This window comes from Christiangramia oceanisediminis (genome assembly GCF_022570735.2).
GTDB lineage: Bacteria > Bacteroidota > Bacteroidia > Flavobacteriales > Flavobacteriaceae > Christiangramia > Christiangramia oceanisediminis.
Genome location: NZ_JANCNS010000002.1, coordinates 519045 through 749730, shown reverse-complemented (window position 1 = coordinate 749730; position 230686 = coordinate 519045). Strand labels below are relative to the sequence as shown.

Annotated in this window: 232 protein-coding genes, 1 tRNA gene and 1 pseudogene (2 of these 234 only partly in view); 97 read left to right on the top strand and 137 right to left on the bottom strand. The window is 39.7% G+C overall.

Going from position 1 to position 230686, the window contains the following annotated elements; translation table 11 throughout:
• From MKO06_RS10840 to MKO06_RS10810, 7 genes are all read right to left on the bottom strand, one after another.
• Positions 1-772, bottom strand: the 5' portion of a protein-coding gene (locus tag MKO06_RS10840; RefSeq protein WP_241551192.1) for an AI-2E family transporter. It extends 290 nt beyond the left edge of the window; 772 of the gene's 1062 nt are visible here — the first part of the coding sequence; its start codon is at positions 770-772; its stop codon lies beyond the left edge, outside the window.
• Positions 773-1039: 267 nt separating this feature from the next.
• The gene (locus MKO06_RS10835) at positions 1040-1234 is read right to left on the bottom strand and encodes a cold-shock protein (RefSeq protein WP_241551191.1); all 195 of its coding nucleotides are present in this window, start codon (positions 1232-1234) and stop codon (positions 1040-1042) included.
• Between the two features lie 67 nt (positions 1235-1301).
• Entirely contained in the window at positions 1302-2285 is a 984-nt protein-coding gene (locus MKO06_RS10830) for a fatty acid desaturase family protein (RefSeq protein ID WP_241551190.1), read from the bottom strand.
• A 195-nt stretch (positions 2286-2480) separates the two neighbouring features.
• Positions 2481-2939, bottom strand: a complete 459-nt coding sequence (locus tag MKO06_RS10825) for a cold-shock protein (RefSeq protein WP_241551189.1) — start codon at positions 2937-2939, stop codon at positions 2481-2483.
• Positions 2940-3236: 297 nt separating this feature from the next.
• Entirely contained in the window at positions 3237-3440 is a 204-nt protein-coding gene (locus tag MKO06_RS10820; protein ID WP_241551188.1) for a dodecin family protein, read from the bottom strand.
• Positions 3441-3552: 112 nt separating this feature from the next.
• Entirely contained in the window at positions 3553-4014 is a 462-nt protein-coding gene (locus MKO06_RS10815; protein ID WP_241551187.1) for a universal stress protein, read from the bottom strand.
• Positions 4015-4100: 86 nt separating this feature from the next.
• A complete protein-coding gene (locus tag MKO06_RS10810; protein WP_241551186.1) occupies positions 4101-4562 on the bottom strand; it encodes a cupin domain-containing protein in 462 nt (153 codons plus the stop codon).
• Positions 4563-4749: 187 nt separating this feature from the next.
• On the opposite strand from MKO06_RS10810, the gene MKO06_RS10805 reads away from it, so the two are divergent.
• Positions 4750-5232 carry a ferritin-like domain-containing protein gene (locus tag MKO06_RS10805; RefSeq protein ID WP_241551185.1) on the top strand — a complete coding sequence of 161 codons (483 nt, stop codon included), beginning with the start codon at positions 4750-4752 and terminating at the stop codon, positions 5230-5232.
• Between the two features lie 55 nt (positions 5233-5287).
• Here MKO06_RS10805 and MKO06_RS10800 read toward each other — a convergent pair whose 3' ends face one another.
• From MKO06_RS10800 to MKO06_RS10790, 3 genes are all read right to left on the bottom strand, one after another.
• Positions 5288-5908, bottom strand: a complete 621-nt coding sequence (locus tag MKO06_RS10800; RefSeq protein ID WP_241551184.1) for a hypothetical protein — start codon at positions 5906-5908, stop codon at positions 5288-5290.
• An 88-nt stretch (positions 5909-5996) separates the two neighbouring features.
• Positions 5997-6608, bottom strand: a complete 612-nt coding sequence (locus MKO06_RS10795; RefSeq protein ID WP_241551183.1) for a DinB family protein — start codon at positions 6606-6608, stop codon at positions 5997-5999.
• A gap of 49 nt (positions 6609-6657) precedes the next feature.
• Entirely contained in the window at positions 6658-7032 is a 375-nt protein-coding gene (locus tag MKO06_RS10790; protein WP_241551182.1) for a nuclear transport factor 2 family protein, read from the bottom strand.
• 244 nt (positions 7033-7276) lie between these two features.
• Here MKO06_RS10790 and upp point away from each other — a divergent pair, with 244 nt between their 5' ends.
• On the top strand, positions 7277-7936 hold the full coding sequence (gene upp, locus MKO06_RS10785; RefSeq protein ID WP_241551181.1) for a uracil phosphoribosyltransferase: 660 nt from the start codon (positions 7277-7279) through the stop codon (positions 7934-7936).
• Here the strand turns inward: upp and tamL are convergent.
• Positions 7933-10224 (bottom strand): translocation and assembly module lipoprotein TamL, encoded by a 2292-nt coding sequence (gene tamL, locus MKO06_RS10780; RefSeq protein ID WP_241551180.1) that lies wholly within the window; start codon positions 10222-10224, stop codon positions 7933-7935. The genes upp and tamL overlap by 4 nt on opposite strands.
• Positions 10214-15217, bottom strand: coding sequence for a translocation/assembly module TamB domain-containing protein (locus tag MKO06_RS10775; RefSeq protein ID WP_241551179.1), 5004 nt, complete (start codon positions 15215-15217; stop codon positions 10214-10216). The genes tamL and MKO06_RS10775 overlap by 11 nt, the downstream gene beginning before the upstream one ends.
• Positions 15218-15619: 402 nt before the next feature.
• Between MKO06_RS10775 and MKO06_RS10770 the strand changes: the two genes are divergently transcribed.
• Positions 15620-16465, top strand: a complete 846-nt coding sequence (locus MKO06_RS10770; protein WP_241551178.1) for an OmpA/MotB family protein — start codon at positions 15620-15622, stop codon at positions 16463-16465.
• A 139-nt stretch (positions 16466-16604) separates the two neighbouring features.
• On the top strand, positions 16605-16931 hold the full coding sequence (locus MKO06_RS10765) for a hypothetical protein (RefSeq protein ID WP_241551177.1): 327 nt from the start codon (positions 16605-16607) through the stop codon (positions 16929-16931).
• Positions 16932-16959: 28 nt separating this feature from the next.
• Here MKO06_RS10765 and MKO06_RS10760 read toward each other — a convergent pair whose 3' ends face one another.
• From MKO06_RS10760 to MKO06_RS10750, 3 genes are read right to left on the bottom strand one after another with little or no spacing between them, the layout of a single operon-like run.
• Complete coding sequence (locus MKO06_RS10760; RefSeq protein ID WP_241551176.1) at positions 16960-18306, bottom strand: GntP family permease; 1347 nt, start codon at positions 18304-18306, stop codon at positions 16960-16962.
• Positions 18306-20225, bottom strand: coding sequence for an NADP-dependent phosphogluconate dehydrogenase (gndA, locus tag MKO06_RS10755; RefSeq protein ID WP_241551175.1), 1920 nt, complete (start codon positions 20223-20225; stop codon positions 18306-18308). Before gndA ends, MKO06_RS10760 begins: the two co-directional genes overlap by 1 nt.
• Positions 20225-20641 (bottom strand): DoxX family protein, encoded by a 417-nt coding sequence (locus MKO06_RS10750; RefSeq protein ID WP_241551174.1) that lies wholly within the window; start codon positions 20639-20641, stop codon positions 20225-20227. Before MKO06_RS10750 ends, gndA begins: the two co-directional genes overlap by 1 nt.
• Positions 20642-20738: 97 nt before the next feature.
• Here MKO06_RS10750 and MKO06_RS10745 point away from each other — a divergent pair, with 97 nt between their 5' ends.
• Positions 20739-21977, top strand: coding sequence for a glycosyltransferase family 4 protein (locus tag MKO06_RS10745; RefSeq protein ID WP_241551173.1), 1239 nt, complete (start codon positions 20739-20741; stop codon positions 21975-21977).
• 68 nt (positions 21978-22045) lie between these two features.
• On the opposite strand, the gene MKO06_RS10740 is transcribed toward MKO06_RS10745, so the two are convergent.
• The gene (locus tag MKO06_RS10740; protein ID WP_241551172.1) at positions 22046-23383 is read right to left on the bottom strand and encodes an aspartate kinase; all 1338 of its coding nucleotides are present in this window, start codon (positions 23381-23383) and stop codon (positions 22046-22048) included.
• Positions 23384-23484: 101 nt separating this feature from the next.
• Between MKO06_RS10740 and MKO06_RS10735 the strand changes: the two genes are divergently transcribed.
• The gene (locus tag MKO06_RS10735; protein ID WP_241551171.1) at positions 23485-24129 is read left to right on the top strand and encodes a hypothetical protein; all 645 of its coding nucleotides are present in this window, start codon (positions 23485-23487) and stop codon (positions 24127-24129) included.
• A gap of 1 nt (position 24130) precedes the next feature.
• On the opposite strand, the gene MKO06_RS10730 is transcribed toward MKO06_RS10735, so the two are convergent.
• On the bottom strand, positions 24131-24286 hold the full coding sequence (locus MKO06_RS10730; RefSeq protein WP_241551170.1) for a hypothetical protein: 156 nt from the start codon (positions 24284-24286) through the stop codon (positions 24131-24133).
• Positions 24287-24421: 135 nt separating this feature from the next.
• Between MKO06_RS10730 and MKO06_RS10725 the strand changes: the two genes are divergently transcribed.
• A complete protein-coding gene (locus tag MKO06_RS10725; RefSeq protein WP_256946175.1) occupies positions 24422-24553 on the top strand; it encodes a hypothetical protein in 132 nt (43 codons plus the stop codon).
• Between the two features lie 4 nt (positions 24554-24557).
• Here the strand turns inward: MKO06_RS10725 and MKO06_RS10720 are convergent, their stop codons facing one another.
• The 3 genes from MKO06_RS10720 to MKO06_RS10710 form a co-directional block, all read right to left on the bottom strand.
• A complete protein-coding gene (locus tag MKO06_RS10720; protein ID WP_241551169.1) occupies positions 24558-25628 on the bottom strand; it encodes a transporter substrate-binding domain-containing protein in 1071 nt (356 codons plus the stop codon).
• A 46-nt stretch (positions 25629-25674) separates the two neighbouring features.
• Positions 25675-26034, bottom strand: coding sequence for a 3D domain-containing protein (locus MKO06_RS10715; RefSeq protein WP_241551168.1), 360 nt, complete (start codon positions 26032-26034; stop codon positions 25675-25677).
• Positions 26035-26118: 84 nt separating this feature from the next.
• Entirely contained in the window at positions 26119-27561 is a 1443-nt protein-coding gene (locus MKO06_RS10710; RefSeq protein WP_241551167.1) for a Gfo/Idh/MocA family protein, read from the bottom strand.
• A 210-nt stretch (positions 27562-27771) separates the two neighbouring features.
• Here MKO06_RS10710 and MKO06_RS10705 point away from each other — a divergent pair, with 210 nt between their 5' ends.
• Positions 27772-28203 carry an FKBP-type peptidyl-prolyl cis-trans isomerase gene (locus MKO06_RS10705; protein ID WP_241551166.1) on the top strand — a complete coding sequence of 144 codons (432 nt, stop codon included), beginning with the start codon at positions 27772-27774 and terminating at the stop codon, positions 28201-28203.
• Positions 28204-28334: 131 nt separating this feature from the next.
• A complete protein-coding gene (locus MKO06_RS10700) occupies positions 28335-28745 on the top strand; it encodes an OsmC family protein (RefSeq protein ID WP_241551165.1) in 411 nt (136 codons plus the stop codon).
• Positions 28746-28791: 46 nt separating this feature from the next.
• Here MKO06_RS10700 and MKO06_RS10695 read toward each other — a convergent pair whose 3' ends face one another.
• The 3 genes from MKO06_RS10695 to MKO06_RS10685 are packed head-to-tail and all read right to left on the bottom strand — an operon-like array spanning position 28792 to position 32143.
• Complete coding sequence (locus MKO06_RS10695) at positions 28792-29472, bottom strand: N-formylglutamate amidohydrolase (RefSeq protein WP_241551164.1); 681 nt, start codon at positions 29470-29472, stop codon at positions 28792-28794.
• A complete protein-coding gene (locus MKO06_RS10690; RefSeq protein WP_241551163.1) occupies positions 29469-30689 on the bottom strand; it encodes a glutamate-cysteine ligase family protein in 1221 nt (406 codons plus the stop codon). Before MKO06_RS10690 ends, MKO06_RS10695 begins: the two co-directional genes overlap by 4 nt.
• A 2-nt stretch (positions 30690-30691) precedes the next feature.
• On the bottom strand, positions 30692-32143 hold the full coding sequence (locus tag MKO06_RS10685) for a RimK family protein (protein WP_241551162.1): 1452 nt from the start codon (positions 32141-32143) through the stop codon (positions 30692-30694).
• 115 nt (positions 32144-32258) lie between these two features.
• Here MKO06_RS10685 and MKO06_RS10680 point away from each other — a divergent pair, with 115 nt between their 5' ends.
• Positions 32259-33542, top strand: coding sequence for a dipeptidase (locus MKO06_RS10680; RefSeq protein WP_241551161.1), 1284 nt, complete (start codon positions 32259-32261; stop codon positions 33540-33542).
• Here MKO06_RS10680 and MKO06_RS10675 read toward each other — a convergent pair whose 3' ends face one another.
• Positions 33543-34397 (bottom strand): SdiA-regulated domain-containing protein, encoded by an 855-nt coding sequence (locus MKO06_RS10675; RefSeq protein WP_241551160.1) that lies wholly within the window; start codon positions 34395-34397, stop codon positions 33543-33545.
• A gap of 856 nt (positions 34398-35253) precedes the next feature.
• On the opposite strand from MKO06_RS10675, the gene MKO06_RS10670 reads away from it, so the two are divergent.
• The 3 genes from MKO06_RS10670 (at position 35254) to MKO06_RS10660 (ending at position 38465) form a co-directional block, all read left to right on the top strand.
• The gene (locus MKO06_RS10670; protein WP_256946174.1) at positions 35254-35388 is read left to right on the top strand and encodes a hypothetical protein; all 135 of its coding nucleotides are present in this window, start codon (positions 35254-35256) and stop codon (positions 35386-35388) included.
• A 202-nt stretch (positions 35389-35590) separates the two neighbouring features.
• On the top strand, positions 35591-37885 hold the full coding sequence (locus MKO06_RS10665) for a penicillin-binding protein 1A (protein WP_241551159.1): 2295 nt from the start codon (positions 35591-35593) through the stop codon (positions 37883-37885).
• An 85-nt stretch (positions 37886-37970) separates the two neighbouring features.
• Positions 37971-38465, top strand: a complete 495-nt coding sequence (locus MKO06_RS10660) for a DoxX family protein (RefSeq protein WP_241551158.1) — start codon at positions 37971-37973, stop codon at positions 38463-38465.
• Here the strand turns inward: MKO06_RS10660 and MKO06_RS10655 are convergent.
• Entirely contained in the window at positions 38462-39976 is a 1515-nt protein-coding gene (locus MKO06_RS10655) for a DEAD/DEAH box helicase (protein WP_241551157.1), read from the bottom strand. The genes MKO06_RS10660 and MKO06_RS10655 overlap by 4 nt on opposite strands.
• A gap of 210 nt (positions 39977-40186) precedes the next feature.
• Here MKO06_RS10655 and MKO06_RS10650 point away from each other — a divergent pair, with 210 nt between their 5' ends.
• Entirely contained in the window at positions 40187-40900 is a 714-nt protein-coding gene (locus MKO06_RS10650; RefSeq protein WP_241551156.1) for a Crp/Fnr family transcriptional regulator, read from the top strand.
• A 100-nt stretch (positions 40901-41000) separates the two neighbouring features.
• Positions 41001-41561: a hypothetical protein gene (locus MKO06_RS10645; RefSeq protein ID WP_241551155.1), complete on the top strand. Its 561-nt coding sequence runs from the start codon at positions 41001-41003 to the stop codon at positions 41559-41561.
• Positions 41562-41714: 153 nt separating this feature from the next.
• Here the strand turns inward: MKO06_RS10645 and cysM are convergent, their stop codons facing one another.
• The 5 genes from cysM to MKO06_RS10620 form a co-directional block, all read right to left on the bottom strand.
• Entirely contained in the window at positions 41715-42599 is an 885-nt protein-coding gene (gene cysM, locus MKO06_RS10640; RefSeq protein WP_241551154.1) for a cysteine synthase CysM, read from the bottom strand.
• Positions 42599-43387 (bottom strand): serine O-acetyltransferase EpsC, encoded by a 789-nt coding sequence (gene epsC, locus MKO06_RS10635; RefSeq protein ID WP_241551153.1) that lies wholly within the window; start codon positions 43385-43387, stop codon positions 42599-42601. The genes cysM and epsC overlap by 1 nt, the downstream gene beginning before the upstream one ends.
• Positions 43388-43686: 299 nt before the next feature.
• Positions 43687-45567 (bottom strand): T9SS type B sorting domain-containing protein, encoded by a 1881-nt coding sequence (locus MKO06_RS10630; protein WP_241551152.1) that lies wholly within the window; start codon positions 45565-45567, stop codon positions 43687-43689.
• 1 nt (position 45568) lies between these two features.
• A complete protein-coding gene (locus MKO06_RS10625) occupies positions 45569-46081 on the bottom strand; it encodes a DUF6155 family protein (protein ID WP_241551151.1) in 513 nt (170 codons plus the stop codon).
• The gene (locus MKO06_RS10620; RefSeq protein ID WP_241551150.1) at positions 46074-48326 is read right to left on the bottom strand and encodes an FUSC family protein; all 2253 of its coding nucleotides are present in this window, start codon (positions 48324-48326) and stop codon (positions 46074-46076) included. Before MKO06_RS10620 ends, MKO06_RS10625 begins: the two co-directional genes overlap by 8 nt.
• A 119-nt stretch (positions 48327-48445) precedes the next feature.
• Between MKO06_RS10620 and MKO06_RS10615 the strand changes: the two genes are divergently transcribed.
• Positions 48446-49441 carry an NADP-dependent oxidoreductase gene (locus MKO06_RS10615; protein WP_241551149.1) on the top strand — a complete coding sequence of 332 codons (996 nt, stop codon included), beginning with the start codon at positions 48446-48448 and terminating at the stop codon, positions 49439-49441.
• A gap of 66 nt (positions 49442-49507) precedes the next feature.
• On the opposite strand, the gene MKO06_RS10610 is transcribed toward MKO06_RS10615, so the two are convergent.
• On the bottom strand, positions 49508-50257 hold the full coding sequence (locus MKO06_RS10610) for an SDR family oxidoreductase (RefSeq protein ID WP_241551148.1): 750 nt from the start codon (positions 50255-50257) through the stop codon (positions 49508-49510).
• 179 nt (positions 50258-50436) lie between these two features.
• A complete protein-coding gene (locus MKO06_RS10605) occupies positions 50437-51147 on the bottom strand; it encodes an SDR family oxidoreductase (protein WP_241551147.1) in 711 nt (236 codons plus the stop codon).
• A gap of 214 nt (positions 51148-51361) precedes the next feature.
• Between MKO06_RS10605 and MKO06_RS10600 the strand changes: the two genes are divergently transcribed.
• From MKO06_RS10600 to MKO06_RS10590, 3 genes are all read left to right on the top strand, one after another.
• A complete protein-coding gene (locus MKO06_RS10600; protein ID WP_241551146.1) occupies positions 51362-51763 on the top strand; it encodes a hypothetical protein in 402 nt (133 codons plus the stop codon).
• Positions 51764-51824: 61 nt separating this feature from the next.
• Positions 51825-52442, top strand: a complete 618-nt coding sequence (locus MKO06_RS10595; RefSeq protein WP_241551145.1) for a YqaA family protein — start codon at positions 51825-51827, stop codon at positions 52440-52442.
• A 121-nt stretch (positions 52443-52563) separates the two neighbouring features.
• Positions 52564-52722, top strand: a complete 159-nt coding sequence (locus MKO06_RS10590) for a YqaE/Pmp3 family membrane protein (RefSeq protein WP_241551144.1) — start codon at positions 52564-52566, stop codon at positions 52720-52722.
• Positions 52723-52776: 54 nt separating this feature from the next.
• Here MKO06_RS10590 and galE read toward each other — a convergent pair whose 3' ends face one another.
• Complete coding sequence (galE, locus tag MKO06_RS10585) at positions 52777-53820, bottom strand: UDP-glucose 4-epimerase GalE (protein ID WP_241551143.1); 1044 nt, start codon at positions 53818-53820, stop codon at positions 52777-52779.
• Positions 53821-53961: 141 nt separating this feature from the next.
• On the opposite strand from galE, the gene MKO06_RS10580 reads away from it, so the two are divergent.
• From MKO06_RS10580 to MKO06_RS10565, 4 genes are all read left to right on the top strand, one after another.
• Positions 53962-54246, top strand: a complete 285-nt coding sequence (locus tag MKO06_RS10580) for a DUF3817 domain-containing protein (protein WP_241551142.1) — start codon at positions 53962-53964, stop codon at positions 54244-54246.
• 3 nt (positions 54247-54249) lie between these two features.
• Entirely contained in the window at positions 54250-55536 is a 1287-nt protein-coding gene (locus MKO06_RS10575) for a mechanosensitive ion channel family protein (protein ID WP_241551141.1), read from the top strand.
• Between the two features lie 26 nt (positions 55537-55562).
• On the top strand, positions 55563-56666 hold the full coding sequence (locus MKO06_RS10570; RefSeq protein WP_241551140.1) for an endonuclease/exonuclease/phosphatase family protein: 1104 nt from the start codon (positions 55563-55565) through the stop codon (positions 56664-56666).
• Positions 56667-56728: 62 nt separating this feature from the next.
• Positions 56729-57649 (top strand): mechanosensitive ion channel family protein, encoded by a 921-nt coding sequence (locus tag MKO06_RS10565; protein WP_241551139.1) that lies wholly within the window; start codon positions 56729-56731, stop codon positions 57647-57649.
• Here the strand turns inward: MKO06_RS10565 and MKO06_RS10560 are convergent, their stop codons facing one another.
• From MKO06_RS10560 to MKO06_RS10550, 3 genes are all read right to left on the bottom strand, one after another.
• Positions 57650-58036: an acyl-CoA thioesterase gene (locus tag MKO06_RS10560; RefSeq protein WP_241551138.1), complete on the bottom strand. Its 387-nt coding sequence runs from the start codon at positions 58034-58036 to the stop codon at positions 57650-57652.
• A gap of 131 nt (positions 58037-58167) precedes the next feature.
• The gene (locus MKO06_RS10555; protein WP_241551137.1) at positions 58168-58587 is read right to left on the bottom strand and encodes an NUDIX domain-containing protein; all 420 of its coding nucleotides are present in this window, start codon (positions 58585-58587) and stop codon (positions 58168-58170) included.
• Between the two features lie 66 nt (positions 58588-58653).
• Positions 58654-60006, bottom strand: coding sequence for an NAD-dependent succinate-semialdehyde dehydrogenase (locus MKO06_RS10550; protein WP_241551136.1), 1353 nt, complete (start codon positions 60004-60006; stop codon positions 58654-58656).
• 164 nt (positions 60007-60170) lie between these two features.
• Between MKO06_RS10550 and MKO06_RS10545 the strand changes: the two genes are divergently transcribed.
• Positions 60171-60578: a glyoxalase gene (locus MKO06_RS10545; protein ID WP_241551135.1), complete on the top strand. Its 408-nt coding sequence runs from the start codon at positions 60171-60173 to the stop codon at positions 60576-60578.
• On the opposite strand, the gene MKO06_RS10540 is transcribed toward MKO06_RS10545, so the two are convergent.
• Positions 60552-61286, bottom strand: coding sequence for a DUF3307 domain-containing protein (locus tag MKO06_RS10540; protein WP_241551134.1), 735 nt, complete (start codon positions 61284-61286; stop codon positions 60552-60554). The two genes, MKO06_RS10545 and MKO06_RS10540, sit on opposite strands and share 27 nt — an antisense overlap.
• A complete protein-coding gene (locus tag MKO06_RS10535; protein WP_241551133.1) occupies positions 61276-61947 on the bottom strand; it encodes a SatD family protein in 672 nt (223 codons plus the stop codon). Before MKO06_RS10535 ends, MKO06_RS10540 begins: the two co-directional genes overlap by 11 nt.
• A gap of 183 nt (positions 61948-62130) precedes the next feature.
• Between MKO06_RS10535 and MKO06_RS10530 the strand changes: the two genes are divergently transcribed.
• A complete protein-coding gene (locus MKO06_RS10530) occupies positions 62131-62583 on the top strand; it encodes a transcription elongation factor (protein WP_241551132.1) in 453 nt (150 codons plus the stop codon).
• A 2-nt stretch (positions 62584-62585) separates the two neighbouring features.
• On the opposite strand, the gene MKO06_RS10525 is transcribed toward MKO06_RS10530, so the two are convergent.
• Entirely contained in the window at positions 62586-64631 is a 2046-nt protein-coding gene (locus tag MKO06_RS10525) for an HD family phosphohydrolase (protein ID WP_241551131.1), read from the bottom strand.
• Between the two features lie 113 nt (positions 64632-64744).
• Here MKO06_RS10525 and MKO06_RS10520 point away from each other — a divergent pair, with 113 nt between their 5' ends.
• Together MKO06_RS10520 and MKO06_RS10515 are read left to right on the top strand one after the other, a co-directional pair.
• Entirely contained in the window at positions 64745-65926 is a 1182-nt protein-coding gene (locus MKO06_RS10520) for an acetyl-CoA C-acyltransferase (RefSeq protein ID WP_241551130.1), read from the top strand.
• Between the two features lie 20 nt (positions 65927-65946).
• Positions 65947-66699 (top strand): C40 family peptidase, encoded by a 753-nt coding sequence (locus MKO06_RS10515; protein ID WP_241551129.1) that lies wholly within the window; start codon positions 65947-65949, stop codon positions 66697-66699.
• An 88-nt stretch (positions 66700-66787) separates the two neighbouring features.
• On the opposite strand, the gene MKO06_RS10510 is transcribed toward MKO06_RS10515, so the two are convergent.
• Complete coding sequence (locus MKO06_RS10510) at positions 66788-68032, bottom strand: tetratricopeptide repeat protein (protein WP_241551128.1); 1245 nt, start codon at positions 68030-68032, stop codon at positions 66788-66790.
• Between the two features lie 22 nt (positions 68033-68054).
• The gene (gene gyrA, locus MKO06_RS10505) at positions 68055-70586 is read right to left on the bottom strand and encodes a DNA gyrase subunit A (protein WP_241551127.1); all 2532 of its coding nucleotides are present in this window, start codon (positions 70584-70586) and stop codon (positions 68055-68057) included.
• 249 nt (positions 70587-70835) lie between these two features.
• Here gyrA and MKO06_RS10500 point away from each other — a divergent pair, with 249 nt between their 5' ends.
• Both MKO06_RS10500 and MKO06_RS10495 read left to right on the top strand, forming a co-directional pair.
• Entirely contained in the window at positions 70836-73391 is a 2556-nt protein-coding gene (locus tag MKO06_RS10500) for an ATP-dependent Clp protease ATP-binding subunit (RefSeq protein WP_241552045.1), read from the top strand.
• A 113-nt stretch (positions 73392-73504) separates the two neighbouring features.
• Positions 73505-73879: a DUF7793 family protein gene (locus MKO06_RS10495; protein ID WP_241551126.1), complete on the top strand. Its 375-nt coding sequence runs from the start codon at positions 73505-73507 to the stop codon at positions 73877-73879.
• A 21-nt stretch (positions 73880-73900) separates the two neighbouring features.
• On the opposite strand, the gene MKO06_RS10490 is transcribed toward MKO06_RS10495, so the two are convergent.
• Positions 73901-75415: an NAD(P)H-hydrate dehydratase gene (locus MKO06_RS10490; protein ID WP_241551125.1), complete on the bottom strand. Its 1515-nt coding sequence runs from the start codon at positions 75413-75415 to the stop codon at positions 73901-73903.
• Positions 75416-75547: 132 nt separating this feature from the next.
• Between MKO06_RS10490 and gcvT the strand changes: the two genes are divergently transcribed.
• The 4 genes from gcvT (at position 75548) to MKO06_RS10470 (ending at position 78657) form a co-directional block, all read left to right on the top strand.
• Positions 75548-76630: a glycine cleavage system aminomethyltransferase GcvT gene (gene gcvT, locus MKO06_RS10485; RefSeq protein ID WP_241551124.1), complete on the top strand. Its 1083-nt coding sequence runs from the start codon at positions 75548-75550 to the stop codon at positions 76628-76630.
• Positions 76631-76635: 5 nt separating this feature from the next.
• Positions 76636-77451, top strand: coding sequence for a sugar nucleotide-binding protein (locus tag MKO06_RS10480; protein WP_241551123.1), 816 nt, complete (start codon positions 76636-76638; stop codon positions 77449-77451).
• 92 nt (positions 77452-77543) lie between these two features.
• Positions 77544-77834, top strand: coding sequence for a 4a-hydroxytetrahydrobiopterin dehydratase (locus tag MKO06_RS10475; RefSeq protein ID WP_241551122.1), 291 nt, complete (start codon positions 77544-77546; stop codon positions 77832-77834).
• Between the two features lie 94 nt (positions 77835-77928).
• Positions 77929-78657: a YebC/PmpR family DNA-binding transcriptional regulator gene (locus tag MKO06_RS10470; protein WP_241551121.1), complete on the top strand. Its 729-nt coding sequence runs from the start codon at positions 77929-77931 to the stop codon at positions 78655-78657.
• Here MKO06_RS10470 and MKO06_RS10465 read toward each other — a convergent pair whose 3' ends face one another.
• Both MKO06_RS10465 and MKO06_RS10460 read right to left on the bottom strand, forming a co-directional pair.
• A complete protein-coding gene (locus MKO06_RS10465) occupies positions 78658-79161 on the bottom strand; it encodes a 1-acyl-sn-glycerol-3-phosphate acyltransferase (protein ID WP_256946173.1) in 504 nt (167 codons plus the stop codon).
• A gap of 39 nt (positions 79162-79200) precedes the next feature.
• Complete coding sequence (locus tag MKO06_RS10460; protein ID WP_241551119.1) at positions 79201-80400, bottom strand: proline dehydrogenase family protein; 1200 nt, start codon at positions 80398-80400, stop codon at positions 79201-79203.
• 90 nt (positions 80401-80490) lie between these two features.
• Between MKO06_RS10460 and aroB the strand changes: the two genes are divergently transcribed.
• Together aroB and MKO06_RS10450 are read left to right on the top strand one after the other, a co-directional pair.
• Complete coding sequence (gene aroB / locus MKO06_RS10455) at positions 80491-81561, top strand: 3-dehydroquinate synthase (protein ID WP_241551118.1); 1071 nt, start codon at positions 80491-80493, stop codon at positions 81559-81561.
• A gap of 91 nt (positions 81562-81652) precedes the next feature.
• A complete protein-coding gene (locus tag MKO06_RS10450) occupies positions 81653-81961 on the top strand; it encodes a hypothetical protein (RefSeq protein ID WP_241551117.1) in 309 nt (102 codons plus the stop codon).
• Between the two features lie 53 nt (positions 81962-82014).
• On the opposite strand, the gene MKO06_RS10445 is transcribed toward MKO06_RS10450, so the two are convergent.
• From MKO06_RS10445 to MKO06_RS10420, 6 genes are all read right to left on the bottom strand, one after another.
• Positions 82015-82563, bottom strand: a complete 549-nt coding sequence (locus tag MKO06_RS10445) for a type 1 glutamine amidotransferase domain-containing protein (protein WP_241551116.1) — start codon at positions 82561-82563, stop codon at positions 82015-82017.
• A gap of 118 nt (positions 82564-82681) precedes the next feature.
• A complete protein-coding gene (locus MKO06_RS10440) occupies positions 82682-83662 on the bottom strand; it encodes a YihY/virulence factor BrkB family protein (RefSeq protein WP_241551115.1) in 981 nt (326 codons plus the stop codon).
• Positions 83662-84180, bottom strand: a complete 519-nt coding sequence (locus MKO06_RS10435; RefSeq protein WP_241551114.1) for a DinB family protein — start codon at positions 84178-84180, stop codon at positions 83662-83664. The genes MKO06_RS10440 and MKO06_RS10435 overlap by 1 nt, the downstream gene beginning before the upstream one ends.
• Positions 84181-86766, bottom strand: coding sequence for a phosphoenolpyruvate carboxylase (locus MKO06_RS10430; protein WP_241551113.1), 2586 nt, complete (start codon positions 86764-86766; stop codon positions 84181-84183).
• A gap of 95 nt (positions 86767-86861) precedes the next feature.
• On the bottom strand, positions 86862-87341 hold the full coding sequence (locus tag MKO06_RS10425) for an Lrp/AsnC family transcriptional regulator (protein WP_156281962.1): 480 nt from the start codon (positions 87339-87341) through the stop codon (positions 86862-86864).
• A gap of 84 nt (positions 87342-87425) precedes the next feature.
• Positions 87426-88583, bottom strand: a complete 1158-nt coding sequence (locus MKO06_RS10420; protein WP_241551112.1) for a M14 family zinc carboxypeptidase — start codon at positions 88581-88583, stop codon at positions 87426-87428.
• Between the two features lie 280 nt (positions 88584-88863).
• Here MKO06_RS10420 and MKO06_RS10415 point away from each other — a divergent pair, with 280 nt between their 5' ends.
• Both MKO06_RS10415 and MKO06_RS10410 read left to right on the top strand, forming a co-directional pair.
• Positions 88864-89280 (top strand): helix-turn-helix domain-containing protein, encoded by a 417-nt coding sequence (locus MKO06_RS10415; RefSeq protein WP_241551111.1) that lies wholly within the window; start codon positions 88864-88866, stop codon positions 89278-89280.
• Positions 89281-89311: 31 nt separating this feature from the next.
• Positions 89312-89689: a DNA topoisomerase IV gene (locus MKO06_RS10410; RefSeq protein ID WP_241551110.1), complete on the top strand. Its 378-nt coding sequence runs from the start codon at positions 89312-89314 to the stop codon at positions 89687-89689.
• On the opposite strand, the gene mscL is transcribed toward MKO06_RS10410, so the two are convergent.
• From mscL to ychF, 5 genes are all read right to left on the bottom strand, one after another.
• Positions 89686-90132 carry a large-conductance mechanosensitive channel protein MscL gene (gene mscL / locus MKO06_RS10405; RefSeq protein ID WP_241551109.1) on the bottom strand — a complete coding sequence of 149 codons (447 nt, stop codon included), beginning with the start codon at positions 90130-90132 and terminating at the stop codon, positions 89686-89688. The two genes, MKO06_RS10410 and mscL, sit on opposite strands and share 4 nt — an antisense overlap.
• Complete coding sequence (locus tag MKO06_RS10400) at positions 90132-92768, bottom strand: DNA gyrase/topoisomerase IV subunit A (protein WP_241551108.1); 2637 nt, start codon at positions 92766-92768, stop codon at positions 90132-90134. Before MKO06_RS10400 ends, mscL begins: the two co-directional genes overlap by 1 nt.
• Entirely contained in the window at positions 92768-93259 is a 492-nt protein-coding gene (locus MKO06_RS10395) for a hypothetical protein (protein ID WP_241551107.1), read from the bottom strand. Before MKO06_RS10395 ends, MKO06_RS10400 begins: the two co-directional genes overlap by 1 nt.
• Positions 93256-95118, bottom strand: a complete 1863-nt coding sequence (locus tag MKO06_RS10390) for a DNA topoisomerase IV subunit B (protein ID WP_241551106.1) — start codon at positions 95116-95118, stop codon at positions 93256-93258. Before MKO06_RS10390 ends, MKO06_RS10395 begins: the two co-directional genes overlap by 4 nt.
• A gap of 212 nt (positions 95119-95330) precedes the next feature.
• On the bottom strand, positions 95331-96425 hold the full coding sequence (gene ychF, locus MKO06_RS10385) for a redox-regulated ATPase YchF (protein WP_241551105.1): 1095 nt from the start codon (positions 96423-96425) through the stop codon (positions 95331-95333).
• A gap of 216 nt (positions 96426-96641) precedes the next feature.
• On the opposite strand from ychF, the gene treS reads away from it, so the two are divergent.
• Positions 96642-99944 (top strand): maltose alpha-D-glucosyltransferase, encoded by a 3303-nt coding sequence (gene treS / locus MKO06_RS10380; RefSeq protein WP_241551104.1) that lies wholly within the window; start codon positions 96642-96644, stop codon positions 99942-99944.
• Between the two features lie 4 nt (positions 99945-99948).
• Here treS and MKO06_RS10375 read toward each other — a convergent pair whose 3' ends face one another.
• The 3 genes from MKO06_RS10375 to MKO06_RS10365 form a co-directional block, all read right to left on the bottom strand.
• Positions 99949-101142 carry a hypothetical protein gene (locus MKO06_RS10375; protein ID WP_241551103.1) on the bottom strand — a complete coding sequence of 398 codons (1194 nt, stop codon included), beginning with the start codon at positions 101140-101142 and terminating at the stop codon, positions 99949-99951.
• Positions 101143-101270: 128 nt separating this feature from the next.
• The gene (locus tag MKO06_RS10370) at positions 101271-102014 is read right to left on the bottom strand and encodes a class I SAM-dependent methyltransferase (RefSeq protein ID WP_241551102.1); all 744 of its coding nucleotides are present in this window, start codon (positions 102012-102014) and stop codon (positions 101271-101273) included.
• A gap of 2 nt (positions 102015-102016) precedes the next feature.
• Complete coding sequence (locus tag MKO06_RS10365; protein ID WP_241551101.1) at positions 102017-103288, bottom strand: serine hydrolase domain-containing protein; 1272 nt, start codon at positions 103286-103288, stop codon at positions 102017-102019.
• A 197-nt stretch (positions 103289-103485) separates the two neighbouring features.
• Between MKO06_RS10365 and MKO06_RS10360 the strand changes: the two genes are divergently transcribed.
• Positions 103486-104742, top strand: coding sequence for a carboxypeptidase-like regulatory domain-containing protein (locus MKO06_RS10360; RefSeq protein ID WP_241551100.1), 1257 nt, complete (start codon positions 103486-103488; stop codon positions 104740-104742).
• Positions 104743-104794: 52 nt separating this feature from the next.
• Here the strand turns inward: MKO06_RS10360 and MKO06_RS10355 are convergent, their stop codons facing one another.
• On the bottom strand, positions 104795-105370 hold the full coding sequence (locus MKO06_RS10355; protein WP_241551099.1) for a T9SS type A sorting domain-containing protein: 576 nt from the start codon (positions 105368-105370) through the stop codon (positions 104795-104797).
• A gap of 220 nt (positions 105371-105590) precedes the next feature.
• On the opposite strand from MKO06_RS10355, the gene MKO06_RS10350 reads away from it, so the two are divergent.
• Positions 105591-106469 (top strand): AraC family transcriptional regulator, encoded by an 879-nt coding sequence (locus MKO06_RS10350; RefSeq protein WP_241551098.1) that lies wholly within the window; start codon positions 105591-105593, stop codon positions 106467-106469.
• A gap of 57 nt (positions 106470-106526) precedes the next feature.
• Here MKO06_RS10350 and MKO06_RS10345 read toward each other — a convergent pair whose 3' ends face one another.
• Positions 106527-106880 carry a 4Fe-4S dicluster domain-containing protein gene (locus MKO06_RS10345; protein WP_241551097.1) on the bottom strand — a complete coding sequence of 118 codons (354 nt, stop codon included), beginning with the start codon at positions 106878-106880 and terminating at the stop codon, positions 106527-106529.
• Between the two features lie 140 nt (positions 106881-107020).
• On the opposite strand from MKO06_RS10345, the gene MKO06_RS10340 reads away from it, so the two are divergent.
• The 8 genes from MKO06_RS10340 (at position 107021) to MKO06_RS10305 (ending at position 114347) form a co-directional block, all read left to right on the top strand.
• Complete coding sequence (locus MKO06_RS10340) at positions 107021-108079, top strand: acyl-CoA reductase (RefSeq protein WP_241551096.1); 1059 nt, start codon at positions 107021-107023, stop codon at positions 108077-108079.
• 74 nt (positions 108080-108153) lie between these two features.
• Positions 108154-109218: a 3-phosphoserine/phosphohydroxythreonine transaminase gene (gene serC / locus MKO06_RS10335; protein WP_241551095.1), complete on the top strand. Its 1065-nt coding sequence runs from the start codon at positions 108154-108156 to the stop codon at positions 109216-109218.
• Between the two features lie 22 nt (positions 109219-109240).
• Complete coding sequence (locus MKO06_RS10330; protein WP_241551094.1) at positions 109241-110194, top strand: D-2-hydroxyacid dehydrogenase; 954 nt, start codon at positions 109241-109243, stop codon at positions 110192-110194.
• A 75-nt stretch (positions 110195-110269) separates the two neighbouring features.
• Positions 110270-110893, top strand: coding sequence for a DUF937 domain-containing protein (locus tag MKO06_RS10325; protein ID WP_241551093.1), 624 nt, complete (start codon positions 110270-110272; stop codon positions 110891-110893).
• A 30-nt stretch (positions 110894-110923) separates the two neighbouring features.
• Positions 110924-111349, top strand: a complete 426-nt coding sequence (locus tag MKO06_RS10320) for a DUF6146 family protein (RefSeq protein ID WP_241551092.1) — start codon at positions 110924-110926, stop codon at positions 111347-111349.
• 29 nt (positions 111350-111378) lie between these two features.
• Positions 111379-111684 (top strand): DUF6787 family protein, encoded by a 306-nt coding sequence (locus MKO06_RS10315; RefSeq protein ID WP_241551091.1) that lies wholly within the window; start codon positions 111379-111381, stop codon positions 111682-111684.
• Between the two features lies 1 nt (position 111685).
• Positions 111686-112003: a hypothetical protein gene (locus tag MKO06_RS10310; protein WP_241551090.1), complete on the top strand. Its 318-nt coding sequence runs from the start codon at positions 111686-111688 to the stop codon at positions 112001-112003.
• Positions 112004-112046: 43 nt separating this feature from the next.
• Entirely contained in the window at positions 112047-114347 is a 2301-nt protein-coding gene (locus MKO06_RS10305) for a TonB-dependent receptor (RefSeq protein WP_241551089.1), read from the top strand.
• Positions 114348-114425: 78 nt separating this feature from the next.
• Here the strand turns inward: MKO06_RS10305 and MKO06_RS10300 are convergent, their stop codons facing one another.
• The 3 genes from MKO06_RS10300 to msrA are packed head-to-tail and all read right to left on the bottom strand — an operon-like array spanning position 114426 to position 115925.
• Positions 114426-114728 carry a hypothetical protein gene (locus MKO06_RS10300; protein ID WP_241551088.1) on the bottom strand — a complete coding sequence of 101 codons (303 nt, stop codon included), beginning with the start codon at positions 114726-114728 and terminating at the stop codon, positions 114426-114428.
• 47 nt (positions 114729-114775) lie between these two features.
• Positions 114776-115372 (bottom strand): GTP cyclohydrolase I FolE, encoded by a 597-nt coding sequence (gene folE / locus MKO06_RS10295; protein ID WP_241551087.1) that lies wholly within the window; start codon positions 115370-115372, stop codon positions 114776-114778.
• A 1-nt stretch (position 115373) separates the two neighbouring features.
• A complete protein-coding gene (msrA, locus tag MKO06_RS10290) occupies positions 115374-115925 on the bottom strand; it encodes a peptide-methionine (S)-S-oxide reductase MsrA (RefSeq protein ID WP_241551086.1) in 552 nt (183 codons plus the stop codon).
• 135 nt (positions 115926-116060) lie between these two features.
• Between msrA and MKO06_RS10285 the strand changes: the two genes are divergently transcribed.
• The 9 genes from MKO06_RS10285 to MKO06_RS10245 all read left to right on the top strand — a co-directional run bounded on the left by MKO06_RS10285 (position 116061) and on the right by MKO06_RS10245 (position 126815).
• Complete coding sequence (locus MKO06_RS10285; RefSeq protein ID WP_241551085.1) at positions 116061-118499, top strand: DUF5916 domain-containing protein; 2439 nt, start codon at positions 116061-116063, stop codon at positions 118497-118499.
• A 53-nt stretch (positions 118500-118552) separates the two neighbouring features.
• A complete protein-coding gene (locus tag MKO06_RS10280) occupies positions 118553-119218 on the top strand; it encodes an ABC transporter ATP-binding protein (protein ID WP_241552044.1) in 666 nt (221 codons plus the stop codon).
• Positions 119219-119285: 67 nt separating this feature from the next.
• Complete coding sequence (locus MKO06_RS10275) at positions 119286-120062, top strand: TIGR02757 family protein (protein WP_241551084.1); 777 nt, start codon at positions 119286-119288, stop codon at positions 120060-120062.
• A gap of 58 nt (positions 120063-120120) precedes the next feature.
• Positions 120121-121338 (top strand): sensor histidine kinase, encoded by a 1218-nt coding sequence (locus MKO06_RS10270; RefSeq protein WP_241551083.1) that lies wholly within the window; start codon positions 120121-120123, stop codon positions 121336-121338.
• Between the two features lie 64 nt (positions 121339-121402).
• Positions 121403-122605, top strand: a complete 1203-nt coding sequence (locus MKO06_RS10265) for a sensor histidine kinase (protein WP_241551082.1) — start codon at positions 121403-121405, stop codon at positions 122603-122605.
• A gap of 49 nt (positions 122606-122654) precedes the next feature.
• Complete coding sequence (locus tag MKO06_RS10260; RefSeq protein ID WP_241551081.1) at positions 122655-124574, top strand: BatA domain-containing protein; 1920 nt, start codon at positions 122655-122657, stop codon at positions 124572-124574.
• Entirely contained in the window at positions 124571-125821 is a 1251-nt protein-coding gene (locus tag MKO06_RS10255) for a dihydroorotase (protein WP_241551080.1), read from the top strand. The genes MKO06_RS10260 and MKO06_RS10255 overlap by 4 nt, the downstream gene beginning before the upstream one ends.
• Before the next feature lie 11 nt (positions 125822-125832).
• Positions 125833-126159 carry a magnetosome magnetite crystal formation protein family gene (locus tag MKO06_RS10250; protein WP_241551079.1) on the top strand — a complete coding sequence of 109 codons (327 nt, stop codon included), beginning with the start codon at positions 125833-125835 and terminating at the stop codon, positions 126157-126159.
• Positions 126159-126815, top strand: a complete 657-nt coding sequence (locus tag MKO06_RS10245) for an alpha/beta hydrolase (protein ID WP_241551078.1) — start codon at positions 126159-126161, stop codon at positions 126813-126815. The genes MKO06_RS10250 and MKO06_RS10245 overlap by 1 nt, the downstream gene beginning before the upstream one ends.
• Here MKO06_RS10245 and MKO06_RS10240 read toward each other — a convergent pair.
• Positions 126812-127303, bottom strand: coding sequence for a hypothetical protein (locus MKO06_RS10240; RefSeq protein ID WP_241551077.1), 492 nt, complete (start codon positions 127301-127303; stop codon positions 126812-126814). The genes MKO06_RS10245 and MKO06_RS10240 overlap by 4 nt on opposite strands.
• 1 nt (position 127304) lies before the next feature.
• Positions 127305-128066 (bottom strand): MBL fold metallo-hydrolase, encoded by a 762-nt coding sequence (locus MKO06_RS10235; protein WP_241551076.1) that lies wholly within the window; start codon positions 128064-128066, stop codon positions 127305-127307.
• A gap of 104 nt (positions 128067-128170) precedes the next feature.
• Here MKO06_RS10235 and MKO06_RS10230 point away from each other — a divergent pair, with 104 nt between their 5' ends.
• Together MKO06_RS10230 and MKO06_RS10225 are read left to right on the top strand one after the other, a co-directional pair.
• The gene (locus tag MKO06_RS10230) at positions 128171-129634 is read left to right on the top strand and encodes a TonB-dependent receptor (RefSeq protein WP_241551075.1); all 1464 of its coding nucleotides are present in this window, start codon (positions 128171-128173) and stop codon (positions 129632-129634) included.
• Positions 129635-129651: 17 nt separating this feature from the next.
• Positions 129652-129876, top strand: a complete 225-nt coding sequence (locus MKO06_RS10225; protein ID WP_241551074.1) for a hypothetical protein — start codon at positions 129652-129654, stop codon at positions 129874-129876.
• A gap of 76 nt (positions 129877-129952) precedes the next feature.
• Here the strand turns inward: MKO06_RS10225 and murA are convergent, their stop codons facing one another.
• From murA to MKO06_RS10210, 3 genes are all read right to left on the bottom strand, one after another.
• Entirely contained in the window at positions 129953-131266 is a 1314-nt protein-coding gene (gene murA / locus MKO06_RS10220) for a UDP-N-acetylglucosamine 1-carboxyvinyltransferase (RefSeq protein ID WP_241551073.1), read from the bottom strand.
• A 15-nt stretch (positions 131267-131281) separates the two neighbouring features.
• Positions 131282-131920: a DUF4290 domain-containing protein gene (locus MKO06_RS10215; protein WP_241551072.1), complete on the bottom strand. Its 639-nt coding sequence runs from the start codon at positions 131918-131920 to the stop codon at positions 131282-131284.
• Between the two features lie 99 nt (positions 131921-132019).
• Entirely contained in the window at positions 132020-132316 is a 297-nt protein-coding gene (locus MKO06_RS10210) for a DUF493 family protein (RefSeq protein ID WP_241551071.1), read from the bottom strand.
• Between the two features lie 82 nt (positions 132317-132398).
• Here MKO06_RS10210 and MKO06_RS10205 point away from each other — a divergent pair, with 82 nt between their 5' ends.
• The 5 genes from MKO06_RS10205 (at position 132399) to MKO06_RS10185 (ending at position 136923) form a co-directional block, all read left to right on the top strand.
• A complete protein-coding gene (locus MKO06_RS10205; protein WP_241551070.1) occupies positions 132399-132932 on the top strand; it encodes an AAA family ATPase in 534 nt (177 codons plus the stop codon).
• 6 nt (positions 132933-132938) lie between these two features.
• Positions 132939-134834: a RecQ family ATP-dependent DNA helicase gene (locus tag MKO06_RS10200; protein WP_241551069.1), complete on the top strand. Its 1896-nt coding sequence runs from the start codon at positions 132939-132941 to the stop codon at positions 134832-134834.
• Positions 134835-134837: 3 nt separating this feature from the next.
• Positions 134838-135785, top strand: coding sequence for a methionyl-tRNA formyltransferase (gene fmt / locus MKO06_RS10195; protein WP_241551068.1), 948 nt, complete (start codon positions 134838-134840; stop codon positions 135783-135785).
• Positions 135786-135970: 185 nt separating this feature from the next.
• The gene (locus MKO06_RS10190) at positions 135971-136243 is read left to right on the top strand and encodes an HU family DNA-binding protein (RefSeq protein ID WP_006990442.1); all 273 of its coding nucleotides are present in this window, start codon (positions 135971-135973) and stop codon (positions 136241-136243) included.
• Positions 136244-136362: 119 nt separating this feature from the next.
• Positions 136363-136923, top strand: a complete 561-nt coding sequence (locus MKO06_RS10185) for a YqgE/AlgH family protein (protein WP_241551067.1) — start codon at positions 136363-136365, stop codon at positions 136921-136923.
• On the opposite strand, the gene MKO06_RS10180 is transcribed toward MKO06_RS10185, so the two are convergent.
• Together MKO06_RS10180 and MKO06_RS10175 are read right to left on the bottom strand one after the other, a co-directional pair.
• Positions 136920-137765 (bottom strand): aminotransferase class IV, encoded by an 846-nt coding sequence (locus tag MKO06_RS10180; RefSeq protein WP_241551065.1) that lies wholly within the window; start codon positions 137763-137765, stop codon positions 136920-136922. The genes MKO06_RS10185 and MKO06_RS10180 overlap by 4 nt on opposite strands.
• Positions 137766-137815: 50 nt before the next feature.
• The gene (locus MKO06_RS10175) at positions 137816-138202 is read right to left on the bottom strand and encodes an START-like domain-containing protein (RefSeq protein ID WP_156282060.1); all 387 of its coding nucleotides are present in this window, start codon (positions 138200-138202) and stop codon (positions 137816-137818) included.
• A gap of 190 nt (positions 138203-138392) precedes the next feature.
• Here MKO06_RS10175 and MKO06_RS10170 point away from each other — a divergent pair.
• Positions 138393-138466: transfer RNA gene (locus MKO06_RS10170), tRNA-Met, on the top strand.
• 631 nt (positions 138467-139097) lie between these two features.
• Here MKO06_RS10170 and MKO06_RS10165 read toward each other — a convergent pair.
• From MKO06_RS10165 to MKO06_RS09840, 67 genes and pseudogenes are all read right to left on the bottom strand, one after another.
• Positions 139098-142238: a type I restriction endonuclease subunit R gene (locus tag MKO06_RS10165; protein WP_241551064.1), complete on the bottom strand. Its 3141-nt coding sequence runs from the start codon at positions 142236-142238 to the stop codon at positions 139098-139100.
• Positions 142235-143590: a Fic family protein gene (locus MKO06_RS10160; RefSeq protein WP_241551063.1), complete on the bottom strand. Its 1356-nt coding sequence runs from the start codon at positions 143588-143590 to the stop codon at positions 142235-142237. The genes MKO06_RS10165 and MKO06_RS10160 overlap by 4 nt, the downstream gene beginning before the upstream one ends.
• A gap of 3 nt (positions 143591-143593) precedes the next feature.
• Positions 143594-144025, bottom strand: coding sequence for a hypothetical protein (locus MKO06_RS10155; RefSeq protein ID WP_241551062.1), 432 nt, complete (start codon positions 144023-144025; stop codon positions 143594-143596).
• A 34-nt stretch (positions 144026-144059) separates the two neighbouring features.
• On the bottom strand, positions 144060-145037 hold the full coding sequence (locus MKO06_RS10150) for a sodium:calcium antiporter (protein WP_241551061.1): 978 nt from the start codon (positions 145035-145037) through the stop codon (positions 144060-144062).
• 2 nt (positions 145038-145039) lie between these two features.
• Complete coding sequence (locus tag MKO06_RS10145; RefSeq protein WP_241551060.1) at positions 145040-145720, bottom strand: lipoprotein signal peptidase; 681 nt, start codon at positions 145718-145720, stop codon at positions 145040-145042.
• A 48-nt stretch (positions 145721-145768) separates the two neighbouring features.
• The gene (locus MKO06_RS10140; protein WP_241551059.1) at positions 145769-146569 is read right to left on the bottom strand and encodes a cation efflux transmembrane domain-containing protein; all 801 of its coding nucleotides are present in this window, start codon (positions 146567-146569) and stop codon (positions 145769-145771) included.
• A gap of 1 nt (position 146570) precedes the next feature.
• Positions 146571-147920, bottom strand: coding sequence for a Na+/H+ antiporter NhaA (nhaA, locus tag MKO06_RS10135; RefSeq protein WP_241551058.1), 1350 nt, complete (start codon positions 147918-147920; stop codon positions 146571-146573).
• A gap of 97 nt (positions 147921-148017) precedes the next feature.
• Positions 148018-149421: a dihydrolipoyl dehydrogenase gene (gene lpdA, locus MKO06_RS10130; protein ID WP_241551057.1), complete on the bottom strand. Its 1404-nt coding sequence runs from the start codon at positions 149419-149421 to the stop codon at positions 148018-148020.
• Positions 149422-149510: 89 nt separating this feature from the next.
• Positions 149511-149930: a Fur family transcriptional regulator gene (locus tag MKO06_RS10125; protein WP_241551056.1), complete on the bottom strand. Its 420-nt coding sequence runs from the start codon at positions 149928-149930 to the stop codon at positions 149511-149513.
• A gap of 45 nt (positions 149931-149975) precedes the next feature.
• Positions 149976-152528, bottom strand: coding sequence for a heavy metal translocating P-type ATPase (locus tag MKO06_RS10120; RefSeq protein WP_241551055.1), 2553 nt, complete (start codon positions 152526-152528; stop codon positions 149976-149978).
• A gap of 1 nt (position 152529) precedes the next feature.
• Positions 152530-152970: an MgtC/SapB family protein gene (locus MKO06_RS10115; protein WP_241551054.1), complete on the bottom strand. Its 441-nt coding sequence runs from the start codon at positions 152968-152970 to the stop codon at positions 152530-152532.
• Between the two features lie 6 nt (positions 152971-152976).
• Positions 152977-153867 carry a bestrophin family protein gene (locus tag MKO06_RS10110; RefSeq protein ID WP_241551053.1) on the bottom strand — a complete coding sequence of 297 codons (891 nt, stop codon included), beginning with the start codon at positions 153865-153867 and terminating at the stop codon, positions 152977-152979.
• Between the two features lie 57 nt (positions 153868-153924).
• Positions 153925-154014 (bottom strand): annotated as a pseudogene (locus MKO06_RS17170) (zinc-ribbon domain-containing protein); the annotation flags it as partial.
• 170 nt (positions 154015-154184) lie between these two features.
• Entirely contained in the window at positions 154185-154946 is a 762-nt protein-coding gene (locus MKO06_RS10105; protein WP_011709087.1) for an AlbA family DNA-binding domain-containing protein, read from the bottom strand.
• Positions 154947-155004: 58 nt separating this feature from the next.
• Positions 155005-155097, bottom strand: coding sequence for an SHOCT domain-containing protein (locus MKO06_RS10100; RefSeq protein ID WP_011709086.1), 93 nt, complete (start codon positions 155095-155097; stop codon positions 155005-155007).
• Positions 155098-155101: 4 nt separating this feature from the next.
• On the bottom strand, positions 155102-155278 hold the full coding sequence (locus MKO06_RS10095) for a hypothetical protein (RefSeq protein WP_011709085.1): 177 nt from the start codon (positions 155276-155278) through the stop codon (positions 155102-155104).
• A complete protein-coding gene (locus tag MKO06_RS10090) occupies positions 155254-155424 on the bottom strand; it encodes a SpoIIAA family protein (RefSeq protein WP_341475727.1) in 171 nt (56 codons plus the stop codon). Before MKO06_RS10090 ends, MKO06_RS10095 begins: the two co-directional genes overlap by 25 nt.
• A 261-nt stretch (positions 155425-155685) precedes the next feature.
• Positions 155686-156228, bottom strand: a complete 543-nt coding sequence (locus MKO06_RS10085; protein ID WP_011709083.1) for a hypothetical protein — start codon at positions 156226-156228, stop codon at positions 155686-155688.
• Positions 156228-156524 (bottom strand): SHOCT domain-containing protein, encoded by a 297-nt coding sequence (locus MKO06_RS10080; protein WP_011709082.1) that lies wholly within the window; start codon positions 156522-156524, stop codon positions 156228-156230. Before MKO06_RS10080 ends, MKO06_RS10085 begins: the two co-directional genes overlap by 1 nt.
• On the bottom strand, positions 156500-156859 hold the full coding sequence (locus MKO06_RS10075; RefSeq protein ID WP_011709081.1) for a SpoIIAA family protein: 360 nt from the start codon (positions 156857-156859) through the stop codon (positions 156500-156502). The genes MKO06_RS10080 and MKO06_RS10075 overlap by 25 nt, the downstream gene beginning before the upstream one ends.
• Positions 156860-156885: 26 nt before the next feature.
• Positions 156886-157308 (bottom strand): Fur family transcriptional regulator, encoded by a 423-nt coding sequence (locus MKO06_RS10070; RefSeq protein WP_008613756.1) that lies wholly within the window; start codon positions 157306-157308, stop codon positions 156886-156888.
• Between the two features lie 15 nt (positions 157309-157323).
• Positions 157324-157662 (bottom strand): P-II family nitrogen regulator, encoded by a 339-nt coding sequence (locus tag MKO06_RS10065; RefSeq protein WP_008613762.1) that lies wholly within the window; start codon positions 157660-157662, stop codon positions 157324-157326.
• A 96-nt stretch (positions 157663-157758) separates the two neighbouring features.
• Complete coding sequence (locus MKO06_RS10060; RefSeq protein ID WP_011709080.1) at positions 157759-158997, bottom strand: efflux RND transporter periplasmic adaptor subunit; 1239 nt, start codon at positions 158995-158997, stop codon at positions 157759-157761.
• Positions 158998-159019: 22 nt separating this feature from the next.
• The gene (locus tag MKO06_RS10055; protein WP_241551052.1) at positions 159020-163453 is read right to left on the bottom strand and encodes a CusA/CzcA family heavy metal efflux RND transporter; all 4434 of its coding nucleotides are present in this window, start codon (positions 163451-163453) and stop codon (positions 159020-159022) included.
• A 138-nt stretch (positions 163454-163591) separates the two neighbouring features.
• Positions 163592-163918: a DUF6660 family protein gene (locus tag MKO06_RS10050; RefSeq protein WP_041250263.1), complete on the bottom strand. Its 327-nt coding sequence runs from the start codon at positions 163916-163918 to the stop codon at positions 163592-163594.
• A 170-nt stretch (positions 163919-164088) separates the two neighbouring features.
• Complete coding sequence (locus tag MKO06_RS10045) at positions 164089-166836, bottom strand: heavy metal translocating P-type ATPase (RefSeq protein ID WP_241551051.1); 2748 nt, start codon at positions 166834-166836, stop codon at positions 164089-164091.
• Between the two features lie 85 nt (positions 166837-166921).
• Positions 166922-167950, bottom strand: a complete 1029-nt coding sequence (locus MKO06_RS10040; RefSeq protein WP_241551049.1) for an SDR family oxidoreductase — start codon at positions 167948-167950, stop codon at positions 166922-166924.
• Positions 167947-168576 (bottom strand): hypothetical protein, encoded by a 630-nt coding sequence (locus MKO06_RS10035; protein ID WP_241551048.1) that lies wholly within the window; start codon positions 168574-168576, stop codon positions 167947-167949. The genes MKO06_RS10040 and MKO06_RS10035 overlap by 4 nt, the downstream gene beginning before the upstream one ends.
• A 6-nt stretch (positions 168577-168582) precedes the next feature.
• A complete protein-coding gene (locus MKO06_RS10030) occupies positions 168583-169866 on the bottom strand; it encodes an amylo-alpha-1,6-glucosidase (protein ID WP_241552033.1) in 1284 nt (427 codons plus the stop codon).
• A gap of 18 nt (positions 169867-169884) precedes the next feature.
• Positions 169885-171402 carry a vitamin K epoxide reductase family protein gene (locus tag MKO06_RS10025; RefSeq protein WP_241552032.1) on the bottom strand — a complete coding sequence of 506 codons (1518 nt, stop codon included), beginning with the start codon at positions 171400-171402 and terminating at the stop codon, positions 169885-169887.
• A gap of 159 nt (positions 171403-171561) precedes the next feature.
• A complete protein-coding gene (locus MKO06_RS10020) occupies positions 171562-171882 on the bottom strand; it encodes a four-helix bundle copper-binding protein (RefSeq protein WP_241552031.1) in 321 nt (106 codons plus the stop codon).
• Between the two features lie 115 nt (positions 171883-171997).
• Complete coding sequence (locus tag MKO06_RS10015; protein ID WP_241552030.1) at positions 171998-173005, bottom strand: potassium channel family protein; 1008 nt, start codon at positions 173003-173005, stop codon at positions 171998-172000.
• Between the two features lie 149 nt (positions 173006-173154).
• Complete coding sequence (locus MKO06_RS10010; protein WP_241552029.1) at positions 173155-173805, bottom strand: DUF2231 domain-containing protein; 651 nt, start codon at positions 173803-173805, stop codon at positions 173155-173157.
• A gap of 154 nt (positions 173806-173959) precedes the next feature.
• A complete protein-coding gene (locus tag MKO06_RS10005) occupies positions 173960-174145 on the bottom strand; it encodes a hypothetical protein (RefSeq protein WP_241552028.1) in 186 nt (61 codons plus the stop codon).
• A gap of 199 nt (positions 174146-174344) precedes the next feature.
• Positions 174345-174731: a DUF302 domain-containing protein gene (locus tag MKO06_RS10000; RefSeq protein ID WP_241552027.1), complete on the bottom strand. Its 387-nt coding sequence runs from the start codon at positions 174729-174731 to the stop codon at positions 174345-174347.
• The gene (locus MKO06_RS09995) at positions 174728-174925 is read right to left on the bottom strand and encodes an SHOCT domain-containing protein (protein WP_241552026.1); all 198 of its coding nucleotides are present in this window, start codon (positions 174923-174925) and stop codon (positions 174728-174730) included. The genes MKO06_RS10000 and MKO06_RS09995 overlap by 4 nt, the downstream gene beginning before the upstream one ends.
• An 11-nt stretch (positions 174926-174936) precedes the next feature.
• Positions 174937-175542 carry a hypothetical protein gene (locus MKO06_RS09990; protein ID WP_241552025.1) on the bottom strand — a complete coding sequence of 202 codons (606 nt, stop codon included), beginning with the start codon at positions 175540-175542 and terminating at the stop codon, positions 174937-174939.
• 83 nt (positions 175543-175625) lie between these two features.
• Positions 175626-176762 carry a multicopper oxidase family protein gene (locus MKO06_RS09985; protein WP_241552024.1) on the bottom strand — a complete coding sequence of 379 codons (1137 nt, stop codon included), beginning with the start codon at positions 176760-176762 and terminating at the stop codon, positions 175626-175628.
• Between the two features lie 15 nt (positions 176763-176777).
• Positions 176778-177308 carry a multicopper oxidase domain-containing protein gene (locus tag MKO06_RS09980; RefSeq protein ID WP_241552023.1) on the bottom strand — a complete coding sequence of 177 codons (531 nt, stop codon included), beginning with the start codon at positions 177306-177308 and terminating at the stop codon, positions 176778-176780.
• 110 nt (positions 177309-177418) lie between these two features.
• Complete coding sequence (locus MKO06_RS09975) at positions 177419-178735, bottom strand: APC family permease (RefSeq protein ID WP_241552022.1); 1317 nt, start codon at positions 178733-178735, stop codon at positions 177419-177421.
• Between the two features lie 335 nt (positions 178736-179070).
• Positions 179071-179565, bottom strand: a complete 495-nt coding sequence (locus MKO06_RS09970; RefSeq protein WP_241552021.1) for a DUF305 domain-containing protein — start codon at positions 179563-179565, stop codon at positions 179071-179073.
• A gap of 32 nt (positions 179566-179597) precedes the next feature.
• Entirely contained in the window at positions 179598-180143 is a 546-nt protein-coding gene (locus tag MKO06_RS09965; protein ID WP_241552020.1) for a DUF3347 domain-containing protein, read from the bottom strand.
• A gap of 901 nt (positions 180144-181044) precedes the next feature.
• Positions 181045-181230 carry a hypothetical protein gene (locus MKO06_RS09960; RefSeq protein WP_236995810.1) on the bottom strand — a complete coding sequence of 62 codons (186 nt, stop codon included), beginning with the start codon at positions 181228-181230 and terminating at the stop codon, positions 181045-181047.
• A gap of 370 nt (positions 181231-181600) precedes the next feature.
• Positions 181601-182839, bottom strand: a complete 1239-nt coding sequence (locus tag MKO06_RS09955; RefSeq protein WP_241552019.1) for an MFS transporter — start codon at positions 182837-182839, stop codon at positions 181601-181603.
• Positions 182840-184942 (bottom strand): copper-translocating P-type ATPase, encoded by a 2103-nt coding sequence (locus MKO06_RS09950; protein ID WP_241552018.1) that lies wholly within the window; start codon positions 184940-184942, stop codon positions 182840-182842. It abuts the gene before it with no gap.
• An 18-nt stretch (positions 184943-184960) separates the two neighbouring features.
• Positions 184961-185254, bottom strand: coding sequence for a hypothetical protein (locus tag MKO06_RS09945; protein WP_015266947.1), 294 nt, complete (start codon positions 185252-185254; stop codon positions 184961-184963).
• Positions 185255-185261: 7 nt separating this feature from the next.
• Positions 185262-185906 carry a hypothetical protein gene (locus MKO06_RS09940; protein ID WP_241552017.1) on the bottom strand — a complete coding sequence of 215 codons (645 nt, stop codon included), beginning with the start codon at positions 185904-185906 and terminating at the stop codon, positions 185262-185264.
• Entirely contained in the window at positions 185903-186796 is an 894-nt protein-coding gene (locus MKO06_RS09935; protein WP_241552016.1) for a ribose-phosphate pyrophosphokinase, read from the bottom strand. The genes MKO06_RS09940 and MKO06_RS09935 overlap by 4 nt, the downstream gene beginning before the upstream one ends.
• A 6-nt stretch (positions 186797-186802) precedes the next feature.
• Positions 186803-188305, bottom strand: coding sequence for a thymidine phosphorylase family protein (locus MKO06_RS09930; RefSeq protein ID WP_241552015.1), 1503 nt, complete (start codon positions 188303-188305; stop codon positions 186803-186805).
• Positions 188306-188325: 20 nt separating this feature from the next.
• The gene (locus MKO06_RS09925) at positions 188326-189702 is read right to left on the bottom strand and encodes an MBL fold metallo-hydrolase RNA specificity domain-containing protein (RefSeq protein WP_241552043.1); all 1377 of its coding nucleotides are present in this window, start codon (positions 189700-189702) and stop codon (positions 188326-188328) included.
• Between the two features lie 15 nt (positions 189703-189717).
• A complete protein-coding gene (locus tag MKO06_RS09920; RefSeq protein WP_156284540.1) occupies positions 189718-189972 on the bottom strand; it encodes a hypothetical protein in 255 nt (84 codons plus the stop codon).
• Positions 189973-190031: 59 nt separating this feature from the next.
• Positions 190032-190874: a restriction endonuclease gene (locus MKO06_RS09915; RefSeq protein ID WP_156284542.1), complete on the bottom strand. Its 843-nt coding sequence runs from the start codon at positions 190872-190874 to the stop codon at positions 190032-190034.
• Between the two features lie 2 nt (positions 190875-190876).
• The gene (locus MKO06_RS09910) at positions 190877-191707 is read right to left on the bottom strand and encodes a universal stress protein (protein WP_156284544.1); all 831 of its coding nucleotides are present in this window, start codon (positions 191705-191707) and stop codon (positions 190877-190879) included.
• A 67-nt stretch (positions 191708-191774) separates the two neighbouring features.
• Complete coding sequence (locus MKO06_RS09905; protein ID WP_156284546.1) at positions 191775-192833, bottom strand: class I fructose-bisphosphate aldolase; 1059 nt, start codon at positions 192831-192833, stop codon at positions 191775-191777.
• Between the two features lie 11 nt (positions 192834-192844).
• A complete protein-coding gene (locus MKO06_RS09900) occupies positions 192845-193858 on the bottom strand; it encodes a type II glyceraldehyde-3-phosphate dehydrogenase (protein ID WP_241552014.1) in 1014 nt (337 codons plus the stop codon).
• Between the two features lie 19 nt (positions 193859-193877).
• Complete coding sequence (locus MKO06_RS09895) at positions 193878-195233, bottom strand: APC family permease (protein ID WP_241552013.1); 1356 nt, start codon at positions 195231-195233, stop codon at positions 193878-193880.
• 7 nt (positions 195234-195240) lie between these two features.
• Positions 195241-196596 (bottom strand): NAD(P)/FAD-dependent oxidoreductase, encoded by a 1356-nt coding sequence (locus MKO06_RS09890; protein ID WP_241552012.1) that lies wholly within the window; start codon positions 196594-196596, stop codon positions 195241-195243.
• Entirely contained in the window at positions 196593-197054 is a 462-nt protein-coding gene (locus tag MKO06_RS09885) for a universal stress protein (protein ID WP_241552011.1), read from the bottom strand. Before MKO06_RS09885 ends, MKO06_RS09890 begins: the two co-directional genes overlap by 4 nt.
• 12 nt (positions 197055-197066) lie before the next feature.
• Complete coding sequence (locus tag MKO06_RS09880; RefSeq protein WP_241552010.1) at positions 197067-197777, bottom strand: lycopene cyclase domain-containing protein; 711 nt, start codon at positions 197775-197777, stop codon at positions 197067-197069.
• A gap of 4 nt (positions 197778-197781) precedes the next feature.
• Positions 197782-198582: an AlbA family DNA-binding domain-containing protein gene (locus tag MKO06_RS09875; RefSeq protein ID WP_241552009.1), complete on the bottom strand. Its 801-nt coding sequence runs from the start codon at positions 198580-198582 to the stop codon at positions 197782-197784.
• An 89-nt stretch (positions 198583-198671) separates the two neighbouring features.
• Positions 198672-198947: a DUF5676 family membrane protein gene (locus MKO06_RS09870; RefSeq protein WP_156284558.1), complete on the bottom strand. Its 276-nt coding sequence runs from the start codon at positions 198945-198947 to the stop codon at positions 198672-198674.
• Between the two features lie 18 nt (positions 198948-198965).
• Complete coding sequence (locus MKO06_RS09865; RefSeq protein ID WP_156284560.1) at positions 198966-199184, bottom strand: SHOCT domain-containing protein; 219 nt, start codon at positions 199182-199184, stop codon at positions 198966-198968.
• A gap of 24 nt (positions 199185-199208) precedes the next feature.
• Positions 199209-199415, bottom strand: a complete 207-nt coding sequence (locus MKO06_RS09860; protein WP_241552008.1) for a heavy-metal-associated domain-containing protein — start codon at positions 199413-199415, stop codon at positions 199209-199211.
• Positions 199412-199660 (bottom strand): hypothetical protein, encoded by a 249-nt coding sequence (locus MKO06_RS09855; RefSeq protein WP_241552007.1) that lies wholly within the window; start codon positions 199658-199660, stop codon positions 199412-199414. The genes MKO06_RS09860 and MKO06_RS09855 overlap by 4 nt, the downstream gene beginning before the upstream one ends.
• Positions 199661-199694: 34 nt before the next feature.
• Positions 199695-200294 (bottom strand): WG repeat-containing protein, encoded by a 600-nt coding sequence (locus tag MKO06_RS09850; RefSeq protein ID WP_241552006.1) that lies wholly within the window; start codon positions 200292-200294, stop codon positions 199695-199697.
• Between the two features lie 171 nt (positions 200295-200465).
• On the bottom strand, positions 200466-201047 hold the full coding sequence (locus MKO06_RS09845; protein ID WP_241552005.1) for a helix-turn-helix domain-containing protein: 582 nt from the start codon (positions 201045-201047) through the stop codon (positions 200466-200468).
• 179 nt (positions 201048-201226) lie between these two features.
• Complete coding sequence (locus MKO06_RS09840) at positions 201227-201649, bottom strand: HYC_CC_PP family protein (protein ID WP_241552004.1); 423 nt, start codon at positions 201647-201649, stop codon at positions 201227-201229.
• Between the two features lie 279 nt (positions 201650-201928).
• Here MKO06_RS09840 and MKO06_RS09835 point away from each other — a divergent pair, with 279 nt between their 5' ends.
• From MKO06_RS09835 to MKO06_RS09685, 32 genes are all read left to right on the top strand, one after another.
• A complete protein-coding gene (locus tag MKO06_RS09835; protein WP_416173196.1) occupies positions 201929-202345 on the top strand; it encodes an HYC_CC_PP family protein in 417 nt (138 codons plus the stop codon).
• A 105-nt stretch (positions 202346-202450) separates the two neighbouring features.
• Complete coding sequence (locus MKO06_RS09830) at positions 202451-206191, top strand: efflux RND transporter permease subunit (protein ID WP_241552002.1); 3741 nt, start codon at positions 202451-202453, stop codon at positions 206189-206191.
• Entirely contained in the window at positions 206188-207405 is a 1218-nt protein-coding gene (locus MKO06_RS09825) for a TolC family protein (protein ID WP_241552001.1), read from the top strand. Before MKO06_RS09830 ends, MKO06_RS09825 begins: the two co-directional genes overlap by 4 nt.
• Before the next feature lie 71 nt (positions 207406-207476).
• Complete coding sequence (locus MKO06_RS09820; protein WP_241552000.1) at positions 207477-209849, top strand: multicopper oxidase domain-containing protein; 2373 nt, start codon at positions 207477-207479, stop codon at positions 209847-209849.
• Between the two features lie 3 nt (positions 209850-209852).
• Positions 209853-211160: an APC family permease gene (locus MKO06_RS09815; RefSeq protein ID WP_241551999.1), complete on the top strand. Its 1308-nt coding sequence runs from the start codon at positions 209853-209855 to the stop codon at positions 211158-211160.
• 33 nt (positions 211161-211193) lie between these two features.
• The gene (locus MKO06_RS09810) at positions 211194-211754 is read left to right on the top strand and encodes a hypothetical protein (RefSeq protein WP_241551998.1); all 561 of its coding nucleotides are present in this window, start codon (positions 211194-211196) and stop codon (positions 211752-211754) included.
• Between the two features lie 58 nt (positions 211755-211812).
• Positions 211813-212004: an SHOCT domain-containing protein gene (locus MKO06_RS17165; RefSeq protein ID WP_425248411.1), complete on the top strand. Its 192-nt coding sequence runs from the start codon at positions 211813-211815 to the stop codon at positions 212002-212004.
• 4 nt (positions 212005-212008) lie between these two features.
• A complete protein-coding gene (locus MKO06_RS09805; RefSeq protein WP_241551997.1) occupies positions 212009-212398 on the top strand; it encodes a DUF302 domain-containing protein in 390 nt (129 codons plus the stop codon).
• A 7-nt stretch (positions 212399-212405) separates the two neighbouring features.
• Positions 212406-212879 (top strand): DUF302 domain-containing protein, encoded by a 474-nt coding sequence (locus MKO06_RS09800; protein WP_241551996.1) that lies wholly within the window; start codon positions 212406-212408, stop codon positions 212877-212879.
• Between the two features lie 23 nt (positions 212880-212902).
• Entirely contained in the window at positions 212903-213439 is a 537-nt protein-coding gene (locus MKO06_RS09795; RefSeq protein ID WP_241551995.1) for a DUF3347 domain-containing protein, read from the top strand.
• 17 nt (positions 213440-213456) lie between these two features.
• The gene (locus tag MKO06_RS09790; protein WP_241551994.1) at positions 213457-214071 is read left to right on the top strand and encodes a DUF3347 domain-containing protein; all 615 of its coding nucleotides are present in this window, start codon (positions 213457-213459) and stop codon (positions 214069-214071) included.
• Positions 214072-214524, top strand: a complete 453-nt coding sequence (locus MKO06_RS09785) for a heme-binding domain-containing protein (protein ID WP_241551993.1) — start codon at positions 214072-214074, stop codon at positions 214522-214524. It begins immediately after the preceding gene.
• Between the two features lie 23 nt (positions 214525-214547).
• The gene (locus MKO06_RS09780) at positions 214548-215108 is read left to right on the top strand and encodes a DUF3347 domain-containing protein (RefSeq protein ID WP_241551992.1); all 561 of its coding nucleotides are present in this window, start codon (positions 214548-214550) and stop codon (positions 215106-215108) included.
• 637 nt (positions 215109-215745) lie between these two features.
• A complete protein-coding gene (locus MKO06_RS09775; RefSeq protein WP_241551991.1) occupies positions 215746-216393 on the top strand; it encodes a DUF2231 domain-containing protein in 648 nt (215 codons plus the stop codon).
• Positions 216394-216415: 22 nt separating this feature from the next.
• A complete protein-coding gene (locus MKO06_RS09770) occupies positions 216416-217921 on the top strand; it encodes an FMN-binding glutamate synthase family protein (protein ID WP_241551990.1) in 1506 nt (501 codons plus the stop codon).
• A complete protein-coding gene (locus MKO06_RS09765) occupies positions 217918-218466 on the top strand; it encodes an ion channel (protein WP_241551989.1) in 549 nt (182 codons plus the stop codon). Before MKO06_RS09770 ends, MKO06_RS09765 begins: the two co-directional genes overlap by 4 nt.
• An 18-nt stretch (positions 218467-218484) precedes the next feature.
• A complete protein-coding gene (locus MKO06_RS09760; RefSeq protein WP_241551988.1) occupies positions 218485-218967 on the top strand; it encodes a nuclear transport factor 2 family protein in 483 nt (160 codons plus the stop codon).
• 6 nt (positions 218968-218973) lie between these two features.
• Positions 218974-219528: a DUF2911 domain-containing protein gene (locus MKO06_RS09755; protein ID WP_241551987.1), complete on the top strand. Its 555-nt coding sequence runs from the start codon at positions 218974-218976 to the stop codon at positions 219526-219528.
• Between the two features lie 40 nt (positions 219529-219568).
• Positions 219569-220276 (top strand): PepSY domain-containing protein, encoded by a 708-nt coding sequence (locus MKO06_RS09750; protein WP_241551986.1) that lies wholly within the window; start codon positions 219569-219571, stop codon positions 220274-220276.
• A 24-nt stretch (positions 220277-220300) separates the two neighbouring features.
• A complete protein-coding gene (locus MKO06_RS09745) occupies positions 220301-220798 on the top strand; it encodes a DUF305 domain-containing protein (protein WP_241551985.1) in 498 nt (165 codons plus the stop codon).
• Positions 220799-220829: 31 nt separating this feature from the next.
• A complete protein-coding gene (locus MKO06_RS09740) occupies positions 220830-222641 on the top strand; it encodes an efflux RND transporter periplasmic adaptor subunit (RefSeq protein WP_241551984.1) in 1812 nt (603 codons plus the stop codon).
• Positions 222642-222884: 243 nt separating this feature from the next.
• Entirely contained in the window at positions 222885-223451 is a 567-nt protein-coding gene (locus MKO06_RS09735; protein WP_241551983.1) for a helix-turn-helix domain-containing protein, read from the top strand.
• A gap of 122 nt (positions 223452-223573) precedes the next feature.
• Positions 223574-223945 (top strand): ArsR/SmtB family transcription factor, encoded by a 372-nt coding sequence (locus tag MKO06_RS09730; RefSeq protein ID WP_008610939.1) that lies wholly within the window; start codon positions 223574-223576, stop codon positions 223943-223945.
• A gap of 12 nt (positions 223946-223957) precedes the next feature.
• Positions 223958-224581 (top strand): mercuric transport protein MerTP, encoded by a 624-nt coding sequence (gene merTP, locus MKO06_RS09725; protein ID WP_241551982.1) that lies wholly within the window; start codon positions 223958-223960, stop codon positions 224579-224581.
• Entirely contained in the window at positions 224582-225928 is a 1347-nt protein-coding gene (locus tag MKO06_RS09720) for a dihydrolipoyl dehydrogenase family protein (RefSeq protein WP_241551981.1), read from the top strand.
• 9 nt (positions 225929-225937) lie between these two features.
• Positions 225938-226162 carry a GDCCVxC domain-containing (seleno)protein gene (locus tag MKO06_RS09715; protein WP_147864582.1) on the top strand — a complete coding sequence of 75 codons (225 nt, stop codon included), beginning with the start codon at positions 225938-225940 and terminating at the stop codon, positions 226160-226162.
• A gap of 25 nt (positions 226163-226187) precedes the next feature.
• Entirely contained in the window at positions 226188-226568 is a 381-nt protein-coding gene (locus MKO06_RS09710) for a metal-sensing transcriptional repressor (RefSeq protein ID WP_256946172.1), read from the top strand.
• Between the two features lie 114 nt (positions 226569-226682).
• Positions 226683-226955, top strand: a complete 273-nt coding sequence (locus MKO06_RS09705; protein WP_241551979.1) for a thioredoxin family protein — start codon at positions 226683-226685, stop codon at positions 226953-226955.
• 2 nt (positions 226956-226957) lie between these two features.
• Positions 226958-227572 carry a mercuric transporter MerT family protein gene (locus tag MKO06_RS09700; protein ID WP_241551978.1) on the top strand — a complete coding sequence of 205 codons (615 nt, stop codon included), beginning with the start codon at positions 226958-226960 and terminating at the stop codon, positions 227570-227572.
• A 229-nt stretch (positions 227573-227801) separates the two neighbouring features.
• The gene (locus MKO06_RS09695) at positions 227802-228368 is read left to right on the top strand and encodes a helix-turn-helix domain-containing protein (protein ID WP_241551977.1); all 567 of its coding nucleotides are present in this window, start codon (positions 227802-227804) and stop codon (positions 228366-228368) included.
• A 79-nt stretch (positions 228369-228447) separates the two neighbouring features.
• A complete protein-coding gene (locus MKO06_RS09690) occupies positions 228448-228768 on the top strand; it encodes a four-helix bundle copper-binding protein (RefSeq protein WP_241551976.1) in 321 nt (106 codons plus the stop codon).
• 172 nt (positions 228769-228940) lie between these two features.
• On the top strand, positions 228941-230686 hold the 5' portion of the coding sequence (locus tag MKO06_RS09685) for a heavy metal translocating P-type ATPase (RefSeq protein WP_241551975.1). It continues 513 nt past the right edge of the window; 1746 of the gene's 2259 nt are visible here — the first part of the coding sequence; its start codon is at positions 228941-228943; its stop codon lies beyond the right edge, outside the window.

Below are 230686 nucleotides of genomic sequence, written 5' to 3'. Positions count from 1 at the left end.
AAGTTAAAAAACCAAACGCAACGGCCATTGTGAATCCTATGATATTTCCTATATATGGAATTAAAGTAAGCAGGGCCGCGATCAAACTCACAATAATAAAATTACTAACACCAGAAAGCCCTAAACCAATTGAGTAAAGAATTGCCAGTAACCCCATGAGAATAAGCTTTCCTACCAGGTATTCCGAAACAACCTTGGAAGATTTCACCATGATATCTTTAGCCTTATCCCTTCTTTCATCAGGGAATATTCTGATGAGAAAATTTCGAAATACGTGTCGATAATTCAAAAGAAAAAAGATGTAAACGAATGTGAGAAGGTAATTCGCCACAAAACTGCTTAGTTTGCTCATAAAACTGGCCATCCTTTGTGCAATGCTCGATCCTGAAGGATTGGAAGACTTTTCTGCTTTATCGATATCTTCCTGGCTCAATGGGGAGTGTTTCAGGGCGAACTGCTTGACCTGCTCTATCTTAGGCTTCATTGTTTCCTTGATCTTAGGCCAGTCATCTGCAAAATTCCTTATCTGGAAGGAAACCAGGGCCAATACTCCAATCGAAATTAAGAACAATAACAAACTGCTGAGCAAACAGGCAACAGACCTGTTCATGCGTTTTTCCAATTTCTGAGTTATGGGAAGTATTAGCAGGCTTAGTGTAATTGCAGTTACCAGGGGAGCCAAAAATGACCTTGCCTCAAACAAGCCCAGGAATAAAAAATAAGTCCCTACAATGATAACGGTTGTAAACAGAAGCTTTCTTCTGGAAGCCATATGTTTGGTTGTTGGTTCACTTATCAATATCGGAAATGTTCTTTCATTTTATATTAAAGAAATCTAAAACCAGCGAATAATAAGCTTAAAGACATAAAGAGGAGCCAGTTTGCTGAACTTTTTCTGAAAGGAGCTTCCCTATTCAATTAATGGCTATCAAAGAACCAGGAAAATCATTTTAAGGATTGATCTGAATAGAATATTGAGATTAAAAAATAAAAAAGGCCATCTCTCGATGGCCCTGAAATTTGTAAGAAACTGAAGTGATTAGTCGATCACTTCAACGTTTATAGCGTTTAATCCTTTTTTTCCCTGTTCTGTTTCAAACCTTACCTTGTCGTCTTCACGAATGTCATCGATAAGACCGGTTGAGTGTACAAAAATGTCCTGTCCAGATTCGTCTGAACTAATAAATCCATAACCTTTGGAATTATTAAAAAACTTTACTTTACCTTTTTGCATTATAATGCTTATTAATTGTTATAAAATTTGCCATTTATATTACAGATCCAATGGCATAAGATCCTTTCTATCCGGCCTTCAAGCCGTCAATTCTTCCCAGTTGCCTCAACATTTTGAAATGCTGACCCACAGCCGAGAAAAAACTGTGTTTGTTGTGATATGGTAAACCGTACTCTTTTGCAGTTTCGGCTACGATATGCGATATTTTTCTATAATGAACATGACATATATTTGGCAATAAATGATGTTCTATTTGATAATTGAGTCCACCTATGAACCAGGAAAACAACCTGCTCTTAGGTGAGAAATTACTGGTTGTAAATAACTGGTGACTTGCCCAGTCCCCTTTTATAAATCCGTTTTCGTCTGGCAATGGATATTCGGTAGTAGGAACGATGTGAGCCAGTTGAAATACGGTGGTAATTAAAAGTCCCGTTACAAAGTGCATACTTATAAATGCGAGTAGCACCACCCACCAGGACTGTTGTGCCATGAACATGGGAAGTATCAGTACAAAACCGAATGACAGGGCCTTCCAGCCAATAACTTTATACAGTTCTTTACTAAAAGAAGGTTTTTCCTTAAAAAATCCCATCTTTTTGAATTTTACCATTCTTACAAAATCCTTGGCCGTAACCCAGGATACAGTAGATAGCCCATAAAAGAACCAGGAATATATATGCTGAAATTTATGAATACCATATCTCTTGGTATGCGGTGTGAACCTTAAGAAAAAAGGCGGATTGATATCATCATCAGCCTCTTCAATATTGGTAAAAGTATGGTGAAGAACATTGTGCTGTATCTTCCAGATACTGGCATTTGCACCAATTAAATTGAGTGTATACCCAAGATATTTGTTTACTTTCTGGTTCTTTGAATAGGAGTTGTGTATCGCATCATGCATAATACCCATCCCAATTCCAGCCATCCCAAAGCCACTAATGATATAAAGCAGGAAAAGCAACCAGGTGCTGCCAACAATCCCTGTATTGATAATAATAAGTGGAGCTATGAAAACCAGCAGCATCAAAACCGTCTTAACAATCATACTTGAGTTCGCATGCTTGCTTATATTATTAGACTTGAAATAGGAATTTACCCTCTTTCTTAAAGTCTTCGAGAATTCTGACGCTCTTTTCTGAGCAAATTGTGGACTATTAATGTTTACTTATTTTAAGGTTAAAACAGATTATAAAAAACTAAATCTATCTAAATCTACGATAAAAACGAATATTGCAGAATATTAAATTTTCTTTACTCTAACTGCGTTTAAGCCTTTCATTCCCTGTTCCAGTTCAAAGCTTACCTTATCATTTTCCATGATCTCATCAATAAGCCCGCTTACGTGAACAAAATACTTTTCTCCGGTTTGACTTCCAATTATAAATCCAAAACCTTTTGAGTGATCAAAAAAGGATACTTTACCTTCTGTATCGGTAATTACCTCTTCTTCTTCCCTGTCTTCTTTCTTAGGTACTGCAATTTCGATATCCTCTGCATCTACTTCCACCTTTTGAGATGGATCTGGCGGAGTGTCGGTAAGATTTCCATCTGCATCAACATAAGCGATCATGTCTTCAAAAGAGCCTCCTTTATTAGAATTCTCTTTTCGCTCCTGTTTTCTCAGTTCTTTTTCTTTCCTTTTTTTGAGCTTTTTCTTTTCTTTTTCTCTTTTGTTTTGGGTTTGTCCGGATCTTGCCATTCAATAAATTTTAATTAATACTCTTTGGAATTTCAATGCCTTGAACCACCAAACGAATACCAGAAAATTTAATGTGTAAGATTATCTTTTGAAGGATTTATTCAGAGAAAGCAGCGGATCAAGAACTGCATTAAAATTTTGTGTAAAGATAATCATCCTGAAGGGATAATAAAAGCTAATTGGTTTTTTTAATTGGAATTATTCCCCTGATACGGAAATAAGCCTAAACTCGATCTTTTTAATATGAAAATGGCCGGATTTTCATCCGGCCCTGATATAATTTAGAAGTAATAAATTCTATTCACCTACGTGAAAAGAGATTTTGGTAGTAACTCCGTATGAGGAAATCTTGTTGCCTTCCACTTTTCCGTTCATATCCTTCACGTAAACCGATTTGATATTTTTTACCGTTTTAGAAGCTTCTGTCACCGCGTTGTTGATTGCGTCTTCAAAGCTCTTGTTAGAAGTGGCCATCACCTCAATTACCTTAACTACTGCCATAATTTTAAATTTTTGATATGGTTATACAATATTGCTTATGGAAGGTAACCAAGAATAGGCTGTATATCAAATGATTAACACAAGATTATAAGATAATACTATCTGCTGTTCTTCAGTCTTTTTTGATTGGAACCATATATACGGGGATTTCGGTTTTTTCAAGTACCCGGCTTGCTGTGGTGCCCATTAAAACCTTTTCCAGCACTGAATGGCTATGAGTTCCCATAACGATCATATCGGCATTCCATTTTTTAGCATAGTCGAGAATAGCCGTTGATGTTGGTCCTTCGGCCATATGGGTGATCACCGAATCGTCATTGAGGTGCCTTGCCGCAGTTTTGATAAAATCCTTTGCCACTTCCCTTAATTCTGAAATCACATTAAGATCAACCTGCATTTCATTGTAACCTTCATAACCCATAAAGGTTGGGTAATTCACTCCATAGTAGCTAACATCTGCCAGCACATGGATCAAACATACTTCTGCCCCAAGCTTTTTTGCAAGTTCATAACCCTTTCGGGCAACCTGTTCAGAACTCGGATTATAATCCATACCTATAAGAACCTTTTTCATATCTGGTCAATTTTTGATTGGTCCTTCTAATTTATGGAAAAATTCAGGCATTCACTCACTGGTTTCAGGCATATTTCTACTGTTTTTTAATCACTTTTACCAGGAAAGGCATCAACCGGTTTTACAAATGCAACGAACAGGTAACAGGGGCCAGAATCGTTACAGGTTGCGGTATGAGGTTTTTTGGAAGGCCCGTAGGCATAATAACCTTTCTTTAAGGTCTTGGTCTTTTCTCCCTCATAGGTTACCTCCAACTCCCCTTCTATCAGGATCATTCGCTCAGCCGAATTATGCCAATGCTCAGGAATTTCGGTGTTTGGCTGAATTTTGAAGATCGCATCTGTATTACCTTGTGCAGGGTCGCCATGTAAAATGGAAACATTACAGCCTGCCGGCATAAAGTCTGGGCAATTACCCCATTCCAGGTTACCGTCCAGGATGTTGATCGCAACCGATTGTTCCTGGGAATTCATGTTAACACTAAACAACAGGATTAAAAATAACAGGCCAAGGGGCTTTGCTATTGTACTACTGAATAAGGTTTTCATATGATTTGATTTATTGGTTTCGGTTTTGAAAATTATTCTTGGTTAAGGTTCTTAAATTCAACACTTTACAAGTTAGTTAAAATTCATAAAAAGCTGATATTCATCATGTTAATTTCTTACCCATCGCTTCCTGACCAGAGGTTTTTAGAGTAAATTTATGAGAGTGAACCAATAAAATTTTAGGCTTATGAAAACCACAAGAGAAGCGGCTAGAGAAGCCAGTCACAAGAACCTGGTTGAAGCCCTGAACATCCTGTTGGAAAAGAATTATAATGCTGAAAAGGGATTTAAAAAAGCAATGGAACATGCCGATAGTCTTCAGCTCAAAAGATTCCTGAAAAAACAGGCCGTTCAGCGAAACCATTTTGCAACCGAACTGGATAAGCAAATCCATGAGCTGAACGAACATCCAAAGGAATCTTCAAAAGGTAGTACCATTGCGAATATCCATCGATTCTGGATAGATATTAAAACCGCCATTTCCAAAAATGATGACGAAAGTATACTTGAGGAATGTTTGCGCGGAGAGAAGTCCAGTTTGAAAGAATATGATGAAAAACTGGAAAAGCTTATGCTTCCTCCTAAAGTTAAAGCCATGCTTGAAGACCATAGGAAGAAAATAAGTGAGACCCTCAAGGATATCAGCGTACTGGAAGATCTTTATGATTAAAACTAAAAAAGCTGGTAGAGATACCAGCTTTTTCTATTTGCACTGTTTGAACTATTTAATTTTTTACGACGATTAGCTGTGCCCTAGCACCGGTTAAAAGATTCCATTCCTTTTTAGCGATCTGTTCTCCCTTGGTGTTGAGCACTCTTAATTCAGCGGTATTTGGGCCCGATGATCCCTGGTTCAATGCCACGAATTCGATACTGTTAAAACCATCCTGAAGGCTTACAAGTACCGGCTGAAACCCTGCATCAAGGCTCATACTTTTTGCGACCACCTCTCCATTCACGATGATCATGACCTTATCTCCATCTACATATTCGTGGTCCCGGCAATAGACTTCAACGAATTTTCCCTGAGTCACAACATTACCTAAATTCTGGTCTCCTTTGAATTCATCTATCACCTCACGATCCTTGGTCATTTTATTTTTATAGGCATCAGCTGCAGTCAAAAGCCCTTTGGGATTTTCTCTCATGTCTATCTCCTTGGGTTTATCTTTTAAAAACCGGCTTTCACTTTTGGTCTCCTCTCTTTTAAGAATGGGGAATTTTCCAGCTTCCATTTCTTCTGCAGGGATCATCGTCCCGGTATTGGTGCTTCGGGGAATCTCTATCTGGGCCGTAGCCGTGAAGCTAAAACCAATGAAAGCTAACAAGATAAATATGGATCGCATGATATGTTAATTATAAATATAATGCATCAAAAATACAGCCAAAATTACGAAATGTATGCAACAATCTAATATTCACCGAATTTCTTCATCAATCTCGGGGGAATCCTGAACTCTGTTTGATCTCTTCAATTTGCTGAATATGCCTGTGGGTATGCCCAGACATAAAAAGAACAGTTTGATGTGCATCTACTTTGCCAAACGGAAATTCATTGATATAGTTTCTCATATTTACATTGGAATCTTTAAGAAAATCAACGATCTCATCCCTTTGTTCATTAAAGGCTTCCAGAGCTTCTTCAGAGGTGGCAAATTCGGCAGTAGGTTCAAATTGTGCCTGTGTCTTCATCTTTTCACTTCGGTCTGAAATAAATCCCAGGATCTGTTCATCGCTCATCTTTAATTCAGACCTCATACTGGGAGTCTCATCTTCCTTGAATTTATTCTGAAGCATCCCGTATAAGGCTCCTTCTACCGTATTAATGTGCTCTACGACCTGTGCGATAGACCAACTGTCTGGGCCAGGATGAAAAATCATTTGCTCTTCGGTTAAACCATCGATTGCCTCGTTCAATTCTTCTGAAGTTCTGTCCAGGTGTTCATAGATATCCCTGTCCTGGGTCATTAAAATTTCAGGTTTCCCATCATTGCCTTCCACTCCACCCAGAAGCAGCAGGCACATAAAAATTGAAATAATTTTCATGATATTAAAAAATTACTTGTTAGCACGAAGTGACATAAAAACTAATAACCTAAATGCTTAATTTGTCCCTGATTGGTGAAACATAGGTTCGCAGTTCCCGGAACTTATTCGATACCTCATCAGGAAAAATATAGATATCGCAAAAGGCATATTTTTTGGCCTTAGCCGGTTCTAATTTCATCTCAACGATACCTTCTACCACGCATTTCTCTTTTTCATTGATCACATTTTTAACGATGATCTCAAGGGGGCCACCCAGTTTCATACGATCCAGGGAGGCTTCAAATTCAGTTTTTCCAGAAATTGTCTTTTCTCCAACGATCACCCATTTGATATCATCGGTAACGCTATTTGAAATAAATTCAGCATCTCCTTCAGCAAAGGCCTTATTGATCTTTGTCATCAATTTCTCTCTGTTTTTCATATGCCTGTTTTTTTATCTTTAAACTGAATAATCAGGATCTGCCGTTATTTTGTTTCTGGATCGATTCGGAATCAAAAGTTTAAAGTTCAACCAATTTAGATAAAGGGTCGATTTTTCTTCTTAAAACTGTTATTCAGCTAGTTACTATATAAATTTACAGTTTTATTTCTTATGCTGAATGATTAATTTGGGATACATTCAACAGGAAATTTCTAAATTTGAAATTCAATCCAACATACAAAATATGCAGGTTCAGGAATTGCTCCAGAAAAATTCAATCGCCAATAAATTTATCGCCCAGTTGAGGGATGTAGAGATTCAGAAGGATCGCCTTCGGTTTCGAAAGAATATTGAAAGGCTTGGAGAGATCCTCGCCTATGAGCTTAGCAAGGAACTAAAGTATAACAAAGAACATTTTCAAACACCACTGGGAGAAGTTGATGTTCCGCAACCCGAAAGCGACCTGGTGATCTGTTCTATTCTTCGTGCCGGTCTACCCCTTCACCAGGGCCTGCTGAATTATTTTGATGACGCCGAAAATTCCTTTATTTCAGCATACAGGCATCATCCAGATAATGATGAGAAATTCGAGGTCCTGGTAGAATATATGGCATCGCCTTCCCTGGAAGGAAAAACCCTTTTACTGGCCGATCCCATGCTGGCTACCGGAACTTCTTTTGCAAATGTCCTGGAAGCATTAAAACCCATGGGAACTCCTGCGAAGATCCACCTTGTTTCGGTGATAGGATCTGAAGTTGGGATCGAAAACCTAAAGGAAATTTTTCCGCCAAATTCCAAATTATGGATCGCCACCATTGATAAGGAACTCGACCAGAACGGCTATATAGTACCTGGATTAGGTGACGCGGGAGACCTGTGTTATGGCACCAAGAAACAGCATTAAAACGGGTAACCTATCGCGAAGTTGAATACCGGTTTGTCGAATTCGAAAACCCATTCAGGCCCGCCAGGTGCTGTAGGATCATGCAAAGGTGCAGCCAGGTCGAACCTGATCACGAAACTCTGAATATCCACCCTTAAACCTACTCCTGTACCAATTCCCAGTTCGTTGATAAAATTGCTGTTGAACTGTCCTACTCCAGGCTCGTTCCCGGGATCGTCCTGAAGATCTGGATTCACATCACTCGTCCAAACGTTTCCGGCATCCACGAATACCGCACCATTTAAATACGTAATTAAAGGAAAACGATATTCAGCATTAGCTTCGAGACGAATATTACCATTCAGGTCACGATAACCTGGATCTCCATCTGGTGGTGTATAGGTTCCAGGACCAAGGGACCTTGTACGGAATGCCCTCACACTATATGGTCCACCAGCAAAGAATTGTTTACTGTAGGGCATCACTTCTGAATTTCCATAGGGAAGGCCATAGCCCGCATAAAGACGGGTAGCGAGTACCTGCGAGTTTCCCATCCTGATATGATACCTGAAATCGGCATCCAGCTTGGCAAACTGGGCATACTTCAATCCTAAGACTTCTTTTTCACCATTTTCAGTTTCACTCGCAAACAGGCTTAATGTATTCCCGGCTATTTCGAAATTTGAATTCAAAAAGAAAACATGTTTTTCGTTAGGATCAATGATCCCGTTATAGGTGAACGAATAATTAAGTCCCGCAATAAATTCATCCCTGAAACTGGCCTCCAAAAACGGATTCTCTCTCAATATATCCTCAAATTCGGGAGTGGTATCCCCCAGGCTCAGGTAATTCAAACTTATGGGATTAATTTCATGAGACACATATTCATTGGCGTTCCAGTAATAACCAAAATCAAAGTGTAAAGTAGTTAGGCTGAAAAGTTCACTTCGGGTCAGATAATCGGCTCCCAGGCTTATTTTGGTCTTCGGAATGGAATATTTAAAGAAATCGGTGTTCAGGTTAATGGGAAACAGCATCCGCGGAATGATCAGGTCATTGGTAAGGCCTAACTGAATACTATTCCTGCCCGCCTCTCCTGCCGACCCCGACTGGAATTCGAAACCAAGATTGGCTGATGCATGATAGCTCTCTCCTCCCTTGAACAGGTTTCGGTTCGAAAAGGTCAATGCCAGATGTGGACCGGTAAAATTATTAGATTTGGTTACGGCCTGCAATTCGGCCCTTATCGCCCTTTTCTTAAGCGGAGACAGGTAAATATTGGCTTCCAGCAAACCTATGCTATCGGTAGCCAGCGTATCTACCTCGTCGTAGCGAATGTTCACGAATTTATAAGAGCCAATAGATCCTAATCTACGACTGGTATTCCTTGACTTTTCAGGATCCCAAAGATCGCCGTTTTCGATTAGAATATAGGGATCCAGGTATTTGGGTTTGAAGATCACTTCCTGCTGGAAATAATTCTTTTCCTCGTATCTCTTGAAGTTCTTTGTTAACGAATCTTCATCTACATTATAATTGGCATATACATTTACGTTGGTTATTCGATAGGGAATTACCGATTTTGGAGGAACATCCTTTTTCAGTCTTAAATAAAGATCGAATCTTTTTTTGTTGACATACTGGTTGGTATCGGCTTCAAAAATGAGGAAGCCGGGATTAAAGTTATAGTATCCTTTCTTTTTCAGCTGGGTATCCAGCCTTTCCCTTTCGGCCTTTAACCGTGGAAGGTCAAAACGCATTCCCTTTTCCAGTAGCGTTTCTTCCATATGATTTTGGATCTGACGGTAAACCAGAAGCGTATCGGTATCTAACTGGTAAGTTTCCATCAAATAAGGCTCGGGAACGATTAACCTATAGTCGGTACTTGCCACCTGTTCTTCTTTGTTTTCGGTTACTTCAGACTCCACCCGGCTATAAAAGAATCCACGATTCTCAAGTCTATTCAGCAGCAGGTCCTCTGTATTGGTGATCTCGATATCTGAAAGATAAACCGGTTCCTCTCCCAGGTTCTTATTCAGGAATTTATTGATAAAACCTGGCTTTTCCCTTTGCGCTTTATAATGAAAGTAAAGACCCGGACGCATTCCCAGGAATTTTGAATTAGGTGAAGGTCTGATTACCGATTCCAGTTGGGTTATCAACTGTTCTTTTTGCTCGATCGTTGTATCACTCTCGATCTCGATATTGGCACCGGTATAGAGTAATTCATTATCTGGAATGAACTTTTTTACATTACAGGAATAGCAAAGGCAAATCAAGATCAATATGTAGCTTATCCTATTTTTCATCTTCACTCTGATTTTCCTTGGTTTCGTTTTCCTGCTTTTTAACTTCATCGGCAACTGCCTTTTCGAAGATGTTTTTAAATTCATTGAATTCCTTGGTAAATATCAGTGCGATACCACTAACGATGATCTGTCCGTCGATCACATTCTCAAACTGGCTTCTGTTGAATCCTTTCAGTCTCCAGGTGCCATTTGGATCCAGAAGGTAAGCGATGCTCACGTTTCCAATTAGCGGCGTGCCCTGCTGCCCGGGCTGATTTCCACCCTGAATATCTACTTCGCTTCCTACTTCCACGATTAAGCGGTCTTCCATAAATGCTTTCTGGGCATTTATATCCAGCTGGGTTCTGTCTTCCGGGGTATTTCCCTGGTAATCGGTAAAACTATCCAGCTCAAAATTAAGCTGCACTCCACTTTCGCCCAGGATCCTGCTGGAAAGCATGTTCAATTGGTCAGAAAGTGCATCATTCAGGTTGTCTCTCGCCACAGCCAGGGTTCCTCCACTTGCGCCAGTGCTACCCGATTCGGGGAAAAACCGATTTAAAACCAGCAACGAAAAGACCTGCTTGTTCAATTCCTGTTCCTGGTTGTTCAATTGCTGAATTCGGCCATAAACCTGTCCGTTTACTGCTCCCTGCTCATCCTCTGGCATGTCTAGGTTAAAGGTCAATTTTGGTTCGGTTAATTCTCCGTCCACATTAAGGTAAACAAAGAATGGCAATTCCTGCCTGTATTGTCTTTCCAGGTCCTGGTTAACCCCAGAGATCTGACTGGCCATTAAGGCCGAAGCAGAGGCTTCCACCTCGTAGATCGCCCGCACGTCGAGCTGGGCGTTAAAGGGATCACCAGACCAGGAAACCCGGCTGCCATCGGCGATATCGAAACGTCTTTCTACCAGGTTATAAAGGCTCATTCGGTAAAATCCGTCATTGATCTCATATACACCGGTAAGTGATATACGGCCATTAGGGTACATGTCGAATAACAGGTCCCCCTCCCCTTTTACCTGGAACTGGTCGCCGGTATCTTCGTTCAGTATCACATTAAATTCAGCTCCCTCCTTTACATTGATGCGCGCAGAAATATCATAACCAGAAACTGTATACGATTCTTCCTGAGGCTGGGAAAGGATATCATCCGGATTTTCCTTATTCACAAAGATCACCACCCCGTCCCGTTCTTCCATTTGTATCTCGTTCTCTGGGATCACATAGAAGAATTTTGTTTCCTTCTTTATGGTCACCGATCCATCTACTACCGGTAAATTAAGGTCTCCTGTGATCTGGGCATCTACGTCTATTACGGCTTCTCCATAGAAAAGTTCGTTATCTTCCTTGGTTGAACTCAGCAGTTTGAAATCCTGTGCTTCCAGATCGAGATCAAAGCCCGGGTTAAGCAGGTTCTCTGTATCTACTTCACCATTAACCACGAATGCATTATTGCGGGCATCCTGTATCCTGAAACTGTTGAAATATACTGCATCATTTTCAAGCCTGAGTTGCTCGTCTGGCAACGTAAATGTTGCGTTTACATAAGCAATATTGAATTTGGCCTGGTCAAAGTTCAGTTCGCCCTGGTATTGGGGTTCGGTCACATTTCCTGTTATGCTGAAGTTTCCTGAAAAAGAACCACTGGTATTGGTCAATTCTCCCTGTGAAAAACCTTCCACCGCACTCATCTTAACTTCGTTCAGGTCCAGATTTAGGTCCAAATCTGCCGAAGGTTCCGCAGCGGTGTAAGAGCCAGTAAGATCAAGGTCTACTTCACCGCCTTTTACCGCCATTTCAAAATCATATTCATTGAAGCCGGTGGAATTACCTTTTATGTCCATTCTATTGAGATCTACCCCAAGTACCTGAAGTTGATTTACGTTCAGGTTGGCCAGGATTCCGCTTTTTCCGAAAGGATCCTCATACACCAGCCTTCCGTTTAACTGTCCCGTTGCCAGTTCATTTTCAGGGTTTAGATAGGTCAACAGGGCAGCCAGGTTGAAATTTTCAAAATCCATACCCAGGTGTTCTTTTTCAACTCCTGTAAGATCATTCGTTATTCTCATTTGTTGCTGATTTCTGCTTAAAATGAAATCTTCAAAATTCAAATAACCTTCCGAATAACTTACCTGATTAGAGCTGGCGATCTGCCAAGGATTTCGGTTCAGGATAAGTTTCTCTGGTTTTATATGGAATTTAAGAGTATCGCCCTTAAAATTTAACTGCGACTGAACAAAGACCAGGGAATCCTCCTCAAAACTTGAGGCGAAATCAAGGTCCAGTTTCTGGTCAATCACCCTTCCCGAAAAACGGGTCTTTTTGATGGCCAATGGACCGGCATCCAGGGACTTGAAACCAAACTCAAAATTCAGGTCTTTCTCATTTGATTCCATCTCTACCTCAAGACTATCGATCTCACTATTGAAATAGTTGATGTATGGTATGGATACCATAGCGTCGAGTCTTCTTTCCTCTTCGCTGAAATTCATATCTATGTCTATACTATCCATTTCCTGGAGGTTAACAAGAAAAACCTCGTTTAAGATAGGGGTTTCCACGATATGCGCCTCCAATTTCAGGTTAACGGGATTGGTAACCGTATCTTCCACAACGCCTTCGGTGATATATCTTCTAAAATGCCTGTTTATCGCAGCAGTGAATGCAGCGGGATCGGCATTTGACTGCAGATCCAGTTTCAGCGCCCGGTTGGATACCTGGATGGAAGTGGTATCGGGTCTTACATAAGCCGAAGCATCAAGGTTGCCCAAAAGGTAGGATTCATTATTATAGACGGCCACACCATCCCTTATTTCGGCTTCGGCCTCGTAGCCATCTGGCAGGCTGCGGAACCAGCCATCCAATTGAAAACCGGTTCTTATATTTCGTTGAGTCACATTAAGGGCTCCAAGATCGGCTCCTTCGAGATCCAGGTCGAAGTCTATCCTGGTAGAAACCGTATCCAGTTCCAGCACAGAGCTGGCCTGCATATTAAGATTCTGGTCTTTGTAAGTAAGGTTTACCGGGCCTTTGCCATCTTCCAGTTCCCCGGTGATCGAAATATCCTTGAATTCATAGTCATTATAAGTGAAAGAAGTGATATTAGATTGAAGGTTGGCATCCAGGTCATTTACTCCACTCCCACTTCCCTTCAGGCTTAAACTAAGGCCAATTTCTCCCAGGGCCTCATTTTGGAGAAGTTCTCCCAGGGCGATACTATCCCCCTTTATTTCGGCGTCGAAGGCGATGGCATCGGCAAAATCGAATTCACCGGTAATATTCAGGGCACCATCTGAGGTGATCAGTTCAGAATTGGTCTTTAAGCGAGAGCTGCTGCCGGAAAAGCTTCCGGTTAGTTTAATTTCCTGCGGAAGCTTGATCCCGAGATCTGCCTCTTTAACAAAATTGAGAACATCGCTCTTTTGAGTTTTTACTGTAGCCGAAGACAGGTCATAAACCAGGGATTCAGGATCCTGAAGGTCATATAGTTTTCCTGTTCCCGAAATTCGGGTGTCGTTCCAGGCCAGATCGAGATCGTCGATACTCAGGTCATTGAGAGTACCGCTAAGCCTTAGATTTGCTTTTACCGGATATCCTGCCAGCGAATCTAAATACTGGTTTTCTTCCAGGGACGGCTGGAAGCGATAAAGATCGCTAACGAGGATATTCAAAATACTGATATTGGCATTCATTCTAACCTCGCCAGGCTGATTGATAAGCTCGTTAATACTTTTATAATCCAGACCTATAGAACCAGAAAGCCGATTCTGGTTTAGTGCGATTCCAATTTGATCGACCTGTAATTTTTTATCGGTAAGCAGGGCCTGCAGGTCGAACCTGTCTAATTCAATTCCCGAACCCTCTTTAAATTTTATGGCTTCGATATTAAGCCTGGCTTCTTCCTTTTGGTAAGCAAACTGGTTAGCTTTAAAGATCAGGCTGTCCAAAGAGATGGCATTGGGATCGAAAACACCTTTTTTAACTTCGGCATTATTCACGAAATAATCGAAAGAATTGTCTTCAAGGTTGATCCTGTCTATCTTAATGTTCCATCCCGGCCATTCAAATTCGGTAGTTTCAGAAGGTTCTTTGCTTTGCTGGGCGACTTCAGGTTGCTGCATTCGTATGCCTATATCCGAATTTTTAAGCGTGATACCTTCGGAAGTGATCGCCAGTTTTTTCATATCCATTTCAGAATTTTCCAGCTGAAAATCTGCGATCTGGAATTCGGTATCAAGAGAATCTGGTTTTGACCGATAGCTTCCTGAAATCTGCTTCAGCTTAAGATCATTAACAGAAATTATAGGTTCCGGCGGGGGAAGACTATCACTGGGAGGAACGGCCTTTGTTTGGGTGTAATCTATCTGTGCATCGCTGAGCACTGCCTGGTCTGCCCGGAAGATCATCTCCTGAAGATCGGTTTCAGTAAGTCCTATTTCAAGTGAATTAAACTTTATACTGGCATCGATCCCGGTCACCGCGTCCTGGTAAAGAATATCAAAATCATTCAGGTTTATATCACCAATATTGATCTCCATTGGAGCTGAGGTAGTATCGGTAGTCGGGGCGGTTTGAGTGGTATCTGCGCTTCCGAAGGCATTCAGCAAAAATTCATAATTAAAGCCGTTTATGGAATCCTGGCGAATGATCCTTGCCTTCAGGGTATTGGCCTGCAGCTCATTTAAACTGAAACTGTTTCCCTTTATAATTGGCCAAAAGGGAATAGCTGCAGAGATGTTTTTAGCGTAAACGAGGGTATCCCCATCGGGTTCTTCGATATATAATCCTTCAATGCTGATGTCACCATCGAACTCGATAAAGATCCTGTCAAGATCTATTTTCGCATCGGTCTTTTTTTCGATATTCGAGATGAGGCGGTTCTTAATGAAATCCTGACCCCATGGACTGCGTACAAAAAGCACTAAAATCAGTAATAATATAAGTATTCCCAGGATGATCTTTCCCAGGATTTTTAGGATTTTAAGGAGAATTCTGCGGGTTTTAGCCAAAAACTTGATTTTAGTTTATCTTCAAAGGTATTGTATAGGTAAGATAAAGAGAAGAGCTGTAAACCCAATTTGTTCTAAACTTCTGTTAAAATCTGCTGAAAACACTAAGTTCACTGGCTTTTTATAATCTCAAAAAATACATGGAACTGGAGATTTTTTCCACAGGATATCGGTTTTTCCACAATTTTAAGGCCTGTATGAAATTACTGGCCACTATATCCTAAAGCCACTCGATAAAATGCATAATAATCTCTCAGGCACCGTTATTGCTGACTTTAGTTGAAATATTAATAGTAAGAATTTATTGAGTAAAAGGAGAATGATGGCGAGATGGCATTATTCTAGCATCTACACTATTCGAAAGACTGAATACTAAAATCAATTCAACATTAAAAAAACATTATGAAAAGAGTAATAACAGTAACTGTTTTAGCTGCGGGGGTGCTTACCTCCTGTGTTTCGAAAAAGAAATATGTGGCACTGGAGAGTGAGCTGAACGATACCAGAAGTACCCTTCAGAAAACACGAGTAGAAAAAGAGGAGATCGAAGATAAATATGCACGTATAGAGGAGCGAGTAGCCGACTATAATGCCAAGATCAATTCCCTTAGAACTGAAAATGAGGGGATGATGGAAATGAACGATCTAACGGTGATGTCTAAGAACACCAAAGCAAAAATGCGCAGTACCATTGCCAAAATGGATCCAGAAAAAGTAAAAGGGGCCAAGACCTTAGAAGACTCTATCAACCTGGCTGTTTCTCATAATCTTAAAAAGAACATTAGTGAAGGAGCTGATGAAGATGATATCGACATTAGCGTTGATGAGACTGTAGTAATGATCAATGTTTCAGATAAATTATTGTTCGGTACAGGAAGTTACAGGGTTACCAAGGAAGCACAGCCACTACTTAAAAAACTGGCTGAGGTGATCAACAGCGAACCTGCCATGGAGGTAATGATCGAAGGTCATACCGACGACAGAACTATGGTAAAGGATTCTTACCTGAAAGACAACTGGGACCTTAGTGTTAGAAGAGCAACGTCTATAGTGAGGTTACTTCAGGATAAATATGAAGTAGATCCTTCTAAATTGATCGCTGCAGGTAGAAGCAGTTACCAGCCTTTAGTAGATAATTCTTCCAAGGAAAATATGGCTAAGAACAGGAGAACCAGAATCGTGATCATCCCGAACCTTGATAAATTCTTTGCAATGCTTGAAGACCAGGAGAGTGTTGCCCAGAATTAAGATAAAAGATCCTTCATCTTTTAGGGAAGCCATCGTGCTTCCCTTTTTTATTTTCTAAAAGCTTTAACTTGATTTAACCTGGGCTTATAATTTATTCCAACTTTTAAAGCTTACATTAAGGAGAACTAAAATTTGAACGATGATGGAAAAGAAAGTGAATAGACCTGAAGAAGAAAAAAAGAAAGGAAAACCTGACAATCTTCCGTATAATCCTGATGTGACCAGTGAAGACAAACAGGCCCTGAACCAAAAAGGCCGTTCTATGAACAAGGGACAGGATAAGGATTTAGACAGGGAACGCGATGTAGATTTTACTTCTGATGAAATGGATATACCTGCCAGCGGAGCCAATGACCCGGAAGAAGGTGACCTGCCAGATGCGCAGAATTACCAGTACAATAAAAAAGGAAAACGCGAAGATTGGGAGAAATCAAAAGACCACCCAAAATCAGATAAAAAGATCTAATTAACTTAAGCCCGGAAACGGGCTTTTTTTAAATGATATACCAAAGCATCAAACTGCTTATTAGACCGGTAAATGCAATTATACACGTCATTACCGTCCAGGAGCTGAAGGTTTGTTTTTCGGTTAAACCCAGATACTGACCCACCAGCCAGAATCCGCTATCATTTACATGTGAAAAGCTGGAAGCACCTGCAGCAATCGCAATTACCACTAATGAAATCTGTGCGGGATTATAAATACCATCTCCAAGTACGGGTGCTGTAATCCCTGCAGCGGTTATCATTGCCACGGTAGCCGAGCCCTGCAAAACCCTCACCAGTAAAGCAACCAGGAACCCGAATAATAGCGGGTTTAAAATACTTTGATTCAAGGCCCCTGCGATCATCTCCCCCGAACCGGTGGCGATAAGGATCTGTTTAAAAGCTCCTCCTGCCCCTGTGAGCAAAATGATTATACCAGCAGACTGGAAGGATTTGGTAGCGATTTTTAGAAGAAAGTCCTTCCCCATTCCGCGCCGAATTCCGATGAAATACCAGGCCAGCAAATTGGCGATGATCAGCGCCGTGAAGGGGTGGCCAATTAAATTGATCATATATAATACTCCTGAAGGTATCCCTGTTGTGGAAACCATTGTGCTATTTACAAGAGTGCTTAGTACGATAAGCACGATGGGAACACTAATTATCAACATGATCAATCCTGCTGATGGTGGGTTATGGATCTCCTTCTCTTCGACCTTTGCAAATTCCCCGGGGACAATATGAATCCTCCTGGAAATAAACCTGGCGAATATGGGACCTCCCAGAATGGCAGCTGGAAGACCTGCCAGGAATCCGAATAAAATTACCCAGCCAAGATCGGCTCCAAGTATATCGGCAACCGCAATTGGCCCCGGTGTAGGTGGTATAAAGGCATGGGTGATGGCAAGCCCGGCGAGTAATGGAAGGGCGTATAACAAAAGAGATTTGCCCGTACGCTTGCTAAGCGCATAGGTGATAGGAACGAGAATTATAAAGGCCACATCAAAAAATACCGGGATGGCCACTGCAAAGCCGGAGATCATCATAGCCCAGGGAGCCCGTTTTTCCCCGGTTCGTTCCAGCATATAGGATGCCAGTCGCTGTGCACCTCCCGATTGTTCAAGGATTCCGCCGAATAAGGCTCCAAGTCCTACCACGGTTGCCACGAATCCCAGGGTGCTTCCCATCCCGTCCTTCATGGTATCCAGGATTTCCAGTGCTGGCATTCCTGCCATCATTCCAACGATGATACAAGAGATCAAAAGGGCGAGAAAAGCCTGGATCTTCAGTCTTAAAATAAGAAATAACAAAATTCCAATTCCGGAAAGAACGGCAAGTAATAATTGAAATTCCATCAATTTTTAATTTTCCAGTGAGTTCGGTAAAATTCTCCACGTGGCTTATCGGTCCTTTCGTAAGCATGTGCACCAAAATAATCCCGCTGTGCCTGGATCATATTAGCAGAGCTTTGAGAAGAGGTGAAATTCAGAAAATAATTGATCGCTGAAGCGGTTACCGGCATAGGGCAGCCATAAGACATCGCCTGGGTTCCAACCTCGAGAAGTGCCTCCCGGGACCTGTTCGCTAGCTTTACAAAATTCGGATTCAGAAGTAGATGTTCCTTCGGATTATCCTTAAAACTGTCTATTAAACTGTTCATCAGGGAAGATCGTATGATACATCCATTGGTCCAGATTCTTGAAATTTCGGAAAGATCCAGCTCCCAGTTGTTTTCTTCAGAAGCCTTATTTAACAAATCAAAACCTATAGAATGATTAACGACCTGTACAAGCCTGAATGCTTCAAATAATTTTTCATGAATCCCATCGTATAAAACTCCATCTAACTTTTTAAAGTTGAATAAAGCAGCCGCACGGGTTCTTCGTTCCTTATCCCCCGAGATATTCCTTGCCATTACAGCAGCTGTAATGGTATCCAGGGCAACGCCATATTTGAGGGCTGCCTCTGTAGACCAGCCACCGGTTCCCTTCTGCCCTGCCGCATCAAGGATAAGATCGAGCAACAGTTCGTCATTTTCCTTCCGGTGTAGGATATCGATCGAAATCTCTAGAAGATAACTATCCAGTTTTTCATTCCACTTTGCAAACATAGCCGCGATCTCCTCCACCGGCATATCCAGGAAAAAACGCATATAATGATAGAATTCCGCAATTAGCTGCATTTCGCCATATTCTATCCCGTTATGCAGCATTTTCACAAAATGACCGGAACCGCCAGGACCTATGTAGCTGCAACAGGCTTTTCCCGTTTTGTCCCTGGCCGCGATACTTTCCAGGATAGGCGCTACTCGTTCATATGCATCTTTAGAACCGCCGGGCATAATTGAAGGACCGTTACGAGCACCTTCTTCCCCACCAGATACGCCGGTTCCCAGGAACAGAACTTCTTTATTTTGAAGTTCAGCGATCCGCCGCTGAGTATCTTCATAATGGGAATTCCCGGCATCAATGATAAGATCGTCTTTCTCCAGGTACGGAAGTAATTCTGAAATAACAGAATCCACAGCCGGTCCTGCCTTTACCATTAACAGGATATTCCTTGGCCTGGGAAGATATTTTAAGAATTTCTCGAGATCACTAAACCAGCTAAAATGATAAAGTTCCTTATTCTCATCGGCAAAGTTTCGGGCTATATTTTCTTCAGCTCCCCTGACTTCCCGATTGTAGACCGTAACCGAAACCTGGTTGTCTGCCATATTCAGGGCCAGTCCCTGCCCCATGACACCAAGACCTATAATTCCAATCTTGGGTTTTTTGATCTCCTGAAGGATTTTGTTCAAAGTTTTTTCAGGTGACAGGTTAGTGCGCATATGAATTCCGTAGGCGGGCGGTTCCAATGTATCGAACTGCGAAGTAAGAAGTTCGGGATTAAAGAAATGTTCCCTTCTTGAACGCATCCGGTCGCGAATGGTTTCGAAACTTTCGTAGAGATAGATCCATTCAATTCTGGATCGGGTACGGTTCATTAGGTATTCCCTGTAAATTTCTTTTAATGCTGAACAGGTAAAAACGGCTCCACCTTTATCCTCAACCCTGTTAATCTGGCCGGCAATCGCTTTTAACCATGCCTGGCGATCCTCATCGTTCAGAGGATAACCATCGGTCATTTTTTTTATATTTTCCGGTGGATGAAATTCGTCTCCCTCAAAAAAAGGAATATTCAATTCAGAAGCCAGGGCTTTGGCAGTACTGGTCTTTCCTACCCCGGCAACGCCCATAACGATATAGATAGGTTTCCCCTCTCCTACTGACATTATTTTTTCTTATACAGTTTAAAGTCAAGAGAATATTTTCCAGGTCCGGTTAAAAACAGAAGCAGAAAACCAGATGCATACAGTAAGGGTAATTCCTGTTTACCGAAACCATCGGGGATATGCACGATGAGTGCAGCGGTAAGCATGGTAATAAATAGCGGAATGCTGGAAATCCTGGTAAGAAAGCCAAAAATTATAAATATCGAACAGAAGAACTCTGCGAAAACGGCAAATGCGAAGGTAAATGTTTCTCCAAACCCTAAAGGATCGGCAAAACTGATCTCATCAGGTCCAAAAAAACGGAGAAGTTTGGACCAGCCATGGGTTAGCATTAAACCACCTATAAAAATGCGGAATAGTAGCAGGCCAAGATCAGTTCTAAAAAGGTTTAAATTGGTTGAATAGCTGTTTTTCATTTGGGCAAATTTCCTGAAAGCTATTAAAAATTCCTGAATAAGTTAACATATGCTTCGGTCATATCTCACATAAAAACCTATTTTTGGGAAAAATTTCATGCCCAAAATTCTGGTGATCGGTTATGTTTGGCCTGAACCCGCTTCTTCTGCTGCGGGTTCCAGAATGATGCAGTTACTCCAGCTGTTCAGGAAAATTAACTACCAGGTTATATTCGCAACTGCGGCAAAAGAAACCGAAAACATGGAGGATCTTGGTAGGCTGGGAATTCAAACAGAAAAGATCAGGCTTAACCATTCATCTTTTGATGACTTCCTGGCTGAAGTAATGCCCGAAATTGTTCTTTTTGACCGCTTTATGATGGAAGAACAATTTGGCTGGAGAGTGGATAAAATCTGTCCCGGTGCGATAAAGATTCTCGATACCGAAGATCTTCATTTTTTACGGAAAGCCAGGGAGCAGGCTATCAAAAAGCAGCTTGCGGAAGCGGAGCTATACCAAGAGCTGGAAATAACCAAACGTGAAATTTCGGCTATTTATCGCTGTGATCTTAGCCTTATAATTTCTGAGTTCGAAATGAATTTGCTTCAGGATGAATTCAGGGTTTTACCTGAGATACTTCTTTACCTGCCTTATTTACTTGACATTCCCGATACTCCTGATATTGCCGGGTTTCCGTCATTCGATCACCGAAAGGATTTTTTGTTCATCGGTAATTTTCTGCATGCCCCAAACTGGGATTCGGTCTTGTTTTTAAAAGAAAAGATCTGGCCGGGTATCAGGAAGAGGCTTCCGGATGCAAACCTGCACATCTATGGTGCCTATGCGACAGAAAAGAATTTTCAGCTTCGAAACAAGCAACAGGGATTTTTTGTGCATGGCTGGGCCAGCGATTCTTCGAAGCTAATGCAGCAGGCCAGGATTTGTCTTGCTCCCATTCGATTTGGGGCCGGACTGAAGGGAAAGTTCATTGATGCCATGCAGAACGGAACCCCATCGATTACCACTAAAATAGGAGCTGAAGGGATTTCGATAGATGATTCCTGGCCAGGTTTAATTGTCGAGGAACCTGATGATATCATTGAAAAATCGATTCAGCTTTATGAGGATCAACAGCTTTGGCAACAAAAACAGCTGGAAGGATTTGAACTGCTCAGGATTCGATTTGATCAAAAAAGATTTTCAGAAGCTCTGATTTCTGAAATCCAAGGTCTAAAAACCAAATTACATAAACATCGCAAGACCAATTTCACAGGGGAAATGCTGAAACATCACCTGCATCGCAGTACATATTTCATGTCACGATTCATCGAAGAAAAGAACAGGGATAAAAATTAAAAAACCGCTGGCGGCTGAAGCATCCAACGGTTTTCACTACACAAAAAAACTGTTTTAGTTATGGTGATTTACTGCAGGTTATATTCGGGCCTGTTAGTAAAAAGCTTATCATTCAATTTTTGTAGAACCTCGATCTTATGACTGGTTTCTACCAGCAATGAAATATTATTATTGCTTCCGCCATAAGAGATCATTCTCACCGGCACATCCTTTAATATTTCGAATATCCTGGAACTGCTTTTATCTTCGATGAGCCCCTCTCCTACCACGCAAATAATGCTATGTTCGAAGTCTACATTTACTTCGCCGTAATTGGATAGTTCAGCAAGGATATTGTCCAGGTTTCTAACATCATCTATGGTAAGCGAAATGGCAATCTCTGAAGTTGTGATCATATCGATAGCGGTTTCATATTTATCAAAAACCTCGAAGATCTTTTTAAGGAAACCATGAGCCATAAGCATACGGTTAGACTTTATCTTGATAGCCGTAATGCCGTCTTTTGCTGAAATCGCCTTCAGACCTTTACGGTCGGTTAAGGAGCTAATACAGGTTCCCTGTGCTTCGGGTGTAAACGTATTCTTCAGGTAAACGGGTATGTTCTTTCCAATTACCGGGGAAATGGTTTGCGGATGCAGGATCTTGGCCCCAAAATAGGCCAGCTCTGCGGCCTCCTCAAAGCTCAACTGGGAGATAGCATGGGTGTTTTCCACGTAACGCGGATCGTTATTATGGAGTCCGCTAATGTCGGTCCAGATCTGAATTTCTTCGGCGCGTATGGCAGCTCCCAGGATGGTTGCCGTATAATCGCTTCCTCCTCTTTTAAGGGTACTTACTTCCATTTTCGAATTAAGCCGAACAAATCCCTGCGCGATCAAAATATCGGTTTGTTCCGTATTTTTCAGGATCTCGTTCAAAAGTTCTGCGACATGTCCCGTATCTGGATTCTCAAGATTTTCGATATGCATGAAATCACGAGAATTCAACAGCGTATTCTTAATTCCCATAAAATCCAGGTACCTGCTAAAAATAAAGGTAAGCATGGTCTCGCCTGTAGTGAGGATCTTCGCATTGATCTCTTCATTCCAGGACTGGGTTGCATGATGCTGAAGTTCAGCCAGAAGGTCATTAATATGCTGTTTAACACGAGTATTTAATGAATCCTGGGGTATAAGCTCATTTATCAGGTTAAAATGCTTTATGCGAAGCGCCTCGATGTTTGGAGAAATAAGGCTGTTATGATCATTTTTGCAGGCCTCTGAAATTTCCACCAGGCTGTTGGTCACTCCGGACATTGCTGAAAGCACCAGCATTTTAGTTCCGTCCTGGGAACGTATAATTTCCTTTACGTTTCTTATACTTTCTGAAGATCCTACAGAAGTTCCGCCAAATTTTAAGACTTTCATAGCTAAGGTTTTGCGGCTGCATAGGTATTACTATTTTGGAGCGGTTCAAAAACTCACATTCATTTTATATACATTTGCACAAAATGTTTAATAATTAACAAATGAAGACAATAACCACCGTTGTTCATGATATTATAAGGCACCAGCCTTTCCTGGATGATGCAATAGCAAGGGATATTGTAAATTTTAGTGGACTCGCAGCAGATATTCAGCCCCAGGTAGAAAAAGAAATGCGAAAACCTGTTAAACAGGGAAGTATTATCATGGCATTAAGGAGGTATGCTCCAAAGAGAACCAAGATCGATATGAAAAGTTTGCGGGAAATGGGTGATATTATCGTTCGTTCCGGAATAACCGAATACACCTTCTTAAATTCGAAGACCATAATAGCGAATAAGGCAAAATTGCTGGAAGCCGTTAAAGACCAAACAGGCGTTTATCTCAATTATTCAAGTAATTACCAAGAGAGTAATATATTGGTGTCTACGTCTTTGACAGATCTGGTTGAAAAATGTTTCAGGAGTGAAGTACGGGTTTCCATCAAGGAGGAATTGTCATCAATAACCATAGGTTTGCCTAAGAACAGTTCTCAGACAGTGGGATTGTATTTTTACATTTTTAAGCTTCTGGCTTATGAGGGAATTCCTGTATTTGAAATGATTTCTACCTCGAATTATTTTGCACTTTTTCTGGAAAAGGAATATATCAATAAGGCATTTTTATTGTTGAACGAGATCAAAAAGTGATCTACCAGTATTCGTAATAAACGCCGGTCATTGCAACTATGGTCACCACGATAACTAATGCGATGGCTATAAAAATCGTTTTATTATGAAAGTTCTTTTTATAGCGCATAAAATTATCCTCTCCAGGACGGGAAGTTGTTGGTTGTTTGGTTGGCATAAAAATCTAAATTTTATCGAATCGGCTTCAAGATACTAAAAATCAAATACTTAATTATACCGGTCTTTCAAGTTTTATTAAAAATACCCTTTTAGGGGTACTGCTGAATTAAATTTAGAGGCTAATTTATTGCGGATGAAAAATATCATCAGGGCATTACTGGCAGGATGGGGTGCCAGGAAATTTGGGGGTGGCTGCGGCTGTTTTGGAATGATCGTGGTATTCATCATTCTGTGGATCCTCCCTGGATATTTAGGTCTTGGATAATTATTTATTTATAATCTTCAACCAACGCGCTCCACTCCATACTTTTTAGTGAGCGAATCAAGACCGGATTTATCTTTTTAAGCAAAGGAGAATCTTTTGGAAAGGAATAACTATAATAATCTTTCTTTAAACTTTGCGAGAGAATTTCCAGCTCATCTTCAAGATTTTGCTGCTGAATAAGATATTTTAGAATGGGCTCATCATACACAAAAATGTTCACCTCTTCATTCAACAGGGCCTGTATCGCTTCCATTTCATTGTTAAACAATTTACTCTCTATATTATAAAGTTCAAGTAATTCCTGGGAGCTTGAACTATTAACGGTAGTAACATCAAAACGCTGTAGATCCTGAACGGCACCAATTTCTTCGTTTATACTTTTAACAGTAAGTGAGGAAGCAATTCCCGCCGTGAAACTTGAAATAATGATCACCGCCAGAAACATCCAGATAAGGCCAATTATACGACCTCCGGTGGTTCTGGGGGATTTGTCTCCATAACCAACGGTAGTCATGGTTACCGCGCTCCACCAGAAGCCCTGCATGATGCCTCGAAAACCTTCGCCAAATTCTTCCCTATTCTTTTTTCGTTCAAACAGCCAGGCCAGGAATCCGAAGATGAATATCACAAGCAAAAGGAGAAATACGACCTTAAAGAAATCCCAACTGAAGAAATTTTTGATATGCCTTAAAAGGGTTGATTCCCTTCTTTGTACCAGGCTGGTATGAGAGATAAAATAAGGCTGGGAGAAATCCATCCTTTTCATGCGTTGTTCCGTGACAGTGATAGGATTTACGCTCATGTCTACCTCTCCTTTTTCTATTCCAGCAAGAAGGCTATTAAGATCATCATATTCACGAAATTCATATTCGGCCTGCAGTTGTTCGTTCACCAGTTTCCATGACGAGATGCTCAAGCCTGAGTAGCCATATGGTTGTTTCTCTACGAAAGGAGGTGTTTCGGCAATCCCGATGATCAATTTTCCCTTGGGAGTGGCGGTTGAATCAGGTTGTGCAAATGAAATATGACTTCCGAAGAAAACTAGAAACGCAATCAATAAAGATCTAACAAACATTCTGGAAATTTTAAGAACTGGCAAAATACTATAGGCTTTTGAAAATTCAATTCTTAATGGAATCTTTTTTGAAAATATAGGCCATGTTCAGTTTTTTACGGCCAAATTCCCTTGCTTTAGCTACATCTTCTCCCATATAGATATCCACCTTGTTCCGCCAGCGATAGTGCATTTTATCCTTAACCAGGAAAATACTGTCAAAACCCTCTATTTTAACCTTGGAGTTATGACCAAGCCCCAGTTTCATAAGGTCACGCGAAATAGCAATGGCATTCATTCCGGGTTTTAAGGTATCGCCCCAGGCCGTGATATTTGGATCGCCTTCTGTTTGATAACCTGTAGAATTGTAGGCTGTTACCGTGACACATATCGTATCCCAGTCAACTTCATCTTCCCTGTCCTTCATATTTCTGCAGGATGCACATAGCAAAGTGCATAAAAGGAGAACTGTAATTTTATTTAAGGAATCTGCCAGAATGCTATTCATGAACTATAAGGTAAATCCATCGGGGTACTCCCGCTTCACGAACTGGTTCGCTTCATCAAAGTTGGTTACCCGCATATTTTCAGCATCCCAGATCATTTTTAGATCCCTGCCTGGGTAAGAGACCTTGTTTCCTTTTTTCTTCTGAATGTCATACCCCCTTATTGCCAGGTTGGCAATTAAAAGAGATTCGGTCAAAGGACCCGCGATATCGAAAGGTGAGCTAACTTCCATATTGCCATAACCAGCAATAGCGGCTTCCACCCATTGGGCATAATGTCCATTCATACCTCCAGGGACTCGTTTGTATTTTTGAGGCACCGTTACCTGATCGGTTTTTGAAGTGGGTAATAATCGTGGATTCGTTCCGTAGGTTCCGCACATCATCTTCCCTTTGGTTCCAATTATAAGGGCCCCATTACTGCCATCACCAAATGTTTCTTCGGGACCTAATTCTTCAGGACGCATGGGTTTAATACCACCATCCATCCAGTGCAGGTTGATATCTTTTGAATTGGAATCCTCGAATTTCATGATCACATGGCTAGATGGCGGACAACTTTCCGGGAAATATCCTCTGGCAAATGCATCAACATAGACGCTTCCCACGCTGCACTCCACCTCTTTTGGATATTTTAAGTCCAGAACACTAAAAGGTGGTTCAATTAGGTGACAGCCCATATCTCCAAGGGCACCGGTTCCGTAATCCCACCAGCCACGCCAGTTAAACGGCACTAATCCGTCTATATATTCCTTGTATGGTGCAGTTCCAAGCCATAAATTCCAGTCCAGTTCAGCAGGGATCGCGGCGTTGGACTTTGGCCATGGAATTCCCTGTGGCCAAATAGGCCTGTCTGTCCAGACATAAACTTCTTCTACCTCACCAATTATACCTGCATCATACCATTCTTTCATAAGCCTTACCCCATCGCCTGAAGCTCCCTGATTTCCCATTTGGGTTACTACCTTATGTTTTCTGGCCCCTTCGGTTAACATCCTGGCTTCATAAATATCATGCGTAAGCGGCTTTTGAACATACACATGTTTTCCTCTTTCCATGGCCGCCATGGTTTGCACGGCATGATTATGATCTGGAGTAGAAACACAAACAGCATCAAAATTATTGGCTTCCTTATCCATCATCTCCCTGTAATCCTTGTAATACTTGGCCTTCGAGAACTTTCTTCTGGAAGCTTTTGCCCTGCGGTCATCTACGTCACATAAAAAGGCAATTTCAGCCTTTCCGCTTGAATGAAAACTTTTTAGATCGGTTTCACCTTTTCCACCTACCCCAATACCGGCAATTATCAACTTATCACTGGGAGCAATAAAACCCGGTCCGCCCAGAACATGGCGTGGTACGATCATAAAGCCTCCGGCAGCAACAGCCGATTTTTTCATAAAATCACGTCGGGATTCCCTGATATTCTTTTTAGTTTCTTTTTTCATAATTAAGTAATTGGTTGGTTGGTTTTTCAGGTGAACTATTCATTTTTAAAGTTATTTGATTAAAATGGAAATTCCAACTATGACAAAATGTAAGCTAATCGGTTAATCTGTCGGGTAATTTGGCTTTCGGCAAGATACTTGTACATTTGCAGCTTTAAATGGCTGAAAATGAATTTTTAGCCGGAAATTAAATAGATAAAAATACTTTTTATGAGTCAAGTAAAGCAAAATGATGCCGTAAAGGTACACTACACAGGTAAATTGGAAGATGGCCAGGTTTTCGATAGTTCAGTAGAACGCGGAGAGCCTATAGAGTTCACTCTTGGCCAGGGCCAGCTTATCCCTGGATTCGAGGATGGCCTTATCGGGATGGAAGTGAACGAAAAAAAGACCATTAATATACCTAAAGAAGAAGCATACGGTGAGCCTAAAGCTGAGTTGATCCAGGAAGTTGATAAGAATCAGCTACCTGAAGAATTGAAGCCAGAAGTAGGAATGCCATTGGTTTCTAAAAGCCCTGATGGTCGTGAGATCAACCTGGTTGTAACCGAAGTGAAAGATGACAGCATCGTGGTAGATGCCAACCACCCACTTGCCGGTAAAGACCTTATTTTCGATCTTGAAGTATTGGAAATTAAGTAAATCCCCCTGCAATATTTAAGAAAAGCCCGACCTGGTCGGGCTTTTTTAGTTATATGGTTAAGGTTTTTATAATTAGTTTCCTGTTCATCTTCTGCTTATTACCTTAGAACTAAATCACAAAAAACTAAATTATGAAAAGAAAAGGATCGGCCAAATGGATGGGCTCCTTAAAAGAAGGAAAAGGAACTGTAAGCCTGGAAAGCGGGGTATTGAAAGATGCACAATATTCATTTAAAACAAGGTTCGAAAATGGAAAGGGTACCAACCCTGAAGAGCTTGTTGGTGCGGCTCATGCCGGATGTTTCAGCATGCAGCTTTCGGCATTCCTTACTGAAGAAGGATTTGAACCAGATTCGCTGGAAACAACTTCTGAGATTACCTTTGAAGATGGCGAGATCACAAGGTCTCACCTTATCCTTACGGCCAAGGTTCCGGGGATAGACGAGGAAAAGTTCGATAAACTAGCCAATAAAGCCAAGGAAAACTGTCCATTATCCAAACTGCTGAATGCAGAGATCACGATGGAATACGACCTTAAATAGGTGATTAAATAATAAAGATCAAAAAGCCTCATTTTCGAGGCTTTTTTTATTTTAAACCTTCAATAGACTGGTAAACGGCTTTCTTTATGTCTTCGTCTGTTCTGTTTTTGCTAACCCACTTCTGGTTGAGTTCGATCTCGATGCCGGAATAATTTTCAGGGAATTTTTTCCTCAAATAGGTTGTGAAACCATCTGCTTTTCCCAGGTATGGATAATTGAACCTGACTTTTAGATCTGGTTTTTCCTGCATCAATCCAGCTTTCAGCTCACGTGCATATTCTTTTTCTGATGACCTGGAAGGATCATATAAAAGGCCAAAATCACAATTGCGAACCTCTCCTCTTAAAATTGGCGTAAAACTATGTATAGATAAATGTAATACCAGATGGCCCTGGGAAATCATTTTCTTTATTTCGGTTTCAACCTTAAACCTATACGGATGATAATATGCATCCAGAAGAGCTTTCTTTTTTTGGTTGTCGAGTATTTTACTGAACCTTGAAAATAAGGATGGATGGGTAACCGATCTGTTCACCTCTACCAGCAATCTTCCTATTACCTGGTATTCGCTAAAGCTGGCCAGGCTCCTTAGTTCTTCGAAAAGATCAAATGCCCCGGGATCATAGCCTTCGTGGGTTTTCAAAACCTTGAAATTATCCCGGAACAGTATCCTGTAAGCCATGGGAATATCTGGAAATGCATGTTCGCAGGTGAGCACCAGTTTCATGGCCTGAACATTTGATTCTTTTCCAGGCAGCTGGCAAGCTGGGAAAAAACCTTGACGATATGTTCGTGGGAAAAATCATTACGCAAAGCCTTAAGGATCCTGGTGGCAAGGCTTCCATTCTGGAGAATGAATTCAATATGCTTTCGATGATGCTCCGCCAGGTTGTCTGATACCAGTTCAAAAAGCCTTTTCCAGATCTGCCTTACATCTGATGCCTTGTTAAGGTCGAAAAGCGCCAGGTATTTGGAATTATCGATCAGTGTATTCTCGGCATCCTTTATCACCTCATTGAAAATTTCGAAAAGTTCATCTTCATGCCATTTCTTCTGGTCTTCCAGGGAAACCAGTTCCTGGCTTACGAGCAATTTCAAGACCTCAATAATAAAGGCAGCTATGGCCACATCGGCCGATGGATTTTCCTGTAGATCGATCACCCTAATTTCGATCGCATTACGGTCGAACCTGGAGATCGCTCCCCTTGAATTCAGAAAATGATGATCCAGGATCTCTTCTGTATCAAAAGGTTTAATGGCTTCGGTTATGGGTTTAAAGATCTTATCATAATATTCGGCCTTGTCAAAGATCTGTTCGGGAATCACCTTCCCGGTCATATGCGGGATTTCCTTTTGATTGCTTTTGTAATAGTGCATCCTGGAATCTTTAAAACCGGTGTAATTGCCATCCAGAACCGGAGAACTAGCAGCAAGGCCCGGAATTATTGGCAGAAGTACCCGCACTGCCGCATGTAATTTTTCAAATTCTGCATCTCCTGTAAATGGCAGGTTAATATGCATGCTTTGCACATTGCTCCAGCCATGTCCCTTACAATCAAAAATGCGATTGTACAATGCATAGATCTTGCTGTAATTATGTTTCCATAGATGAGTTTCGGTGAACGGATCCATAAAAGGATGTGAGGCAGTTGGCAGCAGCCTGCTATCAAATTCCTGTAAAAGTTGGTTCATTTCCTTTACATTATCGGCGAACAGCAAACCCAGTTCATCCAGGTTGCCGGTGGGACCATTGGTCTTCATTTCAACTACATGTGCCACTAACTCATTGCTCCATTCAATTTTCCCGTTTTCAACGTCTGAGGTTAGGGAGCCGTTCTTTTTAGTAAGCAACTTGTCTGTGATGGGGTTTACCTTTAGATCTGAATTATGAACCAGCATATATTCCAGTTCGATCCCGTAAACCTCAAAAAGGTGATATGACATAATTATTTATTTTCGAGTCGGTTTTTCAAGGCTGTTAAGATTTGTATATATACCTGGTCACCATAATACAGGTCTTCTACGCCCGCATCGATGTTCGGGTTGTCGTTGATCTCGATCACCAGGGCCTTCCCTCCTACTTCTTTAATATCGATCCCATACAATCCCTTTCCCATAAGTTTTGCCGCCTTGATGGCATTCTTTAAGATCTTGGGAGGAACCTTTTCGATAGGCATACAATCGGCATTGCCATCTCGATCGTCTTTTTTCTTTGCACCCCAGTTATAGATCTGCCAGTGACCTTTGGCCATATAGTAACGGCAGGCATAAAAGGCCTTACCGTCCAGCACTCCAATTCTCCAGTCGTATTCTGAAGGAGAAAATTCCTGGGCGATCACCAGTTCAGATTTTTTAAGCATTTCAGAAACCAATTCCTGGTACTGCTCTTCGGTTTCTGCTTTTTTCACCCCGAAGGAAAAGGTAGAATCAGGAGATTTAAGAACTACCGGCAAACCGGTTTTTTCCAAGACATGTTGTTTATTGTCCTTATGGACAATTACTGTCTTTGGTGTTGGGATGCCTGCATTTTCCAGCGCTTCGGCCATAAATACTTTATTACAGCATTTAAGGATGGCATCGGGATAGTCAACAATGGCAATATCTTCCTGCTGGGCCTTACGAGCGAAGGCATAGGCCTCGTTATTCACCTCGGTGCTTTGCCTGATTAGCAATGCATCAAATGCAGAAAGCCTGGAAAGCTCTTTTGGCGAGATGATTTCGGTATAGAAGCCCATTTTTTCAGCCTGCTCGATGAACTTTTTTAGAGCTTTTGCGTTGCTGGGCGGTGCCACATCCTTTTCCTGCACCAGAATGGCCAGGTCATGATCAAAACTGGTTTGCCTGGGCGTGTCGTAACGTTTTTTTGCAAAATATTGCTGGGCAAACTGCCACATGCTTTCCTTGTGTTCTTCAGGGATTTCAGATTCTGAAATAGCCTTTATGTTTTTGATGTTCCACCTGTTGCTGAAATTGAATTTAACCCGCAGGAACGGGATCTGGAAATGCCTGAAGAACATGGCGCTCAATTCCTTGTACTTTGCGGCTACATTTTGCCCAAAGTAAACGCTTAGGGTGAATTCCTGGGACTTGATATTCTTTAAGGATTGCTGGATAAGGTCATCGAATTCTTCTGAGACGATCTTCACCAGCTTAGGTTCAGCCATATCAACGATGTTCTTAACGGTTGGAATGGCTAAATGTCCTCTTGCCTCTGCCAGTAATGAGACATAGTATCCTTTAGACTGGTATGCGTAATTCTTGCACAAATTGAATACCCTGGCCTTCTTTAATTGAGAATATTCAGGATTAGTAAGGTATTCGCGGGAAGAAATTATTTTAACATGTTCTGAAGATAACCTCCAGGTCTCCGGTTGATTTACAACTATAAATTTATTCATTAAAACAAAAAAGTTTATCCAAATGTAGCTGAAAATACCATCCCTTTTTAAAATTTAGGGAAGGCTTAATATTAATTCTTAAATTCAGCATCTTAAAATCAAATCAATTTAATCCATGAAATTAAAGATTAGTTTACTTCTATTCCTCGCAGGCTTTTTAAACTTACCTGCGCAAACCAATAACTCATTGGTTGAAAAGGCGAAACGCATCCATGAAAAGGTGATCACTATAGATACTCATAATGATATTAATGTAGCTAATTTTACCGAAAACAAAAATTATACGATGAACCTGGGAACCCAGGTGAACCTGCCCAAAATGGATCAGGGTGGCCTTGATGTTTCCTGGCTAATCGTGTATACCGGGCAGGATGAATTAACGGCAGAGGGTTATGCTGCGGCCTATGAGAATGCCATCCAGAAATTCGAGTCTATTCACCGGTTAACCAAAGAATATGCTCCGGAACAAATTGGTCTTGCCACAAATTCGCAGGAGGTTCGAAAACTGGTTTCAGAAGGAAAAAAAGTGGCGATGATTGGTGTTGAAAATGCCTATCCGGTAGGTAAGGATCTGGATAGGATCGAGGAATTCTACGATCGTGGAGCGCGTTATATGTCGCTTTCACATAACGGCCACAGCCAGTTTTGCGATTCCAATACCGGTGAAGAAGATAATGTATGGCTGCATAACGGATTAAGCGAACTAGGGAAAAAAGCGGTGGCAGAAATGAACAGGCTGGGAATGATGATAGATGTTTCGCACCCAAGCAAAGAGTCCATAAAACAAATGTTCGAACTTTCAAAAGCTCCTCTTATCGCTTCTCATTCTTCGGCCAGGGCCTTGTGTAACCATAGCCGCAACCTGGATGATGAATTGCTGGATTTATTTAAAAAACATGGCGGGGTAGTTCAAACTGTTGCTTTTAGTGCCTATGTGAATACCGAAAAAAATGATGCGATGGGAGATGCCATGAAAGAAGTTTATGCCAGAAGAGCGAAGGAAAAAGGAATTGAAATACTTAGTAATAAAGAAGTTGAAGCGCTCAATGAGAAAGACAGAAAGGCCTATTTTGAAAAATTCAGGGAAGTTAGAGAAGAAGCAGGCTCAGAAATTGATCGCCTTAAGGATGAAGTTGAATTTGTGAATGTAAGCGATTTTGTAGATCATATCGATTATATGGTTGAGAAGATTGGGATAGACCATGTAGGGATCAGTTCCGATTTTGATGGCGGAGGCGGAATTGCTGGCTGGGACGATGCTTCAGAAAGTCTCAATGTTACCATCGAGCTTGTAAAGCGTGGCTATTCAGAAGAAGAAATCGCCAAATTATGGGGTGAAAACCTGCTTCGGGTTTTAGATGAAGTTGAAGCAGTTGCCCGGGAAATGCAGAAATCCTGATCAGTTTAATTTCACTTCAAGGATGCTGGCATCGGTTCCCTTTGCTTCATTAGATATAAAGATTCGGCCGGAAGGGCTAAAACAGATCCCTTCCGGTTGATAAAACTCCCTGGGTTTCAACAGGTATATTTTTTTGATCTTTCCTTCATTATCCAAAATAAGAAGTTTGGGAATCTGTGCTCCCAGCACATAGATATCACCACTGTTGGGATGAATTTTTAGGTCTGAAGGCCTTATCAGGTCCTCGGGTTCGGTCACCGGTAGCACTTTAAAGGCCTCGTCGTCATAATTGATCGTTAAATAAGGTTCTTTATTTAATTTGTCTTCCACCGGATCATATAAATAAATTGCATCGTGCAGCCCGTCTCCAGTTGAATTAAGGTTTCGGTCTTTAGGCAGAATAAGGATATTCCCCTCCTCTGTTGCGGCAATGCCTTCAATATTATTCTTGTATTCGAAGCCGGTTTGAAATTCCTGGGTTTTCTCAGGATCATTGAGATCTCTTACCCGGAAGAGTTTTCCGTTGCTTTCAGCAACCCATAATTCATCATTGAGCAGGGTAAGGCCTTCGTAGTCGCCAGGTCCTCCAAATTTATATTCCGCAACGATTTCAGAAGTATTCAGGTCAAATATAAAAATGATCCCGTCTTCATCCTGAATACAGGCAATGCGATCGTTACCCATCCATACCATACCTGAGATCTCATCCAGGGGATTTGGCAGGTTCCATTTTTGAACTATTTCATACTCCTTCATCGATTCATCAAAATCATAGGAGTTTTCCTTATGGAGGTAATAAACCAGTCCAACCAGTGTTAGAACGGCAATGATGATGCCTACGGCCCATTTTGTCATAATACGTATTTGATTGTTTTTAAAAGTAAATGAATAGAAATCACAGACAAAAAGATTAACAAATCTTTGAAATTAGAAGGGTTTCCAGATGAAAGATATAAATGACTGATAATCAGTTAAAAGTTAAAAAACAGTTAAATTGGTACCTTTTTATGCATAGTACTGTAACAGAACAAATCTGGTGTCGTCTATTAGGTAAACAATCAAATTACATTTTTCAATTATTAATTATCAATCATTAAAATTCATCGATTATGAAAACTTCATCAGAAACCAAAAGCAGAAAGCAATTCATGAACACCGAAGCTAACAGCAGAGGATTTTTCAGAAGAAGAATAGCTTAAACAATCATCAATTATCAATTATCAATTATCAATCATCAATTAAAGAGTATCAATCATTAAAATTCATCAATTATGAAAACTTCATCAGAAACCAAAAACAGAAAGCAGTTCATGAACACCGAAGCTAACAGCGGCGGGTATTTCAGAAGAAGAATAGCTTAAACAATTGTCAATTATCAATCATCAATTAAAAAGTATCAATCATTAAAATTCATCAATTATGAAAACTTCATCAGAAACCAAAAACAGAAAGCAGTTCATGAACACCGAAGCTAACAGCGGCGGGTATTTCAGAAGAATAGCTTAAACAATCATCAATTATCAATCATCAATCAAAGAGTATCAATCATTAAAATTCATCGATTATGAAAACTTCATCAGAAACCAAGAACAGAAAGCAATTCATGAACACCGAAGCTAACAGCGGCGGGTATTTCAGAAGAAGAATAGCTTAAACAATCATCAATTATCAATCATCAATTAAGAACATCAATCATCAAATTCATATCATCATGAGACATCTGGAAAGCATCATTCAGGACTTTGGCCATAGCCAGCATCACGGTCTTTCTCCCAGAAGACCATTTATGAACCAGAAATACTCCCCTATTCACCTGGAGTTGGATAGCAGGAGATATTACGCCTAGGTTTCTTGAAGAAACCAGTCATCAAATAAGATCATTCAGATCAAGGACCCTTAAAATCTTACTTGTATGAATATACTTTCAAACTAGCCGGTAGACATTAGTTTACCGGCTATAATATTTGGTTAAAAAAGATTAAAATTAGCTTAAAATTGAACCGACTGGGTCAAACATTTGTTTATTTGCAGCAATTTCAAATAAACGGATGTTAAGCAAAATAAAAAGACACCCCAAACTTAAATGGACACTGATCATAGTCTTAAGCGGGATCGCACTTTTCTTTTTATTCTTCGGAAGTATTTATTTTGGAATGTGGGGAAAGATACCCAGTTCCAGTGAGCTAAGTCAGCTTAACCAGAACAAGGCAACGCAGGTGCTGGCCTCTAATGGTGAACTTATTGGCAAATTCTATGTATATGACCGGCAGCCTATAGATTTTTCAGAATTTCCCCCTCACCTTATAGAAGCGCTGATCGCAACCGAAGACGCCAGGTTCTATGAACATGACGGGATCGATAACCGAAGTTTGCTACGGGTCTTTTTTAAGTCTATTTTGCTCCAGGACGAGTCGGCAGGCGGTGGAAGTACCATCACGCTTCAGCTTGCCAAAAATCTATATGGAAGACGTGATTTCGGGATGTTCGGGATCGTGATCAATAAGATGCAGGAGGCCATTATCGCCAAACGCCTGGAAGACATCTATTCAAAAAATGACATTCTCGAACTCTACCTGAATACCGTTCCTTTTAGCGATAATACCTACGGAATTGAAAGTGCTTCCCTGAAGTTCTTTAACAAGAATACTTCAGAATTAAACCTGGAAGAAAGCGCCGTGCTCATAGGTATGCTGAAGGCCAGCCATTATTATAATCCCAGGATCTTTCCGGAGCGCAGCCGGTTAAGAAGGGATGTGGTGCTTATGCAAATGGCCAAATATGATTACCTAACACAAGCAGAAGCCGAAGAAGCCAAAATGCTGCCTCTTCTCCTCGACTACAAAAGTTACAGTCATGACGAAGGGATCGCGCCCTACTTCAGGGAACAGGTTCGTAAGGATGTAACCGGGATACTTGATACCCTTAAAAATAAGGATGGAAAAAAATTCAATATTTACCGGGATGGATTGATCGTTCATACCACCCTCGATTTTAAGATGCAGCAACTGGCCGAGGAAGCCATGCGGGAACATATGGCAGAGCTCCAGGTTCAGCATGAGAAATCCTACGGAAATTATGCGCCCTGGATTCGGAATAAGGAGATACTCAATGATGCATTGAAAAAAACCGAGAGCTATCAGAAATTACAAAAACAGGGACTGAATGAAAGCGAGATCAGAACCCGGCTGGAAGAAAAACACCCTACCGAGGTTTTTGAATATGACGGCATTAAAACCAAGAATATCAGCACTATAGACAGCCTGGTTCATTACCTGAAATTTGTGAATTCAGGTCTGCTGGCGGTGGAGCCACAAACCGGATCGGTTAAGGCCTGGGTTGGCGGGGTTGACTTCAGATTTTTTAAATATGACCATGTTTCTCAAAGTAAAAGACAGGTTGGTTCAACCTTTAAACCAATAGTCTACACGGCTGCACTTGAAAGCGGTATGGATCCCTGCAGTTATTTTTCGGTCAGGGAAGTGACCTATGAAGACGGCTGGACGCCTTCTAATTCTTCTTCAGAAGGAGATGATCCGCATATGAACTATAACTTAAAGACGGCACTAAGCAAATCAATGAATACCATTGCCGTGAAGGTTCTTATGGAAACAGGCATAGGAAATGTAATAGAACAGGCCAGAAGAATGGGAATTGAATCCAAACTTCCAGCAGTTCCATCCATTGCCCTGGGAACGGCTTCACTTTCTCTAAGTGAACTTACCAGTGCCTATACCAGTTATGTAAATGAAGGTTATACTTCCAAACCTTTTTATATAACCCATATCCAGGATGCGAATGGAAATACCCTGGCGAAATTCGAACCAAAGATTTCAGCAAATAAAGCCTTTAGTGACGAAACCAGGAAGATCATGATCAATATGATGGAAGCTACAGTTAACGAAGGGACCGCTTCAAGGCTGCGCTATTCCTACGGTCTTCAGAACGATATTGCCGGGAAAACTGGTACAACGCAGGACAACAAGGATGGCTGGTTCGTTGGGATCACACCAAACCTGGTTTGCCTTACCTGGGTAGGCGCAGACGATCACCGTATAGGCTTTAAGAACACGGCTATAGGCCAGGGTGCGAATACGGCCCTGCCTATTTTTGCGAAATTGATGCAGCAATTGAATGCCGATTCAGAATTCAGTAAGATCACTAATGCCAGGTTTGAACCCCTGTCCCCTTCCCTAAGGGACATGATGGAATGTCCCCCACAGGAAAGAGATAATTTTTTAGAAAGATTATTTTCTGGAAAAGATGAAAAATCCAGCGAACCAAAAAAGGAGAAAAAGAAAAAAGGATTTTTTAAACGCCTTTTTGGAAAAAAAGATGATAATTAAGATCCTTCTAAATATCTAAATCGCTTTTAGTCAGCCAGATATTCTAAGTAATATTCACTAGTTTTAAGAAAACCTATTCAGTAAAATGAATAAAAACGGTGATGTTTCAAAGATCAAACAGCTGGATTATAAAATTTCCCGCTGGATGTATGTTTATGGAAAGACCATACTTAGATATTCTCTTGCCCTGGTTTTCATATGGTTTGGCAGCCTTAAAATTACCGGGGACAGCCCTGCAACAGAAATCGTTGAGATCACGGTGTTCTGGTTGAAACCCGAAGTTTTCATCCCTGTTCTAGGGATCTGGGAAATTCTTATCGGACTATTCCTGATCTTCAAAAAATTAATCAGGCTGGCCATACTTCTGCTGGTTTTTCAAATGCCCGGTACTTTTCTACCACTCATTATTCACCCCGAAGTTTGTTTTAAAGAATTCCCCCTAATACTTAGTATGGAGGGGCAGTACGTGATCAAGAACCTGATATTAATAAGTGCAGGTATCGTGATTGGCGGTACTGTTAGGGAACCGGAGTTTGTTGAAAGAGATATTAAATCTTCAGATGCTCAACACAAGCCCTAAAACTCCTTGTTGATCGCCATTCTTAATTTCCTGGAATAATCTTCCTCGAGCCAGTCCCTGTAATTCTTGGTGCTTTTACTAATACAATAAGAATACTGCTTGATCCTTGAGGCAATGTCGTCCTTCAATTCCTGGGCAAGGATCCTCGCATCAAAAACATCTTCGCTGTTTTCCACACACATTTTTACATGCTGCTCCATCGACCATTCGAGTACCGACTTGGATTTGAGTCCTTTTTTGATCACTTCGTCGTAGGCCTCTTCCACATTAAAGCTTACGTCGTTGGTATTTGAAAACTTTTCCCTGATCTCTGGAGGCATTTCATACTGAAATTCCCTTTCGATCTCTTCGTCACTAAGAAGGTTTTCAAAATAGAAATCTGGTGATCGAAAGATCTGTTTCCAGTCTACCGGGGTGCTCCAGTGGCCAAACCTGGCCATGTTGTTCCCAAGGTCTATCACTGTGAATTCACTTTTGTCTTTAAGAACTCGTGATCCCCTACCAATCATCTGGAAATAAAGGGTTAGTGATTTTGTAGCGCGATTAAGAATAATGGTTTCGACAGTGGGCTCATCGAATCCGGTGGTAAGAATACTTACCGAAGTCACAATAGCATCGGGAGTATGTTTAAACCATTTAAGAATATCCTTTCGGTCCTGTTTGCTCGTGGTATTATCCAGGTGCCTGATTGGAAGCCCGGCATTCTTAAAGGTATGATATACTTCAACAGAGGTATTGATACCATTGTTGAAGATCAGGGTCTTTTTTCCTTTGGATTTTTCGTAATAAGCTGTAAGCAGCTTTTCCTGCATACTGTAATTCGAATACAGTTCTTCTGAAGATTTTACCGTGTAATCCCCGTTCATCCCAACCTTAAGAGTGGTTAGACCAACATTATAACTGTAGATATTCGCTTTAGCCAGGAATCCTTTTTCTATAAGGGAAGAAATTGAATCCCCAACGATGAGCTCCCTGTAATTATCTTTCATTGGAAGTTTGATATTGGAACTCAATGGCGTAGCGGTTACACCGAGTATAAAACACTTTTCGAAGAATTTGAACAGTTTCCTGAATGAATTATAATGAGCTTCATCAATAATCACCAATCCAATATCTGAAAGTTCCAGCTTTTCGTCGTTCAAACGATTGTTCAGGGTTTCAACCATCGCCACGAAACACATATATTCATCCTGGTCTGGAAGTTCCTTTACTTTAGAGTTGATGATCTTATTTCTAACCCCAAAGCCTGAAAGCATTTTTGAAGTTTGCTTACACAATTCGATTCGGTGCGTTAGGATTAGCACCTTTTTATTGGTTCGCTGAATATATTCCCTGGTCATCTGGGAAAAGATCACTGTTTTACCACCTCCGGTAGGAAGCTGGTACAACAGGTTATATCGTTCGGGATGTTCTTCTATTACCCCGAATATCTTGTTGATATCCTTTTGCTGGTAATCGTAAAGTTGTTTGTCTACCTTCTTTTTTTCAATTCCAAATGTTTCTACCGCCATAAATTCAGTTAAGTGAGCAATTTTGCAAAAATAAGGCATTTTAAGGTTTATAAAAAATTTACTGAAGGTTTCTGCGGCCTGAAAAATAGCATTCAGCAAAAAATTGTAAATTTGTGAGGCTTCCTTCCCATAACGGAAGATTTTCACACCGCTTTAGCTTTACCAATTCCCCCCAGTTTTTTTGTTTTAATTTAAAACTAGCTTCAGGATTTGGCAAATACGAATGAGTTATATAAAAAATACGGTTCTACCTTAAATAGATGCGAGCTTTTCCAGGGCATGGATGAGAAACAGTGGAATGACCTCCTGAACCATTTTCATGAAGAAGAATGGCCCAGGGAATCCTGCTTTATCAATCACCAGAAATTCTTGTTTCATTTTTTTATCATCGTGTCTGGAAGGGTTAAAATGTATAATGTAGACGATTTTAGTGAAAAGGAACACACTTTATTTCTACTGAAGAAAGGAGATGTTTTTGATCTATTCTGCCTGCTGGACGGCGTACAGCACCAGGTTTATTATGAGTGTATAGATCCGCTTAAGGTATTGGCGGTCCCTATGGACGATTTAAGAGACTGGTTGAAAAAAAATCCAGCTTATTACCAGGGATTTCTTTCCTACGCCGGTAAGATGATGAGAATGCTGGAAGAGAATGTTTCCCAATTAATATTCACTGATATTTCCACACGTCTCTTAAAACTCTTGCTAAGCAACGTTGATTACAGTTCAAATCGTCTTCAGCATATCAATGATCTTCCTAACAAGGAAATCGCGAATTTGATAGGTTCTACCCGCGCAGTGGTGAACCGGCATCTTCAGAAATTAAAACGCAATGGTTCCATTAAAGTATCTCGAAATAAGGTGCAGATCAGGGATATTTCCATTCTTCTTAAAGAGTTGAACAATCAAAATAAAAAGTTATGAAAGCTCTGTTGTGCTACTTAGGTAGTTTATAATGAGTGATTTATATTTTATCTTGCAGCATCATTAAAAATCAATTATTCATCAATTTAAATTATTCATCATGAAAAAGTTCATCACTTTTCTAATCGTAGCAGGATGGGTTTTTACATCCTATTCACAAGAAGTTATTCAACTGGAAGAAACCAGTTTAACTTTTGAACCAACAGCTCAGGTTGTCTTTGAAGATTACACAAAAGGTGTCATTAGGGTTAAAGAATCCTATGCGAAACAATTTGAGAAAGACGCAGTGAAATTTTTAAAAGAGAATTTCAACATTAATGAGTTTCTAAAAATTCATGAGCCTGATAAAAATGAAGAAATTAGTGTTAGGGTTCAAAGTCCTAAAGGTCTTTTAATGGCTACTTATGATTCAGATGGTAGTCTTAAAAATACCTATCAGAAATTTAATGACATCGCTCTTCCATCAGAAATTCGCAACCAGTTATATAAAGCCTATGGAAATGGCTGGGTTATGACCGAAAATAAGTATGTTGCCTCTGGTAGAGAAGATGAAATCGATAAGGAAACTTACACCATAAAAATGAAAAATGGTAGTAGTAAGGAGAAACTTAAAATCACTCCAAACAGAGTAACCGGAGTGGCTGTTATCTCAAATGAGTAACAGAGTATAATTAAAATTCTACAGACTGTATAAAAGTGAAAGATTGTCTTATCTCATCATGAGACAGGAAATGTTGAAATGTAATAGTAGTTAATATTGATCTATCTGATCGATTCAAACAGAGTTAACCTTCCACTTTTATACAGTCTTTCTTTATTCAAATAAATCAGACGACAAATACCTGTCTCCCCTGTCACAAACAATACTTACCACCAAACCGCTTTCCAGTTCATTACAAAGCCTGAGAGCTGCAGCAGCTGCACCACCACTGCTCATCCCGGCAAAGATGCCTTCTTCCTCAGCTAATCGCCTGCTCATATCAACGGCTTCTTTTTCACTAACCTCAAGAATACGATCTACTTTTCCGGGATCGAATATACTTGGCAAATAAGCTTTTGGCCACTTTCTTATCCCCGGAATCCTGGAATCATCGGTAGGTTGAACTCCAACAATTTGAATGTCCTGATTCTTTTCTTTTAGATAGGTGCTGGTTCCCATGATAGTCCCGGTAGTACCCATGGACGATACAAAATGAGTGATCTTATGCTTGGTATCTCTCCAGATCTCGGGACCGGTGGTTTTAAGGTGAGCTTTCCAGTTATCATCATTCCCGAACTGGTTCAACATAAAATAATCGCCAGTTCTCATTTTTTCCTCTGCATAATCCCTGGAACCTTCAATCCCATCTTCGGCACTGGTCAAAATAACCTTCGCACCATAAGCTCTCATGGTTTGAACCCTCTCTACGGTAGAGTTTTCAGGCATAATCAGTTCAATGTTCAAACCAAAAATGCCTGCGATCATGGCAAGTGCGATACCTGTATTTCCGCTGGTTGCTTCAATTAATTTGGTCTCTTTAGAGATTTCTCCTCTATCCAGGGCACTCTTGATCATATTATAGGCCGCCCTGTCTTTAACACTGCCACCGGGATTCTGACCTTCCAGTTTAAAATACAATTCAACCCCATCTTTCTGAAGTATTCTGTTTGACTTTACAAGCGGCGTATTTCCTACCAGGTCTAAAATTGATTGATTCATTATTTAGCGTTGTTTTTAATGCTTATCTGAGGTGTATGCGAAACCATTGAATTCTTTGGAACCGATTTGGTCAACCAGACATTCCCTCCTATAATGCTGTTTTCTCCTATAACCGTCTCACCGCCTAGTATGGTTGCATTGGCGTAAATCGTCACATTCCTTTCGATGGTTGGATGCCTTTTAATATTGCGCAGGGTCTTATCTACAGTTAGAGCACCCAGGGTTACCCCCTGGTATATCTTAACATTATCTTCAATAACGGCAGTTTCACCAATAACAACTCCTGTTGCATGATCAATAAAAAATGAATTCCCAATTTGCGCTCCAGGATTGATATCTGTTCCTGTACTGCTATGGGCACATTCGGTCATAAGGCGCGGAACCAACGGCAGGCCAAACTTATACAGCTCATGACTGAACCTGTAAATGGCAATCGCATAAAATCCAGGATAGGACAGGTAAACTTCCTCTACCGAATTAGCTGCCGGATCGTTTTGTGCAATGGCCTGTGCATCCAGGTGTAACTTTTCCAGAATTCCCGGAAGCAATTCTATATAATCGCTCCAGATATCCTGGCAGGGTGAACCAGGTTCCCAGCAAACCAGTTTCGCCAGAACCTCGAAATCCATGCCCAGCTCCATAAGATTATCCCTTACCGGAGTTTGTTTGTCAAAAAGGGTATGGAAGAGTTTTTGGGTGAATTTTTCGGTTTTTTCCTTAATGCTTAAATTAAGATTGGGGAGATTCTTTTGAGATTCGATCTGGTCTATAATTTTTTGCAATTCCATAGCGCAATAGTATTATAATTCAAATTTACTTAAAAGAATAAACTAGCCAGCTAAATTCTGGTTTTCAACGCGGCAATTCATCCAGGTGCTTAGTTAAACTTTTACTAAGAAAGAAACAGGCTATTTAAAGACTGATTAAATTAGGGAATAAACATGCTGCCTTATTTAAGGAATTTCTGATTAAAAAATAATTCGAAATCTCCTGGCAGGTCAAAAAACAAAAACCAAGTAAGCCTAAAAATTAATTTTTAGTGAAAATACTTTGTTTATCAAGCCACCTCTAAAAGGTGGCTTTTCATTTATCTTACCAGCGAAAAATTCCCGGTTTCGGGCGGGTAACCATCGATCCTTATTTCATACCAGTAATCTGCAGCAGGAAGGGCTGCCCCGTTATACTGCCCGGTCCAGGAAAAATTTGTGCCAGGTCCCACTTTTAGCAGTTTCCCATACCTGTCAAAGATCCTTATAACCGAAGATTCAAAATAATTCAGGCCTTTTATCCTGAATTCATCATTATAGCCATCGTTATTAGGAGTGATGAATTTGGGGATCACAATATGGGGGAATTCAATTTGTTCTACCTGGCAGGCCGCAAGATCCCTGATGTAGGCCGTGTAGATCCCTCCTTCTACAAAGTCAAAATAATTCGATTCCTGAAAGTTTAGCCCATCCAGTGAGTACTCGAAATCCCCTTCGAATTCAGGGATGATTTCAACCGATGCATCATCAGAGATCACTTCCAAAATGCTGGCATTTGGAACATTTATCACCTCAATGGTCTTCAGTGAAGAGCATCCATTACTATTTGACACTTCTACGAAATAGGTACCCGGACTATCCACCAGTATATCCTGTGAGGTTTCACCTGTGTTCCAGCTGTATTCCATCCCTTCTATGCCGGCATCCAGTTCAAGCATCGTATCAGGGCATAGTTGAAGCAGTTCATCAGTAACTTCAGGAATTTCGAAAATGCTCAGTTTTACTTCAGTTCTCGGGCTGGCCGCACAATCCAGTCCCTGGAGCCTGGCTTCTGCAAAATAAGTTCCTTCGGTTTCTGGTTTATATGTTGTGGAATTTTCAGCTAAAAGATTTCCACCTGCAGCAGAATCGAACCAGAAAACCTCCTCATTTTCATTCGCTGAAACTCGAAGCTCTGGAATGCTTTCATTGCTGCAAATTGAAATATTCCCGCCACTGGCTGGCGCATCTGGTCTTTCAAATATTTGCACCTGGAAATACTGGGAAGCTGAACTACATACATTCGAAAGTAAATTAGCGGGATCTTCGGCAACCTTTACCCGGAAATAAGTAGTTGTCTCTATTTCATCCTCTTCAAAAACCGAAGAATTTTCTCCGGCGATATCCCGCCAGTTTTCACCGTCAAAGCTTTGCTGCCATTGGAAATAATGTTCTTCATAGACCGAAAAGTCGGGAACGGCTTCCAGCCTGATTTCAGCCGGTGAATTCTCTTCGCAAACCTCGTAATGGAGCTCAGATCCAACATCAGACGAAATGCTGGTAAGATCTCCACACGACCTGAAAATAATATCATCGATCGCGAGATCGTTTCCACAGCCGCCTTCCCCGTTGTTGAACATTTTTAAGATCACACCTTCCTGGCCGGGTTCCGAAGAAAAAGTAAGAGCATATTGCTCCCATTCTGCGGTTAAACTGGATTGTATATCACCTGTATTCCCAGATTTCAATAAAACCGAATCGGTCTCATCCCATATTTCAAATCTTACATTAATAGGAATACCACCAGCATCGCAAACATTACTTGCGCGGTCATAAACATTCATTAGAAAGGCAGAGAATTCGTAAGTTGTATTTTCACATAGTCCCGAAACACCTATTCGATAGAATTGTCCCGCATTAAAATCGGCATTCACAATCAGGGCCCTTCCATTAGACACGGTGGAATTAGGTAAGGAATTGTGCCATGAGGTAATAGAGTTCCCAATATTATCAGAGATCGTGTATTCCCCATCATATGGGTCACTGCCCTCGATAAAGGTGTAACTGGTAACGCCCGGAGGAAGCTCCTCCCCGGTTCCAGTCCCGCTTCCAAAATCCTCATGAAAGATGGGGTCGCCCTTACTCCCGCTGCAGAAGCCGAGTTGAGCCTGTGCCTGAAGGCTTAGAAGTAATATAATTAAGACAGTGAGAATTCTCATCATTTTACAAAAAACGGTCTAAAACACGTTGAAACTGATAGGAGTTCTCCCAGTTCTGGGCTTCGGCTTCTTCAGCAATAACCCGAATTCTTCCGGTGAACTCTGCCGAAATTCCTTTTTCGATCATAAAATCAACCGCCTGCTCAAATGATTTGAACATGCTCTTCTGAAAAGCTTCGGTGATCCTTTCCTGGTCTTTTGAATAGGCCTGGGCCACCTCGATATTATACAACATCACATCGGTTAGGGAATGTGGTTCCATTTCTAATTTCAGGAAATGCTTTACCAGTTTTTGAGCAACCGACCTTCTTTTTTTAGGTTTCCGGGAATTAACAGGAAAATATTCTTTGGAGATCTTGAATTTTGCCTCCTTCACCAGTTTATCCTCGTTGGGGTTAAACACAAAGTTATAATAGACCCTTACCTCGTCGAAACGCTCGTAAAGATCCAGAAGTTGCTCTTCCAGGTCTTTTTTCTTAAGGGTCTTGATATATTTTTTGAAGGCTCGTTTACTCATTTATTTCATTTAGTCTTTTTACTTTTTCAACCAGCTTTTCAGATAGGTCATAAAGCCATTCCAATTGGCCAATTACCAGATGTGCTTCCTGAAGTATATGGCGGGTTTTTCTATCGATCTGCATTTTCCCAGCCCTGATCTCCTCATCTCTTTCACTTGCAAGTTTATCAAATTTTTGCCGAAAGGATTTCCCGGCCTCTCCGAGTTCTGTTTTCTTAATAGCTTCCTGTCTTTTACCTTCCAGGATTTGAATACTGCCAATCAAATTATTGGAAATGGCATTGCTGTATTGCTCAAAGGCTTCTGAAGGTTTTGTGGTTGGATGCGACCTGATGTAAGTGCCCAGTGAGGCCAATGCCGAAAGAAAGGTCTGATTCAACTCCACGATCTCGTATACCAGGCCTAAATTAGCCTGTTTTGACCTTGGTTCCTGCGTCATTCTCTGGAACGCGCCACTTAAATTGCCAATTTCGAGGAAAGCCTTTTTGCGTACCAGTTTATACGAAACTGGCAGTTTATCCTTTCTATGATAGTACCAGTCAATTTCAGCTAAATACTGGCGGTTTGCTTCTACCGAGGCAGAAATAACCGGCCTGATGCCCTGCAGTTCCCATTTTGGCCAGAGAATAAGATTCCCCAGCGCAGCCAGGCCTGCACCTATTAAGGTATCAACGATTCTGAATTGAATGACTTCAAGAACATCAGATTTTAAAATGGCGTAAATGAAAATGATACTCAGGGTTACAAAAATCGCCGCAGTGGTGTAATTACGCTGGATCAGTGAAAAAGCGAGTGTTAGTGACAACAGGCCAAGAATGGTATATACCGCCTGGTTCTGCGTGATATAAACAATGGAGATCGCGATGGCGCCTCCAATAAGAGTTCCAACGATACGCTTCCTGGTTCGCTCTTTGGTAAGTCCGTAATTAGGACGCATGATCACCACAATGGTTAAAAGGATCCAGTAGGAATTTTGAACCGAAAAATATTCACCTACCAGGTAACCAATTATCACTATTATGGCCAGCCTCAGGGAATGCCTGAATATGGCCGATTCAAAATTAAAGTTTAAAGCAAGGATCTTAAGATCATAATCCTGGTGGGAAATAAATTTTTTAACCTCCCTGGATTTATAAACCAGCTTTTTATTTTCCTCCAGATTTCTAAGAATTCGATCGATATTATTGATCTTCTGAACCTGTTTTGCCTGGTAATCGATCAAATTTCTAAAAATGAGCAATAATTCTCTTTTTTCCTGTATATCAACCTTTGATTTAAACTGACGAAATGCTTCCCTGGCTTTTTTAAGATGTTCCGGGAGCCTGTTATCCTGTAACTCTGATTTTCTATGGATCGAAATAGCCATTTTTTCCAGCTGTTCGGCCATCAGGTTATTAAAAGACATCAAATGTTTTAATTCTTCCTGGTTGTCTTTTAAGGCTGTTTTCATTTGCTGATGATCCAGCGGGTTAGCCATCGCCAGCTCCAGGATGTCGACCAGGTCTATAAATATCAATAACCTTTTCCTGGTATAACCCGAATTTCCAGAAGTGGTACGGGAACTGATAAGGATCTCCCGCAGGCTTTCATGATGCTCGTTCAGCTCTGACTGTTTAGTGAATATTGATTTTTGGATTTCGGTTACATCTGAAGTGGAACCCAGTAATAACCTGGACCTGAGCCGGAGATATTCAGCAGTAAGCTCCATGGTCTCGCCAAGCAATTGTTCCGTAGCCCTTTGAGGCCTGAGGAAGTACCAGCCAATGCTTATCAATAGATACCAAATACCGCCCACTGCGATAAGCAGGGATTTTTCCCAGATCTCGATCCCGGTAGACAGGTTCGCAAAACTCAGAACCACGGCAAGCAAACCTGAAAATGTGACCAGTGAAGCCCTGAACCCATATACCGAAAGGAAAGAAACTCCGAACATCATCAGGAACAACATGGGTAAGATCGCGTAGGTGTTTTTCGCGGCATAACCCGCTATCAAAAAGGAAACACTTCCAAGAAGAACCGCAGATAGAATTCCAAGGACCTTATGTTTAAAACTTCCAGGGACATCGCTTGGAGAGGAAAGTAAGCAGCCCATCGCGATGCTGATCCCGATTTCTAGCTTGCCCACAGATGACAAAATCCCAATTGGAACCAGGATGGCAATAGTTAGCACGATCGCCTTGGAGAAATCAGTGCTTCTAAGGAATTTTATAAAATTGAGCTGATGTTGCTTAATTACTGCTTTCAAACTGGATCGAGATTAAAAATCTTCTGTAAGCATCAAATATCAGGATTTAAGGAGAATTTGGCATAAGTTATTTGCGGAAAGCTTGAATTCAGAGTAATTTGAAAAGAAAAAAATCAAATATGGAGAAGCAGATCATTTTAAAAAACAGGCCCAAGGGAGAGCCTTCTGAAGCAGATTTTGAATTCCAGGAAATAGAGAGCCAGGAACCAAAGGCCGGGCAGGTTCTACTCGAAAGCATCTTTATTTCTGTGGATCCCTATTTAAGGGGACGAATGCGTGATGAGGAATCTTATATTGAACCTTTTGAAGTTGGAAAACCCATCGAATCCATGATCGTGGCAAAGGTCCTGAAATCTCATAACCCCACACTTGAAGCCGGCGACCATGTTATAGGCATGCTGGACTGGAAAACCAAACAAGTACATTCGGGTGAGAATTTACGAAAAATCGATTCTGCTGTAGCTCCCCTTTCGGCGTACCTCGGGGTTTTAGGTCTTACCGGGCTTACAGCCTTTCTGGCACTTGATAAAATAGGTGACCTTAAGTCTGGCGAAACTCTTTTGGTTTCAGGAGCTGCCGGAGCGGTAGGCAGCGTTGTTGGACAAATAGGAAAAATAAAAGGCTGTAAGGTGGTGGGAATTGCAGGAAGTGATGAAAAGATCCAGCATATAAAGGAGAAATTCGGTTTTGATGATGGCATTAATTATAAAACCACTAAGGATATGAAAAAGGCCATTGAAGAAGCATGCCCGGAAGGCGTGGATGTCTATTTCGATAATGTAGGTGGTGAGATCCTGGATGCCACTCTTCAGAATATCAATAAAGCTGCGAGGATCATCAATTGCGGGGCTATTTCGATTTATAACAAAACCGAAATCCCAACAGGTCCAAGACCTGAAGGTATTCTCATTAAAAAATCTGCGCTTATGCAGGGTTTCCTGGTAAGAGATCATATGGCTGAATTCGAATCAGCCATTAAACAACTGGCTGGCTGGCTTCAGGAAGGCAAACTGAAATATGACGAAACCATCGTGAACGGTTTTGAAAATACACCTAAAGCATTTATCCAGTTATTTGAAGGAAAAAACACCGGAAAGATGCTCGTGAAGATCTAAACTTAGTATTTAACAAAAAAAGGTCCGCTGCTTTAGCGGACCTTTTTAATTTCAGGATAAATTATCCTACTGCGCCTGTTCGGTTGGCATGATATATACGTCGTTAATATTAGCGCGTTTTGGCTGCGATAATGCATAAAAGATAGATTCAGCGATATCTTCAGCCTGCAGTGGGGTCATTTCTTCAAAATTAGATAAAAGATCTTCTTTTATTTCGTCATCGGTAATGGTGCTGGTAAGTTCAGTTTCAACAAAACCAGGTTCTATTGAGGTAACATTTATATTGAATTTTGGTGCGAGCTCCTGTCTTAAGCCTTCAGAAAACATTTTAACCGCAGCCTTAGTTGCACAATAAACCGCTCCTCCCGGGTAAATCTTTCGCCCGGCACTGGAAGAGATATTGATGATATTTCCGCTTTTTTGCTCCATCATGCTCGGCAACACGGCAGCCACACCGTTTAAGACACCTTTTAAATTAACGTCTACCATCTGGTCCCATTCATCTGTATGCAGGTTCTTTACATAAGACAAAGGCATCAGCCCTGCATTATTAATTAGAGCATCGATAGTTTTAAATTCTTCTTTCGTCTTTTTGACTACTTTCTCAAAATCGGCTTTCTTGGTAACATCTCCTTCAACCACGAGTGCTTTCCCGGCGTTCTCGCTTTCTATTTTAGACTTCAGTTCTTCCAGTCTGTCTTTCCGGCGGGCCGTAAGTACCACGTTCATCCCCTCTCCGGCTAGTTTAAGTGCAGTAGCCTCTCCAATTCCGCTTGAAGCGCCGGTAATAATTACTGTTTTTCCTTTAATACTCATTGCAATTTTATTTTTTGATTCACTCAAAATTAAAGGCTGAGAGCCTGAATAAAGAGGATTCCTGCCTTTTTGTATTCAATTTAACCCCAAATACGACGTGCTGTTAAAGTTTTTACTATTGTTAAATAAAAAACCCGGATCATCATGATCCGGGTTTTTGAAATTAAATAGAATCGAACTTATTTTTTTGGTGGTTGAGATGGTCGTACCTCGATTTTACTCGGAAGCGTTCTTGGATTCATTTTCAGAAGATCACCAACCAGTTCTCCTATATCTTCGATCTGGATTTTCCAGGCATCCTTATTGGAAGGTTCATTTCCGTTAAAATGTGTAGCTACCGATCCTGGCATAATGGTGCTCACTTTCACTCCATGATCTCTAAGGTCCAGCATTACCGCCTGGGTAAAGCCTGTTAGACCGAATTTACTGGCGTTATATGCGGCACCGCCGGCGAAAAAGTTAGTACCGGCAAGGCTGGAAATAGTAATAATATATCCCTCGGATTTCTTTAGCGCATCCACAGAGGCTTTGATGCTGAAGAAAACCCCGGTAAGGTTGGTATCGATTGTTTCCTGCCATTGTTCCTCGGTTAGATCTTCGATCGAACCAAAATGACCAATCCCTGCATTGGCGACAAGAACATCCAGGCTGCCCCAGGTATCCAGGACCTTTTTAACCGCTTTTTTCTGGCTTTCCAGGTTGCGAACATCGGCTTCCACGCCCATGGCTTCTCCTTTTCCCGATAATTTTTTGGCAGCTTCTTCAGCTGAGGATAGTGACCGGCTTGTAATTGCAACTTTATAGCCCATACCTAAAAGAGTTTCGGCTACGCCAAAACCTATACCTTTACTTCCGCCTGTTACAAGGGCAGTTTTATTTTGTGTACTCATGGTTTTCTTTTTTGAATTTTAAAACTACTAAAGCAACCTATTCTGCTGAAATTTAAAGCTCTAAGATTGTGTTAATTTTAAAGGTTAAATGCATGATAAATCCACTAAAAGTCTTTTATAAAATGTCAAAAAAACTAACTTTGCATCGGAAAAATTCGGCTGTTGGAAATTAAATTCCGGAGATCATTAATTACCTAATCTAACATAGAGAGACTTGGAAAATATTAAAGCACAAAAACTACTCAATAAAATTCAGCGCGATCTTATGCGCAATGGGATCATTATAAATACGCTTGTTGAGGATCTTAAGGAACTAAGAAAACTGGTGGTTGAAGAAAACATTCCTTTGTTAGCTAAGGTTACCAGGCTCACCTATGAACATATCGAGGAAAATGATGATTTCCTTATTGCTATTCCAGACGATGAACCTCTTGAGGAGGAACTGGAAGGAGCAGAAGCTGAAGCTACAGCCGAGACCGATTCGGAAGAAGTTACCGGGCAGGAAAGTCTTGAATACATGCTATCTCTTATGGCCGATCATTCTAATAAGCTGAATGAAATGGAGCTAAGAGAATATGTAAGGTCGTTAAAAGACGCTGCCGGCGAAAGCTACTAGAATATCATCCTTCCCCACCAGGGAAGGATTCCATGAATTGCTATAAAAAGAAAACAAGTTAATGAAAGAGAAAGCGAAATCTAAAAAGAAGTCGCGAATTCGCTTGTTGCATCAATACTACAATTATACCGGCTTTTATTCCTTTGTTTGGAACAGTTTGAAAAAGGCGGTTCTTCCTATTGTATTATTTGTTGGAGCGCTTTGGGCTATAGATCATTATCTTCTGGATATTGAGGATATGCTCGTTACTATTACCGAAACCTATGCCCCTCTTGAAGTCTTATCTATTTTCTTTCTTTCAGAATCTCTTCTAGGCCTTGTTCCACCAGAACTGTTTATCGCCTGGGCAGGGAAATCGGTTAGTCCATTTTTATATTTGACTCTGCTTGCGACGGCGTCCTATTTAGGCGGAGTGGTTTCCTATTTTATAGGTGTTGGTATTACCAAGATTCCAGCCGTTCATTCTGCAATGGAACTTAAAATGGCCAAGCATATCAAGAACACCCGTAAATGGGGTGGATTTTTGATCATTGTGGGTGCTCTTCTTCCAATTCCATTTGCCATGACCAGTATCGCAGCCGGGATCATCAAGTTTCCCTTTTCAAGTTATCTTATCTTTGGTTTGTTGCGTTTTGCAAGATTCTATCTTTATTCCCTTGTAATTTTTGAAATGGTTTAAGACTTTGTTTTAAACTTTTCATAAGGTTACAGGTTATTGGAGTGCTATCCCATATCTTCGATAGACCTAATTGGTTGAATTGATCATTAGGAGGAAATTAGCAAACCAATAAATTATAGATATGTCTTTATTAACCATTATTCTAAATATTCTTTTACCACCACTGGCAGTGTTTTTAAAACATGGGCTCGGTGTCACATTTCTGATTAGTTTACTTCTAACGGCCCTTGGATGGCTGCCAGGTGTAATTCACGCCTTTCTCGTAAATGGATCAAGATAACCAACAAAAAAGGCCGGTTAAAAACCGGCCTTTTATTATTTAACTCCCCGAAGTTTAATTTTCTTCCGTTTCTTTTTTAGAAACTTCCTGTTGCCACTTCCAGGCGCTTTTTAAGGCGTCGTCCAGCGATCTTTTAGCTTTCCAGCCAAGAACATCATTCGCCTTATTGGTATCGGCATAGGCCGCGATCACATCTCCTTCTCGTCGTCCCGTGATTTTATATGGCAGATTTCTTTCTGAAACTTTTTCAAAAGACTTAATCACCTCCAGAACTGAGTTTCCTGTCCCCGTTCCTAAATTAAATACTTCATAATTAGATCTTTCCTTGCCTTGGATAAGTCTTTGCAGAGCCACCACATGGGCTTCGGCCAGGTCCATCACGTGTATGTAATCCCGAATAGCCGTACCATCTTCAGTTGGATAATCATCTCCAAAAACCGATAACTGTTCTCTTTTACCAATGGCTGTTTGAGTGATGAAAGGCACCAGGTTCTGAGGAGTTCCCAGTGGAAGTTCCCCAATTTCAGCAGTTGGATGCGCCCCAATAGGATTGAAATATCTAAGCGAAATAGCTTTTAAGCCTGAAGCGATCTTACAGGTATCTCTGATGATCTCCTCTCCTATTTGCTTGGTATTGCCATAAGGAGATTCTGCTGGTTTAACAGGTGCATCTTCATCTATAGGAAGTTTATCGGCCTGCCCGTAAACGGTACAGGATGAACTAAAGATAAAATTGGATTTTTCTTTCTTATTCAGTTCCTGTAAAAGATAGACCAGGGTGGAAATATTGTTCTCGTAATACAGCAACGGATTACTTACACTTTCCCCCACGGCCTTTGAAGCGGCAAAATGAATCACATCTTCAACATCGGGGTATTTTTCGAAAAAGTTCTTAACTGCTTCCTTTTCCCTAAGATCTAAATTTTCGAATTCAGGGGTCTTTCCGGTTATCTGGGCAATTCCTCCAAGTACATCCAGTGAGGAATTAGACAGGTTGTCTATGATCACCACCTCAAAACCTTCATTCTGAAGGGCTACAACAGTATGTGACCCTATAAAACCCAGTCCTCCTGTAACCAGGACTCTTTTTTTACTCATAAATTAATTTTCTGATCGCAAATTAATAAAAATACCTTCAGGCAAATCCTTCAGAGTATTAAAAACATCCTAAAGGAAAGATTGAAGCTCCATTCAATGTCTATATTATAAAGTATATTTGCCAGAGTAAAATCGCTTACTATGTCATTAGAAAAACAGGTGAAATTCTTTAAGTGGATCAGTATTCTGGAAGGTATTTCCTTTTTGCTTCTACTCTTTATAGCCATGCCGCTTAAATATATTTTTGAGATGCCAGAGATGGTTAAGCAGGTAGGGATGGCTCATGGAATCCTTTTTATAGCTTACATCATTGGAGCTTTGCTTTTGATAAAGCCTATGAAATGGAGCCTTAGCCAGATGGCTATAATTTTTGGCTGTTCAGTTTTACCTTTCGGGCCATTTTATGTAGAAAAGAAATATCTTTAATTCATGGATCTGAAAAAGGAGTTAATAGATATTATCTGTTTTTTTGAAGATTTTTTTCTGTCTCAGGGCATGAATGCTGTTCTGGCTCAATATTTAAATCTTCTAATCAATCTATTTCTATTAACTGCCCTGGTTCTTGGTGTGAATTACGTGATCAAGCATTTCATCATTGAAGGCTTTAAGTTATTCACCAATAAAACCAAGACCACTCTTGATGATTTTTTGATCAAGAGCAACTTCCCGCGGTACGTGGGTCGCTTTGTTCCCTTATACATTATTTATCAGCTATTCCCGTTAATTTTCATAGATTTTCCCGAAGTCCTGGAAATTTTCTACTTCCTGGTGAATATCTATATCATTATCCTGCTTATCTGGATTTTCAGGAGTATCATTAGGTCTACCAGGAATTACCTTAAGACCCGGGAGGAATTTAATGACAAGCCCCTGGAAAGTTTTAGCCAGGTGATCATGATCTTTATCTGGACGATCGGGCTCATGTTCATCTTTTCTGAAATTACCGGGATCGATATTCGAGGTTTCATCATTTCCCTGGGTGCTGCTTCGGCCGTGATCCTGCTTATCTTTAAGGATACGATACTGGGATTTGTGGCCTCCATCCAGGTTTCGGTTAATGATATTGTGCGAATTGGTGACTGGATAAGCTTTGAAAAATTTGGGGCTGATGGAACCGTGACCGAGATCAACCTGGCTACCGTACGGGTTCAGAACTGGGACAATACCTACACTACCATTCCAACCTATAGTCTGATTTCAGACTCATTCCAGAACTGGAGAGGAATGCAGGAATCACCTGGAAGAAGGATCAAACGCTCGATCTATATCAAACAGAATACGGTAAAGTTCCTTACCAAGGAAGAAATTGACAATCTCAAAAAAATTGGCCTTATCGCCTCCTACCTGGAGACGCGGGAGGCTGAGATCGATAAATATAACGAATCTAACAACGTGGATAAGAGTATCCTGATAAATGGCAGAAACCAGACCAATCTTGGTATTTTTCGGAAGTATGTAGACTCGTATTTACAGGCACACTCTGCAGTTCACAAAGAGATGTATATGATCGTTAGACACCTCGCTCCTACTCCTAATGGAATTCCATTGGAGATCCTGTGTTTTAGCCGGGATAAAAGATGGGAGAATTTTGAATACATCTCGGCAGATATTTTCGACCATATCATTGCAGCAATTCCATATTTCGATCTAAAACTGTTTGAATCTCCTTCGGGAGACGACATACGGGAACTGGCGCAAAAAGCTCATGAGAACTGATCATCTCCAAATAACTTAAAACCTCTATGAATCTAAAATCATTTCTTCAGGGCTTCGGAATATTAGCTGTGGTAATTACGATGGTTCCAATAATCGCTGCCGATTACTGGTGGATAAGAATGTTCGATTATCCACATATCGAATTAACCCTTTTAACCTTAACAGCCATAGCAGCTTATTTTATAAGATTCGAGATTCGAAACTGGAGGGATTATGCATTTATGGTCATTCTAACTGGCTGCTTTGTGTACCAGTTTGCAAAACTTTATCCCTATACTGTTCTGTCCCCTCTGGAACTCAACGAGCCAACAGCGCAGGTGAATCCAGAAACCGGCTTTAAAGTTGTTACGGCTAATGTGCTTCAGAAGAACGAGATCAGCGATTCACTTATTTCGGAAATGAAAAGGGTAAAACCCGATATCGCCGTATTTACTGAAACCAATTCGCGCTGGAAAAATGAGATCAATAATGGGATTGGTTCAGAATATCCATTTAAGGTTGAAGTGCCGCTTCCCAACACATACGGGATGATGCTGTACTCAAAGCTGGAATTGATCAATCCTGAAGTAAAATATCTCGTAGACGATAGCATCCCCTCCATTCATGCCGAAGTGAGGCTGAGATCGGGAGACAGGATAAGACTGCATGCAATACATCCAACCCCGCCAATGCCGCAACATAACCCATCCTCTTCAGACCGTGATGCCGAGATGATGAAAGTTGCCCTGGAAGCGAGAAATTCAGCAATCCCCGTCCTGGTCATTGGCGACTTTAATGATGTTCCGTGGTCACAAACCGTTGGCCTGTTTAAACGGGTTGGTGAATTACTGGATGTTAGGCAGGGAAGAAGTTTCTATAACACCTTCGATGCCGGGAGTTTCATCATGAGGTGGCCGCTGGACCATATTTTCCTGAGCGAAGAGTTCAGGGTCAAGGAGATCGCTGCGGGGCCTAATATCGAATCTGATCACTTCCACTTTTATGCTGAATTGTTCCTTCAACCCGAACTTGCCAATGAACAAAAACCGGAACCAGCAAGTTTAGAGGACCTTGAACAGGCTAGAAAACAGATCGAAAAGGAACAGGAAGAAGACGCAGAGAAAGGTCAGAACGGTTCCAGTAACAACTAAATAGTAACATTTTATTAGGAGCTTCAGCCTTCTCAATTTCATAAATTTGAGAAAACAGGCTTATGCAGGCTACTTCTACAGGTTCAAGAAATATTGCGCAATCCTTCGAGGAGTTTTATGAAAACTTCATTGCTCAACTTCCAGGCATTGGCCTGGGACTTTTAATAATAATCCTTGGCGTTCTTATTGGGATTTGGTTAGGTAAGTTCTTTACCAGGAGAATTTCAGCAAGAACTTCCGACCCATTGATGAGTCGTTTTCTGGGAAAAGCTATTAGGTTTCTCGTAATCGTAACAGCTATAATGCTGGCGTTAAAAGCTGCCGGGCTTGGTGGTATAGCTACAGGAATTCTTACCGCTGCCGGTGCAGGGGCTGTGGTGCTTGGTTTTGCATTCAAGGATATTGGTGAAAATTTCATTGCCGGTATCATCCTGGCTTTCAACAGGCCATTTGATGTGAATGATACTGTTGAGATCGGAAGTGTTTTTGGAAAGGTAAAAGCCCTTGAGTTTCGATATACCAAGCTAAAGACTTTCGACGGGAAGGATGTCTATATTCCTAATAGTGATGTTCTAACAAAACCTACAACCAATTATACTGAGGACGGTTTCTTTAGATGGGATTTCAGTATAGGAATTGCCTACGAAGATAATATCGAAGGGGCCAAACAAACCATTCTGGAAGCTTTAAAAAAAGAACCTATGGTAATCGAAGACGCCATTCATCAAAATTTTGTGATAGAAGACGAACTGGCAACTAGCACCGTGAATTTAAAGGTTTTTTTCTGGGTGGATACCAAGGATTTCCGCAGGCAGGCCATGATGACGCGCGGTAATGTTATAAGAGGTGTTAAGGAGGCATTGCTTGAAAACGGTTATAATATGCCCGCCGATATACAGGAGATTAAATTATATGGTGCTGAAAGGGACTTTCCTGTTCGGCTTGACGATAGAATTAGAAAGCATGGAAAAGATGAATCGTAATCATTTTAGACGATCCTTGACGAATTCGATCTTGGTCTTCCCGTGAGGTTTGGCATTGCCATCACTATCAAGAGCTACCATAACGATCTTGTCTATGGTAATAATGGTTTCCCTGGTCATCTTATTTCGCACTTCACATTTTAAGGTTAACGAAGCAGTCCCGAATTTTACCACATCGATCCCAATTTCAATAATATCTCCCTGGTGAGCAGAACTTTTAAAGTCAATTTCACTCATATATTTAGTCACAGTCTTAGGATTCTCTAACTGGACGATGCTATAAAGTGCGCACTCCTCGTCTATCCATTCCAATATCCTGCCGCCAAAAAGGGTTCCATTTGGGTTAAGGTCTTCAGGTTTGATCCATTTACGGGTGTGAAATCTCATTTTTTCTTTTAAAATTAAGCAGAAAACTTCGGAAAAAGACTTACTGGTTTCAGATTTAGCAGATTATCAGAAACCGGCCATATAGAATCATATTTCAATAAAACTTGGAAAAATAGTTATCAGATTTTAAATCAGAGATATTGCTGAGCCACGTTGATGATTTCATCATGATCGAAGGCCAGCTCAATTTCAGGAAGTTTTTCGATATCGACCCACCTGGCGTCCCGGGCATCATCAGAAGGATCCAGTTCTTCCTCGCAGAAGATCCGGCTTAAGAAAGCTATCGAGATAGTACGACCCCTGGGATCTCTTCCTGGTGTACCAAATGCCTGTACCTGTTCCATGGCTTCAATTTCTAAACCTGTCTCTTCCTTTAGTTCTCGTTTTGCAGCTGTTTCAAGATCCTCGTCCTCTTCAACGAATCCTCCAGGTAAGGCCCACTGATCCTTGAATGGATCGTTCTTTCTCTGGATCAATAATACTTTGAACTGGTTTTCTGCCTTGCAAAAAACCACACTATCTACTGTAACTGCTATATGTTGTTTTGACATACTGTTATTTTGTTTTTCTAATTCTTGTTATCCTTGAATTCCTGGTTTTCATGATCTGACCCCTGTTTATTTAAAATAAACTGTCTTCCTGTTAACAAACTCCTTGATCCCATCTTCGGAAAGTTCTCTTCCGTAACCGGAAATTTTCGTGCCTCCAAAAGGCAGCCTCGGGTCACTTTTAACGAGTTCATTTATAAATACCGCCCCGTCTTCGAACTCAGGCACTATTTTTTCGGCAAATTTCATGTCTTCGGTGAAAAGCGAGACTCCAAGTCCAAATTTTGAAGAATTTACCAGTTCTATGGCTTCTTCATTCTTTTTGAAAGTAGTCACTCCTATAGCGGGTCCAAAGGTTTCTTCAGTAAACATTTTCATTTTGGGAGTGACACCGGTAAGGATGGTAGGCTCCATATAGGCCTTATCTCTTTTTCCGCCAAGAATGATCTTTGCTCCATCTTTTACCGAATCTTTTACCTGTTTCTCAAGTTCTTCGGCAAGATCTTCCCTGGCAAGTGTTCCTATGAAAGTGTCCTCATCCAGCGGGTCTCCACTTTTTAATTCCCGAACCTGCTTTACGAACTCTTCCATGAACTCCTCCTCTACACTTTCGTGAATGATGAGCCTTTTCCCTGCTATACAACTCTGGCCTGTATTCTGAAACCTGGCCATCACACAGGTTTTGACACTTTCCCCGATATTGGCGTCCTTAAAGATCACCAGAGCGTTGCTGCCACCTAATTCAAGAACCGATTTCTTGATCTCTTCTCCTGCTACCGAAGCCACCGCAGCTCCAGCAGGCTTACTTCCGGTTAGGGTAACGGCTTTTACTCTTTTGTCCCTGATAATGTTCTCAATTTTTGAAGATGAAAGAACCAGGTTTTGGAAACATGCCTCAGGAAAACCAGCCCGTTCAAATACCTTCTGGATATTGTTCGCAGACCGCATCACATTGCTGGCATGCTTAAGGATGCCTATATTACCGGCCATTAGTGCCGGGGCTGCAAATCTAAAGACCTGCCAGAATGGGTAATTCCAGGGCATTACGGCCAGAACTACTCCAATGGGCTCATAACTCACATAACTTTTGGAAGCATCGGTTTTTATAGTTTTGGAAGCTAGATGTTTTTCAGCATTTTCGGCATAATATTCACAAACCCAGGCACATTTTTCAACCTCAGAAATTGCCTGTATGATAGGTTTTCCCATCTCAAGACTGATATCCTTTGCATATTCCTTCGCATTATCTTTTAATTCCTTCGCAGCTTTTCGCATATGGTCTGCGCGCTGTTTAAAGCTTGTGGTTCGCCATTCCTTAAAGCGCGAATCAGCAGCTTCCAGGGCCTCATCGATTTGTTTACTGTTTAATTCCTTGAATTTATCGATTACTTCTCCTGTATATGGATTTTTAGATTCGATCATATATCTAATAGCTTTTCTTTTAAATATAGTAAGATGAATAGGAGTAATATGGTCGATTAAGACAGATTTAACTCCGCTAATGTTTATAACCGGTTTACAAGTAAAATAACGGCATGGTAAATGCCGCTATATTAATAAGTATATTTAAAAAAACCTTACTTCCCATGAATCCGAGAGATATTAACCTGCTGGAGCTCAGACCAGAGATACCTTCCGCGAGAATCAATGAGAATATGAGTGCCGATGAGCGTTTTCAGAATGAAACCTTACGTCCCGTAGCCAAACTGCAGGATGAATTACTGGTAGCGGTATTCAGAAATTATATTTCGAAACATAAAAATGCGTTTTATGATCTGAATATTGAGAAACGCCTGAATTATATCGAGAACGCAATTCAAAAGGACATCAAGTTCAGGAACAGTTTAAAGGGAATCATTATAGGCCAGTTCACCCTGCTGGAATATGAGACCTATATTCAGAATTCTTCAGCTTTGAACAAGCGAATGATGAACATCGTAAAAGAAAGGCTTCAAAGTAACATTCAGTTACTGGAAAGCGATATGGCGTACTAAAAAGCCAACTATTATCGTGAAGGTAAAACTCATAAGTGTTCCTATGAGCACATATTCGGTTTGCTTTCTTGCGCCGATTTCAGATTTATCGCTGAACCTTAAAATGGATTTTGCCGCGATCAAAAAACCTATAGACGAAAGGTTGTAGGTTAAAATAAACGTAAGAACCAGTATTCTTTCAAAAATTCCTATAAAACGTCCAGCTGAATCCAGGCTGTTCTGCCTTAAATCGTCTTCCACTTCATTCTGCCATCTCTTGGTTGCTTTTCCTATGAGGTAACCGGCAGGAAGTATAATGATTAAATATCCAACTATAATTGCCATGGCAGATTGGGAATTCAGTATCTCGCTGATAAAAGGAATGACATTATCAAAATTGGAAGTGAGATAAAGCCAGGCCAGAAAAATGGCAAAGAGATGCAATATCTGGTCTGAAGCAAAAATTTTCAACGAGTCCTTTGAGAATTGAAGTTTCCAGAGGTCGGTAAAGAAATGTGTAAAACCTATAAAAAGAGCAATATACCACCAGCTGGGTTCCATTAGCAAAATATAGGTTAGCAAACCTGCCAGAAGAGCATGTATATAAAGGAATTTAGATTTGGATTTATTTCGTCTTTTATCCCTTACCCACTTGTCTGGCTGGATAACAAAATCGGTTATGATATGAGCTAAAAGCAACTGTAGGAGAATAAGTATGCTACTGTTCATGGGAGAAATGTTGGTTAATTACAGTATTATAACGAGTTAAGAGTACATCAATTGCTTCCCAGCCCGCGGCTTTCTTACGCTGGTTAACAGCTGATTGGCTGATGCCCAGTTCAGCGGCAATTTCGGTTTCTTTAAATTCCTTCAAAAGATAATAAATTACCTCGGCAGAAGCGGTACTCCATTTTTCAGATAAGGTGTCAAGGAGCAACAAGGAAGCATTAAATTCTTCATTGATATTCGAATTTGGTGTTTTGAGCCCGATCTTTCGGTTATCAGATTTCATTTCGTCAAGGGTCCTTCCTGAAAATTGAAAGGCCTGGCCATTGGATTCCGGGATAGAGGGCCTTTTAAAATCATAAGTCCCTATACCAATAGCTATTCTGAGATCTGCCTGCCGCTTGAAGGAACGATTCATTTTCTCGTTTTCTAAATGCAGGCTGTTAATGGCAGTCTTTATTCGTAAAGCAAAGAGTAAAGCTTTTGAAGGTTCGTAAATAATACCCTGAAAACTGTCACCACGGTAAATCTCAAATTCTGAGGCTTGCCTGGTTAGCTTTGCCAGAGAATTGAATTCACTATTAAGCCTAACTATAGAATTTTCCAGTAACTCCCTGGGATAACTGGATGAAGACAAAAGATCGGCTGAAAGTACGGCTATCATAAGTCAAATATACAAAAAAATAAGCTTTTAGACTTATAATATTAATATATAAGTTAATAGACTTATAATATATAAAAATAAGCTTATAGACTTATACTGGTAGAGGTATTAAATATTTCCTAAATCTTCGGTTAGCCGGGTAAGCTTAATTAATTTTAAGCAGAATTTGAGAATTGAAAAAAGATGATTACGAATAAGCAAGATTTATATTACAAGTGCCTGGATACAGTGAACCGGCAAATCGAAAAGTACCAGAAGGAAATGGAGCAGATCCGGGAATCTATGGAGAACAATGATGCGCATACCGATTATGACGAGGATGATAGTAAAGGACAATTACTAAACGATTTTGAAAAATATGCTGAATACCTCGATAATTCGAGGAAAATGAAAGAAAAATTAAGCCGGATTGATCCCAAGCATTACAGCGAGCAGATCGATTTTGGCAGCGTGGTGGAAACCTCTGATAATTACTATTTCATTTCAGCTGCTATTGGGAAAGTAGTTTTAGACGAAGGTAGTACCGTTTATGCTATCTCTACCGAAGCTCCTATTTACCAGGAAATGAAAGGTAAAAAACAGGGAGATAAGTTCACGTTTAACGGTAATGAGCAGGAAATTCAAACCGTTCATTAATACTATTCCGGATATTCGATCCTTAAGTGATAAATGTTCTTCAGTTTTCGCTTAAGGATCTTTTTTACCACCTGAATTTCTTTAAATGTAATATTGGAATTCAGGAACTGCCCCTCCTCCATTTGCTTATCAATTATCTTCTCTACGAAATTATCGATTAAGATCGAAGTAGGCTCTTTTAGACTTTTACTGGCGGCCTCCACGCTATCACACATCATTAGCACAGCGGTTTCCTTACTGAAGGGAATTGGTCCCGGATACCGGAATCCTTCGGTAGAAGCATTTTCATTAGCTTCTTTCTCTTTCATATAGAAATAATAGACCGTACTGGTACCATGATGGGTTCTTATAAAATCGATCACCCTGTCTGGCAGGTTATTTTTCTTTGCGATCTCGATCCCTTTGATCACATGTTGAATAATAATTTCAGCACTTTCCCTTGGCGATAATTCATCATGCGAATTTACCGAAGTGGTTTGATTTTCTGTGAAATAGGTAGGGTTGTACATTTTACCGATGTCATGGTAAAGGGCTCCAACCCTGGCAAGCATGGCGTTGGCATTGATCTCGTTTGCCGCAGCTTCGGCAAGATTAGCAACATTAAGACTATGATGAAAGGTTCCGGGGGCTTTTTCGGCCAATTCTTTTAACAGCTTTGAATTCGTATCTGAAAGTTCCAGCAGCGACATGTCGCTAACCATTCCGAAGATCTTTTCATAAACGTAAATAAGAGGTTGAACGAAGAGTGTTGCGAGCCCGCCCAGTAAAAAGGTTAAAAAAACCTCTGCATTGATATCGCTAACATTTCCTTCCTGTATCACGGTAAAGGCGAAGTAGGATATGATATAAACGAGGGTTATCTGCCCCACTGAAATAAATAAGTTGGCTCTTTTGTACAATTCGCTAACCGTAAGAATGGTAACTATCCCCGCAATGATCTGAAGGAACATATATTCATAGCTGTTAGGGACTATAAAGCCTAACAACAGAACAGTGATCACATGAGTAAACAATCCCAGCCTTGCATCGAAAAATGCCTTCAAAGTTAGCGGCAGAATACATAGTGGCACCACATATACATAATCTATATTGAAATTGATTACCAGGGTGGTAAGCATCACCATAAAAATGATATTGAAAAATATGAAAGTTACTTTCACATTATTCTCGAATACGATTGGCCGGTATTTTCTCATGAACAACAACAACATCAAAAGCGCCAGTGCGACCAGTGTGCTGTATCCTACCAGGATCCAGTTATAATTTGACTGGCTCCATACCTGGGATTCATATTCGGCTTTTAGTGAACGAAGAATATCATATTTGTTACCTTCTACTACCTCTCCCTTTGCGATGATCCTGCTACCCTGTTCAATGACACCCCGGGTGTAGGAAATATTATTAAGCTTACTCTCAAGTTCCTTTTGAGTTAACTCGTTATTAAAGCTTACGTTGGGTTCAATAGAATTGAAAAAGACTTCCAGCAACTCTGTTTTGAATGAGTTGAAGCCGGCATTGCTTATTTCATCGCTCAGGAATTTCCTAATCTCCCCCTGCTTGAGAATTCTTCTGTATGCGACTTCGCTGGCTTCATTTTCTTTAAGTAAATACACTAATTGATCGGGATCCAGGCGATTGCTCTCCTGTAACAAACCAAATTCATAGATGTTGTCTACGGTTTCACTAACAAATTCGTCAATGATGTTCTCATATACGCTTAAGGTAGAATCTGAGAAAACATTCTGAACTTCACGCAGAGCCTCTTTCTTGATCTTTGCGGGCTCATCAACATCATAATCGTAATACGGAATATGGTTTTGGGTGATCTCCTGCCTTTCAGCTGCGATCTCTTCGTCTGTTTTTAATATGGCAAAATCGAATGGTGCGTAGAGATTCTCGTATTGCCAGGGCTTACCTTTTGGTATATCGTATTTGAATTTCCCACCTTTAGGAAGCAGGTAAACGATTAGAACAGATGTAAGCACGAACAGGAAAACCTTATAAAACAGTGCCTGATTCTTGTAAAGCTTATTAACGAAATCGCTCATAGATATTGAGGTAATGCTCAAATGTAGTAAAAATAGGCCTGAATAAGCTTAGGTTATTTAATTCCTTATAAAATCACTAACTTCGCAATTCTTCAAATAAATAAACTTAAAACATGAATAAAGAAGTAGTAATAGTAAGCGCCGCGAGGACTCCAATTGGTAGTTTTTTAGGCAGTTTATCAAGCATTCCTGCCACAAAACTGGGGTCTATCGCCATCAAAGGTGCCCTGGAAAAGATCAATCTTAAACCAGAAATGGTTCAGGAAGTATTAATGGGGAATGTGGTTCAGGCTGGTGTTGGACAGGCTCCTGCCAGACAGGCTTCCCTTGGAGCTGGTATCCCAGACACTGTGCCCTGTACTACGGTTAATAAGGTTTGTGCCAGCGGAATGAAAGCCGTGATGCAGGGAGCACAATCCATTATGCTTGGTGATACCGATATCGTTGTTGCCGGAGGAATGGAAAATATGAGCTTGATACCTCATTATATTCATATGAGAAATGGAAAGAAATTTGGTCCGGTAAGCATGGAAGACGGGATGCAAAAAGACGGCCTGGTTGATGCGTACGATCACAATGCCATGGGTGTTTGTGCTGATCTATGCGCAAAAGAGCATAATTTCTCCAGGGAAGATCAGGATAAATTTGCGATTCAGTCTTATAAAAGATCTGCAAAAGCCTGGAAAGAAGGTAGATTTGATAATGAAGTAGTACCCGTAGAAGTTCCACAGAGAAAAGGAGATCCGGTCATTGTTAAGGAAGATGAAGAATTTAAGAACGTAAGAATGGACAAGATCTCTTCGCTTCGACCTGCGTTCTCTAAAGAAGGTACGGTCACTGCCGCCAATGCCTCAACGATTAATGATGGTGCCGGAGCGGTAGTTCTTATGAGCAGGGAAAAGGCAGATGAACTTGGGATAAAACCATTGGCTAGCATTAAAAGTTATGCTGATGCCGCAACCGAACCAAAATGGTTCACCACTGCTCCTTCTAAAGCTTTACCGAAAGCAATTGATAAAGCAGGAATCAAATTAGGTGATGTAGATTTCTTTGAATTCAATGAAGCATTTTCTGTAGTAGGACTTGCCAATATGAAAATTCTGGGACTTAACGATAAGAATACCAATGTGAATGGTGGAGCAGTTTCTTTAGGTCATCCACTTGGGTGCAGCGGGGTACGAATCTTAATTACCCTGTTAAACGTACTGGAACAGAATAACGCAAAAATTGGAGCAGCAGCTATTTGTAATGGTGGTGGTGGAGCCTCTGCAATGATTCTGGAACGAAATTCTTAAACCTGATCAACGAATAGTTAATGCAATACGGTATTTGCCATTTAAGTATAGTACCGCTTAGAGTTTCTGCTTCTCATGAAGTTGAGATGACATCTCAGCTACTTTATGGAGAGCATTTTAAGGTTCTTGAAGAAAGAGCTCACTGGAGCCGTATTCGAAATGCCTATGATGGCTTTGAGGCCTGGATTAACAATAAGCAGTATCTTAAAATACAGGAAGCTGAATATTTTTCTCTTGAGGAAGAAAATATTCGGCTTTCTTCCGATCTAATAGAATACATCGTTGATTCTAAAGGTTTATTGATGCCTATCGCTATGGGTTCTGTGCTGAACTTCAGTAAAAATTTGGCTCACCAATTTGATGGTGCTTCCGTAAGGCCTGAATCTTCATCAAAAACCAAACTTATCGATACCGCGTTGTTGTACCTGAATACCCCTCATCTATGGGGTGGAAAAAGTCCGTTTGGAATAGATTCCAGTGGTCTAACCCAAATGGTGTATAAACTTAATGGTTTTGGTTTGAAAAGAAATGCCGCAGATCAGGCTAAGGATGGAGAAGCTTTAAGTTTTATCGAAGAAAGTGAACCGGGAGATCTGGCCTTTTTTGATGATTCAGAGGGTGTAATTAACCATGTTGGACTCATTATGCAGGAAAACTATATTATACATGTAGATGGTTGCGTACGTGTGGACAGGATAGATCATTCAGGAATTTTTAGTACTGAACTAAAAAGGCATACTCACAAGCTCAGGGTCATAAAAAAAATGATCTGAAAATGATATGGTTTTTCTTAAACAGGAAGAATAAAAAAACCCGCTTAATGAAGCGGGTTTTTTTTTATTGTTTATGAAGTGATCAGGACTAGTTATTCAACTTGGCCTTCATTTCCTCCATTTTTTCTTTTTCTCCAAGCGAAGAATAAATATTCATCGCTGTTCTAATTAGATCTTCATTTTCAGGATTCTTTTCAATCGCAGTTAGAAGGATAGGCAAATTATCTCTATATAATTGCTTTCTTTCTTCCGTCAATTCGTCATATCGCTCATTATCGGCTTTAGACATTCCAAGATTGTTCATTTCCTCCATTAGCGCCTGTTCCTTAGGATTTACAGAAGAAACATAAAGATTAATGTAGTAGTTACCTGCATTTGGATCAAGCTCGATAGCCTTCTTATAGTTTTCGATAGCTTTTTCATGATTCTCCAGTTCCTGAGCATAGATCAAACCAATATTGTTGTAGATCTGCGGGTTATCTGGATCTATTTCAGCCATTTGTTCAAATATATCCTTAGCCTTATCTAATTGTTGCTGCTGAATATATATGTTGGCTTCGGCCTGAAGAAGGCTAATGTTTTCCGGATCCAAAGCTTTGGCTTCCTGAAGCGCCTCAACTGCTTTTTCAGATTCCCCCATAGAGGTATAACTACCAGCAATAATTGAAGCAACCTCTCCTTTTTTAGATGGTTCTTTTTCTACTTTTTCATCGCTGTATTCCCCGGTCTTCATCATCAAATCCATCTGATTCTTGTCGGCAAAGGTTACACGATTTCCATCCTTATCTACAGCGGTATAGATCTTTCCGGAACCATCAAATCCAAGTTCCACCAGTTTATTACTGTACTCAAGAGCTTTTTCATACTGCTCGCTGCTATAGGCAGTAGATGCTGCATAATAAAGGAAGATGGTATCTTTTGGATTTAGGTCGTAACGAGCTTTTAGCTTTTTAACACCTGATTCGTAGTTCTCATTTTTCAAATCGGCTTGCGCACTCTCGACCATCTTTTGGTTTAGAGCGGTTAATTGCTGCTGAGCTTCATCGCTTCCCATTTCGGCAGCTTTTTTAAATGATTCTGCTGCGATGGTCAAATCTTCGGCCGTAGCATTGGCACCGGTACCCATATAGGCTTTTCCTTTAAAGAAATAGAAATCCTCGGTCCATCTATCATTTAATTCTCCAAGATTCTGTTCGGCAACCTTTAACTGAGCCTTTGCCTCAGCATAATTGCCTTCTTCTAGGGCATCTTCTGCATTTCTTACTTGATCTTTCTGGGCAATCGCTGTCATCGATAGTAAAGACAGTCCCAGCATAAAAATATTAGTCTTCATTGTTAATTTGGTTTAGTTTTTTCTATTCTTCACTATCATCAGCAATAGTCGTGCCATTAGCCGGTTCTTCACCACCTACGGGCTTTTCGGCATCTTCCATGGCCTCTACATCATCTTCGTCATGTAATACTTTAGCCACTGCTGCTATGGCATCATTCCCTTTAAGGTTGATCAATCTAACTCCCTGGGTTGCACGACCCATTACCCTTAGATCTTCCACGGCTAATCGAATCACGATCCCTGATTTATTGATGATCATTAGGTCGTCCTGGTCTGAAACATTCTTAATAGCGACAAGTTGTCCTGTCTTTTCGGTAACAGAAATGGTCTTAACCCCTTTTCCTCCTCGATTGGTGATTCTATAATCCTCCAGACTGGAACGTTTTCCGTATCCATTTTCTGAAACAACCAGAATATCTGAATCAAAGTCGTTTACCGAAATCATACCTACAACCTCGTCGTTATCGTCGGCAAGAGTGATTCCTCTAACCCCGCTGGCATTCCTACCCATTGGTCGTGTTTTGCTTTCCTCGAACCTGATGGCTTTTCCACTTCGAACAGCTAGCATAACCTGGCTGTTTCCGGTAGTTAATTTCGCTTCTAAAAGTTCGTCTCCTTCTTTAATGGTTATAGCGTTGATACCATTAGTTCTTGGGCGGGAATATCTTTCCAATCGGGTTTTCTTCACCTGGCCTTTTTTGGTGGCCATGATCACAAAATGATTGTTGACATATTCCTCATCCTTGAGGTCCTGGGTACAGATGAATGCATTCACCTTATCCTCCGGTTCAATATTGATAAGGTTCTGAATTGCCCTTCCTTTTGAAGCCTTGCTTCCTTCAGGAATTTCGTAGACACGCATCCAGTAACATTTACCATTCTGGGTAAAGAATAGCATATACTGGTGGTTGGTTCCAACGAACAGGTATTCAAGGAAGTCTTCATTTCGGGTATTCGAACCTTTTTGTCCAACCCCTCCCCTGTTCTGAGTCTTATATTCATTAAGTGAAGTCCTTTTAATATAACCAGCGTGAGAAATTGTAATAACAACTTTCTCATCCGGGATCATATCTTCGATACTAAGATCACCACCGGCATATTCAATTTGAGAACGTCTTTCGTCACCATATTTTTCCTTAACCTCTAGAAGTTCGTCCTTAATAACTTCCATTCTTCGCTCTTTACGCGCAAGAATATCTTCAAGATCTTCTATGGTCTTCAAAATCTCATCATACTCGGCTCTTAATTTATCCTGCTCCAGACCGGTAAGCTGTCTCAATCGCATTTCTACGATCGCACGGGCCTGAACTTCGGTTAACTCAAAGCGTTCCATTAACTTCTCCCTGGCTTCTTCAGCGTTCGAAGATGCACGGATAAGGGCGATCACTTCATCAATATTATCTGAAGCAATGATCAAACCTTCAAGGATGTGAGCACGGTCTTTCGCTTTCTTAAGTTCGAATTCGGTTCTACGAACTACCACATCATGCCTGTGCTCTACGAAATGGTATATAAGGTCCTTGAGATTAAGCATCTCCGGTCTTCCATTTACCAGTGCAATATTATTGACACTAAAGGATGATTGCAGAGCGGTGTGCTTAAATAAGGTATTCAGAACGATATTTGGTATCGCATCTCTTTTTAGCTGATAAACGATTCGCATCCCGTTCCTGTCTGACTCATCCCGGATAAGGCTGATTCCCTCGATCTTCTTTTCATTTACAAGATCGGCGGTCTTTTTGATCATATCGGCTTTATTCACCTGATATGGGATCTCAGTCACCACAAGGAATTCTTTCCCATTGATCTCCTCCATATGGGATTTGGCCCGCATAACGATTCTTCCCCGTCCTGTTTTAAAGGCTTCTTTTACCCCGTCATATCCATAGATGATCCCACCAGTAGGAAAATCAGGAGCTTTTATATGTTCGATGAGTTCATCGATCGTAATATCGTGATTATCAATATAGGCAACGGTGCCGTCTATAACTTCGTTCAGGTTATGTGGAGGCATATTGGTTGCCATACCTACGGCGATACCACTTGCGCCATTTACCAGTAGGTTTGGAATACGGGTAGGAAGTACAACAGGCTCGTTAAGCGAATCATCAAAATTCAACTGGGTATCCACCGTTTCCTTATCGATATCTGCCAGCATGTCTTCGCTGATCTTACGCATCCTGGCTTCGGTATAACGCATCGCAGCTGGACTATCTCCATCTACCGATCCGTAGTTACCCTGGCCATCCACCAACATATACCTCATGCTCCACTCCTGGGCCATACGAACCATGGTGTCGTAAACCGAGGAATCCCCGTGAGGGTGATACTTACCCAATACCTCTCCTACGATCCTGGCCGATTTTTTATAGGCCCGGTTGGAAAGTACTCCAAGCTCATACATACCATATAAAACCCTTCGGTGAACAGGTTTGAGGCCGTCACGAACATCAGGTAATGCACGTGACACAATGACCGACATCGAATAATCGATATAGGCCGATTTCATTTCATCTTCAATGTTGATAGGAATTAGCTTTTCTCCTTCAGCCATATTTTATAATTTAATTTATCTCAAAAAAAATCTAGTGGGCAATTTACATATTTTATCCCTCTTTACAGGCATTTAGACCTTACCAGGCCTTCTTTTTATTAACAAATTTTTATTGTGATTTGGTTAATAAGTTCACTAATTTACACTTTGAATATTGAAAGTAATTTTGTCAATTAGCTACTAACTCCCTATTAGGTACAATTTTTGCCCAATTCGTAGTGAAAATAAATATTGAGAAAGGAAGATAAAATGGATGATAATTTTTCACCAAGAGTAAAAGATGTTATTGCATACAGCAAGGAAGAAGCATTAAGACTAGGTCACGATTTCATCGGGACAGAGCATCTTATGCTTGGTTTGCTGAGGGATGGTGATGGAAAAGCCATAGATATCCTGAATGCGCTCGAAGTAGACCTGAGCCATTTAAGACGAAAAGTTGAAATACTAAGCCCCGCCAATCCAAATACAGTTACAGTTAGTAATGAAAAGCGAAACCTGCACTTAACAAGGCAGGCAGAAAGGGCTTTGAAGACCACTTTTCTGGAGGCTAAACTTTTCCAGAGCTCATCGATCAATACAGCTCACTTACTCTTATGTATATTAAGAAACGAGAACGATCCCACCACTAAATTGTTAAATAAATTGAAAATAGATTACGACGGAGTAAAAGATCAGTTCAAATACATGATCGCAAGCGATGAGGATGACTTTTCCGATAGCCCTTCAGCTGAATCGTTTTCAGACGACGATGGCGGGGATGATACCGCCCGCGAAAACCCATTCAGCAGCAGTGGCGGAACCGGGAAAACCTCTAAAAAATCGAAGACTCCTGTTCTGGATAACTTCGGAAGGGATCTTACCGCTTTGGCAGAAGCCGATAAGCTGGATCCGGTGGTTGGTAGAGAAAAGGAAATCGAAAGAGTTTCCCAGATTTTAAGCCGAAGGAAAAAGAACAACCCGCTTCTTATTGGAGAACCGGGTGTTGGTAAATCTGCAATCGCAGAAGGACTGGCTCTTCGAATCATTAAACGTAAGGTTTCAAGGATACTATTTGATAAACGAGTAGTAACTCTGGATCTTGCCAGTTTGGTTGCTGGAACGAAATATCGCGGCCAGTTCGAGGAACGTATGAAGGCGGTGATGAACGAGCTGGAAAAGAATGATGATATTATTCTCTTTATAGATGAGATCCACACCATAGTAGGTGCAGGTGGTGCCACTGGTAGCCTGGATGCCAGCAATATGTTCAAACCTGCTCTTGCCAGAGGGGAAATCCAATGTATAGGAGCCACTACTCTGGACGAGTACCGCCAGTATATTGAAAAAGACGGTGCATTAGAGAGAAGATTCCAGAAGGTGATCGTGGAGCCTACTACGGTAGAAGAAACGATCGAGATCTTGAATAATATTAAGGATAAGTACGAGGAACACCATAATGTTTCTTATACAGACGAAGCAATTCAGGCCTGTGTGAAGCTTACAAACAGGTATATGACAGATCGGTTCCTTCCAGACAAAGCGATCGACGCCCTGGATGAAGCCGGTTCAAGAGTTCATATCACCAATATCGATGTTCCTAAACAGATTCTCGACCTCGAAAGAAAACTCGAAGAAGTCAGAGAGAATAAGAATTCTGTTGTTAAGAAACAGAAATATGAAGAGGCAGCTAAGTTAAGAGATGATGAAAAGAATCTTGAAAAGGAACTTAGCGTTGCTCAGGAAAAATGGGAAGAAGAATCCAAAAAGCATAAGGAAACAGTATCAGAAGAAAGTGTTGCCGATGTGGTTTCCATGATGACTGGTATTCCTGTGAATAGAATTGCTCAAACCGAAAGCAACAAACTGGTAGAACTACCTAAGAAGATTAAAGGAAAGGTGATTGGCCAGGATGAGGCTGTTGGAAAAGTTGTAAAAGCTATTCAACGTAACAGGGCAGGATTAAAAGATCCGAATAAGCCCATTGGATCCTTTATCTTCCTGGGACAGACCGGTGTGGGTAAAACCCAGCTGGCTAAAGTTCTTGCACGTGAGCTTTTTGATAACGAGGATGCCCTTATTCGAATAGATATGAGTGAATACATGGAAAAATTCGCTGTATCTCGTTTGATCGGTGCACCTCCTGGTTATGTAGGTTATGAAGAAGGTGGACAGTTAACCGAAAAAGTTAGAAGAAAACCATATGCAGTTGTACTTTTGGACGAGGTTGAAAAAGCTCACCCAGATGTGTTCAATATGCTTTTACAGGTTCTTGACGATGGTTATCTTACCGACAGTCTTGGCCGAAAGATAGATTTCAGAAATACGATCATTATCATGACCTCCAATATAGGGGCACGTAAACTGAAAGATTTTGGTCAGGGAGTTGGATTTGGAACATCGGCACAGAAATCACAGGTAGACGAAAATGCCAGAAGTGTGATCGAGAATGCACTTAAAAAGGCTTTCGCTCCTGAATTCCTGAACCGTATTGATGATGTAGTGATCTTTAATTCTCTTGAAAGAGAAGATATTCATAAGATCATCGATATTGAACTTGCTAAATTATTCGATAGGATTCATGGACTCGGATATGATCTGAACCTTACTGATAAAGCAAAAGATTTTATTGCTGAAAAAGGATTTGATAAGCAATACGGAGCCAGACCTCTTAACAGGGCAATTCAGAAATATATCGAAGATGCTCTTGCCGAGGAGATTATCACCTCTAAACTAAAAGAGGGAGATAAGATCCTGATGGACCTGGACGAAGATAAAAATGAGCTTACGATCGATATACAGAAATCGGTTGAAGAAACCGAATCATAAGAATACTTTTTTACTACTTATAAGCCATCCCAATTGGGATGGCTTTTTTATTTTTTCTCTTTTGCTATTTTTGAAATTCATCTAAATTAGCGGCACTTAGTACCCCAAACCAAATGCTAGATAAAACCATTCAACTCGATTTCGGATCTGTAAGGATCAAGGAAAATATTCTTATTGCAAAACTTAACGAAGGAATTCTTTTTGATGTTGAAAACAACCAGAAATTACTGGTCCTGGGACAGGAAGTTTTCAAGGACAAAAATTACGGATACATATCACACCGTGTTAATTCCTATGCGGTAGATCCCCTGGTTTATTTTGAATCAGCCCAGGTTGAAAACCTTAAGGCCATTGCAGTGGTAAGCGATAATGAAATGACCCGCCGAAATGCCGAAGAAGTTGAACGAAAATTCTATAAGGACAGTAATTGCTTTGGAGTTTTTAAAACTTTGGAAGAAGCTGAACAATGGATCAAAACCAAGATCTAATCCAGTTTCGCTTGCTTCGCTTTATGGTTCATTAAATAACTGCCGGATAGCCCTACCAATATTGTTAGCAATATCCCTGGCCAGTAAACTTTCAAAACCAAATTCCTTGGCAGCTATATCTCCTGCCGCACCATGCAGATAAACCGCCAGTACAGCTGCTGATATGGGCTCATAAGATTGGCCAAGCAGCGAGGTGATCACACCGGAAAGCACGTCCCCGCTTCCCGCTGTTGCCATTCCTGGGTTACCCGAATTATTGATCATTACCGAGTCATTTTGAACCGTGCAGGTATGCGCACCCTTAACTACCAGAATGACCTTGTACTTTTTACTAAAGGCCTTCACTTTGTCTAACATTTCGAAATCATCCTTCCATTCTCCTATTAAGCGTTTTAGTTCGCCGGGGTGAGGTGTAAGTATGGAGTTTTCAGGCAAAAGCTCCATAAGTTCATTCTTCATTGAAAGAATATTAAGACCATCTGCATCAATTACCACGGGGTTCCTGGTATGTTCCAGCATATTTCGTAATGCAGAAATTGATTTTTCATCTGTGCCAACCCCCATTCCAAAACAAATCGCGTCGGCTTCAAATTCTACTGGAAATTCGGTAATCATTTTGGAATCACTATCGGTTAAAACCATTGCCTCTGGCAATCCAGTTTGAATGATTTCGTATCCACATTCGGGAATAAACAGGCTACACAAACCAGTCCCGGTTCTTAAAGCCGCGGTGGCCGTTAACATCACGCTACCAATCTTACCATAACTTCCACCAGCAATGAGTACATTCCCGTAATCTCCTTTATGAGTGTTTTTGTTTCGGGTTTTATATATGGCCCTAGCGTACTCAGAAGTGATAAGGAAATGATTGGATTCAAGTGTACCTATAAATTCACGGTCTAAACCTATATCGAGAATTTGCAGATTACCCACATAATCCATTGTTTCAGGAAGAAAGAAGGCAATCTTTGGTGCCTGGAAACTAAGCGTGTAATCGGCTTTGACGATCGCTGCATTTTTCTCTTGTGCCTGGTCTGGAAATAACCCGCTGGGCATATCCACTGAAAGTATGAATGCACCGGATTGGTTAATGTGATTAACCAGCTTAGCCATCCAGCCTTCTATTGGCCGGTTTAAACCTATACCAAAGATGCTATCTACCACGAAATCACCCTTGTTCAACTCAGGAAGATCGTTCTCCCCTTTTAACTGCACTGGCCATCCTTTTGAAAGAGCTTTAAGTTTATCATAATTAGAAAGAAAATCTTCTGAGCGTTTATTACTGTAATTAACGATATAAACTTTAACCTTATAATCGTGTTCCATGAGCTTCCTGGCAATCACGAGTCCATCTCCTCCATTATTACCAATACCGCAGAAAATTTTTATAGGAATTGGCCTGTTTTCTAGTCTATGGTGAATTTCCTCAAAAACCAGGCTTGCTGCCCGTTCCATCAATTCTTCTGAAGTGATTCCCTGTTTCTTGATGCTTATCTTATCGGCTTCGGCAAGTTGTTTTGCACTGAGTATTTTCATGGTATGTATGTCTTGAAATTAAGGTCACAGCTTAAAATTAATAATTTGAAGAGGACTACCCAGCTATAAAAACCCTAAATAAATATTGTATTCTTCCCGAATTGAATAAATTTGCGCAAATTTTTATCAAAAATGAAAGAAATAGCCCTGTCTAAAAAACATAGAGAACTTAACGCCAAAATGATCCCTTTCGCGGGATTCAATATGCCTGTTTCCTATGAAGGTGTAAATGCTGAACATTTGAATGTACGTGAAAAACTGGGAGTTTTTGATGTCTCTCATATGGGTGAATTTCTAATTTCTGGCGAAAATGCACTGGAATTGATTCAGAAGATCAGCTCTAACGATGCTTCGAAATTGACTGATGGAAAAGCGCAGTACAGCTGTATGCCAAACGAAAAAGGGGGTATCGTTGATGATTTGATCATCTACCGTATCGACGCCGAAAAATACCTGCTGGTAGTAAATGCTTCTAATATAGAGAAAGACTGGAACTGGATCGCACATCACAATACGATGGACGCAACCATGAGAGATATGAGCGACGAAATGTCTTTACTTGCCATCCAGGGTCCTAAAGCTGCAGAGGCCATGCAATCTTTAACCAATATTGATCTGGCAAATATGAAGTTCTACACATTTGAAGTTGGAAACTTTGCGGGTGTGGAAAAAGTGATCGTTTCTGCCACCGGATACACGGGTAGCGGTGGGTTTGAGATCTATTTCAAAAATGAAGATGCAGAGCAAATCTGGGATGCTGTCATGGAAGCCGGAAAAGACTTCGGTATCAAACCAATTGGTCTTGCGGCACGTGATACTTTGCGTCTTGAAATGGGATATTGTCTTTACGGAAATGACATCGATGAAACCATATCGCCTATTGAAGCCGGCCTAGGATGGATCACCAAATTCACCAAGGAGTTCATCAATAGCGAAGAGCTAAAAATGCAAAAAGAGAATGGTCCTTCCAGAAAACTGATCGCTTTTGAAATGGACGAAAAAGCGATACCAAGAAAAGGTTATGATATCGTTGATGAAAATGGTAAGAAAATTGGGGAGGTAACCTCGGGCACCATGTCGCCATCACTGGAAAAAGGGATAGGCCTTGGTTATGTACCTACAGAAGTTGCAGGTCTTGGAAATAAGATCCATTTACAAATCCGTAAAAAAACGGTTCCTGCCACTCAGGTGAAACTGCCCTTCTATAAAGGCTGATTTATTTGAAACGTATACTCATCTTAGGAGCTAGCGGATTTATAGGCAATGCCCTGTATAAAGAGCTATGCTCCTATTTTGATACTCATGGTACGTATCGTACTCCAAACAGGTTTTTCGAAGACAACCATCAGTTTCATCAGTTTGACATGGAAACTGAAAATATCGAGCTTCTACTCGAAAATCTGAAACCTGATGTGATCATTTCTGCTCTCCGCGGAAATTTTGATCTACAGGTGGCTACTCATTTCAGGATCATAAACCATATACTTAGGTATAAAAGCAAATTGATTTTCCTTAGTTCGGCAAACGTATTTGATGCCTTCACTAATTTCCCTTCCTACGAATATGACAAGACTCTTAGCCTTAGTGTTTATGGCAGGTTTAAGATAAAAATAGAGAATGCACTTTTACGTCTTCCCAATAACAGTTATAATATTATTAGGCTACCCATGGTTTTTGGAAAATCCTCTCCAAGGATCAAAGAGGTAAGAACCATTCTTGATCTAAAAGAACCGCTGGAAGTTTTTCCAAATGTGGTCATCAATGCCACCGAAATACTTAAAGTCACTCAGCAAATTCATTATATCATAAACAGGGATAAACAGGGCGTATTTCACCTGGGTAGTTCAGATCTTGTTCATCAAAGAGATTTTATGGCAGAAATTTGCGAAGGGCTTGGCTATGAAAATCCACTTTTCAAAAATGTCTACGACTCAAACTATGACCGCTTCCTGGCCGTGTTGCCCAAAGACAACAAACTTCCAAAAAACCTGGAAATTACGATTAGCCAGGTCGTGGAAGCATCAACAAAAAAATAGGAAACCTGTTAATCCTTTTTTAAATAGGATGTTTACTGTCAGATAATTCCTTAATTTCTGGATTCTAACTAGAAATCAAAAAAGCGAATCTGATGAAAAAATTAAGCGACGAAGAAATTCAGGATAAATTGCAGGAATTGGAAGGCTGGACCTATGCTAAAAATGCCATACACACCTCTTTTCAGTTCGAGAATTTCAAGGAGGCATTTACGATGATGACAAGAATTGCCTTTGAAGCAGAAGCCATGCAACATCATCCAAACTGGGGAAATGTCTATAACCAGTTGGAGATCTCTCTCTCTACTCACGATGCAGATGGAGTTACCGAAAAAGATTTTAAACTTGCAAGAGCCATAGAAAAGATCATCGAAACCACGAATTAAAGCGACTAAAATATTCAATCTTAAGGCTCCTGATTTTCACAGCGAATTAGGAGCTTTTTTTATATTTTTGCGGCCGATCTTATTTTAAATTATTATGGGAAGAGCATTTGAATTTAGGAAAGCACGTAAAATGAAACGCTGGTCTGCCATGGCCAAAGCTTTCACCAGAATTGGGAAGGATATTGTTATGGCCGTTAAAGAAGGCGGTCCAGATCCAGACACCAATGCAAAGTTGCGAGCTGTGATCCAGAATGCCAAGAGTGTGAACATGCCCAAGGATAATATCGAGAGAGCGATCAAACGCGCTTCTGATAAATCCCAGGGAGATTATAAGATGGTACTCTTTGAAGGTTATGCCCCTCATGGGATTGCCGTACTGGTTGAAACGGCTACCGATAATAATAACCGAACTGTCGCGAACATTCGCTCTCATTTTAATAAATGTGACGGGAACCTGGGAACCTCAGGGTCTGTTGAATTTATGTTCGACCATACCTGCAATTTCAGGATCAACGCCGAAGGAATCGATCCTGAGGAACTGGAACTCGAATTGATCGATTTTGGTGCAGAAGAGGTTTTTGAAGACGAAGATGGGATACATATCTATGCCCCATTTCAAAATTTTGGAAGCATTCAGAAAGAACTGGAAAACCGAAATATCGAGATCATTTCTTCAGGCTTCGAAAGAATTCCACAGGTTACCAAAAGCCTGAATGAAGAGCAGACTGCCGATGTAGAAAAATTATTGGAAAAACTGGAAGATGATGATGACGTGCAAAATGTCTATCACACCATGGAAACTGCAGAAGATTCTGAAGATTAATTAAAAATTTTCCGGGATCCTGCCTTTGACCCCATCATAAAATCCAAAAATTTCAGAATAATCCTTATCAAAATCTCCGGTAGGCCAGAACGGCTCGGAGATTTTTACTTTTTTGGTCCCATAATCAAAAGCCACACGAATAATGGGAACTTCAGCCTTTAAGGCGATATAGTAAAAACCGGTTCTCCATTTATCGGTTTTTTGTCGGGTACCCTCCGGGGAAAGGGCCAGTCTAAAAACTTCCCGTTTCTGGAAGATCTCCGCAATGGCATCTACCCTTTTCTTATTACCAGACCTGTCTATTGGGGAACCACCTACCATTTTGAAATACCATCCAAATGGAGGCTTAAAAAGCTCCTGCTTACCCACAAAATTGATCTGGATCCCCATGATCTTCCTGATCAGGATACCTATCAAAAAGTCAAAAGAACTGGTATGGGGCGCCACAATGAAAATGCATTTTTTAATTGCCGGGTCGAATTTGTTTTCCAGCTTCCACCCCATTAATTTAAAAAACACAAAGCCTGCGAGCCCCTTCATTTATTATTCCCTCGAATGTTTTACAGATTTATCTCCCTTGCGACGTTTTCTTTCCTCTAGTAATAAGGATAATTCACGCCCGGTCTGACCTTTAACACTGGTGTTCTCCTGGGCTCTTCTTAATAGATAAGGCACCACATCTCTCACCGGTCCAAAAGGAACCAGTTTAACAGCATTGTATCCTTTCCTGGCAAGATTATAACTTATGTGATCACTCATTCCATACAACTGACTAAACCAGATGCGTTTATCATCGATGCTAAGACCTTTGTCTTCTATTATTTGAAGGGCAAGATAACTGCTTACCTCGTTATGAGTACCAATAAAAACCGAAATATCTTCCAGATGGTTCAGGCAATACGAAAGCACGCTATTGAAATTAACATCAGTAGCTTCTTTGCTTTCACAAATAGGAGTTGGATATCCTAATTTTTTAGCCCGGGCATTTTCCTTTTCCATATAGGCACCCCTTACAATCTTGGCGCCAATCTTAAAACCTTCTTCCTTACCTCTTTCATGCAAACCTTTTAGGTACTCCAGCCTGTCCCAGCGGTAGCACTGAAGGGTATTGAATATCAAAACCTCTTCTTTATTATACTTGCGCATCATTTCCTCCATGAGGTCGTCGGCAGCAGTTTGCATCCAGGTTTCCTCACCATCGGCATAGAGGCGAACCTTCAATTCGTATGCTCTTTCACAAAGAGTCTCTACCCGCTTTTTAATGCGTTCCCACTCCTCTGTTTCCTCTTCGGTAAGATTTACTTTTTCACTTACTTTTTCCCAAATCTCAAAACGCCCTATTCCGGTAGGTTTAAACATGGCAAAAGTGATCTCGTCACTCTCCTTTGCATAATCAATAAGACTTAATTTCTTTTCCATGGCTGCATCAAACTCCTCTTCGGTCTTCTTTCCTTCAACCGAGTAATCAAGGATACTATGCAGGTTTTCGTCATACATCTCTTTGGTTACAGGCTTACAGTCTTCCTCGGTAACCCCGCCACAAAATTGTTCGAAAATGGTCTTTTTAATAAGCGTCTCAACCGGAAGATGCAGTTTAAGAGAAAAATTGGTCAGAAATGTTCCGGCTTTTACAATCATGGGCCGGCTCATCATACTGAATAAAAAGATAGCTCTGTCCAACTCTACATTAGATTTTAGTTTGAATGCAGATTTGGTGTTGTTGAATATTTTTTTTCTAATCATAATATACCTGTAACTGCGGCAAATATAATTATTGAAACTTGATTAAATCATAATATTCTCTTTAAATTCGGGGCTTTAAACCTAATAGAAATGAACGATTCACAGGCCTCCCTCAACCCGGTGTTATATACTGAAAAAGCCTATTATGCACTATCTGAATATTTAGAGGAACAAAATCCATCCAAGGTTTTTATCCTGGTAGATTCCAATACCCACGAACATTGTCTTGCCAGTTTTCTTGGGAAGATAGAAAAGGAAATAGAAACCGAAGTGATCGAGATCGAAGCCGGCGAGGAATTTAAGAACCTTCAAACCTGTGAAGGAGTATGGAACGTGCTTTCAGAATTGGGAGCCGATCGTAAAAGTTTGCTAATTAACCTTGGCGGCGGAGTTGTTACCGATCTTGGAGGGTTTGTGGCTTCAGCCTTTAAAAGAGGGATCAAATTCATCAACGTCCCCACTAGCCTTCTGGCCATGGTAGATGCCTCTGTAGGCGGAAAAACAGGTGTGGATCTTGGAAATCTGAAAAACCAGATAGGGGTTATAAATCAACCTGAAATGGTCATGATTGATATTGAATTCCTGGCTACTCTTCCGCAGGAAGAAATGAGAAGCGGTTTAGCCGAGATCCTTAAACATGGACTCATTGCCAGCAAGGCTTACTGGAAAAAGGTCTCTAACCTATCCAGCCTTAACCTCACTCATCTTGAGGAAATCATAAAGGAATCGGTAGAAATAAAGAAGGACGTGGTTTTGAAGGATCCATTTGAAAATGGATTACGAAAAACACTGAATTATGGACACACGCTAGGTCATGCTATTGAATCCTATTGTCTTACCCATTCCGATAAAAAGAAATTGCTTCACGGGGAAGCCATCGCTGCCGGAATGATCCTGGAAACCTATATTTCCAGCGAACTTAAAAATTTTCCGAAGCAAGATCTTATCGAAATAACCAAAATCATTACCGAAATATACGGAACAGAACAGTACAGCAAGGAAGACATTAACCAGATTAAAGACCTGATGAAGTTCGATAAAAAGAACGAACGCGGGCAGATAAACTTTGTCTTACTTGAGGAGATTGGTAAACCCGTTATTGATATTGTGGTACCAGGTGAATTGATAGACAGGGCATTCCAGTACTACCTAAACAACTGATTTTAAATATTTTAAAAAATTTATAGAATTAATAGATTGTTATTGTGAGCAATTTAGATTTTTATTTATACTTGCATAAACCATTGAAACTATGAAAAGGATAATCGTAGATTATAAAAAACTCACTCCGGAAATACTCAGTTTACTGGTAGACAAATATCCAGATGGCTATGATGATGACCAGATCATTTCATTTAAAAATGCCAAAAATGAGACGGTGGATGCTGTTGAAGTACGTACCGAGGATACTATTTACCTGGTAAAGGTTAGTACTCGCCTGGAAAGTACCATGGCTAATTTCGATGAAGACGATTACGATGATTCAGAATTCAATGATCCTATAGTTGAGATCCCTGAAAAAAATGACGAATCGGATGATGACGATGATTCAGATAAATAATAAAAAAAGGAACGTGAAAACGTTCCTTTTTTATTTGATCTATAAATGATCCATTATGCGTGCTGAAGATCATGTTTACCTTCCTTGATCTCTTCAATAACCTTGGCATTAAATGCTGGAAGGTCATCTGGATTCCTACTGGTCACAAATGCCTCATCAACTACTACTTCTTCATCAACCCATAACGCACCTGCATTTTCCACGTCTTTTCTAATTGAGTGGAAAGAAGTCATGGTCCTGCCTTTCACTACATCGGCACTAATTAAGGTCCATGCCGCATGGCAAATAGCTGCTACCGGTTTCTTTTGCTTGAAGAAATCGCGCACAAATATAAGTGCAGATTCTTCTCGTCTAAGATTATCAGGATTTATCACTCCACCGGGAAGAACCAAAGCGTTATAATCTTTAGCAGAAACATCATCAAGGCTCTTATCTACGTTGAACTCTTTTCCCCAGTTGTCTTTATCCCAGGATTTGATCTTACCTTTTTCAAGACTTACGATCTCTACTTTAAAGCCTTCTTTCTCCATCGCTTCTTTTGGAGAAGTTAATTCACTCTCTTCGAATCCATTTGTTGCCAGGATGGCAATTCTCTTTTCCATAATTATGTGATTTTTTTAGTTTTCTCAAATATATAAACGGCTTCTCCCATTATGTATTAAGAGCCTACTAAAACTAAGTATCACTTCGTTAAACCTTTATTAACGCCGGCTTTGAGGTCTATTGATCGCGTTCATCAAGATGTGACTTCAATTCGTCCATCACCTTCTTTTCTTCTTCTAACTGGATCTTTCTCTCCTTTAGTTTCTCCATTTCCTGATAAATGGCTGGTTCTCCAAACCTGTTAGGGACTACCTTTTCCTTTTTAAATAACGCATACTGAACGGTAAATTCAGCGCCGAAGAACAGTATAAGCCCGGTGTAATAAACCCATAGCAGAATTAGAACTACCGAAGAAGCCCCGCCATATACCGACTGTGGTTCACTTTGCCCGAAATAGAAACTGATCACATATTCGCCTATAAGAAATAATAAGGTGGTCAGGGCTGCGCCCATATAGGTAACTCGCAGCCTAATCTTAATGTCTGGCAATAACTTAAAGATCAAGGCAAATAATGTGGTTATAAAGAAAAAGGAAAGCGCAAAATTTGCAATTAGCACTACGAGCTCAGTAATATTTGGCAGGTAAGATTCTATTTGTTCAGACAGTAATTTGAGAAGTGTAGAAATCACCATGGCGATTAGCAGCAAAAGGCCAATCACGAAAATCATTCCAAGCGAGATCACCCTATCCAGAACAAGCCTCCAGAAATCGGTTTTTTTGGCTGCTACATTCCAGATGTTATTCATCGCAACCTTAAGCTGAAAGAACACACCTGTTGCACCAAAGATCAAAGTAGCCAAACCTATGATTATCGCAAAAGTGCTATCCTGAGACAGGTAGGCATTTTCGATCATATTCTCTATCGAATTGGCCGTATCCTGACCAATGAATTCGCCTATATTGTCCATCAACCTTTCGGTCACGTCCTTCCTGCCGAAAAAATATCCGGCTATACTAACTACTATAATCAGAAGAGATGGAAGGGAGAACAGGGCATAATAGGCTATGGTAGCACTTCTTGCATAGGGCTCGTTCTTAGCCCAGTTTTGATAGGTTTTTTTGAGGAGTTGAAATAAATTTTTAAAGAAATCTAACATCAAATGTATCGCTTCTCAATTACATCCTTATGGTGCAGCACATGCCCTGCCATGATAAAACCAATCGCCCTGGGAGTGGCGTTCATCTCATTCATATTACCAATACGCCCGAGCATATCTTCAGAAAAGCTTCTGAACAAAAAGATCCCGGACTCCCGGATCGCCCTGAATTCCCGGATAAGATCTGAAGCTGTCCTGTCTTCCGCAGTGTAGTTCATCGCATAAAAATCATGGTCAAAACCAGGAAGGGGCTTATTTTCACCCCTTGCAAAGCTTAGTGCCCTGTATTGAAAGATGCGCTCGGTATCCAGAATATGCTGAATCATCTGCGCGATACTCCACTTATCTGGAGCGTACCTGTCATTCCACTTTTCTTTAGGAATAGTCTTCAAGAATTCAGTGAAATCATGTGTGTTGCGCTTTAGACAATCAATTAGTTCTGCATCTTCCGGAATTAAGCGAAGGTAATTCCAGTAGAACTCTCCTATCTCGTCAAATCCTAGTTCTGACCTCTTCATCTATGCTGAATTTCTACTTGCATTGATATTTCCATAAAGTGAGCGGGTAACCATTTTTTCATAGGTCTCTAATCGTTCTCCTTCTTTTTCAGGATTTTTGTTCAAATCCTGCACCATTCTTAAGGCATGCTGCTGAATGGTCAATAAAGGAAGCACGATACGCTCACGAGCCTGAATGGAAGCTCTGCCCGCAGGCTGATTTTGCATCAGGTGTTTATATCCTGTAACCTTTAAAAGCATTTTCTTGGTTCGCTCAAATTCTTCGTGGATCAATTCCCAGAACTCACCAAATTCTTCATCATTCTTCATGTAAGCAGTTAAAGGAAAGAATGACTTAGTCAGACTCATCATGCTATTTTCCAAAAGAGTACGGAAAAATTCAGAATCATTATACAATTGCTGAACCCTGCCAAATTCACCTTTCTTCTCAAGCTCTTCCATGGCAGTCCCCACACCAAAGAAGCCGGGTACATTTTGTTTTAACTGGCTCCAGCTTCCTACAAAAGGAATTGCCCTCAGGTCTGAAAGATTCAATTCTGCAGACTTATTCCTTTTCGAAGGTCTACTTCCAATATTCGTTTTAGCGTAATATTTTAAGGTACTCATCTTTTCAAGATACGGGATGAACCTTGGATGCTTCTTAAAGTTAGTATAGGTATTGTAACTAATCTCTGCCAGCTCGGTCATGGTTTTTCTATCTTCATCGCTCAATATGTTCTCACCATCACTAAAGATTTCATTGGATACTCCAGAACTTAACAATTGTTCCAGGTTATAAGTACAGGAATCCCTTGTACCGAAATTGGAACTAATAGTTTGTCCCTGAACAGTTAACTGAATCTCCTCGTTTTCAATAGTTGGCCCTAGAGAAGCATAAAACTGATGGGTTTTTCCGCCTCCACGGGCTGGTGGTCCGCCACGACCATCAAAAAAGACCACTTTTATTCCGTATTTCCTGGACATTTCGGTAATGGATTCCTTGGCCTTATAGATTCCCCAGTTAGCCATTAGGTATCCCCCATCCTTAGTTCCATCGCTGAATCCAAGCATAATAGTTTGCTTGTTTCCGCGTCTTTCTAAATGTTCTTTATAAACCGGGTTGGTGTACAGGTTTTCCATTACCTGGTGTGCTTTTTGAAGATCCGGGACCGTTTCGAACAATGGGACCACATCAACAGTTGGTTTATCCCAGCCACACATCCTTAAGAATGCAAATGGCTGAAGCACTCCCTGCTCACTACCACAATTACTTATGATATACCTGTTGGCTCCGGCTTCACCACTCTTTTCCTGGATATCCTTCATCGCATAGATCGATGAAAGGGTTGCTTTAGCCATTCCTTCATCACCAAATTCTTCCGGATCAATTTCTCCTTTTACATTACTTAAAACTTCCTGCTTTTCTTTATCGCTCATGGAACTAAAGTCAGCGGGAAAAATTCCGTTCTCACCACCATGTTTTTTAAGGATATCCTGAAGAACTTCTTCATGTATACTTGAATCCTGTCGTATATCCAGTGTAGCGAAATGATAACCAAAAAGATTCACCTTATTGATCATGTCATTGATCTCATCGACAAATAAAGACTGATGCTTATCAACAAGTATCTCTTTGATATTATTAAGCTTAGACATCAGGTCTTCAAGTGATATCTTAACCTCTCCAGTCTTGGAAATAGCCGACTCATATAATTTCTTTTCCAGTTCGCCCATAATTTCATCAACCCCTCTAAAGGTTAGCCTCCTTTTTAATTTTCGGATATCCCTGTAATAATTAAGGAAGATGGTTCTGCGTAATCTCTTAGCCACCCTTAAGGTTATATCGGTAGTCACAAAAGGGTTTCCATCCCTATCCCCTCCGGGCCAGAATCCCAGGTTGATAACCTGGTTCCCAATTTCCTCTCCGTCGAAGATATTCTGCTGAAGATAATTATGGATCTTACTCGCACTTTGATAAAATACATTTTCAAAATACCATATAAGGCTAACCGCCTCGTCATAAGGTGTTGGTTTTTCTTTTTTAAAGAACGGGGTTTTACCAAGCTGAGCAAGCAGCTGTTTTATTTTAACCAGGTCGTTCTTTTGAATAGCCTTATCCAGGTCAGTAATAATTCCAAGTACACTTCCAGGATAGAATTGGGTTGGGTGAGCCGTTAGTGTTGGTCTTACCTTAAATCGTCTAAGGTATTCCCGTAGCTCATCAACTTTTTGCTTGGCTTCGGCTTCTTCCTTAACGCTTCTTAAGGTTCCCCTCCCATCCATATTGTTGACTATGGAAAATGATGCATCTTCGATCGCATCAAATAATACTACCTGTCTTTCTATATATTGAATAAATCGAAACAACAGGTCATTCTTCTCCTTTTCTGTTGGATTTTCTCCATACTTATCGAAAAAGCGCTCCACGATCTCAGAAGGATTCAGGTTTTCCTCAAAACCCTTTTCACATATTTCCTGAAACAATGGCAACAATGCTCCGGTTCTTTTTATCTCATCATAGGGAAGAGTTAAAAAAATACTGTTATAAACCTGATATTTCGCTAGTACATTATCATTAAATCGGTCTAATCGAGGTTCTCTGTGCATAATATAATTTTAGTGTGGTATACAATGATGAATTTATAAAAAAACCCTTTAAACTAGGTTGCTCAAAGGGTTTTTAAAATAGTTTTAAGACTAGTTTACATATTCTTGAAGATCGAATGCATCAGGCGCTTCTTGTCATTGATACTTTCTTCAAGGGAAATCATGGTTTCAGTTCGATAAACCCCTTCAATATCATCCAGCTGGAAAATAATTTCCTTCGCATGTTGCGTGTTTCGAGCCCTTATCTTACAGAACACGTTGAATTTACCAGTGGTGACATGAGCTACCGTAACAAAAGGAATCTCATTGATCCTTTCCAGGACAAATTTTGTCTGGGAGGTGTTTTTCAAAAACACGCCAACATATGCGATAAACGCATATCCCAGTTTTTTATAATCCAGTGTTAGGGATGAGCCTATAATGATCCCGGCCTCCTCCATTTTTTTCACCCTCACATGCACGGTACCCGCTGAAATTAGTAGTTTTTTGGCAATATCGGTAAATGGAGTTCTTGTATTCTCGATGAGCATGTCAAGAATCTGGTGGTCTGTTTCGTCTAATTTAAACTTAGCCATTTTTTTGAACTTCTTTTTTTAATGAACCTCAAAAATAAGACAAAAACATTGAATTATTAATAATTTATTTGACAATTATCCGTATTAAAGACTGAATTCCGCAGTTTTTAAGATAATTTTATTAACTACAACGTTTTCGGTAAGTTTTTTCTCACCAGGCAGCCTTACCTCCTCGCCTCGAGCATCAATTTCACGGTGAGCGAATTTTGCCACATTTTCACCAATTTCTTCCACTACCCCTTTGAATACAATCTCGCCCTTCTGCACCTCTTCCTTATATTGAATAACAACATCCACGAGTTTATCATTCAAAAGGGCATTTCTCAGGATTACATCCTGAAATAACTTCTGATTTTCAGGTATTTTGAAATAGTCTTCATACCCCTCCTTGAAATCGATCCGGTTTGCGATTTGATAAAGACAGGAAATATATGCCCGGTACACATATTTTCTTGTTTCCTCCCGTTCATAATCCTCAGGGAAATGACCTGCTTCAAATAAAATCGTAGGTGTTGACATGGACTGGAAGGTATCTCCGGCGCAATTCAGGTTGAAAGCATCATCATAGCGGCCTATCTGCCCGGGTAACTGCTCCCTGATATCCTCGGCCATACCGGCAATAATAGCCATACTCTGCTTTCTGAATTCATCGATATTTCTTCCTTCATCTTTTGAAGGGGTTAAAAACGACAGGGTGGCCGGTTTTGGCAGCTCTCCGGCACTGAAAATGGTTCTTTGATCATGCAGGTTTAGACAGAAGGCAGGCTTTATGGCTAAATACTGTTTTTTCAGGAGTTTGCTTTCTGGCTGACTCAAATCCTGTAGATCCCTGTTTAGGTCAACTGAGTTCGCGTTTTGCCTTGTATATAGATAAGCTCCATCCGGATTCAGGATCGGGATCATATAAATGGTGCATTTGGAAAGAATACCTGATACCACGGAATGATCCTTTTCCTTTTTAAAGGTATTTAGAAGGTCAATCAAGGCCTTGGTAGTGGTAGATTCATTTCCGTGCATTTGTGACCACATAAGAACAGGTATTTTACCGGTTCCAACTTTTACTCGTTTTATAGAACGACCTTCAACGGATTTGCCGATCTCTTCGATTTCAAAATCTTCTTTTAGATCATCTAATGCAGTATCCAGATGTTCATTGACAATGTACCTACCTGATATTTTTTCAAATTTATTCCTGCTATACCAGTCATCCTGGAACAGGCTCTTCAGTTCTCGATGCTTCATGTTTACAAAACTAAACAATCAATATTTTACAAATGTAAACAAGATTCATCAGCCTGATTAAATACATTTGTAAACAACTGTTGATCGGTTGTAAATGGGCGAATTGGATTATTTCCCAGTTTCGACTCTTGAATATTTAAATAATTGTTTTTTAGTCCTTTATAACATTCAATCTATACTTATTATTTAATAAAATATAATACGGTTTACAATTGTAATTATAAGTATGTGAATTAATTTTTTACATTTGTAAATAGAATAATAGCTCTGAAATGTTACAATGGTAAACACTGAAAAATTTGCTTCCAGATTAAATAAGATCCTAGAATACTATGATCTTTCTGCCGCTTCTTTCGCCGATCAGATTGAAGTTGGTCGCTCGTCTATTTCACATATTCTTTCCGGACGAAATAAACCCAGCCTGGATTTTGTGATGAAGATCGTAAAGAATTTTCCTGAAGTAGAATTATACTGGTTGCTCAATGGAAAGGGTAGCTTCCCTTCCATTTCTGATCAACAACAGAAAGAAAAGCCAAAACCAAGGGAGACAGAATTACCTTTTTCCCATTCTCCTGTACAACAACCTGAAAATGAAAAATCGGTTCAACCGGTAATTCCTCCCGGAAACTCAAATAAAAAAATCCAGCGTATCGTTATTTTTTATTCCGACGGTAGTTTTGATGCCTTTGAAAATTGATTATACCAGCCAAATTGATTTTTTTTGCAGTATGAAACGAATACTGCTTTTATTCTTACTATTATCTTTTACCTCCTGTTTTAATGCTGAACGAAATTGTGAGGATTATCGAACGGGTGTCTTCGAATTTGAGACCTATTTGAATGGTGAATTGATCACTTCCAGGTTTGTCAGGAACGATAGCCTGGAGATCGAGACGTTCCAGGGAAATATAGATACCTCTACGGTTAGATGGATCAACGATTGTGAGTATATCCTTGAAAATATAAATCCCCAGAGTATGTCTGAGGAGAAATCGATTCATATAAAGATCTTAACCACAAATCCTAACGGCTATACCTTTGAATACGGCCAGGTTGGTGAAACTAAAAAAGCTCGTGGAGAGGTGACGAAAGTAGCGGAGAATTAATTTCTTCTTTCTTTAAGAAGCTCATTTTGCTCTTTCATCAGGTCATTGAGATTTGCCAGCAATTCGATATCCTTTGGAGTTGCCACTTGTTTGTCTTTTGGATCCTGGGCCCTGTTCCGAAAGCGATTCATGGCTTTAACGATTATAAAAACAACGAAACCAATCACTATGAAATCGATGAAGGTTTCTATAAGCAATCCATATCCTATGGAAACTTCTTCCACATAACCAGGATTTCCTTCGGTGCCAACCGAATCTCTTAACACCATTTTTTTATTGGAGAATTCGATTCCATCGGTCAGCAGGCTAAGTGGCGGCATGATGACCTGCTTGACGAGCACATCAACGACCTTATTGAAGGCGGTACCAATAATGATACCCACCGCCATGTCTACCATGTTGCCTTTTACGGCGAATTCCTTGAATTCCTTAATCAATCCCATTATTCGTCAAATAGTGAAGGTTGACCTTCTGAATTTGATTTTTTTGAAGGCTCCTGAATTTTACCATTCTTTACATCTTCGGCAGTGATCTCGTTTTCATCTTTCTCTTCCTCTTCCTCAGTTTCTACTTCCTTCTCATAAGGTTCAGGATCCAAAAGATTTACCTGGTTCACCTTTTCTGAAGTAAGCTGATTCCCGAGAGCCTTTATTCCTTTTATAGCGATGAATTCTTCCAGGTTGATCTGTTCATTCTCTTTTCGCTCCTTACCTTTTGGCTTGGTATAAACGATTTCAGCTCTTGGATAGTAATCGGTGGAAACGATCTCGAGGAAAGAATCTTCATGATCACTAATAAAACGTTCTTCTTTATCAGGATGTTCAATCAGGAACCTCTTCACGTAGTAACGTTCCTTTTCGGCTTCCCAATAAATTGCCGAAATAGGTTTGTCTTTAACCCACTTCTCGAGGACGATCATTTCATCATCAAAACGAGTGGTAAGCTCAGGCTTAATGGTTTTAACCACCCCATCCTGGGTAATGATTAGCAACCTGTCATCTCCGCGGAATTCCCCAAGCAACTCGCCTCTTTCATCCACGTTCAGTCTTTTCACCGTTTCATCGAACCAAATCCTTCTTGGCTTAAGAGTTGAAACACCTTCTTCTTTCAGTTCGATTCGCTTAACGGAATATTTGGTAACGATATTCCCCTTCACATTTCTTCCCTTGATAAGAACTTCGGCAAAGTCAAGATCGAACTTCACTTTTCGAATGCTTCCAACCTGCCTTAAGAATACGGTTACCACTTCAGCCTCTCCATTTGGGTTGGCAGAGAAATAAAGGATTTTTGAGTCCTTTTTACCCTGGGTGAGATCATAATCCCGGTCCCGCGTTACCGAAGTGACCGAAAAACGCTTTACATAGGTCTTTCCGGCTTTCCCGTCGCGGTAGATCATATTATAGATGGTGCGCTTATCTTTTTTCTTAAAGATCGCAACATGAATGATATCTTTTCCAATAAAGGTTTTGGAGTCCACCTTGGTGACCATCATCTTCCCGTCTGCCGTGAAGCAGATCACATCGTCAATATCGGAACAGTCGGTGACATATTCGTCCTTTTTAAGGGACGTACCAACAAAACCTTCAGCACGGTTAACGTACAACTTGGTATTCCTGATCACTACCTTGGTCGCTTCGATATCTTCGAAAAGCCGAAGCTCCGTCTTACGTTCACGACCATTGCCGTAATCTTTCTTAAGCTTGGTAAAATAATCAACGGCAAAATCTACCAGGTTATCAAGGTGATGCTTGATCTGGGCGATCTCTCCTTCCAGGGCCTCAATTTTTTGCTGAGCCTTGTCAATATCGAATTTAGAGATCCTTTTGATCCTTATCTCGGTAAGCCGTACAATATCTTCTTCGGTTACGGCCCTTTTCAGGTGTTTGGTGTGTGGTTTTAAACCTTTATCGATCGCCTGTATCACACCTTCCCAGGTTTCCTCTTCTTCAATATCGCGATAGATCCTGTTTTCGATAAAGATTCGTTCCAGGGACGCAAAATGCCATTGCTCTTCCAGTTCGTCCAGTTTGATCTCCAGCTCCCTCTTCAATAAATGAAGAGTATGATCGGTAGATCTGCGCAGAATTTCTGAAACTCCCAGGAAAATTGGTTTATGATCTATGATCACGCAACCCAGCGGAGCCAGTGAATTCTCGCATTGAGTAAAGGCATATAGTGCATCAATGGTCTTGTCTGGCGAAATATTGTTTGGCAGGTGAATAAGGATCTCAACCTCTGCCGCCGTATTATCCTCGATCTTTTTGATCTTGATCTTTCCTTTATCATTCGCTTTAAGAACCGAATCGATAAGGCTTGACGTCGTAGTACCATAAGGAACTTCGGTTATCGCAAGCGTATTTTTATCCAGCTGATTGATCTTGGCCCTAACCCTTATTCTACCACCTCTTTTCCCGTCGTTGTAATTACTCACATCTGCAATACCTCCGGTTGGAAAATCGGGTACCAGTTTAAACTTCTTGCCTTTCAGGTGATTGATGGAAGCATCTATCAGTTCATTGAAATTATGAGGAAGGATTCGGGTGCTCAATCCAACCGCGATCCCTTCGGCCCCCTGGGCAAGCAATAGCGGAAATTTAACCGGTAAATTTACCGGTTCATTTTTTCTTCCGTCATAAGATAGCTGCCATTCAGTTAATTTCGGACTGTAAAGAACCTCCAGCGCAAATTTCGATAACCTGGCCTCGATATAACGAGGAGCTGCAGCCCTGTCGCCGGTAAGTATATTTCCCCAGTTACCTTGGGTATCAATAAGAAGATCTTTTTGACCGATCTGCACCATTGCGTCCCCTATACTGGCATCACCGTGAGGGTGATACTGCATGGTATGTCCCACGATATTGGCCACTTTGTTATAGCGACCATCATCCAGGTCTTTCATGGAATGCATGATACGGCGTTGTACCGGTTTGAAACCGTCTTCAATGGCCGGAACCGCTCGTTCCAGAATTACATAAGATGCGTAATCAAGGAACCAGTCCTTGTACATCCCTGTAACCCTGATTAATTCTTCTTTATTTTCAAACTGCTCTTCCTGAGCTCCGTCTAGATTTTCTTCCATTAGGCAGTAGCTTTGGGTGTGGTTGCAAGCACTTTATTGAGTGAATCAACCATTCCCCTTTTCTTTTTTCGGTTTAAAAATGTGGTATTGAACGTATATTTTCGATATCCTTTTTTTCTTCTGGACCTGATATAAATGGTTAGGGCCGAATAGATCCCATAATCGACGAAATTGAATTTTCCCAGTTTACGCTTCGGAAATTCGGCCTTCTTCACCCGATATTCCATGAATTTTGAAAAGAACACCCCGTTATTCTTGAAATTGAGCGTTTCCCCATCGCTGTCAAAATCGAAGGATTGCCCTATTTTATGAACATAGAGGGCCAATAACAAGGTTACGATATTCGGCACAAAATGACTGAAACCTATCTCCTGTTCACTATCAGATGCCATGATCTCGATATTAACGAACACGTTGGTCACAAATACCGCTATCAAAACGATATAAATAGAGGGAATTATTTTAACCTCGGTCTTATTGGTGAATCTCATATGCCAAGTTCTTCAACCAGATCAAGTTCAACTTTGAGATTATCTATGATGAACTCCTGCCTGTCTGGAGTGTTTTTACCCATATAAAAACTGAGCATTTCCTCAATAGACTTATCCTTATCCAGCATCACCGGGTCCAACCGAATATCTTCTCCAATAAAATGCCTGAATTCATCTGGCGAGATCTCACCAAGACCCTTAAATCGAGTGATCTCCACTTTTCCTGAGAGCTTTTTGATCGCCTCTTTTCGTTCCATTTCACTATAACAGTAAATGGTTTCTTTCTTATTCCGAACCCTGAAAAGCGGCGTTTGAAGTATATAAAGGTGATTTTCCTTGATCAATTCGGGGAAGAACTGAAGGAAAAAAGTGATCAAAAGCAATCGAATGTGCATTCCATCCACATCGGCATCGGTAGCGATCACGATATTGTGATATCGAAGATCCTCAAGGCCTTCCTCAATATTGAGCGCGGCCTGCAGAAGGTTGAATTCCTCGTTCTCATAAACGATCTTTTTGGAAAGTCCGTAGCTGTTCAAAGGCTTACCCTTCAAACTGAAAACAGCCTGGGTCATTACATCCCGACTTTTTGTGATTGAACCACTTGCCGAATCTCCCTCGGTAATAAAAAGTGTGGTTTCCAAACAACGCTCATGCTTACTATCTCCAAGATGAACCCTGCAATCTCTTAATTTCTTATTATGGAGACTGGCCTTTTTAGCTCTATCTCTTGCCAGTTTCCTGATCCCTGAAAGGTCCTTTCGTTCTCTTTCAGCCTGTAGTATCTTTTTCTGAAGTCGCTCAGCCGTTTCGGTATTCTTATGCAGGTAGTTGTCAAGATTCCGTTTAACAAAATCATTGATATAAGTTCTTACGGTTGGCAATTCACCTCCCATGTCTGTAGAACCCAGTTTGGTTTTGGTCTGACTTTCAAAAACAGGTTCCATCACCTTTATACTGATAGCCGCTACTATAGATTTACGAATATCGCTCGCCTCATAATTCTTCCCGTAGAATTCCCGAATAGTTTTCACCACCGCTTCTCTGAAAGCTGCAAGGTGAGTTCCACCCTGGGAGGTATTCTGCCCGTTAACAAAAGAATGATACTCCTCGCTATATTGTGAACGGCTGTGGGTGATGGCAACTTCGATATCATTTCCGCGAAGATGAACAATAGGATACAGCATATCATCATCGCTGATACTATCCTGTAAAAGATCCTTTAATCCGTTTTCCGAATAGAATTTTTCACCGTTATAAACTATGGTCAATCCTGGATTCAGGTACACATAGTTCTTGAGCATTTTTTCTATATACTCATTCCTGAATTTGTAGTTCTTAAAGATGATTTCATCAGGAATAAAGGTGATCTTGGTACCTCTTCGGCGTGAAGTTTCATCAAGATGTTCTTCATCGGTAAGATTTCCCTGTTCGAATTCAGCCGAATGGCTTTTTCCATCACGGGTAGATTCCACCCTGAAATAAGAGGAAAGTGCGTTAACAGCCTTGGTACCAACCCCATTAAGTCCTACCGATTTCTTGAAGGCACGGGTATCGTATTTTCCACCCGTATTCATTTTGGAAACTACATCTACTACTTTCCCTAAGGGAATACCCCTACCAAAATCACGAACAATAACCCGCTGATTCTGAACAGAAATTTCAATAGTCTTCCCTGCTCCCATCACGAATTCATCGATACAGTTATCGATAACCTCTTTTAACAGGATATAAATTCCGTCGTCCTGGCTGGAACCGTCTCCAAGTTTTCCAATATACATTCCTGGACGCATACGAATATGCTCCTTCCAGTCTAACGACCGAATATTATCTTCGGTATAATTAGTATTCTCGCTCATAAGTAGTCATGGAGTTATGCCTCTAATATAAGGCAATACCTAAAGAACTGAAATTTTTCAGCCTGATTTTAATTAACAAAGATTTAGGAATAATTGTTAATTAGAGGATCTTATACGAGGGAAAAGTCAGAAATGAGCTAGAAATCAATTAATTCGTCAAAAGATTATCCGAAAATTCGGTGTAATCTTTATTTAATTAACGAATAAAAAAATTATACATTAAAACGGAAATGCATCACATCACCATCCTTTACAATGTAATCCTTTCCTTCCACGCGCATTTTTCCAGCTTCCTTAACTTTGGCCTCACTGCCGTAACTAACGTAATCGTCATATCCTATCACCTCGGCACGAATAAAACCTTTTTCGAAATCGGTGTGAATAACCCCGGCAGCCTGTGGAGCAGAAGCTCCTACTTTAACGGTCCATGCACGAACCTCTTTTTCTCCGGCAGTAAAATAAGTTTGAAGATCAAGCAAATTATAAGCTCCGCGGATTAGTTTAGCCGATCCTGGTTCGTCCAGCCCTATATCCTGAAGAAACATCTGGCGCTCCTCGTAATCATCAAGCTCGGTGATATCGGCTTCCGTTCCAACAGCAAGGGTTAAAACTTCCGCATTTTCATCCTTAACAGCTTCCTTTACCCGTTCTACATATTCATTTCCTTCTACAGCAGCGTCTTCGTTCACGTTGCAAACGTACATTACCGGTTTATCTGTGATGAATTGAAGAGGTTTGATAAATTCCTTACGCTCGTCTTCGGTAAGATCGATCGCTCTTACAGATTTACCTTCTTCAAGACCTTTTTTCACCTTCAGCAAAACGGCTTCTTCCTTTTGAGCTTCCTTATTACCGGTTTTTGCAGCTCGCTTTACTTTTTCCAGCTTTTTCTCAACTGTTTCAAGATCTTTAAGCTGCAATTCCATATCGATGGTTTCTTTATCTCTTATAGGATCTATAGAGCCATCTACGTGTACGATATTGTCGTTTTCAAAACATCTTAGAACATGCAGGATCGCATCGGTCTCCCTGATATTTCCCAAAAACTGGTTACCAAGGCCTTCACCTTTACTGGCACCTTTAACCAGACCGGCGATATCAACGATCTCTACGGTTGCAGGGATCACTCGCTCAGGTTTAACCATTTCACCCAGCTTGGTAAGCCTTGGATCTGGAACATTTACAACCCCCACGTTAGGTTCGATGGTACAAAATGGAAAATTGGCACTTTGCGCCTTGGCATTGCTCAGACAATTAAAAAGAGTTGATTTTCCCACATTAGGCAGTCCTACGATTCCGGCTTTCATAAACTAAAAATTAGATGCTTTGTTTTTGCGGCTGCAAAGATAGGTATTAGAATCGAGAATTTAATAGGATATGTTTTAAGCTTGATCAAAGATCTAAAACCGTCAAAAGCAGGAGTCTAATGCAGTTTGTTTAGTATTTCTTTAACTGAAACAGCGACGAGATTTTTTTAATTTGATCAAATGCTTGGCGAACTTAATTTTCATTAAAACACTCCTATGTCTGTAAAAAAATCCGATCCGAACAATTACTGGTATAAAGACGCAATCATTTACGAATTACATATCAAGGCATTTTTTGACAGTAACGGGGATGGTATTGGTGATTTTGACGGACTTCTTCAAAAACTGGATTACCTGGAAGACCTTGGAGTGACAGCCATCTGGCTCCTGCCTTTTTATCCTTCACCACTTAAAGATGATGGCTATGATATTGCCGATTATTACAGTATTAATCCGTCCTACGGTAATATTGATGATTTTAAACGCTTCATCAAAGAAGCCCACGACCGTGGTTTAAAAGTGATCACCGAGTTGGTCATTAATCATACTTCAGATCAGCATCCCTGGTTTCAAAGAGCCAGGAAAGCACCACCTGGTTCAGACGAACGAAATTATTATGTTTGGAGCGATGATCCCAAAAAATACAAAGATGCCCGTATCATATTTACCGATACCGAACCTTCCAACTGGAGTTGGGATGCCGAAGCAGAAGCTTATTATTGGCACCGCTTCTTCTCTCATCAACCCGATCTGAATTTTGAGAATCCCCAGGTGCAGCAGGAAGTATTTGATGTGCTTGATTACTGGTGTAAAATGGGAGTTGACGGCTTTCGGCTTGATGCGATTCCCTATTTGTTCGAAGAAGACGGTACCAATTGCGAAAATCTTCCGCAGACCCATGAATTTCTGAAAAAGCTTCGTGCACATGTAGACAAGAATTATGACGACAAGCTTTTGCTCGCCGAAGCCAATATGTGGCCGGAAGATTCCGCAGCCTATTTTGGAGACGGGGACGAATGCCATATGAATTACCATTTTCCCATCATGCCGCGGATGTTCATGGCGGTAAAAATGGAAGACCGCTACCCTATTATCGATATCATAGACCAGACTCCCGAAATTCCTGAAAATTGCCAGTGGGGAATCTTTTTAAGGAATCATGATGAATTAACCCTGGAGATGGTGACCGATGAGGAACGGGATTATATGTATAAAGTTTACACTAAGGATCCGCAGGCGAAGATCAATGTTGGGATCAGGCACCGGCTGGCACCCTTACTCGATAATAGTCGCAGCAAGATCGAATTGATGAATGTCCTGCTTTTTTCCCTGCCTGGAACTCCAATCGTTTATTACGGAGATGAAATTGGAATGGGAGACAACTTTTATCTTGGAGATCGTGATGGGGTAAGAACTCCAATGCAATGGACTGCTGATAGAAATGCAGGTTTTTCACTGGCTAATCCTCAAAAGTTATATCTGCCGCTAATCATTGATCCGGAATATAAGTACGAATCGATCAATGTTGAAACCCAGAAAATGATCTCCTCCTCCCTGCTCTGGTGGATGAAAAGGATCATAGGAATGCGGAAAAAATATAAGGCTTTCGGAAGAGGTAGTATTGAGTTTTTATCACCTTCCAATTCAAAAATCCTGGCATTTATAAGGTCGTATGAGTCTGAAGACATCCTTGTGCTTGCGAACCTTTCCAGGTTTACCCAACCTGCTGAAATTGACCTGGAAGATTATAAAGGTTATACACCTGTAGAGGTTTTCAGCCATAACAAATTCCCGGTTATCAGTGACCGCCCATATCTCTTCACACTTTCACCTCACGGCTATCACTGGTTTTCACTGGAAAAAGAAAGGGAACGCGTAAAAGGTGAATCTCAGATCCCGCTGTTGGAGATGGATTCGTGGAATAACCTGCTTAAGAACAGGAGTCTTCAGCATCTATCTGCAGAGATACTGCCTCCTTACCTTAAACACCGAAGCTGGTTCGAAAGCGGTGGAAGAACCATACAGGAAGTAAAAATCAAAGAAACAGTAGATGTCAAACTAAAGGATTTGCCGTCCAGGATTCTTATTCTGGAGGTAACTTACAATGAAGGACTACCAGAACTATACCAGCTCCCTGTTGCTTTTACTTCCAAAGACAATTCCAGTTTGCTTAATGAAATTCCGAAAAGAGGCTTTATCGCCGAAATCAAAATGGGGAAACAAAGCGGTTTTCTCTTTGATGCGGTTTACGCTGAAACTTACAGGGATTATCTTATTGGAGGTTTTAGGAATACGAAAAACGTCAAATCTGGTATTGAATTTTCTGGAGTAAAGGAAATCATTTCAGAGTTTGAGGAAGATCTGCGATCAGATCTTATAAACACAGAGCACAGGCAAACCATCATTACCTATAATAATCATATCATCCTGAAGCTTTTTAGAAGACTGGAACAGGTCTTTAATCCCGATGTGGAAACCATAAAATTCCTTTCAACCAGAACCGATTTTACCAGAATTTCAAAATATGCCGGTGCGATCAATTTCAAGCCTGGTTCAGGCAAGCCATACGTACTGGCCATGATCCAGAAAATGGAAGAAAACCAGGGAGAGGTCTGGACTCATGTAAAGGACTCGCTGGACAGGTATTTTGAAAAGGTCCTGACAAAAAAAGACCTGGATCTCGAAAGACCGGTTCAATATATAACTGAACCTTTGAGTTTCGAGGAATTCCCTGATTCCTTCAAAGAATTGCAGGGAGTTATTTTACCGGAGCGAATATACCAGCTTGGAGAATTCACTGCCGATCTTCATAAGGCGCTGTCTCAGCATCCTGATGATACCGATTTTGACAAGGAAGAATCTTCCCTGCACTATCAGCGCTCGCTGTTTTCAGGCTTACAAACGCTTACCAGGAATAGTCTGGATAATTTAAGATCGGTTTTAAAGCAGTTACCAACTGAAATTCAGGAGGAAGCAAAAGAGGTTCTGGACCTAAGAGCAGAGATCCTTAAGGTCTTCAAGAACATCTATAAGCATAAGATCCCGGTCATGAAGATAAGGACTCATGGCGATTATCACTTGAGACAGATACTGTGGACCGGTAAGGAATATATAATCAATAGTTTTGAGGGAGATCCTTCCAAATCCTTTAGTGAGCGGCGAATCAGGAGATCGGCCATGAGGGACCTGGCAGCCATGATACGTTCCTTACATTACGCCGCTTACAGCAATATTCTATCTCCGGAATATGATCAGCAGCGCAAGGAAGGTGATCTTGAGAAATGGGCAGAAACCTGGCATTATTATAACACCAGGTTGTTTATTAAAGGTTATTTTGATCAGGCCAGAGGCAGTGATTTTGTTCCAGCCGCAATGGAAGACTTCAAGATCCTCATGCATACTTTTCTTCTGGAAAAAGCTCTTAACGAACTCAATTACGAGATACAGAACAGGCCGCAATGGATCATAATTCCAATAAGAGGAATTAAGGAGGTTATCCAGTATTACGAGAAGTCATAAAGCCTTACTCCACGATATACATTTCGTTGGATGCCTTGATGTATTCCTGCGGATTAAAGGTGCTTTCGAAGCTATTTCGAACCAGGTCTAATTTTAAACTAAGATTCTGCATCTCATCCTTGAGATAGGGATCGTTTCTATACTTGGCGATAAGTTTCTCGTATTTATTCAGGTTTTCAAGGATTCGGAAGGTAAGCATCCCAAACCTGATCTTAAGATTCTGAACCCTTAGCATCTGGTCATGGTATTCCTGTTTCCAGTTTTCGGGGTTGCTGCTTCTTTCTTCTACGATCTTATTTTCTGCGATCTTGGAAATATCGAGAATATACTGGGTTCTTTTTTTAGCGTCGGTTTCGTTGGTGAAATTCTCGGTAAACTCAGCCTTCGAAATTCCTAGAATGTCTACCAGGTTATCTTTTATTGCCTTGTTCTGAAGATCCTTCAGCTCATTCAGGCTTTTATTGATCGCGTCCCATTCGGTTTCGATCAGATCCTTATCATGAGTAAATTGAGAGATGGAAGTTGTAAGTTTTAGCATATTCATGCTTTTTTCCTTCAATTCCTTATCGCGACGGTTCAACGAGCCTATAAACTGGCCGATCCCGTCCACAAGGCTACCGGCGAACATTCCGGTAAACGGGGTTCCTTTGGCAAGGTCGCCTGTTACCTGGAGCATATGGCTAAGCGCCGCAAGGCTGGCATTGTCTTCCTTTTGCTCGTTCACAAACTTTTGGAACTGCCCAAACCATTGCTGATATCCGTCATAATTCATTGGATTGCTTACTTCATCCAGGGTAGAATAAAATTCCCTTGAAGAGTTAAAAAGATTCAATGGTTTGATCTCCCGCTCCATGGAAGCAAGGTTAAGCACTGCTGAACTATAATTGTATTTATAAACACTGATGCTGTTCTTGTCTATCTCCTCCTGACGTTCTTCCAGGAATTTTACCCGTTCCAGCAATTTTTCAACCTTTTCAGATGCAGAATTCGTGGATTTAATGCTTTCGTCGAGGTTATTGATCTTGGAATCGATCTCTTTGATCCGGAATTCGAGATTCTGGCTAAGCAGGCTTCGTTCACGATTGAGTTCCTTAAGCACCTGTTCGGTAACCGTAGCATTGTCACTATCAGGAAAAATTTGAGCATTAGCCTGAATGCCAATGATCAAAAAAAGGATAAAGAAAATATGTTTCTTCATAGATTTAGATTTAAGTATTTCTACTAACGCTCCAGCAGGTTTCATATTTCATGCCATTCGCTAAATCCTTGCTATAACGGGTTTTTATAGAAGCTTACTGAAATAGTTCTTTAAGGAAAAGTGTGGAATTATTGATCAGATCTGGAAATACTTCCCATTCTGAGAAAAATGGGAAATGTGATCTTATGACGGTCCCCGAATTCAGCTCGCAGCTCTTTTTCAATGCGTTTAACGGGGTCTGAATGATGAATGTTTCGATAATGTTTAACCGAGGACCAGGTTCTTAAATATCCCAGGAAATGTTCAATAGACCACTCGTATTCCTTTGTAAACCCAGGTGTTTGAAGTTCGGTAAAAGGGAAGGGAATACTTTGGTAAGAATTATCCAGGTATTTTCGCTCCTCATCCCAGTATTTCCCAATTATTTCGGTGTAAAAATGATCGATGATCCTGTTTATCCTGTCATCGGAACGTACCAGGCCATATCCCATTATAACGATCAAACCACCCGGTTTAAGACAGCGATTCGCCTCGGCAAAGAATTCATCAAAACGGAACCAGTGAACAGCCTGCGCGCTGATAATCAAATCGAAACTATCATCTTTAAAATTGGTTTTTTCAGCGGGCTGAACCGAATATTGAATTCCGGGAGACCTGAAGGCATGCTTTAACTGATGACTGCTAATATCTGTAGCTTCAATGCTTTCAAAATATTTAGAAAGTGATCTGGACACCTGTCCATTTCCGGTTCCTACATCCCATGCCCTTTCGGTATGTTTTAGTTTTGAGATTATAAACTGGAAAACTTCTTCAGGATATGTTGGTCTGAATTTTAAATAGTCTTCTGAATTTTCTGAAAAGTTATCTTTCAAAATCAATCAATAATACTAGAAAATGTCATCTGTCTAAATTTCCAGGCGCTTTGATCGTCCAGAGGACCACGCGTTTGTTTAAGAAGGATACCTATGATTTTGGTTTCGGGATCTGCGAAATACTGGGTATTGAAATAGCCGCCCCATTCAAAAGTTCCCTCGCTTCCAAGACCACCCTTATCTTCACCTATTTCGGTAAGTACACCAAATGCCAGCCCGTAATAGGATTCCGGCCCGTTAAAAAGGTCGCCGCTATGATTGGCCATTATCATTTTTACCGTGTTCGGACTCAAGATCTGGTTACCATTATAAGATCCTTTGTTGAGGTACATCTGCAGAAATTTAGCATAATCCAGTGCAGTACTGGAAAGACCGGCACCTCCTGAAAAGAATGCTTTAGCTCCCTTGATGGGATATTCAGGATCGTAGCCTTCTTCACCTCCAAATTCTACCCATTTATTATCTGCTTTTTTCATAATTTGAACAAGCCTGTCTTCTTTTTCCTGCGGAAGATAAAAATAAGTATCATTCATGTTAAGAGGATCAAAGAGCTTTAGTTTTAAAAATTCATCGAAGTTCCTACCAGAGATGACTTCCACCAGGTAGCCCAGTACATCATAGCCTTCAGAATAAGTCCATTTTTCGAATGGCTCATGGTGAAGCGGAAGGGTGGCCAGTTTTTTAATGTTTTCACCTATTTCAACCGCTTCAGTGGTAAAAAGATCGGTGATACCTGATTTCGCATATATCTTCTTGAACCTGTCATCTCCATCTATCATTCCATAACCAATGCCAGAAGTATGCGTTAAAAGACTCCTTATGGTGATAGGAGATGCTGCAGGTTTGGTGGTATAGGAAGAATCTTTTTCATTAAAACTTTCAAGAATTACCGGATCTTTGAATTCAGGTATATATTTTGAAACAGGATCATCGAGGCGCAATTTCCCTTCTTCCCATAAGATCATAACTGCCGTGGCCGTTATCGCCTTGGTTTGCGAAGCGATCCTGAAAATATCATCTTTTTCCAGGTCCTCTCCTTGAATATTTGCATCTCCAAAGGCTTCATATAGAACAATTTTACCATCCCTGGCTATTAATGCCACCGCTCCAGGAATATTCTTGTTCTCAACCTGGGCTTCTAACATGGCGCTGATCTTTCCCAGTCGCTCGGAAGAAATTCCAACGCTTTCCGGGGATGCTTCTTCAAGTTTTTCCTGGGAATTTGCCGAAAAAACGAATAAACCTATGAAAAGATGCAATAATACTGACCTCATGAAAATGGTGGTTTAATAAAAAATTCCCTCTAAATTATACATTTTAAATTAAACAATTCATAAGAATAAGAATCCTTCAATCATTCACTTCAAATTGTTGGTGATTCACATCATAATAAGACTTAAATTCATTATATTGTATAAGTTTAGTTTCGAATTAAAAATACATTATTGTCATGAAAAGAACATTTAAAATTATGAAGGGATCAAAACGACTCCTTTTCACCCTCCTGGGTATACTTTTGGTGGCTGCACAAGGTTTTGCATTTCAACCTTCAGATATCAAGTATGTAGAATATAAAGGAGAAGTAGTCAACTCTTCTAACGGCCGGGGTATTTCCTCAGCCTATCTCGCCCTAAATAACAGTAACATTTCTACCATTACTAATTCTGATGGTGAATTTTCACTGAAAGTCCCGGAAGACCTTATAGAGGCTACCGTTACCATATCGGTACTCGGTTTCCAAAGCAAGACGCTTCCACTTACCTGTTTCAAATCGGAAGAGACCCGGATTGAACTGGATGAAACCGTGCAGGAACTGGATGAGGTAAGTTTATATAAGGCTACAAACGCCGAACTTTTGGTTAAAGAAATGCTTGATAAAAAAGATGAAAATTATCTTTCAGATGAGAGCCTGATGACCACATTCTACAGGGAAACCATTAAGAAAGGATGGAGCAACGTGGGACTGTCTGAAGCTATTGTCAAGATCCAGAAAAGCCCGTATAATAACGGAAAACGAGATATGGTTTCTATCTATAAGGCACGTAAGAGTGCAGATTATGATAAACTGGATACCGTGGCAGTTAAATTACGCGGAGGGCCATTCAATACGCTCTATCTCGATATGATGAAATACACAGAATATGTACTTCGTCCCGAAATGCTGGATAGTTATAAATTCACATTTACTGATCCTACCAAGATCAACGATCGATTCACCTATGTGGTTGAATTTACTGAAATGGATAAAACCGATCCTTGGTATTACGGTAAACTGTTCATCGACGCTGCAACATCTACCCTTGTAAAGGCAGACTATAGTTTGAACGTGGATAACAGGGATGTTGCCGCCAGCCTGTTCGTTAAAAAGAAACCAGGTGGATGTAAAGTATATCCTGTTGAACTCAACTACATGGTAGATTACGCTCAGGAGAACGGTAAATGGCATTATGCCTACGGTCGCGCCGAGCTTGAATATGTAGTAAACTGGAAAAAGAAGATCTTTAACTCCAGATATAAGATCAACAGCGAAATGGTAGTTACAGATTGGCAACCTGTTCAGGACGAAAACTGGAAAAGAAATAATGAGATCATCAATCCTAATATCGTAATGGTGGATGATGCGTCAGGTTTCTACGATTCCAATTTCTGGGGTAGCAACAATATCATTGAACCAGATAAATCCATCGAGAATGCCATCGAAAAGATCAAGCGAAACATGAATCAATAAAAGATAAAAACTCCGCAATTTGCGGAGTTTTTTTTATCATAATCTTATTCTTTTAGATTTCAACTTCCTTAGTGAATTCATCTTGTGGTGTTTTTACCTTTACGGTATAAGATCCAGCCGGTACTCTGGAAAAATCCAGGGTTTTTTTCATTACCTGGTCTTTACACCTAAAGTTACCTACTTCTACACCTTCAGAATCAAAGATCTGAACATACAAATTTAACTGTTCGGGGTTTGCTAGGTACAAATTCACTTTTTGACCTTCAATTTTAAAAGTAGGTTTAAAGGTTACACTTTCCAATCCAAGCTCCAGGCCGGCCTTAGATTTTTTGATGACCGAATTGCTGGTGCTGAACGTCTTATCCAGAACAAGCGTATACTCTCCATCCGGAAGTTCTTCAAATTTTAGTTTTCTGGTGTATATGCTATCACCAAAGAATCTATCCTTAAAAATAACCTCCCCTTCCTGGTTCAATAAACTAAGTATTGCATTGGGTTCGGTTTTTTTCATTTCAACGATCAGGTTTTCATTTTCACTGATCTTAAGATTCATCTCATCTGAAGCTTTTAAGCTAAAAATGAATAACAACATTAAACAGGTTACCAGGGTTTTTTTTGACTTTTTCATAAGCTTAAATTTTAAAAGATTAGAACTTCATTTAAAAATTCAACTCAAACTTAGGCCAAAACCTGTTTCGAGGATAGAAGACAATGAACCAGTTTATATACTATATTAACTTCAATTTGTTCAGTGAAAACGTTTTCGGGTAATTAACCATATAATAATGGTAATTTAGTATCATAATGGAAAGCTGGACTTCTATAATTTTAACCATAATTCTTTGTCTATGGGAACCGCACATAAACCTACGCTAGAAAAGATAGAACCGGGTTTTGGAAGTTCTTTTAGCTTTCGAACCTATCATCAGGATCCTAATAACAGGAAGAACACTTTCTGGCATTATCATCCTGAAATTGAACTTGTATTTGTAAATGGAGGTAGCGGGAAACGGCAAATTGGCAGTCATATTTCGTACTACAGGAATGGCGATCTTATTCTAATTGGTTCCAATTTACCGCACTGCAGTTTTACAGATAGCCTTACTGGTCACCAAAGCGAGTCTGTGATACAGTTAAAACCCGATTTTCTTGGAGAATCCTTCTTCGATATCACTGAAATGAAAGGAATCAAGAATCTTATGGAACGTGCCAAAAAGGGGATTGTGTATCATGGAGACACCAAAAGGTCTATAGGGCGTAAAATTGAAAAACTAAAAGACCTGGAACCCTTTCCAAGATTACTGGGGTTGCTTGATATCTTAAAACAGCTTGAAAAGGCTTCAAATTACACCATTTTGAATGCTGAAGGATTCATTCTTGAAACCGAATTTGAGGATAATGACCGAATTAATGTGATCTTCAATTTTGTAAAGGATGAATTTACCCGTCATATCGGCCTGGACGAGATAAGCAATAAGGTTAATATGACCAATCCTGCGTTTTGCAGGTACTTTAAGAAGATTACCGGGAAGACCTTTACTAGTTTTGTTAATGAATACCGGCTCGTACACGCGGCCAAACTGCTTCATGAAAAGCAGATTAGCATTACACAGGTATGTTTTGAAAGCGGGTTTAATAACTTCAGCCATTTCAACAAGCAGTTCAAGGAGTTTACGGGCAAGTCTCCCTCTGTGTACAGGAATGAATTAAAATTCTCGGTGTCTTAAAACAAAAAACCGTTCCCAGGAGGAACGGTTTTGTTCAATCAGGTTATTTTTTACTTTTTACTCATCCTGGTGCATAAAGCGTTGTTTGGCAAGTAATTCCTCCTCGCTTTCCACATGTTCATCATCTGGAACACAGCAATCTACTGGACAAACCGCAGCACATTGAGGTTCTTCATGAAAACCTTTACACTCGGTACATTTATCAGGAACTATATAATAGATCTCATCGCTTAAAGGCTCCTGCGCCTCATTGGCATTGGCTTCCTTACCGCTTGGAAGGACTACATTACCTTCCAGGTCGGTTCCATCTGCATACCTCCAGTCATCAGCACCTTCATAGATAGCCGTGTTTGGGCATTCAGGCTCGCAGGCTCCACAGTTTATACATTCATCGGTTATAACAATAGCCATAGCTCTTCTTTTTATTTGTAAATTTAAAAAACAGAAACAAAAGCGTCGCAGACTTTAAGAAAAATATGGTTTTAAGCCGTGGAAACTTTAATTTCGCGGAACAAATTTAAGATGCCCTTCACTCAAAACCAAAAAAGAGAATGACAATTGAAGATCACAAATCAAATCTAATCACACTGGGTAAGTTCCTGGGACAGTTTGGAGTTGCCGAATCTTTTAAAGATAAAAGCCTGCCAGGAAATGATCGATTTTTTTCAGAATTAGATGAAAAGATCGATTCAGCTGTGCATTATAATGGGTGGTTTAATCGCGAGAATGTCGTTTTTTCACTTCAGCAATGGAGCCAGGCTTTAACTTTTGAAAATATCAATGCCTGGTTAGATAGTTATGATCTGCGACAAAGTGGAGGAAAAACGGTTGGTATTATCATGGCCGGGAATATTCCATTAGTGGGATTCCACGATTTTATCTCGGTGCTCGTTTCAGGCCACAAGGTGTTGGCCAAACTTTCTTCCAACGATCAGCAAATACTTCCAGTGATCGCAGCCTACCTGATGGAACTGGACAACAGGTATGAAGACCGTATCTATTTCACCAAGGACAGAATGCAGGGTTTTGATGCGGTGATCGCAACCGGCAGCAATAATACGGCGCGATATTTTGAATATTATTTTAAAAATAAACCAAGCATTATCAGGAAGAATCGCAATTCTATAGCTGTTTTAACCGGGGAGGAAACCAGGGAGGAACTGGCTGATTTAGGAGAGGATATCTTCCGTTATTATGGTTTAGGCTGTAGAAATGTCTCGAAACTATTTGTTCCGGAAGATTACGATTTTGATGATTTCTTCAAATCGATCTACGACTGGAACCCCATCATAAACCGGGATAAATACGCCAATAATTACGATTATAATAAAGCGGTTTATCTCATGAGCGAATTCAAATTGCTCGAAAACGGTTTTCTTATCCTGAAGGAAGATAAAAGCTTTTCATCCCCTATCGCTACTCTGTTCTACGAAAAGTATAAGGATACAGAAAAGCTGAACCAAAACCTGCTGGAAAATTCTGAAAAGATTCAGTGTATCGTGAAAAATACCCCTGAAGAAGGAGAGGTTAAATTCGGTCAAACTCAAAAACCCAGGTTGTGGGATTATGCCGATGGGATAGATACCCTCAACTTTCTGTTAAAATTATAAGACTACAATTATAATTTTAATAACAGCAGTTCCTCTCAATTTTAGCATCTTTGTTAGATAATCAACTAATCCTTATGAAAAAGCATAATTTCAGCGCAGGCCCCTGTATTTTACCCCAGGAGGTATTTCAGGAGGCCTCCCAGGCTATTTTAGATTTTGATAATTCAGGTTTATCAATCCTTGAGATTTCTCACAGGAGCCCTGCATTTGTTGCGGTAATGGAAGAAGCCCGTTCCCTGGCCCTGGAATTACTGGGCCTGAAAGATAAAGGGTATAAAGCATTGTTCCTTCAGGGTGGAGCTAGCATGCAATTTTTAATGGCAGCCTATAACCTACTCGAGAAAAAAGCTGCCTACCTCAATACCGGAACCTGGTCTACCAAGGCCATTAAGGAAGCTAAATTGTTTGGAGAAGTTGTTGAAGTTGCATCATCTAAAGATCAAAATTTCAACTATATACCAAAATCCTTCAGCGTTCCCGATGACGCCGATTATTTCCACTGCACCAGCAATAATACCATCTTCGGAACCCAGATAAAGGATTTTCCGGTCACTTCGAAGCCTATGGTTTGCGACATGAGCAGCGACATATTTTCTAGGGAACTCAATTTCAGCAATTTCGACCTTATTTATGCCGGGGCCCAGAAAAATATGGGACCAGCCGGAACCACTCTCGTGGTGGTAAAAGAAGAAATTCTTGGTAAGGTTTCCCGTGCCATTCCTTCGATGATGGATTATTCGGTTCACATTGGAAAAGACAGTATGTTCAATACACCTTCAGTATACGCGGTTTATGTTTCCCTGTTGACCCTTAGGTGGATTAAAGCAAATGGTGGCATTAAAGCCATGCAGGAGCGAAATGATAAAAAAGCCGAGGTGATTTATGCTGAAATAGACCGAAACCCGCTTTTTAAAGGATTTGCGGCCAGGGAAGACCGCTCTCCAATGAATGCCACTTTCAATCTCACAGATGATAGTCATAAGGAGCAATTCGATAAGATGTGGAAAGAAGCCGGTGTGAATGGACTTAATGGACACAGAAGTGTTGGCGGCTACAGGGCTTCCATGTACAATGCGCTTCCACTCGAAAGTGTACAGGTAGTTGTTGACCTGATGAAGGAACTGGAAAGAAAAGTTTAAATATAAAAGAACACCTTATAAAATGAAGGTTTTAGCAAACGATGGCATTTCAAAAAGCGGAGAACGGAAACTTACCGAGGCAGGTTTTGAAGTGATCATTAAAAAAGTCTCCCAGGAGCAGTTAAAGGATTATATTAACGATAACGGCATAAACGTGCTACTTGTTCGTAGCGCAACCAAGGTTAGAAAGGATATCATTGACAATTGTCCATCTCTAAAAATGATAGGCCGTGGCGGTGTGGGTATGGATAATATCGATGTAGAGTACGCCCGTGAAAAAGGCCTGAAGGTTTTCAATACTCCGGCCGCATCCTCCAGCTCGGTTGCAGAACTTGTATTTGCGCATCTTTTTGGCGGAGCAAGGCAGCTTTATCATTCCAACCGAAACATGCCTTTGGAAGGTGAGTCGCGGTTTAAGGAATTGAAGAAGAGTTATGCTGGCGGAACCGAATTAAGGGGCAAAACTATAGGGATAATAGGTTTTGGAAGAATAGGTCGTGAAGTTGCTAAGATCGCACTGGGGATAGGTATGAAGGTTATTGCCAGCGATGATCATGTTGGGGAAGCCGAAATTGAACTGGAATTCTACAACCACCAAAGCATAAAGATCCCTATTAAAACAGAGCCGGTAAGTGAACTTATCAAGCATGCCGATTTTATTAGCCTTCATGTTCCGGCACAGAATAAGCCAATTATAGGAGCTGCTGAGATCGAAAAGATGAAGGATGGCGTAGGCATCATCAATACGGCACGTGGTGGAGTTCTGGACGAGAATGCGCTGCTGGATGCGATTGAGGCTGAAAAAGTCTCTTTTGCGGCTCTTGATGTTTATGAAAATGAACCAACGCCGGCAATCAGGCTTTTGATGAACGAAAGTATTTCATTGAGTCCGCATATAGGTGCGGCGACCACTGAAGCTCAGGAAAGAATAGGAATCGAGCTGGCCGATCAGATCATAGCGCACGCAGGGAAATAAACCGGATTTATAGATCTAAAAAGCCCTGATTTTTCGTATATTATTTAGGAAGTAAAACCTTAATTTTCAAAAAAAATGGCATCAATCTTAGATCTTTTAAATACGCAAACCGGTGAGGCGCTCATCAAAACTGCCAGTGATAAAACTACGGAAAGCAAAGAAACGGTTAGTGCCGCCTTAGGAATGGCTCTACCTTTATTGCTTAGCGCCATGAAGCGCAACCTGGATTCAGAAGAAGGCGCAGCCAGTTTGCATTCCGCCTTAAAAAATGAAAAACATAATGGGTCACTCCTGGAGCAATCTAACAGCCTGGACCCGGATTATCTACAAAATGAGGGAGAGAAAATCGTGAATCATATTCTTGGCGCTCAAAAGAAAGACCAGCTATCTTCGGCTTTGAGCCCTGCCCTGAATATCAAAAAGGACGATCTTTCAGCGATCATTCAAATGGCTGCCCCTATTCTACTTAGCATTCTGGGAAACCAGCAGCGAAAAGACGGGGTTGGCCCGGACGGGCTGAAAGACCTGCTTGGTACAGTTCTAGGCAGCAATACCAGCCACGACACCTCCTTGCTGGAAAGTTTACTGGACAAAGATGGCGATGGAAGCGTGATCGATGATATTGGAGGCATGATACTTGGTGGTAAAAAAGATAAATCCGGTGGAAGCATTCTTGGAGGCTTTACAGGAGGAAAATAGAATTATAAATTTTAGACCTGCTTAACAACTATGAAGAATTTAATATATATCGCTTTACTGGCCTTATTCATTTACAGCTGCGGTTCATCTGGCGGAAGGAACTTTTCAGATAAGATAGCTAATGCCGAAAATGATACGGTTCGCATCGCTAATGATAGTCTTGAATATGAGATCATCATCATCGAGCCTGGTTTTAATCTTTTCCTGAATTCCTATGCCAGGCAGCGCGGCTATTATTCCCAGGATTACCTGGAGAATAAGAACAGAATGCTGGTTACCGAGTACAATCAACGCGTAATGCAACCCAATGCCTTCAATCCTAATTTGTATATCAACGAGATCAATTATGATCCGCGGATTGATTATGGCTATGAAGTGAATTACCTGCTCTACAACTACTTTGTTTACTTCAGCAATCAGTATAATCAGCGATTTAGTGTACCCACGAGAATTTGATTTCAAAAGCAAATCTTTATATTTGTGCCATGAAAAAGCTGAAAAACCGTTGGGGCATAAGTTCTAACTACCAATTATTCTTAATACTTCTGGTTTTCGCCATAACCGGGTCCAGTGCAGCTAAACTGGCCGAACCTTTATGTGAGTTTCTGGGAATCACCCGGGAAAGCACTCACTGGAGTATTTACTGGGCTTCCCGAATCATTCTAATTTTTCCTATTTACCAGGTTCTTTTGGTAAGTTTTGGCTGGATATTCGGTCAATTCCAGTTTTTCTGGGGTTTTGAAAAGAAGATGTTAAGCCGTATGGGATTCGCCAGGCTCTTTAAAGAATAATTTGAATTTAGCGAAAAACATATTATTTGTTTTTACAGCCTTCCTGATCTTTCTACCCTCAGGATTGAGTCTCTCACATATATTTTCAGATCACGCTCATGCGGTGTGCACCGAATATGCAGAATATCACTACCACAAAAAGCAATTGGATTGTGACCTGCAAAAATTTAAGAAGGATCCCGCTCTAAAAATTGATCTGCCACGATATGAACCCTTCGCGGAAATAAGTTTCCACAGGTTTGTTTTTGATTATTATCACTATTTAAATGATTTTGAGGCTCTCTCCTTCTCTCTTCGAGGACCACCTATTCTGGCATAACTTAAAATTCATTTAAGTCAGAATCTCATTTAATCCTCATAATATGCAAAAATTTATATTGCTTACACTGCTTTTAGCAGTGAATACCCTTTTATATAGTCAGAATGAATTAACCGGAAAGGTGCAGAATTCAGAAACTGGAGAACCGGTCTTCAGCGCCAGCGTATATTTCCCTGAACTGGAAAAGGGCAGCATGACAGATGAAGAAGGAAACTTCACAATAACCGATCTTCCTAACGGAAGCTATAAGCTGGTAGTATCTTCCATTGGGTTCGCGAGTTATACTACTGAGGTAACTCTTCCTTCGCAGGCTATTTCTATAGATGTGGTTCCATCGGCCATCGAAATGGAAGAAGTGATCGTTTCTACTCCCTTTCACCAGCTGCAAAGTGAAAATGTAATGAAGGTCGAGCGTGAGAATATTTCAGAACTAAACCGAAAAGGTGCCGTAACCCTTTCTGACGGGATCACGCAAATCGCCGGGGTTGAAAGCCTAACCACCGGCCTTGGTATTGGAAAACCTGTAATACGGGGATTAAGTTCCAACCGTGTACTGGTATACACGCAGGGAATAAGACTGGAAAATCAGCAATACGGCGATGAACATGGTTTGGGTATTAATTCTAAGGGAATTGGAAGTGTGGAAGTAATTAAGGGTCCTGCATCCCTGCTGTACGGTAGCGATGCAATTGGAGGCGTTATGTACCTTAACCCTGAGCCCTATGCGTCGCCTAATACGACCAATTTTGAACTGGAAGGAGATGTTTTCGGCAATACCAACGGATATCAGGGTAGTCTTATGGCTAAAACTTCTGGCGATCGTTTTAAATTCCTGGCCAGGGGTAGCTATGCAGCACATTCAGATTATGAAACCGGTGACGGTGAACGAGTAACCAACACCCGGTTTAATGAAGAAGATCTTAAGGCTGGTATAGGTTTCCAGCAAACCAACTATAAGGGAGATCTTAGATATAACTTTAACCGAAGTGAAATAGGAATTCCCGAGGAAATTGGTCCAAATTCTTTGGAAAAGGATCCTCTAGAACCGTATCAGCTTATAGATAATCATGTTTTAAGTCTCGATAACCGAATTTATTTAAACAACTCAAGTTTTGACCTGAAACTGGGATACCAGTTCAATAACCGCCAGGAATTTGAAGATCATCATCATGAGGACGAACATGACGAACATGATGAACATGAAGAGGAACATGGTGAACATGAAGAGGAACATGGAGAACATGAGGAGGGGCATGAAGAAGGCGAAGCTGCATCTCTAGAAATGCACCTGGAAACCTTTAATTACAATCTTAAATACAACCTTCCTAAAATAGGCAATTTTGAGACCATAGCCGGGATACAGGGAATGTATCAAACCAACGAAAATTTTGGTGAAGAGATTCTAATCCCCGATGCGAGAACCGTGGATTACGGAATTTTCGCCACCACGCACTATCATCTTGAGAAATGGGATTTTCAGGGTGGATTGAGGTTTGATAATCGAAAACTTGATACACAGGCTTATCTAACTGAAGATGGCTCACAGGTTGACGAAGTGAACAGAAATTTCAATAGTTTTAACGGGGCTTTTGGAGCAAAATTCCATGTAGACCAAAAATTCATCGCAAGGTTAAACCTGGCCACAGGTTTCCGCGCTCCCAACCTTTCAGAATTGACTTCAGATGGAACCCACCATGGGACAAACCGGTATGAAATAGGAAATCCTGATCTTGATAACGAGCAGAACTTCCAGGTAGACCTGGCTGTGGAGTGGAGAAATAGACATATTGAGGCATTCGTTAACGTATTTAATAATGCAGTAAATGATTATATTTTCCTGAATCCAACGGGAGAAAGTATAGATGGCGATCCGGTTTTTAATTATGTTCAGGAAGACGCCAACCTGTATGGTGGAGAAGTTGGTTTCCACCTTCACCCCCATCCATTAGACTGGCTACACCTTGAAAGCAGTTTTGAGACAGTAACCGGAAAACTTGATAATGGAGGTTATTTACCACTTATCCCTGCAAACAGTCTAACTAATACTTTCAGGGTTGAATTTGATAAGGGAAGTATATTAACCAATAAATACGCCTTTATCAGGTTACGAAATGTATTCGACCAGGATAATCCTGGCCAGTTTGAAACAGCCACCCCTGGCTATGCTTTGCTGGGCGCTGGTATTGGCACCCAGGTTGCTTTAAATGGTTCTACACTAAACCTGAGGATCAATGGGAACAATCTTTTGAACAAAAGTTATATCTCACATCTTAGCCGGTTGAAACCAGATGGAATTCAGAATATAGGCAGAAACTTCATATTTTCGGTTTCCTGGAGTTTGTAAAGCATGGTATGAAACACAAAAAGGCCGCTATCTGGAAATAGCGGCCTTTTTTCTCTAACTAATTAATTAAGCCTGTACTCAATGACTTTTCACTTCAATTACCTGGGCTTTTAACGGCTCTTTCTTCCATACATAGGTATAAAGATACATCAAGGTAAAAGTTGGTATAATATCGGTTCCTGGCAGGATCTCCTCAAGGAAAACAAGAATCGAAGCTAACTTTCCTTTTCTTCCAGGATACATTTCGCTCATTTTCTTGGCGGCGTAAGGTGCCCAGGCCAGATCCAAAAAGGGACCTATTACCGGAATACCCAAAGTGGCCATCCCAACAAGGTCATATGCCACACCTTTTAAAAATTTTTTATTCTTAAATAAATTCATTTTTAATCTTTTAGTTCAATTAGAGCAAAGAAAGTGCCAGATTTAAATTATCGAAGATTTGAACTGATGAGCTTTAAGAATTCTTCCCTTGTCTCGATCTTTTCAAATTGCCCGCGAAAGCCAGACGTAGTTGTCGCACTATTCTGTTTTTGCACACCTCGCATCATCATGCACATATGAACCGCTTCGATCACAACGGCAACGCCCTTAGGCTTTAGGGTTTTATTCAAACATTCAAGAATATCGCTTGTCAATCGTTCCTGAACCTGCAGTCGGCGAGCAAAAACATCCACCACACGCGGTAATTTGCTTAGACCTATTATCTTTCCATTTGGGATATAGGCAATATGGGCCTTTCCGAAGAAAGGTAAAATATGATGTTCACATAGCGAGTATAGCTCTATATCCTTGACCACTACCATTTCGTCATAGGAATCTTCAAATACGGCCTTATTCAGGATCTTTTCTGCATCCATAGAATAACCCTGGGTTAGAAACTGCATGGCCTTGGCTGCACGTTCTGGCGTTTTGAGCAAACCTTCACGACTCGGGTCTTCTCCCAGGCCCCTAATGATCTCATCAAAATTTCGCTGTAAATCTTTTGTGATGCCAGGGCTGTACTCATCAATTTGTTTATAAGCCATATTATTTAGGTTGTTTCAGTTTATCGGAAAATAGATTTTTGAGTTTCGTGATTTTAGGATCAATTATATATTGACAGTAAGGCTGTTGCCTGTGCCGGTTATAGAATTCCTGGTGTTCCTGCTCTGCTTCGTAAAAAGCAGACGCCTCCTTAACCTCTGTCACAATTGGGTTTTCAAACACCTTTTGAGACTCCAGCATTTGAATGACCTCCTCTACCATCTCCTTTTGTTCGTCGTCATGGTAAAAGACCGCACTTCGGTACTGGGTACCCACATCATTCTGCTGCCTATTCAAGGTTGTAGGATCGTGAGTAGCGAAAAAAATGAGCAGGAGTTCCCTGTAATTGATTTTTTCAGGATCATATTTCAATTGTATGCCTTCGGCGTGTCCAGTTCTGCCGGTAACTACTTCTCGATACGGTGGGTTTTTGATAGTACCTCCCGTAAACCCGGGACGTACCTCTTCCACACCTTCGATTCTTTGAAAAACAGCTTCGGTACACCAAAAACAACCACCAGCCAGGGTAGCCTTTTTAAGATTATTAGTATGCATTCAATAGTTTTGTTTATCAAATCTATGGTTTTAATAAACAAAATGGGTTTTGTTTAACCTTATTTTAATGAAATATTTTGTCGATCGTCCATAACAGTGATACATTTGGGCGTTTTTAAATTATATCCCCAATTCATGCCCGAATTTCGCCGACTTTCCTTATTGATCTTTCTCTTCGGAATAGTTGCATTTTCCCAGGAAAATCAGGAAAAAAGGAAATTATACACCACCCAACGTATAGAAGACGCACCTAAGATAGACGGAATCCCAGATGATGAAATTTGGGAAACCGCTGAAGATGCTACCAATTTTGTAATGATCCAGCCCGGTGATGGAGATCCTATTCCCGAAGATCACGAGACCCGGGTTAAGATTCTTTATAACGACGAGGCTATTTTTATCGCCGCTTATCTAAAGGAAAAGCATGTTGGCCGCATTTTAAAGCAATTTACACAACGTGATAACCTGGAACAGGCTGAACTCTTCCAAATCGATATCAACACTTATGATGACGGCGAGAATCAAACCCGATTTATCGTCACCGCGGCGGGAACCCAGGCCGATGCCAGGCTAACCGGCGAAAATCAGGATTTCAGCTATAATGTGGTTTGGGATTCTGCAATTTCCATGGATTCTGAAGGATGGTATGTTGAGATGAAGATTCCTTACGCCGCTTTGCGATTTCCCGATAAACAGGTGCAAACATGGGGAATACAGTTCTACCGTGAAATTAACCATTTGAATGAAGGTTATGTTTGGAACTATGTGAATAAATCGGTTGGCCAGCAAAGTCAGTATAACGGATTGCTGAAAGGGATCGAAAATATCGATCCCCCGGTTAGGCTAAGTCTTTATCCCTATTTACAGGGTTCTATAGATCGATTTGATGGGGTTACCGAATCTAATTTTAACGCCGGGATGGACCTCAAATATGGGATCAACGAATCCTTTACCCTGGATATGACTTTGGTACCAGATTTTGGACAAACCGCCTATGATGATGTGGTGTTAAACCTGGGGCCTTTTGAGCAGGTATTTGGTGAGAACCGGGCCTTTTTTACAGAAGGAACCGAGTTGTTCACCAAGGGGAACCTGTTCTATTCCAGGAGGGTTGGTAGCCGACCTTTAGGCTTTAACGATGCACAGGCGCAGTTACTCGATAACGAAAGGATCATTGAGAATCCAGAACGTACCGATCTCATCAATGCCCTTAAAGTCTCCGGAAGGACCGATCGAGGACTTGGCATTGGTTTTTTCAACGCCGTCACCAATGAGGTAAAGGCGGTCTACCAGGACACTATCAGCGGGGAAAACCGCGAAAAATTAACCGAGCCACTTGCCAATTATAACATCGTGGTGTTGGACCAGCGATTCAATAAGAATAGCTCCATATCACTTATAAATACAAATGTGACCCGTAATGGTCATTTTCGCGACGGGAATGTTTCGGCTTTCATGTTCGATATTTACAACAGGGAAAATTCCTTCAATTTTGCGGGCCAGGCGACTATGAGCAACGTAAACCTGCCCGGGCAGAACATTACCGGCTTCGCTTCCGAATTTTCGGCCGAAAGGACCAAAGGAAAATTCAGGTATGAAATTGGTCATGAATTTGCGAACGAAACTTACGACATCAATGACCTGGGGGTAAATTTGGTAAATAATTACAACAATTTTAACTGGGGTACTTCATACCAGATTTTTGAACCCAAAGGGAATTATAACCGATACCAGATACGTATCTTTGGCCAACATCTACGAAGGTACAGGCCAGATGTTACTGTAAACACCGGGATGGGAGGCAGTTTTTTTGCCATGACCCGAAAGCGTTTTGCCTTTGGTGGAGGTTTAAATATAAATTCTGAATTCAAGGATTTTTTTGAAACCCGGGCGGTAGACACCTATGTGCTTTATAACGATTTTGGAAGTTTGAACGGTTTTGTCTCTTCAGATTATCGAAAAAAGTTTGCCTACGATGTACGCCTCAACCTGGAAGAATATTTTGAATCCAGTCAGAGCGACATCAGGCTTAGCATTGAACCACGTTTCCGGTTCAACGATAAGTTCAACCTTATTTATGAATTTGTATATGCTTATCAAAACGACAGGGCAAGTTTTGTAACGAAAACAACCGATGATATCATTTTTGGGAACCGGGATCAAAAAAGTATTGAAAACTCGATCAATGCCAATTATAATTTTAATACCAGACAGGGATTAAATCTTAGTTTCAGGAATTTCTGGTCTACTGCTACTTTTACTGAAGGCCAGTTTACCAGGCTCATCGAAGACGGAGAGTTACAGCCTATAGACTATCCTGTCACCAAGGCAAACGACCCCGATGTTAATTTCAATATCTGGAATCTTGATCTTAGTTATCGCTGGCAATTTGCTCCAGGAAGTGAAGCCATACTTCTTTATAGGAATTCGATCTTCAACCAGGACAACCTGAGCGACCTGGCCTATACCCAAAGCCTGGACCGCCTTTTTATGCAGCCCGCAAGGCATAATCTTAGTTTAAGGGTGGTCTATTTCATAGATTATAATATCGCCCGTAACATATTCAAAACTTAGTCTTTGGGAATCCTGTTAAATTGGCTATTTTCGGAGCTCCTATTCGATCACTGATGATAACTGCGAAGAACATTCATAAATATTACGGCGACCTTCATGTCCTGAAAGGTGTGGACTTACACATCAAAAAAAGTGAGATCGTTTCTATTGTTGGCGCTTCAGGTGCCGGTAAAACGACTTTGCTCCAGATCCTGGGAACACTGGACCGACCATCAAAAAAGGAAAATTCGGAACTCGCTATAAACGACACCAATATTTACGGACTTTCTTCCAAAGACCTATCCAGGTTCAGAAATGAACATATAGGTTTTATTTTTCAGTTTCATCAATTATTACCAGAATTCACCGCATTAGAGAATATTTGCATCCCTGCATTCATCAAAAAGACCCCGCGTAAAAAAGCTGAAAAACGAGCCATGGAATTGCTTGGATTCCTGGGTCTTGAAAACAGGGCATCTCACAAACCGGGAGAACTAAGTGGTGGTGAACAGCAGCGAATCGCGGTAGCCCGAAGTCTGATCAATAACCCTGCAGTGGTCTTTGCCGATGAACCCTCTGGAAATCTCGACAGTGAATCTGCGGAAAATCTTCACCAGCTTTTTTTTAAGTTGCGGGATGAATTTGAGCAAACTTTTGTGATCGTGACCCATAATGAAGAGCTGGCCGATATGGCAGACAGGAAGCTTACCATGGTAGACGGGGAAATCGTAAATGACTAAGCTAAAATCTTACATTCCTTTCTGAATACCTTACGGAAAGTTATCTTTGCAAAAATTAAAAACGTTTATGAAGCTTTCCAAAGCGGCGCTTAAGGAATTTTTAGACGAAAAGGTAAAAAAATACAACACCCCGGAATTCATAGAATCTGATCCTATTCAGATCCCGCATCAGTTCAGCAATAAACAGGACATCGAAATTTCTGGTTTCCTTACCGCTACTATCGCATGGGGAAACCGAAAAAGCATCCTTAACAATGCTGAAAAGCTGATGGACCTAATGGACAGGAGTCCGTTTGATTTTGTGATGAATCACGAGCAAGACGACCTTGATCACCTGGATGATTTCGTTCATCGAACATTTAATTCGGTTGACCTGAGATATTTTATCAAGGCACTTCAGAACATTTATAAGAACCATGGAGGTTTAGATAAGATCTTTCAGGATCATTCTGAAAGAGATAGTCTTCAGCCCGCTATTCATCATTTCAAATCGGTTTTCTTTGAGCTGCCACATCCAAAACGAACCGAAAAGCATGTGAGCGATCCCTTAAAGAATTCAGCAGCAAAGCGAATTAATATGTATTTGCGGTGGATGATCAGGCAGGATACTAATGGAGTGGACTTCGGAATCTGGAAAAGCCTGTCCCCTTCTCTACTTTCCTGTCCGCTGGACGTTCATTCAGGGAACGTTGCACGTAAACTTGGCTTGCTGAAACGCAAAATGAACGACGCCAAAGCCCTCGCCGAACTGGATGCCAATTTGCGGAAAATGGATCCAAAAGATCCGGTGAAATATGACTTCGCCCTATTCGGGCTGGGTGTTTTCGAAAAAGAGCATTTTTAGGCAGTTGCTTTTCTCCTATTTTTTAGTTTATTTTAACGTTTATTAAATCCAGTATTTGATGATCACCCCCACTTTGCCAGCTAATGAATTAGCCCGGCTTGAATCCTTGAAAAGTTTGGATATTTTAGATTCCCTTGCCGAGGAAACCTATGATAGCATAACGAAACTGGCGAGCGAGATCTGCCATACTCCAATTGCCCTTATCACCATTACCGACTCGAAACGAAACTGGTTTAAGTCGAAGATCGGGACGAGTATTCCGGAAACCGACCGGGAGATATCCTTTTGCACTCATGCCATTTTAGAACCTTCAGAATTACTTGAGATACCAAATACCCTGAAAGATACCAGGTTTAGTGAGAATCCGCTGGTCATTGCAGAAAACGGGGTGCGGTTTTACGCCGGGGTACCGATCAAGGACGAAAAGGGTTTGCCCCTTGGAACGCTATGTGTACTCGATTCAAAAGAACATCATCTTAGCCAAAGCCAAAAAGAAGCATTAAAGGCACTGGCTAAACAGGTGGAGTTGCTTTTTGAATACAGGCGTAAGAACCAGGCTCTTGAGAAAATGAAGAACGACCTTGATGAAACAAATCGGGTTCTAAGGGAGTTTGCCAGCACGGTTTCTCATGACCTTAAGATGCCTCTGGCCAATATGATCGTTAGTGCCGATATATTAAAGGCTAAGTACTCTAATATAATGGACGAGGAGGGTGTTAATTACCTCAATTACCTCAAGCAGGCCGGTCTTACACTCAGCGATTACATAAATGGACTTTTGGACCATTATTCCAGCAATCACATAGAATCTGTGAACCATCAGGAGTTCTTTTTGAACGACCTTTTAGAGGATATCATTGACCTGTTGCAGATCGCAGAGAACTGTGAGATCAACCTTCCAGATAATAACCTGAAGATCCATTCCAACGGTGCTGCCCTGGGCCAGATCTTTATGAACCTGATAAGCAACAGTCTTAAATATAACCAGAATGATAAGATCGTAATCGATATAGATTGTAATGAAAACCGTGAGTTCTTCAATTTCAGCATTAGTGATAACGGGATAGGGATTCCTGAAGCTAAACAGGCCTCCATCTTTGATCTATTCACCACAGCTACAGACCTGGACCGGAGGGGAAAAAAGGGACACGGGATTGGACTTTCAACCGTGAAGAAACTCGTAGCAAGCCTGGGTGGAAGTATCAGGGTGATTTCAGAAGAAGGAAAAGGAACTCGCTTTGAATTTAGTATAAAACGTACAATACCGGTAGATTAGGATTTTTTTATCATTATTCTATTCTATTTTAAATAACTTTAAAAACAATATTCGATTTGGGGCAATGCAACATAAATTAGTGCCATTCAATGAAAAGCTAAGACAGGCTGCATTGATGGAATATAAAATAATCAATACCGGGCCAGATAAAGATTACGATAATCTTACCTTTCTGGCTGCGGCTATTTGTGATGTCCCAGTTGCTAAGATCAGTATTGTTGACAAAGACCGTATCTGGACCAAGTCTATCTACGGAATGAAGAGCGATGTTTTAAAGCGGGAAAACTCTCTTTGTGACAACGCTATTCACCAGGAAGAAAACATTACCATACTTTCAAAATCAAAAAATCCGGAGCTATTTTCGAATGTAGAATCGGTTTACGGAAAAGATTTTAGTTTCTACGCCGGGGTTCCTCTTCATAATCCACAAGGTCATGCTATCGCCGTCTTTTGTATTTTTGATACCCGTGAACGCAGCCTAACCGATGAACAGGTAAAGGCACTCATCGCCCTTGCCGGGCAAACGATGAACCTGTTCGAGTTCAGGAAACAGAAGAATAAATTATACGAGGTTCAAAAGATACTTAAGGAGAAATACAGGGAACTGGAGCGTTTCGCAAGCCTGGTTTCCCATGACCTTAAATCTCCTTTGGCTAATATCATCTCCCTTAGTGAATTGCTGAAAGAAGAAAATAAAGGCAAATTTGATGAGGAAACAGAGCAATATCTTGAATTCCTCGTTGAATCCTCCTATTCCCTGCGGAATTATATTGACGGAATTCTGAGCTTCTACCGAAGTGATCATGTACTGGAAAAAGATTACGTAAATTTAGACCTGCATAAATTGCTGAAAGGCATCGTGGATCTTTACCAGGTTTCAGACGATATCGAGATCACCTACCCTGATGATGTAATGCTTCATAATGTCAACAAAGCAGCGCTCACGCAGGTATTCCTCAATCTTATCAGCAATGCCCTGAAATATAATGATAAGCCAAAACGCAAGGTAACTATCAGCCACAGCAGAAATGAAGAATTCTACTTTTTCGATATAAAGGATAACGGGGCCGGAATTCCGAAGGAAAAAAGCAGGGAAATTTTCGAACTATTTACCACGCTTGAAACAGCCGACCGGGACGGTAATATGGGTAGCGGGATTGGCCTGGCCACCGTAAAAAAGCTGGTTGAATCTATGGGCGGCAGCATAACGGTAGAGTCTACTCCCGGTGAAGGCAGTCTTTTCAAGTTCCGAATTAAAAGGTTGTAGCGATCAATCGCATTTCATTTTCTATATTTGAGAAACCTTTTTCCTAACTATGCGATTTCAACACCCGGAATTATTGTATGCCCTGCTCCTGCTCCTTATTCCGATAATCGTTCACCTGTTCCGTCTAAGAAAATTCCAGAAAGAAGACTTTACCAATGTCAAGTTCCTGAAAAAGGTAATCCAGGAGACCCGTAAAAGTTCACGCTTAAAGAAATTCCTGATCCTTATAACGAGATTGTTCCTGGTGGCCTGCCTGGTTCTGGCTTTCGCCCAGCCCTATATCCCGGCAAGCGACAAAGCCTTGGAACCAACCTCCAAATTTATATACCTGGACAATTCGTACAGTATGCAAGCGGGTAATGGGCCGAATTCGTTACTGCAGCTCGCCATTACAGATCTTTTGAACGGGCTGGAAGAAAATTCAGATTATGCGCTTATTACAAACAACTCAGAATTCTATAACCGTACAGAAGCCGATTTAAGGGAGGAATTGCAGGAGCTGGAACATACCCCTGAAAAGATCGATTTCAGGCAGATACAGTTAAAAGCTGAAAATTACTTCAGTGGAAAAGGCCAGGCTAATCAGGAAGTACTTATAATTTCAGACTTTCAAAACACACTGGACCTCCCACAGGAAATCGATTCAGAAACTATCGATTATAAATTCATACAGACCGGCCTTGAAAACCTCAGGAATGTGAGCCTGGACACTGCTTTTATCAACGATTCGAATCCTGGAAGCATCAGTATCAAACTCCAGTTAAAGTCAAATTATAGCCCACAGACCCCGTTGGCAGTTTCAGTTAGGGACGGTGAAAAACTATTGGGAAGAAATACAGTGCTGATAAATGATGAAGAAACATCTGAAATCGAATTTATTCTTAAAAATGAAGAAATTTCGAACGGACTTATCGAAATTGAAGATCCGGGACTTGCCTATGATAACCAGTTGTTTTTCACGATATCGAAAAATCCCCCGGCAAACGTTGTGGTCATTTCTAACAGGGAATCAGGTTTTTTACAGCGAATTTATTCAGCACCTGAATTTGAAACGAGTATTTTCAGCTCAAACCAGATCGATTTCAATGAGCTCAATTCGGCCAATTTAATAATAGTGAATGAGCTGGAGGATGTGCCTTCCTCACTCTCGACCAATCTGGCGAATGCCATGAATTCAGGGACTTCGGTAATCATTATCCCATCAGAAGAATATTCAGATTATAATGAATTGCTTTCCAGGCTGGGCCTTCCCAATTTTACTGGAAATGTGGACAATGAACTGCTTATTAGTTCTATAGAATTCGATCATCCCCTGCTGGAAGGAGTTTTTGAAGACCAAACACAAAATTTTGAATATCCTAAGGTCTTAAACTCTTACAGGCTTAACTCAGGTAACGGAATACTTCTTTACGAAGATGGCACACCATTCCTGACGGGAAATAATTCGGCCTTTCTTTTTTCTGCTGCCCTGAACACGGATAATTCCAATTTTCAGAGTTCACCATTGATCGTTCCTGTTTTTTACCAAATTGGGCTTCAGTCACTTAAAAAGCCACAGCTTTATTATTCAATCGGCAGCGATTCAAGAATTGATGTTGCTGCGAGTTTAGGTAAAGACGAAGTGCTTCAGCTTAGTAATTCTACTGAGGCGGTTATCCCACAACAGCAAAATTTCAATAACCGGGTTGAAATCAGCACTACCGGCCTGGAATTAAAAGCCGGGAATTACAGCGTGGAGGCACAAAATGAAAAAGTAGGGCAAATAAGTTTCAACTTCGATCGCAAAGAAAGTGAACTTGTTTTTACAAATATCGAGGATATCGAGGCTGTTGAAACCTTCAACTCGGTAAAAGAATATTTCAGCCAGGCAAATGCAGCATCGCAAATCAACGCGCTTTGGAAATGGTTTGTTATTTTTGCTTTGTTGTTTTTAGCTGTGGAAATGCTCCTAATAAAATTCTTTAAATGAAGCTACTCATAAAATCGGTTACAATTTTAGATGAAACATCGGCTCATCACAAAAAGACGGTTGATATTCTTATCGAAAACGGGAAAATTAAAAAGATTGGAAAATCGATTAGCGAAAAAGCTGATCAAAAAATAGAGGTTCCAAACCTTCATGTTTCCAAAGGCTGGTTTGACAGTAGCGTAAGTTTTGGAGAACCGGGCTTTGAAGACAGGGAAACCATTGCCAATGGGCTTGACACTGCTGCTAAATCTGGATTTACCTCGGTTGGGCTCAACCCATATACGCAGCCAGTTTTAGATCATAGCTCAAATATTGCCGCAGTAAAGAATAAAGCGAGCCAGCACCCTGTTAACTTATACCCTGTTGGAGCGCTTACCATGAAAAGTGAAGGCGTTGATCTTGCTGAACTTTTGGATATGCAACAGGCCGGTGCAGTCAGTTTTGGAGATTATAAATTACCGCTTCGAAATCCTAATCTGCTAAAGATAGCCCTGCAATATGCCCAGAATTTTGATGCCCTGGTTCAGAGTTTTCCACAGGAAAACCGTATTGCCGGCAACGGAATTGTAAACGAGCAGGAGAACAGTACCAAACTGGGCTTAAAAGGAATACCAAACCTTGCTGAAGAACTTCAAATCACCCGCGATCTATACTTACTGGAATACACGGGTGGAAAATTACATATTCCAACTGTTTCAACTGAAAAATCGGTGAAACTTATCAAAGAGGCCAAAAAGAAAGGCCTTGACATTAGTTGTAGTGTAGCTATTCACAATTTGTTGCTAACTGACGATGAACTGGAGGAGTTCGATGCAAATACCAAGGTCTTGCCACCTTTAAGAACCTCAAAAGATGTAAAAGCGCTGAGAAAGGGATTACAGGATGGCACTATAGACATGGTAACCTCAGATCACAACCCCATAGATCCAGAGCATAAAAAGGTTGAATTTGATAATGCTCTATTTGGTACCATTGGCCTGGAATCTGCTTTCGGAGCCTTGTGCACGATCTATGATGATTCAGATGCCGTGAAATTCCTCAGTGCGGGTAAGAAGCGTTTTGGAATTCCGGAGTATGAAATAAAGGAGGGAGAACCTGCAGATCTAAGCCTGTTTATTCCTGGAAAAGCTTTTACCTTTGCAAAAGAGCATATTTTCTCAAGCTCAAAAAACAGCATTTTCCTCAATAAGAAATTATACGGAAAGGCTTTCGGAATAATTACCGAAAAAGGGCATTTAAGTCAGTAAATTCAGAAACCATGAATACAACAACCGGACAAGCAAAAACAACAGCCGTGGTTTCGTATATAACCATAGTTGGGACGATCATAGCCTATTTCATGAACCTGGACCCAAAAGATCCCTTTGCCAGTTTTCACATAAGGCAGGCCTTTGGAATTCATATCACCTTTTACGTACTTGGTGCACTTGTAAGTATCTTTGACCAGGGTATAATCGTTGGAGCCTTCTATGTGTTCTTTTTTGTGCTTTGGGGCTATGGACTTTTAAATGCAATAAGGGGAGAAATGCGCGAAGTCCCGATTTTGGGACCCTTCTTTCAAAAATGGTTTAGTACAATTACGTAATGAATAAAGAATTTTCACTTCAGCACCTTCTAAGAAAACCTAAAACCAAAATTCAAAAACCCGCTGCATTGATCCTGCTTCATGGGTATGGCAGCGATGAGAACGATCTTTTTTCGTTTGCAGATGAATTGCCGGATGAGCTTTTGATCATTTCAGCAAAGGCTCCATATTCGATGCAACCATTTGGAAATGCCTGGTATGCCATTCACTGGGATAACAATGATGGAAAATTCAGCGATGATGCCCAGGCCATTACTTCCAGGGATACCATTCGTGATTTTATAGATGAAGTGATCGCCCATTACGAGGTAGATCCAGAAAATATTAATTTGCTTGGCTTTAGCCAGGGAAGCATCCTTAGCTATGCGGTGGCCCTCTCCTATCCTGAAAAAGTTAGGAATGTGGTGGCGTTAAGTGGATATGTGAATAAAGGAATTCTGAAGGATGGTTATGAGAACAATGATTACTCCAAACTGAAATTCTATTGCTCGCATGGTTCGGTAGACCAGGTGATCCCAGTAGAATGGGCCAGGAAGAACAAGCCTTTCCTGGATAATCTTGGAATTGAAAATGTATATTCCGAATTCGCGGTAGGCCACGGAGTGGCCCCACAGAACTTTTATGAATTACGCGAATGGCTTAAAGCCAGGATCTAAGACCGGGGATATAAAAAGGATTTCTCGGGAGTAAAGCTAATCTCTCCATTTTCTCCAATCTCGTAACTAAGGAAAACTTCTCCCCAGTAAGTTCCATCGGTAAAATCGGCTATCACCCATTTATGGTTCAAAACCCTGATGCGATTGATGCGCATATCGCCTTCCATGCCCGCATGCGGAACTAATGGATTATCCTCTCCTACCTTGTTCTTGCTTATAATGGCATCCTGGATCTGAGCTTCCAGGTTTTCAGTATCTATATTCCTGTTTTCGAAATAGGTGATGGCATCCTCATTATCGGCGAATCCAAAATAACTTTCATCAGTTCCAGTAGGTTGAAAGTTTGGCTCTGCCACTTTTTCCAATTCTTTTTCAAGTTGCTGAATCTGGTATTCCTTAGAGTCCAGGATCCTTTTGTCGTTCACATAAATGAAAATGGTGAACAACAAGGTGAATATGAACAGGTACATCAGGATCTTACTTTTCATTCTATATCTTAATTTTAAGATTATCATAGGCCAGGTGAACACCTTCTGGCAAATTAGCTTCCACTTCATCGTGAAATCCAAGCATATGGCTAATATGTGTTAGATAGGCCGTCTCAGGCTTTACTCTTTCAATAAACTCAAGTGCCTCCTCTAAATTGAAATGTGAGTGATGAGCCTCTATTCTCAGGGCATTCACAACCAAGACTTTGAGGTCCTGTAATTTTTCCACTTCCTCGTCTTCGATAGATTTAAGGTCGGTCAGGTAGGCAAAATCCTCAATTCTGAATCCAAAAACCTGTAAACGGTTATGCATGAAATTGATAGGAGTTACCGTAAGTCCCTTAAAATTAAAAGGTTTGTTATGTATCTCATGTTCAATCACACCGGGTGCCCCGGGATACTTATTTTCAGAAGCAAATATATAGTCAAATCGTTTGCGAAGTGCTTTCAGCACGCGTTTATGAGCATAGACCGGGATATCGCCCTGCCTGAAGAAAAATGGCCTTATATCGTCCAGTCCTGCAGTATGATCGTTGTGCTCGTGGGTATAAAAAATTCCATCAAGGTGCTTCACATCATTAGCCAACATTTGCTGCCTGAAGTCGGGCCCGCAATCTATTAGGATGTTATGTTCGTTCCAGGAAATTAGAACAGAAACACGCAGCCGTTTGTCTTTTGGATTTTCACTAAGACATACCGGGTGTTCACTCCCGATAATTGGTATTCCCTGAGATGTTCCCGTTCCTAGAAAAATTACTTCCAAAGGCTGTTATTTTTGACACAAAAGTAAATATATTTTTTTGTATGCCTAGCGCTTTTAGTACTTTTGAAGTACACAAAAAACATTGTTTACCTAAAAGAAAAAATATGCCAATTACTATAATGGGCGACAAGGAATTTGAAAATGTTCCTTCAATAAATAGTAAAGCCCTTCGCATCAATTTAAATGAAAACATCTACGGGACGTTTTCTGAGATTGGTGCAGGCCAGGAAACGGTTAGAAACTTTTTCCGGGCCGGTGGTGCATCGGGTACTATTGCCAAGGCAATGAGTGCCTATGACAAGGATTTTAGTGATGCTATTTATGGTGTTGAAAGCGACAGGCGTTATGTGACCGAAGCAAGGCTGAAGAAAATGCTGGCTCACGAAACCAATCTTATTGAACAGCGAATTTCCCGAGAAAAACATCCTAATAAACTGTTCTTTACTTATGCCAACACGGTAGCGACCATAGATTTCGCAAAGAAGTATAAAGGTCACGGATGGGTTGGAATCAGGTATCAGGTTGATCCAAAAGAAGATTATAACGAGATCCTGCTTCATGTTCGTTTTCATGAGAACGATGCGAGGCACCAGCAGAACACCCTCGGAATCCTGGGCGTTAACCTTATTTACGGAGCATATTATAAATATGATAACCCTAAGAAACTACTCAGGTATCTTTATGATCATATAGATAAAGATCAAATCGAGATCGACACCATTAACTTTTCGGGTCCTAGATTCGAAAATGTGGATAATCGTTTGATGAGTTTGCAACTCGTGAAGAATGGCATGACCGAAGCAGTTATGTTCGGGCCAGACGGGAACAATGTTCTTCCCGCCAAGATCCTTTACAAAAAGAACATCCTGGCACTTAGAGGAAGTTTTCGTCCCGTTACCAAGGTAAACATGGACATGTATGAACGCTCAAAGGAGATGTTCTTTAGCGAATCAAAGGTTTCAGAAGAAAATACAGAGATCATTTTCGAGATCACGTTGTCTAACCTGAGAGCCGAAGGTGAGATCGATGAACGCGATTTCATGGATCGTGCTGAGCTTTTATGCTCTCTTGGACAAACTGTTATGATCTCCAACTTCCAGGAGTATTATCGCCTGGTTGAGTATTTCTCCAGATATTCAAAACAGCGAATGGGCCTAACCATGGGCGTGAACAACCTGGTAGATATCTTCGATGAGAAATATTACCGACATCTAAGTGGTGGTATTCTGGAGGCCTTCGGAAAACTGTTCTTTAAAGATCTTAAAGTTTACCTATACCCTCTTAAAGATGCGGAAACCGGCGAGCTTACTACTAGCGAAAACCTTAAGGTGCATCCGCGTATGAAAGAACTGTATAAGTTCTTTAAGTACAATGGTCGTGTGGAAGATATTACCAACTATAATCCTGACATCCTGGACATTTACTCAAGAGAGGTCCTGAAAATGATCACCGAAGGGAAAGAAGGCTGGGAAGATATGTTGCCTGAGAAGACCACGAAAATGATCAAGGACCAGAATCTTTTTAATTACAAGGAAAATAAACAGAAAGCAAAAACAGAAGAAGTTTAATCGATATTTTTAAAGAAATGGAACTTAACGAAATTAAAAAAGCTTTATATAAACAAAATCCGGAAGCAATATTGCAGTTCATCAGGATTAAAGTTGCTTATTATGAAGCTAGTTTAGAAGATGGAACCAAAATAAGATTCGAAGTTCCTGTGGATGACATGGGCAGCACCGATTTCTTTCCAACAATGGACTCCAAATTGCTTATCAGGTGGATCAATAAAGAAAATGAAGTAGAAGCCTAGGTTGTCACTTCCTTTAAAATCATAAAAAAAGCTGTTCGAGAAGAACAGCTTTTTTTATACCAATATTTTCTTGCTCTTAATTAAGCCTCGTGATCTTCGCGCCTATCGCTCTTAGTCGCTCTTCAATATTTTCGTAACCTCGATCAATTTGCTCAATATTATGGATAGTCGAAGTACCCTTAGCAGAAAGTGCCGCAATAAGCAGTGAGATCCCAGCCCTGATATCAGGACTCGTCATGGTTGTTGCCTTCAGTTGAGATTTAAAGTCGTGGCCAATCACGGTAGCCCTATGCGGATCACATAATATGATCTTTGCCCCCATATCTATTAATTTATCCACGAAGAATAGTCGGCTTTCGAACATTTTTTGATGGATAAGCACGCTTCCTCGAGCTTGTGTAGCGATAACCAGCATAATACTAAGCAGGTCTGGCGTAAATCCGGGCCATGGAGCATCGCTGATGTTCATGATAGACCCATCTATAAAGCTCTGTACCTCGTATCCATCGGTATGAGCGGGAATATGAATATCATCACCTTTTCTTTCCAGGTTGATACCTAATTTTCTAAAAGTTATAGGAATGATTCCAAGCATGTCCCAGTTCACATTCTTAATAGTGATCTCGCTTTGGGTCATGGCTGCAAGACCAATCCAGGATCCAATTTCGATCATATCTGGAAGGATAGTATGCTCGCAACCTCCAAGTTTTTCAACACCTTCAATAGTAAGCAGGTTAGAGCCCACTCCCTGTATCTTGGCTCCCATTGAATTCAGCATTTTGCATAATTGCTGAAGGTAAGGCTCACAGGCCGCGTTATAGATCGTAGTCGTTCCTTTAGCGAGAACAGCTGCCATCACGATGTTCGCTGTACCGGTAACCGAAGCTTCTTCAAGGAGCATAAAATCTCCCTTAAGTCCGTTTGGAGCTTCTACTCCATAAAAACGTTCTTCTTTATTATACCTGAAGCTGGCACCCAGCTTCATAAAACCTTCAAAATGGGTATCGAGCCTTCTTCTCCCAATTTTATCACCACCGGGTTTCGGAATAAAACCCTTCCCGAATCTTCCTAATAGCGGACCAACGATCATGATAGAACCACGAAGTCCACCCCCGTCGACCTTAAACTGGTCACTGGCGAGGTAGTCCATATCCAGTTCATCACTTTGGAAGGAATAACTTCCCTTTCCAAGTTTTTCTACCTTTACTCCAAGATTGCCAAGCAAATTGATTAGCTTGTTCACATCCAGAATATCCGGAATATTATTGATTATTACTTTTTCATCGGTAAGCAGTACTGCACACAGAATTTGCAGCGCCTCGTTTTTAGCTCCCTGGGGTTGAATTTCCCCGCTTAAACGATGCCCGCCTTCAATTTGAAATGTTCCCATTAAAAGATTGTGAATTTAGTGGCGTTTACGGCCTCCTTTTCGGCCTGACTTTTTTGATTTGGAATACTTCTTTTTGTTGCCTCCACCTCTAATAAGATCTGAAGCCTCACTTAGGTCTTCATCGGCATTTTTAAGGTTGATCTTGCCATTGCTAAGATCTTTCAAATGTTCAAAGATCACTTCATCATCCACAGAATCCCTGTTCCAGTTAAGGTAGGATTTCTTCATATGATTGGCAATGGTAAGCACCAGGGCTTCTTTAAAATCACCTTCTTCCATATCTTTCGCGGCATCTATCATTCTTTTGATGTTATTGCCATAAAAGCGATATTTCGGATTGTTTTCAGGATAGTTTAGCATATCCGGGCGCTCAGCCAGCATTTCCTTTGTAGGCTTCGGAAATGGAGAATCAACATCCAGTTTGAAGTCACTGATAATAAATAACTGATCCCATAATTTATGCTGAAAATCGGGCACATCCCGAAGATGAGGATTCATATTTCCCATCACCGCGATGATGGAACGGGCTACCTTATTCCTTTCAGCATCATCTTCAATGCTTACGGCGTGCTCTACCATTTTTTGCAGATGCCTACCGTATTCAGGTATTATCAGTTTGCTCCTTTCGGAGTTATATTCTAAAGCGTTTGTCAAAATTGAAAATTAAGTTGGTGATTAATTGAAGTTCGCTGATGCCTGCAAAATAGTAAATATTACTCAAGAAGCACAATTATTGATACCTTTTTGCACTAATTACAAAGAGATCACCCCTTCAACATTCGCAGCTACTTCCTTATACTTATTTATCACGGCATCGGGGTTCTTCATACGAACATTTATAGAGACACTTGTATAGGTACCTTTTTTTGATTGCTTTCTTTCAATCACCGCACCCATATTATTAAAGATATCTTCTACCTGCGCTATCTTCTCCCCTTTTGTTGGAACGATGAATTTATATAAATATTCTGAAGGCCACATAGCCGTATCCTGTAGTTGTTTTTTAAGTTTTGCATAAAATTCCTCAGGACTTTTCTTTGATTCACTCATAATTTTTCCTCATCATTTAGCTGCAAAGATACAAGGAATGCTCACATTTTTATAATCAATTTCAAATGACGAAATTTGCGGGGTGAAAAGCAGAAAAATCGTAATAACCGGTGGACCGGGCACGGGAAAATCTTCCATTGTTCATCGTTTAGAAGAAAAAGGAGAAAGGTGCCTGCATGAAATCTCAAGACAGGTAACCCTGGAAGCGCAAAAAGAAGGAATCGCCCAGTTATTCCTGGAAAGGCCTTTATTATTCAGCGAAAAATTACTAGAAGGCAGACTAAAACAATATATAGAAGCCGATAAAATTACTGGCGATCACATCTTTATTGATCGCGGTCTTCATGATGTGCTGGCCTATATGGACTATTTCAAAACGCCTTACCCCGATCTTTTTGATAAGATCTGTAAGGATCACCCCTATGATAAGATTTTTATCCTGCCGCCCTGGAAAGAGATCTATAAAAGTGACAATGAACGATATGAGAGCTTTGAGCAAGCCTTAAAAATTTCCGATTATCTTTATTCCACGTACAGGAACTATGGTTATGACCCGATCGAAGTTCCAAAATTATCGGTTGAAGAACGTACCCGGTTTATTTTGAATAATATCTAAAACTGTTTGCAGGAAGAAGCGCGCAACATATTAAGGGAATACTGGGGTTTCCAGGAATTCAGGCCACAGCAGCTGGAAGTAATAGAATCTATTTTCAAAAAACAGGATTCGCTCACTTTATTTCCAACAGGTGGCGGAAAATCATTGTGTTTCCAGGTTCCTGCGATGATGATGGATGGCATTTGTATAGTGGTATCCCCGCTAATTGCTTTGATGGAAGACCAGGTCGCTAATTTGAAGCGCAAAAATATTAAGGCAATGACGATCACTGGTGGAATTCAGTACACAGATCTGGATCGGAAACTGGATAATTGCATTTACGGAAACTTCAAGTTTCTTTATTTATCGCCGGAAAGATTACAGCAGGAACTGGTTAGGGAACGACTCAAACAAATGAACATCAGTTTTATAGCTATAGACGAAGCTCATTGTATTTCCCAGTGGGGACATGATTTTCGACCGGCTTACCGAAACATAAGTGAATTGCGGGACTTACTTCCTGAAATTTGTTTTGCAGCATTTACAGCAACTGCGACAACTGAGGTGATCAAGGATATTTGTACCCAGTTAAATTTAAAGAGTCCGGTAATCCATAAAAAGTCTTTTAAAAGATCTAATCTTTATTATGAAGTGGTAAAGACCGAAGACAAATTCTTCAGGCTTACGCAACTTCTAAAGGACGATTCGGCCATCATTTATGTTCGAAGCAGGAATGCTACCCTGGAGATCAGTAATTTTTTGAGGAAAAATAATATTTCGGCTGCCGCTTATCACGGCGGTATGAAAAAGGAAGAAAAAGCTGTGAATTTTCAGGCCTGGAAGGAGAATGAGATCCGGGTTATGGTAGCTACTACCGCCTTTGGAATGGGAATAGACAAACCTGATGTTCGCCATGTAATTCATATTGATCTCCCAGAAAGCCTTGAGAGCTATTTCCAGGAAGCCGGACGTGCAGGCAGGGACGGACAGTCATCCAGGGCAATTATCTTAACCAATGCCAGCGATATTCCTGTATTAAAAAACCAGTTTCTTAACACCCTGCCTTCTTTTGAAGATATCAAGCTGGTGTATCGTAAGCTTAACTCTTATTTTAGCATAGCTTTCGGAGAAGGTGAACAAACTATCCATGATTTTAATTTCTCCGATTTTTGTCACCAGTACCAGTTCAACGCCAGTAAGGCTTATAATGCCATCCAGCTTTTGGACCGGTGTAGCGTTTTGCGCTTTCAGCAGAATTATAAGAAAAAAACCGAAATCCAGATGCTGCTCCCGGCCAGTCACCTGGATGCCTACCTGGATGATAACCCAAAATATGCTTCGGTTTTAAGAGTGATTTTGAGGAATTATGGCGGCGTCTTCGAGAGCCTGATCCCAATTAGCCTGAATTCGGTGGTGGAAAAGTCGTTAAGTTCAGAACAGGAGGTTATTTCGATCCTGGAAGAGCTGGCTAAAAAAGAGATCATAGAATTCCATTTTTCGAAACACGATGCCAGTATCCACTTTCTGGTCCCCAGGGAAGATGAGTCAACCCTGAACCCCCTTTCGGGATATATCAGGGAATATGTACAAACCAAAAGGAGAAAGATCGAATCGGTCCTGGAGTTTGTGGAAAATGACAGGGTTTGTAAACAGGTTCAGTTACTTCGGTATTTTGGAGAGGAAGATCCTGCCTCCTGCGGAAAATGCTCTGTTTGCACAAAGGATAACAGGGAAATTACCCGGGATGATATGAATGAGATCTTTCTTGCGATCAAAAGAATTCTCAATCATGGGCCGAAGGACTCACGGGAGATCGTTTCCTGTTTGGATTACAAAGAAGATGCTATCTTAAAAGTCCTTGCCTTATTATCTGAAAAAAAGCTGGTGGTGCGAACAGCCAGCAATAAATATAAATTGAATTAGAAGATGAAAGACCTAAGAATAGTATTTATGGGAACTCCAGATTTTGCCGTGCAAAGTCTAGAGGAAATCCTGGAGAAAGGATTTAATGTGGTAGGCGTTATCACGGCTCCTGACCGGCCAGCAGGAAGGGGAAGGAAGCTAAAAGGCAGCGCGGTGAAGGATTTTGCAGTTTCAAAAGGTCTTAAGATCCTGCAGCCAATCAATTTGAAGGACGGGGATTTTCAGAAAGAACTTTCAGAACTAAAACCCGATGTTCAGGTAGTCGTCGCCTTTAGGATGCTGCCAAAATCGGTTTGGAGTTTACCGCAATACGGCACCTTTAACCTTCATGCTTCCCTCCTGCCTCAATATCGCGGGGCTGCACCCATTAACTGGGCAATTATCAACGGTGAGCAAAAAACCGGAGTTAGCACTTTTTTCCTGGACGAGAAGATCGACACCGGAAACCTGATCGAACAGAAAGAGATCACTATAGATGAATCTGAAAATGTTGGTTCCTTGCATGATCGCCTTATGGAAATTGGAGCAAAGCTTGTGGTTTCCACTCTGGAAAAGATTCAGCGAAACGAAATTGAACCAAGGCCACAACCCAACACCGGCGATTTAAAACCAGCTCCTAAATTAAATAAGGAAAACACTAAAATAGACTGGGAAAAACCAGTAAGCACTATTTATAATCATATACGTGGACTTAATCCCTACCCGGCTGCGTGGTGCATGATGGAATCTGCGAAAGCTGAGCTTCCGGTTAAGATATATGATGTAGATAAGTTGGAGCAGGCCCAGCATCTGCCTAACGGGACGTTAGTAATAGAGGATGGAAAGATCAAAATAGCCGCAAGTGACGGTTTTATTATAGTAAAGGAGTTGCAATTACCAGGAAAGAAAAAGATGAATGCAAAATCGCTTTTAAATGGATATAATTTTCCAGATGATGCCAAAATGCGCTGAGCCCTTATTACTACTGATTTTGTTGCATTTTAATAAAAAACAATTATCTTTATCAACAAATCGGTCAAGTTATTAACAAATAGGGCCTTTTCCCTTGTCATTACTTGCATGGACAAGAAATCCGTATAAATTTGTATACCAGTTTAACAGAATGTTTAACCAACAATTAATTTAAATTTCAAATTATGAACAAAACAGATTTAATTGATGCAATGGCTGAAAACGCTGGAATTTCTAAAGCAGCAGCAAAAAAAGCATTAGAGTCTTTCCTTGAGAACGTAGAGAAATCTCTTAAAAAGGGAGACCGAGTATCACTAGTTGGATTCGGATCTTGGTCAGTATCTAAAAGAGCTGCTCGAGAAGGAAGAAACCCACAAACCGGAAAAACCATTAAAATCGCTGCTAAGAACGTAGTGAAGTTTAAGGCCGGAGCTGATCTTCAAAAAGCTGTAAACTAATAATTTGCATAAGAAAATTCTTAAAGCCTTCCTTCGGGAAGGCTTTTTTTATTTAAAAATTGGGAATTATATTGCATTTTTTCCCGGAAATAATTAGTTTAGATAAAAAGACTGCTATAATGATCTCTTTAAAACCAACCAAGGGTCATCTTCTCGTTGCAGAACCATCCATAATTGGAGATGTCTCTTTTAATCGCTCGGTGGTTCTCCTGGCTGATCATTCAGATAATGGTTCGGTTGGCTTTATCCTGAATAAAATTCTCGATTTTACTCTTAAAGACCTTATTCCCGGAATTAAAGGTAATTTTAGGGTATACAATGGCGGGCCTGTAGAACAGGACAACCTATATTTTATTCATAAAATTCCTGATCTGATCCCGGACAGCATTGAGATTGCTAATGGGATTTACTGGGGTGGAAACTTTGAAGCCGTTATGGACCTGATCGCTGAAGAACAGATCGACGAAAAACAGATCAAATTTTTCCTAGGCTATTCAGGATGGGATGCCAATCAGCTCGATGACGAATTAAATTCTCATTCCTGGGTGATCACACCTAATGAAGATCATACCGATCTCCTGGAAAAACCTTATAATTCCTTCTGGAAAGACAAGATGCTGGAACTTGGCGGTGAGTATGTTCTTTGGTCTAATTCTCCAGAAAACCCTACCTATAATTAACCCAATCTTGCCTGGGTATTTAATTTTCCTATCAATTGCCGGGCAACTTCGTTGGTGAATTCCTTTTTTCGGTATTTGCTTACAGGCTGTATTCCAACGGCAATATTCGTAATAAAAAGCTCATCGGCCTTTTGTAATTCGAAAGGTGAAACTGAGGCTTCCTCCACTTCAAGTTCTTCCGTTTTTTTCAGAATATTGATCAGTTGCTTTCGAATGATCCCGTTCAGTACCCCATCACTCAAAGGTGGCGTTTTGATGGTCTTTCCTTTTACCACGAAAAGGTTCCCGTTGAGGGCCTCAACCACACTTTTTTTCTCGTTCAGTAACAGGCAGTTATCGTAACTATTTTCACTGGCATAGATGCTGCCCAGTACATTCACGGCCCTGTTATTGGATTTAATGGTCGAAAGCAAACCAGAAGTGACATAGTGATCTTTGAACAATTCGATCTCGTAATCTTCTTCATTCAATATATAAAACGCGTTTTCCAGTGCTTCGGCATTGATCACATAACCAATTTCTCTAGTAGCCGGGGTATAATAACCACCCTGAATCCTGTAAACTGCGAATCGAATTCGGGCCGGAGAATTAAGCAAATCATTCGCCTCAATAAGGTCTTTAATCTCCTGTTCAAGGAATTCTGGAGAAAAACTGGCGGGAATTTCCATTCTCATGATACGCATGGAAGCCATTAAGCGGAAATAATGATCTTCCCAGAACATGATCTTACCATTTATTACCCGTATAGTTTCAAAAACCGAATCACCGTAAGCAAAACCCCGATTATGCACAGAGATCTGCGCATTCTTCTTTTCTACTAGTTTTCCGTCTAAATTGATCATAAAAAAACCCCGTTTATAACGGGGCAAAGGTACTATTATAAATATACTTTTTAAGCCGATCCAAGGATCTGTTTCAGGTCTGATACCATATTTTCCCACAGCATCTTTCCTTCATCGATCTCATCCTCCTCGGCAAAGTCGGTGATCATCAAAGAAACATCCTTGGTTATATCATCTACCTGTATACGTAATTCAAAGAAATATGGGGTTTCCTCGTCATCGATCCATTTGAACTTGATTCGCTCATCGCTCTTTTTACTAACGAGCTTGGCCTTCTCTTCGCTACCTTCCCAAATAAACGTAAAAAATTCACCCCGGGAATTCACATTATCGGCATACCATTCACTTAGACCTGAGGGAGTTGAAATATATTGAAACAGTAATGAAGGAGAAGCTTGAATTGGAAACTCCATTTCGTACTTGATCTTTTCTTCCATTTTTGATTAATTAGTTTCGGGCAATATAGATATTAAATTGAAAGATTAAAAGAAATCAAAATAAATATTTTAGAAAATAAAGTTTGCTTCAAAACAAATAGTTTTTATATTTGCACCCGCATTCACAAAAAGCCACGAGGCCTTGCTTGACAAGGCATCCGGGCGATTTAAGAAAATGCAAAATACATACGGCGAGGTAGCTCAGTTGGTTAGAGCGTCGGATTCATAACCCGGAGGTCCCGAGTTCAAATCTCGGTCTCGCTACAAGTAAACATAAGGCTTTCGAGAAATCGAGAGCCTTTTGTTTTTTCATCTAGTACAGAATAAGTACAGAATCTCAACTATTTTTAATAAATTACTAAGAGCCATTTGGAAAATCTCCGTTTGATATCAATTGAAACGGAATTTTATATTTATTCCGGAAATTAACTCTAGAAAGTAACCATTAATTTTCCATCGTTAATAAGATTCAATATTTTAGTAATTAAGATCCAATCTTGAATCACTGCCCATTACTTCCCTGGAATAGCTCAGCATGCCTGAAACCTGATAGCTATGAAATACTTCCTCTTCCCTATCGTAAAAAGTTCTCATATATATCCCTTAGAGATGCAGCTGTAAAAAATTCCTAAAAGTAAAGCAGTGAAGAAATGCGAAACGTTAGATTCTTGAAATGAAGAAATCACAAAAAAAATCAGGGTGCAAACATAGCCTATAACAATAAATTACACCCATTAATTAGAGTGAAAGAGCTTTTTAAAGAAAGGTGAATTACAAGTAATTAGAGCTATTATTTAAGGTTATTAGGAAATTGTTTAAAAGGAGTCATAATCATCCGAAGGAATGTTATTCCAGGTAATACTTAGCCTCGAGACTAGAAAGCATAGTAACTCATTTACACCGCTCTATTTTTCTTAAAATTCTCCGCCTGGTCAAATATTTCTTCATAAACTTCATCTCGTTCCACCGGCGGATAACCGTGTTCATCGAGTAATAAAATTAGCCCCACTTTTAAGGCAGATTTAATGTCGTTCCTTTTGCTCCAGTCCGGGAATTTCGCCTGTTCGTCCACTAAATCTTTTATAGCTTTTGAAAGCTCGATGAGCTTATTTTCGGGATATTGAAAATCATACTTTACACAAAGCTCTCTTAAAATATCATAGAAAGCTTTTTCTTCAAAATCAATTCCTAACTTTTCCCCGGCCGAAAACTCTTTTTGTACCTGCCAGATTAGGTCTGTGAGCTGCTCTGCCATCTCTTCGTAGACCTCTCCGCGTAATACATCTCCTTTTCTCTCATTGTATCGGGAGACGAGGCCTTCCATCTTTTTAGAAAAATCTACTCCTTTTACCTTGTTCACTTTTTTAATCTCTCCAATCGCCCTGGCCAGTAATTGCTGTAAAAGTTTGATTTTAGTATTGGGCAATTTGATCTTATCAATTTTTGACAAATAATCCTCATCAAATATATCTTGCTGACTGTTGGTCTGATCGCCCATTTTAAAGATCTCCTCCACGCCTTCACTTGCCAAAGCATTTTTAATCATTTCCCTTACTTTGGCATTCATCTGCGCGGTATCCGGTGCATTTCCCCTGGTGAGTTTAAAAACTATAGATTTTACAGCTAAATAAAAATGTGTATAATCCCTTTCTTCCTGTGTTAACTTTTCACTTCCAGCACAAATATCATAAGCAGCTTTCAGGCGTTTCACCAAATCCATAAACCGTGTTTCCAGCTCCTTGGTTTGCTGTACGTATTCAACAGCCACGTTAAGGTTGTTCAATTGGCTTAAAGGATCTCCCTGGAAATAATCTGTACTGTCAAATTTGTGAAAAATCCTGGCCAGTAAATCAAGGTGGTCCCTAACTATCTTCAGGGACTTTTCAATATCTTCGAAATTCTGACGCTCACCCTTATTATATTTGGCAAGAGCTAAGTTCATTTGTTTCTTAATACCAATATAATCTACTACCAGTCCTTTGTTTTTACCCTGGAACTTCCGGTTTACCCGGGAAATCGTCTGGATAAGGTTATGTTGCTGGATGGGCTTATCGATATAGATACTATCCAGAAACGGCACATCAAAACCTGTGAGCCACATATCGACGACAATGGCAATTTTAAAATTCGATTTCTCATTTTTAAATTGACGGTCCAGCTCTTTCCGGTACTCTTTTGTTCCTAAAAGATCATACATTTCTTTTGGATCGTCTTTTCCCCTTGTCATGATCATCTTTATCCGCTGAATAGGCTTGAGTTGCTTCCTGTCTTTTTCAGTTAAATCGGCACCTTCTTCTGCCTTTCTAACCTTTGCCCATTCCGGTCTTAATTCGATGATGTTCTTATAAAGCTCGTAAGCTATTTCACGACTGCTACAAACAAAAATTGCTTTTCCTTTTACGGTAGCACCTTCCTCTAGCCTTTTTTCATAATGATTGACAAAATCTTCTGCTATGGCCTGTAAACGATCCGGATCACTCAAAATGGCATTAATGTTAGCCGACTGCTTTTTACTCTCTTCTACCTGGTACTCATTCGCACCTTCTTCCTCAGCTACCCGGTAATATTCCTCAATTTTCTTTAATTCCCTGTTTTCAAGGGCCACTTTCGCTGCCCTTCCTTCATATACAATACGTACTGTAATTTCATCTATTACAGATTCTGTCATTGTATATTCATCTACCACCTTCCCAAATACATCTAAAGTAGCATCGATTGGCGTCCCGGTAAAACCTACAAAAGTAGCGTTAGGCAAAGAATCGTGAAGGTATTTAGCAAAGCCAAAAGTTTTCTGCACCCCTTTTTCTGTGATTTTTATTTTCTGGTCAAGATTGGTCTGGCTCCGGTGAGCCTCATCAGATATACAAATAACATTGCTTCTATTCGTAAGTAACTCGGTATCTTCTGTAAACTTATGTATAGTGGTAAGGAACACACCACCACTTTCCCTTCCTCTAATCCGTTTGCGTAAGTCTGCACGGCTTTCTGCACTTACGATAGCATCATCCCCAATAAAGGCCTTGGCATTGGTAAATTGCCCTGTAAGCTGATCATCCAAATCGGTTCGATCTGTAATCAAAATAATAGTAGGACTTTCAAAATGATCACTTTTCATTAAAAGCCGGGTTAGGAAAAGCATGGTATAACTTTTTCCGGAACCGGTTGCCCCAAAATAGGTGCCTCCTTTTCCGTTTCCGTTGGGTTTTTGGACTTTCTGAATATTTTCAAATAGAGCCCTTGCCGCATAATACTGGGGATAGCGGCACACGATCTTTTCATCCTTTTTTGAGCTATCCGGTAAATAAATAAAGTTTTTAATGATGTCCCGCAGCCTGTATTGATGCAACATACCCTGAATAAGGGTGAACATGCTATCAATACCGTCAACTTCCTTTGCCAATCCTGCGATTCTGCGCCAGGCATAGAAGAATTCATAAGGTGCAAAAAAAGAACCTGCTTTGGTATTTACACCATCGCTGATTACACAAAATGCATTATACTTAAAAAGTTCAGATATGTCCCTTTGGTAACGCACTGTTAATTGAATATAGGCGTCATAAATGGTGGTATTTTCCTGAATCGCCGTTTTGAATTCGAAAACAACTACCGGAATTCCATTAATAAAAAGAATCCCGTCAGGAATACGTTTTTGGGTTCCGGTAATTTCCAGCTGATTAACGAACTTATAAGTATTTTGGTTGTCTTCTGAATAATCAATTAAATAGATCCAGATATCTTTTTGGAAACGGTCTTCCCGCTTTAGCGAAAAACCATCAGAAAGCATTTGCATAAATTCTTTGTTGCTTTCATAGAGGTCTGATGCCGGAAGAGTTTTAAGTCTAAGAATAATGGAATCTATTTCATTTTTAGTAATCCCGTTTTTCCGGTACCTTGTCAATAGAAATTCCCGAAGATCACTTTCAATGAGCACTTCATCTTCCTTTCGTGAGATAGTACTACCTAATTGATGCTCATAACTTTCTTGTTTCAGCTGGTTAGCAAAAACACTTTCTAGTTGTGCTTCGGTAAATTTCATTCCTGTTTTGCTTTTCTTCCTTTCTCAGTTAGTCTATACTTCTGTTTACTGCTTTTTGGCTTATCAGGTATTGTTGGCTCTACGAAACCATTTTCTATAGCCGGCACTAAATAGTTGATTCTAAAATTTTTTCTGTCCACAAGCCCTAATGATTTTTGCAATTCGATTCTACTTTCTTCGCCCTTAAAAACATTAAGAAGATCCCGTACTTGGGGGGTAACTTGCGGGGTAACTTGGGGGGTGACTTGGGGGGTGACTTGCGGGGTCTCCCTATAAACTTTATCTGCGGCAGGAAATATCATCCTGAGGAAATTATCAGAAAATCGGAAACATTCTTTACTGTACGATTCCAGTATTCTGGGAATTCCCGAACCCAATTGTTCCACCAGGTCCAGATCTTTATAAATACGCATAAGCTCCTTGTTCCTCGGAATTGAAAAGCCTTCAAAAAACTCATTTTTACTTAAGCCATCAGGTAAAGAACCTGCGGAAGTTATTTCGATGCGATCATTAAAGATTTCAAATTTTGGTGCAATTTCGCGGGTATAGTCATTATGGACAAAGGCATTTATAATTGCTTCCCTAAGTGCAATGGCATTCCATAGACGATGTTCCTTTCGTTCTTTCTGAGTTATTTGTGTGATGGTGCGGTTTTCCAGGCTTATTTTATCCAGTACACTCTTAGTAGCTTTCACAAGGGAACAATAACCGTATTCGTTGCTTTCCATTAAATCTACTCGCGTGTCACCCTTATATTTTGCGACCTTTACGGAAAGGTTATTTTCATCGGCCAGCAAATAAGCGGCGTAATTCAAATCACCATCGGTGGTTGTAAGCTCTAAATTCTTCCTGAACTGTTTATTAAGGGGTTTTTGTTTTTCCTGGTAATAAATATGAAGCTGCTCAAAGTTTAGATCCTGGCGATGGGCTTTTATTTTCCCTATGGAATTCCGGGTACGAGAGGCAAAAAGTTCTTCAATTAGTTTTTGGGACATGGGTTCTGCAGCAGAACCCAATCGTATAAAACAGCCTTTTTCACTCATCCCGAATTTTTTGAGATGGTATGGTTTCTCGGAACCGCTGGCCACAATAATCTTTAAAATTTCTTTCCCATCCCTTTCTTCACTTACAATATCAAAAAGCCCAAGGGCTGAAGGACGAATATTATTCTTTAACCGGTCTTTTATTTTTAGCTGGTCTCCATCGGCATCCTGAACGCCAACTGTCCTACCTTCTTTATCTATGCCTATATAAATTATGCCACCTTCTCTGTAATTCAAAAAAGCCACAACTTCTTTCTCCAGTCCTTCGGAAAGTTCACGCTTATATTCTATACGATTGGTTTCGGACATTTTTTATTTTCTAAATGTTGTAACTTGAATATGGTCTTTTTTTTCTTTGATTTTAGATATTTTGCCTTCTTGTTTTAAATACTGAAAAAAACTGAGTAGAAGGGCAGTGTTTTTAAAGTATGGCATAGGACCTTTTTCATTTAATTGCTTATAATCTCCCCCTAAAGAACTTAAAAAGGATGTTATAAATTCTTTATCAAAGGGAGTAAGATTGTTCATGAAAAGCTCAATTTTCTCATTAGTCTTTAATGCAGATTTTATTAGAATTGAAGAAATATTTGAATCAGACAATTTTAGTTCTTTGTGTTTTAAGGCCATTTTTCCTATTAAAGAAAGTGCCTTCTGATCCGAAATAGCGTTATCGGCTTCGAATTTTTCTATTAATTTTATTTTATGAGAATCAGTTAACATAGAATTTCCCAGGATTTCCGCCAAATCTGATTCTGATAGAACTATTTCTGAATATATTTTACACCATAGTTAAGAGATATACAATATACGCTGCATCGAAAACGAATATCTGCCATCTGCTGAACCCGTGAAGCTCCTTGCTTTGATGAACAAATACCGAATATAAAAGCGGCATCAGTCCTACAAAAGCCAGGTTGACCCAAAACAACTGGAAATCTTCGATAGGTGTTGTTACCAATGCCAAAGGAAAAAATGCTATCGTCATGGTAACAGCATTATCGGCAATTACGCTCGTGGTGCCCGCGGTCACTTCACCTCCTTTTACCACACTCCATGTTTTAAATATTTCTGGGGCAGTCGTCATTATTCCGGTAATAAACAGCCCTCCAACAATTTCGGAAATGTTCAACACCGAAACAATATTTTCCGTAGCCTTAACAATAAAAAAAGCACCCACGGCTATTGCCATAGCTCCGGCTACTGATAACCACACTTTCTTCTTATCCCACTCCACACTTTCCCCTTTTTTCCTGCCTTTTATAATGGCACGCATTAAAAAAGCCGCATAGGCCGCCAGCATAATCCACCCATCAATGGGTTGTAACCCACGCCAGGCTTTTGGAAGGGTTAGTATAGCTACCAAAGCAATGATTGCCAGATAGGGGATGGACAATACCGAGACAGAACGTTTGTTCAGGGCCAGCAGGTTGGTATCTAAATGTTTTTGATGTTCCTTATTGTTTTTAAATTGTTTTCTGGAAGCGAAATAGGCGATGGTTACCATGAGTGGGATGGAAATTATATTGGAACCAAGCAAATTTCCTAATCCGATATCAGATACTCCCCGGGCAGCACTTGTAATATTTATCGCCACTTCCGGGCTCGCTGTTACAATAGCTAGGAAAGCTGCTCCTGCAGAAGCTGTAAGCCCCCATTGCTTACGCAGCATTTTCAAAGGTGTTAGGAGTTGATCAGCACCCCAATGTGCGGCCCAAGCTGCCAATCCCAATACTACTACCCAGAGCCAAACGTTCATAACTAATCGATTTTTATAATTGTCCTGTTACTTTCAGTATATTTCAACTTTTTCTTATCCGATATTTTCTGGTCTTTTTTTTGTTGGCTTTGAAAGATCAGGAGTAAAATCACTCCCGTGCTAATCCAAACATCTGCGGTATTGAATACAGGGTCGAAAAAAGTAAATTCATTGCCTCCCCATAATGGCAGCCATTCCGGAAGCCTTGTATCAATAATAGGGAAGTACCACATATCCACCACATTGCCATTTAAAAATCCCGCATAACCACCGCCTGAGGGGAATATTTCTGCAATGTTGCGAAGTGCGGGATCACTTTTTTCAAAAAACAGTCCGTAAAATGCACCGTCAATCAAATTGCCCAATGCACCTGCGTATATAAATGCGGCACAGATTATAAAGACTTTTGCATATCCTTCACGTATCATCTTTTTGATATAAAAGGTCCCCCAAATAATGGCTGCTAAGCGAAATAGTATTAAAATAAATTTGGCCACATATCCCTCCCCAAATTTAAAGCCCCAGGCCATTCCGGGATTCTCCAAAAAATGCAAGCGAAACCAATCCAAGCCAAACACGTAGTACTCCTCGCCATAATAAAAATGGGTCTTCACATAAATCTTTATGGCCTGGTCTATTGCCAACAACAGTAAAATCAATAATGCTACATTTCTTTTATTCATAATCATTATGTTGTTAGCAATACATATTGTGTCGATCACATATTTAAATTATTTCGAAATTTTCAATATCCTTATGGCGCCTCGCATTACAAAAGTGAACACGATTCCACCAATGATCAAATCTGGCCATTTGCTATCCAGAAAATAGACCAGCACCCCGGCCAGTATCACCCCGCCGTTTACGATGATATCATTGGAGGTAAAAATAGCACTGGCCTGCATATGCGCCTCCTTACTTTTGGCCTTATTTATCAACCAAAGCGAAATAAGGTTCCCCAAAAGGGCGAAAATGGAAACAATGATCATCAATTGGAAAATTGGTGTTTCACTACTTGTAAAAAACCTTCGCAAAACCTCTGCAAAACCAAGTGTTGCCAATGCAATTTGAAAATACCCGCTGAATTTTGCCACCTTCTTTTTTCTGGAAATGGCACCACCTACTGCAAATAAACTTAGCGCATATACTATCGAATCTGCCAGCATATCAAGCGAATCGGCAATAAGGCCCATAGAAGAAGAAATCCACCCCGTGGTCATTTCGATAATGAAAAAGCCGAAATTTATCCCGAGGACCCACCAAAGGATTGTTTTCTGTTTGGATTGGTCTTCTATTTCAGGAGGCTCGGCTTCTTCGGTCCCTTGAAAGGAATCCCCAAGGTTTAAACTGGCTATTGATGTTTGTATATCTTCGATTCCATTCACATGATATACTTCCAATTTCCTGTTGGGAATATCAAAATGCAAATATTTCACTTGTGTATAAGCCTCCAACTTCATCCGGATCATCTGTTCTTCTGAAGGACAGTCCATTTGACTTACTATAAAGGTACTTTTGTTCATTTCTCCCATATCACCTAACTATATTTTTCCTTCCTTTATTGGAATTTAATAAGAGAATTACCGCACCGCCAATAGCTGCAAGTAATGAAGCTATCAAAATGCTTATTTTCGAAATTTTAATCAATTCCTGATCATTAAATGCGAGATTGGTAATAAAAAGGGACATGGTAAAGCCAATTCCCGCAATCATACCAATTCCAATTATATGTTTCCAGTTTAGTGTAATATGTAATTCGGAAACTCCAAGTTTTTGCCCGATCAATGTAAAAATACCAATCCCTGTTACTTTACCAATTGCTAATCCCAAAAGGATCCCCAGCCCTAAAGAACCGGAAACAACCTCAATTAAATTTACATCGAGCTTTACTCCCGCATTCGCGACTGCAAAAATTGGAATGATAAAGAAAGCATTGAAATCAACAAGGGAATTTTCCAGTTTGAGCAAAGGAGGCCTTGAATTCTCAGTATCTGTTTTAATGGCTTTTAAAATTATTTGTTGTTTTTTATCCTGAAGGGGATTTAATTTTTCCAGCTCTGTTTTCTCAAGATTAGTAACGTTTGTGGCAGTTCTTTCTTTTAATATTTTACTGTCTAATTTGGGCACTATTGGAATGGTAATGGCAAAAAGTACCCCCGCAATAGTTGGATGGATCCCCGAATTAAGGAAGCAATACCATAAGATGATCCCAATAATAATATACCAAATCAAATTTTTGACCCCAGTCCAATTCATTAATAATAATAACCCAAATGCCCCCATGCCCGATCCAAGGTATATCCAGCTCAACTCGTTGCTATAAAACAATGCTATCACCAATATGGCCCCTATATCGTCAGCAATAGCGAGGGCTATTAAAAATGTTTTTAACTGCCTGGGGACATTTTTCCCCAGTAGGCCAATAATCCCTAGTGAATATGCGATATCGGTAGCCATAGGGATGCCCCAACCCTTTATATTTTCAGTTCCTAAATTTAGGCTAATAAAAATGAGGGCCGGAACTGCCATACCACCTAAAGCTGCCAACAAGGGGGCTGAGGCTTTTTTAATTGAAGATAATTCCCCCACCATAACCTCCCTCTTCAATTCAAGGCCGGCAACCAAAAAGAAAATTGCCATTAGGCCATCATTGATCCATTCTTCAATTGTTAGCCCAAAACTAAGATGCTCGGAAAATTCAAAAAGCAATTCATCGCCAAGAAAATGATGATAGGCACCTGCCCACTGTGAATTAGCTAAAAGAAGGGCAACTATAGTAGCAATTATTAAAAAAATCCCCCCAGCTGTTTCCCTGTCGAGGAACTTTGTTGCCGTTTCCCTGATATACCCAATAGTGGATTGATTTCGAACTGATTGCCCCATTTGATCTTATCTATTTTTTGAGTTAATTACTTAAACCTTAATATTTCAAAAAGCTCAGTAGCGTCTTAATTTTTAAGAACTTACTGTTAGGTCAACTTTAAATATGTAATGCCCTATCATCTGTAGCGGCCAGACACGCCTCTTTAAAGGTCTCTGAAAATGTGGGATGCCCGTGTGACATTCTTGCAATGTCTTCAGCAGATGCCCTAAATTCCATTGCTACCACCGCTTCGGTATAACTGTCTGCAATGCGAGGGCCTATCATATGCACGCCCAGTATCTCATCGGTCTGCTTATCTGCGATTACCTTTATAAAACCATCGGTATCCATACTTATCTTTGCCCGTGCGTTTGCCTTATAGGGGAAAGACCCTATTTTTATATTTTTATTGGCCTTTTTCAATTCTTCTTCCGTCAAGCCTACGCCGGCGACCTCGGGCTGGGTGTACACGATATTTGGGATGAGCGAATAATTAATATATGGCTTTTGACCAACAATAGTTTCGGCTACAAAAACGCCTTCTTCACTTGCTTTATGGGCAAGCATCGCACCCCTGATTACATCCCCAATGGCATATATTCCTTTGACATTGGTTTCGAGATTCTCATCTACGATTATCTGTCCTTTCTCATTGGTTTCCACGCCAATGTTTTCAAGGCCTAAATTGGCGGTGTACGGTTTCCGGCCAATGGCCATAAGGCAATAGTCGCCTTCTAAATTCATTTCTTTTTTATCGGACAGGTTTTCCGCTTTCAATTCAACTTTGTTGTCCGTTGCTGTTGCATTGGTCACTTTATGTTCCAAATAAAACTCAATTCCCTGTTTTCTTAGGGAACGATGCAATTGATGTCCCAGTGCGCCATCCATAGTGGCGATGAGGCTATCAAAATATTCCACAATAGACACCTTAGAGCCCAGGCGGGCGAAAACAGAACCTATCTCAACCCCGATAACGCCTCCACCAACGACCAATAAATGGTCGGGAATTTCCTGTAGGGCAAGGGCTTGGGTGGAAGAGATTATCCTTTTTTTATCGATTTTAATATTGGGCAAGGAAGCGGGTTTGGACCCTGTGGCAATGATAATTTTATCGGTTTCTATAGTTTCCGTTTTAGCTTCGGCCTTAATCTCAATCGTGTTTTTGTCCTTGATGGTGCCGTGGCCTTCATAGACGGTAACTTTGTTCTTTTTCATCAGATACCCAACGCCATTGATGATTTCCTGTACCACATCCTGAACCCTTTGGTTCATTTTCAGGATATCGACATTGGCTTCTTTAACATCAATCCCAAATTTTTCGAATTGATGCTTGAGTTTGTAATAATGCTCAGAGGCTTCAAGCCAGGCTTTTGACGGGATACAGCCCACGTTAAGGCAGGTGCCGCCAAGCGTGCTGTACCTTTCAACAATGGCCACTTTTAAACCTAATTGGGCACAACGGATGGCACTTACATACCCGCCCGGGCCAGACCCTATAATTGTTACATCATATTTTTCCATATCCGTAAATTTTTTTAATTAAATAAGGTGGGGGAAACCTTAAGCTGACCATTGGGCGCAAGGGTTCAGTTTTAAGGCACTCCCACCTATTATTTTTTACTACAATTTTTACATATCCCTTTTAATACCAGGTTCACATCGTTTATTTCATAATCGCCCGGCAAGTTTTGTTTCGATATTCTATCCGGCAAGCAAATAGTTTTTCCACAAACGGTGCAATGAAAATGCATATGTAAATCTGAGATGTTTTCATCAGAAAGTGCATATTTTGCAACGGCCGTTCCATCATCAATCTGGTGGACTATGTTTTTTTCCTCAAACAACTTCATCGTTCTATAAAACGTGGTTTTATTTGCTGTTTTGTTACTTTTACTTTTTTTGAGAAAGACCTTTTGCATTTCGTTCAAACTGTCAGCATAAGTCTTCCTCTTGAGGTATTTGTAAATTTTCAACCTCATTTCAGTAGGGCGTATCCCTTTGGTAAATAATATTTTTTCCGTGTTTGTCATTTAATATTCTTTCAAAAAACTGGATTCTTCTAAGTCCCAATTTTTCTAATCTTTTTTATAAGCCAAAAGGCGCAGCGCATTGGCCACTACTACCAAGGTAGACCCCTCGTGAAATGCCACGGCTATTCCTATGTTTGCCCAGCTCAAAATGGTGGCTGGTATGAGCAGTGCCACAACACCAAGGCTTACCCAAAGGTTCTGCTTGATAATAGCTTTTGCCTTTCTACTCAAGCCAATAGCAAAAGGCAGGGTTTCCAACTTATCGGCCATTAGGGCAACATCCGCCGTTTCCAAGGCCACATCGCTTCCAGCCGCTCCCATTGCTATGCCCACGGTACTGTTCGCCATTGCGGGTGCATCGTTTACACCATCGCCTACCATTGCCACCTTGGATTCCTTTTCCTTTAGCTCTTTTATGGCATCCACTTTTTCCTCTGGTAACAAGCTCCCCCAAGCATCGGTCAATCCTATTTCTTTCGCCACGGCATCGGCAACCTTTTGGTTGTCACCAGTAAGCATAATCATTCGTTTGATACCGATTTCCTTTAATTTTTTGAGGGTTTCCTTGGCAGCTTCGCGAGGGGTATCCATTAGGGCAATAACACCTATATATTCTTGGTTTTTCCGAATAAGCATCGTAGTATTTCCCCCACCTTCGAGGTCACGGACTTTCGTTATTATCTCTTCGGAAGGGGTGCTCTCATCAAGCCCTTCGTACAGGTCGAGGTTACCGACATAGATTTTGTCATTGCCCAATGACGCTTTTATACCTTTGCCAAGCACGGCTTCCAAATCGGTTGCATCAGGTATTTCCTCGCCTTTCAAACGTTCCTTGCCATCTCGAACCACTGCTTTTGCCAGGGGATGATCACTTAGATTCTCTACGGCTACAGCTATTTTTAAAAGTTCGTTTTCAGAAATATCGCCAAGCGGGACCACTTCGGTAAGCTTGGGTTTTCCTTCGGTCAGGGTACCCGTCTTGTCAAAGGCGAGCGCGGTAATAACCCCCAAGTCTTCCAAAGGACGACCCCCTTTGATAAGTACCCCGCCACGGGCCGCTCGTGCAACACCGCTCAATACCGCACTCGGGGTCGAAATCGCAAGGGCACAGGGACTGGCAGCTACCAATACGGCCATAGCCCTATAAAAGCTGGCACTAAACGGTTCATCGACGACCAAAAAAGCAAAGAGCAACAGCACTACCAATACCAGTACGGAAGGAACAAAATATCTTTCAAATTTATCGGTAAGCAACTGGGTGGGGGATTTTTGGGTCTGGGCTTCGTTCACCAATTTTACCAATCGGGACAGTGTTGAATCCTTTGCCTCTTTGATTACCTTAATTTCAAGCGTATTGTTGCCGTTAATAGTCCCGGCGAAAACTCGGTTTTCGTCCTTTATATCATCATCCTCTGAATAGTCCTTGGCGGAATCTTCCACAGGAACTTTATCTACTGGTACACTTTCCCCGGTAATGGGGGCTTGGTTGACACTACTTTTACCATCAACAACAACGCCATCGGCAGATATTTTACTGTTTGGCTTAACTACAATGATATCGCCTTTATTCAACTTTTCAATACCAACTTCTTTGGTCTTTCCATCTTTTTTTAGCAAGGCCGTTTTCGGTGCTAAATCTGCCAGTGCCGCAATAGATTTTCGGGCTTTCTCCATCGCATAATGTTCAAGAGCGTGCCCGAGGCTGAACAGGAACAGTAACAAGGCACCTTCCGCCCAAGCGCCCAAAGCAGCGGCACCGATGGCGGCGACCAACATTAAAAAGTCGATTTCAAAACCACCTTTGGCCACTGTCTGTATGGCCTCTTTCGCGGTAAAATAACCTCCAAAAAAGTAGGCGCCTATGTAGAGGGACAAGCTGACCCAATCCGGTATCGAGTCCACGTAGGACAATCCGAAACCTATTCCGAGAAGGGCACCGCAAATGATGGCAAAAATAAGTTCGGTGTTTTTTCCAAAAACACCACCGTGGGCGTGGGAATGTTCTTCCCCGGCCCCGTGGCTTTCACCTTCCATATGATTCTGGACTTCGTTATCTTTATGCTTTTGTTCTTCTTTGCCCTTTGCCTTTTTTTTATTTAAATTTTGAGGATTCTTTTCCGCAGGTTCAAAGCCTTTATTCTCAGCAGAGGAGCTTTTATTAACTTTTATGTTTTCTTTTTCTAACTTTGCACTTATTTCATCAAAACTGGTCTCACGCTTATCATATTCTAAACGGATCATTCCTCCCGCATTGGCGGAAGCTTCCAAAACGCCTTTGATATTCAGCAGACTCTTTTCTATAGTCCTTGCATGCCGGGTATGTCTAATCCCCTCAACCTCTATAAGCAAATGTCCATATTTCTCGGTAATTTCAGCCCCGGTTCTTTCTGCCAATGATTGAATTCGGTCAATAGAGATAATGTCCGGATCATAATGAAAGCACAATTGTGGAACCGTATCTTCCTGATCATCTTTTATATGCACTTTTTCAAGACCTTCTTTGGCTTCTAATTCCTCAATAAGTCTTTGTACACAGGTATCTTTTTCATTTGGCACCTGAGGTAGCAGTACCGGAATTTTAAGTTGTAATTTTTTCATTTTAGGTATTGTTTGTTTTATGTTTTTTCAAAAAAGGGAAATGATGTGAAACCAATAATAGAATAAGAAAAGCGGATGTAACACTTCCAATGAGGTACATACCAAACCCAATTGATATACCAACCGCGGCAGTGGCCCAAATTGTAGCTGCGGTAGTCAAACCGGAAATTAAATTTTTCGCGCTATCCCTAAAAATAATTCCTGCACCAAAGAACCCAATACCGGAAACAATATTGGCGACAATGCGGGTTTGGTCAGTTACTTCAATATGAGTATTGATTATTGTAATTAATGCGGCCCCAAGGCAAACGGCTGCATACGTTCTAATTCCTGCCGCATTTCCGTCAATTTCCCTATCGAGTCCTATCAGGACACCTAGTAAAAGAGCGACAAATAATCTCGGTATCAGTGTTATTTCAGTTTGAAAATCCATTGTATTCATCTTGTATTATAAAATATAATAATCTGTTGGCTCTTTCTTTACAGGAACATCTGTTTTACCTATCATTTGTTTAATGTTTATTTCTATCGTTTCGGCCAAATCAGTCATGGGTGTATCCAAAGGGTCGTTTTCAAAGGGATCCTGCATGAGTATGGATGTTTTTTCAATGGCAATGAAAATGACTGGTATAATAAATGTTATAGCGATTTCAACTGCTATATTTTTATCGTCCAATCCAAAAGGCAACATTGTAGCAAAAACGTAGATGATCAAATGAATCAATAAGCTGTGTGCTTTGGGGAAGACAGTATTTTTTATACGTTCGCATTTGCCCATTGAATCACATAACCTGGCTATAGTACTGTCTATCTGTACCTGCTGAAAATCATTGACCATACCAATTTCTTTTGCCTTTAACAAAGTTTCAGAGTGTTGTGACAATAAAGCATTAGGAATATTAAATGCTTTAATCCCATAGGATTCTGAGTATACCTTAACCCGAGTGGAAAAGGGTAGTTTCCTCAACGATTCCCCTAGGGCATAGCACCAGATTACCTGACGATCGGTCATCTCTTTCACCATCTTTTGATAGCCTCCTTGACCCCTTGCAAAAAAAGACACACACTGCCTGACCAGTGTTCTGGAATCATTGACAATAGCCCCCCAAATAATACGGGCTTCCCACCACCGTTCATAGGCTTGATTGGTTCGAAAACCCAAAAGTAGAGCCACCGCAGTACCAAAAACGCCGGTTATTGCAATTGGAATAGAGATTTTTGACAAAAAACCATATTGGTCCATATAGCCAACCAGAATTGAATAACTACCGATAAATATCAGGTCAAATTTTATGGTTTTCAAGAAGTCAAAAATTGATATCCGCTTATTTAAGAGCATATTTAAAAATTATTTAAGTCCGTTCAATAAGTTGTTTGCTTATTCTCATAATGTAAACTATACTTCATTGCTACATTTAGAACAAAATTTTGCATCCATAGGTATTGGTTCTTGACAACTTATGCATTTTACTTTACCTAAAGGCTCGCCACAATGTTGTCAAAAAGAAGCATTTTCAGGATTGTTTTTGCCGCATTTTGTACATCTCACAACAACCTTGGGTTCATTAAATCTTGGGGCATTATTTTTACGTTGATGCTTGTTGGAATGATGACCATAATTTCCTCTTAATAAATGTTTTAAAAATCCCATATTGTTTAGTTTAAGTATGTTTCCATATATTCCAACGCCTCGGGCATATCCAACTCGCGGGTTCCGTTCCCGGTTCTGATAAAGAAATGCGAACGATCGCCCAAATTCAAATACACAGGTTTTTGTGATTTGTGAACCCTTACATAACAGATATCCTTTTCTTCAAATTGGTGAAAAGACACTTTAACCAAAGTGCAAAAATGGGTACCCAACTTGAGGGACACCAATTGCATTATATATTGCTCAAACCCGTCCTTGCCAGGTTTTTTTAAAGTACCATAATCCTGTTCCAGCCCCAGAATACTACCTTCATCATCAATTCCGATAATTAAATGCCCTCCTTGGGTGTTCATAAACCCGGCAATTGTTTTTGCTATTACGTCTTCCAAAGCCTTATTCGGTTTAAACTGCCTCAAATCCCATCTCAAGGTAGATTTAAATTCTACTTGCTGGTTTTCTCCTGCCGCAATCAGCTCTCTGATCTCCTCCAGCTTATCTCTTCTTCCGGTCAATTGAAATATTCTTTGCCTGACCATAAACATAAGTGACAAGGCAATGCCCAGCAGTCCAAATAGCAATTTGATTATGGCTTGATCCAAATCCCATACTCTAAATTCCTGCTGATATGAAGCAAGCAGGTATTTCCACCATTCGCCATTATCTCCCTGCATGTCATACATGTGGAGTGAAATAGCCAGGGGCTGTATTATAAATAAGCCAAGGGCTAATCCAATGAATATAAAAACAAATACTTTCCGTTTTTTCATTTTTACCTTCTTTTATATGCCATAGGTGCCATCGGCTTCGATACCTGTGGCCTTATAACTACTTCTTCTTATCCTGAAGGACTTTCTTCTTTTGTTCAAATTCCTCATCGCTTATCTCGTCCCGGGCGTATCGATCTCTCAGGGCTTCCATAGCCTTATCTTTCCGTCTGTTTTGTCCCGGCGTGGGGTAAGGAATTAAGAATATCCAAAAGATAAGGATTATCCAAAGCCCCCACCATATCCAGTGCATTCCCCCAAAATATCAGTCGTCCATCATAATCTTTCTGTTTAAATTTATTTAACTTTTTTAATGATTTCCTTTCTCCATCCATTCCTTGGCCAAATCTTTTTCTTCAGGGCTAAAGAATTTAATATGTGCCTTTGTAAAGGGTATCAAAACTTCCGTAAACTGTTCCTTCCATTTTGTATTTCCCACCAATGCAACCTTTTTAACGCGTTCTTCGTTCGGAAGTTTCAGTTCAATGCCCTTCCAATACGCACTTGCGGTCCACCCCTCAAAATTTTACATTATTAGTAATAAGCGAAAAATGATAAGACGGAAATATTTATATATCACATCTATCTCCCTAATTGCGGTACAAATTTTGTACGGCAGGAGGATATTTTATTTACACTTATTACATCTCCCCAGCGCTATTTTAATAAGGCACTACTGGAAGAGGATGGGATTCTATTTATACTTTTTCATCTTTCTATGTTATTTTGAATTAAATGGCATTCACTCTTTCTTTAAAATAAGCTGGGCAAATTTTATTTCTATGGATCCTTCAAGTCCAGGAACCACTTGATTTAAGCTTGGGCTTATAGTTTTCTCTATAAATCCACCGGCACTTAAAAGACAGGAAAATGTAGGACCTTGGGGGATGTGGGTCAATGTCGCTTTAAAGTAGTTTTGCACTTCTTTATTAGGAAGCCTGATCGTTACCAACCAATTAAAATCAATTGGTTCATGTGGGCGCAAAAGGAAATCCTCAACCGGGACCTTCCCGGTAAATCTTATCCATATAGGTGCTTGAGTACTTTTAAGATAGGTGGCTAGCTGTGGATTATTTGTGTCTATAGTTCTCAAATTTATGGAACCCGTAATTTCTTTACTTGTGTAATCAAAAAACATGGAAAGTTGATGGCTTTCCGCCTTAAATGCCTTGCCATCTATATTAGCTTTTATAAGGATATGCCCCTCCCGTGTACTGTATATAGTTTGGGTATGCAGGATAGGAGCCAGCATTAAAAAAAATATAGTTAGTTGTCCTTTTCCCATTATTTTTCCTGCCTAATTTTTTTCTGGTCCTTTGGTTCATTTTTATTTTGAAGAATATTTACCCGGTGTTTATATTCTTCCTCGCTTATTTCGCCCCGTGCAAAACGCTCCCTTAGAATTTCCATTGCTCCGTCTTTTTTCCGTTTTTGTCCAGGGGTGGGGTAAGGAATTAAAAATATCCAAAAGATAAGAATTATCCAAAGTCCCCACCATATCCAGTGCATTCCCCCAAAATTCCAGTTGTCCATCATAATCTTTCTATTTAACTTTTTTAATGATTTCCTTTCTCCATCCATTCCTTGGCCAAATCTTTTTCTTCAGGGCTAAAGCATTTAATATGTGCCCTTGTAAAGGGTATCAAAACTTCCGTAAATTGCTCTTGCCATTTTGTATTTCCCACCAATGCAACCTTTTTAACGCGTTCTTCATTCGGAAGTTTCAGTTCAATGCCCTCCCAATACGCACTTGCGGTCCACCCCTCAAAATTTTCCATTTCAATATACCAGTACACTTTATGGTTTGACTGTATATGGTTTTTTAATTGAGATATCAAATTGTCATAATCGGTAGCATCCAATCTATTTTGAGCTACCATATATACCTTGCTTTCTTTCTTATAAATTTTCATCATTGTTCCAATTTTTTAAATCAAAAAACTTAATCCAAGTCATTGCTACATTTCTCACAGACTCCCTTGGCCACCAGATTGATATCCTCTGCCACATAGCCTTCGGGCAGGTTTATCTGAGGGATTTTGTGCTCTGTAAGGCACACGGTTTCCCCGCAACTATTGCAATGAAAATGTAAGTGAAGGTCGTTTCCCACCTCACATTCACAATTGTCTTCGCACAGGGCATATTTAATGATGCCGGTGCCATCCTCAATTTGATGCACGATTCCTTTTTCTTCAAATGTCTTCATAGTACGGAAAAGCGTACTCCTTTCCGAGCTTTCGAAATCCTTTCCAAGGTCGCCTAAGCTAACGGCCACATTCAGTTGTGCCAGCCGTCTATAGGTCATCAAGCGCATTGCCGTAGGGCGGATGCCTTTGCTTTCCAACTTTTTTACTATTTTTTCCATTTGCTATAAAAGTATTTAGGGGTCGTAACGCTTTATGGATTCCCCGGTTTTTATCTGGAAGGCATCTTCAATATCGGAAAGATAAATTATTCCGTCACCGGGTTCAGTTGTTTTTGCATTCTCAAGGATAATATCTATTGCTGATTGTGCTTCTTCGTTTTGACATACCAGTTCTAACTTTACAACCGGACTGTCTGTTACACGGAAATCTAAAGAAGGTGATGCGCCTTTTGCTTTAAAAGCCCCGGTACCTTCCCCCTGGGAAAGCGTCATACTTTTGAATCCACTTTCACTAAGGGATTCTATCACTTTTTGAACTCGTTTCGGTTTTATAAATGCTTTTATTTCTTTCATTGCTGTAATATTAATTTTAGTATTAAGGATGAACCCTCTGGAATTTTAATTAAGACAAACATTTAACAGAGAGTCCATCCATCTAATTTTTTTAATTTAATGACCATGGGAAGTCTGGCTTTTCTGCATTTCAGAAACCAGATAATAGGCATTATTATAGGCAACCAACGTACCTTCAGGCAGAGGCTCCAGCAGTTTAATTTCAACCCAACCATCTTCATTTATTCCCGTTCTAACCTGCACTGGTTTCAATTCCCATTCGGTTTCACCATCTTCCTGGTGTTTTTGGGCCGTAAAGATGTAGGGATTTCCTTCTTCTTCAATTATTGCTTCTTCCGGTAAGGCAGGAACAGCTTCTTCACCGGTCCTGATTTTTCCGTTTATATACATCCCCGGAATTAGAAAATCTTCTTTATTATCGATTTCTGCATGCACATGTACCGCTTTGGGGTTTTGTTCAAATTGTTTCCCCACTGAATAAATTTCCCCGGTTAAATTACTGCCTGGAACCGATTCCAGTGTAAACGCAATCTTTTGGCCTTCTTTCACCTTATAAATATCTTTTTCAAAAACCATTAGATCGGCATGCACATGTTCATTATCAACTACCATAAACATACTGGTCTGAGGGTCTACATATTGTCCTACCTGTACCAGTACTTTTTCAATATAACCTCCAATTGGGCTTACTACCGGAATATATTCATATAATTCACCGTCTCTAACCTGGGAAGCATTTAGGTTTAACTGCCGTAACTGTGATTCATACCCCCGCACTTCACCTTGTACAGACTGGTAATCTGATTGGGTTTGTTGAAAAGATTTTCCAGATCCTACCTCTGCTTCATATAAACGTTTCTGTCTTTCAAATTCCTTTTCCAAAAATTGCATCCTACTATATGCATTAATATAATCAGACTGCATTCTGGTTAAATTTGGGTGAGAAAGATAAGCCAACACCTGACCTTTATTTACCTTATCCCCCTCAATAACCTTTATAGAAGTTATATTACCGCCTAAAATTGCCGTAACGGTAGCTTCATATTGTGGCGGCACTTCTAACTGGCCATTGGCTTCCACAATACCGGACAAAGCTTTTTTAGGCAAGGTATCTACTTTAATCCCCAGACTATTGAATTTCATTTCTGAAAGATGTACCGAACGCATCCCTCCTTCTTCTTCATCTCCTTCCTCACCGTGATTTTCACCTTCTTCGGTATTAGTAGTTGCAGTTTCACTGGAAGCATCTTCCCCTGCCGCAGGATTTTCTTTACATCCAAAGAATATGCTGAGCGTTAAGGCAAGCATTAGAATATTTATTGATCTTGTATTCATATCGATTTTCTTATTTTAATTTTTAATTTGAATTCTTAAGGTAATATTCCAGTTGGTAACGGCTGTCGAGATAATCGTTAAAAGCACTCCAGGCATTTACCTCGATTCTAATGGCATCTCTTATATTTTGGAGAAATGTCACATAATCGATAGCGCCTTCCTTAAAGGCCAGCACTGATCCATCTTGTTGCTCTTTGGCCAGCGGAAGTGCTTCATCCCTATAATAATTCCATGAGTTTCTCCATTTGATGTAGTCTTCACGCATATTTTTATAGGCGGTTTCCAGTTCGATTTTATCCTGATAAAAGTTTTGCTCTGCAATCTGTCTATTTACTTGTGCTTCCTGTGTACGGCCTAATTCCGGCCCAAAAAACAGCGGAATTTGAATTCCTATTTGATATTGGAAGAAACCCGATTGCCCGGCTATTTCCTGCCTACCGTACTGACCCTGAAATTTGGGCAAAAATTCAGATTTTCGTTCTCTGGTAACCGCTTTGGCAACATCTATCCTTTGTTCCGAAACCTGTAGCAACGGATGATTTTCAAGCGACTCTACCAGAAAGTTTAAAGGTTTGTCTAAAGTTTCAACAGGCAAATCTGGTACATCATAAATCGTATCACTAACAAACCATAGGTTTAAACGCTGTATTGATTTCAGGTAATTTCGGTATGACTGTTCCAGCTGTATTTTAACCTCGTTCGCCTGGTTGGAGGTAGCAAGATATTCCAGTTTAGAGGTAGCTTCTGTCTCATACCGGATTCTTGCAGCCCTTTCAATATCTTCAAAAATTGAATCCATTTTTCTATATACCTGATACGCCTTTTTAGTTGTATAAACAGATGTCCAGGCCCTGCTTACTTCACGTTCAATTTCAATAGTAGATAGCTCTAAGGCATTTTCAGCAAGTGCCACCCTTTCTTTCTGTAATTTCAAACGGGGAGCTATTCCAAAAACATCTATGCCTTGTTGTTGAACACCAATTTGGGTATAGATCCCATCAGAACCATTTCCTACCTCTTCTTTTCCTGTAAAGATTTGGGTATTCCCAAAATCATAAGCGGTTTTACGCAATACTTCCTCACTTTCAATTTCAAGTTGGGCAGCTTTTAATTGTGGAAAGTTTTGGATTGCCATTTCTTTAGCCTCTTCCAAACTAATAGTTTGTAAAGAATCCTGTATTGGATTTTCCGATGACATTTCATCAGATTGTGCATTTACGGAAAAGGTTCCGCCTAACATCAATCCAATTATCAAAATTGTGGCTAAAGATCGTGAATTGGAAGAACCAAGCTTGTTCTGTTCCTTTTTCTCTCGTCTCTTCTCTACAAATGTATAAAGGACAGGAAGAACAACCAGAGTAAGTAAGGTAGCTGTAAGCATGCCTCCAATAACAACCGTAGCAAGGGGTCGTTGTACTTCAGCTCCTGCTGACGATGAAAAAGCCATCGGCAGAAATCCAAAAATATCTGTTGTTGCTGTTAACATAATAGGTCGTATTCGTTCTTTGGTTCCTGTAAAAATTCTATCTTTTATACTGGTTACCCCTTCTTCTTTTAAGGAATTAAACCTGTTAATTAGCACCAGCCCGTTTAAAACGGCAACCCCAAACAATACAATGAAGCCTACACCAGCTGAAATACTAAACGGCATATCTCTTAACCAAAGAGCAAATATTCCTCCAATAGCCGCCAGTGGAATGGCTATATAGATCATAATTGATTGGGAAAAAGATTGGAGTGCAAAGTACAGAAGCACGAATATCAGAAATAGAGCGATGGGCACTACTATTTGTAAACGCCCTTTTGCTCTTTGAAGGTTTTCAAACTCCCCACCATAAGTAATGTAATATCCTGGAGGTAAATCTAACTCTTCATCCAATTTTTGCTGGATGTCATTTACCACAGATTCCACATCCCTCCCGCGGGCATTAACTCCCACATAGGTTCTTCTAAAGGTGTTATCCCTGGAAATTTGCATAGGACCCGGTACATAACTAATATCAGCTACTTCCTTAATCGGAACCTGGGTTCCATCCGGCAGATCTATATAGAGGGTACGTAAATCATCAATGCTTTGGCGGTGCGCCTCATCAAAACGTATAACCATATCAAACCGCTTTTCCCCTTCAAAGATCACTCCGGCCGTTCCTCCGGCAAAAGCTGCACTTATATAATCGTTAATCTTTTCAATGTCCAATCCATATTGCGCAATTTTTTTACGATTAAACCGCACCGTCATTTGTGGAAGACCAGATGTTCGTTCAGGGTTCACATCTCCTACGCCCGGTATAGTCTGTATTATTTCAGCCATTTTATCAGCTTTTTCAGCAAGAAGGTCTAAATCTTCACCATATAATTTTACCGCAACATCTTCCCTGACCCCGGTAAGCAGTTCATTAAAACGAAGCTCTACAGGCTGGCTAAAAACCAGGTTGACTCCCGTAAGTTCTTCATTAAGTTTCTCTTTGATCTTTTCTATCAATTCCTCTTTAGAACTTGCCGAAGTCCAATTATCCATATCCTTCTCTAATACAATAAACATATCGGCAATATCCATAGGCATTGGATCAGTAGGGATATCGGCAACCCCAATCCTCGCTACGGCGGTTTCTACTTCCGGGAAATTCTCAAGAAGGATATCTTCTATTTTTGTGGAAACATCAATTGCTTCACTCAAACCACTTCCAGGTCTTATTAAAGCCTGCATGGCGATATCCCCTTCATCAAGTTGAGGGACAAATTCCCCTCCCATTCTGGAAAAGATAAAACCGGCTACTATAAGTAAGACAACCGCAGACCCCAATACTATAAACTTCAATCTTAAAGCTCCTTTTAATAAAGGCATGTATCCTTTTTGAATCCCTCCAATAATTTTATCACTAACTTTTTCCAGCCAGCGTTCAAACTTTCCAAACCAGTTCTTTTTATTCTGAATTGGTTTCATAAATAAAGCAGACATCATAGGGACATAGGTAAGGCATAAGAAAATAGCACCTATCATAGCAAAACCAAAAGTAAATGCCATTGGCCGAAACATTTTCCCTTCTACCCCCGTAAGAAAAAGAATGGGCGCAAATACGATAAGAATGATAATTTGTCCAAAAAAGGCCGAACCCATCATCGTACTTCCGGCATCATAGGCTACTTCATCCATTTTAGCCTTATTAAATTTTGTTTTGCCGGAACGCATCCGTTTTTGTATTTCATATACCGTACCCTCAATGATGATCACAGCACCGTCTATAATAATTCCAAAGTCAATAGCTCCCAAACTCATTAGATTGGCCCAGACATTAAATTGCTTCATTAATATAAAAGCAAAAAGAAGTGATAAAGGAATGGTCGTAGCGGTTATAAGTCCACCTCTTAAGCTACCTAATAGTATCACCAGGGCAAAAATCACGATTAAAGCACCTTCCAGAAGATTCTGGGTCACGGTACTCGTAGTTCTTTCAATTAAAACACTTCTGTCAAGGAAGGGTTCTATTGATAAACCTTCAGGCAAAGATTGTTCTACCGTCTCCATACGATCCTGAACATTTGCAATTACTTTATTAGGATTTGCACCTTTCAACATGAGCACCATACCGCCAACAGCTTCACGGCCATCCTGGGTAAAAGCACCATAGCGTACCTGGCTACCAAACTGGACCTCTTCAGCTGCATCTCCAATTGTTACAGGCACTCCATTTTCATTCTTGATAACAATAGATTTTATATCATCTAGTGACCTGATTAAACCCTCACCACGGATAAAATTGGCCATATTATTTTTTTCTATATATGCACCGCCTGTATTAACATTATTTTTTTGCAGGGCATCGAAGACTTGGGAAATAGAAACGTTTAACGCATTCAGTTTTTCGGGATTAATGGCAATTTCATATTGTTTTATAGAGCCCCCAAATGAATTTACCTCTACTACACCTTCGACGAGGGTCATTTGACGCTTTACGATCCAATCCTGGATGGTACGCAATTCCGTAGGGGAATAAACAGTGTCATACTCTTTTTGTGGCTTTATCGTATATTGATAAATCTCACCCAAGCCTGTAGTAATGGGTCCCATAGCGGGACTTCCAAATTTTTCAGGTATTTGGTCCCTGACTTCGTTTAGTTTTTCCTGAACCAGTTGACGGGGTTTGTAAATGCCCATATCGTCCTCAAAAACAATTGTAACCACGGAAAGGCCAAATCGGGAAACAGATCGTATTTCCGTAACCCCAGGTAAATTACCCATCGAAAGTTCAACGGGATAGGTTACAAACTGTTCAATATCTTCAGTGGCAAGATTTGGTGACTGGGTGATCACCTGAACCTGATTGTTAGTAATATCTGGTACCGATCCCAGGTTTACGGTGGACATGGACCAAATACCCATTCCTATAAGCGCTAAGGTAAGTAGCCCAATAATAAATTTATTATTAATGGAAAATGCGATTATCTTATTAATCATATAAATAAAAATTTAATTCAGTTAAAATTCTTGATAATAATTTTGTGCCTAACAAAATCTATCAATAGGACCAAGGATCTAGTATGAGAACCAGGATTTGGTCAAAAAAGAATATAATTATCCTTTAAAAAAACTGAATTAAACTTTTGGGGGATCTAAAAAGGAAAGAATAGGTTCTTCCACTGAGCTGTCAAAATAGACAAAGGCTTTTGATGGAATTTCCTTAATCAAAGCCTTGAAATTTGAAGAACCGAAATCTACCGTATGCACATGGCAGCAATGACAACTACAAAAAGGAGGGCATAAATCTACTACTTTATCATGAGAATGGTCGATATCTAAATTCTGAGCAGCAACCACTGTAACTTCTGAATCAGCAATCACTTGTGAAGTATCACTATCATTACAGGCTAATAAGTTAAGCCCGAATATATACAGAGATAATATGACAGCGATAATTTTCACACTACAAAGATAAAAAAAAATCAATGCACAGATTGTGCAAAAGACAAGTGCGTATATTGAATCAAGGATTTTTATATGGTTTAATATGTTACTAAAATTTTTCGATATCCTATTTTCGTATAACTATAAATAATCCGTGTGTCTCTCACTAGAATTAGATTAAATATATTCTACAACAATTTTGCTCCTCTTAACCTCAAGGCATTGGCAATAACTGAAACCGAGCTAAAACTCATGGCCAGAGCCGCGATCATAGGAGAAAGTAATAACCCAAAGAATGGATATAATACACCCGCAGCAATTGGCACACCCAGGGTGTTATAAATAAGAGCAAAAAACAGGTTCTCTTTAATATTCCGCATTACTTTTTCGCTGAGTTTGATTGCCTTAAGCACTCCTTTTAAATCTCCTTTCACCAGAGTGACCTCGGCACTTTCAATCGCTACATCGGTCCCTGTACCCATAGCGATTCCAATATCCGCCTGGGCCAGTGCGGGGGCATCATTAATACCATCTCCAGCCATGGCTACTTTTTTACCCTCTGCCTGGAGTTTTTTTACTTCCTCCATTTTATTCTGCGGGATCATACCCGCTTTAAAATCAGCCAGGTTCAATTCCTTTGCTACTGCTGAAGCTGTTCTTTCATTATCCCCCGTAAGCATGATCACCTTGATTCCTTCATTCTGGAGTTCGGTTAAAGCTTCCCTACTAGTTTTTTTGATCTTATCTGAAATAGTTACAAAACCAACTATTTGTGAATCTATCGCCAGGTAAGAAACTGTTTTCCCTTTTTCCTGTTCCGCAGTAACCTGATTATTTATTTCTTCTGAAATTCCAGCATTTTCAGCCTGCATTAATTTTTCATTTCCAAGCGCCAGCTGCTTTCCTTCAAAGTTGGCCGTAACTCCTTTCCCTGTAACCGAATTAAATTCTGAAGCTTCACCATAATTGATATTTTTTGCTTTCGCATAATTAACGGTTGCTGTAGCCAGCGGATGCTCACTTTGGGCATTTACAGAAGCGATAAGACGGGTGAGCTCTTTTTCTGTATACTCTGATGTAACCGAAATAACTTTTTCTACGGAAGGTTTACCCTCGGTGATAGTTCCTGTTTTGTCAATTATAAGCACATCGATCTTGTTCATTTCTTCCAAAGCCCGGGCGTTCTTAATCAAAACCCCGTTTTTTGCACCTTTACCAACCCCCACCATCACAGACATAGGTGTTGCCAGACCTAAAGCACAGGGACAGGCAATGATCAATACCGCAATAGCATTTACAAGTGCATAAACATAGGCCGGATCGGGGCCATAGATCGCCCATATGACAAAGGTTATTATAGATATTATTACAACGATAGGTACAAAATAGGCTGAAATCCTATCCGCCAGCTTTTGAATGGGCGCTCGTGATCTGCTGGCATCATTTACCATCTTTATGATTTGCGCAAGCAGGGTTTCATTTCCAACTTTTTCCGCAGTCATGGTGAAACTTTGGTTACCATTAATAGTACCCGAATTTACCTTATCACCTTCCTGTTTATCTACAGGAATAGGTTCCCCGGTGATCATGGATTCGTCGATACTGGATTTGCCTTTTTTGATGGTCCCATCTACCGGGATTTTATCGCCGGGCTTTACTCTTAGAACATCCCCTTTCTGAATCTTATCTACGGAAATTGTTTCTTCTACCCCATCAACCACTCTTACAGCCTTATTCGGTGCCAGCTTTAGTAATTCCTTTATAGCTGAATTAGTCCTGCTGTGAGCACGTGCTTCCAGAACCTGTCCCATTAAAACCAAAGTGAGTATTACGGTGGCTGCTTCAAAATATACATGCACGGTTCCCATTTCAGTCTTAAACTGATCAGGAAAAAAATCGGGGAATAGCATACCAAACACACTGAATATCCAGGCTACCCCCGCTCCGATACCTATTAGGGTAAACATATTTAGATTCCATGTTTTAATGGACCTGTAAGCACGTTCAAAAAACATCCAGGTTGCATAAAAAACCACCGGCAGGGAAAGTCCGAACTGTATCCAGTTCCAAATCTTCATATCTGCCAGGTCATACAGTGGATTATCGGGAATCATTTCAGACATCGCTATCAGGAAAATAGGAAGTGTAAATGCTACTGCGATCCAGAATTTCTTCAAAAGTGTCTTATAACCTTTTTCCTCAGCAGACTTCTGTGGTTCTTTGGGAACCAAATCCATCCCGCAAATAGGACAATCTCCTGGTTCATCTTTTATTATTTCAGGATGCATGGGACAGGTATATTCATCCCCTCCTGAAGAAGGAGAACTCAAATCCATTTGCTCCACCAGATCCATTCCGCAGACCGGGCAATCGCCAGGTTCATCATAAGTTTTTTCTCCTTCGCAATGCATGGGACAATACCATGTGCCGGTTCTTTTACCTTTTGGTGTTTTATCTTCAGACTGATGCTTATGTTTTGCTTGTTCCTCCCCGGGGAGCATGATATGATAATTTCCTCCGTGCTCTTGTAGGGCTTTTTCAAAAACATCAAGTTTAATGTGTTCTTTCATACTGATCTCTGCTTCCCCTTTTTCAAGGTTTACAGCAGCATTTACAACACCTGACACCGTATTTAAGGTTTCTTCCACATGAGATCTGCAGCCATTACAGGTCATTCCCGTAATCTTATAAGAATGTTTCATCAGTTGCCCGGTAGATTGATCCGTTTTCCGCGGCATCATTATATTATAATTACTTCCCTCTAAGGCACGCTCAAATCTCTCCAAAGGAATATGTTCCTTCATTTCAATCACTGCTTCCTCCTTTTTTAAATCAACAGAAACCTGAGTGACCCCATTGACTTCACTTAAGGATTTTTCTACATGTGACCTGCAACCATTACAAGTCATGCCGGTAATTTTATAAGTATGTTTCATTTTCCTTTATTTTTCATCCTGATCGTGAAACCGACCATTTAATTCTGGGACAGACTTTTCAGAATAATACATCTCATTACAAACGCTAGTTTTTATCGCTTTTTTTTATAAACTGAGTGAGAAATACCGCTCCCAACATGGCGACTCCAAAAATTCCAATTACTTTTTTGTGTTCATAAACCTGATCAAATTTACTGTAATCCTGGGCGGTGTTATTAAAACTACCATGAACACCGTGATCCCCGGCCACTGGTTCCCAAAGATTGTGTTTTCTATCGGCATCCTCTAAATTTTCGGTCAACTGCCCATCAACTCCATTTCTGGCCATATAATGATCTAAAAATTGAGGTACTAGTTTATTGCCCCAAACAGTCTGAATGGTGGGATACCCTACCATTCTCTGTCGAACCCCAGATTTAGCCACGTTTACAATTGCTCTTGCAGCGACCTCTGGCTGATAAATTTTACCCATGGGTTTAGGCTTTTTGTCAAACCTGGTCTTTACCCAACCAAACTGGGTGGTATTCATTGCCGGCAAATGTACTATGGAAAGATCTATATTTAGGTTATCATGTATTATCTCCGCGCGCAATGATTCAAAAAATCCCTGAATGGCATGTTTGGAAGCACAGTAAGCAGACTGCAGTGGAATACCGCGATAGGAAAGCGCAGAACCTACCAGAATAATTTTCCCATAATTTCTCTGCTTCATTCTTTTTAATGCAGCCAGGGTTCCGTAAACCTGCCCCAGGTAAGTTACATTGGTAACTCTGGAAAATTCTTCCGGATTCATATCTATCGCTTTGCTAAAAACACTCACCATGGCATTATTGACCCAAATAGCAATAGGACCAAGATTTTCTTCAGCAAAGCTTGCTGCCTCTTCCATCTCACGAGCATTTGCCACATCTGCAATATAAATCCAGGCTTCGCCGCCACATTCTTCCACATCTCGTTTTGCGCCCTCCAATCCATCTTTACCTCTGGCGATAAGTAATATTTTAGCTCCTTTTCTGGCAAATTCTATTGCGGTGGCTCTTCCCAGTCCCGCCGAAGCACCGGTAATTACAACACATCCATTAAACTCCTCATGGTTATTATTTGATAGTTTCATATATCTTTATTTATTTCGATTTTGTGAACAAAATATTTCGTAAGCTTTTTCCACTGAAGTTGCTGGAAACCAGCCCATGCCCCTTCAGCAATAAGGGTATTGATTAATTTTCTTTTGCCCGCAGATACTCCTTTATTATTTACACCTTCATTTTTACCAATTTCAAAGCCTTTAATAGAGTTTTCTTCTAAAGTAACCCTGAAAGTACTGGTGGCTTCATCAATAAAAAAATGTTCTATTTCCTTATTTAAATGTATAACGCCCACCGGACTTTTACTGGGACTTACGGTAAATTCAGCTGAAGTTTCTTCATTTTTTATATCGGTTACATACACCCAATTCTCAGGTGAAGGTATTGGTAATTCAATTTTTATATAATCATGTAACTCCAGTTCCTTCATTTTTTCACCTTCAGCATTATAAATTTGAAATTCTGCTGAAATCTCTGGTAATGCAGACCATCTGTTCACATCAAACAACTTTTGCTTAGAGCGAACAAACTTTTCCCTGGGCAGCTCCTGGGAATCAAATCTATTTTCGCTACTATAAGTTTTATCTTTTAATCTGCTTCCTGAATTTTGCTCTTCACTTTGCCAAAATTCCTTTATCCATCCCCATATACCCATTACTTTTCAGTTTAAATTGGAGTTACTTCTTTCTTCATTATTCATCATATCTATAACAAGGCCTGCCCAGGTAAAATCTTGAGCACCGTAACCTTCTCCAGTTAGCGGATTGTAATATTCCCTGAAACCACTTTTCTCAATAAGCTCTTTGATACTGGAGGTCAATTTTCCAGCAAGTTCCTCGTATCCATTATTTTTTAAGTACTGGTGTAAAAACCAGTTATGCACAATCCAGGTAGGACCCCGCCATATATAGATCGATTCCTTCGGATTAAACGCAGATGAATTTAAAGCTACAGACGGCAATGGATAGCTTGAATTAAATTCGTCAGCCTGCACTAAATGTTTATCAATCACCTGTTTCTTGATCTCTTCTGATATTCCAGAAAGCACTACAGGATAAAAAATAGTAGGCGTTAGAATTTTTATTTTTTTATTCTCTTTACCGTAGACATCATAAAATGCCTTATCCTCTTTATCATACAATATGTCTACAATACTATCGCTTACTTTTTTTGCTCTTTTATAATATACCTGCGCATCCCTGTCATCTACCTTTTCACATAATTCTCCCAGGCTTTCAAGATTTTGTGCATAAATCGTATTTAAACCCACTTCTTTAACCAGGAAATAGTTCTTCTTATAAATCTTTTTCAGATTATAATTATTCAGGAAATTTCGAAAATCCACCCAAATGACCTTCATGTAAAGCAAGTTATTGGCCTTTCCTTTAAAATTTAGCGGAACATCGAAAGTGGGTTTCCAATCCATTCCAGATTCGAAAGGTGATATGATACTAAGTAAATGATCACCTTCAAAATCACGGTTTTCAGCCAGCCAGTTATAATATCTTTTTAACTTCGGAAGTACTTGCTCTAAAAATTCCAGATCACCAGAGGCATTAACAATTCTGCTCACTGCCTGTGCAATAAGTGGTGGCTGGATAAGAGAACTCATATGACTTTTAAAGAAGTTTTTGTAGCTCAATTTCGATTGAAAAATATCTGCCCATCTACCTGGTTTCAATCGGTCCCAATAGATCATATGCCCAATAAAACCATCCTCCTCCTGAAGTCTTAACAAACTATGTATATGCTTCTTAGCCATTTCAACTTCATCTATAGCGACCAGAATAAAAACGTGAAAGCAGGTATCCCAAAAGAACTGGTAGGGATATCTATCTGGAGCAGGCCGGGTGTAATGATAACGTGGGCTATCATCCTCTTCAGCCATTTCCATATTCTCATAGATAATTTCCCTGACTTTTTTTAAAAGCTCTTCATCGCTCATTAGAATGCAAATAAGTTTCTATTTTACGTATTTATCCCAGAGGCCATATTCTTCTTTCTTCGGTCCACGTGGGAAAGAAAGTCCGGCTACCAATAAGCCTGCAACTAAACCGGTTATTTGCAATCCTAAAGTACTGCCATTTACCAGCCATGGCCCAATTGCGAGAACTAATCCAAGCAGAATATTAAAATATCTTCCGCGACGAACAATCTCTCCCATACATATTACCGAAGTAACCACAATAAGAGAACCGCTAAGGTGGAAAATATTAGAAGGCATGGTTTGAATCTTTACCCCGAATACTGCCGGTGCAAACATTACTGCAATACCTAAAAGAGTTGAAACTGCCAGCGTCCATGGAACACTCATTCCCCAAATGGAAGATTTATAAACGGCTACTGGTTTGTTGGGAAATTCCATAAGTTCAGTAGTACGATCATCTGTATTCTTTTCAAAAGCTTCTCCACCTTTCCAGAACACTTCCCACATATTATCTCCTCTCTTTTTCGCCTGCACCATATGTTGCCCCATTGCGATTACCTCATCAAGTTCCAGCGGGATCATTGGCAGCATAATAGCCGCGGCCAACAAACAAAAGGTACACCATTCTCCAACTATAATAGGCTGGGATATCACCAGAAATATATGGACCAAGCCTAAAGGAATGACTAAGATCCCAAAGAACGTAACCATCCATGGCATAGTTCGCCATCTGGAAGGACTTCCCATCCAGCCCATCAAAAATTCGAAGTTGTAAGCAAGCGCCCCAAAAGCTCCATCTGAAATTGGCAAAGAATGGGACATATTAGAATTTAATATTTTCATCGTGCTCTCCCCAAAGAAAGGATCTGCCGCAAAGTCTGTATATCCTAACTGAAATGTTCCGAGATAACGGGAAACAATCCACCCAAAAAAAGCTAGCACGATCATGATCCACCGCTGGGGCCAGCTGGAAGGATTATAGCTCCAGCCCGGAGGCACTACTGATCCCATTTTCATATAGGTGATCATATTCGGCATACCAGGAATAAGAATGGTCAATGCAATAACCATTACCCCTACCATGGTATCATTATTATAAATATAGGCATTGGGTGCCCAGAATATTACCGGAGCAAAATTCAGCCAAATCCCTATAAAACAGGCAATCCAAAGACTTATAGGTCGGTTGGGCGTTAGGGAACGCCATCCAAAGAACATGAGAAGCAATCCGCTGATTATATCGCTCCACTGCATGATCTGAACCCGCATTGCGTCACTCAGCCAGATAGATCTTCCTCCTGATGGCTGTACTATATCTTTTCCATAATCAAATGAAAAAGGGGAAACTACTAACCATGCTCCCAGAAGAATAAGCAACCAGTAAATCCAGAGGGTTTGCTTATGGTGCATGTGCAGCATTTTCATTCTGTCCATCCCATTATCCTCGCCATCGTCCTTTCCTTTCTTCATTTCTTTCTCGGCCATGGGTCTAGTTACTCCCCGACTCCCCATTCCAGGTGTTTCAGCCTTTTTTTCGTGGTTTTGATCTGCCATATTGAAAATAATTATATTATAATAAGACTCCTTTCCCTTATTTCAGAAATTCAATCAATCAGACTTAGAATAAACCTGTTAAATAAAAAACCCCACAAAATCTCCAGAGAAATAAATTCTCTATTGAAAATTTAATGGGGCCTTAACTATAAATTGATTTTACGCCAAAAACTCTACGCAGGCGCGTTCACATTCTTCACAGGCTTTAGCACAATCTTTACAATGCTGTGTTTCATGTTTGCTGCACTCGTCAGCACATTTCCTACATATTTCTTTGCAGTATTTAACAAGGCCGGTTACCTCTGCACCATCCACCGCAAGAATTTGATTCAAAGCAGCACATGCTTCAGCACAAATTCGATCCAGCCTGATACACTTTACCATTTTTTGAACATCGTCTTCTCCAAGGCAGGCATCTGCGCAATAATTACAATGGTTGATACAATTACCTAATGCAGTAATTAATTTTTCATTTCTCATAACTAATTGATTTTTATGGTTATACCATAAAGATAGAAATGAGTTCAAACCCATACTTATAAAATTATGGTAAGATCTTTCAGTTTTAAATAAATTTAACTTGTGGAAAGAATATTTAAGGTTTTTTTGTGTCTACCTGATTCCAAGTCCATCCATCCTGCTGTACCAGGGTTAGAAAAATTTTACGAAGATCTTCAGACTTAGTGTCTAACGCGTGATTCCCCTTGGACTTGTCAATTAAACTAAGTTCCTCTAATTTTTGTAGGGTTGAATATGCTGGAGTTTCATTACTGGCATTTATATGCGTTACCTCTTTTAAAACTTCAAAATAATTCTCGAAAGCAATATCTAATGGACGTAAGTCTCCTTGCTCTGGTTTTACCCTATCATTTAAGTTAAATGCTAGAATAAGATAGGCTTCGTAAAGTCTAGCAAGTTGTAAAATAATGGCATTCTTCTCTTTGTGATTATGGAAATAGTGAATTACGGGATAAGCCCTATGTTGCTGACTATATTTTATAATTGATCCAGATAGTTCGTCAACTTTAGAAGTATAGGATTGAAAGCTTTTACCATCCCAGAAGTTTAGGATTATTTTTTCAGGACTGCTCCCTAATATGCTAAGTCTTATTCCCAGTTTTCGTTGCTCTATAACTGCTGACAGTACAGGGATGAAATATGTGACCGACATAGTTAAGAGAATGAGGCCGGTAAAAGAATAAAAGCTGGTGAGAATCCTGCCCCCATTTCCGGCAGCTATAAAATCTCCCATGCCCAGGGTAGATAAGGTATATCCGCTGTAATAAATAATTTCCAAAAGATCTGCAGGAATTTGCGTGCTACTGTTAACAATAATTCCAGGTTGTGATATCAAAATAAGGACAAAACTAAACCACAATAAAAATACCCAGATTAAAACAATTGAAATCAACAATATATAACCTGCATGAGATAAGATTTTTGATTTACCATTACCACCGGAAATAAAAAGAAAAAGTTTCCAGAAGAGATGAGAATACCTACTAGTTAACCAGCCTCCTCCTTGCATAGACAATGTCGTTTGAAGTATATCCAGTACTGTAGCTATATAAATAATGAGCCCTAAAGCCAGAAATATTGCCATATCATTAATTATTACTCAAATCGTTTTAAATAGAATTTAATCCTGTCAATATAAATTACACTATTAACGGTTAACTTTTAAGTATAGTTATTTTGTAAACCCATATCTAACCATGTTTAGTAAATGATATAAGTAGGAAAATACAGGTTTTAATGTCCATGACCTTCAGATTCGAGATATTCACCTTGAGGTCCCACTCCTTCTATATATACCAGCTGGGAACCATAATGTCCTGCTTCTGAAACCGAATAGGCTGCAAATCCCAGAACAAGGAAGACCAATATTTCAAAAATCTTATTTTCCCTTAAAAGAAAAAGACTTCCCAGTTTTAAAACAGCCCCTAAAGCACTCGCATAGATGGTCCATTCAGCATACCTATCATGTTGTTCAAGTACTTTTTTAGCCATCTCAGATAGATCGTGGGTATGAGGGTGGGCATATACTCCGGCAATATATGCTCCAATAAAACCAGTCCCGACACATAAAAGAATAACCCAGTCCAGGTTCCTTTTAAGTACAAAAAGCTGAATTAATTGTAATATCCCACCTAAAAGTAAAAGTACTATTGGAAAATGTACTACTAAAGGATGCAGGTTAGGAAAGTCATCCAGATTAGCTTTAACTGGTTTATCCTGATTATTTTCAAGTTTGGTTGATGCATTAACTTCTTTCTCCAGATCTATAGTGTGAACCTGTTGGATGGTATCTTCTTCATGGTTATGATGATAGTGCTCATCATCCTGTGCCCCTCCCAGTATGGGTATGAACATCAAAAAAAATATAAGAACGGTTTTTTTCATAAAATTTAATTTTAAAATAACCAATACCTGTGTCCTATTGTAATTGGCCTGATTAAGTAATAGTTACAGAAGCTAAAAATGAAAGAAAAGGAGGGAGAAAAAGAAATTCAACTAATTAATACTTAAGACCATCCCTCCATTTTCCTCAAACTTATTATTCATGTTCATCGTCATGGTCCATAGACTCATGATGATCCATTTCCATATCATCATCTTCCATTTCTCCATGTTCCATTTCCATATCATCGTGGTCATCTTCAGTAGTTTCCCTGCAGGAGAGCATCGTAAGATTAAAAGCTCCCACAAATAAGACCAACATTAGAATTCTTAATTTTTTCATGATATTTATTTTTAAAGGTTTATTAAAATATTGCTTGTATGTAACGTATTTTTAATTGAAAAATAACTTCATTCTGGACCCGGTTCAGAATCTTATTTCAAGATAAATCAGGGTAATTTGCCGACCTTAAAACTCCCTAAACATCAGGACAGGATGATAAAAGCACTTTTAATATAGAAAAACGGCTAATCAATAAAAACTATAGATTATGAATAACTTTTTCCAGTTTCTCCTTAATCTCTTCGGCTATCTCTCCCAAATCTCCATTATCAACGGCCTGCATAGAAGCTATAGGGTTCACTGCGGCTACTTCTATCTCCCCGGCTTCCTTTTCCTGAACAATAACGTTGCATGGTAGCATGGTACCAATCTTATCTTCTGCTTTTAATGCTTTATGCGCATAAGGAGCGTTACAAGCCCCCAGAATGCGATAATTCCTAAAATTTACATCCAGTTTCTTCTTTAAAGTCTCGGTAACATTGATTTCGGTTAAAACCCCGAAACCTTCTTTTTCGAGTTCCTGGGTAACTTTTTCGATTACCTGCTCAAAATCTCCTTTTATCGTTTTATTAAAATAGTAATTCATGATCTGTTTTTTTTAAGAATACTTTTTTGCTCTTCAAACTCGTCTTTACTTATTTCACCTTTTGCATACCTTTTTTTAAGGATTTGCAAAGGCTCTTCGAGGTTGTTTTCATTCTTTGTTTTCCAACGACTAACGGGCAATAAAATCGCGGCCAAAACAACAGCTCCTATTAAAATCCACCAGTACATCATCATAATTTCAAAAATTATGGTTTCTGTTTATGGTCTTTATGCTTCTCCCCTTCTTTTTTGGATTTGTTCATATGTTGTTTCATTTTTTCCATCATTTCAGGATCGTCATGCATTTTTTCCATCATTTCCTTCATCATTTCAGGGTTTTCTTTCATTTTTTTCATCATTCCCTGCATCATTTTTTTTCTGAATTCAGGATCATTCTCCATGGAATGCATCATCTCATGCATCATTTTTTCTTTCATTTCTGGATTTTCCTTCATTTTCTTCATCATCATTTTCCCCATCATTTCTTTCATTTCGGGATCTTTTTCCAACTTTTCCTGCATCATTTTTTTCATTTTCCCCTTCATCTCAGGATTCTTCTTCATCATGGCTTCCATTTTCCCTGATTCCATCATTTGCATATGGTTCTGCATCAATGTTTTCTTTGCCAATTCATTGTTGGCAGCCAGATCCAGAAGCTCATTGAATTGAGCCGGATTGCTGATGATTTCCTGATAAACCGCATTTCTGTTTTGCTGTGTTTCCATCGCTTCGCTGGCATTAAAAGTTGCATTACAACTTATAAATGTCGCAATAGTTCCTACTAAAAAAGTTACTTTTAAAATTGTTTTCATTGTAATTTGTTTTAAATGGTTGATAAAAGTTTTTGTTTTAAATAATACTAAGCTTTCAAGGATAACCTCGATTCCGGTATTTGCTAAACTATTTTAAAGTTTCTCATCATGCCCATATCCTCATGCTCCAGATTGTGGCAATGGTAGAGAAACAATCCTTTAAAATCTTCAAATCGCATGATCAAATCCATTTGCATACCTGGCAATAGATAAACACTGTCCTGCCAGCCTTCGTTAATAAAACCGTCTTTAGTAAGCTCCCAGAGTTTCTGGTCTACTTCTTCAGTCTTCCGGTTAAGAATATTAAATTGTAACTGGTGAATATGAACCGGGTGTGGCATTTGCATCATATTTCCCATACCTCCTTCACCGCCCATCATTCCGCCATTGCCATGCATTCCTCCGCCCATCATTCCACTGTCATCATCAGAATCTGAAGAAAACTGGTTTCCATTATTGATACGCCAGATTTCGGTAGTATCTAATTTCACAGTCTCTTCTTCGGCTACTTCAGTGCCGTTATAGATACGCCCATTAATGGTCCATTTCATCATTCCGCCCATAGCAAAAGTGAAAGTTCTGGGATTGCTTTTATTAATGGCATCTGTAGCCGCTAATGAATCCAAAGAACTGAGCTCACCAGGCAGTTGAGCATCATTTTCTGCGGAAGCCCCCACCTTTATTTCCAGAATATCAAACTGAGTGTCATAAGGCAAGTGCTCGCTACTGCTATTTCCCATCATACCGCCATTCATCATGCCACCACCCATTATATTATCCAATGGCATGGGTAAATGAACCAGTTTAAAGTTGCTATTTTCTGCTTCCGCAGATAAATCCAGCCAAACATCTACCCGCTGTGCAGGCCCTAAAATTAGATAGGGCAAATTTTTTGGCGCATCCAGCAGACCTCCATCTACACCAAATACAGTTATCGCTTCGCCATGATCCCATGCCAATTTATAGGCGCGGGAATTGGAACCGTTTAAGAGTCTTAGCCGATATTTCCCGTTTGCGCCCAGGTCCAGGGTATTATCAATTTTACCATTGATCAATATTTGCTCACCTAAAAAACCCTGCATTCGATCCATCTGACCATCGCCAAGGTATTGGAGTTGCTTATTATCATCAAAAGTCCTGTCCTGTATCACCACAGGAATGTCATATTCACCCTGGGGTAGATTTAATTTTTCTTCTTCTTTATCAGAAACGATAAACAAACCTGCTAGCCCCTGTTAAACCTGTTCCCCGGTATGCCTATGCGGATGGGGATGAAACCAATAAGTACCAGCCCTGTTCATCACTTCAAACTCATAGTAATAGGTGTCGCCTTCACCTATTACATGCTCTGGGTGGCCATCATTCTCGTGAGATACATGCAGGCCGTGCCAGTGTACTATAGATTCAGCGGGAATCTGGTTTTCATACCTCACCCTAACCTTATCCCCTTTCTTTACCCGAATAACAGGTCCTAAATAGCTACCCTCTATATTTTGTAAATTATCCTCACTTCCTTTTATAATAGATGCTTTATAGGAATATGTATTGGTACTTTTGTCTGGAAAGATGTTGGTCTGAGAAGGTGATGCGGTTAGTTGTATATCTAAATCGGCAATAAAATCCTTATTCATTTTATTCCCCGTCTCTGGATGCCGGGTGGATGTATCAGATTTACAAGAGGCAAAAAAAGGCATTACATAGAAACCTGCTGCTGCCAGGCTTGCAGTTTGTATAAAATTCCTTCTGTTTACGTTTTTTTTCATCATAATAAAATTTTGAATGGCATCCGTAACAATCTCAGTTTAAGAAGGGCTACAGCCCTCCTTAAATTTTAGGTAGCTCGACAATTTAAAAAGTCGTAACTAACTAACAGCTCCTAATTCGCCAATCCTTTTTCCGGAAGTTTTCGATTTAAAAACCATCTTTCACCTAGAAATATAAGCAACATAGAACCAAATGCTATCCAAATAAGTGCAGGATCCCTTTCTATTTTAATAAAAACAAAAGAACTTAATACCACTAGATCCAGAATTATGGCACTAATTACGATCCAAGCTTTCGCCTTTATATCTTCTCTCATTTTGGTAAGCACCCCCCAGTGAATAATAATATCCATAACCAAGTAATAAATTGCCCCAAGAGAGGCTATCCTGGAAAGATCGAAAAAGATAGTAAGCACAATAGCAATTACTATAATATACACCAGCATATGCTTTTGAATACTTCCTTTCATGCCAAAATGGCTATGTGGGATTAGCTTCATATCGGTAAGCATAGCCGTCATTCTTGACACCGCGAATACGCTGGCAATAACCCCTGAAATCGTAGCGATTATGGCTATAGAAACCGTAAACCATAAACCAAATTGGCCAAATAAAGGCCTCGATGCTTCCGCAAGACTATAATCCTTTGCTTCAATTATTTCAGGAATACTTAAATTGGAAATAACCCCCCAGGAAACCAGTAAATAGGTCACCCCGCAGATCAATAAAGATATGACAATGGTCCTGCTTACATTTTTATGCGGATTAACAATTTCACCTCCACTGTTGGTGATCGTCGTAAAACCCTTATAAGCGAGGATCGATAAGGCAAGTGCTCCAAGATATTCCATAACTCCCCTTTCCCCGCCGGTATCTCCTGAAGGTACTAAATCTGATACTACAAAACCCGAAGCATATATAGCTCCTCCGGCAAAGATCAATAATCCACCGGTTTTGAGGATCGCCATGGCTAGGGAGGATTTCCCTATTACTTTATTACCTGAAATGTTAATTACAAAGGCTAAAATGAGTAAGCTTACTCCTAAAACGGGAATGAGATAACTGTCTTTTGGCGCATCGAACAATTGCAAAGTATAACTACCAAAGGTCCTGGCCACCAGACTTTCATTAATAATCATAGAGAACGTCATCAGTAAAGCTGCAAAAGCAGTTACAAGTCCCTTTCCATATGCTTTCTCCAAATACATGGCGATACCTCCTGCAGATGGATACGCATTAGACATCTTGTTATAGGAATAAGCACTAAATCCTGATATAATTCCACCCACAATAAAAGCTATTGGAAAATACTCACCAGAAAGTTCTGCCACTTGACCAAGAAGCGCAAAGATTCCTGCACCAATCATAACATTGGTACCCATAGAAATGGCTCCTATCAGACTTAAACTGTTTTTTTTGTAATTTGACATATTGTATATCTTAAAACCAGATTTCTAAACCGGTCCCGCCCCAAAGCGGTTATCATAACTACCAATTACCTGGATTGTTTTGCTCACTACATATTCCATCCCCACTTGCCAGATAGTTTCATTTTCAAAATTTGAACCTTCAGGAAGATCATTCACCCAGCCAAAATCTATCTGGTATTCGTCTTTCCTGTTGACTAAAAACTGTACTTACTCCCATAAGAAAGAGATCTAGCAAATTCATTTTTATCAGTTCTCGCATATAATTTTCTTAATTTTTAACTTCACTCTCTCCAAGAGATTTCCTTCCTTAATGTAAGAGCTGTAAAATATTCAGATTAATTCTCCTCGTTTTTCAGTCGATAAATGATCTTCTTCATTTGGGCAATTTCGCGTTTCTGTGCTTCAATGATCTCCTCGGCTAGTTTTTTGGTTTCAGGATCTTTAATATCTGCCCTTTTACTGGTTAATATCGCAATGGAATGGTGGGGGATCATAGCCTTCATATATAAAACATCCCCAATGATAGGTCGTTGTGCTCTTACAAGACCTAAGGCCGAAATAAATAACACCAGGCTACCAATATAAATAGCGATGTTCTTTTTTTTGTTTTTATACATTTTCAGCATAAGAGATAACATGATCACTGCCATAGCTGCAATTCCCAAACAGGTCATATAAAAGCGGGTTAAACTAAAATATACATGGTCAAACTCATATGTATTCATGTACATCGTGATATACATAGCTAAAAAGGACAGACCAAGCATTAGGAAAAACCGACCATAATTGCTTCCACCAGACTTGTGGTTATTGTTATTTTCTGAATTCATCTAATTGGGTTTTTAAGGTTTATTGGGAAATTTTACTTTTCTATAGTTTTTCTTACGGAACCACAATTCAGCATTTTATCACCGAAATATGGATTTTTAATCTCCTCTACATCAGCATACCAGTATGCACCATCATTATTAAAAGCCATAGGACAGAATTTCTTGTAAATGGTCCCACCGGATAGGGCTTCCTCAAACATAGGCCCAGCCAATTCTGTAAACTTTGAAAATAACCTTCTCTGCTCCTCAATATCGTCAGTGTCTCCCAACTGCGCAGCAATTGATTTTAATTCTGCACGATCTTCTGAGAAAGAATCGACCATACTTTTCGCTGCATCCTTTGCCTGGCCGGAGTCATCATTGGTAAGTGCCATTTTGATTTCAAGATAGTTATGCCAGATCTTCCCCGTCATACCATCTATAAAATCCTGATCGGCAACATCTGCGGTTTTTTCTTCATTTTTTTTCACTTCCTGAGGCGTGTTTACTTCGACAGATTGGGTTTCTTTTTTATCCACACAGGAAGCTAATAGTAAAACTAATAAGGGAGCAATTCCCAACTTAATGATAGATCTCATAATATTAATGGTTTGGTTAATTGGTTAGGTTGATTTTTTTACACCTCTATTTATTTAAATTAATTAAAAAATTGTAGTATTTGTTATAATTCTCAACATCGATTGAATTGAGAGAGATAAATATATTTTAGCTAAAGGTTAATTAAAGTGAGCTTGCTTCTAAGGAATAGCAAAATTAAAAATCGATGAAATCAATTTCTTATGTTTTTATGGGAAAAACTTTCACAATTAAGTTTATTTAACAAAAAAGTGACATTTTATAAGAAATGAATTATAGATTCTATGGAGAAGGAATAATAAATTTCAAATTACCAAATCAAAAATTGATAACACTATCCAAAGCTTCATCAGCATCCCTATGGATAAAATTTGCCTGATAATTTAAAGTGGTTTTTAAATCACTATGTCTATATAATTTTTTCAGCATTAAAGGGTGAATTCTATCACCTGCAATATTTCCAAAACTATGACGGGCTATATGATTCGATAATGTTTTATCAATGCCACAGAGTTTAGCTATTCTTTTTAAATATTTATTGAGAAGTTTAGTGGTGCTCTTTGTCCTTGTATAAATTCGTTCAGCTTGGGTTTGATCTACTTCCCGTAAAAAAGGGAATAAATATCCGTTATTTAATTTCTTATCTGGGCGATAGTAATCAATTATAATCCTAGCTTTATTCAGGACTAGTCAATAAATTCTTAAATATTATATATTATAGCGCTTTAGCAACTGAATAACTCTGGGGTCATATTTATTCTGAATATGTTCGGTGGCATTGGCAAAGAATGATTTAGAACCATCTGCCCTTTTAATTTTTGTTTTATTTGCTTCGGAATAATTTTTTCTTGGAATTGAAATAATTATCATTGACTTCAAACTTCCTTTTCATCAAAAAGTTATTTAACTTCTTAAAATCCGGATGAGTCTTTTTATCTTACCAGAAACGTCATCCCAATCTTTTTCAAAAACAGATTGTTCTCGCCAGACATAATTCGTTTTATAATTTTGGCTAATTCTTAAGGCCAGAGGTATTCTTCCTTCTTTCTTTTTCATGTTTTTTCTCAAAATAATCTTTAAATTTGCCATACAGTTAAGATTTAAAACCTTGTAAAACAAGAATTTATTATAGAATCAGTTGATTTTTTTTATCAAGCAGAATTTCCCGCTGAAATATTTTTCATAGGAACAGCTCAAATACCTTTAAAATACAAATATTGTGCAGGCCGATTGTGCGCCTACTAATGTTGATAGTGCAAAAAATAAAAAAATCTGGGTCTGGTCCAATATTATTTCGATGCTATGCCTGTACCGAATGATTTAGTTTTTTTGGAAAATCCAACCTAGAGATGGGACCACCTTACTACCAAACCGCCTGATTCACAGATAACAATGTTCTAGGGGACCGTGGTATTTAAGATAAATTCAAAAGAGGACAGATCTATTGGAATAAATTAGGTTATAAATCCAAATCTGTATCTCTTTGCCGGACACTGTTAAAAAAATATAATAATCCAATAGCAACCAAAATAATAATACCAGCAATAATAAATGGATAATAAAACCCTCCCACCACTAACCAAGTTCCTATAACCGGGCCCAAAATCTGGCCTATGCTATTGGTTGAGCTTTGAATAGAAATATTTCTACCCGTATTTTCTTGTGAGATTAATGAAACAGCGGACAACAGATTTGGCGTGACCATAGCACCACCAGCAGCAAACACCACAATTAAACCGTACACAACAAATTCATTTTTGAAAAAAGGAAAGACAATTAATGAAATTCCTGAAATGAATAACCCAATGCCAATTTGCTTTTTCACAGATAGAATCTTTTCCCCATAACTGGCAAATACAGGCTGCAAAACAGCCATTATTGAACCACACAGCATAAAACCAATACCAACCTGATTGCTGTTAAACCCTAATTCGTCTTTACCGTAGATTGAAAAAACAGTTTCAAACAAGGTCACTACAAATTGGATAACAAATGACAAGGCCAATAGAATAAGGAAATATTGGCTGAACGAGAAGTGAAAACTGAATTTTTGAGTTGTAAATTTATGGATGCGAACTGAATTTTTTAACCATTTTACAACAATGACTAAAACAATAAAACCTAATAATGCAGCAAATAGAAACGGCGTGGAAAATCTACCTAAATGTAGTTGACCAATTGCATACTCAAAATGAAGGTCTGATTGCGAAAGAAAGCCACCGATAACGGGTCCAAAAATAACCCCTGAACTAATGGCTACACCAGACCAGGCCATTATCTTCGTTCTGCGTTTTTCTGAAGTAATATCACTTAAATATGCGTTGCTTACAGGAATAACTGATGAAGTAAATATGCCGCCAAAAATCCGAGCGATATATAGCATCGTTAGTGATGTTGCAAGCCCAGTTAGCAATTGCATTATTACAAAGCCAATCAAACCAATAATAATGACGGGCTTACGACCATATCTGTCAGATAACTTTCCCCAAACGACAACAAAAATTAATTGAAATAGTGGATAAATGCTGGTAAGCACCCCAATATGGAAGTTGATTAAATCGGTGTCGAGATTGTCTTTTAAAGCTAATCTTTCGGTATAGTAGGGAAGGGTTGGCAATAAAATACCATAACCCAACATCACTACAAATAAACTCAACAGGATTAAAGATATCCTGTTGAGTTTTTCTTTTCTATCCATTTATTTTTTACCGATTTTTCGCTTCAATAACTGCGCATTAATAGCCACTATAATTGTACTCAAACTCATAAATACCGCACCAACCGCAGGACCTAAAACAAAGCCTGAAGAATATAATACACCAGCTGCTAAAGGAATAGCCACGACATTGTATCCCGTAGCCCAAATCAAATTCTGAATCATTTTATTGTAGGTCGCTTTTCCAAATAAAATTAGGTTGGCAATATCTTGTGGATTACTGTTGACCAGAATAATATCGGCAGTTTCAGCTGCTACATCTGTACCTGAGCCTACTGCAATTCCTACATCGGCTTTTGCGAGCGCGGGCGCATCATTTACACCATCACCCGTCATAGCTACAAAATCACCTTTGTTCTGTAACTCTTCTACAATTTCAACTTTTTGATGTGGCAATACCTCGGCGTAGTAACCATCCAATCCAAGTTTTTCACTCACAGCTTTAGCGGTTTTTTCATTATCCCCAGTTGCCATTAGAACTTTAATGTTATTCGTTTTAAATATTTTGATTGCCTCGGCAGATTCTGGTCTTATTTCATCAGCAAGGGCGATGTAACCGGCCAATTTTCCATCAATTAAAACAAACACTACAGTTTCCGCTGCATCGCTGTAAGCATCTTCAGGAATAGTAATTTTCTCATCTCTTAGATAGCCTGGACTTACTACCTTAACTTGTTTGCCTTCCACATTTGCCTCTACACCTTTACCAGTAATAGCATTGAAGTTTTCTGGGCTAGGGATAGTAATATTATCTTCTTTTACTTTTTTGATAATACCAACTGCAATAGGGTGTTCTGAGCTTTGTTCCAATGCACTTGAAAGTCTTAAAATTTCCTCTGTTGAATAAGTCTCGTTAACAGACTCAATTCGAGTGACACCAAAATCACCCTTGGTTAGTGTTCCTGTTTTATCAAAAAGCAAAGCTGAAATTTTTCTGGACTCTTCAAAAGCTGTTCTATTTCGGATAAGCAATCCATTTTGAGCAGATACAGCGGTAGAAATAGCAACCACAAGCGGAATGGCAAGCCCTAATGCGTGTGGACAAGCAATTACCATAACAGTAACCATTCTTTCTAAAGCATAGACAAATGGAAAGCCTAAAATCAGCCATACTGCTAATGTTCCAAAACCAATAGCCAAAGCGATATAGGTTAGCCATTTTGCAGCCCTATCTGATAGGTTTTGCATCTTCGATTTGGTTTTTTGCGCTTCCTCGACCATCTTAATGACCTTGTTTAGATAGCTGTCTTTTCCAGTATGTTCAACTTTTACTTTTAAGGTGCTATTGCCATTTACAGAACCACCAATAACCTTATCGTTTTCATCTTTTTTTACAGGTTTGGATTCGCCTGTAAGCATAGATTCATTTAGGTAACTTGAACCGTCTACTATAATCCCATCAGCGGGAACTTTTTCACCTGGTTTTACCAAAATCACATCATCTTTTAGTAAATCTTCCAAAGGAATGTCTTCTATGGTGTCACCTTTTACCCTGTGCGCTTCCGCAGGCATCATACTTACCAGTAACTGCAAGGCTTTTGATGCACCTAACACACTTTTCATTTCTATCCAATGACCAAGCAACATTATGGCTATAAGTGTTGATAGTTCCCAGAAAAAGTCTTCACCTCTTAAGCCAAATACAGTAGCTGTACTATAAAAATAAGCTACGGAAATTGCCATAGAAATCAAGGTCATCATTCCTGGTGCACCTTTTTTAATTTCAGAGAAAAAGCCTTTTAGAAAAGGCCAGCCCCCATAAAAATAAACTACAGTGGAAAGTGCAAAAAGGATAAAAGGGTTACCTGGTAACAGAAATTCATAACCAAAAAATTCCTGAATCATTGGTGAGAAGAACAATATAGGGATGGTAAGCACGAGTGTTACCCAAAACCGTTTTCTAAAGTCTGCAATCATCATTTTATGATGGTCGTGACCCATTTGACCGTGACCCGGATTGTGACCCGAATGGTCCCCACCTTTGTGGTTCATTTTAGAATGGTCTTCTTTTTTGTGTTTCATCTTCGAATGGTCCATTTTAGAATGGTCCATTTCATCGTGATTGTGGTGTTCGTGATTTTCCATTATTGTCTTGTTTAAGTGTTATCGTAATTTTTTTCTCATAGCTTCCGAAATGTTTTCGGCATAGACGCCATAGGCATCTACCAAAAGTCCTTTAATCCCATTTTTTGATGAAATAGCATAAAGCACACTGTTATCATCGGTACTGCTCATACCTTCAAAACGATGCATCTCGTCAACATTAAAATCTTCTGGGTGTATTTCAATTTTTAGTGAGGCACACTCCAAACATTCTGGTTTTAGGTTAAAATCGTATGTATAACCTTTTCGCTGTAAATCGTTTATTGCTTCTGAAAGGGTGTCGTAATTGTTCATTTTTATTTTATTTATAAGTCATTGTAAAATAACTATTATCTTCTTCTGTAAATTTCTGAAAGGTCAATAAACCATTCCCGTTTAATTTTTCGTTAACGGTATAGTTGAGTTGCTTAATGCGAATGCCCCAAGCATAAGCCTTAATATTTATTTTTGAATTAATGTTGGTTTTGTTGTCCTTCAATGTTCGGTCGTAAATCTTTATGATGCTTTTTGAACCAAAAAAATCCAGCAGTCCTGAATCAAAAGTCATTTCCAATTCTATATCTTCAAGATTGTCCAAATCGTAGAGGTCTTTAAATTTTTTAGAGGTGGTATTAATTTCGGTCTCCTTTGATTTTGGGTTTGAAAAAGGAAAAGCCATTACCCTTATACTCGCTTCATCAGGTTTACAGCGATAGGTTGTGGTGTATTTATCGGTCGATTTTTTGTCACGATCAAACAATTCCGTAACCACCTCAATTTCATAGTATCCATTTTTCTTTATTGTTTCACCAGCTTCAAAAGTTTGTTTGTTTAGAAAAGAGCCTTCTTCATCAAAATTTTCTCGAACAACAACTCTACCCGAAATCTGCCCAATAAGCATTTCAGTTTGTCCAGTCATTGTGATACTGAATAAAGTGATTAGTACTATGAAGCCTTGTTTTCTCATATGTGATGCATTAATTTTTTTACCTCTTTCGCCATAATATCACTCAAATCTATTCCATTTGAAGAATGTGGGATGGTATTGCACGTCACTATTTTTTCCACTCCGGAATCCAATAAATCTTGATAGGCATTTCCTGAAAAAACGGCGTGAATACCGACGCAAATAGGTGGTTTCATTCCTGCCTTTTTAAGATGTTGTACGGTTTCAATCATTGTTCGGGCTGTGGAAATAATATCATCTACCAAAATGGGTGTAGCATCTTTATAGATATCCACATCGGGAACAGAGACTTCTACATCACGGTCACCGTGACGCACCTTTTGTAATACTGTAAATGGTGCTCCTGCATTTTTGGCGACTTCTGAAACCCATTGTTCACTTTCAGAATCGGGACCGATAAGTACTGGGTTTTCGATGTTTTCTTTTATCCATTCTGAAATGGCATCGGCAGCGTGAATCACTTTATTTGGAATTTGATACACTTCTCCCAACGAACTAATTCTGTGCAAGTGAGGGTCAACCGTGGTAATGCTATCGGCAAAACCTGAAATCAATTTTCCAAAGAAACCAGAAGTTACCCCTTCGCCTTCATTAAATACTTTGTCCTGCCTCATATATGCCAAATAGGGCGCTACCAAACAGGTGCACATTGCCCCTAATGATTTGGCAGTATGACTTAAAAAATAAAGGGGCAATAGTTTTTCGTCTGGTTCGTGCAAGGTGCATACCAGTACAACACATTTGTCTTTAACATCAGATAAGATACGTGTATAGGATTCCCCATCAGGGAATTTACGCAAAGTGGCTTTGCCCACTTCAGCATCCATTTTTGTAGCCATTAGTTCTGTGAGTTTTTCGTTTCCGGGAAGACTGAATAATATTGTTTTCATAGTTTTTTAAATTATAGTTATGATGTCATTATGGTTGTTTTTATATTCCAGAGCATAGTTGAGTTCGCCTTTGGATTCAGCATATATGGTATATAACAATTGGTCTATTTCGATTTTTTCATTTAAATGGACATTCAAAAGAATCCCTGCCGATTTAGACTGCGGTGCGCCGGAAAGCTTGGCAAGTTTTGCGATTTTTCGGTTATCAATTCGTTGCAAAACGCCTGACTTTTCAGCTTTAATTTCAATTTTATAAGGTGCTAAAACTGGTTTTGAAAATTGACCTTGCGCCTTACAAATGGCTATGAATTTTTCATATGCTTTTCCAGATTTGAGAATTTCACGTGCGGTTTCCAGTCCCTTTCCTTTTTCTACTTTTCCAGAAAGTTCTAATAGTTCAGTAGCTAAAAGCAATGCTCTTTCTGTTAAGTCTTTAGGTGCATCTTCCTCATTTTTCAAAACTTTTAATATATCTATGGCTTCTAATGTTGGACCGATACCCCTTCCAACAGGCTGCGTGCCATCCGTAACTACAACTTTTACATTCAACCCAACAGCAGTTCCAACAGTTTCCATATGATTTTTTAGTTTTTCTGCCATTTCGGTACTGCGAACCTTGGCGGTTTCTCCCACGGGAATATCAATGACCACGTGAGTGGAACCAGCTGCTGCTTTTTTAGAGAGTACCGAAGCAATGAGCTGCCCTTCACTATCAATATCCAAGGCTTTTTCAATTTTGATGAGCACATCATCCGCAGGACTTAATTGGGCTGTTCCGCCCCAAACAAAACAACCGCCTTCTTTTTCTACCACGGTCTTTATTTCTTCTAAAGAAAGCGTCACATTAGTCAGTACTTCCATAGTATCCGCTGTGCCTGCTGGCGAAGTGATGGCGCGTGAGGATGTTTTAGGCATTGTAAGTCCATACGCAGCGACAATAGCAACCACTAATGGGGTGGTTCTATTTCCAGGCAATCCGCCAATGCAATGTTTATCGACCACAATTTCTTTGTCCCAATTCATTTGCTTACCAGAAGCAATCATTGCTTTGGTAAGGTCAGATATTTCGTCAATATCCATTCGGTCGCCAGCACAGGCAGTAATAAATGCCGAAAGATGGATGTTGGAATAATCGCCTTCAACGATATCGGTTATGATTTCATTAAATGCTGAATAATCCAGTTTTTGATTATAAATTTTCGCCCTGACGTGGCTTAAGGATTCTATAGGTTCTAAATGGGAAACATATAATGTATCGTTTGGGGAAACATTCAGTTTTTTCGCAGCAGCATCTGATAGTCCGATTTCATTAGGCAAAAGGATATCAGAATTCAGAACATTAAGACTTGCAACGATTGATGTACTTGCGTTCGATATTCTTATTCGGGTAAGTGCCTCAAACCCTTCTGAAATACAGACGTGGCAATCTTCGCGCATATACACTATATTTTCGTTTTGGGTATAGATGCCGAGATGTTTGTATTTTAATATGTTTGAGTGTGTGTCCATATATTATTGGTTGTTGTGATTTATTCTATTTCTTCGATGGTGTATAATTGCGGAATTTCTGCATCCCACCCATAAGTTTCCTTGATGCCTTTTTGCAATGCTTCTGCACTATCTTTTTCACCGTGTACAATGAAAATACGTTCGGGTTTGTTTTTTATCTTTTCCATCCAGTCCATAAGCTCTGCGTGGTCTGCGTGTGCCGAAAGCCCTTCAATTTCTGCAACCTGCATTTTAAACGGCACCCATTTTCCATAGACTTTTAGTTCTTTCTCACCTTCCAATAATTTTCTGCCACGTGTGCCTTCAGCTTGATAACCTACAAAAAGCAAGGTATTATTTGGATTTTGTGCCTGTGTTTCAAGATAGTTTAGCATTCTTCCGCCTGTGAGCATTCCGCTTCCTGCAATCACGATTTTGGGTTTGTTATCTGTTCTTAATTCCATTGTTTCACGATAACTTCTTACGACAGTAAAGTATGAGCACATTTCGTCACATTCGTTGTCTTCCAATCTGTGCCAATCCCGAGTTCTATGAAACAGTTCCAATACGTTGGCACCCATAGGGCTGTCCATTATCATTTGTACTTCGGGAATTTTGTTCTCCTTGAGCAATTTCCAAAAGATGAGCATCATTAGCTGGGCACGTTCTACCGAAAAGCTTGGGACAAATAAGCTACCACCTCTGTTGATGGTGTCATTGACCAATTTTTCAATTTGTGGAAGTGCTTCTACTTCATCAGGATGAAATCTTCCCCCGTAGGTGGATTCAATAAATAATACATCTGCCTTTTTTGGCTTTAATGGCGGAAACAGTAATAAATCGTTTGTTCTGCCTATATCGCCAGAAAACACGAAATGTTTTCCGCGTATATCTAACTCAATGTATGTGGCACCGAGGATGTGTCCGTTGTATTGAAACCTCGCCTTCACATCTTTGAGAATGGGTAGCCATTGCGAGGGTGGTACTCCTTTGAAGTAAGGGATTGTTTTTTCTACATCATTTAAATCGTAAAGTGGTTCAGCAGGACTGTGTTTGGAAAAGCCCTCTTTATTGGCACGTTCGGCTTCTTGTTCTTGTATTTTGGCACTATCATTCAATATGATTTTTGCGATGTCCAAGGTGGGATTGGTGCCGTAAATGGGCCCTTTGAAACCTTGCTTTACCAATCTCGGCAAATACCCTGTATGGTCCATATGGCCGTGGGTGAGCAAAACAGCGTCAATATCAGCAACATTAACGGGTGGATACTCCCAGTTTTTAAGGCGTAATTCCTTCAATCCCTGAAAAAGACCGCAGTCTATCAGTATCTTTCTATCCCCTGTATCTACCAGATATTTTGAACCGGTTACTGTGCCTGCCGCTCCTAAAAAATGGATGTTTATTTTGTTGTTTGTCATCATTATAGCATTTATTTAGTGTCCACCACAGCAGGAAGGCAGGTTTCCTTTATCCTGGGTCGATTTATATACCTGTACTATTTCATTATATAGATTGCGGGAATCTTGTTTTATAAGAAGCGCCAATTTTTTTATGGATTTTGGCTCGGAGTTTACCATTTCCAATAATATTTCCAATGCTTCTTCAAGTATTTTCGGGTCATCTTCCAAGGCCTGGTAAAATGGCTCTAGATCTAGGTTGTTCTGTTCTTGCAATTCTTCTGTTTTCATCTGTATTGTTTTTTTTGTTATTAGTTGTCATTCCCGCTCGGGCAGGAAATCTTGTTATTTTAATGGGTTCTACATAGCTCCTTTGAATCTTCAAGGATTTTTTTTCGTCTTGGATTACTAATACCGATTTGTCCCAAAAAGCCTGGATTTTTGACCAGCTCTTTACAGAGCACGATTCCTTTATTTAGTAATTGGACCTTCTCTGATTTGGTTAGGCTCGTAAGGGCAGTTAATGGATGTAGACCTGCTTTATCTATTCTATCTTTAAGTCCATTTCCCTGAGGATAATCCCAACTTGTCAATAACAGCCCGACACAAGTACCATATTGAATGGCATCTGTCGTAAAACGGGTATTGGTATAAACCCCTCCTTGATGTAATTTGCTTTCGTGCCCTTTGTGATGTTCCCATTGTCTTTCCACGTCCAAAAACCGTGAATGGATATATAAAGGAATCTTTACGTTGCAAAAGCTGCCTTGGTCACTGTGGTATTTACATTCAATCATATAATGTTTATTGTCTTTTTGTGCAATCACATCTACTTCATGTTGTACGCAATTTCCCTGGACAATAACCCCAACCTCTGTCTTGAAGCCTTCAGATTTAAATAGCTTACCTACAAATTTTTCGAACGGAAATCCTGAAGGCCCCAATTCCATCAGGGCTTTTTTAAGCTTATATTTTGATGCGCTTACCCGTGACCTGCTTTTAAGCATTTTAAAAGCCAATTGATAGATTTTTTTGGTGGTCATCCCTTCTTCAATGAGCCCTTGTACCTCACGGGCTATCTCCTGAACATGATTTTCATCTGCTTTTGAGCGCCGTAGGGAGTTGATGAGCTTATTTATATCAAAAACCTGATACTCACCTGAATATTTTTTTATCAGAACTGATTTATTCATAACTATAATTTAATGGTCATCACCGGCAATTCGGAATGATTGGTTACACCCTCAGCGATACTTTTGGAGAAAAGACTTAAAAATCCTGTACTCCCGTGAGTACACATAGCGATCAAATCAGCATTTTTATACTTTAAAAAATTATTTATCCCTGTTTCAACAGCAGGTTCGTTATATACATTCATTGAGTACTTCTCCAATTCCGGAAAATTTTCTAGGAACTTCTTAATGGGTTTCAAACCCCTATCAATACTATTAAAATCAGTTTGTGTGTTGACTCTCAATAAATGGATATGTGCACCGCATTTTGTAGCAAGCGAAATAACCATTTTAAAGGCTTCGCTCACATCTTCCAGAAAATCTGAAACAAAAACGATATCTTTAAAAGGAAAGGATATTTCTTTGTTCTTGACCACGATTACAGGTACATCGGCTTTTCTTACGATTTTTTCTACATTGCTTCCCAGTAGTTCCCGAACTCCACCATGGGTGCCGCTACTTCCTGTAACAATAAAATCGTGATGAAAATGTCCTGAATGTTGTAGGATATTTGCTTGTCCGCCATCAAATTCAAGAAAAGTCCTACATTCCAGTCCTTCGCGTTCCGCTTTTAACTCCAAAGCCCTCAAATCAGCCCTTGCGCTTCCTATTTCTTTTACTGTTTCTGGATATCTCTTTTCTTTTTCCTTACCCAGGTCAACCCAGTTTACCGGGGTGTTTATTAAATGAAAAAAATGAATTTCGGAATTGTAAAGCTTTGCCATTTCAATGCCGAGTTCTTCTGCTTTCTTGCAATTTTTTGAAAAGTCTGTTGGTACGAGTATGTTTTTCATAATTTATTGATTTTGAAATGTTTTCGTTATAATTACATAATTTGACTATTGAATTTTTTTGTTATAATTAAGCGATGGTTATACTATCTTCCAGATATACCTGTTGCACGGAATGCAATAACTCAATCCCCTTATTGAAAGGTTTTTGAAATGCCTTTCTTCCCATTATCAGCCCTGAACCTCCGGCTCTTTTATTGATGACGGCAGTTGTTATTGCCTCAACTAAATCAGATTCACCTTTAGACCCACCTCCTGAATTAATCAGTCCTATTTTTCCCATATAGCAATTTGCCACCTGTAGCCTGCAAAGGTCTATGGGGTGTTCTGTGGCAAGGGTCTCATACATCGCATCATCACATTTGCCAAATCCTATATTTTTAAAGCCGAAATTGTTTACAGGTAATTTTTGCTTGATGATGTCAGCCTGGGTGGTGACACCCAAATGATTTGCCTGTCCTGTTAAATCGGCAGCCGAGTGGTAATCTTCTTTCTCTGTTTTAAAAGCTTCGTTGCGCAGATAGCACCATAAAATAGTAGCCATTCCCAGATTGTGGGCTTCTTCAAAAGCTTCGGCTATTTCTTTAAGCTGCCTGTTGCTTTCTTCGGAACCAAAATAGATGGTAGCCCCCACAGCAACGGCTCCCATATCCCAGGCATTTTTTACTTTTCCAAATAAGGTTTGGTCATACTTATTGGGATAGGTAAGCAATTCGTTATGGTTAATTTTTACGATAAAGGGGATTTTATGGGCATATTTTCGAGCATTCAAACCCAATACACCAAATGTGGAGGCCACACCATTGCAACCGGCTTCCATAGCAAGTTTTATGATGTTTTCAGGGTCAAAATAATCCGGATTTTTATAGAATGAGAAGGCTGCGCTATGCTCAATACCCTGGTCTACCGGAAGAATGCTCAAGTAGCCTGTCCCGCCCAGATTGCCGTGGTTATATAATTGGGAAAGGCTACGCAACACCTGCGGACTGCGATTACTCTTCACAAATACCTTGAGAAAGTTCCTGCCAGGTAACTGCAATTCATCTTTTGTGATCTTTTCGCTAACGTGATCAAGATAGAAGGATGCTTTTTCCCCTAAAAGCTCTGTAATATTTTCGTTTTTTTTCATCTTAATAGTGTTTAATGAATGCCTAAACTTTCATTGGTTTTGGAAATTGATGTTGCACCATCTGTTTCAATTCCGGTAAGTGCCCTAATAGCATCAATAGTTTCGGGAATTACAATAGCCTGGTTATCGACTACGTAAGCGTAAAAAAGTTCGTCCCCCTGTACTTTCAGCATATCTTCCCAAAGGGCAACTTCATACATATCGCCCCAGGGCCTTCCCATATCCAGGAACATTTCCTTAATGGTATTGTTAGAAACCAGGCCTTGGTCATATTGAATTAGTTTAATACGACTTGAAGTTTTGAAAGCATTTAGCACTTCTTCCTTTGTCGCCTGCTTTTTCAATTTCACATTCCAGTAGTGCATATGGCTCAATGTTTCGGGTACTTTTACCGCTGCGGTGATGACATCCAATTCTGGGTCAACACTTTTAGCATCTGGACCTTGATGGCTTGGGATATCTTTTTCGGGAACCATCGTATTCATAATACCACCTAAATGGCTTTCCCAAGGATCTGTTGCCCTTCTTAAAAGCGTGCCCCTGGCATAGTCCAATAAATCGGCCCTTTTTAACGCGGTCAACGTACGAAGAATGGAGGTGGTGTTGCAGGAAACTACTCTTGTCGCATTCAAGTTTAAAGCCGATTTGTAATTATTTTCAGCACTAAAGGAATGACCTGTAGTTTCGTGTTTTTCACCTCCTTGTACAATAAATTTGATGTTTTGCTCCTTGTAGATAACGACATTTTGAGCGGCAATCTTTTTGGGTGTACAATCAACAACCAGGTCTGATTTCTTTAAAAGCTCCTGTAAATTTCCTTTTACTGAAATTCCTTCGGATTTCATTTTACCTTCAGCTTCCTGGGTAGCTGCATAAATATCGTATTCCTTTCTTACGGCATTTTGAATTCGCCAGTCGCTAATGATATCACATACTCCCGAAAGCTTCATATCGTTTTGTAAGTTGATGGCATCTGCCACCCTTTTTCCAATGACTCCGTAACCTATAACTGCTACATTTTTCATATAAATTGTTTTTAATTAATTATGTTTTTTTGTTTTTGTCACTTGTATTCTTCATTCCCATTGGCATATTACCTTCATCGTCTGTGTGTGAAATCATAAAAAGGCGTTCTGCAACAAGTATTAGAACAATCCCAATCGCTGCTACGATAAGCACCAAAGGATCGTTCAGATATTTTATATAAAGAAAAGCTGCCAATACCGCAATGTCCAATACGATGGCTATTAATGGGATGATAGGCTGAAAAACCACTTTGTTTTTAAGGTGACGGAACAGCCCCCAATGGATAGCGATATCCATAATAAGGTAAAAAATAGCCCCAATGGATGCTATCCTTGTCAAATCGAAAAGCACGGTCAGTAAAATGGCGAGGGAAGACGTGAATACTAGTGCTGGATTTTTTAAGCTACCAAGTTTGGTTAAAGAAGGCACCTGTTTCATATTGCTGAGCATTGCCAACAAGCGTGAAGAGGAAAAGATACTGGCAATGACCCCAGAAACCGTGGCAATAATGGCAATGCCAATGGTAATCCAGGAACCCCATTCCCCAAAAACAGGTTTTGCGGCGGCTGCAAGGGCATAATCTTTAGCTTCGATTATTTCAGGAATGCTTAAACCTCCCGCAACAGCTAATGCCAAGGCTACATATATCAGTGTGCAGATAAGTATGGAAAACACGATAGACCTACCAAGATTTTTATGCGGGCTTTTAATATCGGCTCCTTGGTTCGTGATTGTTGTAAATCCTTTATAGGCAAGGATTGCCAATGCCAATGCAGCCACAAAGCCAAAGCCCTGTGGTAAAGCTTCGGTATTTTGAGGAATATAGCTTCCTGTAATGTCTGCAAATCCAGAAACTATTAACCCTGCAATGGCGAGCAATGCAATACCAAAAACTTTGATAACTGCTGTAAAGGTAGCTGTTGCACCAATAACCTTATTGCCCAGGATATTCACTATATAAGCAATAACAATAAGTCCCACTCCAAGAACAGAGGCATAATTTGCGTAGGAATCTGGAAATAGCCTAAGTGTATAAGCCCCAAAAGTGCCGGCCACCAAACTTTCTGAAACTACCATTGATACGTACATCAGTAAAGAATAAAACCCAGTTGTTGTTCCAGGCCCATAGGATTTGTTAAGAAATTTAACCACACCTCCAGACGACGGAAAAGCATTTGAAAACTTGACATAGGAATATGAACTGAACCCCACCACAAAGGCTCCCGCAATAAATGCAATGGGAAATAGATCACCCACCAACTCTGCTATTTGCCCCATAAGGACAAATATGCCAGCACCAATCATTACGCCAGTACCAAGAGATATGGAACCTATTAGGGAAAGCTTATTATTTTTATCTGTGGTGTTTTTCATTATTAAATTATTTTGTTCTGTTTTTAACCGAAGATTTCGGTTTAAAGTTTCTAATAATCAGGCGGTTGCTCTTTTCATAAGTGAAATAGCTAACCGCCCAATTAAAACCAACCATCAATCTATTTCTAAATCCACTTATGGACATCAAGTGAACAACGGACCACAGCAACCAGGCGAAATAGCCTGCAAATTTAAATTTGCCCAAATCGGCAACTGCCTTGCGTTTACCTACGGTTGCTAAGGAACCTTTATCTTTATATTTGAAAGGTTTTATGGATTTGTTATTTATGATATTTAATATCGAATCGCCCAGGTATTTACCTTGTTGAATAGCGGTCTGTGCTACTTGTGGATGTCCTTTTGGGGTTTCTTTGGAAATGAGTGCTGCGATATCACCTATGGCAAAAATATTTTCGTAGCCTTCTACTTTTAAATTGGCATTGGTTTTAATACGGTTGCCTCTGACTACGTGTTTTCCATCAATACCATTTGGGAATTGTCCTTTTACGCCAGCCGTCCAGATAAGGTTTTTAGCCAAAATGGTCTTATCACTTTTGGTAGTGACTTCCTTTCCATCATAATTGCTTACAGCTTCATTTAATAATACCTTTACATTTAAATCCTCTAAATATTTGAGGGTTTTCGAAGATGCTTTATCAGACATTGTACTTAACAACTCATCAATGGCTTCTATTAAATAAATGTTCATAATGGAAGCAGGATACTCTGGATAATCTTTGGGTAGAATGTATTTACAGAATTCAGCCAATGCTCCTGCCATCTCTACACCGGCAGGACCACCACCTACAATTACAAAATTTGTTAGGGCGTCCCGTTCATCATCATCACAGGTAATGGCAGCCTGTTCTAAATTTTGCAACATCATATGGCGGATGTTGAGGGAATCGCGAATATCCTTCATCCCCAAACTATTTTCGGCCATAGAATCCATCCCAAAGAAATTGGTGGTCGTGCCAGTAGCCAACACTAAATAGTCATAAGAAACACTTCCCTTATTGGTCAATATAGTATTTGAATCAGGTTGAATTTTCTCAACTTCAGCCAAACGAAACAATACATTTTTATATCCATTAATTTGTTTTCTGAATGGAAATACTATGCTATCAGGTTCCAACGCACTCGTTGCCACTTGATATAATAAAGGTTGAAATTGATGGAAGTTATTTTTATCGAGTAAAACCACTTGAACTTCTTTGTGTTTCAGTTTTTCAACCAATGCCAAACCTGCAAATCCTCCACCAACGATAACCACACGAGGTAATTTGGTATCGGGAAGACAGATTTCATCTGTTATCTTACAAGTGGATTCTAATGTAATGCTATGTGTTTGCTTTTCTTTCATTTTTTATTTCTATCTCTTGCAATGAGTACTGAACATTTGGCATTTGTGGTCAAATATTGGGATACAGAGCCCAATACTAAGCGAGAAAAAGCACCGTGACCCTGAGAGCCTACTACAATTAAATCTGCACCCCAATCTTCTGCTTTTTCATAAATAGTACTTTTGGGCAGGCCACTAACAACACTTGTGGTTATAGTAAGTGCCTTGTTTTCGGCCTTGATTTTATCGGAAGCTTCTGAAACAATTTTGTTTCCCAATTTTTGAGCGTTACTTCTAATTTCTTCTATGTAATTTCCTATCCTGCCGCCCATAGTATGCAATCCCAGGCCGGTTGTTTTCGGAACTTCATAAACATTTATAATATGAATTTCACTATTTGAGGATAGGGTCATTTTTATAAGTTCGTGAATGGCTACTTTACTGAAATCTGAACCATCTATGGCCAATAGTTTTTTCATAGTTTGAATGTATTAGTTGGTTGATATTTCTTTTGATTTTATAAGTTTTCTCCAATACAAGTGTTCATATAATCCAGACCAATACATACCAAAGGTGAAAGCGAATAATAATTCTTCAATTGGAATTCCTAAAACAAGAATATGGGTCAGGTTGTCCATATTCCAGTACAGCTCCACATATTGCGGATAAAACGGAAGGATGCTTCCGAAATAAATGAAGTACAGTATGGTAAACAGAATTCCCCCAACCCATATCTTTCCTTTTAAATCCGGACGACAATAAAGTGTTGCCAAGCCACCTATGAACAAAGCTATAATACCGCAATAAATGTGATTGAACGACGTAAATAGCGCTAGAATGATGAACACGTATGCTGGCGTAAAAAGTAGAAAAATATGCAATCGGTGCCTGCTATGACTTCGTTCGCTATGCGGTATTTGGGCAAGTCTTCTTTTAAAAATAAGATTGTAGAGTACCGTCCCTATTCCGCCAATGGCAAAAGAGAAGATAAGGCTCTCAATATCAAAACCTATTCTTTCCGCTAAATGGAATAAGGAAGGTGGCATCCAATATTCTGGTACAAATAATGGTTCTGTTAAACCAAAGGGCATCGTAATAAGGCTCATTTTAAGCATTTCTTTTCTATTCCCTTTTTTAGACAAGAAAATAACTGCCCAAAGTGCAAGGATAATGAGAGACCATATAAACCAGACGTATTGCATAGACCTATTGCTTTCTATTTTCTAAATAATTAACAGCTTCTTTAACAGTCAATGGGTAGGTTGCATTGCCAGTACGCACATAGAATGTGGTGTTTTCGGTATCGTTGACATAAATGGGTTTTTCCGAAGGTTCGATATCCACTACGCACACATCTTTTTCATTAATACTGTAAAATGAAATATGGTTGCTGAAACAAGCCTCGTGCCCCAATTGCGTAGAAATAATCCTGAACACCGCACGTTCATACCCATCCATGTTTTTATGCTTTAGGGTTTTATAATCTTTTTCCAATCCCAGAACATTTCCTTCGTCATCAACACCAATTATAAGTTTTCCACCTTTTGCGTTCATAAACCCTGTGATGGTTTTGGCTATGATAACTTCTAGGTCGCGATTGGTTGATTTACGGTAATAGTCATAACGTATGGAAGACTTCAACTCGACCCGTTCATTTTCGCCAGCTTGGATTAATGCCTCGATATCTTGAACAAGTAATCGTTGTTGTGTTCCAATGAGTTCATTTTTCCTTTTAAGGTTTATCCAAAACAAACCAGACAGTAGTCCCAACAGACCACCTAAGAGCGTGAGTAAACCTCCCATTCCACTCATATCAAAAGTGAAAGACTCTAAAAATCGGGTTTTTAAAACATCTTGAAACAGGGAAAACGAAAACACTGTGTTACTATATTCAAACCAATAGAGCACCATTGTAAAAGGGTGTACCAGGAAATAGAAGATGCCTGCCCAAATTAATACTGGAACAGCTATTGTTTTAATATTTCTAAGAGGTTTCTTATTCTGCATTATTAAGGATTTAAAACTTATTTTATATAGTTATGTTCTAATTAAAGAGGTTTATTGCCAAATGCTTTTAAATTTTCCCTGATAAAAAATTATCCCCTTTTAATTTGGGCATTGTAAAATGCTGCAATGCACGCTCCAATTAACCAACCTAAAATGAAGGTTTGAACAATACCGAAAAATGCTTCCAAAAGGGGAACGTCCATTCTTATTATATTGCTTGTGTCCAGACCGTGTAAAAGACTATTGAAAAATATAATCGTTCCTTCTTGTCCCGCTGTTGCCATCACGATCATACAGCCCAAATAAATCAAAGCTCCAGTAAGACCGAGGGCAAAACCAAATTTTTTTACGTTCAATCGATACATAGTTTATGTGTTTTTAGGTTAGTTATCTGGGTTTATTAATTTTTTATATTCTTCAAATTCCTCCTTTGAGATTTCACCCCTGGCAAACCTTTTTTTTAGGATATCCAATGGCTTTTCTTTTTTTGATTTTTGGTAGGGAATATCTGTTGGGATAAAGAAAATCCAAGCCAATAAAATAATCCATATAATCCACCATATTAGGTGCATTCCTCCAAAATGTCCGTCGTATAAATGCATAATTTTTGGTTTTAATTAATTTATTTATGTAATTGTGTACCCGTTAAGTTTGCTGAGCTGCTTTTGCAATTCAGTAATTGAAAGATTTTCCGTCATTGTGATGAGCGTTGCTCCTTTTGGTTCCAGAAAAATTTCTGCCTTTTCGATATTGGGGTGTTCTTCTAAAGTCTTCTTGACCCTTGTTACACATCCACCACAACTGATTCCCTCTATTTGAAATTTTTGTTTCATCTTGTTTTTGTTTTAGTGATGTTCCCTTCTTGATCGTATTTCTTATCATTTTTATCCAAATTTTTATCAGATAATCCATGGGTGTGAGTTCCGTGTTGCATTGGCATCATTAGGTGTATGGCGAACATTAATAAAATGAATGCAAAAAGCCAGGTTCCGCCTCCAATACCAATTGAAGGAGCAAAAAAGATGAGTAACAAGGGAAGGCCACAACCAATGACCATCCATAACCAGTGATTTTTCATTGTTTTTGTTTTTGAAATTGAAATTATATCTGTTTTAATTTATTTTTTTGATCTTCCATTTTTTATTGATTCCCTCAATTGCAATAAGGTCTTCAGAAATAAATTTTGAAGTTATATTAGGAGCCACTTTCAAATACCTCTTTGAAAGTGTAATGTGTATCGGATCTTCATTTAAATACTGACGAATTTCTCCATCCTTATCAATAATTACTTCGAAATAGTGGTAGTTCACCACGTTCTTCATAAGTTCGTTGCTCCCAAGTTGTTCCTTGACCAACTTCAGTACAATGGCCGAACCATTTTTAAAATTAGAAGCGTTCAGGAATTCAGGTGTAATAACTGTTACCCCATCTTTATTTATATATCCGTAGTAGAGAACCCCATCCTTATGATGTGCAATCAAGCATCTATCGTTTTTGAAAATTGGATAATTGGCGTTATCCGTTTTTGTGAGAACCAAATCATTGCGAAAATCAATCAATAAGCTTCCGTCTTTGGCAATAAAACCCCATTCGTTTCCTTTTTTAACGGCGGCGATGCCATTGTTAAAAGGTGATATATAATCTAAATTTTCCAAGGTTTGCGCAATTCCCATAAAAGGAATTATTAAAATCACTATTAATATTTTTTTCATTGTTTTATTTTTTTTGGTTAATTCTTACTTTTCATCATTCGAAGGGCCTGAACTGGCTTGTGAGATAATTGAGGGGTTATCAACACAAGCCGTGAGGAGATGTCCAGGCTTAAATTGAATGTAAACCTACCTACTTTTAAAGTATTTCATCTTCATAATTTTCTTTCTTATTTATATGATTTCATCATAGAACCTACGCTTCCAATTTCCTATGTTTTTGTAATCTGTCATACTCATTCCTACGACTTCCTTAAACTGCCTGGATAAATGATTTACACTGCTATAATCCAGTAGATAGCCTATATCTGAAAAGGTATGTTGCTTAAGTTGGATAAGTTCTTTAACCTTCTCTATCTTCAATTTGATAAAGTACTTTTCAATGGTTGTTTTTTCATTGGTTGAGAATAGTTTGCTTAATGTCTTGTAATCCTTGTGAAGACTTGATGCTAATAGTTCAGATATCTTTACTTTAATATGTAACGGCAACTCTTGCAGTTGTTCAATTAGAATGATCTTCATTCTTTCAACAAGCATCTCTTCTTCTTTTTTTACTATTTCAAAACTATTGGCGTGTAGCACCCTTGTTACGTTATCTGTAATGGCAACTTCATTTAGGTTAGGTGCTTCTACCATTAACCTTCCCAACTCTAATGAGAGTACAGTAATATCTAATTCTTGAAGTTCTTGTTTTATAACTTTGAGGCATCTGCTACAAACCATATTCTTAATCCAAAATTCTTTTCGTGAGCTCATTTTAGTATAGGTATTGCTATTGGGCATGGAGCTCAATAGATCATAAGGTTTTGGCCTTACATGTTTAAATTGATGAAATGTGTTGTGGAATAACGGTTTACAACAATCTTTAACCAGAAGTGGTTCTTTGATTATAAGATAGAATACAGATTGATACGTTCAATCTACAGGGAAGAAAATCAAATTAAATAAATCTCGTTGAGAACTTGTAAGTCCTTAGATAGCAAAGGCGGCCTATAGTGTTTGAAAGGGACGATGTTTGCTTCAAGCCCTTCAAACAGATTAAGGTAGGTATAAAAGAAGGTTCTAAGAAAGAATATATCTTCAGACTCAAGTTGGGTATTAACCTTTTTTATGGTATCATCGCCTGTTTTGACCAAAGTTTGATTGCTGCAGCAGTCTTTTTCTTGAATAGAAGTGCATTGCTTAGTGGTGGAATCTTTCTCTAGTTCCTTGTCTTGACAGACTTTGGCTTTACCCAAAAGTGCCATATCCACCAATTTATTACAGCAGAAGTGCATATCTACTGTAAACGAAGAAGTACTAAAAAATATAGTAGCTGTTAAAAAGAAGGCTAATATTTTGGTAAAAAAAGATTTCACGTAATAAATTTAATAATTTTATATAAAATATTTAAAATATATGTTAAATAATTAGATTTTAGTATTATATTTTAGTTAAGAGTAGATTTTAGTTAACGTTACGAATGTAAATTAGTTGACTATGAAAAAATATGACTTCCGTCATATAAAATCGATTCTAACTTTATGTTATTTGCAGTAATCTTAATCCAGATGTAAAATAGTCTCTAGGTTTTTATAAACTAAACTCTTTGTTAAATAAAAGAAATCTTCTAATTTTTTTTTAGCTTTGTATTCTTAATGAAAAAGGTTTTCTTAAAATTATCATCATTTTTTATGGCACTTTTAGTGCTGTTTTCAACGTTTTCTTTTACGTTGGCGAGTCACTATTGTGGTGATGTTTTAGTTGATTCTTCATTGTTTGGAAAAGTAGAAACCTGTGGTATGGAAGTACAAAAAACTTCCACTTCTTTAAATTGTGATATTACCAAGAATAATTGTTGTAGTGATGAACAACTGCTTTTGGAAGGACAAGACACCTTAAAAATTTCCTTTGAAAAGTTGGATAAAGAACACCAAATATTTGTTGTTTCATTAGTCCAATCTTATTTATATTTATTTGAATATGAAAACTCAGATAAGAAAACATTTATAAATTATTCCCCACCACCCCTCATAAGAGATGTTCAAGTCTTAGACCAGACTTTCCTCATTTGATTTTTAAGTAAATAACTCTTAAGTCCAATCTTAACTTGTTTGGACTAAACTGCTTATATCTTGTTTCCTCAACAAGTATTGTTATTACTTAAAACTCATTTTTTTATGCTGAATAAGAGCATTAAATTTTTAATAGAAAATAAATTAGTAGCTGTATTGCTATTAGCCCTTTTCGTCGCTTGGGGTGTGGTAAACGCACCATTTGAATGGAACACGGGTTCACTGCCCCGAAACCCCGTGGCCGTGGATGCCATACCTGATATCGGTGAAAACCAGCAAATCGTATTTACGAAATGGGACGGTCGTTCCCCTCAGGATATCGAAGACCAAATAACTTATCCGTTAACCACCTCACTACTTGGAATTCCCGGTGTCAAAACGATTAGAAGTTCTTCTATGTTTGGATTTTCAAGTATCTACATCATATTTGAAGAAGATATTGAATTCTATTGGAGCCGTAGCCGAATTCTTGAAAAATTAAATTCATTACCGGCTGGATTACTTCCCGATGGTGTAAACCCTGCTTTAGGACCTGATGCCACAGGCCTTGGACAGATTTATTGGTATACCCTGGAAGGTCGTGATGAAAACGGTAATGTAACTGGCGGTTGGGATTTACAAGAATTAAGAAGCATCCAAGACTTCTATGTAAAATATGCGTTGTCATCTGCAAGTGGCGTTTCAGAAGTGGCTTCCATCGGTGGATATGTATTAGAATATCAAGTAGATGTGAATCCTGAATTAATGCGGCAATACAACATAGGTTTAAATGAGGTTGTGAAAGCGGTTAAACAGAGCAATAAGGATGTTGGCGCACAAACGCTTGAAATCAACCAAGCTGAATATCTCATAAGAGGATTGGGTTACATAAAAAAACTTTCTGATTTAGAAAACGCGGTAGTTACTTCAAAGGATTTTACATCCATTCGTATAAAAGATATCGCAAAAGTAACACACGGTCCTGCTACAAGAAGAGGCTTATTGGACAAAGAAGGTGCAGAGGCAGTTGGTGGTGTTGTAGTAGCCCGCTATGGTGCCAATCCTATGGAAGTCATTAACAACGTAAAAGAAAAAATAAACGAGTTAAGTTCTGGGCTTCCATCAAAAACATTAAGCGATGGGAGGACTTCGCAATTGACCATAGTACCGTTTTATGACAGAACGGAATTAATCCAGGAAACCTTGGGCACGCTTGATGAAGCGCTCACTTTAGAGATATTGATTACCATTTTTGTGATTATTATTATGGTCTTCAATTTAAGGGCTTCCGTATTGATATCAGGTCTTTTGCCCGTAGCGGTTTTAATGGTTTTCATTTCAATGAAACTGTTCAACGTAGATGCAAATATTGTAGCATTGTCAGGGATTGCTATTGCTATTGGAACAATGGTCGATGTGGGCGTCATACTTTCAGAAAATGTTTTGCGACATATAGATGAAAATGACGAGAATCTACCTATGAATACTGTTGTTTATAACGCAACTGCCGAAGTTTCTGGAGCCATCTTAACGGCAGTAATGACAACTATAATAAGTTTCATTCCTGTGTTTACTATGATTGGTGCAGAAGGGAAATTATTTAGGCCGTTGGCTTTTACCAAAACGGCAGCTCTTACCGCATCTCTTATTGTTGCATTGTTTTTGATACCCCCTTTCGCGGCTTATTTCTTTAAGAAGAGAAACATAAAAACTACTTTTAGCTATGTGTTAAATGGAGCATTGATTGTTTTTGGCGTTTTGGCTCTAATTTTTGGCTATCCTCTCGGATTAATATTAGTTGCATTTGGTGTGGTTGGCTTCCTTTCATTAAAGGAAAAGATTACATCAAAACGTGCCAACATCATTAACATATTTGTGTCGGCTTTTGCTATCATATTTTTACTGGCAGAATATTGGAGACCATTGGGCGTTGATCGAAGTATTCTTATCAACTTAATCTTCGTTGGTCTTATCTGTTTTGGACTTCTCGGAGTTTTTACCCTGTTTAGAAATTACTATGTGAGAATCTTAAATTGGGCATTACGCAATAAGCTGTTGTTTCTTTCGCTACCTACTGCCATTGTAATTTTTGGAGTGATGATTATGCGTAATACTGGAAAAGAGTTTATGCCTTCACTTAACGAAGGATCTTTTCTCCTTATGCCCACATCAATGCCGCACGCAGGTGTGGAGGAAAATAAACGTGTACTACAGCAACTCGATATGGCCGTTGCGAGCATTCCAGAAATTGAAACCGTCGTGGGTAAGTCTGGGCGCACAGAATCTGCATTAGACCCAGCACCATTGTCAATGTATGAGAATGTCATTCAATACAAATCTGAATACATTTTAAATGAACATCGCGAAAGACAACGCTTTAAGGTAAACGAAGACGGCTTATTTGTTTTAAAGGATGGTAGTTTAGTGACTAACCCTAATAGTGAAATTGAAGTAGAAGATGATGAGTATAAAGCCTCAAAGATTACGAATCCATTCTCTGTAACAAGGGCACAGCTCATTCCAGATGACGATGGAGAATACTTTAGAAATTGGAGACCTGAAATTGAATCACCAGACGATATTTGGAAAGAAATCGTCAAGGTTACCAAACTTCCAGGTGTTACGTCTGCGCCCAAGCTACAGCCCATAGAAACACGCTTGGTAATGCTACAGACTGGTATGCGAGCACCTATGGGAATTAAGGTGAAAGGACAGGATTTAAAAGAAATTGAGGCGTTTGGGGTACAATTGGAAGATATCTTAAAACAGGCCGAAGGCGTAAAAGAAGAAGCGGTCTTTGCAGATAGGATTGTTGGAAAACCATACCTACTTATAGATATTGATAGAGAACGACTTGCTCGCTATGGCATAACCATAGAACAGGTACAGCAAGTGATACAGGTCTCTGTAGGTGGGATGGTACTTTCGCAAACAGTGGAAGGTAGGGAACGCTACGGCATTCGTGTGCGCTACCCCAGGGAATTACGCGCAAATCCTGCAGATTTGCAAGACATTTATGTTCCAGTAGAAAAAGGAAGTCCGGTTCCCTTAAGCGAGTTGGCCACCATAAGATACGAACAAGGGCCGCAGGTCATTAAAAGTGAGGACACCTTTTTAATTGGCTATGTTCTTTTCGATAAGTTGGACGGTTTCGCCGAAGTGGATGTAGTGGAAAATGCCCAAGCGCTCATTCAACAAAAGATTGATAACGGTGATCTAATTGTACCAAAAGGAATTAACTATCGCTTTACAGGTACCTACGAAAACCAACTGAGAGCCGAAAAAACTTTAAGCGTGGTTGTGCCATTAGCATTAGCTATCATATTTCTAATTCTTTATTTCCAATTCCGTTCTGTTGGCACATCCTTGATGGTATTTACCGGTATTGCGGTAGCCTTTGCTGGAGGGTTTCTTATGATTTGGTTCTACGGGCAAGACTGGTTCCTGAATTTTAGCTTTTTCGGAGAAAACCTGCGAGACCTGTTCCAAATGCACACTATAAATTTAAGTGTAGCTGTGTGGGTGGGCTTTATTGCCCTGTTTGGTATTGCGACAGATGATGGTGTGGTAATGGCCACATACCTCACACAAACCTTTGATAAGAATACACCCGAGACCAAGAAAGAAATAAGGGCATCAGTAGTGGAAGCAGGTGAAAAACGTATACGTCCGTGTCTAATGACAACTGCCACTACTATACTGGCTTTATTGCCAGTATTAACATCAACAGGAAGAGGTAGCGACATAATGATTCCTATGGCAATCCCATCGTTTGGAGGGATGTTAATTGCACTTATAACCTTATTTGTTGTACCGGTTTTATTTAGCTGGACAAAAGAATTTCAATTGAAAAGAACCATTAGATGAGATATATAATTGTAATAGCACTTCTATTTATCGCTTTCACGAAAGCTGATGCACAACAGTTGGCATCCTATATTCAGGAAGCCGAAAAGAACAGTCCAGAAATTCAGGCATTTGAGCTGCGTTACAATATCGCCGAAGAAAAAGTAAACGAAGCCGATTGGTTGCCCAATACGCTTGTTGGAGCAGGTTATTTTGTGAGCGAACCCGAAACCCGGACGGGTGCACAACGTGCGCGCTTTTCGGTATCCCAAATGCTGCCTTGGTTTGGCACTGTTACCGCGAGGGAAAATTATGCGAGTTCAATGGCAGACGCACAATATGTGGATATTGTTATTGCGAAACGAAGGTTAGCACTATCGATATCACAATCCTATTACAAACTATATTCAATCAAGGCAAAACAACTTGTTTTGGATGAAAACATTCAATTATTGGAAACCTATGAGCGGTTGGCATTGACATCGGTAGAAGTTGGTAAGGCTTCAGCTGTGGATGTTCTTCGCCTTCAAATACGTCAGAATGAACTGGTTCAGCAAATAGAAGTGCTGGAACAAGATTTCTTAGCAGAACAAACGGTATTCAATAATCTATTGAATCGGGATGAAACAATTGTAGTCGATGTTCCTAAAGAAATGACTATTCCTGCTGAAGAACCATTGGTCTCTAATGAGAACCTTAAACTGAACCCAGAACTTTTAAAATATGATAAGCTGTACGAATCTGTTGAGCAGTCAGAATTATTAAACCAAAAAGAGAGTTCGCCCAATATAGGTTTTGGATTGGATTATGTTCCGGTATCAGAACGTCCTGATATGAATTTTTCCGATAACGGAAAGGACATCGTGATGCCAATGGTTTCAGTGTCAATCCCAATTTTCAACAATAGGTACAAGTCAATTACCAAGCAAAATGAACTGAGGCAGTTAGAGATTACATCGCAAAAAGAAGATAGGTTGAATAAACTTGAAACGCTTCTGGCGCAGGCCCAGTACAACCGAAACAGTATGAAAATTAAGTTCAATGTACAGCTAAAGAATTTGCAACAGGCTAATGATGCAGAAGAAATATTGATCAAGAACTATGAAACAGGCACGATAGATTTTAATGACGTATTGGATGTTCAGGAACTTCAGCTGAAGTTTCAGATAAACCTAATTGAATCCATAAAAGGCTATTATACAGAATATGCTATGGTAAATTACCTAAGCAGTTAAGGATAAAATTAAAAAGGATAAGCTATTTAATCGCAATGCCTTAAAGTAATATAAAATAAATACAGAGAACAATGCTTAGAAAAATGACAATGTTACTTGTACTTCTCATTTCAACAAAGAGTATAGCACAATATGTAGCTAACAAGAGTGAAAAAAATATAGATAATTGGCCAGAACGAGTCTATGACCTTACCATTGACTACGAGACTGTAAATTTTACTGGCAAAGATGTCAAGGCTATGACCATAAATGGCGGTATTCCAGGACCTAACCTGGAGTTTAATGAAGGTGAATTTGCCATTATTAACGTAACCAATAAAATGGACGAGGAAACATCTGTACATTGGCACGGTTTAATTCTTCCAAACTTTTACGATGGGGTTCCTTATCTCACTACGCCACCCATTAAACCGGGTGAAACCCAACAATACAAATTTGCATTAAAACAATCCGGTACGTACTGGTATCATTCACATACAGGTCTACAAGAGCAAAGAGGTGTTTATGGCTCAATTCAAATCAATCCTAAAGAAACCAACATAGAATATGATAAGGATTTAGTGCTCGTCCTATCAGACTGGATGGATGAAAATCCCAAGACACAGCTTAGAAATTTAAAACGTGGCAACGAGTGGTATCTCATCAAGAAAAACCAAGTACAAAGTTGGGACAAAGTTATTGCCAAGGGAGCTACTGGCGCAAAGCTAAAAATGATGTGGCAACGTATGCCCGATATGGCAATTTTAGATAATTATTACGACAAGTTTTTTATTAATGGAGGGGCAGAACAGAATTATCCCGATTTAAGTCCTGGCGAAAAGGTTCGTGTACGTTTTGTAAATGCCGCAGCCGCCTCTTATTTCTGGCTCACATTTGGAGGTGAAGACCCAATGCTGGTTTCTGCGGATGGACTGGATGTTGTGCCTGTAGAGAAAAATAAAACCTTAATCGGTGTTGCAGAAACCTATGACTTTATTGTAACCATCCCAGAAAGCGGAAAATTGGAAATACTTGCTACCTCACAAGATGGTTCTGGTCAGGCATCAGCTTATTTAGGAACCGGCAAAATTTTGAATGCGCCTAAAGTTCCAAAACCAGACTTGATAAAGCAAATGCAAGAAATGATGTCAATGGATATGAAAATGGGCGCACCTGCAGCAAAGTTCAATCCTTCAAAGAACGATTCCATTGAAAAGATGAAAAAATATGCGATGAAGATGGATGGAATGCAAATGGACGGAATGAATATGAAAGACGATAATATGAAGATGGATGGGATGCAGAAAGACAAAGATTCCACGAAAATGAAGCACGACGAAATGGCTCACGAAGATATGAAAATGGAAAGTGACAAAGGGCAAATGAACGGCGGAATGAAAATGGGCTATATCGTGCCGCAAGACAAGGTTATTGGCGACAATATGAAAACAGGAGGAAATCCAGAATTTAACTATAACTATTTAAAAGCACCGGGAAACACTGAGTTTGAAGATGGAAAACCTGTGCGTGAAATGCTTTTCAACCTAACGGGAAATATGAATCGCTACGTATGGTCTATCAACGGTGTTCCGCTTTCTGAAACCGATAAAATTAAAATCAACCAAGGCGAAGTGGTTCGTATAACCCTGAACAATATGACGATGATGCACCACCCTATGCACCTACACGGTCACTTTTTTAGGGTGCTTAATGAAAATGGCGAGCGTAGTCCGTTAAAGCATACTGTAAACGTTGCACCTATGCAGAAAGTGGTTATCGAATTTGATGCCGTTGAGTATGGCGATTGGTTTTTCCATTGCCACGTACTTTACCATATAAATAGTGGGATGGCAAGGGTCTTCAGCTATGATACACCACGGGATGAAAGATTAAAAGGCTATCCACTTACTAATTTGACCACAGAAGCAGACCATATGTGGACTTGGGGCGAGGTGACAGCAGCAAGCCATATGACAGAATTGTTCTATACAGCAACCAATATACGTAACCAGTTCATAGTAAGAGGAGAATATGGTTGGAATGAAAATTTAGAAGCAGAGTTTACATACGAGCGTTGGCTCAATAGTTACTTCAGGGTGTTTGGTGGTGTAAATGTTGAAAATGAGGGCGAAGATAGTCTTGATGAGATTTCCACTACGGGTGTAGTTGGTGTGAGGTATCTACTACCATTGCTTATAGATTCCGATTTGAGAATCGATAATAAACTAAGACCAACAATCTCTTTCGCCACAGCAACAATGATATTTAGAAATGTAGCACTGTACGGTGAGTACGAATACCAAATGGACTTTGGTTGGGTTACAGATTTTGAGGAAGGAACTGATTTTAAAGAAGAAACTACTTGGCAAGTAGGTTTAGAGTTCGTTTTGAGTCGTGATTTCTCTTTGATGGGGAGCTATGACAACCGATTTGGAGCAGGTGGAGGATTATCGCTAAGATTTTAAGAAATGGCAGAATACAAGAAAAATAGTTTGAGTTTAACCGGAGCGGTATCGCTTGGTACTGGTGTAATGATAGGTGCAGGAATATTTGCATTATTAGGACAGGTAGCTGAGTTATCAGGGCAATGGTTTCCGTATGCATTTCTTGTAGGCGCTATCATTTCAGGATTTAGTGCATATACGTATGTGAAACTTTCCAATGCATATCCATCTGCTGGCGGTATTGCTACCTATCTAAAAAAGATATATGGTAAGGGTGCGGTAACAGCTTCTGGAGCGTTACTAATGGCACTTTCAATGGTCATTAATGAAAGTTTGGTAGCACGTACTTTTGGTTCGTACACGCTTCAATTATTCGATATAAATGACAATAGTGTTTGGGTGCCTATCCTTGGGGTAGTGCTGTTAATCGTTGCGTTTTTAATCAATATTTCTGGAAACAATATCATTGGCAAATCTTCCTTTGCAATGGCTATTTTAAAAATTGGAGGTATTGCAATTTTTGCCATTGGTGGATTATGGGCGGCAGGATTTTCATTTTCTGAAGTTGTCCCTTCAGAAAGTTTGACAGAATACCCTATTACCAATTATTTAGGAGCCTTGGCCCTTTCAATCTTAGCTTATAAGGGCTTTACCACGATTACGAATAGTGGTGAGGAAATCACCAACCCCAATAAAAATGTAGGGCGTGCAATTATAATATCACTGGTTATCTGTACCGTGGTATATCTACTTGTTGCATTTGCTGTTTCTTCTAACCTTACTATTGAAGAAATAATCAAAGCTAAGGACTATTCATTGGCCGAGGCATCAAGGCCTGCTTTCGGAAAGTACGGATTGTGGTTCACGGTGGGTATCGCAATCATAGCTACTATCTCAGGTGTGGTAGCAAGCATTTTTGCAGTGTCAAGGATGACTACAATGTTAACTCAGATGAATCTAATTCCCCATAAACATTTTGGGTTACCTGGTAAGTTGCAAAAACATATGCTCATTTACACCGTGGTTTTGGCACTTACAATGACCATTCTTTTTGACCTTACAAGAATTGCCTCACTAGGTGCTATTTTCTATCTAATTATGGATATAGGAATTCATTGGGGCGTACTTAAAAATATGAGAAAAGAGATAAACGCCCGTGCCTCTATTCTATATACTGCTATATTATTGGATTGTATTGTTTTGGCCGCGTTCTTATGGATAAAGGCTTCTAGCGACCTACTGGTCGTAATTGTAGCTGCAATACTGATGGTATTGATTTTTTTAGGCGAAAAATGGTTTCTAAAAAATAAAAGTGAAGAAAAAGAAAAATAGATAGACGATTTATAAATTTTAAAAAATAATAAAATGAAAACAACAGTAAAACTTTTAATGGTAATAGGAATAATAGGAACATTCGTTGGTTGCAAATCAACTTTCAGTGCAAGTGAAACTATGCAGGTTGAAGAAAATAGAAATGCTGTTTATGAAGAAATCATTTCAAACCCTGTTCAGTTTGCTGCATTCATAAGTGAGGCTCGAAAAAATGAAGAAGCCAAAATGATATTGATGAAATCCCATATGGAACAAATGGAATCTGGCAATATGAAAGTGATGATGCAGAAAAACCCCGAGATGAAAGAAAAAATGCAATCGCATATGCAAAAGATGATGGATGAAAACCCAGAAATGAAGGTGAAGATGCAAGAGAAGATGCTTAACAAAATGATGCAGAGCGATGAAGGGAGAAAAATGCTTATGGAAAAAATCCACGGTAATGATGAAATGAAAAAAGCGATGAAAAAAAGGATGTCGCAAATGATGGATGAGAACCCTGAAATGATGAAAGAAATGATGCAGAAGATGATGAAAAAAAATCCAGAAATGATGCAGAAAATGAAAGAAAAGATGAAGAATAAAGGGCAGTAAATTTCCGAAATCTATTGGCAATGAGAACAGTTTATTTAACAATTTAAAAGATATAGTTATGATGATGTGGTGGTGGATACTAATACCGATTATTTTGATTTTGGCCATATTCCTTTTTAGAGGAGGAAGTTTGCGAAACCCTGGAAGTAAGGAAAATTCTATGGATATACTAGACAACCGTTTTGCAAAGGGCGAAATATCAAAAGAGGAATACGAAGAACAAAAACGAACGATTAACTCTAAAAACTAAGAAGATGAACTATTATTTCAATAAAACCCTGAACGAAGACTTTGACAAAGTAATCGAAAAGGTTACTGAGGAACTGAAAAAAGAAGGTTTCGGAATACTAACAGAAATCAATGTAAATGAAACGCTAAAGAAGAAACTTGATGTTGATTTCAGAAGATATCAAATCTTAGGTGCTTGCAATCCACCATTTGCTAATAAGGCTCTAGAAGCAGAAGATAAAATAGGTACGATGTTGCCTTGCAATGTTATAGTTCAACAAAAAAATGAAACTACAGTAGAGGTAGCGGCAATTAATCCGCTAGCATCGATGCAAGCAGTTGAGAACAAAAAATTAAATGATGTTGCCAATGAAATTACAGAGAGGCTCAAAAAAGTAATTAGTCGATTAAAATAGAAATAGTATGGAAAATAGTGCGGACAAAAAACAACGATTACAAAGTCAAAATTATACAGAGAGCCGAAACACATCTTACAGTATTGTTAGACGCTACGGTTCCATAACTTTTGATGAGGCACTAACACAGTTAAGAGATGTTTTAAAGGACAAAGGATTTGACATCATCGGAGAAATGGATGTTAAGGACTACCTGAAGGACTATAACATCGATATGTCTCACCTAATAATTATGATGGTTTGTCATAAAGAAACGGCTGCCAACTTACTGTCCAACGATATCCAAATGACCTCACTCGTGCCTTGTAAAATTAGCATCAAAGCAATCGAAGATGCTTCTTTAATCGAGGTTTCCATCGAAGACGTTGAGACAACTTGGGGCATCTCTGACAAATCCGAAATAGAAGAAATAGCAAAAAGCGTAGGACAAGATTTAAAAGAAATCTTAGACCATTTAGGTCCAAAACATTTTAAACTATAGATTAATAATTTAATTCAAAAACAATGAAAACACTATTAAAAACTTCAATTCTAACCCTTGCACTCATTGCAATTGTAAGCTGCAAGGAAAAACAAACCGTAGAAATTAACACCCCAGAAGAGGTGAAGGCGGCCAAGAAAAAAACCGCAGATATCGCAGACCAAGGTTTTATTGACGGAATGACGGGAAAAGTATGGCACAATTACCTTGAAATTAAGATGGCGCTTGTGAGAGGTGATGCAGCAAAAGCAAAATCCATAAGTAAGGATATGGCCGCGTCTTTTGAAGAAGAAAGGATGGAGATGAAAAATCTCGCTCAAGAGATGGCAGATTCTGATGATATAGAAACGCTACGAAAACTGTTCGCCAAATTTACCGAAAAGGCCGGGCCGATGTTTGAAGACGCATTATCTGAAGGAACCATATACAAAAAATTCTGCCCAATGGCATTTAACAATGAGGGTGCCTATTGGTATGCCGATGTTAAAGAAATAACCAATCCCTATTTCGGAGATAAAATGTTGAAATGTGGGTCGGTAAAGAAAACTATTAATAAATAACCCTTAAATAAACAAAGATGAAAACGATTAAACAAAAATTAATTATACCCATAATCGCTATAGCTTTAGTTAGTGTTACTGCTTGTAAAGACGGAAGTAAAAATGAACCGGCAGCACCAATGAGCAATGAAATGCATAAGGAAAATCCAAATCACGATAATAGTGATGGTCATCACGATGGTCAAAATATGGAGATGGCTATGAACGGAGATGGGAATGGGCAAGCAGTACTAAATGACTATTTCAATTTAAAGAATGCCTTGGTGGGAGATGATAATGGTAAAGCCAAAGAACTTGGGGCAACCCTCGCAACATCCTTAGGAGATTTTGACGCTTCACAATATACCGATACCCAGCAATCAGAATTAAAGGATATTGTTGAAGATGCAGTTGAACACGCAGAACACATTTCAGAAAGTGATATAGCACACCAGCGAGAGCACTTTAAAATATTGAGCAAAGATGTAACCGATATGGTTGCTATTACAGGAACAGAAAACACGCTTTACCAACAGTTTTGTCCAATGTACGATGGCGGTAGTGCTTGGTTAAGTATGAGCAAAGACGTTAAGAATCCTTATTACGGAAGTCAAATGTTGAATTGTGGTAAGGTGCAAAAAGAGATTAACTAAATGAAAATTGTAAAGATTATAGCAATAGTACTACTGGTAGCGTTCGTGGGAATTCAATTTATTCCCACTACACGCAATCAAAGTGATACTGTACCGTCAACTGATTTTATGCTGGTCAATAATGTACCAGAGACTATTCAAAAAAAGTTACAGGTATCCTGCTATGATTGCCACAGTAATAATACTCAATACCCTTGGTATAATAAGATTCAACCTGTTGCTTGGTTTTTGGAAGACCACATTAAAGAAGGCAAGGCCGAACTTAATTTTAACGAATGGGATTCATTATCCAGCCGCAGAAAAGCAAGTAAGTTAAGGTCTATTATCAAGCAGATTGAAAATGGCGAAATGCCTTTGGATTCTTACACTTTTATACATAAAGATGCTAAGTTTTCTGAAGCGGAGACAGAAGAATTAATCAGTTTTATCACACAATTAAAAGATAGTTTATAAACAATAATTTAAAAATAATAAAAATGAAAAATCTAAAAATGAGTATAGCAGCAATGCTATTGTTAGCAGTTTCTTTTACCAATGCACAGGAAAAAGAAAAAATGAACCACGATCACGGTGATATGAAAATGGACCATAGTAAAATGATGGACGACAAAAGCGATATAAAAGCAGAAGCCGTATTAAGTGACTACTTTAATTTAAAAGATGCTTTGGTAGGAGATGATACTAAAAAAGCGGCACAGTCAGGCACTAAATTGGTAGCCTCACTTAAGGCATTTGACACGAAAAGTTATTCCAAAGAAGAACAGGAAGAACTGGCCGATATCATAGAAGATGCCACAGAGCACGCAGAACATATTTCTGAAAGTGCCATAGACCATCAACGGGAACATTTTAAAACCTTGAGTAAAGATATTACAGATATGGTGGCGATAACAGGTACAAAAAACACGCTGTACGAGCAGTATTGCCCAATGTATGATAAAGGGAGTGCTTGGTTAAGCTCAAGTAACGAAGTGAAAAACCCATATTACGGAAGTAAAATGCTGAAGTGCGGGAAAGTTCAAAAGACTATTCAATAGGTAATCCCTTCCCTAAGCATCTTTTTTTGCTCTGGTTTATTAGTTAACAGAAGTAAATAAGATGTCTGGGATATCTTGGGTAGTCATTAAGTCCTGTCGTGGGAAGGAAAAATAGATGATGGTTAGTGTTAGTTCCTTCCCAGGTCAGGCAAAAATTTAAGTCCTAATAAGAGAGAGGGCACATACTTTTGGTTGGTTAGTGAAGCCCTTTCTCTTAATTAGGCACAATAGATTTTAGGAAAAAGGAAGTTGATTTGGTTGATAGCGGCCTGAAAAAAAGGAAGAGATGTCAAATCGTTAGAATTGATTGTAATGCTATACCTGTTTCAGGCAAAATAGAAAAATTTTGAAAAAGAGAAGTTTAGTGAAGAGTACTTGATTTTGAGGGGTAAACATTTTGGTTGGTTTATTGGTTAATAAAGGTTGCCTCTCATTTTCAAGTATTATTTAAAGGATTTTGCATATAAAAAAGGAAGATATAACAATGAAATAATGTTGCAATTCAGGTAATAGCAAAGTGCAAAATAAAAACCCGCTAAAGAAGTGGTTCAATTATATAATGTATGCTATTATAGCCCTCATAGTTTTTTGGGCTTTAGCACTACAACTCATAGGGGACTAATTAAAACCGTAAAATATGAAAACAAAACATTTTTTTTCAATCATTTTGGTCATTGCCTTCTTAGGTAGTTTGACCAAAGCCCTTGCCTTAAATGAAAAACGAAATAGCCTTGATGAAACTGAATTATCGGTCAGCATAACATCGCCCGCACAATCAGATTCTGTAAAAGCAGACTTTGATGCATTCCCCAATTTGCATCCTATGGTCGTACATTTTCCCATAGTTTTATTGTTGTTAGCGGTGGTCTTGCAGTTGATACAGCTGTTTATTTTGAACCGGACAATGGATTGGGTCATTCTTTTAATGGTAGGGTCTGGGTTTATCGGGGCATACGTTGCTGGAACATTTGTACACCCGCACACAGAAGGCCTTACCGAAATGGCAAAAAGCGTACTGGAACAACACGATAAATATGCCAATTGGACACTATGGTCCAGTGCCCTTGCCGCTATTCTGAAAATAGCAAGTCTGTTTTGGGTCAAACTAAAGCGCGGTTTCGAAATAGCAGTTTTTGTAGTAATGGCTTTTTCGGCCTATTCCGTTTCCGAAGCAGGACATTATGGTTCGCAGCTGGTGTATATAGAGGGAGTTGGCCCACAAGGAAATTATATCGGAACCGAAAGCGAAGAAGGCCACGAGGAAAATGGTGGACATTCACATTAAACAAGAACTATAAACAAGAGCAATGAGAAAAGGATTTATCATAACGAACATCATCTTGGTTGTGGCATTAGTTGCCATAATCGTCTTGTATCCATTGCTATGGTGGCTCGCCTTAGTAATACTTCCTTTCCTAATTTTAGGACTTTTGGATTATTATCAAAAATCCAATAATATTAGGCGAACCTATCCCTTGCTTGGTAGAATCACAAATTTTCTTGAGGAGCAGCGCCACGTTATTCAGGAAACATTATTGCTCAACCGTACGGAAGGACAACCCTTTACTTGGATACAAAAGGAAATCGTCTATAAGCGTGCCGCAGATGCCAATAAAAGTCAACCTTTTGGCACACAAATACCGTACGATGAAGTTGGTCGTGAATGGTTTACACATTCCACCTATCCGGCAAAAGAAGTCAACGATGATTTTAGAGTAACATTTGGAAGTTCCAAGTGCGACAAACCCTATTCTGCAAGTATTCTAAATCTTGCGGGAATGAGCTATGGCTCAATAAGCAAAAATGCGACCTTAGCCCTTAATGGCGGTGCTAAAATAGCTGGTTTTGCCCAGAATACGGGTGAAGGTGGCTTTACACCCTATCATCAACAATACGGTGCAGATATTATCTTTCAGTTTGGAACTGGATACTTTGGATGTCGTGATGCAGAAGGAAATTTTGACGCCAAAAAATTCGCCGACATCGCAACCAACGATGTAGTGAAAATGATTGAAATAAAAATTTCACAAGGAGCCAAACCTGGGTTTGGTGCCATACTACCTGCAAAGAAAAACACAAAGGAAATCGCAAAATTCAGGGATGTTGAAAAGGGAACCGAAATTCTTTCGCCACCGCACCATTCAGCATTTGGAAACGATGAAGAAATGATTTCGTTTGTTGAAAAATTGAGAAAACTTTCCAATGGCAAACCAATTGGTATTAAACTATGTATTGGGCAAAAAGATGAATTTGAAAGAATGGTTCAATCTTTCGCTGAAAAGCAAAATTATCCAGACTTCATTGCCATTGACGGTGCCGAAGGAGGTACGGGCGCTGCCCATATGGAATCACTTCATTGGGCAGGGCTGCCGATCGTTGAAGCTATTCATTTCGCAAACCGGATTCTTAAAAATTATGACTTGCGAGATGAGATAAAATTAATGGCAGCTGGTAAAATCATTTCGGCTTTTGATATCTATAGAATGTTGGCACTCGGCGCCGATACCTGTTATAGTGCCAGAGGAATGATGTTTGCCTTGGGGTGTGTGCAGTCCTTAAAATGCAATTTAGATACTTGTCCTACCGGCATAACCACAATGGTACCGTCGAGGGTAGCGTCATTAGTTGTGGAAGACAAGAAGAACAAAGTAGCCAATTACCATAAAAACACAATGCAAGCCTTTAAAGAGTTACTGGGTTCAATGGGACTTGAAAATAGAACGGGCGTACATAGAAAATACATTGTTAGACGTATAAACGAAACCGAAACAAAGACATATCAAGAAATTTTTATAAAACCCTCAAAAGAATGAGTGAAGAAAAGGATATAGAAACCACGGCTGCCTTTTATGGGCAACTTTTCAATAGTTCAAAGTACGTACTATTGGTAGTGCTTATTGCTACAGCTATCGGGCTGTATGTCTTGCCTAATATTAATGCTATCTGTGCTGTGGTTATACTATTGGCCCTTACGCTAATAAAGATAGGATTTATCATAGCCTTATCCTTTAATCAATTAATGAAAATTATCGGACAGAGCCATTTGCTGAGCCACGTTTTAGTGTTATTCGGATTTTTAATTGTCCTGATTGTACTTTCATTCGCTATAGACTATACAGCATTACATTTTTTTGATTCTACTCATTTCAAGATAAATAATAGTTCGGGAAATAACGGGCTGTTGGTATTTTTCGATATGTCCTATTTCAGTCTAATTACATTTTCATCTGTAGGCTACGGCGATATAATCCCGATAACGGTTACAACTAAAACCTTGGTGGCACTTGAGGTGGCCCTCAGATTTTTTGTCCTTGTATTTGGTATCGCAAATGTGAATAGAATTCGAGTAAATAAATAACCCTTAATAACTAAAATTATGAAAACTCTAAAATTAACAACAATCCTAATGCTACTTACGTTTGCCACAGGCCAAATGTTTAGCCAAAATGTAGATTTAGGCACCGAGAAAGAAGCTGTTCTAAAAGTAATGAAAACCTATAAGGATGCGCTGCAAAACCTGACGACTGAAGGCACCTTTGAGTTGTTTACAAAAGACTCAGAAGTTTTTGAATCTGGCGGTGTTGAAGGCTCATACGCACACTATATAGAACATCACTTAGGGCCAGAATTAGGTCATTTCAAGAAGTTTGAATTTTCAGATTATGAAATTGATGCAGAAGTAGATTTGCCCTACGCCTTTACTACCGAAACCTATATCTACACTATCGTTCTCAACCCAGATGATGAAGGCAATAGTAGAACGATAAAGAAAAAAGGGGTGGCAACTTCTGTCCTTAAGAAGATAGATGGGAAATGGAAAATAATTAAAACGCACTCTTCATCAAGAAATACAAAGTAAAATATAATGAAAAAACACATCTATTTTTCTGTAGTATTAATCATTTCTCTAATAGTCTCTTGCAAACAAGAAAGTAAAGAGACCAAAGAAGTTGTGAAGGAAGAAATAGAAACAGTTTCTCAAACCGCTGAACCCGACAAGAAAAAACCATTAAGTCCGCATACCGAAACAATGGCAATGGTTGGCGATGCTCATATCCATATAGATTACTCTTCCCCAGGCGTAAGGAATAGAATAATTTTTGGTGGACTGTTGGCGTATGACCAAGTCTGGCAGGCTGGTGCCCATATGGCCACTTGGTTGGAAACAGATAAGGATTTAGAAATTGATGGCAAGGTATTGAAAGCCGGAAAATATGGATTTTTTGTTATTCCAAATCAGGAAGAATGGACTGTCATTTTCAACAGAAATTGGAACCAACACGGAAAGGATGACTATGATGCGAGCGATGATGTATTACGAATTAAAGCAACGCCTAAAATTTCCGAAGAAATCAAGGAACATTTAGAGTACAAAATAAACAAAACAACAGAGACTTCAGGAACAATCTCAATGAGTTAGGAAAAAGTAACGATTGAGTTTCCTTTCGAAATAAAGTAATATGGTCAACAGAAAAACAGCGAAATGGATTAGAAAAGCACACCGCTACTTGGGTATCTTTTTAGGTATTCAGTTCTTGATGTGGACGATTAGTGGGATGTATTTCAGCTGGACGGACATCGACGAGATACACGGTGACCAATTTAAGAAAGAAGCACCTGTACAGACCTCATTTAATGATTTGCTCGGCACATCCCAACTCGCTACTAAAGAACCCGTCCAATCTTTGGAATTACTGGAAATAGCAAATGAACCTTACTATTGGATAAATGAAGCACAGCTTTATAATGCCAGAACAGGACAAGGGAAAAATGGAATTACTAAAGAAGAGGCTCAACAAGTTGCAAATAGGTATATGTTGAACGATTTGGAAATAGCAAAAATTCAATTAGTCCATTCTGTAGGAGCACATCACGAATATCGCGGTCGCCCACTTCCAGTCTATGAAATTTCTTATGAGACACCACAAAACTTAAAAGCCTATGTGGCGGTTGAGAATGGCGCTTTTCAAACGGTGAGACATAGGGACTGGCGCTGGTTTGATTTTCTTTGGATGACCCATACAATGGATTATCAGGGAAGGGATAATTTCAACACGTTGCTATTAAGGGCATTTTCACTTTTGGGATTGATAACAGTCTTAAGTGGTTTTGTACTATGGTACATCAGTTCCCCATCAATCAGAAAATTAAAGAAGAAGCTTAAATAGATAATAACTTAAAAACCAAAAACAATGGATTCAAAAGAAAACACACAAGACGGAATGAAGAAAAATACTTACGGAAAGTTTATGGCTATGCTTGGGCTTTCATTTATAGCAATGTACATCACAATGTACCTAAATACCTACGAATGGGACCACGTTTGGTTTAGCCTTACAAGATTTTATATGGTTTGCCTCGGTATAGCTGCAATGGCAGTAATTATGTTGTCATTAATGCTAAATATGTATAAGAACAAGAAAAAGAACATAGCTATTTATTTGGGGAGTTTAATACTTTTTGTGAGTGCATTGGGTCTGGTACGCGAACAAAAATCAACTGTAGGTGACGTTCTCTGGATGAAAGCAATGATTCCACACCACTCTATTGCAATCTTAACAAGCAAAAGAGCCGACATAAAAGACCCAGAAGCCAAAAAACTTGCCGAGGAAATAATCGAGGCACAGTTGCGTGAGATTGCACAAATGAAAAAGATTATTTACAGATTGGAAAACAAAAAAGAGGAATAGTACTTGCGCTATTTCTTTTAAAACTAATATTATGAAAAAGAATTTAATATTTATTGGCCTTGCCTTAGTAGTAGGGCTATTGGGAGGATGGCTCATATTTGGAGGGTCAGGAAATGATGAACAGGCGATAAAGGACTTGTCCGATATGTCAGATTCGCACGATCATTCAGGTGAAAGTGCTGAGCAGATGTGGACTTGCTCAATGCACCCACAAATTATGCAACCCGAACCTGGCGATTGCCCAATCTGCGGAATGGACCTCATTCCAGCTGAGGCTGGAGCAGACGGTCTGTCTGCAGATGAGATTAAGATGACCGAAAATGCAATGGCACTGGCTAACATACAAACATCGGTCGTAGGACAAGGTCAGATGGGTAGTGGCACATTAAAACTATCTGGAAAGATAAAGCCCAATGAAGAATCCAACGCTGTGCAGGTCACCTATTTTGGTGGAAGAATTGAAAACCTCTATGTTAATACTACAGGAGAACGTGTAGGTGCCGGACAGCGTTTGGCAACTATTTATTCACCTGAATTAGTTTCTGCCCAACAAGAATTACTCACGGCTGCATCGTTGAAGGAATCACAGCCAGCACTCTATAAAGCTGTGAGGAATAAACTAAAGCTTTGGAAACTTTCTGAAAAGCAAATTAATGCTATAGAGACCGCTGGAAAAGTACAAGAAAATTTCCCTGTTTATGCAACCGTTTCTGGGACAGTAACGCATAAAATGGTAGAAGAAGGTGACTATGTAAAACAAGGACAACCCTTGTATAAAATTGCCAACCTCAATACGGTCTGGGCAGAATTTGATGCCTATGAGAATCAGATTGCTTCCTTGAAAGTTGGTCAAACTATTAAAGTGACTACCAATGCGTATCGCAATGAAGTATTTGATGCAAAAGTTTCATTTATTGACCCTTTATTAAATTCTTCTACACGAACCGTCGTAGTTAGAGCGGTGCTAAATAATAAAAATGATTTGTTCAAACCAGGAATGTTCGTCGAGGGTAAAATTGAAGGTGCTCAAGAAAGCACTTTAAGTAAAATAACAGTTCCTGCTACAGCTGTGATGTGGACTGGTGAACGTTCTGTGGTTTATGTTAAAACTAATCCTAACGAAGCTATTTTTGAAATGAGAGAAGTCTTACTCGGTAATGCCAATGGAGACACCTATACCATAATTGAAGGTCTTCAAAATGGTGATGAAGTGGTAACTAATGGCACGTTTACAGTAGATGCTGCTGCACAATTACAAGGCAAAAAATCTATGATGAACACAGCTGGTGGCAAAACAATGACCGGTCACGAAGGGCATTTAGGTATGCAAGGAAACAATTCTGGAGATAGTAAGGGGAATACTGACCATTCAGAAATGAAAGAAAGGATAGCTGTTTCAAACAAATTTCAAGGCCAGTTAAAACAGGTGTTTGAGGATTATATTCTTTTGAAAGATGCTCTGGTTAATGATGATGCCAAAAATGCACAGCAAGCGGGAAAACAAATAATACGATCCCTGAAAAATGTAGATATGAAGTTGTTATCCGATGAAAAAGCACATAACCATTGGATGACAATTCAAAAGGAATTAAATACTTCGGCAAACGCAATTTCAAGTAATACGGATATTTCAAAACAAAGAGGGCATTTCAAGCATTTGTCTGCGCATATGATAAGTAGTGTACAGCTCTTTGGGGTCAATGAAAATGTTTATATCCAGTTTTGTCCAATGGCAGACAATAATAAGGGAGCATACTGGATAAGTTTAGAGGAAGAAGTCCGTAACCCATATTATGGCGAAGCAATGTTAACCTGTGGTGAGGTTAGAGATACGTTAAAATAATCAGGGTTAGAGTTAATTGGTAAAAGCGGATTCCTCAGCCTTTAATATTTTAAAGAGGAGAAAGATGATGAGTGAAAGTAGAAGAAATAGAAGAAAAAACAAGAAAAATACATATAAACAGAAAAATCCGATTACAAAAAAAGATAAGGTTATCGGAATTTCAGCGATGATAGGATTATTTATTGCTGCTGTAATACTAATCATATATCTAAATTTAGATTTTATTAGGCATTTTTTCAACCTATGAATAATACCATCCACATTAAAAATATGGTCTGTCCGAGATGTATATCCGCAGTTTCCCAAATTTTGGTAGGATTGAACATTGATTACAAAGCTGTCAAGTTAGGAGAAGTAGAATTGGTATCGATGCTTAACGAATTCGAAAAAAAATCTTTGCAAAAAAAGCTACAAAATGCAGGATTTAGTTTGATTGACGACCGTAAAAGTCAGCTTATCGAGCAAATGAAGAATTTGGTAATTGAGAAGATACATTATTCTAATGAAGAGACCGAATTAAAATGGGCCAATATTATAAGTTACGAGCTGAACTTAGATTATAAATATTTAAGTTCCCTATTCTCATCGGTAGAAAGCATCACGTTCGAGCAATACATCATCAACCAAAAAATTGAACGTGTAAAAGAACTTATTGTCTATGATGAATTAACCTTGAGTGAGATAGCTTTTCAATTACATTATAGTAGCGTTGCGTACTTAAGCAATCAATTCAAAAAAGTAACGGGAATGACACCCACGCAGTTCAAGAAATCTGTGACAAAAAACCGAAAATCCTTGGATGAGATTTAATTAAAGAACATTAAAAAACAAAGGTTGTTTAAAAGTTCAAAGTTACTTGTTGCGTTATTATTTAAGTTTTTGCTTAAATAATATAATAATGATATATTTGTGGCCACTTTAAATCAAAAAAGATGAGCTTGGAAATAACCTGTACACGGAACGAAGCAGACAAGAAGCAAATATCGAGATGTAAGGAAACCATAGAGAATTCTTCAGGTAGCTTAGAAGCAATAAGCAAAATTTTGTCTCTTGCGGGAAGCGAGGTACGACTGAAAATTCTATTTCTATTGAACATAGAGAATGAACTGTGTCCTTGCGATATTGCTGACATTCTTGAAATGAGTGTTCCTGCCGTATCCCAACATATCCGTAAAATGAAGGATGCGGGAATTATTACATCGAGACGTGAAGGGCAAACATTGTATTATTCGCTGGTAAAGAGTGAGGACAATGTTTTGAATGGAATTTTCAATTCAATTTCAGCAAGAAAGAAAACAGCTTAGAAAGTTTACATTATGGCACCGAATAAAACTTCAAATACCGCGGCCTATACCGGCATTTTTACCGCAGTTGCAGCATCAATATGTTGTATAACCCCTGTCTTGGCATTAATTGCTGGAACAAGCGGAATTGCATCTACATTCTCTTGGGTCGAGCCATTTAGACCCTATCTTATCGGCTTGACCATTATTGTTTTGGTCTTTGCCTGGTACCAGAAACTACGACCGAAAACACAGGAAGAAATAGATTGCGCCTGTGAAGATGATGCGAAACCATCGTTTTGGCAATCCAAACGGTTCTTATTGATAGTAACACTATTCGCCGCATTGATGCTGGCCTTCCCGTACTATTCCAATCTATTTTATGCACAGCCCGCCAAGGATATCGTCTATGTCTCTCAATCCAATATCAAAAAACAGACTTTTGAAGTCGCTGGAATGACCTGTGCAGGTTGTGAGGCACACGTAGAAAGCGAAGTCAATAAATTGGACGGAATTATTTCTGTCAAAGCCAGCTACGAAAATGCCAACACCATAGTGGAATTTGACAAGACCAAAACCGATTTGCCCGCAATCCGAAAAGCCATAGAGAAAACAGGATACAAAGTAGTCGAGAATACCACCAAAGAAAATAAGTAGATGAAAAAATATGATGTTTTCATAATCGGCTCGGGTATGGCCGGTATGACAATCGCTAATAAATGTGCCTCAAAAGGTCTTTCGGTCGGCATAACCGATGAACTACCTTATGGTGGCACCTGTGCCCTACGAGGCTGTGACCCAAAAAAAGTGATTATCGGTGCCACGGAAGTACGCGACTTCGCGCAAAGACTTAAAGGGAAAGGCATTGATACCATTCCGAATATCAACTGGAAGGATATAATGGCGTTCAAACAGACCTTTGTCGATGAAATGCCGAGGAAAATAGAAAAGGGGTATAAGAAGAACGGCATCGACACCTTTCACAGTTCCGCTACGTTTAGAAATGAAAATACCTTAAGTGTAGGTAACGAGACCATTCAAGCTGATAAAGTTGTAATTGCGTCAGGTTCAAAACCAAAAGTTTTAGATTTTGAAGGCGGACAGCTTGCGAAAACGAGTACGGATTTTCTAAACCTTAAGGAATTACCCCAATCCCTGCTTTTCATCGGTGGTGGATATATCGCCTTTGAATTCGCCCATATTGCCGCACGTTCTGGTGCCGAGGTAACAATAGTACATCGAGGCAAACGTCCATTGGAAAACTTTGACAAGGATATTGTAAAACATTTGGTCGATGTCACACGTAATTTAGGGATTAAGATTGTTCTGGAAACTGAAGTTTCTAAAATTGAAAGTAAAGATGGCCACTACATAACCACAGGAATTTCAAACGGAAACGAAACTACCTACAAAGCGGCAGCGGTATTTAATTCCGCTGGTCGTCCCCCAGCCATTTTTGATTTAGAATTGGAAAAAGCAGGTATATCCTTCTCAAAAAAGGGCATAGAGGTCAACGAATACCTTCAGAGCACAACTAACGCGAACATATATGCAGCAGGCGATGCAGCGGACTCAAGAGGATTGCCCCTAACACCTGTAGCTGTTTTGGAAGGACACGTCGTAGCTTCAAATATCATTAAAGGAAATAAGAAAAAAGTCAGTTATCCCCCCATGCCTTCCGTAGTTTTCACTTTGCCCACTATGGCAACCGTTGGCCTATTGGAAGATGAGGCTAAAGAAAAAGGATATGATATCAATGTCAATTTTGAAAAAGTGGATAATTGGTTCAATGCGAGACGCCTGAATGTGGATGAATATGCTTATAAAACAATCATCGATAAAAATAATAATACCATTTTGGGCGCGCATCTGATCGGGCCTCATTGTGAAGAAACAATAAATCTTTTTGCAATGGCGATAAAGACCAAGATGACCATAAGCGATTTGCGAACAATGATATTTTCATATCCTACAATGGCATCTGACCTAACCTATATACTCTAACTATTATTTATGGAAACTACAATATTAAAATCTACGATCACCTGCCCTGAATGCGGCCACAAAACAGAAGAAGAAATGCCGACGAACGCTTGTCAATTCTTTTACGAATGCGAGAATTGCAAAGAAGTATTAAGACCAAACGAGGGAGATTGTTGCGTATTCTGTTCTTACGGTACTGTGGCCTGCCCACCAATTCAAGAAAATAAAAGATGTAATAATTCAAGTTGTTGCTAAACATTATAATGGACAAATTATGAATATGGAACAGCACAAATTACCCACTGATTTAATCTTGGATATAAAAACAAGATTAAAAACTTTGAGTGGTCAATTAAGCGGCATTGTTAAAATGCTTGATGAAGGAAAGGACCCCGAACAAATAAACATACAGTTCAAATCCATTGATAAGGGGATTCAAAAAGCACATTACTTACTGCTGGATGAAGTTTATCGAAAAGCACTTGCTATTGGAATTGTAAAGGCCGTGGACTCTTGCCCAGGAAATTGTGGTAATGAAGATAAAATTGAATATTTAAAAAGTGAATTTCCCAATTTGGAATTATCCGATTTGACCAATCGCTTAAAAGAAATCCAAACCATTGAAACCAGATTAAAAGACTACAACGAAAAAAAAGGTTAAAAAAAGTTTGGTGATCCCCTACCTCACGTTCTCATCTTTGTTCCATTATTAATTTGAACTTAAAATAAGATGAATTGTGCAACAATCACGAATTCATTGAAAAAAAAGAACATTATGAGTAAACGACAAATCGAGATTTTTACAGCAGGTTGCCCTGTATGCGAGCCTGTGTTACAATTAGTAAATGAGACAGCAGGAAAGGACTGCGAAATCACACTTCATAATCTGTCCGAGCAATGCGAAAGTAAAATCTGTGTTTCAAAAATGAAGGAATATGGGGTTACAAGAGTTCCCGCCATTGCTGTTGACGGAAAACTACTGAATTGCTGCACCAACATCGAAATCACAAAAGAGGATTTGGTAAACGCGGGAATAGGAAGTTGTTAGGTATGGCAATTACTAAATGGAACAAAAAAGCATCTATGGGGACTGCTGTATTTTCAGCAGTTTCCCTTAAACTATGCTGCTGGGGTCCTTTGCTACTTACAAGTGTAGCTGGTATTAGTGGAAGTTCTGTCTATATTTCTTGGCTTATCGCCTTGAAACCTTATCTGTTGGTTATACCATTTTTGTCATTGGGACTGGCCTTTTATCAGGTTTATAAAAAAAAGAAGGTGGACGATTGTGGCAGCTGTGATACTGCTAAACCATCATTTTTTAAATCAAAAATCTATTTGTGGTTAGTTACAGTGTTTGTTGTTGTAATGACATTGGTTTCTTATTATCCGCAAATATTTCACCCAATGGCCACAAAAGGAATTGTTGCAACAAACAATACACATATTCAAACTGTAAAGTTGAATATTGAAGGGATGGTATGCTCTGGTTGTGAAAAAAATATCAACCATTCTGTAAATAAAATTGACGGGGTTACAAATGTATCTACGTCTTATGAAGAAGGGACTTCAAATATAGAATTTGATACAACTAAAACGAATTTCGATGAGATAAAAAAGGTTATTCAATCAAAAGGGTATTTGATTACAAATACTAAAGACCAATAGACACGTTCCCATTGTGATGACAAAGACATAAATCGAGAACAACTTATTCCAATTTGTTGGTAATAATTCGTGAAGAGCAAATTCTACAAATCATTCAGCATATTACGTAACACATTAAATTCTTTTAATCCTGATATTTGCATTATAAAAAATTAATATCAAAGTGTAGCCATCAACATATTGGATACTATCGTCAAAACTTCCTAATAAGGGTATTTTATAAGCTCCTATGATTAAAGAAATTTTTATACGCAATATGGTCTGTGACAGGTGCATCAAAGTGCTTAGAACAGAATTTAAAAACGAGGATATTGACTTAATCGAAATCGAATTGGGTCGTATTAAAGTGGGAATTAAAAATGAATCTCAATTTGAACGTATAATAGCTATCTTGGAAGATGATGGCTTTTCAATAATTAAATCCCCCAAGAAAAAATTAGTAGAAAAGGTAAAGATTGAACTGATTCACATATTGGAACAAGTGCCATTCGGACTTGAAGAAAATCTATCAAGTTTCCTCTCAAAAAAATTAAAAAAAGAATATTCGAAAATCAGTAAAACATTCTCTTTCATTGAAGAGGTAACTATCGAAAAATATTTTATCAAGCTAAAAATAGAGAAAGTCAAAGAACTCATTCAGTCTCAAGAATATAATTTCACGCAAATAAGCCAAATGCTCGATTATAAACACTTAAACCATTTAAGCAAACAGTTTAAAAATGAAACAGGTATGAGCTTAACGGACTATAAGTTAAATCGAAAGGGAGGTAGAAAATCACTGGACAAAATTATATAGATAATAACCAATATTATAACATACAAATTATCTGTCAAAATCTAAATTTGAGGAATTAATAACTAAAAAATTATAAAATATGAAACATTCAAGGTTAATTGATGCACTAAATAATTGTGCTGCCCACTGTAATTATTGCGCAGATGCCTGTCTTGACGAAGGCGACATTAAAATGATGGTTGATTGTATTAGGACCGATAGGACCTGTGCTGAAATCTGTAGCGCCACGGCAAATTTACTTGCTTCAAATTATTCCGATGTAAGGGGTATGGTAGAGCAATGCCGTGATATCTGTAAAAAATGTGCAGATGTATGTGAAAAACACGACCATAAACATTGTCAAGAATGTGCAGATGCCTGCAGAAAATGTGCTGAAGCTTGTGAGGATTTCTTAAGCTAAAAAGTAGAAAGCTTATTTGCTAAGCAAGACGCTATCAAGGACTACAAGATGATTGTAGTCCTTGATTCGTTATAGGTGATATGGGAGAATTCTACAAATCATTCAGCATATTACGTAACATATTAAAGCCTATTAATTCCGAAATTTGTATTGTATAAATTAGAATAGGTTTATGGAAACAATCAACATATTTGAAACCGAAAAAAAGAATCATAAAAAGGGAATAAAAAAATCCTTTCCAGTAACAGGTATGACCTGTGCGGCCTGTGCATCCAGTGTTGAATCTATACTCTCACATACCGAAGGTGTGAACAAGGCCGAGGTTAACTTTGCCAGCAGTTCGGTATTGGTGGATTACGACGAAGCCACTACCGAAGAACAATTGCAAAACGCTTTAAGACAGGTCGGTTACGATATTATAATTGATGCCGCAGACCCTTCGGAAGTACAGCAAGAACTTCAGCAAATGCATTATCAGGACATAAAAAACCGAACCATTTGGTCGGCGATACTTACGCTACCCATTTTTGTGTTGGGAATGTTCTATATGCAATGGGAACCAGGCAAATGGATTTCATTGGTATTGGCCTTTCCAATTCTTTTTTGGTTTGGGCGCAGTTTTTTCATCAATGCCTTCAAGCAGGCCAAACACGGTAAAGCAAATATGGATACCTTGGTGGCGTTGAGTACCGGAATCGCCTTCCTCTTTAGTGTATTCAATACCTTTTTTCCTGAATTTTGGTTAAGTCGTGGCATCGAGCCTCACGTATATTACGAAGCGGCTACCGTGATTATCACCTTTATTTCCTTGGGGAAACTATTGGAAGAAAAGGCAAAATCAAATACATCTTCAGCCATTAAAAAACTAATGGGGCTTCAGCCTAAAACCCTTAAAATTATTGAGAATGGGGAAGAGAGGGAAATCCCTATTTCATCCGTACAGGTGGGTCAGACCATTTTGGTGCGTCCCGGAGAAAAGATTCCGGTGGATGGCGAAGTTTCCAAGGGAAGCTCGTATGTAGATGAAAGTATGATTACGGGAGAACCTGTTCCAGTTCAGAAATCCCAAGGGGAAAAGGTATTCGCCGGTACGGTTAATCAAAAAGGAAGCTTTCAGTTTACCGCTGAAAAAGTAGGCGGGGAAACCCTGCTTTCCCAAATTATTAAAATGGTTCAGCAAGCACAAGGGAGTAAGGCACCCGTTCAAAAACTGGTCGATAAGATTGCTGGTATTTTTGTTCCTGTGGTACTCGGTATTTCCATTGTCACCTTCATCGTCTGGATGTCAGTAGGAGGCGATAATGCCTTTTCACAAGCCTTATTAACTTCTGTGGCCGTACTGGTTATCGCTTGTCCCTGTGCCTTGGGCTTGGCAACGCCTACTGCCATAATGGTGGGTATCGGCAAGGGCGCTGAAAACAATATTTTGATAAAGGATGCCGAAAGTTTAGAACTCGGCCATAAAGTGAATGCAGTAATCCTGGATAAAACAGGTACCATTACAGAAGGAAAACCATTGGTAACCGATATACTCTGGAACGATAAGCTTGAAAATCAAAATGAATACAAGGAAATTCTCTTGGCTATCGAAGGGCAATCAGAACATCCTTTGGCAGAAGCAGTCGTTAATCATTTGAAAGAGGAAAATATTGAACAAGCAGAAATTACTTCCTTCGAAAGCATTACCGGAAAAGGTGTAAAGGCGCAACAGCAGAATGGTTCAAAATATTATGTGGGCAACCATAAACTAATGGTCGAAAAGAATATTCAAATCGAAACTACTTTAATGCAAACAGCAGAAAGTCTCGAAGAAAAAGCAAAAACAGTCATATTCTTTGGTAACGAAAATCAAGTGCTCGCGATACTGGCCATTGCAGACAAGATTAAAGAAACTTCAAAAAAAGCTATAGCTACGCTT

Excerpts from the sequence above, each read along its gene's own strand:
- upp (WP_241551181.1), top strand. The coding sequence starts at position 7,277 with ATGCAGGTTCAGGAATTGCTCCAGAAAAATTCAATCGCCAATAAATTT.
- MKO06_RS10450 (WP_241551117.1), top strand. The coding sequence starts at position 81,653 with ATGAAAAGGATAATCGTAGATTATAAAAAACTCACTCCGGAAATACTC.
- MKO06_RS10410 (WP_241551110.1), top strand. The coding sequence starts at position 89,312 with ATGAAACGAATACTGCTTTTATTCTTACTATTATCTTTTACCTCCTGT.
- gyrA (WP_241551127.1), bottom strand. The coding sequence starts at position 70,586 with ATGGCTGAAGGAGAAAAGCTAATTCCTATCAACATTGAAGATGAAATG.
- MKO06_RS10835 (WP_241551191.1), bottom strand. The coding sequence starts at position 1,234 with ATGCAAAAAGGTAAAGTAAAGTTTTTTAATAATTCCAAAGGTTATGGA.
- MKO06_RS09835 (WP_416173196.1), top strand. The coding sequence starts at position 201,929 with ATGAAAAAGGTTTTCTTAAAATTATCATCATTTTTTATGGCACTTTTA.
- MKO06_RS09910 (WP_156284544.1), bottom strand. The coding sequence starts at position 191,707 with ATGAAAAACATACTCGTACCAACAGACTTTTCAAAAAATTGCAAGAAA.
- lpdA (WP_241551057.1), bottom strand. The coding sequence starts at position 149,421 with ATGGAAAAATATGATGTAACAATTATAGGGTCTGGCCCGGGCGGGTAT.
- MKO06_RS10190 (WP_006990442.1), top strand. The coding sequence starts at position 135,971 with ATGAACAAAACAGATTTAATTGATGCAATGGCTGAAAACGCTGGAATT.
- MKO06_RS09990 (WP_241552025.1), bottom strand. The coding sequence starts at position 175,542 with ATGAAAACAATTTTAAAAGTAACTTTTTTAGTAGGAACTATTGCGACA.
- MKO06_RS10645 (WP_241551155.1), top strand. The coding sequence starts at position 41,001 with ATGAAAAAGTTCATCACTTTTCTAATCGTAGCAGGATGGGTTTTTACA.
- MKO06_RS09965 (WP_241552020.1), bottom strand. The coding sequence starts at position 180,143 with ATGAGATCTATCATTAAGTTGGGAATTGCTCCCTTATTAGTTTTACTA.
- MKO06_RS10795 (WP_241551183.1), bottom strand. The coding sequence starts at position 6,608 with ATGAAAATTATTTCAATTTTTATGTGCCTGCTGCTTCTGGGTGGAGTG.
- MKO06_RS10330 (WP_241551094.1), top strand. The coding sequence starts at position 109,241 with ATGAAGGTTTTAGCAAACGATGGCATTTCAAAAAGCGGAGAACGGAAA.
- MKO06_RS10655 (WP_241551157.1), bottom strand. The coding sequence starts at position 39,976 with ATGGCGGTAGAAACATTTGGAATTGAAAAAAAGAAGGTAGACAAACAA.
- MKO06_RS10415 (WP_241551111.1), top strand. The coding sequence starts at position 88,864 with ATGGTAAACACTGAAAAATTTGCTTCCAGATTAAATAAGATCCTAGAA.
- MKO06_RS10695 (WP_241551164.1), bottom strand. The coding sequence starts at position 29,472 with ATGAAACTGGTGCTCACCTGCGAACATGCATTTCCAGATATTCCCATG.
- MKO06_RS10315 (WP_241551091.1), top strand. The coding sequence starts at position 111,379 with ATGAAAAAGCTGAAAAACCGTTGGGGCATAAGTTCTAACTACCAATTA.
- MKO06_RS09800 (WP_241551996.1), top strand. The coding sequence starts at position 212,406 with ATGGAAAATAGTGCGGACAAAAAACAACGATTACAAAGTCAAAATTAT.
- MKO06_RS10610 (WP_241551148.1), bottom strand. The coding sequence starts at position 50,257 with ATGAGTATTAAAGGAAAAACAGTAATTATTACCGGCGCTTCAAGCGGA.
- MKO06_RS10710 (WP_241551167.1), bottom strand. The coding sequence starts at position 27,561 with ATGAAAAAAGAAACTAAAAAGAATATCAGGGAATCCCGACGTGATTTT.
- MKO06_RS10810 (WP_241551186.1), bottom strand. The coding sequence starts at position 4,562 with ATGAAAACCTTATTCAGTAGTACAATAGCAAAGCCCCTTGGCCTGTTA.
- MKO06_RS10060 (WP_011709080.1), bottom strand. The coding sequence starts at position 158,997 with ATGAATACAAGATCAATAAATATTCTAATGCTTGCCTTAACGCTCAGC.
- MKO06_RS10770 (WP_241551178.1), top strand. The coding sequence starts at position 15,620 with ATGAAAAGAGTAATAACAGTAACTGTTTTAGCTGCGGGGGTGCTTACC.
- gcvT (WP_241551124.1), top strand. The coding sequence starts at position 75,548 with ATGAAAGAAATAGCCCTGTCTAAAAAACATAGAGAACTTAACGCCAAA.
- MKO06_RS10730 (WP_241551170.1), bottom strand. The coding sequence starts at position 24,286 with ATGCCAACCAAACAACCAACAACTTCCCGTCCTGGAGAGGATAATTTT.
- MKO06_RS10390 (WP_241551106.1), bottom strand. The coding sequence starts at position 95,118 with ATGAGCGAGAATACTAATTATACCGAAGATAATATTCGGTCGTTAGAC.
- MKO06_RS10750 (WP_241551174.1), bottom strand. The coding sequence starts at position 20,641 with ATGAAAAACAGCTATTCAACCAATTTAAACCTTTTTAGAACTGATCTT.
- epsC (WP_241551153.1), bottom strand. The coding sequence starts at position 43,387 with ATGGAATTGCAAAAAATTATAGACCAGATCGAATCTCAAAAGAATCTC.
- MKO06_RS09865 (WP_156284560.1), bottom strand. The coding sequence starts at position 199,184 with ATGCATTTATACGACGGACATTTTGGAGGAATGCACCTAATATGGTGG.
- MKO06_RS10495 (WP_241551126.1), top strand. The coding sequence starts at position 73,505 with ATGCTAGATAAAACCATTCAACTCGATTTCGGATCTGTAAGGATCAAG.
- MKO06_RS10530 (WP_241551132.1), top strand. The coding sequence starts at position 62,131 with ATGATTACGAATAAGCAAGATTTATATTACAAGTGCCTGGATACAGTG.
- MKO06_RS10630 (WP_241551152.1), bottom strand. The coding sequence starts at position 45,567 with ATGATGAGAATTCTCACTGTCTTAATTATATTACTTCTAAGCCTTCAG.
- MKO06_RS09925 (WP_241552043.1), bottom strand. The coding sequence starts at position 189,702 with ATGACAAACAACAAAATAAACATCCATTTTTTAGGAGCGGCAGGCACA.
- MKO06_RS10035 (WP_241551048.1), bottom strand. The coding sequence starts at position 168,576 with ATGGGTATATGGGGATGGATAAAGGAATTTTGGCAAAGTGAAGAGCAA.
- MKO06_RS10350 (WP_241551098.1), top strand. The coding sequence starts at position 105,591 with ATGGGAACCGCACATAAACCTACGCTAGAAAAGATAGAACCGGGTTTT.
- MKO06_RS10555 (WP_241551137.1), bottom strand. The coding sequence starts at position 58,587 with ATGTCAAAACAACATATAGCAGTTACAGTAGATAGTGTGGTTTTTTGC.
- MKO06_RS10540 (WP_241551134.1), bottom strand. The coding sequence starts at position 61,286 with ATGAACAGTAGCATACTTATTCTCCTACAGTTGCTTTTAGCTCATATC.
- MKO06_RS10105 (WP_011709087.1), bottom strand. The coding sequence starts at position 154,946 with ATGAAAAAACGGAAAGTATTTGTTTTTATATTCATTGGATTAGCCCTT.
- MKO06_RS09870 (WP_156284558.1), bottom strand. The coding sequence starts at position 198,947 with ATGTATCGATTGAACGTAAAAAAATTTGGTTTTGCCCTCGGTCTTACT.
- MKO06_RS09995 (WP_241552026.1), bottom strand. The coding sequence starts at position 174,925 with ATGATGATGTACTGGTGGATTTTAATAGGAGCTGTTGTTTTGGCCGCG.
- MKO06_RS10070 (WP_008613756.1), bottom strand. The coding sequence starts at position 157,308 with ATGGAAAAAATAGTAAAAAAGTTGGAAAGCAAAGGCATCCGCCCTACG.
- MKO06_RS10475 (WP_241551122.1), top strand. The coding sequence starts at position 77,544 with ATGAAAAAATTAAGCGACGAAGAAATTCAGGATAAATTGCAGGAATTG.
- MKO06_RS10625 (WP_241551151.1), bottom strand. The coding sequence starts at position 46,081 with ATGAGTAAACGAGCCTTCAAAAAATATATCAAGACCCTTAAGAAAAAA.
- MKO06_RS10615 (WP_241551149.1), top strand. The coding sequence starts at position 48,446 with ATGGAGAAGCAGATCATTTTAAAAAACAGGCCCAAGGGAGAGCCTTCT.
- MKO06_RS10580 (WP_241551142.1), top strand. The coding sequence starts at position 53,962 with ATGTCATTAGAAAAACAGGTGAAATTCTTTAAGTGGATCAGTATTCTG.
- folE (WP_241551087.1), bottom strand. The coding sequence starts at position 115,372 with ATGGCTTATAAACAAATTGATGAGTACAGCCCTGGCATCACAAAAGAT.
- aroB (WP_241551118.1), top strand. The coding sequence starts at position 80,491 with ATGAACGATTCACAGGCCTCCCTCAACCCGGTGTTATATACTGAAAAA.
- MKO06_RS09895 (WP_241552013.1), bottom strand. The coding sequence starts at position 195,233 with ATGAAAAACACCACAGATAAAAATAATAAGCTTTCCCTAATAGGTTCC.
- mscL (WP_241551109.1), bottom strand. The coding sequence starts at position 90,132 with ATGGGATTGATTAAGGAATTCAAGGAATTCGCCGTAAAAGGCAACATG.
- MKO06_RS10325 (WP_241551093.1), top strand. The coding sequence starts at position 110,270 with ATGGCATCAATCTTAGATCTTTTAAATACGCAAACCGGTGAGGCGCTC.
- MKO06_RS10675 (WP_241551160.1), bottom strand. The coding sequence starts at position 34,397 with ATGACAAAATGGGCCGTAGGCATCATCATTGCCGTTCTAACACTGGTT.
- galE (WP_241551143.1), bottom strand. The coding sequence starts at position 53,820 with ATGAGTAAAAAAAGAGTCCTGGTTACAGGAGGACTGGGTTTTATAGGG.
- MKO06_RS10275 (WP_241551084.1), top strand. The coding sequence starts at position 119,286 with ATGAAGCTTTCCAAAGCGGCGCTTAAGGAATTTTTAGACGAAAAGGTA.
- MKO06_RS10125 (WP_241551056.1), bottom strand. The coding sequence starts at position 149,930 with ATGACAAACACGGAAAAAATATTATTTACCAAAGGGATACGCCCTACT.
- MKO06_RS09695 (WP_241551977.1), top strand. The coding sequence starts at position 227,802 with ATGATTAAAGAAATTTTTATACGCAATATGGTCTGTGACAGGTGCATC.
- MKO06_RS09935 (WP_241552016.1), bottom strand. The coding sequence starts at position 186,796 with ATGAAAACAATATTATTCAGTCTTCCCGGAAACGAAAAACTCACAGAA.
- MKO06_RS09765 (WP_241551989.1), top strand. The coding sequence starts at position 217,918 with ATGAGTGAAGAAAAGGATATAGAAACCACGGCTGCCTTTTATGGGCAA.
- nhaA (WP_241551058.1), bottom strand. The coding sequence starts at position 147,920 with ATGGGGCAATCAGTTCGAAATCAATCCACTATTGGGTATATCAGGGAA.
- MKO06_RS10245 (WP_241551078.1), top strand. The coding sequence starts at position 126,159 with ATGAATAAAGAATTTTCACTTCAGCACCTTCTAAGAAAACCTAAAACC.
- MKO06_RS09805 (WP_241551997.1), top strand. The coding sequence starts at position 212,009 with ATGAACTATTATTTCAATAAAACCCTGAACGAAGACTTTGACAAAGTA.
- MKO06_RS10270 (WP_241551083.1), top strand. The coding sequence starts at position 120,121 with ATGATCACCCCCACTTTGCCAGCTAATGAATTAGCCCGGCTTGAATCC.
- MKO06_RS09905 (WP_156284546.1), bottom strand. The coding sequence starts at position 192,833 with ATGAAAAAAAACGAAAATATTACAGAGCTTTTAGGGGAAAAAGCATCC.
- MKO06_RS09940 (WP_241552017.1), bottom strand. The coding sequence starts at position 185,906 with ATGAGAAAACAAGGCTTCATAGTACTAATCACTTTATTCAGTATCACA.
- MKO06_RS09705 (WP_241551979.1), top strand. The coding sequence starts at position 226,683 with ATGAGTAAACGACAAATCGAGATTTTTACAGCAGGTTGCCCTGTATGC.
- MKO06_RS10260 (WP_241551081.1), top strand. The coding sequence starts at position 122,655 with ATGCGATTTCAACACCCGGAATTATTGTATGCCCTGCTCCTGCTCCTT.
- MKO06_RS10000 (WP_241552027.1), bottom strand. The coding sequence starts at position 174,731 with ATGAATTACTATTTTAATAAAACGATAAAAGGAGATTTTGAGCAGGTA.
- MKO06_RS10660 (WP_241551158.1), top strand. The coding sequence starts at position 37,971 with ATGAATAAAAACGGTGATGTTTCAAAGATCAAACAGCTGGATTATAAA.
- MKO06_RS09880 (WP_241552010.1), bottom strand. The coding sequence starts at position 197,777 with ATGCAATACGTCTGGTTTATATGGTCTCTCATTATCCTTGCACTTTGG.
- MKO06_RS10110 (WP_241551053.1), bottom strand. The coding sequence starts at position 153,867 with ATGCTCTTAAATAAGCGGATATCAATTTTTGACTTCTTGAAAACCATA.
- MKO06_RS09830 (WP_241552002.1), top strand. The coding sequence starts at position 202,451 with ATGCTGAATAAGAGCATTAAATTTTTAATAGAAAATAAATTAGTAGCT.
- MKO06_RS10420 (WP_241551112.1), bottom strand. The coding sequence starts at position 88,583 with ATGAAGCATCGAGAACTGAAGAGCCTGTTCCAGGATGACTGGTATAGC.
- MKO06_RS10085 (WP_011709083.1), bottom strand. The coding sequence starts at position 156,228 with ATGGGAAAAGGACAACTAACTATATTTTTTTTAATGCTGGCTCCTATC.
- MKO06_RS10020 (WP_241552031.1), bottom strand. The coding sequence starts at position 171,882 with ATGAGAAATGAAAAATTAATTACTGCATTAGGTAATTGTATCAACCAT.
- MKO06_RS10830 (WP_241551190.1), bottom strand. The coding sequence starts at position 2,285 with ATGATTGTTAAGACGGTTTTGATGCTGCTGGTTTTCATAGCTCCACTT.
- MKO06_RS09795 (WP_241551995.1), top strand. The coding sequence starts at position 212,903 with ATGAAAACACTATTAAAAACTTCAATTCTAACCCTTGCACTCATTGCA.
- MKO06_RS10440 (WP_241551115.1), bottom strand. The coding sequence starts at position 83,662 with ATGTTAGATTTCTTTAAAAATTTATTTCAACTCCTCAAAAAAACCTAT.
- msrA (WP_241551086.1), bottom strand. The coding sequence starts at position 115,925 with ATGCATACTAATAATCTTAAAAAGGCTACCCTGGCTGGTGGTTGTTTT.
- MKO06_RS09760 (WP_241551988.1), top strand. The coding sequence starts at position 218,485 with ATGAAAACTCTAAAATTAACAACAATCCTAATGCTACTTACGTTTGCC.
- MKO06_RS09955 (WP_241552019.1), bottom strand. The coding sequence starts at position 182,839 with ATGGATAGAAAAGAAAAACTCAACAGGATATCTTTAATCCTGTTGAGT.
- ychF (WP_241551105.1), bottom strand. The coding sequence starts at position 96,425 with ATGAAAGCCGGAATCGTAGGACTGCCTAATGTGGGAAAATCAACTCTT.
- MKO06_RS10140 (WP_241551059.1), bottom strand. The coding sequence starts at position 146,569 with ATGGGAGAAATGAACAAAAGTACCTTTATAGTAAGTCAAATGGACTGT.
- MKO06_RS10465 (WP_256946173.1), bottom strand. The coding sequence starts at position 79,161 with ATGGGGTGGAAGCTGGAAAACAAATTCGACCCGGCAATTAAAAAATGC.
- merTP (WP_241551982.1), top strand. The coding sequence starts at position 223,958 with ATGGCACCGAATAAAACTTCAAATACCGCGGCCTATACCGGCATTTTT.
- MKO06_RS10305 (WP_241551089.1), top strand. The coding sequence starts at position 112,047 with ATGCAAAAATTTATATTGCTTACACTGCTTTTAGCAGTGAATACCCTT.
- MKO06_RS09770 (WP_241551990.1), top strand. The coding sequence starts at position 216,416 with ATGAGAAAAGGATTTATCATAACGAACATCATCTTGGTTGTGGCATTA.
- MKO06_RS10365 (WP_241551101.1), bottom strand. The coding sequence starts at position 103,288 with ATGAGGTCAGTATTATTGCATCTTTTCATAGGTTTATTCGTTTTTTCG.
- MKO06_RS09720 (WP_241551981.1), top strand. The coding sequence starts at position 224,582 with ATGAAAAAATATGATGTTTTCATAATCGGCTCGGGTATGGCCGGTATG.
- MKO06_RS09950 (WP_241552018.1), bottom strand. The coding sequence starts at position 184,942 with ATGGAAAATCACGAACACCACAATCACGATGAAATGGACCATTCTAAA.
- MKO06_RS10500 (WP_241552045.1), top strand. The coding sequence starts at position 70,836 with ATGGATGATAATTTTTCACCAAGAGTAAAAGATGTTATTGCATACAGC.
- MKO06_RS10575 (WP_241551141.1), top strand. The coding sequence starts at position 54,250 with ATGGATCTGAAAAAGGAGTTAATAGATATTATCTGTTTTTTTGAAGAT.
- MKO06_RS10230 (WP_241551075.1), top strand. The coding sequence starts at position 128,171 with ATGCCAATTACTATAATGGGCGACAAGGAATTTGAAAATGTTCCTTCA.
- MKO06_RS10160 (WP_241551063.1), bottom strand. The coding sequence starts at position 143,590 with ATGTCCGAAACCAATCGTATAGAATATAAGCGTGAACTTTCCGAAGGA.
- MKO06_RS10510 (WP_241551128.1), bottom strand. The coding sequence starts at position 68,032 with ATGAAGACTAATATTTTTATGCTGGGACTGTCTTTACTATCGATGACA.
- MKO06_RS10340 (WP_241551096.1), top strand. The coding sequence starts at position 107,021 with ATGACAATTGAAGATCACAAATCAAATCTAATCACACTGGGTAAGTTC.
- MKO06_RS17165 (WP_425248411.1), top strand. The coding sequence starts at position 211,813 with ATGATGATGTGGTGGTGGATACTAATACCGATTATTTTGATTTTGGCC.
- tamL (WP_241551180.1), bottom strand. The coding sequence starts at position 10,224 with ATGAAAAATAGGATAAGCTACATATTGATCTTGATTTGCCTTTGCTAT.
- MKO06_RS09845 (WP_241552005.1), bottom strand. The coding sequence starts at position 201,047 with ATGAGCTCACGAAAAGAATTTTGGATTAAGAATATGGTTTGTAGCAGA.
- MKO06_RS09740 (WP_241551984.1), top strand. The coding sequence starts at position 220,830 with ATGAAAAAGAATTTAATATTTATTGGCCTTGCCTTAGTAGTAGGGCTA.
- MKO06_RS10590 (WP_241551144.1), top strand. The coding sequence starts at position 52,564 with ATGTCTTTATTAACCATTATTCTAAATATTCTTTTACCACCACTGGCA.
- MKO06_RS09970 (WP_241552021.1), bottom strand. The coding sequence starts at position 179,565 with ATGAATTCAGAAAATAACAATAACCACAAGTCTGGTGGAAGCAATTAT.
- MKO06_RS10740 (WP_241551172.1), bottom strand. The coding sequence starts at position 23,383 with ATGAAAGTCTTAAAATTTGGCGGAACTTCTGTAGGATCTTCAGAAAGT.
- MKO06_RS10150 (WP_241551061.1), bottom strand. The coding sequence starts at position 145,037 with ATGAACGTTTGGCTCTGGGTAGTAGTATTGGGATTGGCAGCTTGGGCC.
- MKO06_RS09900 (WP_241552014.1), bottom strand. The coding sequence starts at position 193,858 with ATGAAAAATGTAGCAGTTATAGGTTACGGAGTCATTGGAAAAAGGGTG.
- MKO06_RS10760 (WP_241551176.1), bottom strand. The coding sequence starts at position 18,306 with ATGGAATTTCAATTATTACTTGCCGTTCTTTCCGGAATTGGAATTTTG.
- MKO06_RS09860 (WP_241552008.1), bottom strand. The coding sequence starts at position 199,415 with ATGAAACAAAAATTTCAAATAGAGGGAATCAGTTGTGGTGGATGTGTA.
- MKO06_RS09875 (WP_241552009.1), bottom strand. The coding sequence starts at position 198,582 with ATGCAGAATAAGAAACCTCTTAGAAATATTAAAACAATAGCTGTTCCA.
- MKO06_RS10040 (WP_241551049.1), bottom strand. The coding sequence starts at position 167,950 with ATGAAACTATCAAATAATAACCATGAGGAGTTTAATGGATGTGTTGTA.
- MKO06_RS10400 (WP_241551108.1), bottom strand. The coding sequence starts at position 92,768 with ATGGAAGAAAATCTAGACGGAGCTCAGGAAGAGCAGTTTGAAAATAAA.
- MKO06_RS10300 (WP_241551088.1), bottom strand. The coding sequence starts at position 114,728 with ATGAATTTATTTAAGAATAAAAAATTTTTAAAAGGTGTGGCATATGAC.
- MKO06_RS09960 (WP_236995810.1), bottom strand. The coding sequence starts at position 181,230 with ATGGCAAATTTAAAGATTATTTTGAGAAAAAACATGAAAAAGAAAGAA.
- murA (WP_241551073.1), bottom strand. The coding sequence starts at position 131,266 with ATGGGAACATTTCAAATTGAAGGCGGGCATCGTTTAAGCGGGGAAATT.
- MKO06_RS10115 (WP_241551054.1), bottom strand. The coding sequence starts at position 152,970 with ATGAATACAATGGATTTTCAAACTGAAATAACACTGATACCGAGATTA.
- MKO06_RS10800 (WP_241551184.1), bottom strand. The coding sequence starts at position 5,908 with ATGCGATCCATATTTATCTTGTTAGCTTTCATTGGTTTTAGCTTCACG.
- MKO06_RS10095 (WP_011709085.1), bottom strand. The coding sequence starts at position 155,278 with ATGGATGGAGAAAGGAAATCATTAAAAAAGTTAAATAAATTTAAACAG.
- MKO06_RS10670 (WP_256946174.1), top strand. The coding sequence starts at position 35,254 with ATGAGACATCTGGAAAGCATCATTCAGGACTTTGGCCATAGCCAGCAT.
- MKO06_RS09885 (WP_241552011.1), bottom strand. The coding sequence starts at position 197,054 with ATGAAAAAACTATTGGCCATAGATGGTTCAGATTTCAGTAAAGTAGCC.
- MKO06_RS09920 (WP_156284540.1), bottom strand. The coding sequence starts at position 189,972 with ATGAAAACAGAAGAATTGCAAGAACAGAACAACCTAGATCTAGAGCCA.
- MKO06_RS10250 (WP_241551079.1), top strand. The coding sequence starts at position 125,833 with ATGAATACAACAACCGGACAAGCAAAAACAACAGCCGTGGTTTCGTAT.
- MKO06_RS10535 (WP_241551133.1), bottom strand. The coding sequence starts at position 61,947 with ATGATAGCCGTACTTTCAGCCGATCTTTTGTCTTCATCCAGTTATCCC.
- MKO06_RS09790 (WP_241551994.1), top strand. The coding sequence starts at position 213,457 with ATGAAAACGATTAAACAAAAATTAATTATACCCATAATCGCTATAGCT.
- MKO06_RS10665 (WP_241551159.1), top strand. The coding sequence starts at position 35,591 with ATGTTAAGCAAAATAAAAAGACACCCCAAACTTAAATGGACACTGATC.
- MKO06_RS09755 (WP_241551987.1), top strand. The coding sequence starts at position 218,974 with ATGAAAAAACACATCTATTTTTCTGTAGTATTAATCATTTCTCTAATA.
- MKO06_RS09730 (WP_008610939.1), top strand. The coding sequence starts at position 223,574 with ATGAGCTTGGAAATAACCTGTACACGGAACGAAGCAGACAAGAAGCAA.
- MKO06_RS09850 (WP_241552006.1), bottom strand. The coding sequence starts at position 200,294 with ATGAAAAAAATATTAATAGTGATTTTAATAATTCCTTTTATGGGAATT.
- MKO06_RS10725 (WP_256946175.1), top strand. The coding sequence starts at position 24,422 with ATGAAAAATATCATCAGGGCATTACTGGCAGGATGGGGTGCCAGGAAA.
- MKO06_RS10705 (WP_241551166.1), top strand. The coding sequence starts at position 27,772 with ATGAGTCAAGTAAAGCAAAATGATGCCGTAAAGGTACACTACACAGGT.
- MKO06_RS09980 (WP_241552023.1), bottom strand. The coding sequence starts at position 177,308 with ATGATGAAAAAAAACGTAAACAGAAGGAATTTTATACAAACTGCAAGC.
- MKO06_RS10490 (WP_241551125.1), bottom strand. The coding sequence starts at position 75,415 with ATGAAAATACTCAGTGCAAAACAACTTGCCGAAGCCGATAAGATAAGC.
- MKO06_RS10815 (WP_241551187.1), bottom strand. The coding sequence starts at position 4,014 with ATGAAAAAGGTTCTTATAGGTATGGATTATAATCCGAGTTCTGAACAG.
- MKO06_RS10120 (WP_241551055.1), bottom strand. The coding sequence starts at position 152,528 with ATGAAAAAATTACAACTTAAAATTCCGGTACTGCTACCTCAGGTGCCA.
- MKO06_RS10145 (WP_241551060.1), bottom strand. The coding sequence starts at position 145,720 with ATGAATAAAAGAAATGTAGCATTATTGATTTTACTGTTGTTGGCAATA.
- MKO06_RS10430 (WP_241551113.1), bottom strand. The coding sequence starts at position 86,766 with ATGCACAGAGAACCTCGATTAGACCGATTTAATGATAATGTACTAGCG.
- MKO06_RS09700 (WP_241551978.1), top strand. The coding sequence starts at position 226,958 with ATGGCAATTACTAAATGGAACAAAAAAGCATCTATGGGGACTGCTGTA.
- MKO06_RS09710 (WP_256946172.1), top strand. The coding sequence starts at position 226,188 with ATGGAACAGCACAAATTACCCACTGATTTAATCTTGGATATAAAAACA.
- MKO06_RS10680 (WP_241551161.1), top strand. The coding sequence starts at position 32,259 with ATGAAATTAAAGATTAGTTTACTTCTATTCCTCGCAGGCTTTTTAAAC.
- MKO06_RS09780 (WP_241551992.1), top strand. The coding sequence starts at position 214,548 with ATGAAAAATCTAAAAATGAGTATAGCAGCAATGCTATTGTTAGCAGTT.
- cysM (WP_241551154.1), bottom strand. The coding sequence starts at position 42,599 with ATGAATCAATCAATTTTAGACCTGGTAGGAAATACGCCGCTTGTAAAG.
- MKO06_RS10360 (WP_241551100.1), top strand. The coding sequence starts at position 103,486 with ATGAAGGGATCAAAACGACTCCTTTTCACCCTCCTGGGTATACTTTTG.
- MKO06_RS10080 (WP_011709082.1), bottom strand. The coding sequence starts at position 156,524 with ATGGATGGAGAAAGGAAATCATTAAAAAAGTTAAATAGAAAGATTATG.
- MKO06_RS10255 (WP_241551080.1), top strand. The coding sequence starts at position 124,571 with ATGAAGCTACTCATAAAATCGGTTACAATTTTAGATGAAACATCGGCT.
- MKO06_RS10460 (WP_241551119.1), bottom strand. The coding sequence starts at position 80,400 with ATGATTAGAAAAAAAATATTCAACAACACCAAATCTGCATTCAAACTA.
- MKO06_RS09945 (WP_015266947.1), bottom strand. The coding sequence starts at position 185,254 with ATGAACAATTACGACACCCTTTCAGAAGCAATAAACGATTTACAGCGA.
- MKO06_RS09735 (WP_241551983.1), top strand. The coding sequence starts at position 222,885 with ATGAATAATACCATCCACATTAAAAATATGGTCTGTCCGAGATGTATA.
- MKO06_RS10165 (WP_241551064.1), bottom strand. The coding sequence starts at position 142,238 with ATGAAATTTACCGAAGCACAACTAGAAAGTGTTTTTGCTAACCAGCTG.
- MKO06_RS10240 (WP_241551077.1), bottom strand. The coding sequence starts at position 127,303 with ATGAAAAGTAAGATCCTGATGTACCTGTTCATATTCACCTTGTTGTTC.
- MKO06_RS10515 (WP_241551129.1), top strand. The coding sequence starts at position 65,947 with ATGCAATACGGTATTTGCCATTTAAGTATAGTACCGCTTAGAGTTTCT.
- MKO06_RS09715 (WP_147864582.1), top strand. The coding sequence starts at position 225,938 with ATGGAAACTACAATATTAAAATCTACGATCACCTGCCCTGAATGCGGC.
- MKO06_RS10100 (WP_011709086.1), bottom strand. The coding sequence starts at position 155,097 with ATGGAAGCCCTGAGAGATCGATACGCCCGGGACGAGATAAGCGATGAG.
- MKO06_RS10605 (WP_241551147.1), bottom strand. The coding sequence starts at position 51,147 with ATGAGTACACAAAATAAAACTGCCCTTGTAACAGGCGGAAGTAAAGGT.
- MKO06_RS10355 (WP_241551099.1), bottom strand. The coding sequence starts at position 105,370 with ATGAAAAAGTCAAAAAAAACCCTGGTAACCTGTTTAATGTTGTTATTC.
- MKO06_RS10055 (WP_241551052.1), bottom strand. The coding sequence starts at position 163,453 with ATGATTAATAAGATAATCGCATTTTCCATTAATAATAAATTTATTATT.
- MKO06_RS10375 (WP_241551103.1), bottom strand. The coding sequence starts at position 101,142 with ATGAAGAAACATATTTTCTTTATCCTTTTTTTGATCATTGGCATTCAG.
- MKO06_RS09890 (WP_241552012.1), bottom strand. The coding sequence starts at position 196,596 with ATGAAAGAAAAGCAAACACATAGCATTACATTAGAATCCACTTGTAAG.
- MKO06_RS10280 (WP_241552044.1), top strand. The coding sequence starts at position 118,553 with ATGATAACTGCGAAGAACATTCATAAATATTACGGCGACCTTCATGTC.
- MKO06_RS10520 (WP_241551130.1), top strand. The coding sequence starts at position 64,745 with ATGAATAAAGAAGTAGTAATAGTAAGCGCCGCGAGGACTCCAATTGGT.
- MKO06_RS09810 (WP_241551998.1), top strand. The coding sequence starts at position 211,194 with ATGAAAACAACAGTAAAACTTTTAATGGTAATAGGAATAATAGGAACA.
- MKO06_RS10025 (WP_241552032.1), bottom strand. The coding sequence starts at position 171,402 with ATGGCAGATCAAAACCACGAAAAAAAGGCTGAAACACCTGGAATGGGG.
- MKO06_RS10735 (WP_241551171.1), top strand. The coding sequence starts at position 23,485 with ATGAAGACAATAACCACCGTTGTTCATGATATTATAAGGCACCAGCCT.
- MKO06_RS09975 (WP_241552022.1), bottom strand. The coding sequence starts at position 178,735 with ATGTCAAATTACAAAAAAAACAGTTTAAGTCTGATAGGAGCCATTTCT.
- MKO06_RS10470 (WP_241551121.1), top strand. The coding sequence starts at position 77,929 with ATGGGAAGAGCATTTGAATTTAGGAAAGCACGTAAAATGAAACGCTGG.
- MKO06_RS10285 (WP_241551085.1), top strand. The coding sequence starts at position 116,061 with ATGCCCGAATTTCGCCGACTTTCCTTATTGATCTTTCTCTTCGGAATA.
- fmt (WP_241551068.1), top strand. The coding sequence starts at position 134,838 with ATGAAAGACCTAAGAATAGTATTTATGGGAACTCCAGATTTTGCCGTG.
- MKO06_RS09820 (WP_241552000.1), top strand. The coding sequence starts at position 207,477 with ATGCTTAGAAAAATGACAATGTTACTTGTACTTCTCATTTCAACAAAG.
- MKO06_RS09745 (WP_241551985.1), top strand. The coding sequence starts at position 220,301 with ATGGATTCAAAAGAAAACACACAAGACGGAATGAAGAAAAATACTTAC.
- MKO06_RS10425 (WP_156281962.1), bottom strand. The coding sequence starts at position 87,341 with ATGGCTAAGTTTAAATTAGACGAAACAGACCACCAGATTCTTGACATG.
- MKO06_RS10015 (WP_241552030.1), bottom strand. The coding sequence starts at position 173,005 with ATGGCAATATTTCTGGCTTTAGGGCTCATTATTTATATAGCTACAGTA.
- MKO06_RS10175 (WP_156282060.1), bottom strand. The coding sequence starts at position 138,202 with ATGGAAGAAAAGATCAAGTACGAAATGGAGTTTCCAATTCAAGCTTCT.
- MKO06_RS10745 (WP_241551173.1), top strand. The coding sequence starts at position 20,739 with ATGCCCAAAATTCTGGTGATCGGTTATGTTTGGCCTGAACCCGCTTCT.
- MKO06_RS10715 (WP_241551168.1), bottom strand. The coding sequence starts at position 26,034 with ATGAAGGACAGGGAAGATGAAGTTGACTGGGATACGATATGTGTCACG.
- MKO06_RS10005 (WP_241552028.1), bottom strand. The coding sequence starts at position 174,145 with ATGAAAAAATTAAGAATTCTAATGTTGGTCTTATTTGTGGGAGCTTTT.
- MKO06_RS10765 (WP_241551177.1), top strand. The coding sequence starts at position 16,605 with ATGATGGAAAAGAAAGTGAATAGACCTGAAGAAGAAAAAAAGAAAGGA.
- MKO06_RS10395 (WP_241551107.1), bottom strand. The coding sequence starts at position 93,259 with ATGAGATTCACCAATAAGACCGAGGTTAAAATAATTCCCTCTATTTAT.
- MKO06_RS10525 (WP_241551131.1), bottom strand. The coding sequence starts at position 64,631 with ATGAGCGATTTCGTTAATAAGCTTTACAAGAATCAGGCACTGTTTTAT.
- MKO06_RS09815 (WP_241551999.1), top strand. The coding sequence starts at position 209,853 with ATGGCAGAATACAAGAAAAATAGTTTGAGTTTAACCGGAGCGGTATCG.
- MKO06_RS10065 (WP_008613762.1), bottom strand. The coding sequence starts at position 157,662 with ATGAAAGAAATAAAAGCATTTATAAAACCGAAACGAGTTCAAAAAGTG.
- MKO06_RS10030 (WP_241552033.1), bottom strand. The coding sequence starts at position 169,866 with ATGAGCGATGAAGAGCTTTTAAAAAAAGTCAGGGAAATTATCTATGAG.
- gndA (WP_241551175.1), bottom strand. The coding sequence starts at position 20,225 with ATGTCAGTAGGAGAGGGGAAACCTATCTATATCGTTATGGGCGTTGCC.
- MKO06_RS10345 (WP_241551097.1), bottom strand. The coding sequence starts at position 106,880 with ATGGCTATTGTTATAACCGATGAATGTATAAACTGTGGAGCCTGCGAG.
- MKO06_RS10700 (WP_241551165.1), top strand. The coding sequence starts at position 28,335 with ATGAAAAGAAAAGGATCGGCCAAATGGATGGGCTCCTTAAAAGAAGGA.
- MKO06_RS10265 (WP_241551082.1), top strand. The coding sequence starts at position 121,403 with ATGCAACATAAATTAGTGCCATTCAATGAAAAGCTAAGACAGGCTGCA.
- MKO06_RS10075 (WP_011709081.1), bottom strand. The coding sequence starts at position 156,859 with ATGATGAAAATTTATAAGAAAGAAAGCAAGGTATATATGGTAGCTCAA.
- MKO06_RS09690 (WP_241551976.1), top strand. The coding sequence starts at position 228,448 with ATGAAACATTCAAGGTTAATTGATGCACTAAATAATTGTGCTGCCCAC.
- MKO06_RS10435 (WP_241551114.1), bottom strand. The coding sequence starts at position 84,180 with ATGAAGAGGTCAGAACTAGGATTTGACGAGATAGGAGAGTTCTACTGG.
- MKO06_RS10045 (WP_241551051.1), bottom strand. The coding sequence starts at position 166,836 with ATGAAACATACTTATAAAATTACCGGCATGACTTGTAATGGTTGCAGG.
- treS (WP_241551104.1), top strand. The coding sequence starts at position 96,642 with ATGTCTGTAAAAAAATCCGATCCGAACAATTACTGGTATAAAGACGCA.
- MKO06_RS10570 (WP_241551140.1), top strand. The coding sequence starts at position 55,563 with ATGAATCTAAAATCATTTCTTCAGGGCTTCGGAATATTAGCTGTGGTA.
- MKO06_RS10210 (WP_241551071.1), bottom strand. The coding sequence starts at position 132,316 with ATGAGTGAATCAAAGAAAAGTCCTGAGGAATTTTATGCAAAACTTAAA.
- MKO06_RS10820 (WP_241551188.1), bottom strand. The coding sequence starts at position 3,440 with ATGGCAGTAGTTAAGGTAATTGAGGTGATGGCCACTTCTAACAAGAGC.
- MKO06_RS10565 (WP_241551139.1), top strand. The coding sequence starts at position 56,729 with ATGCAGGCTACTTCTACAGGTTCAAGAAATATTGCGCAATCCTTCGAG.
- MKO06_RS10320 (WP_241551092.1), top strand. The coding sequence starts at position 110,924 with ATGAAGAATTTAATATATATCGCTTTACTGGCCTTATTCATTTACAGC.
- MKO06_RS10185 (WP_241551067.1), top strand. The coding sequence starts at position 136,363 with ATGATCTCTTTAAAACCAACCAAGGGTCATCTTCTCGTTGCAGAACCA.
- MKO06_RS09750 (WP_241551986.1), top strand. The coding sequence starts at position 219,569 with ATGGTCAACAGAAAAACAGCGAAATGGATTAGAAAAGCACACCGCTAC.
- MKO06_RS10720 (WP_241551169.1), bottom strand. The coding sequence starts at position 25,628 with ATGTTTGTTAGATCTTTATTGATTGCGTTTCTAGTTTTCTTCGGAAGT.
- MKO06_RS09785 (WP_241551993.1), top strand. The coding sequence starts at position 214,072 with ATGAAAATTGTAAAGATTATAGCAATAGTACTACTGGTAGCGTTCGTG.
- MKO06_RS10805 (WP_241551185.1), top strand. The coding sequence starts at position 4,750 with ATGAAAACCACAAGAGAAGCGGCTAGAGAAGCCAGTCACAAGAACCTG.
- MKO06_RS10445 (WP_241551116.1), bottom strand. The coding sequence starts at position 82,563 with ATGGAAAAGAGAATTGCCATCCTGGCAACAAATGGATTCGAAGAGAGT.
- MKO06_RS10685 (WP_241551162.1), bottom strand. The coding sequence starts at position 32,143 with ATGAATAAATTTATAGTTGTAAATCAACCGGAGACCTGGAGGTTATCT.
- MKO06_RS09855 (WP_241552007.1), bottom strand. The coding sequence starts at position 199,660 with ATGAAAAATCACTGGTTATGGATGGTCATTGGTTGTGGCCTTCCCTTG.
- MKO06_RS10825 (WP_241551189.1), bottom strand. The coding sequence starts at position 2,939 with ATGGCAAGATCCGGACAAACCCAAAACAAAAGAGAAAAAGAAAAGAAA.
- MKO06_RS10180 (WP_241551065.1), bottom strand. The coding sequence starts at position 137,765 with ATGATCAATTTAGACGGAAAACTAGTAGAAAAGAAGAATGCGCAGATC.
- MKO06_RS09930 (WP_241552015.1), bottom strand. The coding sequence starts at position 188,305 with ATGGACACACACTCAAACATATTAAAATACAAACATCTCGGCATCTAT.
- MKO06_RS10010 (WP_241552029.1), bottom strand. The coding sequence starts at position 173,805 with ATGAAAAAAACCGTTCTTATATTTTTTTTGATGTTCATACCCATACTG.
- MKO06_RS10790 (WP_241551182.1), bottom strand. The coding sequence starts at position 7,032 with ATGAAAAACAGAGAGAAATTGATGACAAAGATCAATAAGGCCTTTGCT.
- MKO06_RS10560 (WP_241551138.1), bottom strand. The coding sequence starts at position 58,036 with ATGAGATTTCACACCCGTAAATGGATCAAACCTGAAGACCTTAACCCA.
- MKO06_RS10225 (WP_241551074.1), top strand. The coding sequence starts at position 129,652 with ATGGAACTTAACGAAATTAAAAAAGCTTTATATAAACAAAATCCGGAA.
- serC (WP_241551095.1), top strand. The coding sequence starts at position 108,154 with ATGAAAAAGCATAATTTCAGCGCAGGCCCCTGTATTTTACCCCAGGAG.
- MKO06_RS10690 (WP_241551163.1), bottom strand. The coding sequence starts at position 30,689 with ATGTCATATCACCTTTTTGAGGTTTACGGGATCGAACTGGAATATATG.
- MKO06_RS10595 (WP_241551145.1), top strand. The coding sequence starts at position 51,825 with ATGAAAGAGAAAGCGAAATCTAAAAAGAAGTCGCGAATTCGCTTGTTG.
- MKO06_RS09825 (WP_241552001.1), top strand. The coding sequence starts at position 206,188 with ATGAGATATATAATTGTAATAGCACTTCTATTTATCGCTTTCACGAAA.
- MKO06_RS10545 (WP_241551135.1), top strand. The coding sequence starts at position 60,171 with ATGAATCCGAGAGATATTAACCTGCTGGAGCTCAGACCAGAGATACCT.
- MKO06_RS09915 (WP_156284542.1), bottom strand. The coding sequence starts at position 190,874 with ATGAATAAATCAGTTCTGATAAAAAAATATTCAGGTGAGTATCAGGTT.
- MKO06_RS09775 (WP_241551991.1), top strand. The coding sequence starts at position 215,746 with ATGAAAACAAAACATTTTTTTTCAATCATTTTGGTCATTGCCTTCTTA.
- MKO06_RS10550 (WP_241551136.1), bottom strand. The coding sequence starts at position 60,006 with ATGATCGAATCTAAAAATCCATATACAGGAGAAGTAATCGATAAATTC.